General features: G+C 74.2%; 192 protein-coding genes and 6 pseudogenes (1 of these 198 cut by a window edge). 71 read left to right on the forward strand and 127 right to left on the reverse strand.

Features of this window, described 5'->3' with window-relative positions; genetic code table 11:
- The 5 genes and pseudogenes from ACFWW8_RS09335 to ACFWW8_RS09355 all read right to left on the reverse strand — a co-directional run.
- Window positions 1-715: pseudogene (locus ACFWW8_RS09335) on the reverse strand (serine/threonine-protein phosphatase); the annotation flags it as partial.
- 383 nt (window positions 716-1098) lie between these two features.
- Window positions 1099-1494, reverse strand: a complete 396-nt coding sequence (locus tag ACFWW8_RS09340) for an ATP-binding protein (RefSeq protein ID WP_386525792.1) — start codon at window positions 1492-1494, stop codon at window positions 1099-1101.
- 734 nt (window positions 1495-2228) lie between these two features.
- The gene (locus ACFWW8_RS09345) at window positions 2229-3776 is read right to left on the reverse strand and encodes an FAD-dependent oxidoreductase (protein WP_386525795.1); all 1548 of its coding nucleotides are present in this window, start codon (window positions 3774-3776) and stop codon (window positions 2229-2231) included.
- A 143-nt stretch (window positions 3777-3919) separates the two neighbouring features.
- Window positions 3920-4993: an SPFH domain-containing protein gene (locus ACFWW8_RS09350; protein WP_386525798.1), complete on the reverse strand. Its 1074-nt coding sequence runs from the start codon at window positions 4991-4993 to the stop codon at window positions 3920-3922.
- Between the two features lie 4 nt (window positions 4994-4997).
- Window positions 4998-5429, reverse strand: coding sequence for an NfeD family protein (locus ACFWW8_RS09355; RefSeq protein ID WP_386525800.1), 432 nt, complete (start codon window positions 5427-5429; stop codon window positions 4998-5000).
- 460 nt (window positions 5430-5889) lie between these two features.
- On the opposite strand from ACFWW8_RS09355, the gene ACFWW8_RS09360 reads away from it, so the two are divergent.
- The 3 genes from ACFWW8_RS09360 (at window position 5890) to ACFWW8_RS09370 (ending at window position 8103) form a co-directional block, all read left to right on the forward strand.
- Window positions 5890-6315, forward strand: a complete 426-nt coding sequence (locus ACFWW8_RS09360) for a DUF1360 domain-containing protein (protein WP_386525802.1) — start codon at window positions 5890-5892, stop codon at window positions 6313-6315.
- Window positions 6316-6504: 189 nt separating this feature from the next.
- Window positions 6505-7206 carry a hemerythrin domain-containing protein gene (locus ACFWW8_RS09365; RefSeq protein WP_386525805.1) on the forward strand — a complete coding sequence of 234 codons (702 nt, stop codon included), beginning with the start codon at window positions 6505-6507 and terminating at the stop codon, window positions 7204-7206.
- 465 nt (window positions 7207-7671) lie between these two features.
- Window positions 7672-8103: a GNAT family N-acetyltransferase gene (locus ACFWW8_RS09370; protein ID WP_386525808.1), complete on the forward strand. Its 432-nt coding sequence runs from the start codon at window positions 7672-7674 to the stop codon at window positions 8101-8103.
- A 156-nt stretch (window positions 8104-8259) separates the two neighbouring features.
- On the opposite strand, the gene ACFWW8_RS09375 is transcribed toward ACFWW8_RS09370, so the two are convergent.
- Entirely contained in the window at window positions 8260-8547 is a 288-nt protein-coding gene (locus ACFWW8_RS09375; protein WP_386525811.1) for a hypothetical protein, read from the reverse strand.
- A 258-nt stretch (window positions 8548-8805) separates the two neighbouring features.
- On the opposite strand from ACFWW8_RS09375, the gene ACFWW8_RS09380 reads away from it, so the two are divergent.
- Together ACFWW8_RS09380 and ACFWW8_RS09385 are read left to right on the forward strand one after the other, a co-directional pair.
- Window positions 8806-9579, forward strand: coding sequence for a hypothetical protein (locus ACFWW8_RS09380; RefSeq protein WP_386525813.1), 774 nt, complete (start codon window positions 8806-8808; stop codon window positions 9577-9579).
- A 102-nt stretch (window positions 9580-9681) separates the two neighbouring features.
- Window positions 9682-11247 (forward strand): oleate hydratase, encoded by a 1566-nt coding sequence (locus tag ACFWW8_RS09385; protein WP_386525816.1) that lies wholly within the window; start codon window positions 9682-9684, stop codon window positions 11245-11247.
- On the opposite strand, the gene ACFWW8_RS09390 is transcribed toward ACFWW8_RS09385, so the two are convergent.
- Together ACFWW8_RS09390 and ACFWW8_RS09395 are read right to left on the reverse strand one after the other, a co-directional pair.
- Complete coding sequence (locus ACFWW8_RS09390) at window positions 11184-11900, reverse strand: lysophospholipid acyltransferase family protein (protein WP_386525819.1); 717 nt, start codon at window positions 11898-11900, stop codon at window positions 11184-11186. The two genes, ACFWW8_RS09385 and ACFWW8_RS09390, sit on opposite strands and share 64 nt — an antisense overlap.
- A 153-nt stretch (window positions 11901-12053) precedes the next feature.
- The gene (locus ACFWW8_RS09395; RefSeq protein ID WP_386525821.1) at window positions 12054-12359 is read right to left on the reverse strand and encodes a cupin domain-containing protein; all 306 of its coding nucleotides are present in this window, start codon (window positions 12357-12359) and stop codon (window positions 12054-12056) included.
- Window positions 12360-12717: 358 nt separating this feature from the next.
- Here ACFWW8_RS09395 and ACFWW8_RS09400 point away from each other — a divergent pair, with 358 nt between their 5' ends.
- Together ACFWW8_RS09400 and ACFWW8_RS09405 are read left to right on the forward strand one after the other, a co-directional pair.
- Window positions 12718-12945 carry a hypothetical protein gene (locus tag ACFWW8_RS09400; protein ID WP_386525822.1) on the forward strand — a complete coding sequence of 76 codons (228 nt, stop codon included), beginning with the start codon at window positions 12718-12720 and terminating at the stop codon, window positions 12943-12945.
- A gap of 566 nt (window positions 12946-13511) precedes the next feature.
- On the forward strand, window positions 13512-16022 hold the full coding sequence (locus tag ACFWW8_RS09405) for a serine hydrolase (protein ID WP_386525825.1): 2511 nt from the start codon (window positions 13512-13514) through the stop codon (window positions 16020-16022).
- 71 nt (window positions 16023-16093) lie between these two features.
- Here the strand turns inward: ACFWW8_RS09405 and ACFWW8_RS09410 are convergent, their stop codons facing one another.
- Window positions 16094-16705: a dihydrofolate reductase family protein gene (locus tag ACFWW8_RS09410; RefSeq protein WP_386525827.1), complete on the reverse strand. Its 612-nt coding sequence runs from the start codon at window positions 16703-16705 to the stop codon at window positions 16094-16096.
- 193 nt (window positions 16706-16898) lie between these two features.
- Between ACFWW8_RS09410 and ACFWW8_RS09415 the strand changes: the two genes are divergently transcribed.
- Together ACFWW8_RS09415 and ACFWW8_RS09420 are read left to right on the forward strand one after the other, a co-directional pair.
- Window positions 16899-18860, forward strand: a complete 1962-nt coding sequence (locus ACFWW8_RS09415; protein WP_386525830.1) for an acyl-CoA dehydrogenase family protein — start codon at window positions 16899-16901, stop codon at window positions 18858-18860.
- A 4030-nt stretch (window positions 18861-22890) separates the two neighbouring features.
- Entirely contained in the window at window positions 22891-23148 is a 258-nt protein-coding gene (locus ACFWW8_RS09420) for a hypothetical protein (RefSeq protein ID WP_386525833.1), read from the forward strand.
- A gap of 251 nt (window positions 23149-23399) precedes the next feature.
- Here the strand turns inward: ACFWW8_RS09420 and ACFWW8_RS09425 are convergent, their stop codons facing one another.
- From ACFWW8_RS09425 to ACFWW8_RS09435, 3 genes are all read right to left on the reverse strand, one after another.
- A complete protein-coding gene (locus ACFWW8_RS09425) occupies window positions 23400-23771 on the reverse strand; it encodes a low affinity iron permease family protein (RefSeq protein ID WP_386525836.1) in 372 nt (123 codons plus the stop codon).
- 156 nt (window positions 23772-23927) lie between these two features.
- A complete protein-coding gene (locus ACFWW8_RS09430) occupies window positions 23928-24725 on the reverse strand; it encodes a hypothetical protein (protein WP_386525838.1) in 798 nt (265 codons plus the stop codon).
- Window positions 24725-26002 carry a VWA domain-containing protein gene (locus ACFWW8_RS09435; RefSeq protein WP_386525840.1) on the reverse strand — a complete coding sequence of 426 codons (1278 nt, stop codon included), beginning with the start codon at window positions 26000-26002 and terminating at the stop codon, window positions 24725-24727. The genes ACFWW8_RS09430 and ACFWW8_RS09435 overlap by 1 nt, the downstream gene beginning before the upstream one ends.
- Before the next feature lie 12 nt (window positions 26003-26014).
- On the opposite strand from ACFWW8_RS09435, the gene ACFWW8_RS09440 reads away from it, so the two are divergent.
- The gene (locus ACFWW8_RS09440) at window positions 26015-26452 is read left to right on the forward strand and encodes a DUF6204 family protein (RefSeq protein WP_386525843.1); all 438 of its coding nucleotides are present in this window, start codon (window positions 26015-26017) and stop codon (window positions 26450-26452) included.
- 36 nt (window positions 26453-26488) lie between these two features.
- The gene (locus tag ACFWW8_RS09445) at window positions 26489-26677 is read left to right on the forward strand and encodes a hypothetical protein (protein WP_386525846.1); all 189 of its coding nucleotides are present in this window, start codon (window positions 26489-26491) and stop codon (window positions 26675-26677) included.
- Here ACFWW8_RS09445 and ACFWW8_RS09450 read toward each other — a convergent pair.
- Both ACFWW8_RS09450 and ACFWW8_RS09455 read right to left on the reverse strand, forming a co-directional pair.
- Window positions 26644-28425 carry an FAD-dependent monooxygenase gene (locus ACFWW8_RS09450; RefSeq protein ID WP_386525850.1) on the reverse strand — a complete coding sequence of 594 codons (1782 nt, stop codon included), beginning with the start codon at window positions 28423-28425 and terminating at the stop codon, window positions 26644-26646. The two genes, ACFWW8_RS09445 and ACFWW8_RS09450, sit on opposite strands and share 34 nt — an antisense overlap.
- 71 nt (window positions 28426-28496) lie before the next feature.
- On the reverse strand, window positions 28497-28907 hold the full coding sequence (locus ACFWW8_RS09455; RefSeq protein ID WP_383923620.1) for an organic hydroperoxide resistance protein: 411 nt from the start codon (window positions 28905-28907) through the stop codon (window positions 28497-28499).
- A 130-nt stretch (window positions 28908-29037) separates the two neighbouring features.
- Here ACFWW8_RS09455 and ACFWW8_RS09460 point away from each other — a divergent pair, with 130 nt between their 5' ends.
- Window positions 29038-29514 carry a MarR family winged helix-turn-helix transcriptional regulator gene (locus ACFWW8_RS09460; RefSeq protein ID WP_386525854.1) on the forward strand — a complete coding sequence of 159 codons (477 nt, stop codon included), beginning with the start codon at window positions 29038-29040 and terminating at the stop codon, window positions 29512-29514.
- Between the two features lie 42 nt (window positions 29515-29556).
- Here the strand turns inward: ACFWW8_RS09460 and ACFWW8_RS09465 are convergent, their stop codons facing one another.
- The gene (locus ACFWW8_RS09465; protein ID WP_386525856.1) at window positions 29557-29865 is read right to left on the reverse strand and encodes a hypothetical protein; all 309 of its coding nucleotides are present in this window, start codon (window positions 29863-29865) and stop codon (window positions 29557-29559) included.
- 186 nt (window positions 29866-30051) lie between these two features.
- On the opposite strand from ACFWW8_RS09465, the gene ACFWW8_RS09470 reads away from it, so the two are divergent.
- The gene (locus ACFWW8_RS09470; protein ID WP_386525858.1) at window positions 30052-31086 is read left to right on the forward strand and encodes a PHP domain-containing protein; all 1035 of its coding nucleotides are present in this window, start codon (window positions 30052-30054) and stop codon (window positions 31084-31086) included.
- 9 nt (window positions 31087-31095) lie between these two features.
- Here ACFWW8_RS09470 and ACFWW8_RS09475 read toward each other — a convergent pair whose 3' ends face one another.
- Window positions 31096-31965, reverse strand: a complete 870-nt coding sequence (locus tag ACFWW8_RS09475; RefSeq protein ID WP_386525861.1) for a UbiA family prenyltransferase — start codon at window positions 31963-31965, stop codon at window positions 31096-31098.
- Window positions 31966-32041: 76 nt separating this feature from the next.
- Here ACFWW8_RS09475 and ACFWW8_RS09480 point away from each other — a divergent pair, with 76 nt between their 5' ends.
- From ACFWW8_RS09480 to ACFWW8_RS09490, 3 genes are read left to right on the forward strand one after another with little or no spacing between them, the layout of a single operon-like run.
- Window positions 32042-33103 (forward strand): type III polyketide synthase, encoded by a 1062-nt coding sequence (locus ACFWW8_RS09480; protein WP_386525863.1) that lies wholly within the window; start codon window positions 32042-32044, stop codon window positions 33101-33103.
- 5 nt (window positions 33104-33108) lie between these two features.
- Entirely contained in the window at window positions 33109-33660 is a 552-nt protein-coding gene (locus ACFWW8_RS09485; protein WP_386525865.1) for an isoprenylcysteine carboxyl methyltransferase family protein, read from the forward strand.
- Window positions 33657-34682 carry an NAD(P)/FAD-dependent oxidoreductase gene (locus ACFWW8_RS09490; RefSeq protein ID WP_386525868.1) on the forward strand — a complete coding sequence of 342 codons (1026 nt, stop codon included), beginning with the start codon at window positions 33657-33659 and terminating at the stop codon, window positions 34680-34682. Before ACFWW8_RS09485 ends, ACFWW8_RS09490 begins: the two co-directional genes overlap by 4 nt.
- 60 nt (window positions 34683-34742) lie before the next feature.
- On the opposite strand, the gene ACFWW8_RS09495 is transcribed toward ACFWW8_RS09490, so the two are convergent.
- Window positions 34743-35732, reverse strand: coding sequence for a hypothetical protein (locus tag ACFWW8_RS09495; protein ID WP_386525870.1), 990 nt, complete (start codon window positions 35730-35732; stop codon window positions 34743-34745).
- A gap of 185 nt (window positions 35733-35917) precedes the next feature.
- Here ACFWW8_RS09495 and ACFWW8_RS09500 point away from each other — a divergent pair, with 185 nt between their 5' ends.
- On the forward strand, window positions 35918-37618 hold the full coding sequence (locus tag ACFWW8_RS09500; RefSeq protein WP_386526415.1) for a carboxylesterase/lipase family protein: 1701 nt from the start codon (window positions 35918-35920) through the stop codon (window positions 37616-37618).
- Between the two features lie 264 nt (window positions 37619-37882).
- Here ACFWW8_RS09500 and ACFWW8_RS09505 read toward each other — a convergent pair whose 3' ends face one another.
- From ACFWW8_RS09505 to ACFWW8_RS09525, 5 genes are all read right to left on the reverse strand, one after another.
- Entirely contained in the window at window positions 37883-39733 is a 1851-nt protein-coding gene (locus ACFWW8_RS09505) for a hypothetical protein (RefSeq protein WP_386525872.1), read from the reverse strand.
- The gene (locus tag ACFWW8_RS09510; protein ID WP_386525875.1) at window positions 39730-44064 is read right to left on the reverse strand and encodes a DUF5682 family protein; all 4335 of its coding nucleotides are present in this window, start codon (window positions 44062-44064) and stop codon (window positions 39730-39732) included. The genes ACFWW8_RS09505 and ACFWW8_RS09510 overlap by 4 nt, the downstream gene beginning before the upstream one ends.
- On the reverse strand, window positions 44064-45224 hold the full coding sequence (locus ACFWW8_RS09515) for an AAA family ATPase (RefSeq protein WP_386525878.1): 1161 nt from the start codon (window positions 45222-45224) through the stop codon (window positions 44064-44066). The genes ACFWW8_RS09510 and ACFWW8_RS09515 overlap by 1 nt, the downstream gene beginning before the upstream one ends.
- 748 nt (window positions 45225-45972) lie before the next feature.
- The gene (locus ACFWW8_RS09520) at window positions 45973-50841 is read right to left on the reverse strand and encodes a DNA-binding protein (protein ID WP_386526417.1); all 4869 of its coding nucleotides are present in this window, start codon (window positions 50839-50841) and stop codon (window positions 45973-45975) included.
- 131 nt (window positions 50842-50972) lie between these two features.
- Window positions 50973-51845 (reverse strand): DUF4132 domain-containing protein, encoded by an 873-nt coding sequence (locus tag ACFWW8_RS09525; protein ID WP_386525880.1) that lies wholly within the window; start codon window positions 51843-51845, stop codon window positions 50973-50975.
- 200 nt (window positions 51846-52045) lie between these two features.
- Between ACFWW8_RS09525 and ACFWW8_RS09530 the strand changes: the two genes are divergently transcribed.
- Both ACFWW8_RS09530 and ACFWW8_RS09535 read left to right on the forward strand, forming a co-directional pair.
- Complete coding sequence (locus tag ACFWW8_RS09530) at window positions 52046-52804, forward strand: HNH endonuclease family protein (protein ID WP_386525883.1); 759 nt, start codon at window positions 52046-52048, stop codon at window positions 52802-52804.
- Window positions 52801-53094, forward strand: coding sequence for a hypothetical protein (locus ACFWW8_RS09535; protein ID WP_386525886.1), 294 nt, complete (start codon window positions 52801-52803; stop codon window positions 53092-53094). The genes ACFWW8_RS09530 and ACFWW8_RS09535 overlap by 4 nt, the downstream gene beginning before the upstream one ends.
- 145 nt (window positions 53095-53239) lie before the next feature.
- Here ACFWW8_RS09535 and ACFWW8_RS09540 read toward each other — a convergent pair whose 3' ends face one another.
- The 3 genes from ACFWW8_RS09540 to ACFWW8_RS09550 form a co-directional block, all read right to left on the reverse strand.
- Entirely contained in the window at window positions 53240-54364 is a 1125-nt protein-coding gene (locus ACFWW8_RS09540) for a hypothetical protein (RefSeq protein WP_386525889.1), read from the reverse strand.
- Window positions 54361-54978 carry an ankyrin repeat domain-containing protein gene (locus ACFWW8_RS09545; protein WP_386525891.1) on the reverse strand — a complete coding sequence of 206 codons (618 nt, stop codon included), beginning with the start codon at window positions 54976-54978 and terminating at the stop codon, window positions 54361-54363. The genes ACFWW8_RS09540 and ACFWW8_RS09545 overlap by 4 nt, the downstream gene beginning before the upstream one ends.
- A gap of 246 nt (window positions 54979-55224) precedes the next feature.
- On the reverse strand, window positions 55225-55758 hold the full coding sequence (locus tag ACFWW8_RS09550; protein ID WP_386525894.1) for a GNAT family N-acetyltransferase: 534 nt from the start codon (window positions 55756-55758) through the stop codon (window positions 55225-55227).
- A 152-nt stretch (window positions 55759-55910) separates the two neighbouring features.
- On the opposite strand from ACFWW8_RS09550, the gene ACFWW8_RS09555 reads away from it, so the two are divergent.
- The 5 genes from ACFWW8_RS09555 to ACFWW8_RS09575 all read left to right on the forward strand — a co-directional run bounded on the left by ACFWW8_RS09555 (window position 55911) and on the right by ACFWW8_RS09575 (window position 59869).
- The gene (locus tag ACFWW8_RS09555; RefSeq protein WP_386525895.1) at window positions 55911-57224 is read left to right on the forward strand and encodes a sulfite oxidase; all 1314 of its coding nucleotides are present in this window, start codon (window positions 55911-55913) and stop codon (window positions 57222-57224) included.
- Window positions 57225-57432: 208 nt separating this feature from the next.
- Window positions 57433-58197 carry a VOC family protein gene (locus tag ACFWW8_RS09560; protein WP_386526420.1) on the forward strand — a complete coding sequence of 255 codons (765 nt, stop codon included), beginning with the start codon at window positions 57433-57435 and terminating at the stop codon, window positions 58195-58197.
- 75 nt (window positions 58198-58272) lie between these two features.
- On the forward strand, window positions 58273-58461 hold the full coding sequence (locus ACFWW8_RS09565; RefSeq protein ID WP_386525898.1) for a DUF6381 family protein: 189 nt from the start codon (window positions 58273-58275) through the stop codon (window positions 58459-58461).
- A 131-nt stretch (window positions 58462-58592) separates the two neighbouring features.
- Complete coding sequence (locus ACFWW8_RS09570) at window positions 58593-59042, forward strand: SRPBCC family protein (protein WP_386525901.1); 450 nt, start codon at window positions 58593-58595, stop codon at window positions 59040-59042.
- A 5-nt stretch (window positions 59043-59047) separates the two neighbouring features.
- Window positions 59048-59869 carry a DUF1206 domain-containing protein gene (locus tag ACFWW8_RS09575; protein ID WP_386525903.1) on the forward strand — a complete coding sequence of 274 codons (822 nt, stop codon included), beginning with the start codon at window positions 59048-59050 and terminating at the stop codon, window positions 59867-59869.
- A gap of 78 nt (window positions 59870-59947) precedes the next feature.
- Here ACFWW8_RS09575 and ACFWW8_RS09580 read toward each other — a convergent pair whose 3' ends face one another.
- Complete coding sequence (locus tag ACFWW8_RS09580; RefSeq protein WP_386525906.1) at window positions 59948-61276, reverse strand: M64 family metallopeptidase; 1329 nt, start codon at window positions 61274-61276, stop codon at window positions 59948-59950.
- 148 nt (window positions 61277-61424) lie between these two features.
- On the opposite strand from ACFWW8_RS09580, the gene ACFWW8_RS09585 reads away from it, so the two are divergent.
- On the forward strand, window positions 61425-62804 hold the full coding sequence (locus tag ACFWW8_RS09585; protein WP_386525909.1) for a tetratricopeptide repeat protein: 1380 nt from the start codon (window positions 61425-61427) through the stop codon (window positions 62802-62804).
- Here the strand turns inward: ACFWW8_RS09585 and ACFWW8_RS09590 are convergent.
- Window positions 62767-64290: an MFS transporter gene (locus tag ACFWW8_RS09590; protein ID WP_386525912.1), complete on the reverse strand. Its 1524-nt coding sequence runs from the start codon at window positions 64288-64290 to the stop codon at window positions 62767-62769. The genes ACFWW8_RS09585 and ACFWW8_RS09590 overlap by 38 nt on opposite strands.
- A gap of 44 nt (window positions 64291-64334) precedes the next feature.
- Entirely contained in the window at window positions 64335-64904 is a 570-nt protein-coding gene (locus ACFWW8_RS09595; RefSeq protein WP_386525914.1) for a TetR/AcrR family transcriptional regulator, read from the reverse strand.
- A 133-nt stretch (window positions 64905-65037) separates the two neighbouring features.
- Here ACFWW8_RS09595 and rpmG point away from each other — a divergent pair, with 133 nt between their 5' ends.
- The 4 genes from rpmG (at window position 65038) to ACFWW8_RS09615 (ending at window position 67257) form a co-directional block, all read left to right on the forward strand.
- On the forward strand, window positions 65038-65202 hold the full coding sequence (gene rpmG / locus ACFWW8_RS09600; RefSeq protein ID WP_386525917.1) for a 50S ribosomal protein L33: 165 nt from the start codon (window positions 65038-65040) through the stop codon (window positions 65200-65202).
- A gap of 40 nt (window positions 65203-65242) precedes the next feature.
- Window positions 65243-65494 carry a type B 50S ribosomal protein L31 gene (locus ACFWW8_RS09605; protein ID WP_386525920.1) on the forward strand — a complete coding sequence of 84 codons (252 nt, stop codon included), beginning with the start codon at window positions 65243-65245 and terminating at the stop codon, window positions 65492-65494.
- The gene (locus ACFWW8_RS09610) at window positions 65491-66636 is read left to right on the forward strand and encodes a CobW family GTP-binding protein (protein WP_386525923.1); all 1146 of its coding nucleotides are present in this window, start codon (window positions 65491-65493) and stop codon (window positions 66634-66636) included. Before ACFWW8_RS09605 ends, ACFWW8_RS09610 begins: the two co-directional genes overlap by 4 nt.
- 87 nt (window positions 66637-66723) lie before the next feature.
- Entirely contained in the window at window positions 66724-67257 is a 534-nt protein-coding gene (locus ACFWW8_RS09615; RefSeq protein ID WP_386525925.1) for a DUF6328 family protein, read from the forward strand.
- A gap of 24 nt (window positions 67258-67281) precedes the next feature.
- On the opposite strand, the gene ACFWW8_RS09620 is transcribed toward ACFWW8_RS09615, so the two are convergent.
- The 18 genes from ACFWW8_RS09620 to ACFWW8_RS09705 all read right to left on the reverse strand — a co-directional run bounded on the left by ACFWW8_RS09620 (window position 67282) and on the right by ACFWW8_RS09705 (window position 85369).
- Complete coding sequence (locus ACFWW8_RS09620) at window positions 67282-67524, reverse strand: DUF6158 family protein (RefSeq protein WP_386525927.1); 243 nt, start codon at window positions 67522-67524, stop codon at window positions 67282-67284.
- A 93-nt stretch (window positions 67525-67617) separates the two neighbouring features.
- A complete protein-coding gene (hypE, locus tag ACFWW8_RS09625; protein ID WP_386525929.1) occupies window positions 67618-68679 on the reverse strand; it encodes a hydrogenase expression/formation protein HypE in 1062 nt (353 codons plus the stop codon).
- On the reverse strand, window positions 68672-69817 hold the full coding sequence (gene hypD, locus ACFWW8_RS09630; RefSeq protein WP_386525932.1) for a hydrogenase formation protein HypD: 1146 nt from the start codon (window positions 69815-69817) through the stop codon (window positions 68672-68674). The genes hypE and hypD overlap by 8 nt, the downstream gene beginning before the upstream one ends.
- Window positions 69814-70161, reverse strand: coding sequence for a HypC/HybG/HupF family hydrogenase formation chaperone (locus ACFWW8_RS09635; RefSeq protein WP_386525934.1), 348 nt, complete (start codon window positions 70159-70161; stop codon window positions 69814-69816). Before ACFWW8_RS09635 ends, hypD begins: the two co-directional genes overlap by 4 nt.
- Entirely contained in the window at window positions 70130-72556 is a 2427-nt protein-coding gene (hypF, locus tag ACFWW8_RS09640; RefSeq protein WP_386525937.1) for a carbamoyltransferase HypF, read from the reverse strand. The genes ACFWW8_RS09635 and hypF overlap by 32 nt, the downstream gene beginning before the upstream one ends.
- Window positions 72556-73476 carry a hydrogenase nickel incorporation protein HypB gene (gene hypB / locus ACFWW8_RS09645; protein ID WP_386525940.1) on the reverse strand — a complete coding sequence of 307 codons (921 nt, stop codon included), beginning with the start codon at window positions 73474-73476 and terminating at the stop codon, window positions 72556-72558. The genes hypF and hypB overlap by 1 nt, the downstream gene beginning before the upstream one ends.
- Window positions 73477-73479: 3 nt before the next feature.
- Complete coding sequence (hypA, locus tag ACFWW8_RS09650) at window positions 73480-73875, reverse strand: hydrogenase maturation nickel metallochaperone HypA (protein ID WP_386525942.1); 396 nt, start codon at window positions 73873-73875, stop codon at window positions 73480-73482.
- A gap of 111 nt (window positions 73876-73986) precedes the next feature.
- Window positions 73987-74097 (reverse strand): DUF6893 family small protein, encoded by a 111-nt coding sequence (locus ACFWW8_RS09655; protein WP_386525944.1) that lies wholly within the window; start codon window positions 74095-74097, stop codon window positions 73987-73989.
- Entirely contained in the window at window positions 74094-74627 is a 534-nt protein-coding gene (locus ACFWW8_RS09660) for a hydrogenase maturation protease (RefSeq protein WP_386525947.1), read from the reverse strand. Before ACFWW8_RS09660 ends, ACFWW8_RS09655 begins: the two co-directional genes overlap by 4 nt.
- Window positions 74624-76096, reverse strand: a complete 1473-nt coding sequence (locus tag ACFWW8_RS09665) for a hypothetical protein (RefSeq protein WP_386525949.1) — start codon at window positions 76094-76096, stop codon at window positions 74624-74626. Before ACFWW8_RS09665 ends, ACFWW8_RS09660 begins: the two co-directional genes overlap by 4 nt.
- A complete protein-coding gene (locus tag ACFWW8_RS09670; RefSeq protein ID WP_386525952.1) occupies window positions 76093-76797 on the reverse strand; it encodes a DUF6084 family protein in 705 nt (234 codons plus the stop codon). Before ACFWW8_RS09670 ends, ACFWW8_RS09665 begins: the two co-directional genes overlap by 4 nt.
- Entirely contained in the window at window positions 76794-77462 is a 669-nt protein-coding gene (locus ACFWW8_RS09675) for a DUF5947 family protein (protein WP_386525954.1), read from the reverse strand. The genes ACFWW8_RS09670 and ACFWW8_RS09675 overlap by 4 nt, the downstream gene beginning before the upstream one ends.
- On the reverse strand, window positions 77459-77983 hold the full coding sequence (locus ACFWW8_RS09680) for a hypothetical protein (protein WP_386525957.1): 525 nt from the start codon (window positions 77981-77983) through the stop codon (window positions 77459-77461). The genes ACFWW8_RS09675 and ACFWW8_RS09680 overlap by 4 nt, the downstream gene beginning before the upstream one ends.
- Window positions 77980-79764 carry a nickel-dependent hydrogenase large subunit gene (locus ACFWW8_RS09685; protein ID WP_386525960.1) on the reverse strand — a complete coding sequence of 595 codons (1785 nt, stop codon included), beginning with the start codon at window positions 79762-79764 and terminating at the stop codon, window positions 77980-77982. Before ACFWW8_RS09685 ends, ACFWW8_RS09680 begins: the two co-directional genes overlap by 4 nt.
- 101 nt (window positions 79765-79865) lie before the next feature.
- Complete coding sequence (locus ACFWW8_RS09690; protein WP_386525962.1) at window positions 79866-80921, reverse strand: hydrogenase expression protein HypE; 1056 nt, start codon at window positions 80919-80921, stop codon at window positions 79866-79868.
- A gap of 115 nt (window positions 80922-81036) precedes the next feature.
- Window positions 81037-82806, reverse strand: coding sequence for an enoyl-CoA hydratase-related protein (locus ACFWW8_RS09695; RefSeq protein WP_386525965.1), 1770 nt, complete (start codon window positions 82804-82806; stop codon window positions 81037-81039).
- A gap of 386 nt (window positions 82807-83192) precedes the next feature.
- The gene (locus ACFWW8_RS09700) at window positions 83193-84614 is read right to left on the reverse strand and encodes a DUF2252 domain-containing protein (protein ID WP_386525968.1); all 1422 of its coding nucleotides are present in this window, start codon (window positions 84612-84614) and stop codon (window positions 83193-83195) included.
- 137 nt (window positions 84615-84751) lie between these two features.
- Window positions 84752-85369: a hypothetical protein gene (locus ACFWW8_RS09705; RefSeq protein WP_386525971.1), complete on the reverse strand. Its 618-nt coding sequence runs from the start codon at window positions 85367-85369 to the stop codon at window positions 84752-84754.
- Between the two features lie 528 nt (window positions 85370-85897).
- Here ACFWW8_RS09705 and ACFWW8_RS09710 point away from each other — a divergent pair.
- The 3 genes from ACFWW8_RS09710 to ACFWW8_RS09720 all read left to right on the forward strand — a co-directional run bounded on the left by ACFWW8_RS09710 (window position 85898) and on the right by ACFWW8_RS09720 (window position 87946).
- On the forward strand, window positions 85898-87268 hold the full coding sequence (locus tag ACFWW8_RS09710) for a helix-turn-helix domain-containing protein (RefSeq protein WP_386525973.1): 1371 nt from the start codon (window positions 85898-85900) through the stop codon (window positions 87266-87268).
- 180 nt (window positions 87269-87448) lie between these two features.
- Window positions 87449-87664 (forward strand): hypothetical protein, encoded by a 216-nt coding sequence (locus ACFWW8_RS09715; RefSeq protein ID WP_386525976.1) that lies wholly within the window; start codon window positions 87449-87451, stop codon window positions 87662-87664.
- Window positions 87665-87745: 81 nt separating this feature from the next.
- Complete coding sequence (locus tag ACFWW8_RS09720; RefSeq protein WP_386525979.1) at window positions 87746-87946, forward strand: hypothetical protein; 201 nt, start codon at window positions 87746-87748, stop codon at window positions 87944-87946.
- Window positions 87947-88009: 63 nt separating this feature from the next.
- Here the strand turns inward: ACFWW8_RS09720 and ACFWW8_RS09725 are convergent, their stop codons facing one another.
- From ACFWW8_RS09725 to ACFWW8_RS09830, 22 genes are all read right to left on the reverse strand, one after another.
- Window positions 88010-91120, reverse strand: coding sequence for a BTAD domain-containing putative transcriptional regulator (locus ACFWW8_RS09725; RefSeq protein WP_386525982.1), 3111 nt, complete (start codon window positions 91118-91120; stop codon window positions 88010-88012).
- Window positions 91121-91319: 199 nt separating this feature from the next.
- Window positions 91320-92003: a guanitoxin biosynthesis heme-dependent pre-guanitoxin N-hydroxylase GntA gene (gene gntA, locus ACFWW8_RS09730; RefSeq protein ID WP_386525985.1), complete on the reverse strand. Its 684-nt coding sequence runs from the start codon at window positions 92001-92003 to the stop codon at window positions 91320-91322.
- Entirely contained in the window at window positions 92000-94000 is a 2001-nt protein-coding gene (locus ACFWW8_RS09735) for a phenylalanine--tRNA ligase beta subunit-related protein (RefSeq protein ID WP_386525988.1), read from the reverse strand. Before ACFWW8_RS09735 ends, gntA begins: the two co-directional genes overlap by 4 nt.
- On the reverse strand, window positions 93997-94842 hold the full coding sequence (locus ACFWW8_RS09740; RefSeq protein WP_386525991.1) for a hypothetical protein: 846 nt from the start codon (window positions 94840-94842) through the stop codon (window positions 93997-93999). The genes ACFWW8_RS09735 and ACFWW8_RS09740 overlap by 4 nt, the downstream gene beginning before the upstream one ends.
- Window positions 94843-94846: 4 nt before the next feature.
- Window positions 94847-95578 (reverse strand): class I SAM-dependent DNA methyltransferase, encoded by a 732-nt coding sequence (locus ACFWW8_RS09745; RefSeq protein ID WP_386525993.1) that lies wholly within the window; start codon window positions 95576-95578, stop codon window positions 94847-94849.
- A 113-nt stretch (window positions 95579-95691) separates the two neighbouring features.
- Complete coding sequence (locus ACFWW8_RS09750) at window positions 95692-96939, reverse strand: ATP-grasp domain-containing protein (protein WP_386525996.1); 1248 nt, start codon at window positions 96937-96939, stop codon at window positions 95692-95694.
- 146 nt (window positions 96940-97085) lie between these two features.
- Entirely contained in the window at window positions 97086-97820 is a 735-nt protein-coding gene (locus ACFWW8_RS09755) for a 4'-phosphopantetheinyl transferase family protein (RefSeq protein ID WP_386525999.1), read from the reverse strand.
- 98 nt (window positions 97821-97918) lie between these two features.
- Window positions 97919-99193, reverse strand: a complete 1275-nt coding sequence (locus ACFWW8_RS09760; protein WP_386526000.1) for an MFS transporter — start codon at window positions 99191-99193, stop codon at window positions 97919-97921.
- A gap of 21 nt (window positions 99194-99214) precedes the next feature.
- On the reverse strand, window positions 99215-99490 hold the full coding sequence (locus ACFWW8_RS09765; RefSeq protein ID WP_386526003.1) for a hypothetical protein: 276 nt from the start codon (window positions 99488-99490) through the stop codon (window positions 99215-99217).
- Window positions 99477-100211, reverse strand: coding sequence for an SDR family NAD(P)-dependent oxidoreductase (locus tag ACFWW8_RS09770; RefSeq protein WP_386526005.1), 735 nt, complete (start codon window positions 100209-100211; stop codon window positions 99477-99479). Before ACFWW8_RS09770 ends, ACFWW8_RS09765 begins: the two co-directional genes overlap by 14 nt.
- Window positions 100211-100834, reverse strand: a complete 624-nt coding sequence (locus ACFWW8_RS09775) for a class I SAM-dependent methyltransferase (protein ID WP_386526007.1) — start codon at window positions 100832-100834, stop codon at window positions 100211-100213. Before ACFWW8_RS09775 ends, ACFWW8_RS09770 begins: the two co-directional genes overlap by 1 nt.
- Window positions 100831-101967: an HAD-IIIC family phosphatase gene (locus tag ACFWW8_RS09780; protein ID WP_386526009.1), complete on the reverse strand. Its 1137-nt coding sequence runs from the start codon at window positions 101965-101967 to the stop codon at window positions 100831-100833. The genes ACFWW8_RS09775 and ACFWW8_RS09780 overlap by 4 nt, the downstream gene beginning before the upstream one ends.
- Entirely contained in the window at window positions 101954-103138 is a 1185-nt protein-coding gene (locus ACFWW8_RS09785; protein WP_386526011.1) for an acyl-CoA dehydrogenase family protein, read from the reverse strand. The genes ACFWW8_RS09780 and ACFWW8_RS09785 overlap by 14 nt, the downstream gene beginning before the upstream one ends.
- On the reverse strand, window positions 103135-103368 hold the full coding sequence (locus tag ACFWW8_RS09790) for an acyl carrier protein (RefSeq protein WP_386526012.1): 234 nt from the start codon (window positions 103366-103368) through the stop codon (window positions 103135-103137). Before ACFWW8_RS09790 ends, ACFWW8_RS09785 begins: the two co-directional genes overlap by 4 nt.
- A 51-nt stretch (window positions 103369-103419) precedes the next feature.
- The gene (locus tag ACFWW8_RS09795; RefSeq protein WP_386526015.1) at window positions 103420-104262 is read right to left on the reverse strand and encodes a 3-hydroxyacyl-CoA dehydrogenase family protein; all 843 of its coding nucleotides are present in this window, start codon (window positions 104260-104262) and stop codon (window positions 103420-103422) included.
- Entirely contained in the window at window positions 104259-107336 is a 3078-nt protein-coding gene (locus ACFWW8_RS09800; RefSeq protein ID WP_386526018.1) for a type I polyketide synthase, read from the reverse strand. Before ACFWW8_RS09800 ends, ACFWW8_RS09795 begins: the two co-directional genes overlap by 4 nt.
- Window positions 107333-109867: an amino acid adenylation domain-containing protein gene (locus ACFWW8_RS09805; protein WP_386526020.1), complete on the reverse strand. Its 2535-nt coding sequence runs from the start codon at window positions 109865-109867 to the stop codon at window positions 107333-107335. The genes ACFWW8_RS09800 and ACFWW8_RS09805 overlap by 4 nt, the downstream gene beginning before the upstream one ends.
- Entirely contained in the window at window positions 109867-111378 is a 1512-nt protein-coding gene (locus ACFWW8_RS09810) for an NAD(P)-binding protein (protein WP_386526022.1), read from the reverse strand. Before ACFWW8_RS09810 ends, ACFWW8_RS09805 begins: the two co-directional genes overlap by 1 nt.
- Entirely contained in the window at window positions 111371-112420 is a 1050-nt protein-coding gene (locus ACFWW8_RS09815) for a phosphotransferase (protein WP_386526024.1), read from the reverse strand. The genes ACFWW8_RS09810 and ACFWW8_RS09815 overlap by 8 nt, the downstream gene beginning before the upstream one ends.
- The gene (locus ACFWW8_RS09820; RefSeq protein WP_386526027.1) at window positions 112417-113679 is read right to left on the reverse strand and encodes a hypothetical protein; all 1263 of its coding nucleotides are present in this window, start codon (window positions 113677-113679) and stop codon (window positions 112417-112419) included. Before ACFWW8_RS09820 ends, ACFWW8_RS09815 begins: the two co-directional genes overlap by 4 nt.
- Complete coding sequence (locus ACFWW8_RS09825; protein WP_386526030.1) at window positions 113676-114620, reverse strand: transketolase family protein; 945 nt, start codon at window positions 114618-114620, stop codon at window positions 113676-113678. The genes ACFWW8_RS09820 and ACFWW8_RS09825 overlap by 4 nt, the downstream gene beginning before the upstream one ends.
- Complete coding sequence (locus ACFWW8_RS09830) at window positions 114617-115432, reverse strand: transketolase (protein WP_386526032.1); 816 nt, start codon at window positions 115430-115432, stop codon at window positions 114617-114619. The genes ACFWW8_RS09825 and ACFWW8_RS09830 overlap by 4 nt, the downstream gene beginning before the upstream one ends.
- 367 nt (window positions 115433-115799) lie before the next feature.
- Here ACFWW8_RS09830 and ACFWW8_RS09835 point away from each other — a divergent pair, with 367 nt between their 5' ends.
- From ACFWW8_RS09835 to ACFWW8_RS09845, 3 genes are all read left to right on the forward strand, one after another.
- A complete protein-coding gene (locus tag ACFWW8_RS09835; protein ID WP_386526422.1) occupies window positions 115800-116882 on the forward strand; it encodes a Gfo/Idh/MocA family protein in 1083 nt (360 codons plus the stop codon).
- 6 nt (window positions 116883-116888) lie between these two features.
- Entirely contained in the window at window positions 116889-117722 is an 834-nt protein-coding gene (locus ACFWW8_RS09840) for a hypothetical protein (protein ID WP_386526035.1), read from the forward strand.
- Between the two features lie 157 nt (window positions 117723-117879).
- On the forward strand, window positions 117880-118176 hold the full coding sequence (locus ACFWW8_RS09845; RefSeq protein WP_386526037.1) for a hypothetical protein: 297 nt from the start codon (window positions 117880-117882) through the stop codon (window positions 118174-118176).
- Here the strand turns inward: ACFWW8_RS09845 and ACFWW8_RS09850 are convergent.
- Window positions 118145-119110: an aminotransferase class IV gene (locus ACFWW8_RS09850; RefSeq protein ID WP_386526039.1), complete on the reverse strand. Its 966-nt coding sequence runs from the start codon at window positions 119108-119110 to the stop codon at window positions 118145-118147. The genes ACFWW8_RS09845 and ACFWW8_RS09850 overlap by 32 nt on opposite strands.
- Before the next feature lie 157 nt (window positions 119111-119267).
- Window positions 119268-119768 (reverse strand): nucleoside 2-deoxyribosyltransferase domain-containing protein, encoded by a 501-nt coding sequence (locus ACFWW8_RS09855; protein ID WP_386526042.1) that lies wholly within the window; start codon window positions 119766-119768, stop codon window positions 119268-119270.
- 336 nt (window positions 119769-120104) lie between these two features.
- On the opposite strand from ACFWW8_RS09855, the gene ACFWW8_RS09860 reads away from it, so the two are divergent.
- Entirely contained in the window at window positions 120105-120503 is a 399-nt protein-coding gene (locus ACFWW8_RS09860) for a hypothetical protein (RefSeq protein ID WP_386526044.1), read from the forward strand.
- A 41-nt stretch (window positions 120504-120544) separates the two neighbouring features.
- On the opposite strand, the gene ACFWW8_RS09865 is transcribed toward ACFWW8_RS09860, so the two are convergent.
- The gene (locus ACFWW8_RS09865) at window positions 120545-121165 is read right to left on the reverse strand and encodes a nucleoside/nucleotide kinase family protein (protein WP_386526046.1); all 621 of its coding nucleotides are present in this window, start codon (window positions 121163-121165) and stop codon (window positions 120545-120547) included.
- 318 nt (window positions 121166-121483) lie between these two features.
- Between ACFWW8_RS09865 and ACFWW8_RS09870 the strand changes: the two are divergent.
- Window positions 121484-121537: pseudogene (locus ACFWW8_RS09870) on the forward strand (hypothetical protein); the annotation flags it as partial.
- 429 nt (window positions 121538-121966) lie between these two features.
- Here the strand turns inward: ACFWW8_RS09870 and ACFWW8_RS09875 are convergent.
- The 4 genes from ACFWW8_RS09875 to ACFWW8_RS09890 all read right to left on the reverse strand — a co-directional run bounded on the left by ACFWW8_RS09875 (window position 121967) and on the right by ACFWW8_RS09890 (window position 125714).
- The gene (locus ACFWW8_RS09875) at window positions 121967-122203 is read right to left on the reverse strand and encodes a hypothetical protein (RefSeq protein ID WP_386526434.1); all 237 of its coding nucleotides are present in this window, start codon (window positions 122201-122203) and stop codon (window positions 121967-121969) included.
- A gap of 143 nt (window positions 122204-122346) precedes the next feature.
- On the reverse strand, window positions 122347-122649 hold the full coding sequence (locus tag ACFWW8_RS09880) for a response regulator transcription factor (protein ID WP_386526047.1): 303 nt from the start codon (window positions 122647-122649) through the stop codon (window positions 122347-122349).
- Between the two features lie 222 nt (window positions 122650-122871).
- Window positions 122872-124662, reverse strand: coding sequence for an ABC transporter permease/substrate binding protein (locus ACFWW8_RS09885; RefSeq protein ID WP_386526050.1), 1791 nt, complete (start codon window positions 124660-124662; stop codon window positions 122872-122874).
- Window positions 124662-125714: a glycine betaine/L-proline ABC transporter ATP-binding protein gene (locus tag ACFWW8_RS09890; RefSeq protein WP_386526425.1), complete on the reverse strand. Its 1053-nt coding sequence runs from the start codon at window positions 125712-125714 to the stop codon at window positions 124662-124664. Before ACFWW8_RS09890 ends, ACFWW8_RS09885 begins: the two co-directional genes overlap by 1 nt.
- A 479-nt stretch (window positions 125715-126193) precedes the next feature.
- On the opposite strand from ACFWW8_RS09890, the gene ACFWW8_RS09895 reads away from it, so the two are divergent.
- Window positions 126194-126739 carry a VanZ family protein gene (locus ACFWW8_RS09895; protein WP_386526053.1) on the forward strand — a complete coding sequence of 182 codons (546 nt, stop codon included), beginning with the start codon at window positions 126194-126196 and terminating at the stop codon, window positions 126737-126739.
- Between the two features lie 17 nt (window positions 126740-126756).
- On the opposite strand, the gene ACFWW8_RS09900 is transcribed toward ACFWW8_RS09895, so the two are convergent.
- On the reverse strand, window positions 126757-127713 hold the full coding sequence (locus ACFWW8_RS09900; RefSeq protein WP_386526056.1) for a SigB/SigF/SigG family RNA polymerase sigma factor: 957 nt from the start codon (window positions 127711-127713) through the stop codon (window positions 126757-126759).
- Between the two features lie 145 nt (window positions 127714-127858).
- Here ACFWW8_RS09900 and ACFWW8_RS09905 point away from each other — a divergent pair, with 145 nt between their 5' ends.
- The 3 genes from ACFWW8_RS09905 (at window position 127859) to ACFWW8_RS09915 (ending at window position 130491) form a co-directional block, all read left to right on the forward strand.
- Window positions 127859-128284, forward strand: a complete 426-nt coding sequence (locus tag ACFWW8_RS09905; RefSeq protein ID WP_386526058.1) for a MarR family transcriptional regulator — start codon at window positions 127859-127861, stop codon at window positions 128282-128284.
- A gap of 297 nt (window positions 128285-128581) precedes the next feature.
- On the forward strand, window positions 128582-129595 hold the full coding sequence (locus ACFWW8_RS09910) for an SPFH domain-containing protein (RefSeq protein WP_386526060.1): 1014 nt from the start codon (window positions 128582-128584) through the stop codon (window positions 129593-129595).
- Window positions 129592-130491 (forward strand): hypothetical protein, encoded by a 900-nt coding sequence (locus ACFWW8_RS09915; protein WP_386526063.1) that lies wholly within the window; start codon window positions 129592-129594, stop codon window positions 130489-130491. Before ACFWW8_RS09910 ends, ACFWW8_RS09915 begins: the two co-directional genes overlap by 4 nt.
- A gap of 59 nt (window positions 130492-130550) precedes the next feature.
- Here ACFWW8_RS09915 and ACFWW8_RS09920 read toward each other — a convergent pair whose 3' ends face one another.
- Window positions 130551-131372: a GntR family transcriptional regulator gene (locus ACFWW8_RS09920; RefSeq protein WP_386526065.1), complete on the reverse strand. Its 822-nt coding sequence runs from the start codon at window positions 131370-131372 to the stop codon at window positions 130551-130553.
- 246 nt (window positions 131373-131618) lie between these two features.
- Entirely contained in the window at window positions 131619-133160 is a 1542-nt protein-coding gene (locus ACFWW8_RS09925) for an IucA/IucC family protein (RefSeq protein WP_386526067.1), read from the reverse strand.
- Window positions 133161-133268: 108 nt separating this feature from the next.
- On the opposite strand from ACFWW8_RS09925, the gene ACFWW8_RS09930 reads away from it, so the two are divergent.
- Window positions 133269-134798 (forward strand): IucA/IucC family protein, encoded by a 1530-nt coding sequence (locus ACFWW8_RS09930; RefSeq protein ID WP_386526070.1) that lies wholly within the window; start codon window positions 133269-133271, stop codon window positions 134796-134798.
- Between the two features lie 86 nt (window positions 134799-134884).
- On the forward strand, window positions 134885-135538 hold the full coding sequence (locus ACFWW8_RS09935; protein ID WP_386526072.1) for a class I SAM-dependent DNA methyltransferase: 654 nt from the start codon (window positions 134885-134887) through the stop codon (window positions 135536-135538).
- A gap of 418 nt (window positions 135539-135956) precedes the next feature.
- Here ACFWW8_RS09935 and ACFWW8_RS09940 read toward each other — a convergent pair whose 3' ends face one another.
- Both ACFWW8_RS09940 and ACFWW8_RS09945 read right to left on the reverse strand, forming a co-directional pair.
- The gene (locus ACFWW8_RS09940) at window positions 135957-136529 is read right to left on the reverse strand and encodes a snapalysin family zinc-dependent metalloprotease (protein WP_386526075.1); all 573 of its coding nucleotides are present in this window, start codon (window positions 136527-136529) and stop codon (window positions 135957-135959) included.
- Window positions 136530-136725: 196 nt separating this feature from the next.
- Window positions 136726-136875, reverse strand: a complete 150-nt coding sequence (locus ACFWW8_RS09945; RefSeq protein WP_386526078.1) for a hypothetical protein — start codon at window positions 136873-136875, stop codon at window positions 136726-136728.
- A 457-nt stretch (window positions 136876-137332) separates the two neighbouring features.
- On the opposite strand from ACFWW8_RS09945, the gene ACFWW8_RS09950 reads away from it, so the two are divergent.
- Both ACFWW8_RS09950 and ACFWW8_RS09955 read left to right on the forward strand, forming a co-directional pair.
- On the forward strand, window positions 137333-139708 hold the full coding sequence (locus ACFWW8_RS09950) for an ABC transporter substrate-binding protein (protein ID WP_386526081.1): 2376 nt from the start codon (window positions 137333-137335) through the stop codon (window positions 139706-139708).
- A gap of 41 nt (window positions 139709-139749) precedes the next feature.
- Entirely contained in the window at window positions 139750-139878 is a 129-nt protein-coding gene (locus tag ACFWW8_RS09955) for a hypothetical protein (protein WP_386526083.1), read from the forward strand.
- Here ACFWW8_RS09955 and ACFWW8_RS09960 read toward each other — a convergent pair.
- From ACFWW8_RS09960 to ACFWW8_RS09985, 6 genes are all read right to left on the reverse strand, one after another.
- Window positions 139875-140372 carry a hypothetical protein gene (locus ACFWW8_RS09960; RefSeq protein WP_386526085.1) on the reverse strand — a complete coding sequence of 166 codons (498 nt, stop codon included), beginning with the start codon at window positions 140370-140372 and terminating at the stop codon, window positions 139875-139877. The genes ACFWW8_RS09955 and ACFWW8_RS09960 overlap by 4 nt on opposite strands.
- A 274-nt stretch (window positions 140373-140646) precedes the next feature.
- Window positions 140647-141249: an alkaline shock response membrane anchor protein AmaP gene (locus ACFWW8_RS09965; RefSeq protein WP_386526087.1), complete on the reverse strand. Its 603-nt coding sequence runs from the start codon at window positions 141247-141249 to the stop codon at window positions 140647-140649.
- A gap of 49 nt (window positions 141250-141298) precedes the next feature.
- Window positions 141299-141943: a DUF6286 domain-containing protein gene (locus tag ACFWW8_RS09970; RefSeq protein ID WP_386526090.1), complete on the reverse strand. Its 645-nt coding sequence runs from the start codon at window positions 141941-141943 to the stop codon at window positions 141299-141301.
- A gap of 34 nt (window positions 141944-141977) precedes the next feature.
- Complete coding sequence (locus ACFWW8_RS09975; RefSeq protein ID WP_386526091.1) at window positions 141978-142418, reverse strand: Asp23/Gls24 family envelope stress response protein; 441 nt, start codon at window positions 142416-142418, stop codon at window positions 141978-141980.
- The gene (locus ACFWW8_RS09980) at window positions 142415-142594 is read right to left on the reverse strand and encodes a hypothetical protein (RefSeq protein ID WP_386526093.1); all 180 of its coding nucleotides are present in this window, start codon (window positions 142592-142594) and stop codon (window positions 142415-142417) included. The genes ACFWW8_RS09975 and ACFWW8_RS09980 overlap by 4 nt, the downstream gene beginning before the upstream one ends.
- Window positions 142595-142656: 62 nt before the next feature.
- Window positions 142657-143151 (reverse strand): Asp23/Gls24 family envelope stress response protein, encoded by a 495-nt coding sequence (locus ACFWW8_RS09985; RefSeq protein WP_386526095.1) that lies wholly within the window; start codon window positions 143149-143151, stop codon window positions 142657-142659.
- A 151-nt stretch (window positions 143152-143302) separates the two neighbouring features.
- On the opposite strand from ACFWW8_RS09985, the gene ACFWW8_RS09990 reads away from it, so the two are divergent.
- Window positions 143303-143953, forward strand: a complete 651-nt coding sequence (locus ACFWW8_RS09990) for an RNA polymerase sigma factor (protein ID WP_386526097.1) — start codon at window positions 143303-143305, stop codon at window positions 143951-143953.
- Window positions 143944-144654: a hypothetical protein gene (locus tag ACFWW8_RS09995; protein WP_386526100.1), complete on the forward strand. Its 711-nt coding sequence runs from the start codon at window positions 143944-143946 to the stop codon at window positions 144652-144654. Before ACFWW8_RS09990 ends, ACFWW8_RS09995 begins: the two co-directional genes overlap by 10 nt.
- 191 nt (window positions 144655-144845) lie before the next feature.
- Here the strand turns inward: ACFWW8_RS09995 and ACFWW8_RS10000 are convergent, their stop codons facing one another.
- The gene (locus tag ACFWW8_RS10000) at window positions 144846-145286 is read right to left on the reverse strand and encodes a hypothetical protein (protein WP_386526102.1); all 441 of its coding nucleotides are present in this window, start codon (window positions 145284-145286) and stop codon (window positions 144846-144848) included.
- Between the two features lie 286 nt (window positions 145287-145572).
- Between ACFWW8_RS10000 and ACFWW8_RS10005 the strand changes: the two genes are divergently transcribed.
- The 3 genes from ACFWW8_RS10005 (at window position 145573) to ACFWW8_RS10015 (ending at window position 150204) form a co-directional block, all read left to right on the forward strand.
- Window positions 145573-146424, forward strand: a complete 852-nt coding sequence (locus ACFWW8_RS10005) for an RCC1 domain-containing protein (RefSeq protein ID WP_386526105.1) — start codon at window positions 145573-145575, stop codon at window positions 146422-146424.
- A gap of 723 nt (window positions 146425-147147) precedes the next feature.
- The gene (locus tag ACFWW8_RS10010; protein ID WP_386526108.1) at window positions 147148-148656 is read left to right on the forward strand and encodes an FAD-binding oxidoreductase; all 1509 of its coding nucleotides are present in this window, start codon (window positions 147148-147150) and stop codon (window positions 148654-148656) included.
- A gap of 339 nt (window positions 148657-148995) precedes the next feature.
- Window positions 148996-150204: a trypsin-like peptidase domain-containing protein gene (locus ACFWW8_RS10015; RefSeq protein WP_386526109.1), complete on the forward strand. Its 1209-nt coding sequence runs from the start codon at window positions 148996-148998 to the stop codon at window positions 150202-150204.
- A 117-nt stretch (window positions 150205-150321) separates the two neighbouring features.
- Here ACFWW8_RS10015 and ACFWW8_RS10020 read toward each other — a convergent pair whose 3' ends face one another.
- A complete protein-coding gene (locus ACFWW8_RS10020; RefSeq protein ID WP_386526111.1) occupies window positions 150322-151266 on the reverse strand; it encodes an AEC family transporter in 945 nt (314 codons plus the stop codon).
- Between the two features lie 71 nt (window positions 151267-151337).
- Here ACFWW8_RS10020 and ACFWW8_RS10025 point away from each other — a divergent pair, with 71 nt between their 5' ends.
- From ACFWW8_RS10025 to ACFWW8_RS10040, 4 genes are all read left to right on the forward strand, one after another.
- Window positions 151338-152690 (forward strand): sensor histidine kinase, encoded by a 1353-nt coding sequence (locus tag ACFWW8_RS10025; protein WP_386526114.1) that lies wholly within the window; start codon window positions 151338-151340, stop codon window positions 152688-152690.
- Window positions 152687-153367 (forward strand): response regulator, encoded by a 681-nt coding sequence (locus ACFWW8_RS10030; RefSeq protein WP_386526116.1) that lies wholly within the window; start codon window positions 152687-152689, stop codon window positions 153365-153367. The genes ACFWW8_RS10025 and ACFWW8_RS10030 overlap by 4 nt, the downstream gene beginning before the upstream one ends.
- 249 nt (window positions 153368-153616) lie before the next feature.
- Window positions 153617-154660 (forward strand): alpha/beta hydrolase, encoded by a 1044-nt coding sequence (locus tag ACFWW8_RS10035; protein WP_386526119.1) that lies wholly within the window; start codon window positions 153617-153619, stop codon window positions 154658-154660.
- Entirely contained in the window at window positions 154657-155883 is a 1227-nt protein-coding gene (locus ACFWW8_RS10040) for an acyltransferase (RefSeq protein WP_386526121.1), read from the forward strand. The genes ACFWW8_RS10035 and ACFWW8_RS10040 overlap by 4 nt, the downstream gene beginning before the upstream one ends.
- An 80-nt stretch (window positions 155884-155963) precedes the next feature.
- Here the strand turns inward: ACFWW8_RS10040 and ACFWW8_RS10045 are convergent, their stop codons facing one another.
- On the reverse strand, window positions 155964-156386 hold the full coding sequence (locus ACFWW8_RS10045) for a DUF350 domain-containing protein (protein WP_386526123.1): 423 nt from the start codon (window positions 156384-156386) through the stop codon (window positions 155964-155966).
- Window positions 156387-156487: 101 nt separating this feature from the next.
- Between ACFWW8_RS10045 and ACFWW8_RS10050 the strand changes: the two genes are divergently transcribed.
- Window positions 156488-158323: a GNAT family N-acetyltransferase gene (locus ACFWW8_RS10050; RefSeq protein ID WP_386526126.1), complete on the forward strand. Its 1836-nt coding sequence runs from the start codon at window positions 156488-156490 to the stop codon at window positions 158321-158323.
- Between the two features lie 109 nt (window positions 158324-158432).
- On the opposite strand, the gene ACFWW8_RS10055 is transcribed toward ACFWW8_RS10050, so the two are convergent.
- Window positions 158433-160469: a class I adenylate-forming enzyme family protein gene (locus ACFWW8_RS10055; RefSeq protein WP_386526128.1), complete on the reverse strand. Its 2037-nt coding sequence runs from the start codon at window positions 160467-160469 to the stop codon at window positions 158433-158435.
- Window positions 160470-160630: 161 nt separating this feature from the next.
- On the opposite strand from ACFWW8_RS10055, the gene ACFWW8_RS10060 reads away from it, so the two are divergent.
- The 5 genes from ACFWW8_RS10060 to ACFWW8_RS10080 all read left to right on the forward strand — a co-directional run bounded on the left by ACFWW8_RS10060 (window position 160631) and on the right by ACFWW8_RS10080 (window position 165711).
- A complete protein-coding gene (locus ACFWW8_RS10060; protein ID WP_386526130.1) occupies window positions 160631-162532 on the forward strand; it encodes an ABC transporter ATP-binding protein in 1902 nt (633 codons plus the stop codon).
- A gap of 65 nt (window positions 162533-162597) precedes the next feature.
- Window positions 162598-163260 carry an SDR family oxidoreductase gene (locus ACFWW8_RS10065; protein WP_386526133.1) on the forward strand — a complete coding sequence of 221 codons (663 nt, stop codon included), beginning with the start codon at window positions 162598-162600 and terminating at the stop codon, window positions 163258-163260.
- Between the two features lie 328 nt (window positions 163261-163588).
- A complete protein-coding gene (locus tag ACFWW8_RS10070; RefSeq protein ID WP_386526135.1) occupies window positions 163589-163903 on the forward strand; it encodes an ArsR/SmtB family transcription factor in 315 nt (104 codons plus the stop codon).
- Window positions 163904-163966: 63 nt separating this feature from the next.
- A complete protein-coding gene (locus ACFWW8_RS10075) occupies window positions 163967-165052 on the forward strand; it encodes a MerR family transcriptional regulator (RefSeq protein WP_386526137.1) in 1086 nt (361 codons plus the stop codon).
- Window positions 165049-165711 carry a hypothetical protein gene (locus ACFWW8_RS10080; protein ID WP_386526139.1) on the forward strand — a complete coding sequence of 221 codons (663 nt, stop codon included), beginning with the start codon at window positions 165049-165051 and terminating at the stop codon, window positions 165709-165711. The genes ACFWW8_RS10075 and ACFWW8_RS10080 overlap by 4 nt, the downstream gene beginning before the upstream one ends.
- A 3-nt stretch (window positions 165712-165714) precedes the next feature.
- Here the strand turns inward: ACFWW8_RS10080 and ACFWW8_RS10085 are convergent, their stop codons facing one another.
- From ACFWW8_RS10085 to ACFWW8_RS10165, 17 genes are all read right to left on the reverse strand, one after another.
- Entirely contained in the window at window positions 165715-166074 is a 360-nt protein-coding gene (locus ACFWW8_RS10085) for a hypothetical protein (RefSeq protein WP_386526142.1), read from the reverse strand.
- 208 nt (window positions 166075-166282) lie between these two features.
- Entirely contained in the window at window positions 166283-167380 is a 1098-nt protein-coding gene (hisC, locus tag ACFWW8_RS10090; protein WP_386526144.1) for a histidinol-phosphate transaminase, read from the reverse strand.
- A gap of 58 nt (window positions 167381-167438) precedes the next feature.
- Window positions 167439-168716, reverse strand: a complete 1278-nt coding sequence (locus ACFWW8_RS10095; RefSeq protein ID WP_386526146.1) for an ATP-grasp domain-containing protein — start codon at window positions 168714-168716, stop codon at window positions 167439-167441.
- On the reverse strand, window positions 168713-169552 hold the full coding sequence (locus tag ACFWW8_RS10100; RefSeq protein WP_386526148.1) for a TauD/TfdA dioxygenase family protein: 840 nt from the start codon (window positions 169550-169552) through the stop codon (window positions 168713-168715). The genes ACFWW8_RS10095 and ACFWW8_RS10100 overlap by 4 nt, the downstream gene beginning before the upstream one ends.
- Complete coding sequence (locus ACFWW8_RS10105) at window positions 169534-170763, reverse strand: MFS transporter (protein ID WP_386526151.1); 1230 nt, start codon at window positions 170761-170763, stop codon at window positions 169534-169536. Before ACFWW8_RS10105 ends, ACFWW8_RS10100 begins: the two co-directional genes overlap by 19 nt.
- Window positions 170753-172165 (reverse strand): FAD-binding oxidoreductase, encoded by a 1413-nt coding sequence (locus ACFWW8_RS10110; protein WP_386526154.1) that lies wholly within the window; start codon window positions 172163-172165, stop codon window positions 170753-170755. Before ACFWW8_RS10110 ends, ACFWW8_RS10105 begins: the two co-directional genes overlap by 11 nt.
- Complete coding sequence (locus ACFWW8_RS10115; protein WP_386526156.1) at window positions 172162-172374, reverse strand: ferredoxin; 213 nt, start codon at window positions 172372-172374, stop codon at window positions 172162-172164. Before ACFWW8_RS10115 ends, ACFWW8_RS10110 begins: the two co-directional genes overlap by 4 nt.
- Before the next feature lie 49 nt (window positions 172375-172423).
- Window positions 172424-173677, reverse strand: a complete 1254-nt coding sequence (locus ACFWW8_RS10120; RefSeq protein WP_386526159.1) for a cytochrome P450 — start codon at window positions 173675-173677, stop codon at window positions 172424-172426.
- Window positions 173670-179918, reverse strand: a complete 6249-nt coding sequence (locus tag ACFWW8_RS10125) for an amino acid adenylation domain-containing protein (protein WP_386526162.1) — start codon at window positions 179916-179918, stop codon at window positions 173670-173672. The genes ACFWW8_RS10120 and ACFWW8_RS10125 overlap by 8 nt, the downstream gene beginning before the upstream one ends.
- Complete coding sequence (locus tag ACFWW8_RS10130; protein ID WP_386526165.1) at window positions 179915-180340, reverse strand: nuclear transport factor 2 family protein; 426 nt, start codon at window positions 180338-180340, stop codon at window positions 179915-179917. Before ACFWW8_RS10130 ends, ACFWW8_RS10125 begins: the two co-directional genes overlap by 4 nt.
- Window positions 180337-182544, reverse strand: a complete 2208-nt coding sequence (locus tag ACFWW8_RS10135) for an aminotransferase class III-fold pyridoxal phosphate-dependent enzyme (protein WP_386526168.1) — start codon at window positions 182542-182544, stop codon at window positions 180337-180339. The genes ACFWW8_RS10130 and ACFWW8_RS10135 overlap by 4 nt, the downstream gene beginning before the upstream one ends.
- Window positions 182545-182878: 334 nt before the next feature.
- Window positions 182879-184813: a beta-galactosidase gene (locus ACFWW8_RS10140; RefSeq protein ID WP_386526170.1), complete on the reverse strand. Its 1935-nt coding sequence runs from the start codon at window positions 184811-184813 to the stop codon at window positions 182879-182881.
- Window positions 184810-185847, reverse strand: coding sequence for a zinc-binding dehydrogenase (locus ACFWW8_RS10145; RefSeq protein WP_386526173.1), 1038 nt, complete (start codon window positions 185845-185847; stop codon window positions 184810-184812). Before ACFWW8_RS10145 ends, ACFWW8_RS10140 begins: the two co-directional genes overlap by 4 nt.
- Window positions 185844-186812, reverse strand: coding sequence for an inositol monophosphatase family protein (locus ACFWW8_RS10150; RefSeq protein WP_386526176.1), 969 nt, complete (start codon window positions 186810-186812; stop codon window positions 185844-185846). The genes ACFWW8_RS10145 and ACFWW8_RS10150 overlap by 4 nt, the downstream gene beginning before the upstream one ends.
- Window positions 186809-188077, reverse strand: a complete 1269-nt coding sequence (locus ACFWW8_RS10155; RefSeq protein ID WP_386526179.1) for an aspartate aminotransferase family protein — start codon at window positions 188075-188077, stop codon at window positions 186809-186811. Before ACFWW8_RS10155 ends, ACFWW8_RS10150 begins: the two co-directional genes overlap by 4 nt.
- 766 nt (window positions 188078-188843) lie before the next feature.
- Window positions 188844-189446: an HAD family hydrolase gene (locus tag ACFWW8_RS10160; RefSeq protein WP_386526182.1), complete on the reverse strand. Its 603-nt coding sequence runs from the start codon at window positions 189444-189446 to the stop codon at window positions 188844-188846.
- A 63-nt stretch (window positions 189447-189509) separates the two neighbouring features.
- The gene (locus tag ACFWW8_RS10165) at window positions 189510-190766 is read right to left on the reverse strand and encodes an MFS transporter (protein ID WP_386526185.1); all 1257 of its coding nucleotides are present in this window, start codon (window positions 190764-190766) and stop codon (window positions 189510-189512) included.
- A 167-nt stretch (window positions 190767-190933) separates the two neighbouring features.
- Between ACFWW8_RS10165 and ACFWW8_RS10170 the strand changes: the two genes are divergently transcribed.
- Together ACFWW8_RS10170 and ACFWW8_RS10175 are read left to right on the forward strand one after the other, a co-directional pair.
- Window positions 190934-191701 carry a DeoR/GlpR family DNA-binding transcription regulator gene (locus ACFWW8_RS10170; RefSeq protein WP_386526187.1) on the forward strand — a complete coding sequence of 256 codons (768 nt, stop codon included), beginning with the start codon at window positions 190934-190936 and terminating at the stop codon, window positions 191699-191701.
- A gap of 1167 nt (window positions 191702-192868) precedes the next feature.
- Window positions 192869-193081, forward strand: a pseudogene (locus ACFWW8_RS10175) (LuxR C-terminal-related transcriptional regulator); the annotation flags it as partial.
- Between the two features lie 182 nt (window positions 193082-193263).
- Here the strand turns inward: ACFWW8_RS10175 and ACFWW8_RS10180 are convergent.
- Together ACFWW8_RS10180 and ACFWW8_RS10185 are read right to left on the reverse strand one after the other, a co-directional pair.
- A pseudogene (locus ACFWW8_RS10180) lies at window positions 193264-193507 on the reverse strand (flavoprotein); the annotation flags it as partial.
- A gap of 55 nt (window positions 193508-193562) precedes the next feature.
- Window positions 193563-194273: a FadR/GntR family transcriptional regulator gene (locus tag ACFWW8_RS10185; RefSeq protein WP_386526190.1), complete on the reverse strand. Its 711-nt coding sequence runs from the start codon at window positions 194271-194273 to the stop codon at window positions 193563-193565.
- A 126-nt stretch (window positions 194274-194399) separates the two neighbouring features.
- Here ACFWW8_RS10185 and ACFWW8_RS10190 point away from each other — a divergent pair, with 126 nt between their 5' ends.
- On the forward strand, window positions 194400-194966 hold the full coding sequence (locus ACFWW8_RS10190) for a gluconokinase (protein ID WP_386526428.1): 567 nt from the start codon (window positions 194400-194402) through the stop codon (window positions 194964-194966).
- A 12-nt stretch (window positions 194967-194978) separates the two neighbouring features.
- Window positions 194979-196375, forward strand: a pseudogene (locus tag ACFWW8_RS10195) (gluconate:H+ symporter).
- Window positions 196376-196435: 60 nt separating this feature from the next.
- Here ACFWW8_RS10195 and ACFWW8_RS10200 read toward each other — a convergent pair.
- From ACFWW8_RS10200 to ACFWW8_RS10220, 5 genes are all read right to left on the reverse strand, one after another.
- Window positions 196436-197485: a hypothetical protein gene (locus ACFWW8_RS10200; protein WP_386526192.1), complete on the reverse strand. Its 1050-nt coding sequence runs from the start codon at window positions 197483-197485 to the stop codon at window positions 196436-196438.
- Between the two features lie 70 nt (window positions 197486-197555).
- On the reverse strand, window positions 197556-198833 hold the full coding sequence (locus tag ACFWW8_RS10205) for a cytochrome P450 (protein WP_386526195.1): 1278 nt from the start codon (window positions 198831-198833) through the stop codon (window positions 197556-197558).
- Window positions 198834-198917: 84 nt separating this feature from the next.
- Window positions 198918-199433: a protein phosphatase gene (locus ACFWW8_RS10210; protein WP_386526198.1), complete on the reverse strand. Its 516-nt coding sequence runs from the start codon at window positions 199431-199433 to the stop codon at window positions 198918-198920.
- A gap of 56 nt (window positions 199434-199489) precedes the next feature.
- Window positions 199490-200305, reverse strand: coding sequence for a hypothetical protein (locus ACFWW8_RS10215; RefSeq protein ID WP_386526199.1), 816 nt, complete (start codon window positions 200303-200305; stop codon window positions 199490-199492).
- A gap of 166 nt (window positions 200306-200471) precedes the next feature.
- Window positions 200472-204032: a S8 family serine peptidase gene (locus tag ACFWW8_RS10220; protein ID WP_386526201.1), complete on the reverse strand. Its 3561-nt coding sequence runs from the start codon at window positions 204030-204032 to the stop codon at window positions 200472-200474.
- 250 nt (window positions 204033-204282) lie between these two features.
- Between ACFWW8_RS10220 and ACFWW8_RS10225 the strand changes: the two genes are divergently transcribed.
- Window positions 204283-205875: an MFS transporter gene (locus tag ACFWW8_RS10225; RefSeq protein WP_386526204.1), complete on the forward strand. Its 1593-nt coding sequence runs from the start codon at window positions 204283-204285 to the stop codon at window positions 205873-205875.
- Between the two features lie 60 nt (window positions 205876-205935).
- Here ACFWW8_RS10225 and ACFWW8_RS10230 read toward each other — a convergent pair.
- Window positions 205936-206223, reverse strand: a pseudogene (locus ACFWW8_RS10230) (mycodextranase); the annotation flags it as partial.
- A gap of 318 nt (window positions 206224-206541) precedes the next feature.
- On the opposite strand from ACFWW8_RS10230, the gene ACFWW8_RS10235 reads away from it, so the two are divergent.
- On the forward strand, window positions 206542-207447 hold the full coding sequence (locus ACFWW8_RS10235; protein WP_386526207.1) for a hypothetical protein: 906 nt from the start codon (window positions 206542-206544) through the stop codon (window positions 207445-207447).
- A 227-nt stretch (window positions 207448-207674) separates the two neighbouring features.
- Window positions 207675-209321: a GMC oxidoreductase gene (locus tag ACFWW8_RS10240; RefSeq protein WP_386526210.1), complete on the forward strand. Its 1647-nt coding sequence runs from the start codon at window positions 207675-207677 to the stop codon at window positions 209319-209321.
- 61 nt (window positions 209322-209382) lie between these two features.
- On the opposite strand, the gene ACFWW8_RS10245 is transcribed toward ACFWW8_RS10240, so the two are convergent.
- The 5 genes from ACFWW8_RS10245 to ACFWW8_RS10265 all read right to left on the reverse strand — a co-directional run bounded on the left by ACFWW8_RS10245 (window position 209383) and on the right by ACFWW8_RS10265 (window position 213632).
- Complete coding sequence (locus tag ACFWW8_RS10245; protein WP_386526212.1) at window positions 209383-209862, reverse strand: carboxymuconolactone decarboxylase family protein; 480 nt, start codon at window positions 209860-209862, stop codon at window positions 209383-209385.
- Entirely contained in the window at window positions 209859-210941 is a 1083-nt protein-coding gene (locus tag ACFWW8_RS10250; RefSeq protein ID WP_386526215.1) for a dihydrodipicolinate reductase, read from the reverse strand. The genes ACFWW8_RS10245 and ACFWW8_RS10250 overlap by 4 nt, the downstream gene beginning before the upstream one ends.
- A gap of 64 nt (window positions 210942-211005) precedes the next feature.
- Window positions 211006-211209 carry a DUF6126 family protein gene (locus ACFWW8_RS10255; protein WP_386526218.1) on the reverse strand — a complete coding sequence of 68 codons (204 nt, stop codon included), beginning with the start codon at window positions 211207-211209 and terminating at the stop codon, window positions 211006-211008.
- 34 nt (window positions 211210-211243) lie between these two features.
- Window positions 211244-211933: a helix-turn-helix domain-containing protein gene (locus tag ACFWW8_RS10260; protein ID WP_386526221.1), complete on the reverse strand. Its 690-nt coding sequence runs from the start codon at window positions 211931-211933 to the stop codon at window positions 211244-211246.
- Between the two features lie 163 nt (window positions 211934-212096).
- A complete protein-coding gene (locus ACFWW8_RS10265; RefSeq protein WP_386526224.1) occupies window positions 212097-213632 on the reverse strand; it encodes an ATP-dependent DNA ligase in 1536 nt (511 codons plus the stop codon).
- A 105-nt stretch (window positions 213633-213737) separates the two neighbouring features.
- Between ACFWW8_RS10265 and ACFWW8_RS10270 the strand changes: the two genes are divergently transcribed.
- From ACFWW8_RS10270 to ACFWW8_RS10280, 3 genes are all read left to right on the forward strand, one after another.
- Window positions 213738-213974, forward strand: coding sequence for a hypothetical protein (locus ACFWW8_RS10270; protein WP_386526226.1), 237 nt, complete (start codon window positions 213738-213740; stop codon window positions 213972-213974).
- Between the two features lie 115 nt (window positions 213975-214089).
- Complete coding sequence (locus tag ACFWW8_RS10275; protein WP_386526228.1) at window positions 214090-216885, forward strand: alpha/beta fold hydrolase; 2796 nt, start codon at window positions 214090-214092, stop codon at window positions 216883-216885.
- Entirely contained in the window at window positions 216882-217748 is an 867-nt protein-coding gene (locus ACFWW8_RS10280) for an ABC transporter permease (RefSeq protein ID WP_386526231.1), read from the forward strand. The genes ACFWW8_RS10275 and ACFWW8_RS10280 overlap by 4 nt, the downstream gene beginning before the upstream one ends.
- A gap of 79 nt (window positions 217749-217827) precedes the next feature.
- Here the strand turns inward: ACFWW8_RS10280 and ACFWW8_RS10285 are convergent, their stop codons facing one another.
- The 5 genes from ACFWW8_RS10285 to ACFWW8_RS10305 form a co-directional block, all read right to left on the reverse strand.
- Window positions 217828-218814 carry a D-2-hydroxyacid dehydrogenase family protein gene (locus ACFWW8_RS10285; RefSeq protein ID WP_386526234.1) on the reverse strand — a complete coding sequence of 329 codons (987 nt, stop codon included), beginning with the start codon at window positions 218812-218814 and terminating at the stop codon, window positions 217828-217830.
- A complete protein-coding gene (locus ACFWW8_RS10290; RefSeq protein WP_386526236.1) occupies window positions 218811-219761 on the reverse strand; it encodes an aldo/keto reductase in 951 nt (316 codons plus the stop codon). The genes ACFWW8_RS10285 and ACFWW8_RS10290 overlap by 4 nt, the downstream gene beginning before the upstream one ends.
- A 169-nt stretch (window positions 219762-219930) precedes the next feature.
- Window positions 219931-221091 carry a galactokinase gene (galK, locus tag ACFWW8_RS10295; protein ID WP_386526239.1) on the reverse strand — a complete coding sequence of 387 codons (1161 nt, stop codon included), beginning with the start codon at window positions 221089-221091 and terminating at the stop codon, window positions 219931-219933.
- On the reverse strand, window positions 221088-222125 hold the full coding sequence (gene galT / locus ACFWW8_RS10300) for a galactose-1-phosphate uridylyltransferase (protein ID WP_386526242.1): 1038 nt from the start codon (window positions 222123-222125) through the stop codon (window positions 221088-221090). The genes galK and galT overlap by 4 nt, the downstream gene beginning before the upstream one ends.
- A gap of 14 nt (window positions 222126-222139) precedes the next feature.
- The gene (locus ACFWW8_RS10305) at window positions 222140-223936 is read right to left on the reverse strand and encodes a beta-galactosidase family protein (protein ID WP_386526245.1); all 1797 of its coding nucleotides are present in this window, start codon (window positions 223934-223936) and stop codon (window positions 222140-222142) included.
- A 265-nt stretch (window positions 223937-224201) separates the two neighbouring features.
- Here ACFWW8_RS10305 and ACFWW8_RS10310 point away from each other — a divergent pair, with 265 nt between their 5' ends.
- A complete protein-coding gene (locus ACFWW8_RS10310) occupies window positions 224202-225323 on the forward strand; it encodes a substrate-binding domain-containing protein (RefSeq protein WP_386526247.1) in 1122 nt (373 codons plus the stop codon).
- Window positions 225324-226039: 716 nt separating this feature from the next.
- Here ACFWW8_RS10310 and ACFWW8_RS10315 read toward each other — a convergent pair.
- On the reverse strand, window positions 226040-226846 hold the full coding sequence (locus ACFWW8_RS10315; protein ID WP_386526250.1) for a sugar phosphate isomerase/epimerase family protein: 807 nt from the start codon (window positions 226844-226846) through the stop codon (window positions 226040-226042).
- On the reverse strand, window positions 226843-227605 hold the 3' portion of the coding sequence (locus tag ACFWW8_RS10320) for a LacI family DNA-binding transcriptional regulator (protein ID WP_386526253.1). 314 nt of this gene lie beyond the right edge of the window; only the last 763 of its 1077 coding nucleotides appear in the window; its start codon lies beyond the right edge, outside the window; it ends in the stop codon at window positions 226843-226845. Before ACFWW8_RS10320 ends, ACFWW8_RS10315 begins: the two co-directional genes overlap by 4 nt.

A 227605-nucleotide genomic window follows, 5' to 3' on the forward strand; every position in this document is an offset into this window, starting at 1 on the left:
CTTCTCCGGCGCGGCGGGCGCCGCGGGAGGCGTTGACCAGGAGGGTGGCCATCAGCGAGGCGTGGACGTCGTGGCCCATGGCGTCGGTGATGGACAGGTGCAGGGTGTCGCTGTCGAGGCTGTAGTCGTAGGTGTCGCCGGCGATGGTGGCGGCCGGGACCAGGGCGCCGGCGAGGGTGAACTGCGGGGCTTCGCACGCGGCCGCGGAGGGCAGGAGCTGGCGCTGGATCTCGGCGGCGATGCTGACGGTGGTGGTGCGGTTACCCCAGTGGTAGAGGTCGGTGAACCGGCGGTCGGTGACGATGATGTACGCCAGCGCGTGCGCGGCCTCCTCCACCCGCGCGAGAACGTCCGGGGTGACCTCGGTGAGGAACAGCTCCAGGACGCCGATGGTGTCGCCGCGGTTGGTGACCGGGGCCAGGACCCGCTGCCCCTGCCCGTGCGGTGCCCGCACCAGCTTCTGGGTGCGTAGGACCTCGTCGTAGACGCCGCTGTCGACCAGGGAGAGCCGCTCGGCGCGGACTTCCGGATGTGTGCCCGCGGTGTCGTGGACGCGCAGCATCCGCCGGCCCACGATGTCGACGAACAGGAACGACACATAGCGTGCACCGAACCGCTCCCGCAGGTTACGCGCGACCACGTCGAGGGAGTCCACGGGCGCGGCGGTCTCCGCCGCGGTCAGCACCCCCGCCAACCCGATCCGATCCTGCGGCACACCAGCCTCCACACGCATTCGACCACACGACGATACGTCGCCTGCCGGATCCCGCTTCTACGCTCCCCCACAACGCCTGGACGGCCGCCCACGGCCTGCGGCACGGCAGCGGGGGAATCATGGGGGAGGCATGTCCGCCACGCTGATCGTCTACCTGCCGGATGAGCAGGGGTGGCGCCGGGTTCGCTGCGACGGGGCCGCCATCGGAGTCGCGCACCGTCGGGCCGACATCCGCGGCTTCCTGGCGTCGGCCGGGCTGGAGGACGCCGAGGACGTGGACCTCGTCGATCCCGACTTCGTGGCATGGCGGAGCGGCTGCCCCGAAGCTGGACCCGTCCGGCTGACGAGCTTCCCTGGACCGACGGCACGGCCGGTGTCGGCCGCTACCAGGGGATTGCCGCGCAGATGCTTTTGCCGCCCCCCGGCGTCGGCTTGATACGGATGTGGGTGGCGAGTCGTTTGACCAGGAACCATCCCCATCCGCCGGCTCCGTCCGTACTGGGGGTCCGTGGCCGGGGAGGCTGCGGGCTGTGGTCGGTGACGCAGACGTCGATGGAGCCGTCCAAGAGTTCCAGGTGCAGGGCGCAGGGACCGACGGTGTGCCGGATCGCGTTGGCGACGAGCTCGGCCGCCACCAGGAGGACGCTGTCCGCGCTCTCGTCCTTGGCGGGGGCCCGCAGGCGGGTGGCCCGGGCAAGGAAGGCACGGGTGGCGTCGCGTGCTGCCGCGCCCGGTTGATTCATGCGGGACAGGGGCTGGTCCAGGACGGCTGCACTCACCTGTTTGCTCCTTCCGCCCGGTGGGCTCGTATGTCGCGCATGCCCCGCTGCGCGAGCGGAAACCGGGGCGGAGCATGCTTCTTGAGGCCCGATGTGAGCGGGAGACCGACCAGGGCCGTACCAAGCAGGACGGCCGCGTCCTGGGAGTGCTCAGAGGGCCGGCACAGCCTCTGACGCCACGACCGCCCTCACGCTCGCCTCGTCCTCGCGGAGCCGTGCCACGATGACGACAGCTTCCAGCCCCGGCCGGGCAGGACAGAGCCCGACCGAGGCTACGGGGCCCGGCCGGGCTGTGCGTGCGTGGTTGCCGCGGGGGGCCTGGAGGCACCGCCTTGTAGACAGGGCGTACGGTCGGCCGGATCCGAGGACGGCCGTCAGCTCTTGGGCGGGACGGCAAGGGTGCCCGGGGTCTAAGGCGAACGGCAACCTGCTCACGGCCCCCGGTCTCCCGGCAGGGCCGCCTCCGTGCCGAGGCGTCGTCGCAGGTAGCGCGGCCGGCGCAGTCCGCGACCTCGGGGCCTGCGTGCGCGAAGTGTGCCTCAGCCGTGCAGCCCGCCACAGTCAGACACGGTCGCCTGCCACCACCGGCACACCAAGGACCAAGCAGCCGTGCACGGTTGCGCACCGTCGGACTGCAATGCCGACCGGCCCGCGCAACGGGTCAGTCGACGCGGCAGGACCCGTTCGTCCAGCGCGCATAGGTGCGGTGCTGGGCGCACCGATGCACGCACGGGTCAGAGGTCGTGCGTGTCTCGTCGTTCCAGGGGCTTGAGTGCGGGGCCTTGGAGGATGTCGCCGTCGATGCCGAAGCGGGAGCCGTGGCAGGGGCATTCCCAGGTGCGTTCGGCGTTGTTGAAGGAGACGAGACATCCCAGGTGGGTGCAGACGGCCGAGACTGCGTGCAGCTCGCCCCGGTCGTCACGGTGGACGGCGCAGGGCTTGCCACTCGCGCGCACCACGGTGCCCTCGCCGGGCCGCAAAGCGGCGACCGGTCCGTTCGTTCCGTCGCCCAGCGTGTCCAGCCTGTCCTTGACGAAGTGCTTGCCGGTGTCCCATTGGGCTTTGAGGAACGCGGGTGCGGTTCGGACGGCTGATCCCAGGCGACGCGGGTCGTAGAGCTCGGCCCACGGCTGCGGAGTACCGGTGATGAGGGAGGCGATGAGCTGCCCCGCGAGTACGCCGCCGGTCATTCCCCAGCCTGCGAAGCCGGTGGCGGTGTAGACGTTCCTGCTGCCGGGGTGCAGGGGGCCGATGAGCGGGACGGTGTCGGTGGCGCTGTTGTCCTGGGCTGCCCACCGGTGGGTGATCTTGAGGCCGGGAAACCGGCGTTCGGCCCAGTCTTGGAGCCGGGTGTACCGGGCCTCGGTGTCCTCTCCCTCGCCTGGCGTGAACGCCTCACCCGTCACGATGAGCAGCCGTTCTCCGTCCGAGCCGGGGGCGGTGCGCACCGAACGCTTGTTGTTCTCGTTCGTGATGTACATGCCGTCCGGGTCCTGGCCTTCTGGCAGGGTGCCGGCGATGACGAGGTCGCGGTGCTGGGTGAGGCGTGTGGCGAGGAGCGCGTGGTCGAATACGGGGTGGTGGGAGGCGACAACGACGTGGCGGGCGGTGACCGTGGCTCCCGATGCGGTCGTGAGCCGGCAGGGTTCGCCCTCGTCGAGCTTCGTCACTCGCGACTTCTCGTGGATCTGGCCGCCACGCGCGACGAGATCGTCCGCGAGAGCCCGCAGGTACTTCAGAGGGTGGAACTGCGCCTGGTCCTCGACTCGGACCGCACCGGCGACCGGGTACGGCAGGCCGGTTTCGGTGACGAAGGACGCGTTGAGCCCCGCTTCTCGCGCCGCCCTCGCTTCTTGGCGCAGATCCGCCACGCCGTCGGGCTCCTCGCAGTAGGTGAAGGCGTGGCGGCGTTCCAGTTCGCAGTCGATGCCCAGTTCCGCGGCCACGTCGATCACGTGGGCGAGCGCGGCGCTCTGGGATGTGGCGTAAAGACGGGCGGATTCTTCGCCGTGCTCGGCGCGCAGTTGGCTGTAGGTGCCGTGGAGGGCGGTCAGTTTGGCTGTCGTGTGGCCGGTCACGCCGGCCGCGATCCGGTCTGCCTCCAGCACGATGACGCGCAGGCCGGCGCGGGTGAGCTCCCACGCGGTGCTCAGGCCGGCGATGCCCGCGCCGACGACCGCCACATCCGCTTCCGCTTCGGCAGCCGCCGTAAGAGGGGGGAAGGACGGCATGTCGACCGTCTGCATCCAGTAAGAGCCGTACGTACCGGGAAGTCGGTTCATGTCCGGCGGCTGCCCGAAAAGTACGCCGTGATGCACCCGGTGGCGCCTGGAGCGTCGATGCCTTGCCGCTTCGCTCCTCCCGACATCTCAGCTCGCAGTACACCGATCCGGAGCGGGAACGGGAACGCCGGAAACCGCACAGGTCACTGGCCCGCCGGTGCTGCCCCTGAAGCGCGTCCTGGATCCTGGGGGCGCGCTGCGAGCGCGCTGCCGGTCCCTCTGTCTGCCTCGGCGGCGTCGGCGAGGGCTTCGGCGGCGGCTTCCGCGGCTTTGGCCGCGTCGTTCGCGGCCTGGACGGCCAGGTCGTCGGAGGACGCCTGGCGCGTCGCCGCTGACTGGGGGAGGACTTCACTGAAGGCCCGGGTGACGTCCTGTAGTGCGGAGGTGACCTCACCGGGTATCACCCAGAAGGTATTGCCGGGCCCCTGCGCGAGCTGGGGCAGCATCTGGAGGTACTGGTAGGCGAGGAGCCCCGGGTCGGGGTCGTTGCGGTGGACGGCCTGGAACACCTCGTCAATGGCCCGCGACTGGCCTTCCGCCTTGAGGATCTCGGCGGTCCGGTTTCCCTCGGCGCGCAGGACGGCGGACTGCTTGTCGCCTTCCGCGGTGAGGATCTGGGACTGGCGCTGCCCCTCGGCTCCCAGGATGGCGGCCCGCTTGTCCCGCTCGGCCCGCATCTGCTTCTCCATCGCGTCCTTGATGGACTGCGGCGGGTCGATGGCCTTGATTTCGACCCGGTTGACCCTGAGCCCCCACTTGCCGGTGGCCTCGTCGAGGACACCGCGGAGCTGGTTGTTGATGGTGTCCCGCGAGGTCAGGGTCTTCTCCAGGTCCATGGACCCGACCACGTTACGGAGCGTGGTGACCGTGAGCTGCTCGACGGCCTGCAGAAAATTGGCGATCTCGTAGGCCGCAGCGCGGGGGTCGGTGACCTGGAAGTACAGGACGGTGTCGATCTCGACGACCAGGTTGTCCTCCGTGATGACCGGTTGCGGCTTGAAGGAGACGACCTGCTCGCGCAGGTCGATCACCGGGTAGACGCGGTCGACGTACGGGATGACGACGTTGAGACCGGGCTTGAGCGTGCGGTGGTAGCGGCCGAGCCGCTCGACGTTGCGGGCGCGGGCCTGCGGGACGATGCGTACCGCCCGCACCACGGTGAGTACGGCGAGTACCGCGATGAGCAGGCCGGCTATGAGGAACGCTGAAATCTCCATGGGCTCACTCCCGGGGATAGACGAGCGCGGTGGTGCCCTTGATCTCGATGACATCCACGGTCGCGCCGGGAGGGATCACCAACGTCTCGTCGTAGGCGCGCGCCGTCCATTCCTCACCGCCGATACGGACTCTGCCGCCCAGGTTCGACACCTCCGAGGTGACGAAGGCGGCCCCGCCGACCAGGGCGTCCACGCCGAAGCGCTCACCTGGCGGTGGAGAGAGGCGACGCAGGGCGACCGGGCGTACGAAAACCACTGCGGCCGTGGACACGACCGCGAACACCAGGAACTGCCAAGGCACGGGCAGGCCGAGGGCGGCGGACACGGCCGTGACCAGTGCCGCGCCGCTGAGCAACCCCAGCGCGGCGGTGAGAGTGATGATCTCCGCCGCGCCAAGCACCAGAGCGGTGATCAGCCAGATCAGCCACGGATCCATGCCCTACGCCTCCGGCGAGTCGACAGCTGTCACAAATGCTGACTTTTATTACTTTTTACCCGCTATGGTCGCTGGGAATCCGCTCCGTAGCCTTCCGGCAGGTGTGGGTGGCTGGGAAGCCAGTAGCGCTACCGCGTGGAGACCAAGGGCCCCGACCCCGCGCAACGCGCGTGAAGGGGCCGGTCGGGTACAGCCGGCCGGCGGCCGAGTGTCATGCGGCCGCTGAGCGACGGCGAAGACCGCAAGGACGCCTGCAACCGTCCGGCTCGGCCCTCGGAATGTGCCCCTGCGCTGAATCAGGGTGGGAGTGTTCTCTGACCGGGGCCGGGTAGACGCCGCCTCGACAGCCCCGGCTGCCGATCACGGCGACTGCGCCGTGACGACTGCTCCCACAGGCGGAACGAGGACATCGATGGCGACACTCCAGGGTTTACGGTCCCACGGCGGCCATCTGTGCGCGATGGCCGGGTTCGCCGGGTACGCGGCCGGCTGGGCGGTATTGCAGCGCAGGAGCGGACGGACGCGGCCCGCCCCGCCCGGGCCCTGGGACCTCGCTCTCATCGCCACCGCCACATTCCGGCTCAGTCGGCTGATCGCCAAGGCCACGGTGACACGGCCCGTGCGCGCCCCGTTCACGCAGGTGGACGGGGCGGGCGCCCCGGCCGAACTCAACGAGACTCCCCGCGAGGAGCCCGGCCGCACGACGGTAGGCGAGCTGATCAGCTGCCCCTTCTGCCTGAGCGTGTGGATCGTCACCACCTTCACCGGCGCCCGCGCCATCTGGCCGGAGGCCACCAGCACGGTGACCGGCGCCCTGACGGCGCTGACCCTCTCGGACGCCCTGCAGTTCGGACATGCGGCTCTCTCAGAACGCACGGGTCACTGACCTCGCTACACCCCCGTGTTCCTGGACCGCATGGCTGCCGGAGAGCGGCAGACTCCCACCGGGCCACCCACACCACCGTCCCGCTGGACCAGGCTCCGCAGAACTACGACATGTCACATATCCCCCAGCCGCCCAGGCGGGTGGAGAACCGCCTCCACCTCGCGCCACACCTGACGGAAAGGTCTGCCGATGTCCCGGTCCATCACCCTGCAGAGCGTCGAGGAGCTCGGCGGGCAGTCCAGCGTTCTGGCCCGCCAGCGTCGCGACCACGAGGAACTCGATCGCCTCATGCACCGGTACGAATCCGGCGGGCTTCCGTCGGCGGAACGGCAGCAGACGCTCAAGGACATCTTCCAGCTCACCTTCAGCCACGCCTTCGCCGAGGAAACCGTACTGTGGCCCGCCCTGCGACGGCTCGCTCCCGACGGTGAGGAACTCACCTCGCAGGTGGAGGAAGAGCACCAGCAGATCAACGAGCTCGCCATCGAGATTCAATGCACCGACCCGGACGATCCCAGGCACGAGCAGCTCACCGCCGCTGCCTTCGCTCTGATCCGGCAGGACATCCGCGACGAGGAGGACGTCCTGCTACCGCGCCTCCAGCAGGCGCTCGGCTACGACGCCGCCCGGCTGCGGCGGCTCGGCACCACGTGGGAGACCGTACGGCGTACCTCCCCCACCCGACCCCACCCCGCCGTTTCCCGCCGACCCCCCGGCAACGCCCTGGCCGGCATCCCCCTCAGCGTCCACGACCGGATCCGCGACGCGCTCCGCCCCGCCCCACCCGGCACCTCATCAGCCCGCCCGATCGCCGCGGTGCTGACGACCACCGTCCTTACGGCCGGTCTGGGCTTCGTTCTCTTGCGCAATCGGCGATCCCGCGCGCGATAGCGACTCGGCGTTCACCGGCCAGGACCAGGCCGCAGAGACGAACACCCCCGCCTCCCCAGGCGCGGGCGGTCAGCCGGTCGATCACACCGCTTACGTCTTCGGGGCGTGGTCCGGGCGGCTGCGACGGATTGGCTCGCGTTGCTGCTGCCCCAGCTGGCCTCCCCGGAGCCGGAGGTCCACCGGACTGCGGCCTGGGCGGTGTCCCACACCGCGACTTCGAGCGCCGGGTCGTACCGGCGGGTCCACGGTGACGGCCGGGGCGGTCCCAGCGTTGTTCCGGCACACAGGGAGAAGGAAGCGGACGAATCGCACCCCAGAACCAGAGAGGACACGTCCCGCTGTCCCGTCGCACGGCCGGGACCGGCCGACAGCAGGCCGATTGGCCGAACCCGCGCAGCGGGGACGGCGGGCCGTTGCCGGCAGCGGGGCAAAGGGCCCGCACCCCGGGCGCACTACGCTGGGCCCATGAAGATCATCGACTTCGAGCCGGGCGATCCCCGGCTGACCGAGGACCTGCTGCCGGTGCTGCTGGAGCTGCGCACCCACCTGACGGAGGACCTGTTCCGGTCGATCCTGCAGGAGGGCCACAGCCAGGGGCTGCGCTTCTCCGGCGCGTACGACGCGGAGGGCCGGTGCGTCGGCGCGGCCGGCTGGCGGGTCGTCGCGAACACCTACCAGGTCCGCAAGCTCTACGTCGACGACCTGGTCACCCGGGAGAGCGACCGCTCCACGGGCGTCGGCCGCGCGCTCCTTGCCCACCTGGAGGAGCACGCCCGGGCCGTCGCGTGCACGGCGCTCACCCTCGACTCCGGCACCCAGCGGACCGACGCACACCGGTTCTACTTCCGGGAGCGGCTGGCCGTGACCGCGTTCAACTTCGAGAAGAGGCTCGCCTGACACCGGCGCGGGCCACCTTCCGGGGATCGGCCGTCCCCTGATGCGGATTGTTCGGGGCCGCCGTTCACGGTGACCGCGTCCACCTCACCGGGCACGCGGTCACCTTCTGAAGCGGTCCTGCCCGTCTGACGGGGCGGGGCGTCCCGGGCGGTCGGCTCAGAGCCGGTCCTCGCACGCCAGAATCCGGGTCCGCGGCGCGCCCACCAGAGCGGGGGCGGCCTCGGGAGAGGACCAGACCCGGGCCGTGAGGAACTCCAGGAAGTCCTCGGCCTGCTCCGGGGTGTCGAAGTCCAGCTCAACGACCACGTACGCCGGATCGTCCACGGGGCGCAGCACGCGGTGGCCGCGCACACCCGCCTCCATCCGGGCGGGGGCGAAACGGTCGAAGGCGCCCTTCCACACGGCGAAGTCCGTGACGGGGTGCTCGATCTGCAGGCTGTACATGACGCCTCCTCGACCTGCCGGTACCGGACCCGGACCGGTGGCGCTCCCCATCCTGCCGAAACCCCGCCCGGTGCGCCCCGCGACGGAGCTCCATCGGGTGAACCGCCGCGCGGCCGGGCGCTGCCGTGGTCGTACGGCCGTACCGGTGGGCGTCGTGACCCAACCGTCGCCGGTCCGACGCCCGCGCGGGCTCGTCAGCGGACGACCGGCTTGTTAGGTTCCTGCTCCTGCCTCAGCCGATCCGGGGGACCCGCTGCCATGCCCGTACGCTCCGCGCCCTTCCGGCCCCTGTCCGCCGCGGTCGTCGCCGCCGTCCTCGTGGCGGGCGCCACCGGGTGCGGGGAGGAGGACCGTACGGGGAGGGAAGCGGCCTCCGGCGCGGCCGCCCCGGCGGCTTCGGCCTCCGCGAGCGTGTCGGCCGCGGCGACGGGGGCGTCCCCGTCGGGCGCCGCCCCGTCGACGGCGTCCGCCGCTCCGGCCACGTCCCCGCCCGGCACCGACACGGGCATCGGCACCGGCACCGGCACCGCAAGCGCCACCGCTCCCGCCGTGCCCGCCCCGCGGACCACGCCCCCGCCCGCGGCGCCGACCCGGCTGACGGTCGCGGTCGAAACGCGGGGCGGCCGGCTCTCCCTCGCACGCGGTGGCCCGGCGCAGGAGTTCACGGTCACGCTGCGCAACGGGAACTCGGCCGGGTACCGGCACCTCCTGGTCTCGTTCCAGATGGAGGCCCTCGTCGGCGGGTCCGGCGGCGGAGCGGGGCCCGGAGCGGGGTTGGCCCTGGAACGGCGCGACCCGGCCACCGGCGCCTGGCGCCCGGCCGTCCTGCGCATCGCCGGCGACCGCAAGCCGCCGTCCCTGTTCACCGGCGGCTCCGCGCTCGCCCTCGGGGAGGTCCGGGTCGAGCGCTACCGGCTCCGGGCGAACGCCGCGGGTCCCGTCGGCAGCACCCCCGTGATCGTCTCCTTCATCGACACGGACGCGGACCGCGAGGCAGCCGGTCACGTGAACCTCCTCAACACGACCCGGTGAGGGCGGGCGGGCCACAGCGCGCGCCACACCGGGACATAACCGGATGAGTCGGTACTGTCGAGGCCGTCCAGGACTCTCCTGGCGGTCGAGAAGGGTACCGGGATGGCCAAGGCCCATCTGGTGGGAAGCGGGATCGCCGCACTCTCCGCGGCGGCGTTCCTGATCCGCGACGGAGACTTCGCGGGCCGGGACATCACGATTCTGGAGGAACAGGACCGCGAGGGCGGGAGCCTGGACGCGGCAGGCTCCCCGGAGGCCGGCTACACCATGCGGGGCGGCCGCATGTTCGAGATCCATTTCGACTGCACGTACGACCTGCTGGGGTCGATCCCGTCCCTCGACGACCCGTCCAAGTCGGTGACCGAGGACACCTTCGCCTTTCACGAGGACTTCGCCTGGGACGACCACGCCCGTCTCGTCGACGGCGAGGGCAGGGTGGTCGACGCCCACTCGATGACCTTCTCCGAGCGGGACCGCCTCGAACTGGTCCGGTGCGTCGCCACCCCCGAGCACCAGCTCGACGGGAAGCGCATCACGGACTGCTTCAACGAGGAGTTCTTCACCACCGACTTCTGGTGGATGTGGTGCACGACCTTCGCCTTCGAGCCGTGGCACAGCGCCATCGAGTTCCGCCGCTACCTCAACCGGTTCATCCACCTGTTCAAGACCTTCGACACCATGTCGGGGATCTACCGCACCCGCTTCAACCAGTACGACTCCATCGTGCGCCCGCTGATGAAGTGGCTGACGGACCAGGGGGTGACCGTACGGCTCGGCACCCGGGTCACGGACCTGCGGCTGGCCGCGGGCGAGGCGCTGACCGTCGAGGCCCTGGTGTGGGAGGCCGACGGGCGCCGCGGTGAGACCCCGGTCGGGTCGGACGACCTCGTGATGGTCACCAACGGGTCGATGACGGCCGACTCCACCCTGGGGACCACTGACTCCGCACCCGTCCCGGACACCTCCCGAGCGGCCGGGTCGTGGGCGCTGTGGGAGACGCTCGCCGCCGGGCGGCCGGCGCTGGGACGGCCCGAGGTCTTCCACTCCTCCGTCGCGGACTCGACGTGGGAGTCGTTCACCGTCACCACCAAGGACCCGACGTTCTTCAAGCTGATGCAGGAGTTCAGCGGCAGCGAGGCCGGGAAGGGCGGTCTGATCACCTTCAAGGACTCCTCGTGGCTGCTGACGATCGTCCTCAACCACCAGCCGCACTTCCGCGACCAGCCCGAGGACACCTTCGTGTGGTGGGGGTACGCGCTGTTCCCCGGCCGCGAGGGGGACTTCGTCAAGAAGCCCATGACGCAGTGCACGGGCCGGGAGATCCTCGACGAGGTGCTCCGGCACCTGCGGTTCGAACAGCGGCAGCAGATCCTCGACGGTTCCGTCGTCATCCCGGCCTTGATGCCCTACATCACCAGCCAGTTCCTGGTGCGCTCCGGGGGCGACCGGCCGCAGGTGGTCCCCGAGGGGTCGACGAACCTGGCCTTCATCGGGCAGTACGCGGAGGTTCCGGACGACGTGGTCTTCACCGTCGAGTACTCCGTGCGCACCGCCTGGACGGCGGTGGCCACCCTGCTCGGACTCGACCGGCAGCCGCCGCCCGTCTACAAGGGGCAGCACGACCCCAGGGTGCTCGTCGAGGCGCTGCAGACGCTGCACCGGCGCTGACCGGGGAGGGGCTCGCCGAGGGCGAGCACCGCGGTCCGCCAGGCGTCGGTGACGGCCTCGCGGGCACGGTCGGTCGCCTCCGGAACCCCGGCGGGAAGCCGGAGCGGGGCCCCGATGTGCACGTGCAGGCCGGGGCGCCGGAGCGGGGCGGTGAGGGTGCCGACGAACTGCTTCGCACGTCCGCCGGAACACAGGCGGCGGACCCCCGCCTGACCCACCGGGACCACCGGGGCCCCGGTCGCGGCGGCGAGGCGGGCGAGCCCACTGCGGAAGGGGCCCGGGGCGGACTCCCCCGCGTCCCGGCGCCCCGGCAGCCGGCCCTCCCCGTAGAGCAGCACGCTGCGGCCGGAGGCGAGGGCGGCGGCCGCCGCCTCCAGGGACTCGGCGGCGCGGGCGGTCCCCCGGTGGACGGCGATGTGGCCCTCGCGGCGGAGCGCGGTCCCCAGTACGGGCACCCTCCACAGACCCGCGGTGGCCAGGACCACGGGATCGATCCCGTGCCGGCGCAGTGCGGCGACGACGACGGCGGGGTCGGCGAGCGAGGTGTGGTTGGCGACGACGATACCGCCGCCCGCGGGCACCCCGGCGGGGTCGGCGGTGACGGTCAGCCGGCCGAAGGCGGGGACGACGACGGCGGCGATTCGGCTGAGCATGGACGGCCCCGTTCGGTGGTGCTGTGGCTCGCTGAGCTGGTCCTCCCCATGATCGGGCGGGTGGGGCGTCAGCCACATGAGTAGGCGTACTCAACCGGCGTGGGGGCCATCGGCACGGGCGGGGGGGGTACCGCACCCGGCGGCGTGCGGCCGTCAGGGGGTCGGCGGCTGCTTGAACTCGATCTCCACGAAAGCCACCGGGCCGGTGCCGGAGTTGACCACCTCGTGCGCGCCTCCGGCCTGCCGGGCGTACGTCTCCCCCGTGCGCAGCTCCGACTCGGTCGCCGAACCGTCGGGGCCGATCACGGTGACGCGGCCGTCCGCGACCGGCACCACCACGTAGTCGTAGGCGTGCAGGTGGTGTCCCGTGCTCGCGCCCGGCTCGAAGTCCCAGCGGGTGACCCGGGCCCGGTCGTCCTCGTACTGCACCGTCGCCCGGGCCGTCGTCTCGGTCGCCATGGGGCCGCTCCTCGTCTCCCGTGCGCGCTCCGTCCGCGCGCTGGTCCGGCGGCCCATCATCCTCCACAGCCCGGCCGGTGCGCCGGAGGAGCCGCCGGGGCGCCGCCGTCTTCCTGGCCGTGTCGTTGGCCGCGACCGCCGCGCTGACGGGCCCTGACCTTCGGCAGGGCGCCCGCCGCGGGGGTGCCCGCCCCGGCGCGCACGGCATACCCGAACGGGGGGGCAGGTCCCGTGCCCCAAGCTGGAGGCCGAGTAGGCCGGTACGAGCGCCACCCTCATCGGCTCCGCGATAAGTACGGCCGCCTCCTTACGGAAGCCCCGGGCGCAGTCGCCCCCGTTCACGGTCGACCGCGCCGGCTTGGAGCCGGTCGGCGCGGCCGCGGCCAAGCCGGCCGGCGCCCTCGACGCCGTGGCGGACTTCGGCGCCGACCCCACCGGCCACGGACTCCACCGCGCGGATGCAGGCCACGGTCGACGCGGGCCACTCCGCGCCCAGGGCAAGGCGGGCTTCGTGCCGCAGAACAACTGCACCCTGTACGGCCATGTCCTCGTGGACGGGGTCACGGTGCAGGGCGCGGGCCCCTGACACACGGCCGTCGGCGGCCGTGGCCCGGCACCGTCACCGCCGCTCGCAACACGAGGTTCACCCGCCTCACCGCGAAGAGCATCGCGCAGTCCGCGGCCCCGGTCCACAACTGCATCGGCACCGGCCTGCAGATCACCGACGACGGCGGCAACTCCACCTGGAACACCGGCCGGACCTGCTCCGGAACGTGGCCCGCCCCGGTGTGTCCGCGACGCGTGTGCGGTACGTGCGCCTCGTCTTCACCGCGAACACCGGCTGGTCGACGGGCCAGTTGTCCGAGGTGGAGGTGTACGCCCCGTAGCGCGGAGCGGGTGCACGGCGGCCGGTGCGGCGCCCGCACCGGCCGCCGCCCTGCGTCCGCCCCCGGGCTGCCGCGGGGGCGGGGTCGCTTTTCGCTGGTCGGCGGGGTGAAGTATGACCGAACGGTCACAGGATGCGGCGGCGGGAACGGGTCGGGCGCCGCCGCCATCTAGGGAGAAGGCGGGGCACGCGCGCGGGCGCCGCCGGTGTGATGACATCAGCGGAGACCGGCGGGCTGCCGGGTGCGAACGGCAAGGCGGGGCTAAATGAAAGCGGTAACGGTGGCGGGCGGTTCCTCGGAGAAGCCGAAGGTCGAAGTACCGGAGGAAGGGCCGCAGCCCCCCGAGGAGTCGGACGCCCGGTCCACGGCGAACCTGCCGGACGGAGACACGGCCGCAGCGGCGGCCGCCGACGCGGTGACGACGGGCCGTGACGTGCCGGAGGACACGGACGCGGCCCCGAGCCCCGCACGCGCTGAGGACCCGGCCGAGACCGGCGCGGGTACGGAGGCGGAGGCGGACATCGAGGGCGAGGCCGGGCCCGAAGCGGATCCGGACCGACCGGCGGATCCGGACACCAAGACCGGGACCGAGACCCGGACCGGGGCTGACGCGGCGACCGACTCGGGCCCCGGCTCCACTCCCACCGACCGGGACGGCCCGCACACCGAGACCGGACCCGAGTCGGAGACCCGGACCGGGGCTGACGCGGAGACCGGGTCGGGCGCCGGGGCGGGCGAGACACCGGCCGAGACGCACCCTGACGCGGAGACCGGGTCGCGCCCCGGCTCCACGGCCACCGCCCCGGACGGCGCGCACACCGAGACCGCTGACACCGAGACCGTGGACGACGACCGCACCGCGCCGGACACCACCCCGTCGGCCCCGGCGGACGGTAAGGCGGAGGCGAGCACCGAGGCCGAGCCCGGCACCGATGCGGATTCCGCTCCCGAGACCGCCGCGATCCCCGCGACCGACGCCGACGCCGATGCAGAGGCCGGCCCCGATGCCGCGGCGGACGCCGACGCCGACGCACCCGCGGAGGACGAGCCTGACCGCACCGATGCGCCGTCCCCGGACGCGAAGGCCGCCGGGACCGGCGGGACGAAGCCGACAGCCGCCGACGCGGCCCGCAGGCGGCCGTCCTGGGCGCAGGGCGCCGAGCCCGTGGCAGCACCGAAGCCCGAAGCCGAAGCCGAATCCGACGTCGAATCCGGGGTCGACTCCGACGTCGAGACGGAGGCCAAGCCCGAGGCCACGTCCACCCCCACGTCCGAGCCCGATTCCGAACCCGCATCCGACGCCGACGCCGAACGGACGAGTCGGTTCGTCGCCCTCAGGCCGCTCGACGCCCCTCCGCGCGCCGCGCAGCCCACCGTCGCGCTCCCCCTCACGGCGCCTCCGGCTCCCGCTCCCGCGACGGGTGCCGCCCCCGCGCCGTGGCCCGTGATCACCCGGCCGCCGGCCGGGGCACCGCTGGACCTGCTGGCCGAACTCACCAATACCGCAACCCCGCCCGAGACCCCCCGCCGCACCGCTCTGCGCCGCGTCAAGATCTGGACGCCGATCCTGCTCGTGCTGGCCGGAGTCGCGGCGGGCGCGCAGCTGCTGCGACCGCTGCCCGAGACGAAGGTCGTCGGCACGGAGTCCCTCCACACCATCGACGGGCAGCTCACGATCCCCTGGCCCGCCAAGGGCCAGGGCGCCGTCCGCGTGTCCGGCTCCGGTGACGTCGGCACCTTCGGCGAGCAGAAGCCCGTCCCCACCGCCAGTGTCGCCAAGGTGATGACGGCGTACGTCGTCCTGAAGGGCCACCCCCTGCGCAAGGGCGAGGCCGGCCCCGACATCGCGGTCGACGCCAAGACCGTGGCGGACGGCACCTCCGAGAGCGAGTCCCGCATCGCGGGCCTCGTCGCCGGGACGAAGTACAGCCAGCAGGACATGCTCAAGATGCTCATGATCCCGTCGGGCAACAACGTGGCCCGGCTGCTGGCGCGTTGGGACACCGGAACCGACTCCGAGGCCGCGTTCGTCGAGAAGATGAACGCAGCCGCCAAGGAACTCGGCATGAACGACACCACCTACACCGACCCCAGCGGACTGGATGCGAGCACCGTCAGCACGGCCTCGGACCAGTTGAAGCTGGCCGAGGCGGTCATGCAGGACGAGGCGTTCCGCGCGGTGGTCGCGCTGCCCGACGCCCGGATCAAGGGACTGCCGGAGCCGATCTACAACAACAACGACCTCCTCACCGCACCCGGTCTGAGCATCCGCGGCATCAAGACCGGTTCGAGCACACCCGCCGGCGGCACGCTGATGTGGGCGGCGTACAAGTCGGTCGGGGACGAGACGCCCCTGGTGCTGGGCACCCTCATGGACCAGCGCGTGGCGAGCGGGCCGGACCCGGACGCCTCGAACAGCCTGCTCCTGGTGAAGGCCAACAGCAAGAAGATCATCGAGGCCGTGCGGGCGGCACTGACCTCGGCCCCGGTGATCCGCAAGGGGCAGAAGGTCGGGTACGTGGACGACGGGCTCGGCGGCCGTACCCCGCTCGTCGCCACCAAGGACGTGAACGTGGTCGGCGTGCCGGGTCAGTCCCTGCGCATATCGCTCACCGCCGCGGCCGGGTCCGCGGCGGTGCCGCACTCGGCGAAGGCGGGCACCGAGCTCGGGGTGCTGACCGTGGGCGACGGCGCGGGAGCCAAGAGCGTCCCGGTGGCGGTGGAGAGCGCCCTGGCGGAGCCCTCGTTCGGCACCCGACTCACCCGCCTGCGCTGATCCCGCCCCCTGCCCGGCGGACCCCGCGGTCCGTCGGGCAGGGGGCGGCCGCGCACCCCGGGGCGGTGGGGCTACGCGTCGGAGCCGTAGGTGCCGTACTCCGGGCGACCCGTCGAGGCGTAAACGAGCACGGTCAGTCCGCCGGGTGTCGTCCCGTTGCTCACCAGCCGTAGTCCGGCCGGCGCGCCGCTGTGCGGGAACAAGCGGCGGCCGCTGCCCACGACCACCGGGGCGATCGCCAGGCGCAGTTCGTCGATCAGGCCGGCGGCCAGCAGGGACCGGGCCAGTTGGCCGCTGCCGTGGATCTGCAGTTCGCGGCCCGGCTGCTGCTTCAGTTCGGCGACCTGGGCGGGGACCTCGCCGGACAGGATGGTGGTCGGGTCCCACGCGGCCTCGGTCAGGGTGCGTGAGGCGACGTACTTCGGCAGGCCGTTCAGGATGCCGGCGAACGGGTGCTCGGTCATCTTCGGCCAGTCCCGCGCGAAGTTCGCGTAGGTGCGGCGGCCGAACAGGAACGCGTCCGCCCTTCCGAGCCAGACACCGGCCTGACGCTCGAACTCCTCGTCCAGGTGCGGTACGAACCAGCCGCCCCGGGTGAAGCCGTCGCTGGTGTCCTCCTCCGGGGACCCCGGGCCCTGGTAGACGCCGTCCAGCGACAGGAACTCCTGCAGTACCAGTCTCATCGCGCACCACTCTCTTCGGCAGGGGGCACTCGCTCCCCCTTGGACATCGTGCCGCCCGAGAACTCATCGGTCCGGGCGCCGCCGCCCGGCTCCCGCCGTGTCGCCCCCCACCGCCGGGCGTCCGCCGCCTCGTGTACCGGGCGTCACCCGCCCGCCCCCGGTTGATCGTCCCCCTGAGGGGTAGCGGAGCGGCATGCCTCCCGAGAACGCTTCCGCGCCCGCGACCGGTTACGTACAGCCCGAGATCGACGTCTCCGCCCTGACCGGGATGCTCGACGGCGAGTACGCCGCGATCCGCGACCTCGTCCGTACCAACCTGGCGACGTACGCCTCCGTCCTGGAGGAGGCCGACGAGCTCGGGATCGACGCGTTCCGCGAGCGGGTGCGCGAGATCGTCGTCAAGATGGCCGCGACGGGTCAGACCGGCATGGGCTTCCCCGCCGAGTACGGCGGTGGCGGCGACATCGGCGCCTCCATCGCCGCGTTCGAGACGCTGGCCTTCGGCGACCTGTCGGTCCTGGTGAAGGTCGGCGTGCAATTCGGGCTGTTCGGCGGCGCGATCCTCCACCTGGGCACCGGGCGCCACCACGACGCCTACCTCCCGGACCTCATCACCGGCAAGCTCATGGGCTGCTTCGCGATGACGGAGACCGGGCACGGCTCCAACGTGCAGGCGCTCGGCACCGTCGCGAGGTACGACACCGCGAGCCGGGAGTTCGTCATCAGCACCCCCGACGACCAGGCGCGCAAGGACTACATCGGCAACGCGGCCCGCCATGCCGAACTGGCCGTCGTCTTCGCCCAGCTGGAGGTGGACGGACGCTCTCAGGGCGTGCACGCCTTCGTCGTCCCCCTCCGGACCGGCGGACGGCCGGCGCCCGGCGTCCGCATCGAGGACGACGGCCGCAAGATGGGACTCAACGGTGTGGACAACGGCCGCATCTGGTTCGACGGCGTGCGGGTGCCGCGCGAGGCCCTGCTGAACCGGTTCGCCGACGTCACCCCCGAAGGCGTCTACGAGAGCGCGATCGAAAACCCCAACCGGCGCTTCTTCACCATGCTCGGCACCCTGGTGCAGGGCCGGGTCAGCGTCTCCGGCGCAGGCATCAACGTGGCCAAGGTCGCTCTGACGATCGCCACGAAGTACGCCGTGCGCCGGCGTCAGTTCGAGGCGGCGGCGGACGGCGGGGAGCAGGTGCTCCTCGACTACGGCCTGCACCAGCGGCGCCTGCTGCCGCTCATCGCCCGGACGTACGCCCTGCACGCCGCTCAGGACGTGGTGCGCACGCAGCTGCACGAGGTCTTCTCCGGCGTCGAGGACGACGCGCAGGCGCGGCGCAGGCTCGAATCGCGCGCCGCGGGCATCAAGGCGCTCGGTACCTGGCACGCCACCCGGGTCGTCCAGGAGTGCCGCGAGGCGTGCGGCGGCGCCGGGTACCTCTCCGTCAACCGGTTCGCCGCCCTCAAGGGCGACAGCGACGTCTTCACCACCTTCGAGGGCGACAACCACGTTCTGCTGCAGCTCGTGGCCAAGGGGCTGCTCACCGATCACGCGAGCGAGTTCGAGGACCTCGACCAGCTCGGCATCGTCCGCTACGTCACCGGCCTCGCCGTCGAGACGGTCATCGAGCGGACGTCGGCCCACAAGTTGCTCGAACGGGTGCGCGACCTGCTGCCCGGCGGCGACGAGTGGGACCGCGAGGCCGGACTGCTCGACTCCGAGTACCAGCTCGCCATGGTCCGCTTCCGCGAGGAGCACATGCTCGCCGGACTGGCCCGGCGGATCAAGCGCGGGATCGACCAGAAGCGCGATCCCGGCGCCGTCTTCTCGCAGGTGCAGGACCACGTCATCGCCCTCGCGCGCGCCCATGTCGAGCGACTGGTGACGGAGGCCTTCGTCGACCAGGTGCGCGCGATGCCCGAAGGCGGCGAGAAGGCGGCGCTCGGGCTCCTCTGCGACCTCTTCGCCCTGTCGACGATCGAGGCGGACCGGGCCTGGTTCATGGAGCACGGGCGCCTGACCGGCCAGCGTTCCAAGGCGATCAGCCGCGAGGTGAACGACCTGTGCCGCAAGGTGCGTCCCCTCGCCGTCGACCTGGTCGACGCGTGGGGCGTCCCCTCCGCGGTGCTGCGGGCGCCGGATCTCGTGGGCTGAACCGGACCCGCCCGCCGCCGGGCGCGAAACTGCCCCGGGCGGGTGACCGGGGCCCTCCGTGAGGGGGTCGGGCCACCCGCCCGGGGCGGCGCTGGTGCGGGGCTGCTCAGATCATGCACCGGCCAGCGTCCGTCAGCCGGTGGGTGATCGCGGACTCAGCGGTGCCGGAGTCGATGATGGTGCAGGGGTGATTGCCGGAGCGGCCGGCCCAACCGCGGTGGGTGAGCCGCACCGCTGTGGACACCGCGGGCCCGCTGCGGCGAGGCGGCGCAGCAGCCTCCGCCACACCGACCGAACGATCCTCTACGGGACATCCCGGAGGAGTCGGCACCATGGACATTCACGGTGGTCGCTCATTGGGATCTCTGAAGAAGGCGGGAGCGAAGGCAGGGAGAAACCCGCCCTGTAATCATCCTGAAGTGCCGATATCGAGCTCGTGTTCGTGCGGGGCTGGGCGGTTCTGCTGGTGGTGCCTGCTACGGCCAGAAGCCGTGTGACCTGTACCAGTGCCGCCCGCACCGCATGCGCGATCCGCGTTGCCGACCATGGGCGGCGAGCGGTTCCGTTACTGCCAGGGGGCATCCTCGCGCAACCCTTCTCGCGGACTGCGCCGGCTCTCCGGGGAGAGCCAGGCGCTTCGGTCGCACGGGGGACGGGACATGGGCTTTCCCACCGCCACGGGGCGCGGGGACAGGACTTGCTGTCGTGGGCGCCCCCTGATGAAGGGGGGCAGATCTTCCACCAGGTGCCTGAGCGAACTTCGGCGGCAACAGGAGGATAATAGGTCTTTTGGCGTTGACACGTCTATACATTTCCTTTGATGCCCGACATCGGGGGCGCACGGAAGTAGCTACAGGGCAGCCCTCGCTTCAGCAACCCCATTCAACGTCCAGAAACGAGCAATGCACCGATTGCCGGGGTTTCCGTGCGTACCTTCCATTGTCCGTATTGCCGGGGTTTTAGGACGCGGGACAATGTGCCGCATTGCCGGGGTTTCTCAGCAATGCCAGCCCCCCTGGGGGCACTCTCGCGCTTGACCAGAAGCGGCGATGGAGGGACTACGGGTTTAAGGAAATGAGTGGTGTGCGGGCTTGCCCCCGCAGCCATCCTGTCCACGACTCGGGAAAGCGATCACCGAGGCCAAGGGCCGCTGCCCACTGGCTTTCAGTCACACACACCCCAGAGCCGGCACCACCCTGCGCAGGCACCGCGCACTGCGCTGCGGGGGCATGGCGGGCCACAAGCCGCGCCAACCCTTTGCCGTCGGGGGGTATCGAGGTTGACGGAGCCTCAGGCGCGTGATCGTTCAGCGCCTGACACCTGGTCTCAGCGCGGCGCCTTGTCGCCGCCTGGCGCGCACGGTGACTGACACCCGCCATGGACCGATCCGAGCGGCTCCGCACTCAGGCAAGGGGAGCTGACAGCCCTCTCTCCCCTCTGCACCGGCACCGCGACTGCTGCACCGGACAACCGGGCGGCGTGCACATGGAGGGCCAGAACGCGTTCGAAGCGTTGCTGGCGCCTGAGTTCCTGGGCGTCCACACCCCAGAGTCGGCCAGCCCCTGATGATCTCACCGCCGTGAAACCTGTGCCTAGTGCGGCCGAAATCAGAATGGTCCACAGGAGGATGCTCCCCACAGTTCGCCCTTTCGAAGGCTGAGGTTCAAACGAGCCCACAGCAGCAGGCCCGACGATCCCTCGGCATAACGCTCCGGCATATGCCGGGATGCGCCCCGTCGTCCGATTGCATCCATGCGCAGCAATCCGCCGGGCATCTAGATATATCTACCGATGATCAGTCGGCGCATGTGTCGGCCAGAGCGAGGCCGACCGCGGCGCGGCGGGGCTCCGGCCGAGGACCGATGCGCTCCTGCGGGCACGAGGCCGTCCGGATCCCAGGGGTCGACGGACCGTCGATGAGGTTCCGCCGATCAGGAGAGGAAGGAGATGACGGCATGCCGCAAGAGCGGGCTCCGGGCGTAGCGATCACATCGCGCGGGAGATCCTCAGAGGCGAGAAGGTCCGTCGATGGCTGCGTCCATCCGGAGCTCACGGTCTCCGCGTCGCGGCATGACGGTGCGAAAGCAGGCTCGAATGTCACACTCCCGGCTCGTTTGCAGAACCGATATGCCAGCGTCAACGCTTACCCGTCGACCACCATCACCCGAATGGCACACACCCAGACCAACATCGAGAGCGTTTATGGAATATGACAACAGCAAAGCTCGCCGTCTCCCTCCGCAAAACTGCAGAGGTAGACGGACGGGAGGGAAGAGTTCACTCCGGGCCCACTCGGATCGGAAAGTGGATGTTCACTCCACCCTCAACCGACTGTGGCGCGCCCCGGAACGCGACGCTGGGACACGAGAGTCTGGAAATCGATCTTCATTACTCCTCCTCGATCTTCGAGGACTTCCTCCATACGATGAGCATGATCCAGATCGACTTCGGCAGACGGTCGGGTAGGGCGCCATCCGCCCCGACTGTCGATGAGTGCTCGGGTGGCAGCTTCCGTGTATGAGCCGTACGGATACCCGGGCCCCTGCGGCCTCCCACCCCAGACGGAGCCCTCTGCCTACTGGGCCCAGCCGGAGCACCTACAGCATTCCTCCGCCGAACGGCCGCTCGGCGGGCCTGATGAGGGGCATCCTCCGTGGGACCCGGCGACAGAACTCGCCGGCCTTCTCCAGGAGAAGGCCGCGCTCGGACTGTCGGAGCCCTTCACCCGAGTCGGCTTCGCCGGCATCGGTGAGACGGCCGGCACTCTCGGGTACGTCGCGGGGCTGTCGCACACCCCGACCGAGCGTTCGCCCACACAGGGCCCCGGCGGGCACCGGCGAAACCGGTCGAAGTCCTCAAAAGGGACCCTGCTGCACACGGGAAGCCTGTTCACCGCGGTACTGGTCGCCGCCATCGCCGCCGTGGTGAGCATCCTCAGCGGGTTGGCCATCTGTGACGCCCTACGCCACAGCGCCGCCCCCCACACGGCCCGTGAAGTGGTCATCTGGTGGCCCCTCCTGATCTACGGCCCCTGGGTGGTTGCCTCCCTGTCCATCCTCAGATCCGCTGTGCACCAGCGCCGCGCACTCCACTCCTGGTCCATCGTCTTGCTGTTCTCCACCATGGCCACACTGCTGTGCGTAGCCCAGGCACCCAGAACGATCACCGCCGGGGCAGCCTCTGCCCTTCCCGCCATCGCGGCACTGGCATGCTTCCAACAGCTGGTCCGCCAGATCACCCTCACCCGACCGCCACGCCAAGCCGCTCCAAGACACAGAAACCCGGCACTCAGACAGACGGCTGCGGCCAGACACGGCCAGGACAAAATCGCTCACGGCCACCCCGCAGCAGACAACCGAGCGGTCCGCCCGGCGTCCCCCGGCCACAGGTTCGGGTGAGACGCAGATCGGCCGTACGCGTGCGACGGCACCACTCGTGCCAGTCAGTCTCACGGCCCCCAGCCCGGACGACGGGTGGCGGCCACGCGGACCGACGAGCGGTGTAGACGCCGACGGGCCGTCGGTGCGGGCTTGCCGGCCGAAAGCCGAGTCGGTCGGGCCTTACACGGGTGGCGACCGCCAAGAGCTGAGGCGGTAGCAGCCGCTGACTCCTTGGCCAACCCGTTCCTTCCCACACGTCAAAGGGGTGCGCGCCTGCACCTTTGAAACGAAGATCGAAAGCGATGGTCACGGGCCGTACGCAGACTCAGCCCGTCGGCCTACCTGCCGTCCCCTCATGAGCCGCGCCAGGACCCGCCCACCACGATGCGGCTCGAACCTCGCCCCCGCTCCCACCAGCGCCCGGTCCGCGGCACAGCCGAACAACGTCCCATGGGCAACGGTCATGCCCTGCCCGGCGACAGAGGCTGACGACTCCGTGGCTGCCGCGCCGTGGATCGGTTGACCAGCGGCGCGGCAGCCACGGACCGTGCGCGCAAGGGGCTGGCGCACGGGCACGGGCACAACTCGCCGGACCGAAATCCACAACGGGCTCCGGCTCACACCCCCATGAACCACGAGAGGTCAGCACCATGGCGTACGAGATGACCCACGCCGAACGCACCCGGTACAAGCGGCGCCAAGACGCCGCCTACCAGGCCGGCAACGAGGCCGTCACCAACCTTCGGGCAGCGCTTGCGCTCGCAGACATGGCCCTTCCCTCCCTGAGCAATGACGGGCCGGTGGCAGGCCACGGCTTCGTCCGGCTCGGAGGCTGCAACGCCGACTTCGCCAACCGGCTCGCCGAGGTCATCGCCGCAGGCGCCGACGCGCTGCAGCGCCAACGGTGACTGGCCCGGCACAGCCACGGGCAGCGTCGTAGAGCCGCTTTGTCCAGTCCGGCGCACTGCAAGAGAACGAAGCCGAGGCTCTTCCCGTCTGCGGGGATCGGGGCACGACGCCCGCACCGTTTCAAGAACAGGCGTTTCATGGGGCCGTCAGGGCCTGCTCCAGCTTCGCCCGACGCCGTCCGATGCCGCGAACGCCTCCACCAGTTCGCCGGCGCAACCGCGGCCATGGACACGGTGTCGGGGGCCTCGGGCTACTCCTGCTCCTCCAGTCGGATGGCCTTCTTCAGGTCGTGGTGGGCCTTGCCCCCCTTGCCCTCCTGCTGCTCCAGCAGGGCTGCCGCGATGGCGTCGAGCTTGCGCTGGATGGCGTGCTCCGCGCGTCTCTCGGAGTTCTTCAGCAGGGCCAGCAGCAGCAGGGCGACCGCGCCCATGGCGTCACCCGTCAGGTGTTGCCAGCTCATGGACAGGTGCAGTGCGTGGGCCACGATGAAAGCCGCCACGAGCAGCACGCAGAGCACGGAGAATCCCGCGGAGCTGGTGAAGTTCGAGGCGAGCTCGGCGAATTTCTCGAATCGGCCGACTTTGCCGTGGGGGTTCTTCTCCGAAGGATGTTCGATGCTCATGCTGCCCGCCTGCCCGGACGGAACCTCCGGCACACCTCGGGCGACCCCCCGCCACCCGCGAGGCCGGGGCGAACGGCCTCGTACGAGGCCGCGGCGACGGCCCGGCTCCGGGTGGTCGCGGTCCCGGGGAGCACCCGGCCGCGACCACCCGGGCGGTCAGGCGCCCGGCGGGACCCGGTGCGGGCGGCCGGAACCGCGCGTCAGGGAGTACCCGAAGAGTCCGGCGGCCGCTCCGAGCACGCCGCCCGCGGCGGTCCAGATCCAGCGGTCGGACCACCAGCCGCCGGCCCAGCCGTCCTCCGGTTCGCGCAGCGCGGAGGTCACGGTGGCGGGCACCAGGGGGGCGGCGAGGGCGCCGTCCACCGCGTGGGCGCCGCCGGCCTCCTTCACCTCGGCCTCGACGGCCGCGCGCACCGGCAGACCGAGGTCCTCCTCGGGTGCGCCGATGACCGTCAGCCGTACGTAGTAGCTGCCGGGCAGCGGGTCGTCGGCCCACGGCTCGGCTCCGGCGCGGACCGTGCGCAGGGTGCAGGACAGGTCCGCCGCGGCGGCGTTCGCGGCCGCCGCGACGGTCTGCGTGCCGTACGTGCAGGCCTGTCGGCGGCGCAGGCCGTCGTACACGTCGAGCCGCCAGGTGGAGGCTCCGTGCCGGGTTGAGGCCTCGGGGAACGTCACCTTCGCCCTGACGGTGACGCGCTGCTGGGCGTCGATCGGGAGCACCCAGTACAGGTAGTCCCCGGTGGAGGCGGCCGCCGTGGCCTGCTGGCCAGGGCGGAACGCGGCCGCGGTGCGGAAGCTCGTACCGGCCTCGGTCGGGGCGGGTCCGCCCTCTCCGGAGGCGGTCGGGCTCGGGCTCGGATTCGCCGACGGGGTGTCCGCGCAGGCCGTTCCCACCACCGCGATGGCTGCGGTCGCGGCCAGCAGGGCGGCGGTCAGGGTGCGTACGGTACGCATCAGTTGGTCCTCCAGACGGAGACGCGCCAGCGGGAGATCCATCCCCACACCAGACCGGCCAGCAGGCCGAACAGAACCAGGGCGGCCAGCAGCCACCAGCCGCGCCCGAGACCGAAGGACGCGGCGTCGGACGCCTCGTCGGGTCCGTCCACCACCTCGATGGTCAGTTCCACGGGCATGCCCGGGGAGGTCTTGACGGACGCGGGGGCGGAGAAGGAGTTGCTGACCTGCACGCAGACGGTCTCCGCGGCGGGCTTCGCGTCGTCGTCCGCGCCGTCGGCCTCGGCCTTGGGGTAGCGCAGGCCGGTGGACAGGACGTCGGTGCGCCCGTCGCCGGCCTCGGAGCCGCGGACGATCTCCCGCCCGTGGACGGTGGTGGCGCGCAGCAGGACCCCGTAGTCCCGGTTGACGGCGCGGTCGGCGGCGATGCTGACGGAGGCGCGCAGTTCCTGGCCGGGCAGGACGTCCACGCGGTACCAGCGGTGCTCGCCGAAGGTCTCGCGGTCGCTGTACAGACCGGGCTTCAGCTGCGGGGCGCCCTCGCACTGCTTCGCGCCCTCGGTGACGACCGGGTTGACCACCGGGTCGGCGGCGCGGTCGACGAGCTGTTTGACGCGGCCGGAGAGTTCCGCGGTGTGCTGCACCGAGGTGTAGGTGCCGCCGGTGGCCTCGGCGATGCAGGTCAGCTGGGCGCGGGTCTTGGCGTCCGGGACCAGCCCGAGGGTGTCGATGACCAGGTGGATGCCCTTGGCGGCGATGTCGCGGGCGACCTCGCACGGGTCGAGCGGCGCGCAGGTGTCCTCGCCGTCGGTGATGAGGACGATCCGCTTGGTGGCATCTCCGCCGTCGAGGTCCTGCGCGGCGGCGAGCAGGGCCGGACCGATCGGGGTCCAGCCGGTGGGGGCGAGGGTCGCCACCGCGGTCTTCGCCTCGGTGCGGTTCAGCGGTCCGACCGGGTAGAGCTGCTTGGTGTCCTTGCAGCCCAGGGCCTTGTCGTCGCCGGGGTAGGTGGCGCCCAGGGTTCGTATGCCGAGGCGGACCTCGTCGGGCACCGCGTCGATGACCTCGTTGAAGGCCTGCTTCGCCGCGGCCATCCGGGACTGGCCGTCGATGTCGGCGGCCCGCATGGAGCCGCTGACGTCCAGGACGAGATCGACCTTGGGGGGTTCCTTGGCCGCGGGTCCGTCGGCGGCTGTGGCACTCGCCGGGAGGAGCCCGACGACCAGGGCGGCGAGCAGGCCGCACGCCCCGGCCGCAAGCCGTTTCGATGTGATCATCGCCGGATCGTATTGAGGATCGTCCGGCAATCCAAAACGGGCCCCGGGCCCGGACTTTCGGGCCGCGCCGGGAGGCTGGCCGGTGCCCGGCGCGGGCCGCGCCGGGAGGCGGTCGGCCCTGGCGCGGCCTTTGGCCGGGCGCTGGCCACCGCGTGCGACGACGCCATGCCGTACGCGGCCTTCACCCCCGAGGGCCACCTCGTGTACGACATCGCCGCCGCGACTCCTTCGCGTTCCGCTTCCTGGACTCCGGCGAGGCCCAGGAGGACATCCTCGACGCGACGGACCGCGACGGACCGCGACGGACCGCGCCGACTCGCGGCGGAGAGCCGGCTGGGCGAGCGCGGGTACGGCTTCGAGGGGCTCGCCCCCCGGGCCCAGGACATGTCGCTCGCCCCGCTGAGCAGGCGTCAGCGCCGGGCGGCGGCCCGCGCCGACGGCGGGGCCTGATCGGACCACCGGTCGTCGGGTTTCGTCTTCGACGGGATGACGGGCCTGCGCGCCGCCCACCGCGGCCGGGGCGTGTCCATCGCCGTGAAGGCGCCGGGTGTCGGCTTCGCCGGGTTGTGCGGAGTCGGCCGCGTCCGTACGGTCCACCACCCGGCGAACGTGCGGGCCGTCGCGGCGAACCGGACGCCGGGCTACGTCGACGCGGAGTGGGACGGGGGTCCCTGAGCGTCCGGGGCGAAGACGGCTGCGAGGTGGGCGGCCAGCCGGCGCGGATCGGGCGGGCAGAGCCGGGCGCCGAGGTGGCCGTCGGGGCGGACCACGAAGGCGGTGGGGCGCTCCACCCCGTAGAGGCGGGCGAACTCGCCCTCCGTGTCGTGGTGGACGGGCCGGGCCGTGCCGTCGGCCGGGGTGCCGGGGGCGAGGATCGTACAGACCTCGATCCGGTCCCCGGTGCAGGCGCGTGCCGTCGTGACGAGCGCGTCGAAGTCCGCGTCGAGGTCCGCGGCGCCGTCCGGGTCTCCGGTGCCGAACAGCAGCAGCACGTGGCCGCGCTCGCGCAGGAGGTCGTACAGGCGCAGCGGGTAGGCGGCGATGGGCCCGCTGAGGCCCCCGCAGTCCGGGGCCCGGTCACCGGGGCGCGGGCCGGAACCGCCGGACCCCTCGCCGGTGTCGCCGACGTGACCGGAGTCAGCCTGGGATCCGGAGTCACCCCCGGATCCGGTGGCCCCGCCGCCCGGTGGGTCGACGATCGGGCCGCCCCGGTAGGTGACGAGCAGTTGGGCTTCGCGCAGCAGCAGTGTGGCCGGGTCCTCGGGATCGGCCTGCACTCCTTCCGCCGCGTGCCGGACGGTGCGGCCGACGACCTCCTCGCCGACGGGCCGCCGCTCGGCGTCGTAGCTCGCGAGCAGGCGGGGGCCGGCGGCACCCGCGACGGCGAGGGCGAGTTTCCAGGCGAGGTTGAAGGCGTCCTGGATGCCCGTGTTCATGCCCTGCGCGCCCGTCGGCGGGTGGATGTGGGCGGCGTCCCCGGCGACGAACACGCGCCCGTCGCCGTACCGGTCGACGATCCGGTGGCTGATCCGGAACACCGAGGCCCAGCGCATGGTGCTCGCGGTCGTCGGTTGCGGGGAGAGCCGGTCCAGGACCGCCTGGATGTCGGACAGCGCGGGGGCCCGGCCGCTCTGCAGGCCGTGCGCCACCCCGTCCCCGGCGGTCCTGGTCGCCGGGCCGGCCCCGGGCGCCCGCCCGGCGTCCGAGAGCTCGGGCGGGACCAGCATCGACATGCGGTACCGGCCCGGTCCGGGCAGCGGGATGCCCACGAGGACGTCGTCGACCGTGCCGTCGGCGGCGCGGTGCATGGCGCGTACGCCGTAGCCGGCGGGCAGGTCCCAGTCGACCTCGACGTCGGCGAGCATGTACCCGTCGGGGAAGGCACCGCCCTCGAAGGTGAGCCCGAGGCCCTTGCGGACGATGCTGTGCGCACCGTCGCAGCCGATCAGGTACCGGGAGCGAACCTCTTCCTCCGTGCCGTCCGCGGCGCGCAGGACGCTGGTGACCCCGTCGGCGTCCCGGCTGAACGAGACCAGTTCCACGGACCGTTCGATCGCGGTGCCGAAGCGGCCCAGGAACGCCTCGAGGATGCGCTCCGTCTCGTACTGCGGCAGCGCGGCGAATCCGTACGGCACTTCGGGGGGCATGACCAGCTCGACGCGGCTCTGCTCGACGCCGTTGGCGTACACCAGCTGCCCGCGCATCGGGACGGACGCGTCGAGGGCGTCGCGCACGAAGCCCATCCGGTCCCAGACCTCCAGGGTCCGGGGCTGGATGCCGACCGCCTTCGCGAACGGGAGCCTGGCCGGGAGCCGGTCGACGATCCGGCAGCCGACCCCGTGCCGGCGCAGTTCCCCCGCGGCGGTGAGGCCGACGGGCCCGGCGCCGGCGACCAGCACGTCCGTGGTGTAGGTGCGCGCCATGGGCGCCTCCCTGGGAGCGGCCCCGTACGGGTCGGTGCCCTCCCATGGTCGCCCGGGGGCGCGCGGAGCGGCTACTCGATCACCAGCTCCACGTCGATGTTGCCGCGGGTGGCGCGGGAGTACGGGCAGACCTCGTGCGCCTGCTTGACCAGCAGGGCGCCGGTCTCGCCGGCGAGGGACTCGGGGAGCTCCACCCGCAGGACCACGGCCAGGCCGAACGCGGGGCCGTCCTTGCCGATGGAGACCTCGGCGGTCACCGAGACCTCGCTCGTGTCGGCCTTGGCCTGACGGCCGACGAGGCCGAGGGCGCTGGCGAAGCACGCGGCGTACCCGGCGGCGAAGAGCTGCTCGGGGTTGGTCCCGCGGCCGTCTCCACCGAGCGCCGGGGGCATGGCCAGCGCGAGGTCGATCTGACCGTCCGAGCTGACGGTGCGGCCTTCGCGGCCGTTGGCGGTGGCGACAGCGGTGTACAGGGCGTCCATCGGAGTTCCTCTCACAGGGGTGAACCGTGGTGCGGGGGCCGGGTGGCCGGCCGCGCCCCACCAGTAGAACACGCAATTCAGTTGTGCACAACTCAATGCCGCGCACGCTGCTGCGCGTACACTGGCGGACATGACCGAGACGCCGACCGAACCTCTCACCCACCAGGACTTCCTTCGTCTGGACGGGCAGATCTGCTTCGCCCTGAACGCGGCGAACCGGGCCTTCGGCGGCCTCTACCGCGTCGTTCTCAAGGACCTGGGCCTGACCTACCCCCAGTACCTGGTGATGCTGGTCCTCTGGGAGCACGGCGAGCTGCCGGTCAAGCAGATCGGGCAGCACCTGCGGCTCGACTCCGGGACGTTGTCGCCCCTGCTCAAGCGGCTGGAGGCGGCCGGACTCGTGGTCCGCGAGCGCAGCACCGAGGACGAGCGCTCCGTGCGCGCACGCCTCACCCCGGAGGGCGTCGCCCTGCGTGACCGCGCGGTGGAGGTGCCCCGGCGCATCGCGGCCGCGACCGGCTTCGAGCTCGCCGAGATCCGCGACCTCCACGCCCGCCTCGGGCGCCTCACCGCGGCCCTGGACGCCGCCGTCCCTCCGGAGGCCTGAGCGGATCCACGGCGCTCCGGAGGTCCTGGGCACGCTCCGGGGTCACTCCTCGTCGGCCGCGTTCGCCAGGTTCTCCCGAGCCGTCAGCTGCCCCTGCACGAAGGCGTCCGTGTGCGGCGCGTAGGGACCGCCGTGGTCGGCGAGCAGTTCGGTGATCCGCCGCCACTCCGCCACGGTCGCGGCGGTGTCCTCGTCGGCCTGATCGAGGTCGCCCGCCGCCTCCTCGGCGGCCTCCAGGGCGGCCGCCGTCTCGTGGTGCGTCATCCCGGTGGCCGTGTGCCGCACCCGGTCACGGGCGGCGCGCTCCGCCTCGGAGGGCTCGTGGGGCCGGGTCGCCTCGTCATCGGTCATGCCTCGTCCTCGCCCTCGGTCGTGCCGTGCTCGCTCATGGGTTCTACCGCCCCGCCCGGCCCCGCGTCCGTCCTGGTCGCGGGCGCCCGGGCCACCTCCCGTATACCCCGGACCTGGGGGTTCATCGCGCGACGCGCCCGAGCGGGACGCCCGCCCGCTTGCCACACTGGGGCGAGGAGGTGAGCGATGGACCCGGTGGCGGCGCTCGACCGGATCGCGTTCCTGCTGGAGCGCGCGCAGGCCCCCACCTACCGGGTGCGCGCCTTCCGGACGGCGGCGGCCGCACTCGTCCGCATGGGCGGGCCCGAGACCGCGGCGCGGGCGTCGGCCGGCTCCCTGGAGGCCGTCAAGGGCATCGGCCCCAAGACCGCCCGGGTCGTACGGGAGGCGCTCGCCGGATCGGTACCCGGCTACCTGCAAGCGCTGGAGGACGAGGCCGCCGCGCTCCCCGAGGGCCCCCCGCCCGCACCGGAGGCCCTCGCCCTGCGGGCGGCCCTGCGCGGGGACTGCCACATGCACTCGGACTGGTCCGACGGCGGCAGCCCGATCGACGCGATGGGGCGGGCGGCGGCCTCGCTGGGTCACGCGTACGCCGTGCTCACCGACCACTCGCCGCGGCTCACCATCGCCCGCGGGCTCTCCCCCGACCGGCTGCGCGAGCAACTGGACGTGGTGGCCGGGCTCAACGCGTCCTGGGCACCGTTCAGGCTCCTGACGGGCATCGAGTGCGACATCCTGGACGACGGGTCGCTGGACCAGGAGCCCGAGCTGCTGGAGCGGCTGGACGTGGTCGTCGGGTCCGTGCACTCGAAGCTGCGCATGGACGCGCCCGCGATGACCCAGCGTCTGCTGGCAGCCGTGCGCAATCCCCTGATGGACGTACTGGGCCACTGCACCGGGCGGCTCGTCACCGGGCGGACCCGGCCCGAGTCGCAGTTCGACGCGGACCGGGTCTTCGCCGCGTGCGCCGGGGCCGGTACCGCCGTGGAGATCAACAGCCGGCCCGAGCGGCTGGATCCGCCGAAGCGGCTGCTGCGGCTCGCGGTGGAGGCCGGGACCTTCTTCGCGATCGACACGGACGCGCACGCCCCGGGCCAGTTGGACTGGCAGCTCCTCGGCTGCGAGCGGGCCGTCGCGTGCGGGGTCCCCGCCGACCGCGTCGTCAACACCTGGGACGCGGACGACCTGTTGACCTGGACCCGCACCCGGCGCGCCCCCTGACGACGCCCCCTACCCCCGCATCCGCACGACCAGCAGCACCGCGTCCGCCCCGGCCAGGGCCAGTACCGCCAGGAAGGGGAGCCGGCCGGCGGGACGGCAGGAGACGAGCAGCGCCGTCGCCGCCGCCGCGCCCAGCAGACCCCGGCCGTACGCCGGCACCCGCTCCGGCGGGCCCGCCACCAGCACCGCCGTGGAGGCCAGGACCAGAAGCCCCGCGACCCTGGCCGCCCACCGCGCCCCGAGGCGGTGCGGCAGGCCCCTGATCCCGGTGGCCAGGTCGTCGTCGATGTCGGGCAGTACGTTCGCGAAGTGCGCGCCCGCACCGAGCAGGGCCGCACCGGCCGTGAGCCACGACGGCGGCCACGGCGCCCCGGGCAGGCCCAGCGTGACGAAGGCCGGCAGCAGGCCGAAGGCCACCGCGTACGGGAGCCAGGAGACGGCGGTGGCCTTCAGCCGGAGGTTGTACGCCCAGGCGGCGGCCACCGCGAGGAGGTGGACGGCGCCGGCCGCCCGGCCGGCGGCCAGCGACAGCGGGACGCAACACAGCAGGGCCAGGCCCGCGGCCGCGGCCACCGCCGCCGGGGGCACCGTCCCGGCCGCCACGGGTTTGTCCCGGCGGCCCGCGGCGAGGTCGCGCCGGAGGTCCGCCCGGTCGTTGCACCAGCCCACGGAGAGCTGCCCGGCGGCCACGGCGGCCACGGTCAGGGGGGTTCCGGGCAGACCGCGTCCCACGGCGACCGCCAGCGCGGCGGCGAGCACGGTGACGGCCGCCGCCGGAACCGGGTGACAGGCTCCCAGCAGCCCGAGGGCCGCGCGGAGGCGTCCCGCGGCCCGCGGGGCCGCCGCGGCGGGACGGGGGGATGCGAGTCGCGCGGGCACGACGCCACGGTAGACGGCGCCGCGCCCGGTCCGCCTCATTCATAACGAAATGTCAGTTCTTTTCTATGGTGAACGAATGACACGTGTCCTGGCAGTGAGCAGCGTGTTCCCTCCCCACCGCCATCCGCAGTCCGAGATCACGGCAGCGCTCGCCCACTTCCTGCCGCCCGGTTCCGACGCCGCCCTCCTGCACCGGGTCCACGCCTCGGCGCGCGTGGAGGCCCGCCACCTCGTGCTCCCGCTGGACCGGTACGGGCCCGCGAACGACTTCGGCGCCATGAACGCCCTCTTCGTGGAAGCGGCCCTCGACCTCGGTGCCCGGGCCCTCGAACTCGCCCTCGCCGAGGCCGGCATGGAGGCCGACGCCGTCGACCTGGTCATGTCGACCACGGTCACCGGGCTCGCCACCCCGTCCTTGGAGGCCCGGCTCGCCGGGCGGGCCGGCCTGCGCCCCGACGTGAAACGGGTACCGCTCTTCGGGCTCGGCTGCGCCGCGGGCGCCGCCGGGCTCGGCCACGTCCACGACCACCTCACCGGGCACCCGGAGCACGCGGCCCTCCTCCTGTCCACAGAACTGTGCTCGCTCACCCTCCAGTCCGCCGACACCTCGACGGCCGCCCTGGTGGCCGGGGCCCTCTTCGGCGACGGGGCCGGAGCCCTGCTCGCCGTGGGCCGCGACCACCCGCTGCACGCCACCGCCGCCGGGCCCGCGGTGGTGGCGTCGCGCAGCCGCCTCTACCCGGGCACCGGGCACCTCCTCGGCTGGGACATCGGGCACTGGGGCTTCCGGATGGTCCTCGGGCGCGAACTCCCCGACCTGGTAAGGCTGCACGTCGCGGAAGAGGTCGAGGACTTCCTCGCGGCACACGACCTCAAGCCGGCCGACGTGGACGCCTGGATCTGCCACCCCGGCGGGCCCAAGCTGCTCGACGTGCTCGCCGACGCCCTGGCGCTTCCCGAGGCGGCCTTCGCCGCGAGCAGGCGCTCGCTGGCCTCCGTCGGCAACCTCTCCTCGGCGTCCGTCCTGCACATCCTGGGCTCCGTCCAGGAGGCCGGCCCGCCGCCGCCCGGATCGGTCGGGCTGATGCTCGCCTTCGGTCCGGGCTTCGCCTCCGAACTCGTCCTCCTGCGGTGGTGACCTCCATGACCTGGTACCTGATCCTCATCGGCCTCGTCTGCGCCGAGCGGCTCGCCGAACTCCTCACGGCGCGCCGGCACACCGCGTGGAGCCTCGCGCGCGGCGGCGTCGAGCACGGCCGCGGCCACTATCCAGCGATGGTCGCCCTGCACTCCGCCCTGCTCGCGGGGTGCGTGCTGGAACCGCTGCTGGCCGGCAGGCCGTTCGTGCCCGCGGTCGGCTGGCCCGCCCTCGTCCTGGCCCTCGCGGCCCAGGGCCTGCGCTGGTGGTGCATCCGCACCCTCGGACCGCGCTGGAACACCCGGGTGGTCGTCGTGCCCGGGCTGCCGCTGGTCGCCGGCGGACCGTACCGGTGGCTGCGCCACCCCAACTACGTCGCGGTTGTGGTGGAGGGGTTCGCACTGCCGCTGGTGCACGGCGCCTGGCTGACCGCGCTCGGCTTCACCGTGCTCAACGCGGTGCTGCTGCGCGTACGGATCCGCTGCGAGGACGACGCCCTCGCCGGGGCGGTCGCGCGCCAGGCGCCGGCATCGGCGACGACCGGCGGCGTGCGGTGATCGACCTGCTGATCGCGGGAGGCGGGCCGGCCGGGCTGGCCACCGCCATCCACGGGGCCCTGGGCGGCCTGGAGGTGGTGGTCGCGGAGCCGCGGCCGACACCCATCGACAAGGCCTGCGGGGAGGGGCTGATGCCCGGCGCGGTCCGCCGCCTGCGCGAGCTGGGCGTGCCCGTGGAGGGGCACCCGTTCCACGGGATCCGCTACGTGGACGGCGTGAACGGCCGCCACGCGGAGGGGCTGTTCCGTTGCGGCCCCGGGCTCGGTGCCCGGCGGACCGCGCTCCAGTCCGCGCTGGCCGGACGCGCCGCCGCCCTCGGCGTCCGGGTCGTCCCGCGGCGGGTGGACGGGGTCGTCCAGGACGGCGACCGCGTCCACGCGGCCGGGCTCACCGCGCGCTACCTCGTGGCGGCCGACGGGCTGCACTCCCCCGTGCGGCGCGGACTGGACCTGGCGGCCCCGCCGGTGCCCGGCCGGCCGGCGCGCTACGGGCTGCGCCGCCACTACGACCTCGCGCCGTGGAGCCGGCTCGTCGAGGTGCACTGGGCGGACCGGTGCGAGGCGTACGTGACCCCGCTGGCGCCCGGCCGGATCGGCGTCGCGCTCCTGACCGGCGAGCACGCGCCCTTCGACGTACAGCTCGCCCGTTTCCCGCTGCTGGCCGAACGCCTGGCGGGGGCCGCCGGAACGCCGGTGCGCGGGGCGGGCCCGCTGCGCCAGGGTGCGCGCGTACGGGTGGCCGGGCGCGTTCTGTTCGTCGGGGACGCGGCGGGCTACGTCGACGCGCTGACCGGCGAGGGGCTCACCCTGGCCGTGACCGCCGCCGGGGAGCTGGTGCGCTGCGTACGGGAGGGCCGGCCGCAGGCGTACGAGCGGGCCTGGCGGGAACTCTCGCGCAGCTACCGCACGTTGACCGCCTCCCTGCTCTGGGCCCGCCACCGGCCCCCGCTCGCGCGGCGGATCGTGCCGCTTGCGGCGCGGCTCCCGCGCGTGTTCACCGGGGCCGTCAACCTCCTGGCGTGACACGGCACCCCGCGCACGGGGCGCGGGGTGCCGGTGCCGTACCGGAGGGGCCGGCCGGTTCTAGGCCGAGCGCTGCTGACGGTTCCTCAGGGCCAGCCCGGCGAGGACGGCGCCGGCCGCGGCGCAGAACACCGCGATGACGCCCGCCCAGGCCAGCGACCCGCCCACGGCACCCGACAGGGGGTCGTAGTGCGCGGCGCCGGCGAACACGTGCAGGGCGACGACGCCGAGGGCCGTGACCGCCCCCGCCCGCCACACGAGCGGGGTGTCCCGGGCCGCGAGCACCGCACCGGCGCCGAGGCACAGGAGGGTGACGACCAGGGGCAGGAAGCCCGCGGGGGAGGCGGAGGAGAGCGCCGTCAGGTCGGCCGGGAGGTGGAGCGCACCGCTGACCAGCAGGGCGAGCGCCACGGGCCAGCGCAATACGTGCCGCAGGGCCGGGGAGGCCTCCGGCCGCTCGGTGGGGGCCTTTCGCGAGCGGGGCGGCGCCTGGGCCGCGGGAGGGCGGGTCCGCGGTTCCGCGTAGGGCGCGGGGCGGGCGGGTGTTTCCGCGTACGGGGCGTCGTGCAGCTCGGTGTACCCGGGCTCGTACGGCTCCGCCGGCGGCTCCGCGCCCTCTCCGGGCCGTTCCGCGGACCCGGCGGGCGCGCGTTCCGGCGCACCGGACCCGTCGGGTTCGCCCGCGCCGAGGATGGTCACCAGCAGGGCCACGTCCTCGATGGACCGGCCGACAGCGGCGGCGCGCAACGTGATGTCCGCCTCCACCACCTCGTGCGGGTGCTCGCCCAGGAGAGCGACCATCTGCCGGACCTCGTCCACGGGCCGGGTCACGGCGGCCGTGCGAAGCGCCTCGTGTCCGGGGTTGGGCGACTGGCCGGTGTCCTTGAGGAGGCTCACCAGCGCGGTGACCTCTTCGAGCGGGCGGCAGGTCGCCGCCGTTTCCAGCAGGGTGCGCACGGGCTCCTGGCCGGGAGCGTCCGGTGCGGTGGTGTCGGGGATCCCGTGGCGGTCTTCGTCGTCCGTTGCCGCGAGGGTGATGGGGTCATTCATGGAAAGCTCCGTTCGCCGACGCGCGGGTCTACACATCGCGCGCCGGTCATCGTGCGTCATGGGAAGCGCACGCTTTGTTACATTTAGTGTCACTTCTGTTCACTGCGCCATTCGGGGCGCGCAAACGGGGGACTCCCCTTGGGGGCACCGGGCTTTACGGGGAAAGGACGTCAGCCGTGCCCGTCATGCGTCTCCTCTCCCGCCGACGGGCCCGCGCGCTCGCGGCGGCGGTCCTGTCCCTCCTCGCCGCCGCCGCGCCGACGGCGGGCGTCGCACCCGGTCCGCGGCAGCCCGTGGTGGAGACCGACCGGGGGGCGGTCCGCGGCCGGGCGCACGGCGCGTACGACACCTTCGAGGGCATCCCGTACGCCGCTCCTCCGACGGGCCCGCTGCGCTGGCGGCTTCCGGAACCGGCGCCCGCGTGGCCGGGCGTCCTGGACGCCCGGGCGCCCGGCTCCCGCTGCGTGCAGCTCCCGCCGCTCGGGCCCGGCGGCCCCAGCGGCTCCGAGGACTGCCTGTTCCTCAACGTGACGGCGCCGCCGGTGCGCGGCCGGGGGGCGCCGCGGCCCGTCATGGTCTGGTTCCACGGCGGCGGCTTCCAGAACGGCGCGGGCGATCCGTACCGGCCGGACCGGCTCGCCGTCCGGGGCGACGCGGTGGTCGTCACCGTCAACTACCGGCTGGGGATCTTCGGGCTGTTCGGTCATCCGGAGCTGGGCGGGGCCCCGGGCTTCGCCCTCGCCGACCAGCAGGCGGCGCTGCGCTGGGTACGGACGAACGCGCACCGCTTCGGCGCCGATCCGCGCAACGTCACCGTCTTCGGCGAGTCGGCGGGCGCGCTGAGCGTGTGCGCCCACCTCGTGTCCCCGGCCTCCGCGGGCCTGTTCCACCGGGCCGTCGTGCAGAGCGGTTCGTGCTCGACGACGATGCCGCCCCGGTCCCTGCTGCCCACGCTCGGCACGTACGAGCCCTTCACCCCCGAACGGAGCACGGTCGAGGCCGGGGCCGCGGCGGCGGTCCGGCTCGGCTGCGGCGGGCCGGCGGACGGGGCGCCCGGCGTCGGGGCGGGGGTGGCAGGAGCGCCGGGGCCGACGGGACCGGCCGGAGCCGCGGGGCCGGTGGGCGCGGTGGACTGCCTGCGGCGGCTGGACGCCGGCGCGCTCGCCACTCCGGAACTGATGGGGCGGTTCTCGCTGGTCCCCTACGGCAACGCCGCGCTGCCGACGGAGCCCCGGCGGGCGCTGCGCGAGGGGCGCTTCCACCGGGTGCCGGTCGTACAGGGCACCACCCGCGACGAGATGCGGGTCTTCCTGGGGCAGACCCTGGCGGCGTTCCCGGTGCCCGACCGGGCCGCCTACCGGGCCCGGCTGGAGCAGTCGTTCGACGCCGGGACCGCCCGCGCGGTCGAGGCGGAGTACCCGGCGGCCGCCTACCCGAACCCTGTGGTGGCCCTGGCCACCCTGCTGTCCGACGCGTCCTTCACCTGCCCGTCGCTGCGGGACGCCGAGGCGCTGGCCCGGCACGTGCCGACGTACGGCTACCTCTTCGCCGACGGCGACGCGCCCAACGCCACCGGGCTCGCGGAGGTGCCGGGGCTGCCCTACGCCGCGTCGCACGGCTTCGAACTCCCCTACCTGTTCACCTCCGTGCCGCTGGCGGCGCCGCAACGGGAGCTCGCGGACCGGATGACCGGCTACTGGACGGCGTTCGCCCGGACCGGGATCCCCGCGGCGCAGGGCGCTCCCGCCTGGCCGCGGTACCGCTCGCCGGCCTCCGTGCTGAACCTGGCGCCGGGGGCGGGCGGGATCCGCCCCGTGGACGCGCGGACCGCACACCACTGCGCGCTGTGGGACGCGCGGTGGCCGGCCGCGACCGGCTCCCGGTAGCCACCGGCCGGCGGGTAGCGGGCGGCCCCCGTTCGCGCCCGACGCCCGCCCGCGTCCCGGGCGGCCGGGTCGCCGCGTCCGGTTCTTCTTCCCGGACAGGGCGGGGTGGGTGCGGGTGCCGTGCCCTCGCCGGGGGTCGCGGCGGCCGCCTCGGCCCGGGCCTTCAGCGGCCCGCGCCCCTGCCGGACTGGCCGAGCCCCGATCTCGCCGTGCTCCGGGCCCGGCTCGGCGGCGCCGCGGGCCCCGGCCCGGACGGCCCCGCCGTCAGGTGAGGGCCGCTGACGCCCAGGAGGCGGCGACCAGGCTGCGCTCCGCCGCCGACAGGTGGGCGGCGGCCGCCAGCCAGGCCCGGGCGTAGCCCTCGGCGGAGGGGTCGCCGAGGCGGCCGAAGACGTCGCGGGGCCGTCGGTCGGCCTCGGCGGCCAGCGCCGCGGCGCAGTCCGCCGCCGCGGTGAAACCGGCCCGGCGCAGCGGCCCGTATCCCGAGCGGTGGTCCTCGCCCCGGGCGGACTCCGCCACGGCGCGGCGGCCTCCCGCGACGCCGGCTTCCAGCAGGCGGCGTACGCGCCACAGCGGGGAGTCGGCCAGCGGGTCCGGGCCCGCCGGGGCGGGGGCCGGGGCGGCGTCCGGGGCGTGGCCCGCCTGCGGGAGGTGGTGCCCCTGGAGGCGGTCGTAGCCGAGGTCGGCGCGGCCGAGCCATTCCTCGGGCAGCCGCAGGGTGTGGTCGGCGCCGGGTACGGGTCCCACGGCGAGGGGCCGCAGGGTGGCGGCCCGGTCCAGGTCGGGGCGGCCCAGGACCCGGATCCGCAGTCCCGGGCGCCCGGCGAGGCGGCGCAGGTTGTCCGCGTGCGGGAGCTCCGGGTGGGGGTGCGCGGCGCGCAGCCGGAGCAGGGGCCCGTCCGGCCGGGCCTCGCGGACCAGGAGGTGTTCCCCGGCGGCGCCGACGACGGCCACGTCGCAGCCGAGCAGGGCGGGTTCGGCGCCGTCCGGGTCGGCCAGGCCGTCGGCGACGGCCTCGGCCGCCGGGCGGGCGAAGAGGGCGGCGGCGGGCCCCTCGCTCCAGGGCGTGCCGGGCAGCGGGGTGGCCTTGACCGCCCGTCCGGCTCCGAGTCTGCCCTCCGGGGAGACCGTGGCACCGGCGATGCGCAGACCCCCGCGGGCCAGTCCGGCGTGGTCGAGGGCGGCTCCGCCCAGGGCCACGGAGGCGGAGCCCGCGCCGCGGGCCCGGGCCAGGCCCCCGGGGCGTACGTCGGCGACCGAGTAACGGGCGCCGTCGGGGGCCAGGAGGTGGGTGACCACTCCCCCGTAGCCGGTGGCGGACAGCACCGGCTCGCGGCACAGGCCGTACACGCGGAGGCTGCCGCCCGGTGCGTAGGCGCGGCGGGACGTGCCGGTCAGCGCCGGGTCGGTGGATCCGGAGGCCAGCAGGGCCGTGGTGTACAGGAGTTCCCGGAAGGCCTCCGTCAGGTCGCCGAGCCGCTGGGAGGCCTGCCGCTCGCGGGCGGCGCGCAGGCCCCGTACGACCCGCAGGGCGGCCGCCTCGGCGCGCGGCAGTGCGGCGAGGCGGGCGGTGTGTGCCGCGCGGAGGAGTTCGGCCTGCACCACGGCGCCGCCGGCGGTGGCCCCCGCGGCCAGGGCCTCGGCGGCGGCCTCCCAGAGCGCGCGGGCGGCCGCGGTCCGGGCGCCGGTCAGCGCCCGGGGCGCCGCGGCGTCGGGCGGCGACGTCGGTGCCGGTTCCCCGGCGGGGGCCCCGGGCGCCGGGAGCGGGGCGTCGGCGGGCGGCGGATCGGCCGGCACGGTCTCGGCCGGCGGCGTGTCGGCGAGCGGGGCCGCGCCCAGGACGGCGGCCCGGTGGAGGCAGCGGGGCGCCAGCAGGCAGCCGCACACGGCCTGTTCGGCGCGCGTGACCGTCCCCTCGGGCCCGGGCCGCAGGGTGACGACGGCGTCCTCCCCGAAGCGGACGGCGACGCTGCCGTCCGGCGCGCGGACGGCTGCGGCGGCGCAGCTCGCGGTGGCGGCGTCCAGCTTCTTGCGCAGCCGGGCCGTGAGGTTCTCGACCGCCTCGGCCAGCACTTCGGGGGCGACGGCCGGCAGGAGGGTGTCTGCGCTGCTCAACGGGGTTCTCCACGGAGTCGTTCGCCCACCCAGCGGGCGAGGGCGAGGGGGCTGAGTGCGGCCACGGGCATCCCCGCCGCGACGAGTTGGCCCGCCACCGGGACCGAGTACCGGGGCGTGCCCGCGTCGTCGAGCGCCGCGCAGCCCAGCAGGTGGGCTCCGGAGGCGGCGAGGGCCCGGACCTCACCGAGGAGGCCGCCGATCGGCGCCCCCTCCTCGAAGTCGCTGACCACGACCACGAGGGTGCGGCTCGGCACGGTGATCAGGGAGCGGGCGTGGGCGAGTCCGGCGGCGATGTGCGTACCGCCGCCGACCCGGACCTCCAGCAGCAGCGACAGCGGGTCCTCGACCCGGTCGGTGAGGTCCACGACCTGGGTGGAGAAGGCGAGGAAGTGGGTGGACAGGGTCGGCACTCCGCCGAGTACGGCCGCGGTGAGGGCGGACCAGACGACCGAGGCCTCCATGGAGCCGGAGACGTCGACGACGAGGATCAGCCGCCAGTCGGCCTCCCGGCCGGCGCGGGTGGCGAAGACGGGGTGTTCGGGGACGACGACCACGCCGCCGTCCGGACGCCTGCGGGTGTGCGCGAGGTTGGCGCGCAGGGTGCGGGCGAGGTCGAGGCGGCCGCCGGGGCGGCGGGTGGGCCGCGGGGTGGACAGACCGGACAGCGCGGGGCGCAGCCGGGTGGCGAGTTCCCCGGCGAGTTCCTCGACGAGCCGCCGCACGAGGGGGCGCAGCCGGGCGAGCTGGGCCTCCGGCAGGCCGCCTGCGAGGGACAGTACGGAGCTCAGCAGTTCCACCGAGGGCCGCACGCTCGCCGGGTCCAGGTGGGCGAGTACGTCGGTGCGACCCGTTTCGGCCGCCCGCGCGAGCACTTCCTCCCGCACGTCGGCGCCGAAGAGCGATTCCAGTTCGCCCGACCATTCCCGGGCTGTGGGGAAGGACGCCTCGCTGCCGCCGCCCCGGCCCGCGCCGCTGCCGCCGTCGAGGTCGGCGGCGCCCTCGCCGCGTCCGGCGCCGTACAGCTCGTCCAGCGCGCGGGCGTAGCGGCGGGCCCCCGCGGGGAGCCGGTCGCGCTCGCGTCCGAGGAGCAGGCGCCAGCGGTCGGCGGGGGCGATCCGCCGGTCGTCGGACGCGCCGGGTACGCGGGGTCCGGCCTCGTGCGGCGCCTCGGGGGCCGGGGGCCGGCGGGCCGGGGCGGGCTCGGGACCGTTGGCGGGGGCCGGAGCGGCGGGCCCCGGGGCCGGGAGCGCCTTCAGCGCGGCGAGGCCGGCGGCGTCGGCGGCGGCCCACAGGGCGAGGAGGGCGGGCGGGGCGTCGAGCGCGAGGTCGACGCGGTCGCCGAGACGCTCGGTGACGGTGGCCAGCAGCCGGTCCCGGGCGGCGGGCGAGAGCGCGTCGAAGCCGCCCCGCAGGGCGGGAAGGCGGTCCAGGAAGGCCGGATCGGCGAGGTGTTCCACCCGGTCCAGGAGCGGCCCGAGGGCGGCCGGGGACGCCTGGAGCAGCGGTCCGGCGGCGGTCAGGAGCCCGCCGAGGCGGCGGGTCAGGGCCCGCCGGCCGTCGGGGCCGGCCGCACCGTCGATCCACCCGGCGGCCCGGTCGCCGAGGTCCGCGGCGGGGTCGAGGTCGAGGAGGACCCGGACGGCCAGGGCGGCGCCCTGCATCAGCGGCGACGCGTCCCGGGCCAGGTCCGCGAGGGCGGCGTCGGTGCGCAGGCCGAGGTGGAGCGCGGCGGCCCGGTCCGCGAGCGCGACCAGGGCGGCCGCGTCGGCGGGGTCGTCGCTCCCGGCGAGGCCGGGCAGGGAGCGTACGGCGGCTTCGAGCAGGTCACCGGTGAGCGCGGCGGCGGTGGCGCGGGTCTCCGCGCCGGTGCCGGGGAGGTGGCCGCGGTGCAGAGCCTCCAGGAGGTCGAGGGCGTCGAGGAGTTCGGGCAGCGTGGCGGTCTGCGGCAGGACGGAGGCCGCCTCGTGGAGTCGTACGCCGACCAGTTCGGGCAGGTCGCAGCGTGCGGCGGCGGCCAGCCCGGCGAGGATCCCGGCCGGGGTCGGGCCGCCGTCGGCGGCGGCGCGGCGGGCGGTGTCGCGCAGGGTCCCGGCGGCCGCCTGGGCGGCGGTGACACCGCGCACCCCGGCGAGGTCGAGCCGCGCCGGGACGGACGGGGTCCAGGCCAGGCGCCACTTGGTTCCGAGGGCGGAACCATCACCCGTGGCGGCGACGGCGACCGGTTCCCCGTACGAGGCGCCGCAGACGGCGAGGCGTTGCAGCAGCACCTCGCGGCGGCCGTCGAGGGGCGAGCGGAGCGGGTCGAGGCGGAGCTCGCGGGGGGCGGGGTCGTCGGGGCCCGGGAGCCGCAGCTCCGCCAGCTCGGCCTCGACCGAGGGGCCGAGACCGGAGCGGGGCGCGTGCGGGGTGATCCGGCCGCGGGAGGTGCCGACGAGCACGGCCTCGAGGGCCCGCGCCAGGGCCCGGCCGCGGCCGAGGGGCTCGCCCTGGCCGAGGACGGTGGTGACGGCCTCGATGAGTTCGCCGCGGCCCGGCGCGGGGAGTCCGCGCAGGACGGCGAGGTCGCAGGCGAGCCGCAGCGCTTCGGCGGCCTCGCCGGTCCCGGCGGTGTGCCGTGCGCGGCGCAGCTCGCGGCAGAGCCGGGTGACGGCGACGGAGGCCGCCTCCCGGACCCGTACGGGGTCGCCGGCGGCGTGCAGGACGGCCTGCTGCCAGAGGGGGTCGCGGATGCCGGCCGGGTACCCGGAGCGGGAGTCGAGCAGGTCGAAGGAGTACGGAACGAGCGAGGTGACGGCGCCACCCCCGGACCCGGCAACGACCCCCGCTGCCCCGCTCACGACGCGGAGGCCCCCGGCCGCCGCGCCACCGGCACCCGGGCCGGGCCCGGTACCGGTACCCCGGGCGGGCACGATGCCGGCGGCTGCCGCGAACGGCGCCGGCCCGGAGACGCCGGCGGTGCCGGCCGCGATGCCGGTCCCGTCGGCGCTGCTGGTACGTCGGGCGGGGGCGGTGTCCGCGACGGGGGCGGGGCGGGCGGAGCCGGTGCCCTCGGCGAACGCCGCCGGGGCGGGAACGGCATCGGCGCCGGAGGCGGAGACGGTTCCGGCGGGCGCCGCGCCGACAGGCCCACGGCACGCGGTACTGACGGGCCCGGCGGGCCCGGCGGCCGGCGCCGGGCCGAGTCCGGCGGCGGGGGCTGCGGCTGCGGCTGCGGCTGCGGCTGCGGGCGTCACCGGGCTGGTGGCGCTGCCTGAGCCTGCGGCCGTGCCGGAACCGGATGCCGGGGCGGTACCTGCGGCCATGCCGGTACCGGCGGCCGAGGCGGTACCGGCGGCCGAGGCGGCCGCGGTGGGCGTCCCGCCGCCGGGCGCGGAGCGCGCGGAGTCGGAGGCCGCGGCGGGCGACTCCGCCCCGGGCGCGACGCCGGTGGGCTCGTGGCGTGCGGAGCCGGTGGGCGCCACCGGGCCGGGAGCGGGGGCCGCGCCTGCGGTGGCGGTGTTCCGGGGCGCGGGGGCGTTGGTGGGGGGCAGGAGGGCCGGGGCGTGGAAGGCGCCGATCACGGCGGCCACCGTACGGCCGCCGGTCGCCGCCGTGGCGATCACCTCGCGCATGTGGGCCTCGCGCGCCAGGTCCGTGGCCGGGACGGCCGCGTCCTCGCGCAGGGCCCAGCCGACGCCGAGCGCGGCCCGGCGTACGGCCTCCGGGGAGCATCCCGGGGCGAGCACCTCGACGGCGCGGTCCCACATGTCCTCGCCGGTGCGGCCCGTCCCGGCAGCGGTCAGGCCGTCCGCGTACGAGCGACCCGCACCCCGGTCGCCGACGGCGGGCCCCGGAGCGAGCGAGTCCGGCTCCGTCTCGGCGGCCCGGGGAACCGGTGCGGACTCCGGGGGCCCGTCGAGGGCGGGCTCCGGCGCCCCGGGCCGGTCGGCGTCCGCCGGGGTACCGGCCCAGGCCCGGGACGACAGCGGGAGGTCGCAGCACAGCACCTCCGCACCGCGGTCGCGCGCCCAGCGGATGGCGGCCAGTTCGGGGGAGAAGTCCGCGAACGGGTAGAACGCCAGACGGCCGTCCTCCCCCGTGCCCGCCAGGGCGACCGGGGCCACCGTCTCCGGATCGGCCAGGTGCTCCAGCCAGGGCTGGAACTCCGTCGGCAGTTCCACGCAGACCACGTCCGCGCCCGAGGCATCCAGCAGGTCCGGGACCACCGCGGCCAGCGCCGGGCTGTGGTGGCGCACCCCCAACAGGTACGGCGCGCGGGACGCCGCCAGCGCGGCGAGCGCGTCACGCGGGTCGGTACGCGGGTCGGTACGCGGGTCGGTGGACGTCATCACAGGCTCCCGCGCAGGTCCCACAGGCGGCGCCACATCGCCGAACCGTCCTCGGCGCGGCGGCGCACCGGGCCGTCCCAGTACCCCAGCAGCCGCGCGTGGTCGGCCGGGTCGTCCTTCCGCACGACGCCCAGCAGATGCCCCGGCAGCAGGTCCAGCACGTCCCCGCCCGGAAGGTACGCGGCGGCGACCCCGAGCGACGCGGCCACCTGCACGGCCTCCGCGGTGGACATGACCGTACCGGGGCGCTCCACGTCCCAGCCCTCGGCGGAACGCCCCGACCTGAGGTCCCGGAAGACGGTGACGAGCGCGTCGAGGACGGCGTCGTCGACGCCGAACGCGGCGCCCGCCCGCTGGACGGCGGCGACCGCCTGGCGGCGGATCAGCGTGGCCTCCGCGTCCGCGTCCGCGATCGGGGCGACGGTCTCGAAGTTGAAGCGTCGCTTGAGCGCGGCGGACATCTCGGAGACACCGCGGTCACGGAGGTTGGCGGTGGCGATGACGGTGAAACCGGGGGCGGCGGAGACCACCGCATCCTGGGTGGCGGTCAGTTCGGGCACGCTGACCCGGCGGTCGGACAGGATCGACACCAGCGCGTCCTGCACCTCGGGCAGGCACCGGGTGATCTCCTCGACCCGGACGACCCGGCCCGTCCGCATCGCGGAGAGCACCGGGGAGTCCACGAGGGCCTTCGCGGTGGGGCCCTGGGCGAGCAGCAGCGCGTAGTTCCAGCCGTAGCGGAAGGCGTCCTCGGTGGTGCCGGCGGTCCCCTGGACGGTGAGGGCGCTGGTACCGCTGACGGCGGCGGCCAGCAGTTCGGACAGCATCGACTTGGCGGTGCCGGGTTCGCCGGTGAGCAGCAGTCCGCGCTCGCCGGCGAGGGTGACGACGCAACGCTCCACGAGGGAGCGTTCGCCGACGAACTTGGGGGCGACGGCCATGCGCGCGGGCAGCCCGTCGCGGCGCTCGGGCAGGGCGAGTTCGGCGCCGTCGCTGCCGCAGACGAAGGTGACGACGGCGCGCGGGGTCAGGGCCCAGCCGGGCGGGCGGGGGCCGGGGTCCTGGGCGGCGAGGAAGGCGAGCTCGGCCGCGTACCGCTCCTCCGCCGGACGTACCTGGCGGGCGGTGGTCTCGGGGGCGGGCTGTTCGGTAAGGGTCATCGGGGTGGTCCTCCGGTGGATGGCTGGGGGGGTGGGATGGTGACGGCCCGTGTGGTGGGTGGTGCCGTACCGCCAACGGAGCGTGGCGGGGCAGGCGGTCGCCGATGGGGCGTCGGGGCGTCGGGGCGTCGGGGCGTCGGGGCGTCGGGGCGTCGGGCAGGGTGGACGGTCGGTCGGTGCGGACGGTACGGACGATCCAGTGGTTCGGATGGGACAGGCGGCCAGGCGGGTCAGGGGGACAGGGGGTCAGGCAGGTCAGGCAGGTCAGGCAGGTGAGGCAGGTCAGGCGGCGGAACCGATACCGGCCTGGTCGGCCCAGAGTCCGCCCGGTGGCCGAGGCAGGCCGCCGGCCGGGCCGGGCCGCCGGGCGACCGGGTCGTACGCCCCTCCGCTCGGACCCCGCCGGGCCCGTGCGGTCGCGGTGTGAACACCACGACCGGTCGGAACCGGGAGCGCCACCCGGGCGACCCGAGGGCCGGCCGGGCCGCCCCGGAACGTTTGCCGGAGCCGGCCCCGCCCCGGCTGACAGCAGGGCGCAACCCCCAGCCGGGCCCGGCCGCCTCCCAGGACCGACCGACGCCAGGACCGACCGACGACGGGACCGGACCGTCAAGGCCCGGCCGACCGTCCTGCCGCCCCATCAGGACCGCCAGACCCGCCAGGACCGGCGGCCCCGCCAGGACCGCCAGACCGGCCAGGACCGGCGGCCCCGCCAGACCCGGCGGCCCCAACAGGCCGCCGGAGTCCGTCAGCCGCGGCGCTTGCGGGTCCGCTTGACCTGGAGCTGCTCGAAGCGCGGGCCGTCCCCCTCCCGGACCCGTGCCCAGGCCCGCCGGTACAGTTCCGCGGCCGGTTCTCCCGGGACCAGTGCGCCCAGCGCCGGCCTGCCGCCCGGCGCCAGCCCGTACAGCGGAAGCTTCCACTGCTCCAGCGGCAACACCGGTGAGGACTGCTCGCTCCACCCGCCCGGCAGGAACAGCGTGCGCCCCGCCCGGCTGCGGTTGGCCGTCACCACCAGGTCGGTGGCGGCCAGTTCCGCGCGGGCCCCCTTGAGACGGGCCGGCTTCCAGCCCGTCCAGCGCGCCGTGTTGCGGTCGGTGGGATCGGGCATGGCCAGCAGCGCCAGGTACAGGGCGGCCGCGTCGGCACCGAGGCCGTGGGCGGCGGAGACCTCCGCCACCAGCTCCGGCACCGAGCGGCTCGCGTCCTGCGGCCACCACGTGCCGTCCGCGTCGGTGGTCCCCGCCGCCGGCGTCCCCGGGTCGGCGAGCAGCGCGGCGAAGCGCGGGTCATGCACCGCCCGCAGCGCCACCTCGAGGCCCGAGGGGTGCTGGTCGGTGTCGCGCAGCATCGGCAGGTACGGGTCGGAGCCCGTGGAGTCCAGCAGGGACGTCCGCAGCGCGGGCTTGGGCCGGCCGTCGGCGGTGGGCAGCAGGACGGCTCCGTAGCGCTCGTGGTCCCCGGCGGTCTCGGTGGGGGTGCCCGCCGCCGACCGGAAGTCGGCGAGGCTGGTGTAGGTCCAGAAGCTGAGCAGCAGGTCGGGGGCGGTGAGCCGCTGCCGTACGGCGGTCAGCACGGGCGGCAGCACGGCCCGTACGGGATCGCCCGCGGGCAGCCGGTGCGCGAGCCAGGCCGCCATGGCCACGGTCGCGCACAGGACCGCGGAGGTGAACGGGTCGGTGGCCGGTTCGCGGGGTTCCACGTGGTCGCCCCGGACGGTCCACGCGACGTCGACGCTCAGTTCCCGCGAGGCCGAGGGGTCGAGCAGGGCCGGCAGCGCACGGTGTGCGGGCCACCCGCCGGACACGGCGCGCGCGGCCTCGGTGGCCAGCCAGTCCGGTACGGGTGTGCGCCGGCCCACCCGCGCGTTCCACACCTCCGCGGCGGCGGCCGCGTCCGGGCCCTCGCTCCACAGCCGGGCCGGATCGGCGGGCAGCAGGGCGGCGACCACGGCCCGCCGCAGGTCGAGGTCGAGGTTCCTGAGCTCGTCGCGGGCGGTCGCGGCGTCGGCGGCCTTGAGCCCGAGGGCCGTACGCAGCTCCGTGGGCAGGAAGTTGCGCTCCCAGCCCTCCAGGTGCGGCATGCCCGCGACGACGAGCCGCGCGAGCGCGCCGGAGACTCCGGTGAGGCGGCTGAACTCCTCCGCGGCTTCGGGCCGGAAGGGTGCCGGGCCGTGCGCGGCGGCCGCGGTGAGGAACGCGGACAGCCAGCCGGGGCCGCGCCGCCGGTCGCCGAGCGGGGCGTCCGCGCGCGCGGTGTAGGGGCCGGGGACCTCGAACCGGCCGGTCGGGTCGTGGAAGAGGGCGCCGAACTCGTGTCCGTCGGGGACGGACTCGGAGTGCTCGGTCAGGGCGAGCGCGGCGCCGCCGCCCAGGGCGAGGACGGTGCGCAGGTAGAGGTTGCGGCCGATGCCGTCGGGGGTTTCCAGGTGGCGCCGGTCCAGGTGCAGCAGGACCCGGCGCCACCGGCCGGCGGAGCCTTCGGCCGAGTCCAGGCCGAGCGCGTCGACGGCGGTGAGCAGCCCGGTGAGGGCCGCCCTGTGCTCGTCACCGGCGCCGGGCGCGACGGCGCGGTAGGCGACGGCGGCGGGCTGGTCCAGCAGCCCGGTCCACGCGAGCCCGGACTGCGGGAGCGCCGGTGCGTCGAAGTGGAGCCGGCCGGGGACCGCGGCCTCGTCGGTCCGCGCACCGGCGGCGGCGAGTTCGTGCAGCAGCCGGTGCGCGGAGTCGTTGTCCTTGCCCCAGTGCTGGTAGCCGCGGGCGACGAGCCCGCTCACCGCCTCGCCGATCAGGGCGTCGGCGGGGCCGCGTGCGGCGTCCCCGGTGGCTTCGCCGTCCGCGGTGAGCCGGGCGGCGACGGTGTCCAGGGCCTTCTGCTGGATGAGGGTGAACCGGAGCACCTCGACGATGCCGCCGATCAGCTTGGGTGCGGTGACCTGTGGCAGGGCCGCGCTCACCAGGCCGGGCAGGTCGGTGACCAGTTCGGCCGCGGCGGCCGCCTTGAGGAGGGCGGCGACGGTCTCCCGGTCGGCCGCGCGCAGGGCGGCCGAACCCTCGGGGTCGCGCGGGCGCAGGGCGTACCAGTGGGACAGCGGCGGGAGTTCGACGCTGCCGGTCGCGAAGGCTGCGTGCCCGTGGTCCCCGCGCGAGGTGGCGGTGACCACGCCGTCCGGGTCGGTGAGGCTGAGCTCGCGCCAGTGGTGGGACAGGGCGCGCGGCCGGTCGTCGCCGGGGAAGGTGACCGCGGCCACGGGCGCGTCGTGGCCCTCGGGGACGGTGACGGAACGGCCGGCGGTGTCGCTGCCGTGCCAGCCGCCGCCCTGGAGGCGTACCGCGCGCCAGCCGAGGAGCCCTCCGGCCGGGGCGCCGAGCACCGAGCCGGTGACCTCGGGCGCGGGGCGCAGCCAGGAGCCGTGCCCGGGCAGGGTGGCGGTGTCCGGGTGGCCGTGCAGCGCGTCGGTGAGGAAGGCGGGCATGGAGTTGCGGCCGTAGGCGGGGCCCGTGGGGTCGTACTCGGTCCAGCCGCCGTCGTGGTGCTGATCGCGGGAGCGCCAGACCCAGTACGAGGTGCCGTCGCCGAGCAGCGGCTTCTCCTCGGGCAGCCGGGTGTCGCCGGCGTGCAGGACTCCGGCTCCGGTGGCGCGGCCGCCGCCCGGCAGGGGCAGGCTGATGTGGTCGGACCGCAGGGACCAGTGGTTCCGGTCGGTCTGCAGGGTGATGACGGTGGCGGGCGAGGTGTGCCAGTAGCCCTGGATCTGGCCGGCGCCCCAGGAGGACCAGAAGACGAGCAGTTCGCCGTCGACGTAGTGGAATCCGAGGCGGTGTGCGGAGCCCGTGGGCACGCGCAGGTCGTGGGTGAGGACGGTGGAGTCGGCGTCGATGACGCGGACCTGTGTCTGGTTGGCGACGATCAGGTGGGGCCAGGCCTCGACCACGGTCAGGTCGGACGTGCGGCGGTCCGGCGTGAGTTCGGCGAGGGTGCTCTCCCAGGAGGCCCATTGCAGTTCCTCGAAGAGGCCGCCGCGCAGGGTGCGGGCGAGGGTCTCGGCGAGGTCGGTGGCGGCGGCCGCGGCGACTTCCGCGGGGGCCAGTGCGAGGGCTTCGGCGGGCAGCCAGGTCAGGCGCTGGATGGCGTCGGGGACTCCTGGCAGGCCGGCCGCGGTGGAGTCCGCGGCGACGGTGCGCACCCATCGGGTGAGCAGCGGGCGGCCGCCGGGCGAGGCGGCGACGGCCTGGATGACGTCGGCGCCGCTGGTGGCGTCGCCGAGGGCGTTCAGCGCCCGGTCGAACGCCGGGTGGAAGCGTGCGTCGGCGGCGATGGCGAGCAGGTCGCGGCGCCGGTCGGCGCGGGCCCAGTCGCGGAGGCCCAGTTGGTCGTGGCGGTGTCGCCGGTCGGTCTCGTCCGGGTCGGCGACGGGGAGGCCGAGGGTGAGCAGGAGGTCGAGGAGGTCGGCGTCCTGGACGCCTATGCGCAGTCCGGCCTCGCGGCCGGGGCGGGCGAGCTCGGTGCGCAGTGCCGGGGCGCACCGCTCGGCGAGGGTGAGCAGCGCCGGGAGCGTGGGGTGGAGGCCCCAGCCGGCGTGGCGGGCGGCGTGGAAGCGTTCCAGCCAGCCGGCGGCGCCGTCGGCGCAGCGCTGGTCCGCGGGCAGGTCCTCGGAGATCAGGCCGGCGGTGGCGCCGGACTCCTCCAGGATGCCGAGCCACAGGGCGGTGAGCTCGGTGCTGTCGCCGCCGCCGGGCGGTGTCAGTCCGAGGAGGGTGCCGCGTACGGCGGGAACGCGCCGGGCCAGCGCGACGAGGGCGGTCCGGTGGGCCTTCCACCAGCCGGTCGCGGCGCGCAGGGTGGCGGGCAGCGGCAGCAGTTCGGCGAGGTAGTCCTGCTCGGGCTCGGTGCCCGTCAGGCCGGCGGCGCGGGCCAGGCGGCGCAGTTCGGTGGCGGCCTGGGCGGACGGCGGCAGCCCGCCGGCGGTCCGGCGCACGCACAGGCGGCGGAAGCGTGCGTGGGCTTCGGCGGGGGTGACGCGGGCGGTCAGGTCCTTGCCGTAGCCGGTGAGCACCTTCACCGGCAGGGCGCCGGCCAGGGCGAATTCGAGGAAGACGGCGTCGAGGCGGTCCTCGTCGACGTCGAGGCCGTGCTGGGCCTCGGCGGTGCGGGCGCGGCCGAACAGCTGGGAGGCGTAGGTGGCGTTCTCGACGGCGAGGAAGGTGCGGGCGGCCTGTTCGTAGAAGACGGGGAGGAAGTGCGGGACGGACGCGGCGAGCCGGCCGGCGAGTTCGTGGCAGGCGTCGAGGGCCGCCTTGGGCTTGGTCTTCGCCTGGCGGGCGAGGCGGTCCAGTTCGGGGACGACGGCGAGGGCGTGGTACCCGTCCTCGGGGTGGTGCACGAGGACCCACTCGGGGAAGCCGAGGGCCTGGCGCCGGCCGAGGCCGACGACGGGCGGCTCGTCTCCGTCGCGTACGAGTCCCAGGAACCCGGCGGCCAGGTCCTCGGCGGCGCCGAGTTCGGCGGCGGCGAGCCGGACGACGACGCGGTCGTCGCCGAGGGCGGGGTGCCGGTAGGAGCGTGCGGTCAGTTCGACGGCGGTGGGGCCGCCGCCGGTGGTGCCGGGCGGCAGCACGGCACCCGCCGCGAGCAGCAGTGCGGCGTCCTCGCCGGCCGCGGTTCCGTTGGCGGCGTTGCCGCCCGCAGGCCCGGTGGCGCCGGTCGCGCCCGCGGCGTCCGTTCCGTCCGTGTGCGTCTGGTGGTCGTTCACGCGTCCCCGCCCTCCTCGATCTTGCGCCCGGCGTACAGCGCCGCGGCCATCCTCATGCCCTCGGACCAGGCGACCGGTCCGACCTCCGCCAGGCGTACGGCCCGGCCTTCCTCGTCGTGCCAGTTCAGGCCGCCGGTGCTCGTCTCGTCCTCGTAGTAGGGCTCGCCGATCCACACGGCCGCCTCGACGGCGCGGCCGCGGCCCGCGTCACGGACCTTGCAGGTCGCGTATCCGCCGGAGACCCGGTAGCCGAGGCCCGTGGCGCGGGCCGCGAGGCCGAAGCGGGTGGCGAAGACGCCGCCCGCGTAGTCGCGGACCTCGGTCGCGTTCTCCGCGAGTCCCCCGGGCTTGTTCCAGGTGGCCCGGTGGATCTGTTCGACCCGCTGCTCGATGCCCAGTTCGGCCGCGAATTCCCGTACGTCTTCCAGGTCGGGCAGCAGCACCGGGTGCGGCAGGGTCACCGTGCGCGGGGAGAGGCGGACCGTCTCGCCGTCGAGGTTGACCACCTTCAGCTCACCGGTGGCGGTGGCGTCGCGCAGGAAGCCCGCCTCTTCCGGGTCCTCTCCGACGACGGCCAGGTCGCGCAGGGCGCGCTGCCAGGCCTCGTCGGGCCAGACCCGGGCGATCAGCGCGGTCGGCACCGGCAGTGAGGACACCATCCAGGCGTCGACCTGGGCGACGCAGGACGCCTCGTGCCGGTCGAGCCATTCGGCGAGCCGGCGCAGCCGGTCCACCTCGGGATGGTCCTTCAAGGCCTTGGGCAGTGTCTTCAGCTGCCTCCCGCTCGCGCGGCCGCCGGTCGACCGCGCCGCCACCCGCCCCTCCACCAGGGCGATTTCGTACCCCTCGCCCGCTGCCAGCCATGCCATCCGTCCGCACCTCTCCCGCGTGTCCCGCCCGGTTCCGCGCAGCTTCGTGCAGGGGGGTGGGACCCCCCTGAGCTGCGGTATGCCGGGAGACTAGCGAGGGCCACTGACAACACCCTCCGGAGGGTCGCGGTCCGGTTGAATGTCCGGTTCTGGGTAGGCTCCCGGGGACATTGACGCGGAGTCGGGTTTGGGGTGGGGTCATGGTTCGTCAGATACGCGTGCCGGGTGCGGTGCTGGCCGCGGGGCTGCTGCTGGCCGCGGCGGGGTGTTCCGGGCCGGTGGGGACGGGCCCCGACGGGAAGCCGCCCTCCTCGGACGGGACGGCGGCTTCCCCGTCGGCGGACGGGGGCCAACCGGCGGACCCCGGGAAGCCGGGCGGCGGCGGCGAACCGGCGGGCGGCGACGTCCTGCCGGGCCTGGTCACCGTGGCCGTGGCCCGTACGCAACTGGCCGCGCTGAAGGTCGCGCCGGTGGGCACGATGGCGGGGTACAGCCGGGACAGGTTCACGCACTGGTCCCAGCAGGGGAACAAGTGCGACACCCGCGAGACCGTCCTCAAGCGCGACGGCGCCGACGTCAGGCAGGACGGCGAGTGCAAGGCCGTGTCCGGCAGGTGGAAGAGCCTGTACGACGCGGTGGTCGTCACCGACGCCGGGAAGATGGACATCGACCACGTGGTGCCGCTGGCCGAGGGGTGGCGCTCGGGCGCCGCCGGCTGGGACGCCGCCCGGCGCAAGGCCTTCGCCAACGATCTGACCCACCCCCAGCTGGTGGCCGTGACGGCGGCCTCCAACCGGTCGAAGGGCGACCAGAGCCCGGACCTGTGGCAGCCGCCGGACAAGGCGAGCTGGTGCCAGTACGGCCGGGCCTGGACCACCGTGAAGTCCACCTACGAACTGACCGTCACCGAACCGGAGAAGAAGATGCTCACCACGATGCTGGACACCTGCGCCTCATGAGCGGCGCGACGCCCTCGCCCCGCCGGTGGCAGGACGAGGCGAAGGCCGGTCCCGGCGGCGCGATGACGGACGAGGTGGGCGTCATCACCGGCCCGCTCACCCTGCGCACGACGGAACAGGACGGGGGCCTGGTCCGGTTCGACATCCAGTACACCGACGCGGACGAGTGGTACACGCTGACCGGCAGCCCGCTCCCCCACCACGGCGACCCCGCCGGACTGCACGCGGCCGCCCTCGCCGCGGTCCGGGCGGGCGGCGGGGCACAGGCCCCGGGGACCGGACCCGTCTGACGGTGCGCCGGGGCGGAGTCGGTGTCACGGCCCCCCTGGCCGCGATCACCGGGCACGGCCTCACCGGCTTCACCGAGCGGGAGGCGGGCGGGCGGACCGGCTGCCCCGCCGGCCTTCCGGGAGGGGAGGGACACCCGGGCCCCGCTCACAGCACGGCGACGCCCAGCGGCCGGTCCCCGGCGGTCACGCGGCGGGTGGCGCCCGAGTCCAGGTCGACGACCGTGATGCCGTTCCAGTACCCGCCGCGGGTGAACCCACCGGTGACGTAGGCGGTGCGGCCGTCCCGGGAGACGGCCACGTCCTCGTGCGGGCCGTCGAGCGGGAACACCCGCTCCGTCCCGTCCGCGGCGCGCACCGTCAGCGACGGGCCCTCACCGTCGCCGGGCTCCACCGCCCCGGTGCCCACCACCAGGAGCCGGCCGTCGGGCGTGGCCGTGGCACCGTGCTGGTGGGTGTCGGCGGTCATCGGCTCGACGGTGGTGCGCCCGGTGTGCGGGTCGACCACCGCGAGCCGCTCGCCCTCGAAGGGGAGCAGCAGCTTCCCGTCGGACGGCCGGACGGCCGCGTAGTGGGGCTTGAGCCAGGAACCGAGTCCGCCCTCGGTGCCGTACGGGGCGACCTCGATCCGGCGCGGACGCAGCGAGCCGGCCGGGACGACGGTGACGTCGAAGGAGTCGTGGCCGGTCGCGTACACCTCGGAGCCGTCGGGCGACACGTCCACGTCGAAGGGGCGCCGTCCCACCGAGACCACGGCGGTGACCTCGCGCGTGGCCGTGTCGACCACCTCCAGCACGCCCGTGGTGCCGGGCACGTTGACCCCGACGTAGGCGCGCGTGCCGTCGGGCGAGAGCGCGATGCCCATGCCCCCGCCGCGGTACTCGCCGTCGGCGGCCGGGCCGGTGTCCGTGCGGTAGGGGACGCGGGCCGACCGTTCGCGGGTTCGGGTGTCGACGACGGCGACGCCCTCGGCCGTGGCCACCCAGGCGCGGCCGTCGGCGCCGACGGCCAGCCCGTACGGGGCCGTGCCGACGGGTACGGAGGCCACGGCGCCGCGCGCCGGGTCCACGAAGGTGACGGTGTCGGCTCCGAAGTCGGCGGTCAGGAGCGTGCCCGCGGGCGTCGCCGCGGCGGCCGGCAGCGGGGCGGACGCGGACGGCGCCGGGTCGGGGGAGCCGGGGGCGGCTTCCCCCGGTCCGGCGCAGGCGCCGAGCAACAGGGCGGCGGCGAGCGCCGCGAGCGCCGTACGGGAACCTCGTGCGCGGGGGTTCACCGGCCGGTCCCCCGGTCCTCCGCCGCGGCCCGCACCAGGCGGGCCATGCCGTCGAAGCCTCGGCGCACGGCGTGCTCGTACGGGGTGGTCCCGTCGTGGTCGCCCCGGGCGGGGTCGGCGCCCGCCGCGAGCAGCAGGGCGACGACCTCCTCGTGGCGCGGGCCTCCGTCGCCGAGGATCACGGCCTCCAGCAGGGCGGTCCAGCCGAGCCGGTTGACGTGGTCGACGTCGATGGCGGTCTCCTCCAGCACGGCCCGCACGTACGCGGTGTGCCCGCGTTCGGCCGCCGGGATGAGGGAGATCCCGCCGAACCGGTTGGGCTGCTTCAGGTCGGGGCCGGCCGGCAGCATCAGGCGCATCATGCGGACGCTGCCGGTGACCCCGGTGACCAGCCACGGGCTGTCGGCTCGGGAGTCCGCGGCGTTGGGGTCGGCGCCGGCCGACAGGAGCAGGGCGGCCGCGTCCGTGTGGTCGCCGAGCGCGGCGAGCAGCAGGGGGGTGCGCAGCTCGTCGTCGCGGGCCTCGACGTCGGCGCCCCCGGCGAGCGCCGCGGCGACCGCGTCGGGGTCGCCGCGCCGGGCGGCGTCGAGGAGCGGTCGGTCGTGCGGGTTCATGGTGTTCCTCTCGGCTCCGGGGCGGGAGGGCCGCCTGCGCCCTTCCTCTCCCCCGGTCCATGGTGGTCCCGCGGCGGGCGCCGTCCGGTCCGCCCGGCGGCCGCGGCCCGGGGGCGGACCGGACGACCCCGGGGTCGTCCGATCGGTGGATGTGCCCGGCCTGCCGTCCCGCAGGGCACCGGGCGCGCACCGGCCGCGCACCGCAGGGCACCGGCCGGACCGCCGGGCACCGCCGGGCGCCCGGGCTCAGGCCTCGTACTCGGTGAGGTCGATCCCGTGCACCTGCAGCAGGTGCCCGTACGCCGGGTGGGTGGTGTCGCGCTCGGCCACCATGCCGAGCTTGCGGATGACGTTCTCGGACTCGTCGTTGCCGGCCCGGTTGATCGCCACGACCCGGTCCAGGCCGCGGTCCTGGAGGGCGAACTCCAGGGTGGCGTGGGCGGCCTCGGAGGCGTAGCCCTGGCCCCAGTACTGGCGGCCGAGGCGCCAGGTGATCTCGACGGCGGGCATGACCTCGGGCAGGTACTCGGGCACCGAGAGGCCGACGACGCCGATCAGCTCGCCGGAGCCGAGCAGTTCCACGGCGAACAGCCCGAAGCCCTCCTCGTCCCACTCCTCCTCCATGCGCTCCAGGTCCTCGGCGGTCTCGTCCAGGTCACGGACCGAACCGTCCCCGATCCACCGCATCACCTCCGCGTCCCCGTTGATCTCCGACAGGGGGATGAGGTCGTCGTCGTGCCAGCGGCGGAGGATGAGGCGGGGGGTCAGGATCTCGGTCATGCGGCCCATCCTGCCGAACGCCGCTGCGCAGCGGTAATCGGGTCCGGCATTGCGGCCGTGTTGCAGGTTCGTGGCCATCGCGGCGGGGAGGTTCCCGCAGGTGGGGGTGGGCTTCTACGGTCCGTCGGGAATCGACCAAGGAGTGTCCAGCCATGCCCCTCGACCTGTCGGACGAGAGCCAGTACGACCGTGCACGCCTGCGGCAGTGGGCGCGCGGCCGCGCCCGCTCCGCCGGGGTGGACCGCCGCGACCTGCTCAGGCTCTTCGCGGCGGGGGCCGCCGCGGGCTCCCTGGGCCTGGGCGCGGCCGGCAGCGCCGGAGCCGCCGCGGAGGGGACCGCCGCGGCCGCCGGTTCCCCGGCCCGCTCCGGCGCCGCTGTCGCCACCCCGCCCGGCATCGTCAAGCCGCTGCCGCCCGAGCTGTTCACCGTCCGGGGAACCAACGCGGAGACGAACTTCGCCTCCCTGCGCGGTACCGGGCCGCTGACTCCCGTCGACCGGTTCTTCGTACGGAACCACACCTCGACCCCGCGGATCGAGGCGTCCGGCTGGCGGCTGAGCGTGTGGGGCGACGCGCTGTCCGGCGGCCCGGTGGAGTTCTCCTACGACCGGCTGCGGTCGCTGCCGGCGGTCGAGCGGACGCTGTTCGTGGAGTGCGCGGGCAACGGGCGGAGCTTCTACGCCACGCAGCAAGGCCAGCAGGTGACGGGTACGGCCTGGACCCTGGGCGCGATCGGGGTGGCCCGCTGGCGCGGCGCCCGGCTCTCCGACGTGCTGCGGCGGGCGGGCGTGACCCGCGCGGCCGTCGACGTGCTCCCCCGCGGGCTGGACGACGAGGTGGTCACGAACGGGGTGAACCTGGGGCGGGTGCGGCGTCCGCTGCCGGTGTCGAAGGCCCTGGACGACGTGATTCTGGCGTACGAGATGAACGGCGAGCCGCTGCCACCCGACCACGGCGGGCCGGTCCGGGTGGTCGTTCCGAGCTGGATCGGGATCTCCTCGATCAAGTGGGTCGGGGACGTCGAGGTGAGCGCCGAGCCGCTGTACTCGCCGTGGAACACGGACCTGTACCGGTTGTTCGGGCCCGGTCAGCCTCCGCAGGGCAGTGCGCCGCTGACCCGGCAAACCCTCAAGAGCGCCTTCGAACTGGAGGCGGGCGCGACCCTCCCCGTGCACCGTACGCGGCTGCTGACCGGCCGTTCCTGGTCGGGCGCGGCGCCGGTGCACCGGGTGGACGTGAGCACCGACGGGGGCGCGCGCTGGCAGCGGGCCCGGCTGCACGACGCACCGCGCCGCGGGGGCTGGGTGCGCTGGTCGCTGCCGTGGACGCCGCGGGCCACGGGTCCGGCCGCGCTGCTGGCGCGGGCCACGGACGCCGCCGGGCGGTCGCAGCCCGCGACGGCGGCCCACAACACGCAGGGCTACCTGTTCGACGCGGTCGTGCGCCACCCGGTGACGGTGGTCTGAGCCGCTGCTCAGGGGTGGGGAAGCGGACTTCGGGGGCGGGGAGAGCGCACCCGGCGCGGCGGTGACCGGCGGTGACCGACCGGATCCGGAACTGACCGTGAAGACCGTCCCGAAAAGGACCAGAATGGTTCCGGGGCCACGAGGGACGGAGCGAGCCGTGAAGCTTTCTACGAAGGAGGTCTTCGGGGCTCCGTGCTGGGTGAGTCTGATGGCCCGCGACCTCGGCACCTCCCAGCGCTTCTACGGCGCGGTCGCGGGCTGGACCTTCCGGCACGCCCGCCTCGGCACGGCCTTCTCCGTCGCCGAGCTGGACGGGGTTCCGGTGGCGGGCATCGGCGCGCTCGCGGCCGACCTGGGGGTGGCGGTGGCGTGGACCCCGTACTTCGCCGTCGACGACGCCGACGTGGCCGTGGACCGCATCCGCGAGCGCACCGGCACCATCGCGGTCGGCCCGGTCTCCTTCGAGTCCGGAGGCCGGGCGGCACTCGTCGCCGACCCGGAGGGCGCGGTCTTCGGAATCTGGGAGGGCGCCGTCTCCTCCGACTGGCGCGTGGGCCGGGGCCCGGCACCCGCCTGGCTGGAGCTCCGTACGCGCAACGCCTTCGACGCGGCGATGTTCTACGGCGCGGTGCTGGAGTGGGCCACCGGCCGGTCCGGATGCTGCGAGGTCTCGTACGAGGAGGAGCAGGTGGTCCTGCGGCAGGCCGGCGAGCCCGTGGCCCGCCTCAACAGCGGCCCGGTCGAGGCGGCGGCCTACACCCCGCACACCCGGCCCCGCTGGCACGTGCACTTCCGCGTGCCGCGGCTCCGTCCGGCGGTCGAGGCGGCCGTGGCGCTGGGCGGTCGTACCGTCTCCGCCGTCACCTCCGACGCCACGGAGCGGTGGGTCGCGCTGCGTGACCCGGACGGCGCCCTGTTCACCCTCACCACCTCATCGGCAGCGGATCCCGACCCGGGGCATGACGCTGGGTGACGGTTCGAGATGCGCGCGGGCGGCCGCCCTGCTTCTCTGATTCCGCCCGCTCTCCCCACGGTTCTAGGAGCGATCATGAGCGATGCAGGCGAGCCCCGCGGACGGTCCGGGCAGTTGCGGGCCAAGGCGCAGGAGCTGAACGAGGCCGCCGAGCGGTCCACCGACGCGGACGAGCGGCGGCGGCTGCGCGACAAGGCCCGCCGCCTCCAGGAGCAGAGCGAGCAGGAGAGCCGGATGGACGACCGCGGCATGGACGCGTTGTAGGGCGCCGTTCCTTCCCACCGATCCCGGGCGCATGGAGCAATCGCGTCCGGGTAGCCGCGCGGTCGAAGCATCCGGCGGGCGGCCCCGCCGTCGCGGCCGCGGAGGCACCGACCACGAGGGAAGGATTCACGATGTCGCACGTCGAGGAACACGTCGAGGTGAACGTCCCCCTGCGTACGGCGTACAACCAGTGGACGCAGTTCGAGGAGTTCCCCGCCTTCATGGAGGGCGTCGAGCGGATCGAGCAGCGCGGTGACGCGCTCACTCACTGGGTGACGAAGGTGAACGGCGTGGAGCGTGAGTTCGACGCCAGGATCACCGAGCAGCTCCCGGACCGGCGCATCGCGTGGATGACCGTGGACGGTGAGGCCCGCCAGGCGGGACTGGTCACCTTCGAGCCGGTGGACGCCACCACCACGCGGATCGAGCTGCACATGAACTGGGTCCCGGACGGTCTCGCGGAGAACGCCGCCGACAAGCTCGGCTTCGTCCAGCGGCAGATATCCGGTGACCTGAAGCGCTTCAAGCACTTCATCGAGGCGCGAGGGGTCGAGACCGGCTCCTGGCGCGGCGAGGTCTGAGCGTCATGGTGGACGGAGTGGCGAGAGAAGGCGTCCGGACCGCGTCCCGGGGCGGCACGGGCCGCAACGTCGCGGCCCGGATCGGGCTCACGGCGCGCGGAGTGCTCTACGTACTCGTCGGCGTCCTGGCCGTCCGCATCGCGTTCGGTGAGGGCGGCCAGGAGGCTGACCGGCAGGGCGCGCTGCAGGAGCTCGCGGCGAAGCCGTTCGGTGGTTTCCTCGTGTGGTCCGTCGGGATCGGCATCGTGTGCATGATGCTGTGGCGGCTCTCGGAGGCGGTGTTCGGCGCGGCCGGCCCCGACGGGGGCAAGGCGTCGAAGCGGCTGACGTCGGCCGCGCGGGCCGTGTTCTACGGTGTCGTCGCGTTCTCGGTGCTGTCGTTCGCGGCCGGCGCCGGCGGCGCGTCCGGCGACCAGCAGTCGCGGGACATGACGTCGAAGGCGATGGAGCTGCCGGGTGGTCCCTGGTGGGTGGGCGCGGTCGGTCTGGCGATCGGCGTCGCCGGCGTCGTGATCGCCGTCCAGGCGGCGCGGCGCACCTTCCGCAAGCACCTCGCGATGGACGGGGTGTCTCCGGGGGGCCGCAAGGCGGTCGAGGTCCTCGGCGTCGCCGGCGGGATCGCCCGCGGCGTCGTCTTCGCGGCGGCCGGCGGATTCGTCGTGTACGCGGCGGTGCGCTTCGACCCCGCGGAGGCGAAGGGCATCGACGACACCCTGCGTTCCCTGACCCAGACGCCTGCGGGCCCGTGGCTGCTCGTGGTGGTCGCCCTGGGGCTCGTGCTGTTCGGCGTGTTCTCCTGGGCGATGGCGCGCTGGCGCCGCGTCTGACGACCGCGTGCGAAGGCCGCTGCCGGGACCGTTCGGGGCCCCGGCAGCAGCGGCCTTCGCGTGGGGTTCGGGGCCACCTCAGAGCCGGACGTTCCACTGCACGGTGGACTTCAGGGTGCGGGCGACCTTCGGGTCCCGGACCGAGGGGGTCCGGTCCTGTGCCGTGACCGACAGCCGGTGCGTGCGCGGGTCGAGCAGCCGCAGCTCCGCCACGCGGACCTCGGTGCGGCCCGCGAAGCGGGTCAGTTCCCTGCCGTCGAGGTACCAGCGCACGTCGAGCTGCCGGCCGTCCGCGCCGGCCAGCCGGGGCACGGCCGCCTTCGCGGTGTGGCGGACGCGCAGGGTGCGGTCGGTGGGGGTGAGCGGAGTGACGATCCGCGCGTGCTGGTAGAAGCCGCCGATCATCGCTTCGACCCCGGGCAGGTTGAACGGCTTGCCGAGGACCCGCATGAGGGAGTTGTCGGTGGGCCGGTAGAGCCCGGTGGCGAAGTAGCCGCCGCCCTCGTACGCCCCGACCGTGCCGCCGTCGGGTGACTCCTCGCCGAGCCAGCGGTACCACTTGGCGCGCTGCGCGGCCAGCCGGTCGGCGGGCAGGGTGGTGGAGTTGGAGTCGGCCGGCTCGGGACCGGTGTACTTCTCGTAGTCCGGGACCCCCGGGTAGAAGTATTCGTCGGCGAGTTTGCCCAATGAGTGGCCGGTCTCGTGGATGGCGACCTGGCCGGACTTGGCGTGGTCCGCCGAGGCGGTGGATATGCCCTCGTAGCCCAGGGTCTCGCTGGGCTCGTTGTAGCCCGCCCCGCCGTACTTGGCGCTGTTGGCGAGGACGATCACGAGGTCCGCGGCCGGTGCCTTCGCCACGTACGCGTCGACCTTGGGCTGGTCGATGCAGAGCAGGCGCTCGATCTCCTCGCACCAGAAGTACGAGCCGAGGGCGGTGTCGCGGACGGTGGCCGGATCCGGGTCCCCCGAGACGCCCGACTCCCGGGAGACCGCGTCGACCGTCCACACGTTGAAGAGGTTGCGGTAGGTGGTGTACGGCTCGACGGCCGTCACCTCGGCCCACTTCTCCCGCGCGTCCGTGTGGAACTTCGCCAGTTCGGACGCGGTGTAGCCGTCGCCGACGACGACGACGTCGAGCCGGTCGGCCGTGGACCCGTTGTCGATCATCTTGGCGACATCGCCGTCGGCGGCCCGCTCGGCGGCGGAGAGCCCGCCCGCGGCCTTCGCCCGGCCGCCCGCCGGCACGTCGACGAGGCCCGACCCGGCGTCGCCGCCCCGTTCCGGCCCCGGTACCTCCACCCGGGTCCGGTCCGGTGGGCCGGCCGCGCCGGCGGGCCCGGCCGGCCCGGTGGCGAGGAGCACGGCGGCTGCGCAGGCCGCCGCGACGGCCGTGACGGAACGTCTCACTGGATCCATGAAGTCCTCACCGGGGAAGGGGAGTTAAGTAACGAGTTAAGTCTGCTGAACCAGTTGCTTAAACTAGGTGGCGCGCGGAGGGTGCGCAATGGCCCGCTCCCGCTGAATACTGGGGAGTTCGAGCAACCAGGGGGACTTCGTGGACGAACCGGACCGCATCGGACGCAGGGTTCAACGTATGCGCACCGAACAGGGCTTGACCCAGAAGCAGTTGGCGGACCCCGCGTACACACCCGCCTACATCTCCACCTTGGAGTCGGGCAGGGTCCGCCCCTCCGAGACCGCCCTGCGCTTCCTCGCCGGGCGCCTCGGCACCTCGTACGAGGAGCTCACCACCGGCCGGCCCGCCCACCTGGCCACCGAACTGCGGCTCGCCCTGACCGACGCGCAGCAGACCCTCGCCGACGGCGAGGCCGGCGCCGCCGCCGACCGCTACCGCGGCCTGCTCGCCGAGGCGGAGCGGCTGGGGCTGCTGCCCGAGCAGGCGGAGGCCCAGCTCGGGCTCGGGGACTGCGCCCTGGAGGCGGGCGAACTGCCCGCCGCGGCGGCCCGCTTCGAGGCGGCGGAGCGGCTGCTCGCCGGGGAGCCGCTCCCCCGCCGGGCCCGTGCGGTCCGCGGCCGCGCCGTCGCGCACCTGCTGGCCGGGGAGCTGCGCTACGCGTGCTACCTGCTGGAGTCCGCGATCGACGAGCTGGGCACCAGCGGGCTGGGCGACCCCGAGGCGCTGGTCCTGCTGTACGCCGCGGTCATCGGGCCGTACATCGACATGGGCGCCCACGCCCGCGCCGCACACGCCGCCGAGCTGGCCCTCGCGCTGGCCCCGCGCGTGGAGGATCCGGCCCTGGTTGCGGGGATGCACCGGCAGGTGGCGCGCACGTTCCTCGCCGAGGGGCGGGTGGCCGACGCGGACGCGTCGCTGGCCAAGGCGCAGGAGATCTACGGGCAGCTGCGGCTGCGGACGGACCTGGCGCACTGCCACTGGATGCGCGGCTACGTACAGGCGCAGAACGGGGACCTCGCCTCGGCCGAGCGGGAGTTGCGCACCGCCAGGGACATGCTGTCCGCCCGTCGCGCCGCGCTGTACACGGCGCAGGTGGAGGTGGAGCTGGCGGACGTGCTGCGCCGGCTGGGCCGGCACGGGGAGGCCGCCGGACTGCTCTCGGCCCTGCTGGACCTGGGCGACAGCCACGGCGCCGTCCACGCGGGCGGAGCGCACCGGCTCCTCGGCCTGATGGCCGAGGAGCGCGGGGAGGCCGAGGCCGCCGAGGAGCACTACGTACGGGCGCTGGCGCTGCTGGAGCGCAGCGGCGCCAGCGGGGACCTCGCCGACCTGTGCCGGCTGCTGGGCGACCTGCTGCGGCGGGCCGGCCGGGTCGAGGCGGCGCTGGACGTCTACCGCACCGGGCTCGGGCACCGGTCGGCGCCCGGTACCACCACGCTCGGCCCGGCGCCCGCCGCGCCCGCGTTCGGCCCCGCTCCCGTCAGTGGTTCTCGGTGGGCCGGAGGTCCCGGGGAATGAGGGACCAGGTGGTGGCCGCCGCGGCGACCGCGAGGACTCCCGCCATCAGGAACGCCGGGGTGATCGCCAGGGTGTAGGCGTGCGAGGCGGTGTCCAGCAGCGCCTGGCCGACGGCGCCACCGAGCCGTTCGGCGGTGTGGGCTGCCTCGCCGACGGAGTCGCGCACGGCGGCGGTGCTGGGAGCGTCCAGGTCCAGGGCGGGGAGGTTGCCGCGGTACAGAGCGGCGGCCGTGGAGCCCAGGATGGCGACGCCCATCGCCGAACCGAGTTCGTAGCAGGTCTCCTCGATGGCGGCGGCGCTGGAGACCTCGTCCGCGGGGGCGGCCGAGATCAGCGTGACCGAGGCCACCGTGGTGGCGAGGCCCGCGCCCAGACCCATGATCGTGAGGGCGGCGGCGAAGGCCGGGTAGCCGAGGTCGGTGAACTGCTGGAAGGTCCAGGGCAGCGCCATTCCGGCCGCGAGGACGACGAGGCCCGCGCCGAGCACGTGGCGGATCGCGAAGCGCTGCATCAGGCCCGGCGCCACCATGGAGGCGCAGATGAGGGCGAGCGGCGCCGGCAGGAGGCGGAGCCCCGCCTCCAGCGGGGTGTATCCCTGGCCGTACTGGAACCACTGGGTGACCAGGAAGAGGATCGCGCCCATGCCGACCATGGGCAGGAAGATGGCGGTGGCGGCGACGCTGAACGCGGGCTTGGCGAACAGCCGCACCTGCAGCAGGGGGTTGTCCAGGCGCAGCTGGCGGCGCACGAAGACGGTCAGGGCCACGGTGGCCAGGACCAGCAACGCCCAGGGCAGCGGGTCGGCGACGCCGCTCTTGCCGAGCTGCTTGATGCCGCCGGCGAGGGCGAGCATGCCGACGACGGACTGTCCGACGCCCCACCAGTCCCACGCGCCGGTGGCGCGCGGGGAGCGGGACTCGGGGAGGTAGCGCAGGCCGGCCGCGACGATGACCGCGGTGACGGGGAGGTTGAGCAGGAACGCGGAGTGCCAGCCGTGGTCCTGGACGAGCAGGCCGCCGACGACCGGGCCGAAGGCCATGCCGCCGCCGAAGACGGCCGCCCAGACGGCGAGGGCGAAGGCGCGCTCCTTGGCGTCGGTGAACACGCTGCGCAGGATCGACAGGGTGGACGGCATGATCGCGGCTCCGCCGACGCCGAGGAGGGCGCGGGCGGCGATCACGTGCCAGGCCTCGGTGGAGAACACGGCGATCAGGGAGGCGACGGCGAAGATGCCGAAGCCCGCCATGAGGAGCCGCTTGCGTCCCCAGCGGTCACCGAGCGCGCCGGCGGTGACGAGCAGGCCGGACAGGGCGAGCGCGTAGACGTCGATGATCCACAGCTGCTGGACGGCGCCCGGCTGGAGGTCTCCGACGAGGGAGGGGAAGGCCACGTTGAGGATCGTGGTGTCCATGGAGATGAGCAGGAGACTGCCGGAGAGGATCGCCAGGACGATCCACCGGCGGGGGTCCTGCGAAGGGGTGTGCATGGGATTCCGTTCTGGGTCGTGCACGGGGGGTGGGGCGGGGCGGTTCAGGGGGCCGGGGGCGGCGCCGCGGGCCGTGTCCCGCCGAGGAAGGACGTCAGGACCAGGCGGCCGATCTCGCGGGGGGCGAGGTGCCCGTCGCGCACGCCCTCGGCGGCCGCGTCGAGCAGTCCCCACAGCGAGTACCAGATCCAGTAGGGCGGCAGGTCGCCGCGCAGCCGGCCCAGCCGCTGGCCGAGGGCGAGGAAGGCGAGGGCCCGCCGGTCCTGCCGGTCCACGCCGGCCCGGAACTCGGGATCGGCGAGGACGGTGGCGTCGCGCGTGGTGAAGCCGTAGAGGTGGGCGGCCGGGAGCAGCGCGACGACCAGTTCCTCCAGGGCGGTGTCGAAGGCGGCGCCGTCGGCGGTGTCCGGCAGGTCGACCGGGCCGAGGCAGCCGTCGACCACGCGGATCGCCCGGTCGGCGACGGCCTTCAGCAGGGCCTCGCGGGTCGCGTAGCGGCGGCTGAGCGTGGCGCGGCTGGTTCCGATGCCCGCGGCGATCTGGACCATCGACGCACTGTGGTCGCCGGCCAGGACGCGCGCGGCGCCGTCCAGCAGTTCCTCTTCCTGCACCATGATGAGCCTCCTTCGCCTCGAACGATACAAATATGTCTCACATGAGGCAAGTCCGATGCAGTACCCGTCCACAGCAACCCGCCCCACGGCGAACGGCTATTGAAAATGACAGTCGTTTCCATATACTGCCGGCATGGCACGCAACGAAGTACGCCCGCTCGTCAAGCTCCGCTCCACGGCCGGCACCGGCTACACCTACGTCACCCGCAAGAACCGCCGGAACGACCCCGACCGCGTCGTCCTGCGCAAGTACGACCCGGTGGTCCGCCGGCACGTCGACTTCCGCGAAGAACGCTGACTCCTCCCCCGCTCCCGGAACGAACGAAAGGACCCCCGCCGTGAAGCCCGGCATCCACCCCCCCTACGGCCCCGTCGTCTTCCGCGACAAGGCCGCCGGTTTCGCCTTCCTCACCCGTTCCACCGCCACCGGCGACGGCCGGACCGTCGAGTGGGAGGACGGCGCCACCTACCCCGTCGTCGACGTGGAGATCTCCTCGCGGAGCCACCCCTTCTACACCGGCACCGCCCGCGTCCTGGACACCGCCGGACGGGTCGACCGCTTCCAGCGCCGGTACGGGGGCAGGCCGTGACCCTCCCCGTCGTCATCGTGGGCGGGCTGCACGCCGACGTCCGCCGGGCCGCCGTCCAGGAGCTCCTCGCCGACGTGCCCGGCAGCGTCGCCCTCCACCACGACCTGTCCTCGGCGGCCCGCGGCACCGTACGGCGCATGGTGCGCGACGGCTCCGGGCCGCTGGACTGCGGCGAGACCGGCCTGGTCGACGACTGCGCGTGCTGTGCGCTGCGCGAGGACCTCCTCCCCGCGCTGCGGCGCCTCGCCGCCGGCGGCGGCCACCGGCTCGCCGTGGTGGAGCTGTGGGACTCCGTCGAGCCCCGGGCGATGGCCGAGGTCATCTCCGCCCACGGATGCGCGGAGCTGGAACTCTCCAACGTGGTCACCGCCGTCGACCCGGGGCTGGTGCTGGCGTACCTCGCCAACGGCGACGACCTGGCGGACGCGGGCCTCGCCGCGGCGGCCACCGACCGGCGCACCGTCGCGGACACCTGGGCCCGGCAGCTGGAGTACGCCCCCGTCCTCGCGGTGGCGGGCGACACGCCGGCCGGGGAGGAGGACCGGGCCCTGCTGGAACAGCTCCACCCGACCGCCCGCCGGGCAGAACTCGGGTCGGGCGCGCTGGCGCGGCTGGCGTTCGCGGGCTTCGACACCGCGGCCGCGGCCGCCGCCCAGCACCCGGCCTCCGCGCTCCTGCCCCAGGAGGCGGACACGGCCGGGGTCGCGACCCTCGTGTGGCGGCGGCGGCGTCCCTTCCACCCCGGGCGGCTCCGTGCGGCGCTGGAGGACCTCGCCCGCGCGGCCACCCGCAGCCGCGGCCGCTTCTGGCTCGCCGACCGCCCCGACACCCTGCTGGCCTGGGACTGCGCGGGCGGTGCGCTCTGCGTCGAGGAGACCGGGCCGTGGCTGGCCGCGCTCCCCGACGCCGCGTGGGAGCTGGTGCCCCCGGTCCGCAGGGCCGCGGCCGCCCTGTCCTGGGAACCCGAGCACGGCGACCGCTGCCAGCACCTGGTCTTCACCTCCCCGGGCCTCGACCGCGACGGCCTGACCCGGCTCCTCGAATCCTGCCTGTTGACCGGGGCCGAGTACGCCGCCGGGCGCGACGCCTGGAGCCGCCTGCCCGCCGCCTTCGACGCCCTGCTCCCGCACACGGGCCGGTGACGGATCGGCGGAACCTCCTGGTCCGCGCCCCGCATGCCGGGACGGTGTCCGGGTAGACGCCGAAGCACACTCGGGGAGGAAGCACACATGAGGCACCAGCACAGAGACGCCGGCGTGGACGCGGATGCGGACACGGTCGACGAGGTTCCGGGCGACGGCCGGAACGAGACGGCGGTGGAACGCGCGGACCGCCAGTGGCAGGAGCTGGTCCAGGAGATACGCGTCGCCCAGACGGGCGTGCAGATCCTGTTCGGCTTCCTGCTGACCGTCGTCTTCACCCCGCACTTCCAGGGGCTCGACCAGACGGACAAGACGCTCTACATCATCACGGTGATCCTCGGATCGATGGCCACGGGCGCCCTCATAGGACCGGTCGCCTTCCACCGCATCGTCTCGGGGCGCCGGATCAAGCCCGAGGCCGTCGCCTGGGCGTCCCGGCTGACCTTCGTCGGGATCGTGCTGCTGCTGGCGACGCTGACGTTCGCCCTGCTGCTGATCCTGCGCGTGGCCACGCACAACGCGATCGTGCCCTGGATCGTCTCCGGGGTCCTGGCCTGGTACCTGCTGTGCTGGTTCGTCCTGCCCCTGTGGGCGCGGGTGCGCTACACCACCGAGGACTGAACCGGTCCGGTACGGCCGGCCGGGCTACTCGCCGGAGTGGCGGGCCCTGGCGCCCGAGCGGGTGCGGCCCGCGGTCTGGGCGCGCTGCGGATGGCGGCGCACGTATTCGTGCTCCAGCTCGTTCATCCGCTGCGTATGGGTGACCAGCGCGTCCTCGGACCCGTGCAGCAGGGTCTCGTGGCGCGTGCGGTGGATGGCCTCCAGCTCCTTCAGGAGCCGGCCCTCCTCCAGGTTCCGTGCCGAGGGACCGCCGTCGTGCTCCACCATGGTGCACCTCCTCCAGAAGACCAGCGTAGGACCGTCCGCGCCCCTCGCGCCTGCCCGGAACCCGGGACACGGCACGGGGGGCGCTCCCGTACGTCAGCAGATGCGCGGCAGCTGCTCGCCGATCGGGAGATCGACCACGCGGGTCCCGCCGAGGCCCGTGCGGGCGACGACGAGGCCGGGGTGGGCCTCGACCGCCTCGCCGATGACCCGTGCGTGGCGGCCCAGCGGATGGGCCTGCATGGCGTCGAGCACGGCGTCGGCGTGCTCGCGCGGGACGAAGGCGACGAGCTTGCCCTCGTTGGCCACGTACAGCGGGTCGAGACCGAGGATGGCGCAGGCGTTCGCCACGGCGGGCGGCACCGGGATCCGTCCCTCCTGGATGACGACGCCCGCGCCGGACGCGGCCGCGATCTCGTTGAGGGAGGCCGCGAGCCCGCCCCGGGTGGGGTCGCGCAGCACGTGCAGGTCCGGGGTCACGGCGAGCATGGCCTGCACCAGGCCGCCGAGCGCGGCGCAGTCGCTCTCGACGTCGACGCCGAACTCCAGCCCCTCGCGCACGCTCATGATGGCCACGCCGTGCAGGCCGATCTCGCCGCTGACGATGACGACGTCGCCCGGCACCACCCGCTGCGGGCGCAGGTCCACCCCCTCGGGGATGAGCCCGATCCCCGAGGTGTTGACGTAGATGCCGTCGCCGTGGCCCGCCTCCACCACCTTGGTGTCACCGGTCGCCACCTCCACGCCCGCGGCGCGGGCCGCGGCGCCCAGTGCCTCGGCCACCCGTGCCACGACGGAGATCTCGACGCCCTCCTCCAGGATGAACCCGCAGGACAGGTAGGCGGCCCGGGCGCCGCTCATGGCGAGGTCGTTGACCGTCCCGTTGACCGCGAGGTCACCGATGCTGCCGCCGGGGAAGAACAGCGGCCGCACCACGTAGGAGTCGGTGGAGAAGGCCAGGCGGGCGCCGCCGAGGGTGACGGCCGCGGAGTCGCCCAGCCGGGACAGCACCTCGCCGCCGAAGGCAGGGGCGAAGAGGTGTTCGACGAGCTCCGCGGAGAGCGCGCCGCCGCCGCCGTGGCCCATGACGACGCGCGGGCGGTCCCGCAGGGGTGCCGGACAGGTCCAGCCGGTGATGTCGAGTGCGGTGTCAGGCAACGGGGCTCGCCTCCAGCGGTGCGGCGGTCGCGGCCTGCGGGGCCGGGGTCAGGTCCAGGCGGCGGTACAGGTAGTACGCGGCGCACGCGCCCTCGCTGGAGACCATGGTGGCGCCGAGCGGGTTGCGCGGGGTGCACAGGGTCCCGAAGGCCTCGCACTCGTGCGGCTTGAGCAGCCCCTGGAGGACTTCGCCGCTGCGGCACTCGGCCGGCTCCAGGGTCTTGATGCCCGTCACCGAGAAGCGCTGCTCGGCGTCGTACTCCCGGTAGCGCTCGGAGAGCCGCCACCCGCTGTCGGGGATGACACCGATGCCGCGCCAGGCACGGTCGGTGACCTCGAAGACGTCCTCCAGCATGGCGAGGGCGGCCGGGTTCCCCTCGGGGCGGACGGCCCGCGCGTAGGCGTTGTCGACGGTGTGCTCGCCGCGCTCCAGCTGGTGCACGGCCCGCCGTACGCCTTCCAGGATGTCCAGCGGTTCGAAGCCCGTCACCACGATCGGGACCCGGTGGCGCTCCGCCAGGGCGGGGTACTCCCCCGTTCCCATCACGCTGCACACGTGCCCGGCGGCCAGGAAGCCCTGGACCCGGCAGCTCGGCGACCGCATGATCGCCTCGATCGCGGGCGGCACCCTGACGTGCGAGACCAGCAGGCTGAAGTTGCGGATGCCCAGCTTCTTCGCCTGGTGGACGGTCATGGCGTTCGGCGGGGCCGTGGTCTCGAAGCCGATGCCGAAGAAGACCACCTCGCGCTGCGGGTTCTGCTGGGCGATCTTCAGGGCGTCGAGCGGGGAGTACACGACGCGTACGTCGCCGCCTTCGCTGCGCACCTGGAAGAGGTCGCGGCCGGTGCCGGGGACGCGCAGCATGTCGCCGAAGGAGCAGAAGATCACGTTCGGGCGGGAGGCGATCTCCAGCGCCTTGTCGATGACCTCCAGCGGGGTGACGCACACCGGGCAGCCGGGCCCGTGAATCAACTCGACCTGTTCGGGCAGGAGTTGGTCGATCCCGTGCCGGATGATGGTGTGGGTCTGGCCGCCGCAGACCTCCATCAGGGCCCAGGGCCGGGTCACCGTGGCGTGGATGTCGTCGAGCAGCCGGCGGGCGAGCTCGGGGTCCTGGAACTCGTCGATGTACTTCACTTGCGGACCTCCTCCTGCGGGGTGCCTCCGGCGGGCCGGCCGGCCGGGGTGTCGCCGAAGGGCCAGTCACCGCCGCCGGCTTGCGCGGCCTGCTCCCACGGGTCGCCGAACTCCTCCTGCAACATGCCGAGCTGGGCGAAGAGTTCGAGCGTCTGCTTGGCCGACTCCTCGTCGAGGCGCTGCAGGGCGAACCCGACGTGGACGATGGCGTACTCGCCGACCTGGAGGTCGGGCAGGTACTCCAGGCACACTTCCTTCTGGACGCCGCCGAAGTCGACGGTGGCCATCCGGGTCCCGTCCTTCTCCCCGATGTCAAGCACTCTGCCGGGTACCGCCAGGCACATGGGGTTCTCCTTGCTGTGGGTGGTGATCCGTGGCGTGGGCCGCCACCATGAGCTGGCCGAGGGACAGCCCCCCGTCGCCCGGGGGGATCCGGTTGTGGCGCAGGACGGTGAAGCCGTCGGCGCGCAGGGCGCGGGCGCAGGCGGAGGAGAGCAGGGTGTTGGCGAAGACCCCTCCGGTCAGAGCCACGGTGTCCGGGCCGTGGGCCGCGCGGGCGAGGCCGCAGAGGGTGACGACGAGGGCGGCGACGCCGGCGTGGAAGCGGGCCGCGATCACGGAACGGGCAAGGCCCGCGCGGACGTCGGCCACCACGGCGGCCAGGACGGGTGCCGGGTCCGCGGTGAGCGGTCCGGCGGCTCCGCCCACGGGCGGGCGGAGGGCGAAGGCGTACCCGGTGGCGGGACCGGACCCCGCACCGAGCGCCGGGCCGGAGTCCGGAGCGGGTACTCCGGGGGCGGGTGCGCCGAGGGCGGCGGACTCCAGCTCGATCGCGGCCTGGGCCTCGTACCCGGCGACCTGGCAGACGCCCGCCAGGGCCGAGACGGCGTCGAAGAGGCGACCCATGCTGGAGGTGGGAACACAGTTCAGGTTGCGGGCCAACTGGACTTCCAGGACGCGCAGTTCGTCGGGCGGACAGGCTGCCGTACACGGCAGGTCGGCGCTCCAGGCGAGGCCTGCGGCCCGCAGGTGGGACAGGGCCATCCGGTACGGCCGGTGCACCGCGGCGTCTCCGCCCGGCAGGGGCACGTACGCGAGGTGGGCGAAGCGGGTGTACCCGGCGTAGTCGGCAAGGAGGAACTCGCCGCCCCAGACGGCGCCGTCGTCGCCGTAGCCGGTGCCGTCGAAGGCGACGCCGATGACGCGCCGGGTGCCGTCCAGACCGTGTTCGGCCATCGCGGAGGCGACGTGGGCGTGGTGGTGCTGGACGCGGACCAGCGGCCGGCCCGCCGCGGCGCCCTCGGCCCACCGGCCGGAGCGGTAGCCGGGGTGGCGGTCGGCGGCGAGGAGCCCGGGGGTGACGCCGGTGATGGACTCCAGGCGGTGCCCGGCGCGTTCGAAGGCGTACTGGGTCGCGAGGTCGCCCATGTCGCCGATGTGGGCGGACAGCCATGCCCGGCGGCCTTCACCGAGGCAGAAGGTGTTCTTCAGGTCTCCCCCGGCGGCGAGGGCCGCGGGCACCGGGACCGGAAGCGCGACCGGCAGCGGGGCGTACCCGCGCGAACGCCGCAGGGTCAGCGGCTCGCCGTCGCAGACGCGCACCACGGAGTCGTCACAGGGCACGTGGATCGGCCGGTCGTGGGTGAGCCAGGCGTCGGCGAGGCCGGCGAGCCGGTCCAGGGCCTCGCCGTCGTCGGTGACGATGGGCTCGCCGGAGAGGTTCCCGCTGGTCATGACCAACAGGCGGGGGCCGGGCGGATCGCCGGGCAGGCCGAGGAGCAGGTGGTGCAGCGGGGTGTACGGGAGCATCACGCCGAGGTCGGGGCAGCGCGGCGCGACCTCCTCTGGCAGGGCTCCGGCGGAGCGGGCCCGGCGGCGCAACAGCACGATGGGCCGTACCGACCCGGTGAGCAGTTCGCGCTCCACCGGACCGAGGTGGACGAGCTCTTCGACGTCGGCGGGGTCGCGGGCCATCAGGGCGAACGGCTTGTCGCCCCGGGCCTTGCGGCGGCGCAGCTCGGCCACGGCTCCGGCGTGCGCGGCGTCGCAGGCGAGGTGGTAGCCGCCGAGCCCCTTGACGGCGAGGACCGCCCCGGCGGCCAGGAGGCGGCGGGCCTCGGTGACCGGGTCGGCGGCGGGCACCTCGCGGGGCGGGTGCCCGGCGAGGAGCCGCAGCCGCGGCCCGCAGGCCGGGCAGGCGACGGGCTGGGCGTGGAACCGGCGGTCGGCCGGGTCGGCGTACTCGCGGGCGCAGTCGGGGCACATCAGGAAACGGGCCATGGTGGTGTGGGCGCGGTCGTACGGCAGCCCGGTGACGATGGTGAAGCGGGGCCCGCAGTGCGTGCAGGTGATGAAGGGGTGGCGGTGGCGGCGGTCGGCCGGGTCCGCCAGTTCGGCGAGGCAGTCGGCGCAGGTGGCCACGTCCGGGGAGACGAGCGTACGGGCGGGGCCGCCGGTCCGGGAGGCGACGATGGTGAACCCCGCGCCGCCGGAGGCGGGGACCTCGCAGTGGTCGACGCGGTCCACCACGGCCAGCGGGGGCGCCTCCGCGGCGAGCCGGTCACAGAACCGCCTCACGGCCGCGGCGGCGCCCTCGACCTCCGCGACCACACCCTCGGGGGTGTTGGTGACGTGGCCGGCGAGGCCGAGGCCGGTCGCGCGGGTGTACACGTACGGCCGGAACCCGACGCCCTGCACCACCCCCGTGACGGTGACCCGGCGCCGCTGCACCGCCTCCATCAGCGGGTCGGCACCGCGGTGGACGGGGCCGCGGGCCGGAGCGCGGCGGGCTCGGACGGCGCCGGGCCGTGGCCCGCTTCGTGGGCGGGGGTGTGCGGGTGACCGTGCCCGTCCTCGTCGTGACGGCCGTGGTCACGGCCGTCACCGTGGTCGTGCCCGTCGCCGTGGTCGTGGTCCGGCCCGCGGTGGTCGTGGTCGTGCCCGTCCCCGTGGTCGTGCGCCTCGGCCCGCTGCCGCTGTGCCATCACCGGCGCGTGCGGGGCCGCTCCCCCGGCGACCGCCAGGGCCCGGTCGAGCAGCGCGCCCGCGCCCGCGCCGCGGCGGGCCGAGGTGAACACCACTTCCACGCCCGGGTTGACCTGCTGGACGTTGGCCAGGAAGGCCGCCTCGTCGAACTCGACGGCTTCCGCGATGTCGGTCTTGGTCACCACGACGAGGTGGGCGAGGCCGAAGGCGGTCGGGTACTTCAACGGCTTGTCCTCGCCCTCCGTGACCGAGGCGAGCACCACGCGCAGGGCCTCTCCCAGGTCGTAGGAGGCCGGGCACACGAGGTTCCCGACGTTCTCCACGAACAGCAGCCGGGTGTCCCCGGGCAGCCAGCCGTCCAGGTGGCGGCCGAGCATCCCGGCCTCCAGGTGACACAGCCCGTCGGTGAGGACCTGCTTGACCGGTACGCCCGAACGCGCCAGCCGCACCGCGTCGTTCTCGGTGGCGAGGTCGGCCGTCAGCGCGGCGACCGGCACCCCGCGCTCACGGGCGAGCAGGAGTTCGCGCTCCAGCAGCGCGGTCTTGCCGCTGCCCGGGCTGGACAGCAGGTTGACGACCACGGTGCCGCGGGCGGCGAGTTCGGTGCGCAGGGTGTGCGCCGCCTCGTCGTTCTTGGCGAGCACCGCCTGCCGTAGATCGACCACTCGGCACATGGTTCAGGCCTCCTCGGGGATCGGTTCGCGGACGGGCACGCGGGCCGGACCGTCTTCCCAGTGCACGTCGGCGATCTGCAGCTCGCGGCCCGACAGCAGCTCGACGTCCGACGCGCCGCCGCAGGCGGGGCAGCACAGTGCGGGCGGCACGCCGACGTGCCACTCCACGTCGCAGGAGCCGCAGCGGGCGCGGGCGGCCACCGTCTCGGCGGTGAGCCGGGCGCCTTCGAGTACGGTTCCGGCACAGGCCAGTTCGAAGCAGAAGGCGAGTGCGTCGGGGACCACGCCCGCCAGTTCTCCGACCTGGAGGCGGACCGCGGTGACGGCGACCGCCCCGGCGGCCCGCGCCGCTTCTTCCACCTGGCCCACGACGGCCATGGCGATCGACATCTCGTGCATCGGACTCCGTCCTGCCGGCACTCATTACACCGGCAGGACGGTGGCGTCACGGGCGGGCACGCCGACGCGCCCCGTGCCCCGTACGCCATTCGGACGCCGGGGCGCGCCGCGTCACATCCTGCGCATGCGCAGGTAGCGCCGGACGTCGGGGAGGATCTGCGCCAACACGGCGACGAGGGCGGCGGCCGTCGCGCCGCCGATGAGGGCCTGGGACTTCGTCATGGGGTACTCCTCAGTTCGCGGCGGAGCCGGTCGTCCTGGTTCGCGGGTGGCTGCGTCTGGAGCAGGTCCAGGAGCATGCGTACGGCCTGCGGCACCGCGGCGGCCACCGGCCCGCTCAGGCCCATGCCCTCCTCGGTGGAGGCCGGTTCGCACCCGACGACGAGCGTGCGCCGGGGCGGGGTGGAGCCGGTGCCGGCGCACAGTGTGCCGAGCAGCGCGAGGACCGCGTCGGGTGACATGTGGTGGCCGTCGAGGACGGCGGCGCCCGGGGCGACCGGGGCCGCCCCGTCGGGCTCGATGAGGTACAGGGTGCCGGGGGCGCCGCCGCGGGCGGCGGCGTCGACGAGGACGAGCGTGTCGTAGCCGTCGAGGAGCTGGTAGGCGAGGTGGACGCCGCGGACGCCGAAGTCGACCACTTCGACGCCGTCGGGCAGCGGGTGCGCGGACAGGGCCCGCACCGTCTCCACGCCGAAGCCGTCGTCTCCGAGGAAGACGTTGCCGATGCCGGCGACCAGGGTCGGGCCGCTCACGCGTCCTCCAGGGGGGTGACCTCGTCGGGCTGGAAATAGAGGAACCGGCCCTGTTCGCGGCGGATGTCCGCGCCGGGGTCGCCCTCGACCGTGACGGCCAGGTGCACCCCGCCGTCGACGTCGTGCAGTACGGCCTCGACGCGGGCGGCGCGGCCGTGGAGGAACAGGTCCTGGGCGTCGGTACGCCGCGGGCCCGGGCGGAGCAGGACGCGGCTGCCGACGCCCACCGGGGTGCCGTCGACCAGCGCGTGGTCGGGCACGGGGTCGGCCGTGTCCGCGCCCGCGGGGTCCCACCACGGGGTGTCGGGCCGGAACACCGCGTCCGGGTCGCGCAGTGCAGCGGGTGCGGCCGGTGCGCCGGGGGCTCCGGGCTCACCGAACGGGGGGAGGTCCACGAGGTCGACGGCCGGGTCGGGCCCGGTGATCTCGCGGAGCGCGCGGACGGCTCCGTGCAGGCGTTCCAGTACCTCGGGCGGCATGGAGTCGGCCAGTTCGATCACTGCCGCGGCGCGGGCGTCCGTACCGCGGGCCTCGCGCTTCTCCTGGTCGGTGAGGGCGGCGGTGCGCAGGGCCAGGATCTCGTCGATCTCGGTGGAGTCGTACATGGCACCGGCGCTCTCGGGGGCGATCGCAGGATGGTCCTCCAGGATGATCGGGGAGGACAGGACCACGTCGGCGCGGCCCGGCGCACCGGCCAGGACCGGCCAGGTGTGGCGGTTGACGCAGGAGGCGACGGCCCCCTTCGCCCACTCCGGCGGGTCGGTCATGGACAGGAAGGCGCCCGTGTCCAGGCCCAGCAGGAGGTGGGCGGCGACCAGCGACCGGGGCAGGGCCGCGTCGCGGTCGGCCGGTCCCGCGGCCTCGGGGGTCCACGGGCTGGTGTTCTCGACGACGGCGGTGAGCCTCACCACCCGGTACGGGCCGTCGAGTTCGGTGGTGCGCAGCCGTACGGCGCCCTCGACCTCCTCGGTGCGCCGTACCAGGCGGCCCAGGCACCGGCCGTCGGGGCCGAGGACGGGCTCGGTCTCCTCGCGCGCGGGACGGCGGAACGGGAGGACCGTCTCCCCGTCCGCCAGTTCGCCCACGGGTACCGACAGTTCGACCCGTTCCTCGACGCCCTCGTCCCAGGGCACGAGCACCCGGTCGTCGAGGTGCAGTTCGGCGACGTCCGCGAAGTCCCCGCCGTCCAGGACCTGTTGGACGGTGCGGCGCTGGGCGTGCAGGAAGCGGAGCTCCACGGCGAGGACGGCCTCGCCCTTGGGCTCCATCAGGATCTCGGTCTGCTGGAGGGCGTGCTCCCGGTGCGCGGGCCCCCAGGCCGGCGGGACCAGTACGCCGAACTGCCAGCGCAGCCGGTTCTTGGCGGCCGAGGCACGGTACGGGTAGAGGACGTAGCCCTCGAAGAGGACGGCGTCGGCGACCTGGCGCGCGGTGTCGAAGCGGGACTCCGGCACGGTCGTGGTGGTCATGGCGCCGTCCTCTCGGTGACGCGCGGTGCGGCGCCGCCCAGCCGGGCCGGGTCCGGCTGCGGCGGCTGGGCGAGGACCGCGGCGTCGAGCAGGGCCCGTACGGTCGCCTCCCAGGAGGCGAGCGCGTGCCGCGAGCGGTAGGCCAGCAGGTCGGCCATGGTGTCCCGGGGCAGCCGCAGCCAGCCGCACCCGGGGAAGTGCTGCTCCACCATCTCGCGCCACACGGCCACGGGCATCCGGTACGCGGCTTCGCGGTCCCAGGGCACCGGCTCGACGCGGAACCCTCCGGCGCCGGTGAAGGCGGTGCCCGAGAACAGCAGCAGCAGGGGTGCCTCGCCGTCCTCCAGTGCGCTGAGGTAGCGGCTGGCGGCGATGTCCATGTCGTACGTGCAGGGCACGACGAGGTCGGTCTCGGTCGCGCCGGTGAAGCTGGGCACCATGGCGGTGACGTGGGCGAACTGGACCGGTTGGAGGGTGGTGCCCCAGCGGGAGCGTTCGCCGAACAGGTCGGCGAGGCCCTCGGCCTCGGCGGGGCCGTAGCCGCGCCGGGCCGGTTCGATGCGGATCTGGCAGCGCAGGGCGAGGGCGTGCACCCGGGCCTGCGGGTCGGCGGTGGTGATCCGCAGCCGGAAGACGAGGGTGGGGCCGGCCGCGTAGGCGTCGGCCCGCACGCCGGTGCAGGTGAAGGTGAACTCCGTCATGGCAGCCGGACCCCCTCGGCGGTCTCCGCCGGGACCTTGGCCCGGCGCTCGACCTGTTCGAAGAAGGCCCGCAGCGCGGCCCGGGCCTCGGCGCCGCCGTCGAAGCCCTGCCACAGCAGGCGCATCCGGCCCACCAGCTCGTAGCAGACGTCGATCGGCACCAGGTGGCAGGTGGTGCGGCCCTCCACGCGGTGCAGCAGCAGGGCCTCCACGTCAGGTTCGAGGAGGGCCGCGAGGCGGCTGGTGCCGAGGACGCTCTGCCAGGTCTCCGGGTCCAGCTCGCTCTCGGTGGCGCCGGCCGGGCTCGGGTAGAGCGCGACGAGCCGGTCGAGGGCGGCGTTGCGGAAGAAGAAGGCGACGCCGACGGGGATCTGGAGGAGTTCCCAGGCCCCGTCGTCGAGCGGGCGGTCGGGGTCGGTGAGGTAGCGGTTCGGGACGGCGCGGTAGCGCCCGGTGGTGGCGCCGGGCCGGTCGAAGAGCAGGGAGCAGGCCGTGCAGGCGCATACGAGCGCCCGCTTCTCGGTCTCGACCAGGTGCCGGTGGCCGTCCTCGGGGACGGTCACACCGCACAGTTCGCAGCGTTCGGGCCGCGGCGGGCGCGGGCCGGTGAAGCGGCCCAGCCCGCGGGGGGCGCCCGTGCGTGCCGGCGCGGGGTGGCCGTTCACGGCACCTGCGCCGGGGCGGGCGGGCGGGTGGAGATCTGGAGCAGGGCGGGCTGCGGTGCTCCGGCCGGTTCCAGTTCCACCCGCGTGACCTCCGGGGCGAAACAGGCCAGGGCGTCCTCGACTCCCTGCTGGGCGGCCGCGCCCGTACTGGGGCAGCCGCAGCCGCTCCCGGCGGTCCGCGGCCGCAAGCGCAGGACGCCGCTCTCCTCGTCGAACCCGAGCAGTTCGGGCGGGTCGGCCGCGGCGTCCAGGGCGCGGGCGATGCGCGTGTGGACGTCCTCGGGGTTGAGGTGGTGCAGGGCGAGCAGGCTCGCGACGAGTTCGTCGTCGAGCAGCCGGGCGAGCGGGCCGTCGCCGATCCGCTCGACGACGCGGGCGAGGCCCGCGCCGTAGAAGTCCATGAGGACGCGCACCAGTTCCTCGGCGGCGGCGCAGGCCTCGCGGTCCCCGGTGGCGGCGAGGCGCTCCAGGACCTCCTCGACCCGCTGCCCGGCCTGCCGGGCGTCGACGGCCGCGCTCATCCGCCCAGTCCGCTCAGGCCGGTGGGGACGTGCATCTGCTTGACGGTCTTGCCGGGACCGACGTACATGTGGACGCCGCAGGGCAGACAGGGGTCGAAGCTGCGCACGGCGCGCATGATGTCGATGCCCTTGAAGTTCTCCGGGGTGTTCTCCTCGAAGATCGGGGTGTTCTGGACGGCGTCCTCGTAGGGGCCGGGTGTGCCGAAGGTGTCGCGGGTGGAGGCGTTCCACGGGGTCGGCGGGTAGGGGTGGTAGTTGGCGATCTTGCCGTCGCGGATCACCATGTGGTGCGAGAGCACGCCGCGCACGGCCTCGGTGAAGCCGACGCCCAGTCCTTCGTCCGGGACTTCGAACTTCTCCCAGGTCTGGGTGCGTCCGGCGCGGACCTCGGCGAGGCCCTTCTCGGCGCAGTGCAGGGCGATGGCGGCGGCGTACGCCTGGAAGTACGTGCGGGCGCGGTTGCGCTCCAGCGCGTTGCTCCACTGCGGGATCTTCCACTCGAAGCGGGTCTCGGGCTTCGTCATGGTCCGCGGCAGGGTGATGACGACGCTGTGGCCGGTGGCCTGCACGTAGTCGGTGTGGACGAGCCCGGACAGGGCGGTGGACCACAGGCGGGCGAGGGGGCCGCCGCCGGTGTCGAGGGCGAGGTGGTCCTTGCCGTCGAACCACCGCGGGGACATCACCCAGCTGTACTTGTCGTCGAAGTTCCGCTTCTGCGGGGCGGGGATGGTGTGCTGGTTCCACGGGTGCCGGGGGTCGACCGGATTGCCGAGCGGGTCGTGGGTGACGAACTGCTCCTGGCCCTGCCAGTCGTCGTAGTACGAGCTGCCCAGCAGGATGCGGATGCCGAGGTTGATCTCGGTCAGGTCGTTGGTGACCAGCTTCCCGTCCACGACCACGCCCGGGGTGACGAACATCTTCCGTCCCCAGTCGGTCATGTTGGCGTACGTGAAGTCGCAGTGCTCGGGGTCGTTGAGCGCGCCCCAGCAGCCGAGCAGCACGCGCCGCCGGCCGACCTCCTCGTACCCGGGCAGGGCCTCGTAGAAGAAGTCGAACAGGTCGTCGTGGAGCGGGACGACGCGCTTCATGAACTCGCAGTACCGCATGAGGCGGCTCATGTAGTCGGTGAAGAGCTGGACGGAGGCGATGGTGCCGACGCCGCCGGGGTAGAGGGTGGAGGGGTGCACGTGGCGCCCCTCCATCAGGCAGAACATCTCGCGGGTGTAGCGGCTGACCTGGAGCGCCTCGCGGTAGAACTCGCCCTCGAGGGGGTTGAGGGAGCGCATGATGTCGGCGATGGTCTTGAAGCCGTGCTCGCCGGCGTGCGGGGCCGGGGTGCGCTCGGCCAGCTCCAGGACGCCGGGGTTGGTCTCGCGGACCATCTTCTCGCAGTAGTCGACCCCGACCAGGTTCTCCTGGAAGATGTTGTGGTCGAACATGTACTCCGCTGACTCGCCCAGGTTGATGATCCACTCGGCGAGGTGGGGCGGCTTCACCCCGTAGGCCATGTTCTGCGCGTAGACGGAACACGTGGCGTGGTTGTCACCGCAGATGCCGCAGATGCGGCTGGTGATGAAGTGCGCGTCGCGGGGGTCCTTGCCGCGCATGAAGACGCTGTAGCCGCGGAAGACCGAGGAGGTGCTGTAGCACTCCGCGACCCGCTTCTGCTTGAAGTCGATCTTCGTGTGGATGCCGAGGCTGCCCACGATCCGGGTGATCGGATCCCAGGCCATCTCCACCAGGCCGCTGCCGTCTCCGGCCGTCTTCGTCTTCGGTGCCATCGTGTCTGCCGTGACCCTTCGTTCAGTGCGGGAGGGGGTGCCGGGGGGCGCCGCGGGCCGGAGGGCCGGCGGGGCGCCCCCCGGTTGCGGTGGGCGGGCGGTCACCAGGGCGGGCGGTAGCCCGTGGTCAGCTTCTCGCCGGTGCGACGCCACTTGGGTTCCTGGTCGACGGTGTGCGCCGTGATCGCGCGGAGCTTGCGGATGACGGCCCCGTACGCCCCGCTGGCGGCGCTGGACACCTTGCCTCCGGGGGGCTCGTCCATGAAGGGCATGAACTTGTCGGGGAAGCCGGGCATCGTGCAGGCGATGCAGATGCCGCCGACGTTCGGGCAGCCGCCGATGCCGTTCATCCAGCCGCGCTTGGGCACGTTGCACTTGACGACCGGACCCCAGCAGCCCAGCTTGACCAGGCACTTCGGGGAGTCGTAGGTGTGGGCGAACTGGCCCTGCTCGTAGTAGCCGGCCCGGTCGCAGCCCTCGTGCACCGTCGCGCCGAAGAGCCAGGTGGGGCGCAGCTTGTCGTCGAGCGGGATCATCGGGGCCGAGCCGGCGGCCTGGTACAGCAGGTAGGTGAGCGTCTCGGAGAAGTTGTCCGGCTGGATCGGACAGCCCGGGACGCACACGATCGGGATGCCGGCCTTCGACTTCCAGTCCCAGCCCAGGTAGTCGGGCACGCCCATGGCGCCGGTCGGGTTGCCCTCCATGGCGTGGATGCCGCCGTAGGTGGCGCAGGTGCCGATGGCGACGACGGCGAGGGCTTTGGGCGCCAGCCGGTCGAGCCATTCGCTGGTGGTGATGGGCTGGCCGGTCTCCGGGTCGTCGCCGAAGCCGCACCAGTACCCCTCGGGCTTGATGCTCTCGTTGGGGATGGATCCCTCGACGACGAGCACGAAGGGGTCGATCTCGCCGCGCTCGCCCTTGAAGAACCACTCGATGAACGTGTCCGCGCCGCCGATGGGGCCGCATTCGAAGTCGATGAGCGGCCAGTGCACGGCGATCTTGGGCAGGCCGGGCAGGACGCCCATCACGATTTCCTCGATGCTGGGCTGCATCGCCGCGGTCAGGGAAACGGAGTCGCCGTCGCAGCTCAGCCCCGCGTTGATCCAGAGGATGTGGATCGGGGGGTCCTCTGCCGGGGCAGGCGTTGCTGCGTTCATGGGATTCCTCCTCGGGGAGGGGTTCAGGGAGGGTTTCGGGGCGGTCGGGGGACGGGGAGGCGCGCGCTCCGGGCCGCGGGCGTGGCGGGCCGCGCGTTCGGCCTCACCCTTCTTGCTAACAGCCCGGCGCCCCGGGTGCTCCGTCATGTACCGCCATTGCGGTGAACGGGCGCTGCCGGGAGGGCAGCGGCGCGGTGTGCCGTCCCGGCACGGCCCGCGCGAGGTGGGGCGGGGTGGCGTCCGGGGTCTCCTTGCGTACGAAGGCACGGCGCAGGGCGTGGTAGGGGGCGGCGGGATCGTCGAAGGTCGCGCGCATCGGGGCCAGCTCCGCCGCGCGGTGGGCCGCGAGCGGCCGGTCGGCCTCGTCGCGCTCGCGGCGGGCCTTCTTCGCCGCGATCCGGGCGGGGGTGGCGGGGAGCGCGGCGAGGCGGGACGCGAGCTGCGCCGTTTCCGCGGCGAAGGCGCCGGGGGCGCACTCGACCGTACGGTCGACCAGACCGAGCCGGAGTGCGGCCTCCGCGCTCAGCGGCAGTGCCTCGGTGGTGAGCCGCTCGGCCACGCCGGTGCCGACGCGGCGGGGCAGGGTGTACGTCCAGAACTCGGAGCCGGTCAGGCCCATGAGGCGGTAGTGCGGGTTCAGGACCACGCCGGAGCGGCACCAGACCTCGTCGGCGGCGAGGGCGAGCATGGCCCCGCCGGCGGCGGCGTTGCCCCCGAGTGCGGCGACCACGAGCCGGTCGGTGGTGGTGAGGACGGCCTCGACCACGTCGTCGATGGCGTTGATGTTGGCCCAGGACTCCGCGGCCGGGTCGGCGGCCGCCTCGATGACGCCGAGGTGGATGCCGTTGGAGAAGAAGTCCCGGCCGCCGCCGAGGACGAGCACGGAGGTGGGGCGGGCGCAGGCGGCCCGGTAGGCGTCCAGCAGCCGCCGGCAGTGCGCGGTGCTCATCGCGCCTCCGGGGAACGCGAACGAGAGGAAGCCGGTCGCCCCCTCCTCGCGGTAGCCGATGTCGGACCAGGTCCGGCGGCGCGGGTCGGTGGGGAACGGCGCCGGGTCCTCGCGCAGCGGGGGCAGCCGGTCGGCGAGGGCGGTGGTCGCGGGGAGCCTGGGGGTGGCCGGTCCGCCCGGGGTGCGGGGCGCGCGGAGTTCGGGGATCCAGACGGCTCCGTCGGCGGTGGCCCGGCAGATCGCGCCGGCCCGGGTGGCGAGCAGTTCTCCGGGGCGGCCGCGCAGCCGGTCCTCGGGGTGGCCTCCGTGCAGGTACCACGCGGCGCCGAGCAGTTCGTCCCGTACGCCGGGCTGTGAGTCGGCGCAGCGCAGGGCGCGCAGCACCCGCTCGGTGGAGTCGGCTGCCCAGTCGATGCGGCGGTCCTCCTGGCGCATGGCGGGGCGCGCGGTGCCGGTGGTCTGCGGCTGCGGAACGTACGTGCCGGAGGCGAAGCGGTCGACGGCGAGCAGGACGGCCCGCAGCGCGGCGTCGGCGACCTCTCCGCGGTACAGGTCGCTCTTGCCGACCGGCGGGACGGGGCATTCGGCCGTGGCCCAGACGGCTCCGGCGTCCATCTCGGCCTCGGCCTGCAGGACGGTGACGCCCCAGCGGGCGGTCCGGTCCCGGACGGCCCAGTCGAGGGAGGAGGGGCCGCGGTCGCCGAGCGGGCCGGGGTGGACGATCAGGCAGGTACGAGTGGCCCACACCTCCTCGGGGACGGCCGTGCGCAGCATCGGGGCGAGGATGAGGTCGGGTCGGTGACGGTCCACGGCCTCGGTCAGGGGGACGTGGGGCAGGGCGAGCTCGACCGCCACGCTGTGGCCGTGGTCGCGCAGCTCGGCGTGGACCCGCTGGGTGAGGCTGTTGAACGCGCTCGCGACAAGCAGGACGTGCACGGGGTCTCCCAGCGGCTGCCCGGATCCGGGGCTCCGCACGGCGCCCCGGCTGATCATGACCGGAACATGACCGGCCGCCTGAGATGGTCGGGTACGGCGCCGGGGGCGCGCCCGGCGCCGAGCGGTGGTGTCACCCGAAAGCGCGCCCGCGGGCGTCCAGTCGGCCGCAGCGGGGCCGCACGCGCCACGACCGACCCGACGGGGGCACCCCGGCCCGGCGACGCGCGCCGTGCGGCGGGGATGGCAGCGTACGTCCCGGCGACGCCGGGCGGCCGACGGCGGTGGTTGCGCGGATTGCGCGTGCCGTGCGCCTGGCTCTGGCCGCGGGGGCGGCGGCCCGTTGCGCTGTGCGGCGACGGCCGCCGCCGGGGGCGGGGCCGTCCGGGTCAGGCTGCGGCGGCGCTCACCCGGCCCGAGGCGATCGCGTCCGTCAGGGCCTGGTGGTCGCGGGCGTTCTGGTCGGCGTAGCTCTCGGCGAACCGCACGAGTGCCTGGTCGAAGACGTCCCGGCCGCCCAGGTAGGCGGCGATGGCGATCCGGTCACCGGACCGGGCGTGCGCGCGGGCCAGGGTGACCCCGCACAGGCCGGCGAAGGCCCTCATGCCCCGTGGTGCCATCCGGGACGGTTCCATGATCCCCTTCCAGTCGCGCAGCTGCCGTACGTAGAAGTCCCGCTCCCGGCCGTCGATCCCGCTCGTCCGCTGCCACCCCAGGAAGATGTCGCTCGCGGCCTGCATCATCCGCTGGCCCGCGACGACCCGCTCCCCCTGCGTGTCGAACGCACTGGCACCGGCGTGCGCGGCGAGCACGGACTCGTCCGCTTCCTTGGCCTGCAGGATCAGCGGGTCCTGCCCGTCGCGGCCGAGCAGCAGCACGACCCAGCAGCGCATGCCGACGCTGCCGACGCCCACCACCTTGCGGGCCATGTCCACGACCGCGTACTGACTCAGCAGGTGCCTGCGGTCCGTCTGGAGGCTGCGCCCGTACCGCTCGACCAGGGTCAGGATCTGCCCGTCGAGCTCCTCGCGCTCCTGGTCCGGCACCAGCTGGGAGATCGGCGTGATCAGCTGCGGGACCGCGGCGAAGCGGCGGCGGCCGCCGACCACCTCGGTCAGCTTCTCGAACGCCTGCCGGCTGTCGCGGCCGCGTGCCTTGTGCAGCGCCTCGGAGACGTTCTTGCGCCCGCGGGTGTGCAGCGCGCCCTCCGCCAGCGCGTGGAGCTGTGCCTCGTCGACGCGGGCGTACCAGACGTCGAGGTTGCCCATCCCGGCGAAGACGCGCATCTGCTCGCGGTAGGCGCGCACCGCCGACCGTACGATGTCCGCGCGTTCCCGGTCGGAGAAGCCGTTCTCGCGCCCCGCGATGACGAGGCTGGTCGCGAGCCGTTTGACGTCCCATTCCCACGGGCCGGGCAGCGTCTCGTCGAAGTCGTTGATGTCGAACAGCAGGTTGCGCTCCGGGGAGCCGAGCAGCCGGAAGTTCATCAGGTGCGCGTCGCCGCAGAGCTGGACCCGGATGCCCGAGTCGGGTGCGTCCGCCAGGTCGCCGGCCATGACCGCCGCGGCGCCCCGGTAGAAGCGGAACGGTGACTCCGCCATCCGGCCGTAACGGATCGGCACCAGCTCCTGGACCCGGGTGGCGGACTGCCGCTCGATCACGTCCACCGGATCCGGCCGGTGCGGCGACGGCTCGAACGGTCCGTGGGAGGAACGTGGTGCGTGCCGGCGGGCGGCCCTGCCTTCGGCCGCCCGTTCTCCCGCCGTACGGCGGGGTCCGGCACCGACTGCGGTCTTCTCGCGCTTCGCCATCGTCGTGAACCTCCGGCCGACGGGGCCCCCGCCTCCCAGCATGGCATCCGCCGGGTCGGGCGGCCCCGCGGGCAGCGTTCCCGACGGGCCGCCCCCACGGGCGCCACGCGTCGGCGCGGCGTTGCAGGGGGCGCCGCTCAGCCGGTGGAGGCGGACGGGGGCACGGCCCGGTGCGGGGCCTTCGCGGCGGCCTGCGTGGGCTCGCCGTCCCTGATCACGCGGTAGGTGAACGCCGGCTTGCGGGCCTTGGGCATCCGGCGGGCACGCGCCCGCGTGACCGCCGCGCGGATCAGCCGGTCCACGTCCGGGTTGCGCTCCCTCAGGCGCCGGAGCTGGTCGTACCTGAGGTTGACGGCCGCCGCGGCGGCCGTGACGCCGGTCCCCCGTACGACGGTCTGGAGCAGGAGCCCCAGGCTCATGCCGCTCAGCCGGCCCGGTTCGGCGACCTCTTCGGCGGCGGCCATGGCGGCGGCCGACATGAGGGCCGCGTCGAAGAGGGGGTTCTGCGCGCACCAGCGGGACAGCATGGCCTCCGAGACCCCCGCTGCGGCCGCGCGGCCGGCGGGCCCCAGCCCCATGGCGGCGGCGTGAACGGCGCGGGCGCGCCGCTCGTTGGTCTCGGCGGCCAGGTTGTGCGTGCCGCGGACGGATTCGTGGAGGGTCCAGTCCGTGTCGTCCCGGCCGTCGAGGCAGGACACCACGTGCTCGGCCCAGTCACGGGGCGCGCCCGAGCTGTCGGGTCGTTGGTTCGTCAACGCTCGTGTTCCTCCTGCCGGCCCCGCTTGCCACTCCCCCATTGTGCGGCCGGACGACACCTGTGGACAGGCCGGTCCGGCGCCGGACCCCGGCAACGAGCCGGACGCCGCGCCGTCTCCGGTTTCGCCGTCGCCCCGCCACCGCACATCCGAAACGATTTCCGGATGGAGTCAATAAGTCGGTCACATGGCTGCGGTGTTTCCCCTATCCACCGGCGGACGGCGCCCGACCTTGAGGCTGACCATTTTGCGGCATTATTGACAGAATCACTTGACTCGGGCAGTGAAAGTCCGGGCGTATCCGGTCGAGCGGTGGATCCGCCTCCGCCGCGCCCGCGGACAGGAAGGACGATTCCGGTTGGCGGCCGGGAAACCCGGAAGCCACAGGCCGGACACCCCCCGTCGAGTTGACGGACCCGCCCGCCCGGGAATGCGGGCAAGCCCTGGCCCGCTCCGGCTTTGACCGAGTATATTCACCGCATATTCACACCCGATGAACGCCGCCGGTCTCACCAAGGGGAAATCACCATGACGGAATCGCAGACTCTGGGGTCACGGATCCGTCGGTTGCGCCGTGACGCGGGACTGTCACAGATGGACCTGGCCGGCGACAACCTTTCGGCGAGCTACATCTCCTTGCTGGAGGCGGGCAAGCGGACTCCGTCCCCGGAGGTGCTGGAGCAGATCGCCGCCCGCCTGGGCTGCGGTCCCGAGCACCTGCTGGAACTCCTGGCGCCCGAACGCCACGACCTCCCGCAGACGGACCTGCGCTACGCGGAGATCAGCCTGCGCAACGGCGACCCCGAAACCGCGCTCGCGACCTACACCGCCGTACGCGACAAGGCCGCCCGGGCGGGGCAGGAGGGCATCCGGCTGACCGCCGAGTACGGCGTGGCCCAGGCCCTGGAGCACGCCGGCCGGCTGGAGGAGGCCACCGACCGCTACCAGGCCCTCCTGGACCACGCCGGGTACGGGCAGTCCCTGGTCCCGCGGCTCACCGTGGCGGTGGCCCTGTGCCGCTGCTACCGCGAGACGGGCGACCTGGCCCATGCGATCGACCTGGCCACCACCACCCTGGAGGAGGCCCGCACACTACGGCTCACCTCGACCGTGCTGGGCGTCGAACTGCTGGCCACGCTCGTCGGCCTGTACTGCGAACGCGGCGACCTGCACCGCGCCGCGTTCCTGGCCCGCACCGCCATCGAGGAGGCCGAGGGCATCAAGGACCGCAAGGCCCTGGGAGCCGCCTACTGGAACGCCGGCGCGGTGGCACACCGCAGTGGAGCCTCCGCCGACGCCCTGCTTCTGCTGGAACGCGCCCTGGCCATCTACTCCGAGGGGGACGACGCCCGTGCGCTGTCGCGGCTGCGCAACGCCTACGCCTCGGTGCTCATGCAGTCGGAGACCGCCGACATCGCGGAGGCCAAGTCACAGCTGACGCGCAGCGCCGAGAACCTGGCCAGCCACGGCAGCACGGTGGACATGGCGTACTGCGAGACCGCGCTGGCCCGTGCCTGCCTGCTGGAGGGCAACCCCCGCGAGGCCGAGCAGCACGCGCGCCGCTCCCTCGAACTCCTCGGCACCGGGCACCGGCTGGAAACCGCGCGCACCCTCCTGGTGCTGGCGGGCTCCCAGCTGCAACTCGGCGACACCGCGGCGGCCGAGGAGGGCAGCGAACGCGCCGCGCTGCTGCTGGAGGCGTCCGAGGCGGACCGGCAGGCGGCTTCCGCCTGGAACGACCTCGGGGAACTCCTGGAGCGCTCCGGACGCGCCGAGCGGGCCCTCTGGGCCTACCGGCAGAGCCTGCGGTGCCTCGGCCAGCGCAGCAGTCTCCTCCCGGCGGCGGGCGAATCCTCCCTGGTCCCCGATCGGCACCGCGGGGACCACGGCCCGGCCTGAACGGGCTGCCGGGCGGCGGTGCGTGAGGGGCAGGCGGGGCAGGCGGGGCCGTAGATCGATCGATAGATCGGTCGTTGATCACCGGCGCCTAACGTCGGAGGAGACAGCGCAAGGGGACGGCGGTCGCCGGCCCCGGCGCCACACACCGGCTTTCCTCCCCCGACGAGAGAGACGCTCCGCATGCCGCACGTACCCCGCCTCCCCGCCGGTGCAGCTCCGTACGGCCGACCGGTCACCGACCCCCTCCGTGGCCGTCCCGCCCGGGCACTGGCGATGGCACTGCTGCTGACTCTCCTCTCCGCCCCCCTCGCCACCGTGCCCGCACCGCACCTCGGCGACGCCCTGACCCGGGTGGCCGGCGGCCCGACCGGCGACGACCTCCCCCTCTGCTGCTGACGGACCCCGTCGACAGCCGCGCATCACCCGCACCACACCGCCGGCAGACCACCGGTGGTGACAGTCAAGGAGAACCACCTCATGTCGAAGCTCTTCCGCACCTGCACCGCGCTCTGCCTGGCCCTGCTCGCCGCGACCGCGCTGGGCGCCGCCGGCCAGCCGCCCACGCCGACGGCCGACGGTGCCCGCACCACCGTTGCCGACGCGAGCACCGGCGAGATCACCCCGGAAGACGTCAACAACACCGGTTCCCGGTTCCAGCCCCCGGCCATCACCAGCTGAGCCGCCGCGGACCGGGGCCGCCCGGGCACCCACCCCCCGTGCCCGGGCGGCCCCCTCCTCACGTCACACGCGGCCGTCGACCAGCCTGCTCCCGTTCCGCGCGGGCACCTCCTCCAGCCCGGCCAGCAGCTTCGCCACGTCCGCCGCGTCGGGAAGCCCCAGGCGCGTGAAGACGCCGCGGGCCCGCTCCAGGTGCTCCCTGGCCCGGCCCCCCTCCCCCAGATCGGCCAGCGTCCGCCCCATGACGACCAGCGCCTGCGCCAGATCCCGCTCCGAGCACGCCTCCTCGCAGCGGGCGATCGCCGAGGCCGCGTGCCGCACCGCCTCCTGATGCCGCCCGGAGACGCGCAGGGTCTCCGCCAGCCGGTAGAGCGCCTGGGCCTCCCGCTCCCGCAGCCCGGTCGCCCGGCACACGGTCAGGGCCTCGCCGTAGCGGGCCACCGCCTCCTCGTACCGGCCCAGTTCGTGCAGGGCCAGGGCGCTCACATACAGGGCATATGCCGCGGCAACGTTGTCATCCAATTCCCGCATCAGCACCAGGGCCGACTCACAGGAGGCGAGGGCCTCCTCGGGTCGTCCGCTGCGCACGCGGGCCAGTGCCGCGTTGACGGTCGTCACCGCCGCGCCCGAGCGGTGGCCCAGGGTGTGGGCCAGGGCGATCGCCTCGTCGTACCAGACGGCCGCCTCCTCGAAGCGGCGCAGGAACTGCGCCACCAGACCGCGGTCGTTGAGGGCCTGGCGCAGGGCGTAGGTGTCCCCCGCCGCCCGGGCCGCCTCGGCGGCCAGCCCTGCGTGCCGTCCCGCTTCGGCGACCCTTCCGGCGCGCAGGGCTATGCCCCCGCACAGCACCCGCGCCCGCCCGACACTGCGTCGGCAGCCGGTCAGTTCCGCGGCCTCGGCGAGCGCCAGGGCCACCGGTGCCATCCGGTCGTACCAGACGGCGTGGGTGAAGGGGCTGACCGCCAGCAGCAGGTCCACCGCGGTGCGCAGACGCTCCTGCCCCGTGTCCCGCAGGCCGGGGGCGACGGCGCTGAGCGCGGCGGCGACCAGGCCGTCCACCTCGGCCGCCACCCAGGCACGGCCGGCGTGCACGTCCGGGAAGTCGAGGCCCCGCGACCTCAGGGGGCCGAACACGTCGCCCACCGGATCTCCGGGGACCGCGTGCAGGTACGCACTGGTGGCCGTCGCGAGCAGGAAGTCCAGCAGCCGGCCCTGGGCCCGGGCCGCTTCCTCGGGGTCGTGGGAGACGGCCTGCTGGCGGGCGTAGACCCGTACGAGGTCGTGGTAGCCGTAGCGTCCCGGTGTGGCCGACTCCAGCATCGCCGCGTCGGTCAGCGACTCCAGCAGGGTTTCCGCCGTGCAGTCGTCGACCCCGATCACCGCGGCCGCCGCGGGGATGCCGATGCCGGCCGTGCCCGCCAGGGCCACCAGTCGGAACGCCCGCGCCTGCTCGGTCGTGAGCTGCTCGTAGCCGAGCTCGAAGGCGGCGTCGATGGCCAGTGCGCCGACCCGCAGTTCGGCGAGGCGCCGCTGCTCGTCGGCCAGCCGTGCGGCCAGCGTCGCCACCGTCCAGCCCGGCCGCGCCGAGAGGCGGGTCGCCACGATCCGCACCGCGAGCGGCAGGTGACCGCAGGCCTCGACCAGTTCCCGTGCGTCCTCATGCTCCGCGGCCAGCCGGTCCCGGCCGATGATCGAACCGAGCAGGGCCAGTGCCTCATCGGTGCGGAACGGCTTCAGCAGCAGCTGCGCCGTCAGCGGCAGGTCGAACAGGGGCGACCTGCTCGTGAGGATGACGGCGCAGCTCGACGACCCCGGGATCAGCCCCCTCACCTGGGCGGCGTCCCTGGCGTTGTCGAGCATGATCAGCAGTCGCCGTCCGTCGACGACCGACCGGAAGAGGCGGCAGCGGTCCTCGACCCCGTCGGGCACCTCGTCCTCGGGCACTCCCAGCGAGGCCAGGAAACCGGCCAGGACGAAGCCCGGTTCCGCCGGGTCGCTCCCGCCGCCGCGCAGATCGACGTACAGCTGCCCGTCCGGGTAGTGGGCGCGAGCCCGGTGCGCGACGTGCAGGGCAACGGAGGTCTTGCCGACGCCCCCCATTCCGGCGGCGGCCAGCACGACCGGGGTCCTGCGCACCGGCTCGGTCAGCACGGCGTACCAGGCGTCGACCTCCTCGCTGCGCCCGACGAAGTCCGGTGCGTCGTACGGGAGCTGGGCGGGCACCGGCCGTGCGGCCGGCGTCGGCGCGGGCCGCACCGGCGCCGACGGCTCCCGCTCCGTCCCGGCGTACTCCTCCGGCTCGGCCGGCGCTTCGGCGCCGGCCTCGAACCCGGTGTCGGTGTCGGTGTCCGTATCGGTGGCAATGCCGGGGCCCCGCCCCGGATGCCCGGTGGTGTGCGCCGGGGCGGGTCCGGCCAGCGCGGGATCGCCGACCAGGATCCGCCGGTGTACCTCGGACAGTTCCGGGCCCGGCTCGATGCCCTGCTCCACGACGAGCAGGTCCCGCACCCGGTTGAACACCGCCAGGGCGTCGGCCTGCCGGCCCGCCCCGTACAGGGCCCGCATCAGCAGCCCGTAGGGGCGCTCCCGCAGGGGGTGCTCCTCGGTCAGTTCCACCAGGTCCGGTACGGCGGCGCGGTGGTGGCCCATGTCCAGGGCCAGGTCGAAGCGCTTCTCCAGGAGGGCCAGTCTCATCTCCTCCAGCCGGACGCGCTGACGCTCGGCGAACGGGCCGGGCACGCCGCTCAGCGGCTCCCCCTGCCACTGGCTCAACGCGCCCGCCAGTAACCGTTCGGCCTGCGGCAGCCGGTCGCGGGCCGACGCCCGCGCCGCCTCGGCGGCCATCTCGTCGGCCCGGCGCAGGTCCAGCGCCTCGTCGCACAGGGTCAGCCGGTACCCGTCACCGGCGAGTTCCAGAACGGTCGGGGAGTCCCCATCCGGTTCGAGCAGCTTGCGCAACCGCCAGACGTAGGTGCGGATGGTGGAGACGGCCCGGGTCGGCGGCGTCTGCGCCCACAGCGCCTCGACGATCTGCGTCATGGAGACGTGCCGGTTGGCGCGCAGGAGCAACAGGCACAGGAGGGCCTGCTGTTGGGGTGGGCCCACCGGCAGCTCGACCCCATCCCGGTAGGCACGCACCCTGCCCAGCACCTCGAAACGGAACCCTGCGGCCATTCTTGTGTCTCCCCTCGCAGCTGCACGAACAATCGCGCTTGTCCGTGGCATCCGCATAAGACGGAATTCACGGGCTCGGGGTTTCCTTCCGACCCGGCGGATGTGTGAGGGGCGCCTCCCGCCGTCGGCGGACCGGTGAGTCGGGCCGGTGAGCCGGGCCGGTGAGTCGGGCCGGTCAGTGCGCGAATCGTCGGGCCGGTCACTCGGGTCTGTCGAAAGGGCACTTCCATTCCGGCGGGACCGCGCGCCCGGAGTACTGCCGGGCTTCGGAGACCGTGCCGTGCTCGGCGAGCATGGGGTTCACCTCGCCCTGCAACGCCACCTCCCTGGCGCGTATCTTCGTCTGCATCCCCTGGTAGACACCGGTGCGCTTCAGCTCGGCGAACTGCCGGTGGCAGTTGAAGACCAGAACCGGCAGGGCGAAGCGGCGCGAGGTGCGCGAAGCGCGCCGGTGCAGGCCCACGACGAAGAACGGGTGGCCGCCGAGGCTGAACCCGAAACGGGGGCTGCGCGGATCGTCCGAGATGTCGGGGGCCCACGGGTTCTCGGCGCGGTCGATCGCGTGGAGTGCGCTCAGCTGCCGCCAGAGCATCCGCTCGAACTCCTCCTCGTCGGCCGGATCGGACTCGGCGAAGACCGCGGCGAAGGAGTGGAAGCGTCCGGGCTCCGACAGGGGGCCGGTGACGAACCGTTGCAGGTCCGCGCGGAGCCGGTGGAGGTCCTCCTGATCGCCCAGAGCGCCGTAGACCCGGGTGACCAGCTCTCCGCGGTGCAGTGCTGCCCGGGCTCCCAGGCAGGTGAACCCGTCGGACCGCAGCCAGGTGGTGAAGCGCTCGACCACCTTCTCGGGGCTCTCGCGGCCCGGGGCGCCCTCGTGCATCATCGCCCGCTCCAGCCCCGGCCGGCGAGGGCCCGCAGCACCGTTTCCCGGCGGCGGCGCCCCTCCGCCCGGAGCGGACCGCCGTCCGCGGGGACGAACTCCGCCCGTACGGTGAGGGAGAGGTGCCCGGCGGGCACCCGCCCGCCCTGCAGCAGGTCCTTCACCGCGACGAGCCGGCACTCGGTGCAGCCGGCCTCGGCGACCACCCGCAGGACCTCCCCGGCCGACACCGGCTCGGGCACGACGACGCTGACGTTGAACGCGGGCAGGGGCAGCGGTTCCGGCAGCCGCACGGTCGCCGGGACCGGCGTGAGGCCGCCCAGGGCGCCGAGATCCAGTTCGGCGCAGAACACCCGCTCCCCCGCCGGGTCGAGCAGGGCAGCGGTCTCCTCGGACAGCAGCCCCGCCCGGCCCACCGTGGTGCCCCGCACCCGGACGGCGAAGGAGGCGTCCGCCGCGAAGTCCGCGTACGGCCGCGGGGACAGCTCCGGGGCCTCCTGGCCCGCCGCGCCGGCCAGGGTCCGCAGGAGGCCGCTCAGGTCGGCGAAGCCCACCGCGCGCGGCCGGGGTTCGACCAGCGACGCGGGTGCGGCGGCTCCGCTGAGGACGACGGCGAACCGCCAGGACTCGTCGCCGTACGCGGCGGACAGCGGCACCTGGCCGAGTTCGAACAGGTGGGCCGCTCCGGTGTGCCGCAGGGCCCGGCCCGCGCTGCCGAGGAGGCCCGGCAGCAGGGAGCCGCGCACCCGCATGTCGCGCAGCCCGGCCCGTCCGTGCACGGTGACGGGCTCGGCCCCCGGTGGCGCGCCGACCGCGGTGAGGGGCTCCGAGGGACGCAGCAGCACCGGGGAGAGGACCTGTTGCAGCCCCCTCCGTACGGCGGCGTCGGTGAGGCCGCGCCGCAGCAGGCGCGCCGGGTCGGGCCACGGGCCCGCGCCGGAGGGCGGCAGCCGGCGCGGCACCGTCCGGTACCCCCGGACGCGGGCCACCTCACCGGCGAGTGCGGGGACACCGTCCAGGTCCGGGCGCCGGGCGTCCACCGTGACGTGCAGCGGGCCGCCCTCCGGGCGGTGCGCGACCGCCGCTCCGCCCGCGGCCAGCAGGGAGGCCAGGGTCGCGGGGTCGAGGTCCGGGTCGACGAGGCGGCGCAGTTCCCCGAGGTCCGGGCGCAGCACGCGCGGGGTGGGCGCCGCCGCGCCGGCCCGGCCGGCCGCCGTGACGGTTCCGCCCGCCCACTCGGTGACGAGCCGGGCCAGGCGGGCCACCGCGCGGTCGCAGGACTCCGGGTCGTGTCCGCGTACGGCGGTCGGTGCGTACGCGTCCGGTTCCGGGCCGGTCCGGGCTGCGGGGTGCGGCGCCGTCGGGTCGAGCCACCAGGCCCACACCAGCGTGGCGCGGCCGTCGGCGGATACGGCCGTCGGCGGAGCGTCGCGTCCCAGCACGGCCACCGTCCGTTCGCCCGCGGCCAGCACCCAGGTACCGGGGGGCGTGCGGAGGCCGTCGGCGGCGGGTTCGGCCGGCTCCGCGGTCCGCAGTCTCAGGCCGGTGAGGTCCAGTGACCGGGCGTCGGCCGCGCCGAGGGGCTGACCCGTTTCGAGCCCGACGTACGCCGCCAGGTCGGCCACCGTCCCGGTGAGCGCTACGCCCGCCGCGCGCAGCCGGTCCGCGGCCGTGTCGGGCAGCCGGACCGCGTGCGGCAGTCGGACGACGGCCGCCGCCACCCGGCCCGGGGCGTCCCCGTCGGCGCTGAGCGGGAGCCCGTCCGGCAGGGTCGACAGCGCGAGCGGCGCGAGGGGCGCGAGGCCGCCGCGCGCGCGGATTTCGGCCGCCAGGCCGCGTACGGATCCGAGGTGGGCGAGCGCGGCGGGCGGCTCCACCTCCACCGCGCGGTCGGCGTCCGGGGCGGCGCGGGCGCCGCTCCCGTGGAGGTGGTCGAGCAGCGCCGCGCGGTCGACGCCGCCGCCGCACTCCTGCTCCAGCCAGGCCAGGGGAATTCTCACGGTCGGTCGGTTCCTTTCTCCGGCGGCCCGACCGGTATGCAGGCGTGGTCGAACTGCTCCAGCAGGCGCGGGTCGTTGACCAGCAGTTCCCGGATGTCGGTCAATCCGTGGGTGAGCCTCATGAGGCGTTCCACGGAGCAGCCGAAGCTCAGCCCCACGACCCGGTCCGGGGCGTAGCCCCCGGCGGTGAGCACGTCGTCGCGGAGCAGGCCGCCGGCGCCGATCTCGACGTGCCCGCGGCCCTCGCACTCGTCGCAGCCGGGTCCGCAGCGCGGGCAGGCGACCTCCACGGCGAATCCCGGCGAGGCGAAGGGGTAGTCGCCGCGCCGCACGCGCCACGGGTGTCCGCGTCCGAACAGGCCCGACACCAGGCGGTCGAAGAGCCCCATGAGGTCCGGCAGGCCCGTGGCCGGCTGGACCACCAGTCCGTCGATCTGGGTGAACTGGGAGCCGGAGTAGGGGGAGGAGAGTTCGTTGCGGAAGCAGGTGCCCACGAGCAGCGTCCGCAGCGGGCCGGGGGCGGCGGCCCGCATGGCCCGCGGGCCGCCGGAGGTCGCGTGGGTGCGCAGGACCAGGTCCGGTGCGGGGAAGAAGCTCAGCCGGGTCCGGGTCGGGTGGTCCCGCGGGTAGCCGAGCACATCGAAGTTGTCGTCGGCCGATTCCATCAGGGGCAGGTCGACGATGTCGAAGCCGAGGGGTGTGAACAGGTCCCCGATCCGGTCCACGAGGGCCGCCACCGGATGGGGACGCCCGGTGCGGGGCCCGGCCGGCGGCAGCCCGGGGTCGCATCGGGCGTCGGCCACCGCCGGAGTCAGGACGGCGGGCGTCACTTCGTCCGGCACGGCGTCAGCTCGCCTTGCGGTAGACGCCGATGTGGTTCTCCGAGTAGGTGTCGTAGGGGACGTTGCCCCAGTCGCCCCAGCGTTCGCTGAGCTCCAGTCCGGCGAGCCGGGCCATGAGGTCGAGCTCCGAGGGCCACGTGTAGCGCAGGAAGGCCGGGTAGAGCTTGATGCCGTCCTCCCGGATCTCGACGTGGTTCTCCTTGATGTGCTGGGTGGCCCGGTCGAAGGTGTCGGCCTCGATGCGCACGTGGTCGAGCCCGACGTCGTACACGTGGGCGCGGCCGTTGAAGCGGAAGCGGGTCGGGTCGGGGACGAACGTCTCCACGACGAACAGTCCGCCGGGCTCCAGGTGGGCCGCCACCGACTCGAAGCACTGGATCTGCTCTTCCTGCGTCTGCAGCGCGTACAGCGAGTTGAGCAGCAGGAAGATGAGGGAGTAGCGGCGCTCCGAGGTGAAGTCGGCGATGTTGCCGATGGACACCTCGATGGACTCGCCGCCGGGCTTGGTGCGCATCACGTCGACGATCTCCGGGGACGCGTCGAGCCCGTCGAGCGGTACGCCGCGCCGCGCGAGGGGGAGGGCGACCCGGCCGGTCCCGATGGCGAGTTCGAGTGCTCGGCCGCCGCCCGTGCGCTTGGCGAGGAACTCGACGGCACCCTCGGGCTCCGGCCAGTCGATGTGGTCGTACACGTTCTTCCAGCGGGGGCCGTACGTTTCGGGCTTCCACTCGGTCATGGTTCGGGCCTCTCTCGTGGCTGTCGTGGGCCGGCGCGGCCGGTGCCGGGCCGGCGGGGCGTGGCAGGTCGGTGGGTGGGCGGGGCGTGGCGGGGCCGGGGGGTGTCGGGCGGTCAGGAGCCGAGGACGCGCAGCTCGTGGTGGGCGAGGAGCAGGCGGTCCTCGACCTCGTCGGCGTGCGGGCCGGTGGCCATGACGTAGCCGACCCGTCCGTAGAGGTCCTCCGGCGGGGGCGTCACGGTCTCCCCGCGCGGGCGCAGCTCGGCGATCTCGTGGATCCACGGGCGGCCGCGCAGGGTGGCGGCGTCGGCCAGGCCGTCGAAGCGCTGGCGGGACCGGGGGTAGAGGAAACGGATGCCTGCCGCGCGGTCCCCGCTGGACGCGGTCCGCGGCGGGCGGCCCAGGGCGGCGGAGACGAGCAGCGAACCGAGCCGTACGCCGCGGGCCAGTTCGACGATGCGGGAGGCGATGTCGCCGCCCGGGCGGGCGTTCAGCTCGATGATGCGCGGGCCGGCCGGGGTCATCTTCACTTCGACGTGGGCCACCGTGCGGTCGATGCCGGCGGCGAGGACGCTGCGGCAGGCGAGGTCGAAGCCCTCCGTCATCTCGGCCCGTCCCAGGGTGCCGTTTCCGGTGATGAAGCCCGCCTCGACCGGGTAGGGGTCGTACGCCCATATCTTGCGCGCCCAGGAGACCGGGGTGGCCGTGCCGTCGTGCACGAGGCAGTCCACGTCGAATTCGAAGCCCTCCAGGAATTCCTCGACGAGGATTCCCTCGCTTTCCAGGCCCATCTTGTCCGCGTGCACGGCCGCGTCGAAGGCGGCGTCGAATTGGGATTCCTCGTCCACCCGGCGGACGCCGGCGCTGCCGGACAGGCCGCGCGGTTTGACCATCAGCGGGTAGCCGATCTCGCGGGCGGCCCGCCGTGCCGCGTCGAGGTCGTGGACGAGGAGGGAGCGGGTCGGCGAGATCCCGGTGTCGCCGAGCAGGGTGCGCTGGCGGTGCTTGTCGCGCGCCAGCTCGGCCGCCGCCACCGGCACGCCCGGCAGTCCGAGGCTTCGGGCCAGGCGGGCCGCGGTGACCACCATGGTCTCCTCGTACGTCACCACGGCCGCGACCCGGCGCCGGTCCACCAGGACCTTTGCGGCCCGCAGCGCGTTCTCGTCGGCGGCGCCGGGTTCGGAGGCGTCGAAGACCCCGGCCGCCTGCACGAGGCGCCGCTGCCAGGTCACCGGTTCGGGGTTGAGCAGCAGCAGGTCGGCGTCCGCGGCCATCTGGGCCAGCAGGCGTTCGTGGCCGGCGCGGTAGCCCGACCCCACGACGAGCAGCGTTTCGCGGCTGCCCGCACTGTCGTGTGTCACGTGCGTTCCTCTCGGTCCGATCGCGTCCGGGGACGTTCGGACGGGGTGGGGGTGAGGGAGAGTCAAGTATCCCTATGACTGCTTGTCAAGCTCAGTCACTAATTCTGTCACTATTACCGTTCGGGATGGTGCGGCCTTCTGTGCGTTCACGAAAGTGGGCGCAGGGTGCGGACGGTCGGGGCCGGTGGCGGCCCGGAGGACCCGCCGTCCGGTACGGCGACGGCGACGGCCGCCCGGTGGCCGGGCGGCAGGTCCAGGTCGGCGAAGGCCCACCCCCGGGGGGTCGGCGCCGGCCCCCGCCCGTCCGCGGCCAGGTCGGCGGCCAGCCCCACGCACGGGCCGGACAGCCCGCCGGGCAGTCCCGTACCGATGCCCTTCAGGTACGCCTCCTTGCGCACCCAGCAGCTCAGGAAGCCCTCCTCCCGCTGTGCGGGCGGCAGTTCGGCGAGCGCCGCGCGTTCGGCCGGGTGCAGACGGCGGATCATGCCGTCGAGCGGGCTGTCCGGGTGGCGGAAGGCCCGGGACTCGACGTCGACGCCGACGGGAACGGCGGCGAGCGCAACGACGGCCAGGCCGCCCGAGCGCGACAGGGAGAACTCGACGGCCGGCGCCCCGCCCGCCAGCGCGGGCCGTCCGTGCGGCCGCGAGCAGTGCGGCAGCCCGCAGGTCTCGCGGGTCAGCCGCACCGCGCGGGGCGCGATGCCGAGACACCCGCCGAGGACGGTCCGCAGCGCGATGTGCGAGGCGACGTACCGGCGCCGAGCGCGGTCGTCGTGGAAGGCCGCCGCCCGTGCGCTCTCCCGCCGGTCGAGCACGCGGTCCGCGCGCCCGTCGGGGACGGTATCCAGGGGGACGATCCAGACGGCGGCCCCGCCCTGCACGGGCAGGTCGCCGGGTACGGGCCGTCCCAGCGGCGGCGACGGCGCGCACCGGAGTGATGCGGGGGATGCGGGGGATGCGGGGGATGCGATGGACTCTTCTACGGGATCGTCTCCTTGCTCGGAGGGGCGGCCGCGAGGCGGTCGACGCTGCGGCCGCGGAACGAGAGCAGGGCGTACAGCGCGAGGCCGTAGCCGCCGAGTTGCAGGGCGAGGTAGCTCCACACCCCGCCCCCGTCCACCACGGGCAGCAGCACCAGCGGCGCGACGAAGGCGCCGAGTCCGTGGGCGAGGGAGGTGGCCGCGGCGTAGCTCTCCAGCCGCTCCGGCGGGGCGGTCAGGGTGACGAGCGGCTGGACGCTCGGCGCGATCAGGCATTCGCCGACGGCGAAGACCAGGCCGAACAGGGCGCCGAACAGGAGGCGCACGCCGGCCCCGGGCACCAGCACGGCGGCCGTCAGGGCGCCCATGGCGACCACCCAGACCAGGACGGCCGCCGTCAGCGCGGCGACGTACCCGATCCGTTCGACGACCCGCAGGGCGAGGCCCTGGAAGGCGATGACGCCGACGGTGTTGCAGGCGATGACCACGCTGATGGCGGACACGGACAGGTCCGCGTTCCGCAGGATCGCGGGAACCACGGCGTCCACCTGGGCGAGGCCGAAGACGACCAGGGCCGTCTGCAGGAGGAGGAGCCGGAGGAACACCGTGTCGCGCAGCGCCGTGCCCCGGCCTCCTCCGTCGTCGCGGACCGCCGCGGAACCGGCCCCGTCCGCACCCGGCTCGGCGGGCCGTCGCTCCACCCGCCGCAGACGGACGAGGACGGCCCCGTGCAGCAGGTAGCTGACCGCGTTGGCGACCAGGCACAGGGTGTACCCGGTTGAGCCGAGGCGTTCCACGGCCTGGCCGCCGAGCAGCGCGCCGACGGCCACGGTCAGGGCCGAGACGCGGTGCTGCCCCGAGAGGACGCGGCTGAGTTCGGACGTGCCGAAGACCTTGGTGAGCAGCGGCGTCTGGACCGCGTAGTAGGCGCCGGTGCCCGCCCCGGAGAGGCAGGCGGCGGGCACCGTGGAGGCCATCGAGTCCGCCGCCGCCAGCCAGGCCGCGCCGGCGCCCTGGAGGACGGTGGCTCCGATCGCGGACAGGCCGGGACCGTAGATCCTGCCGACCTTGCCCGCGAACGGGTTCACGGCGAGACCGGCCAGCGCGAACAGCGCGAAGTACAGCGAGACGCCCGAGGTGGGCAGAGCGAGCGTCTCCCGGAGGTAGGCCACCATGAGCGGCAGCACGAGGCCGGTGCCGAACGTGGTGGCGCCCCAACCGGCGAGGAACCCCCGGTAGAGGGGCAGCGGCTTCCTGCGGGCCGCCTTCCTCACCGCTCCGCCCCCGTACGGCGTTCACGCTCCGGCATCGGACGCTCCCACCAGGGCCCCGGCGCGGACCGGGGCGGTCGCGTCGAGGGCCTCGTACGGGTCGGAGGCGATGCGGACCGGTGCGGCGTCGGGGACGACCGCTCCCCTCAGGCCGATGCCGCCGGCGCCGTACACGAGCCGGTGGCCGCGGGCGGCGATGAGGCCGCCCGGTGCGGGGGCCGTTTCCGCGTGGCGCGGCGTGTGTTCCGGGGACGCGCCGCGGAAGGCGCCGATGGACAGGCGGTGTTCAGAGGTATCCATAGCTGAGCCAGCCTCCGTCGACGACCAGGGTCTGGCCGTTGATGTAGTCGGCCTCCGGGGAGGCCAGGAACAGGACGGGGCCGACGATGTCCTGCGGCCTGCCGCGCCTGCCCGCGGGGATGCGCCCGACGATCGCGTCCTCGGTGAGCGCGGCCGGGTGCGGGGTCTCGATGCGGATCATGCCGGGGGCCACGGCGTTGACGTTGACGCCGCGTGCGGCCCATTCGACGCCCAGGCTGCGGGTCAGCTGGAGGACGCCGCCCTTGCTCGCCGCGTACAGCGCCCGTTCGGGGAACGCGGTGTACGACAGCAGCGAGCAGAAGTTGACGATCTTTCCGTGGCCCTGCTCCAGCAGCTGCCTGCCGAAGACCTTGCAGGTGAGGAAGGTGCCGATGACGTTCGTGTCCAGCAGTGCGCGGGCGTCGTCCACGGAGAACTCCGTGGTGGGGCCCAGGTCGAAGAGCCCGGCGGCGTTGACGAGCACGTCCACGCCGCCGAACGTCTCGGTCACCCGCTCGGCGCACCGCTGCACCTGCCGCTCGTCGCCGACGTCGGCCGGCAGCGCGAGGCTCTGGGCTCCCAGGGCCTCGATCTCCGCGGCCACCGACTCCACTTGGGCGGCGGTGCGCGACATCAGCGCGACCTGGGCGCCGCGCTCGGCGAAACCGAGTGCGACGGCGCGTCCGATGCCTCGGCCGCCCCCGGTGACGACGACGCGCATCAGCGGGCCCGGAATTCGCCGAACCAGTGCAGCTGGTCGGGCTTGGCGCGCGTGGGGACGTTGCGGTAGACGTACAGGCCCACGCAGGTGAAGCGGTCGGATCGGAAGGTGTCGAGGATCTCCTCGCTGGTGATGCGGCGCGGTCCGGTGCCCTCGACCATGTGGTCGGAGAAGGAGTTGAGGAGGAAGAGCCCGCCCGGCTTCAGCAGGCGGTGCACCTCGTCGGCGTACCGGCCGCGTGCCTCGTCGCGCATGTTGTGAAAGACGAACGAGTCGGTGACGACATCGGCCGAGCGGTCCGGAAGCGGTACGTCGAGCACGTCGCCCTGGACGAAGTTCGCCGTGGCTCCGGCGAGTTCGGCCCACTTGCGGGCGCGGGCGACCGCGTCGGGCGACAGGTCGACACCCGTCACGTCGAGTCCCTGCACCGACAGGAACACGGCGTCGACGCCCGGGCCGCTGCCCAGGTCGATGAGGCGCTGGCCGGGCTTGAGGGTGCCGTCGATGACGCGCTTGACGAGTTCGGGACCCGGGGAGGCGTTGAACCAGGACAGCTTGGCGAGCGGCTCCTCGGAGTACACGGAGGAGAAGGTGTCGGTCCAGCTCTGGGTGAAGGCCTTCATGCGGTCAGCTCCTTGGTCGTGCCGCGCGGGGCGGCGGGGTCGTCGTCGACGACGAGGCGCACGTAGCCGGGCACGGCCGGGCGGCGTCCGTCGGGGAGGGAGAGGACGACGAGGTCGTCCGTGCGGGACTCGACGGTGAATCCCGCGAACCGGTAGGTGACGAGCATCTGCCGGTTGCGTTCGGTGGGCCGGAAGAGGGCGACGGTGCCGGCACCGTGCGCGGCGGCCAGCCGGGCGACGGCGGCGATCAGGGTGGAGCCGACGTTGCGGCCCATCACCCGGCACGACATCAGCAGCAGGCGGATCGTCCACGGGGGCGTGGAGTCGGCCCGCGGGTCCGCCGCTGCCGCGTCCGGCCGGCCGGTACCGATGACGGCGAGGCCGATCGTGCCGTACGTGCCGAAGCGGTCGTCGAGTTCGGCGACGAGCACGCGGTGGTCCGGGTGCCGGGTCAGCGCCGCGAGTTCGGCCTGGTCGAAGGTGATGCCGGTGGTGTTGAGCTGGTGGGTGCGCTGGGTCAGTTCGGCGGCGCGGGCGAGGTCCGCGGGCGTCGCCTCGCGCACGCGCAGGGTCATGTCGAGCGAACGCAGGAACTCCTCCCCCGGCCCGTCGAACGCCACCTCGTGGCTGCGGCGCCGGCTCTCGGCCAGGTACATCGACCGGCGGCGCCGCGCGTCGTCGGTGACCTGGGCGGGCAGCACACCGCCGGCGGCCACCAGGGCGTGCAGCTCCTGCCTGGTCATGCACCGCACCTCGGGCAGCTCGCTGGCCACTTCGGCCCGCTCGAACTCCGAGTCGTCCACGAACAGCACGCTGTCGGGCGAGATGTTCAGCTCCCGGGTGACGGCGCGCAGCGAGGCGGACTTGGCCGACCAGCCGACCTGCGGGTAGAGGAAGTACGCGTCGAGGCCGAAGTCGCGCAGCCGTTCCGCGACCGCGCCGGGTTCGTTGCGGCTGGCGACGGACTGGAGGATGCCGTGCTCGTCGAGGATCCGGACCAGCCTCCGGTTGGCTTCGGGGACGCTGAGGTCGTCGCCTTCGAGGAGCGTGCCGTCCCACAGGGTGTCGTCCAGGTCCCAGACCACGCACTTGACCCGCGGGGCCGCCGTGGTGTGCGGCTCAGTGTTCCGCATGGGTGTCGTCCTCTCCGTGGTGCGCCGCCGTCCGGGCCGGGGCGCGGTCCGTGGTGGCGCCCCGGCCGCGCAGGAGGTCGGCGGCGACGATGTCCTGGAGCACCTCGGTCGGCCCCTCGATGACCTCGTGGACGCGCGCGGCGGCGTGCAGCCGGGCCAGCGGGTGGTCCTCGGCCTGTCCGGCCGCGCCGAGGAGCCGGGAGGCGGTGGCGGTGGTGGTGCTCGCCGCACGGCTGGCCAGCAGCTTGGCGCGGGCGACGGTCACGGCGGCGGACGGTGCCCGGTCCTCGACCTCGTACGCGGTCTGCCGTACGTAGCGGGCGGCGGCGTCGGTGGCGACGGCGGCGTCGGCGAGCAGCCCCCGGACGAGTTGCCGGTCGCCCAGGGTGGCACCGCCCTGGGCGCGGGTGGCGGCGTGGTCCGCGGCGAGGCGGAGGGCGGCCTCCGCGACGCCCACGGCGCCGGCGGCGACGTACAGCCTGCCCAGGGTCAGGCAGGACGTCACCACGAAGGGGATGCCGAAGCCGGGGCGGCCGACGGCGCGGGCGGCCGGTGCCGTCGCGCCGTCGAACGTGACGCGGGCGAGCCGTGCGGCGCGCAGTCCCGCGGTGACGGGTTCCGCGCCGACGTGTACGCCCGCACCGGCGTCCACCAGCGCGCAGCTTCCGCGCCCCGCCGTACCGCCGAAGACGAGGTACGTGTCGGCGATCTGACCGAACGACAGCCAGCGCTTGGTGCCGGTGACCCGCAGGGTGTCGCCGTCGCTTTCGATGGTGGTGCTCAGGGCCCCGATGTCCGCGCCGGCCTGTTGCTCGGTGAGCGCGAACGCGGCGAGGATCCGGCCGGTCGCCAGGTCGGGCAGCAGCGTGTCGCGCAGCGCGGGGGCGGCCCAGCGGCGTACCGCGTGGCAGACCATGGCGTGGACGACGAGCAGGCTGTGCAGGCTGGGTGAGGCGGCCGCCACCAGGCGGTGCACGTCGGTGACGGCGGCGAGCGGCGTCCCGCTGCCGTGGTGGGCGGTGTCCACGGTCAGGCCGAGCAGTCCGAGGCCGGCCAGTTCGTCGATGTCCTCGCGCGGCACGGCCCCCGCGCGTTCCCAGGCCGTGGCCCGGGCGGCGAAGGCGTCGTCGCGCAGTGCCTCCAGGAGTGCCCCGGGCGCGGAGCCGGTCACGGGGCCGCCAGCCTGCGGTTGACGAGCCCGGCGAGACCCCGGATGGAGTCGAAGTTGACGAGTTCGAGGTCCTCGTCGCCGATCTCGATGGAGAAGGTGCGCTCGACGAAGTCGACCATCTGGACGGCGGCCACGGAGTCGAGGACGCCGTCGGAGATGAGCGGCCTGTCGTCCGCGATGCCGGGACGTCCGCTGAGGCGGGCGATGAACTCGCGCACGGTGGAGCTCACTTCCTCAGGAGTGTGGGACCGGGGGGAGGTGGTCTGCGGGGAAGCCATGGTTCAGTTCCCGTCGTAGGAGTAGAAGCCGCGGCCGCTCTTGGTGCCGAGCAGGCCCTGGTCGACCATCCGGCGCAGCGCCGGATGGGTGGCGAACTCGTCGGTTCCGTAGTGGTCGTGCAGCACTTCCAGGGTGCGGACGACGGTGTCGATGCCGATGAGGTCGGCGGTGCGCAGCGGCCCCGAGGTGTGGCCGAGGCAGCCCTTGAAGAGGTCGTCGACCTGGCTCGGGGTGGCGACGCCGTCCGCGACGACGGCTGCGGCGAGGTTCACGACCGGCATGAGGACGCGGTTGATGACGAAGCCGGGTGCGTCCCGGACGACGACGGCCTCCTTGCCCAGGCGCCGCAGCATCAGGTCGACGTCCCGCATGGCCGCGTCGGAGCTGTCCCCGCCGCGGACGACTTCGACCATGCCGATCCGGTCGACCGGGTTCATGAAGTGGACACCGACGACGCGGCCCGGGTCGGTGAGCTGTTCGGCGAGCCGGCCGATGGGAACGGCGGAGGTGTTGGCGGCGATGGTCGTGCCGGGGGCGAGGACCTTCTCCAGCTCCGGGTAGAGGGCTCGTTTCGCCTCCTCCGACTCGGTGGTGTTCTCCACGACGAGCTCCACGTCCCCTAGGGCAGCGAGGTCGGTGGAGGGGCGGATGTCCAGTGCGGGGGCGCCCGCGCCGCCGAGGAGGGTGGCGAGCCGTTGGTGGCGGCGGACGGCGGCGCGGGCGGTGTCGAGTGCGGCGGCGTCGGAGTCGACGAGCGTCACCGCGTACCCGGCCGCCGCGGCGGCGTGGGCGACGCTGGCTCCGATGACTCCGGCTCCGAGCACTCCGATGGTGGGTGGGGTCATGGCGTCGGGCTTTCGTTCTCGATGGGCTCCGGTCGCTGTTGCTCCGGGGTGGCCAGCCAGTCCTCCACCTCGCGCGTCATGCCGCCGAGCGTCGCGGAGGCGAAGACGACCGAGGAGGGCACGGCTCTGCCGGTGAGTTCCTTGAGGCCCGAGATGAGGTGGACTCCCATCAGCGAGTCCCCGCCGAGGTGGAAGAAGTGGTCCTCGGGGTGGACCTGGCGCAGGCCGAGAAGCAGGCGGAAGCATTCGGCGAGGAATCCGGCCACGGTCGAGGGCGTTCCCGGGTCCGCCGCCGGCTCCGGCCGGTGCTCCGGTACGCCGTCTCCCCCGTCGGCGGCCGTGTCCGCGCCTCCCGCCGGAGCGGACGGGGGGTGCGCGAAGGGGTCGGCGGGCGGCGCCGTGTCCGGCAGGTACCTGCGCCGCACCAGGTTCCTGGGCGGCAGTGCCGTCCGGTGCCCGGGGGCCGCGTGCAGGCGCTCCCAGTCCGCCTCGACGCCGTGGGTCCACAGCTCCCCGAGGGCCTCCAGCAGGATCTGCCGGTCGGGGACGTGCTCGTAGGACTGCCGTACGGTCCGTACGCACACGGCGTCCGGGTCGCTCTGGCCGATCCACGGGCGGGTGGTGCCCGGGCCGACCTCGATCAGGACGCGGTGGCGGGCCAGGACCAGCCCGGCGGCCGTGCGGAACCGGACCCGGCCGACCATGTGGTCGCGCCAGTAGGCGGGCCGGGGCACCTCTCCGTCGAGCCAGCGGCCGAGGACGCTGGAGGCGATCGGGATGCGCGCCGGGCTCAGCGGTACGTCGCGCAGGTCCTCGCCGAGCAGCTCGGCGGCCCGCGTGAGCTGCGGGGTGTGGAAGGGATGCGCGGTGTCGACCGGCAGGACGGTGAAGCCGTCGCCGCGCAGCCGGTCGGCGAGTGCCGCGACCGCGGCCGGTCGCCCCGAGAAGACGCAGTGCCCGGGTCCGTTGTCGGCGGCGAGCCAGGTGTCGTCGACGGCGTACCGCTCGACGTCGGCGGCGGAGGCGAGCACGCCGAGCATGGCTCCCTCGCCGGCGGTCACGACGAGGTCGGCCCGGCGGGCCACGGCCGCCATGGCGTCGTCGAGGCCGATGACGCCGGCCAGCACGGCGGCCACCCACTCCCCCAGGCTGTGCCCGAGGAGGGCCGCGGGCCGGATGCCGAGGTCGATGAGCGTGCGGGCCATGGCGTGTTCGAGGCAGAACAGGGACAGGTGGACCTGACGCAGCTCGCGCCGGGGCGGTCGGCCGGCGCCGTCGCGGCGCAGCAGGGCGCGCAGGTCGACGCGGCTGCCGTCGCCGGTGGGGCGCGCCGGTGGCGCGGTGAAGGACCGGCCGACGGCCCCGTCCGTGAGCTCGTCGGCGATCGTGACGGCGGTCCGCAGGTGCGCCGCGAAGACGGGGTCGGTGCGGGCCAGGTCGGCGCCCATGCCGGGGTAGTGGCTGCCGATGCCCGGCAGGACGAAGACCACCTCGGGCGGCTGCGCCGGTGCCCGCCCGCGCTGCACGCGCAGCCGGTCGGCCGCGAAGGCCGCCCCGGCTCCGCCCTCGGGGGTGAGGACGGCGTAACCGCGGTGCGGATGGCGGTGGCGTGCGGTCTGCGTGGTCCAGGCGGTGTCGGCCGTGCGGGAGGGGGTGCGGTCGAGGTGATCGCGCACGGCGGCGAGGTCGGCGTCCAGTGCGTCGGGGTGGTGGCTGGAGAGCAGCACCAGCTCCGTACCCCCCGGACCCTCCCCGGCGGAGTGCGGGCGGGTCGGGGCCTCTTCGAGGACGACGTGGCAGTTGGTCCCGCCGAGGCCGAAGGCGCTGACTCCGGCGCGCCGGGGGCGGTCCGCGGCGGCCGGCCAGTCGAGGGCCGCGCCCAGCGGCCGCAACGGCCCGTCCGTACGGGCGAGATCGGTGGGCAGCCGCTCGAAGTGCGGGGTGGCGACGAGCCGCCCGTGCCGGAGCGACAGCACGGCCTTGACGAGTCCGGCGAGACCCGCGGCCTCCCGCAGGTGGCCGAGGCCGGCCTTGGCGGCGCCGACGTGGACGGGGCGGCGCGCGCCGGCGAAGACCTCGCCGAGCGCGGTCCACTCGGCGGCGTCACCGATGCGGGTCCCGCTGCCGTGCGCCTCCACGTAGTCGATGTCCGCGGGTTCGAGTCCCGCGACGCCCAGCGCGGCCCGGATGACCTCGGCCTGCGCGGCCGGGTCGACGCCCGCGAAGCCGGATTTGCCGGAGCCGTCGTTGTTCATGGCCGTGCCCCGGACGACGGCCCAGACGTCGTCGCCGTCGCGCAGCGCGTCGGCGAGGCGCTTGAGCACCACGGCGCCGGCGCCGTCTCCGGGGACGGAGCCGCCCGCCGCGCGGTCGAAGGGCCGGCACACGCCGTCCGGCGCGCCGATGCCGCCGAGCGGTGCCTCGTAGCCGCCCGGCGCCGGGACCCGTACGGCGGCGACGCCGGCCACGGCCAGGTCGCTGCCGTGGCCGAGCAGGTCCTGCACGGCGAGGTGGACGGCGGTGAGCGCGGTGGAGCACGCGGACTGGACGGTCACGGCGGCGCCGTGCAGGCCGAGCCGGTAGGCGACGCGGGTGGCGGCGTAGTCGCCCCGGTTGGTGACCTCCAGGGCCTGGGCGTCGACGCCGGGGCGCCCGGCGAGCGCGGCGGCCACCCAGCGCTCGTAGTCGTTGTGGCCGACGCCCGCGTAGACGCTGACGGCCGGGGTGCGGACACGGTCGACGTTGGCGGCGTCCAGCGCTTCGTCGGCGGCCTCCAGCAGCAGCCGGTGCTGCGGGTCCAGGAGCAGGGCCTCGGAGGGCGCGATGCCGAAGCGCGCCGGATCGAAGTGGGCGGGCTGCGGGATCGAGCCGTACGCCGGGACGAACGAGCCGGTGGTGCGCGCACGCCGGGTGATGCTGTCCTCGCCCGAGGCGAGGATCTCCCAGTAGCGGTCGAGGCTGTCGCAGCCGGGCAGGCGCACGGCCATGCCGACGACGGCGACGGCGTACTCGTCGTCCGGGGCCACGGCGGGGGCCGGGGCCGGGTCCGGGCGGCCGGGCAGGGGCGTGTTCATCTCGGTTCGCCTCCTTCGGACGGGCGGGTGCGGGTGCGGGCGGTCGGTGCGGCGCTCCCCCGCTGCGGCGGGCGCCGCCGTTCGGCGGGACGGCGGGCCGACGGGGTCCCCGTACCAACGCCGGTGCCGGTGCCGGTGCCCGTACCGGTGCCGTGGTGCTCGGACGCCTCGCCGAGGAGACGGGCGTGGCCGCGCGGGGTGCGGGCGGCGAACACGTCGGCAAGGGCGATGGCGCGTCCGCGGGCGGACTCCAGTGAGCCGCGCAGCAGCATCAGGCGCAGGGAGTCGCCGCCCAGGTCGAAGAAGTCGTCGTCGATGCCGACGGTGTCCAGGCCGAGGACGCGCGCCACCAGTGCGACGGCCCGCTCCTGGTCCGGGGTGGCGGGCGGGGCGTACGGCACGTCGAGGGCGGGGCGGGTGCGCGGTGGGACGCGAAGCGCCTTGCGGTCGACCTTGCCGCTGCCGAGGAGGGGCAGGGCGGGGACCGAGGCCAGGTGCGCGGGCACCATGAAGTCCGGCAGCCGCTCGGCGAGGTGCTCCCGCAGCCGCTCTGGCGGCACCTCGTCGCCCTCGGGTACGACGTAGGCGACGAGGACGGCGCCCTGGTCGGGGTCCGGGATCCCCACCACGGCCGCGTTGGCGACTCCCGGGTGCGCGCGCAGCGCGGTCTCCACCTCGACGGGCTCCACCCGCTGTCCGCGCACCTTGACCTGGTCGTCGGCGCGTCCGACGTACTCGACCTGGCCGTCGGGCAGGTGGCGGGCCAGGTCCCCGGTACGGAAGAGGACCTCGGGCCCGGCGGGGTCCAGCCGGTTGGGCCGGAACCGCTCGGCGGTCAGGTCGGGGCGGCCGAGGTAGCCGTCGGCCAGTCCGGGGCCCCCGGTGTGGATCTCCCCGACGGCGCCGGGCGGTACGAGCCGGCCCGCCGCGTCGCAGAGGTAGATCCGCATGTCGAGCGGGACGCCGACGACCGTGCCGGCCGCCCCTTCCGGGCGCGGGGCGGGGAGCGGTCCGGTGCGGTGGCACACGTAGTCGGCTTCGCTGAGGGTGTACGTGTTGTGCACCTCGAAGCCGAGGCCGCGCAGTTCGTCCTCGAGGTCCTGTCCGAGTGCCTCACCGCCCACGAAGACGTGGCGCAGCGCGGGCGCCGTCCGGAACGCGGGCTGGGTGAGCAGCAGCCGCAGCATCGAGGGGACGAAACTGACGGTGGTGATGCGCTCGTCGCGGATGAGTTCCGCGAGGTAGCGGTCGTCGCGGTCCCTGCCGGGCGCGGCCAGCACCGCGGTGCCGCCGGTCGCCAGCGGCCACGCGAACTCGCGGAAGCTGACAGGCGACTTGAGCAGGTGCCGGTCGTCCGGGCCCATGGCGTACATCCCCTGCTCCAGCCGGATGCGGGAGGTGTGCATGCGGTGCGGGCGGACGACGCCCTTGGGGGCGCCCGTGCTGCCGGAGGTGAACAGGACGTACGCCGTGGTGTCGGGACGGGCAAGGTCGTCGGGTGCGCCGGCCCGGTCGCCGGGTGAGCCTGCCGGATCGCCGGGTGAGCCTGCGGAATCGCCGGCCGGCGGCTGACGGAGGAGCGCGGACGCGTCGAGGGCGCGGCCGGCGACGGCGCGGTGCCCGGACGCGGTGGTGAGCGTCGCGACGGGTGCGGTGAGGCGGAGGATCTCCTCGGCGCGCAGGTCCGGCAGGTGCGGGTCGAGGTGGACGAATCCGGCGCCGGCCTTCCAGATGCCGAGGACGGCGGTGAAGAGGGTGAGGTCGCGGTCGCCGGTCAGTACGACGAGGGCGCCGGGCTCGCCCACGTGCGGGCGCAGCCGTTGGGCGAACCGGTCCGACGCGGCGTCGAGTTCGCCGTAGGTGAGCTCGGCGGCACCGTCCCGCAGGGCGATCGCGTCGGGTGTGCGGGCGGCCTGCTCGCGGATCATGCGGTGCAGGGTGGTGTCCGAGTGGGGGGTGTGCGGCGCGTTCCAGGTGTGCAGCAGCAGCTCCCACTCGTCCGGCCGGAGCAGGTCGACGGTGCCCGCGGGCGTCAGGGGCCGCTCCGCCGCGTGGTGGGCGAGCAGCGCCAGGTGCGCCGTCACGCGGCCCGCGGTGGCGGCGTCCAGGACGGTGCTGTCGTACGTGAGGCACAGGTCGGGGCCCTCGGCGGCGGCGGTCCACACGGGTCGCCCGAGGGATGCCGGAAGGCCGGCCGGGCGGGGGGCCGGGCGGGCCCGCAGGACGGCCACGTACGGTTCGCCGTCGGCCGGCGGTCGGGCGGCGGCGGGACGCGCCGCCGCCGTGAGTTCCGCCAGGGTGGCTGCCTCCTGGTCCTCGGCGCGGACGTAGCGCACCGGGGTGTCACCGGCGGTGCCGAGGACCTCCCAGCCGGTTCCGTACCGGTGGAGCAGCAGGTGGCTGAGGGCGGCGAGCGCCCGATACCCGTCGGGGCCGCCGAGCAGGGTGGCGGCGGACGCGGACAGCGGGCCCGTGCACTGCTCGAAGTGCGGCTTCCCGGTCTCGGGCAGGCGGTGCGGGAAGAGGAGCATCAGTGTCCCCCGCCTGTGGCCGGGGCCGGGCCCGTGCCGGCGCTCGCGCTGACGGCGACCCTGCGGTGCAGTACGGAGCGTGCGGCGGCCATGCCGGTGGCCGCGCCGTAGGTGATGCCGATGATCTTCGAGGAGCTGTCGCCGACGAAGTACAGCCCGGGCACGGACGACTCCAGGTCGTCGGAGAGGTCCAGGTCGGGAAAGAGTCGTTCGACGACGGGCGCCGCGACCGTGGCGGTGCCCGGGACCAGGCCCGGATGCAGGGTGTTGAGCCGGTCGACCATGGTGAGGACGTCGCGGACGGTGGACGCGGGCAGGCAGTCGCGCAGGTCGCCGTGGTGGTAGTTGATGAGGCTGGTGGTGAGCGGTCCCTCCGGTGCGGGCCGTCCGGACAGCTGGTCGACGGTGCTGACGACGGGCCGGCCGCCGCCGTACGCCGAGACGCGCCTCGCGAAGGCGGCGGCGTGGTCGGTGCCGTCGGTCCCGTCGGGCAGGTCGACGGTGGTGAGGACGCCGAGGTTGGACTTGGTCGTGGGCTGGTTCAGGCAGTGCTGCCCGTCGAGCGCGACCGCGTCGAGGAAGCCGTACTGCATGACCCGGCCGCCCTCGCACACGCAGAACGTCCGGACCGAGTGGCCCTCTTCGTTGAGGAACGACAGCTTGGGGTTGTGACAGCCGTCCAGGAGGGGCGCCAGGTCCTCCCGGCCGGCCTCCAGCCGCACGCCCAGGTCGACGCGGCCACTGGGCCGGTGGCGCACGCCGATGCGCCCGGCGAGGTCGCGGACCCAGGGCAGGCCCAGCTTGCCGACGCCGACGATGACGTCGTCGGCCCGGAACCCTGCCGGGCCGTCCGGCGTGTCGGCGCGTACGCGGAACCCGCCGCCGGTCAGCGGCTCGACGTCGGTGGCCCGGTGGTGGAGCAGGACGCTGCCGCCACCGCGCTCCAGTTCGGCCTTGAGACGGGCGATGACGACGAGGGAGTCGTCCACCGTGACGCTCTGCGAGTACGCCGTGTCGACGTGCTGGAAGACGGTGCCGTCGCCGAGCAGGGAACCGCTCGTCTCGCGGGGCGGGCCGGCCGGCGGGAGCCCCAGCTCGTAGAGGATGCGGTACGCCTCGGAGATGAGGTCCTGGGCCCGGTCGAAGGAGCCGAGGGCGCGCTCCAGGCCGCTGTAGGAGCGGACCGTCCCGTCGGGGGCCGACTCGATCTTGGAGCGGGTCAGCGAGGAGATGTACCCGAGGTTGGTGTCGAAGTGGAAGGCCGCGCCGCCGAGTCCGGTCAGGCAGGTGCAGCGCGGGCACTGGAGGCGGAACTTCTCCGCGTCGCGGACCGTCCGGCCGTTCATCCGCGCCACCAGTCGGGGGCACAGGCTTTCGATCATGTCGCCGCCCGCTTCGAGGAGGACGACGCGACGGCCGGCCCTGACCAGGGTCAGCGCGGCGAAGAGTCCGGCGGGCCCGCCGCCGATGACGACGGTGCCGGTCCGGGTGGTGCGGTCCTGATCAGACATGGATGCTCCCGTGGGCCGCGGGCCGCCGCTCGAGGTACCGCTCGACGAAGGTCCGGTAGAAGAGCCCGCTGGTGTCGCGGCCCTCGGCCTCGATGCGTTCGATGAGCCACTGGCAGGTGAAGGGCAGGAGGTCGAGGACGCGGCCGGGGTGCTGTCCGGTGAGCGTCCCGTAGTGGTCCAGGCCCCGCTCCAGCACGGACCGGAACCAGTGGTCCGGGCTGAAGACCCGGTCGTACAGCCAGTCGAAGCCGTGTTCCGGGTAGTCGGGGAAGACCGGGAGGGCGGTGGTGACGAGCAGGTTCACGACGTCCATGGCGGCGATGCCGGTGGCGCGGTAGTCCTCGAAGTCCAGCACCCGGGCCGACCCGTCGCGTGCGTCGTAGCGCACGTTCCAGGGGCCCAGGTCGCCGTGGGTGGGCGCCAGCAGGGCCGTGCGCAGCGCCTCGTCGGCGTACGGAACGCCGAACTCGGGGTCACGGACGTACGCGGCGGCCGTTTCGAGGGCGCGCTCCGGGGTGCCGGACGTCCGCTCCCCCGACAGGTGCAGTTGGACGACCCGCTCGACGGCCGGCCGGAGCACCTGCCACAGCGCGTCGGGTCCGGTGGCGCCGGCGGCGGCGGTGGGCAGGTCGATGCCGGGCAGGTGGGTCATCGTGAACCCGCCGCACAGCGCGTCCAGCGGTACCGGACTGCCGAGCGGGGCGGGTACGGGGAAGCCGCGCAGGATCTCCAGCTCGCGGGCGAGCTTCGGATCGGTGGTGGACAGCGGGATCTTGGCGACGGCGACGGGTACGCCGTCGACGTCGAGCTGCACGAAGGTGCGGCGGCGGACCTTGCGGGCGCCGGCCGGAGTCCAGGTGGAGGACCGGACGCGGTCGGGGCCGGGTGCGGGTGCGCCGGTCCGCTCCAGGTGGGCGGCGAGCATCAGCCGGGCCACTTCGGCGGTGTCGACGGTCCGTTCGGTGAGGTCGGCGTGGTCCGCCGGGGCGGGGGCGTCGGCGGCGGGGGCGACGGTGCCGTGCGGGACGGGGGTGCGGTTCACGACGTGCTCCCGGTGGTGACGAGGGACACGTCGACGCGGTCCAGGAGATCGGCCAGCGCGGGTCCGCCGAGCAGGTCGCCGAGTTCGTCGACGGCGGCGTGCCGTTCCTCGGCCGTCAGCTCCTGGTAGGCGGTCAGGCGCGCGTCCAGGTGGTCGGCGAGGTGGCGGTAGCCGGACTCGTCCGCGAGCAGTGCGCGGGTGAGCCGGTCGAGGGCCTTGGTGCCCTCCAGGTCGTCCTCGGGGACGGTGAACCGGTCGCCGAGGTCGGTGAGGCTGGCCGCGGTGTCGCCGGCGACGGTGCCGCGCAGGGCGCGCAGGTTGGCGATGTGTCCGTAGTGCTGCTCGGGGAGCAGCAGCGGCAGCCGGCGCAGGATGACCGACTCGTGCAGGGAGGTGAGGCTCGGCGGTACGGCGTAGAGCGGTGCGTGGGCGAGGTGGCGGAGGAACTCGGTCTGGGGCAGGAAGGCGTACTCGACCTCGACCTCGCCGTGGGTCTCGGTGACGGGCTGCCGGAACGCCCCGCCGCAGACCAGGATGCGGCCCAGTTCGGGCCGGGCCACGGCGAGTTCGGCGACCCAGCGGCGCAGGACGTCGAGGTAGGCGTTGTGGGACTCGTAGTCGAGGAAGAAGTTCTGGAAGCCGCCGAGGTTGACGAGGAGGCCGACCGGCCGTTCCGGCGGCGGCTCGGCGAGGGCGCCCTCCAGGGCGTTCCGGTCGACGATGGGACCGCACAGCTCGACGTGGTCGGCGCCCACCGCGGCCATGGCCGCGATCCGCGCGGGCACGCCGGGAAAGTTCTGCGCGTAGGACCGGCGGGCGAGGAGGTGGGCCAGCAGGATGCGCTCGTGCGGGGCGAGCGTGTCGAAGACGTAGCGCGCCGTGTCGTCGTCGGCCCACCGGACGAGGTGGGCGCGCGCCGCCAGTTCCTCGAAGGTGCGGTCGGTCAGCCAGAAGCCGAGGAGGCTGTCGAAGAAGAGCACGGGGACCTCGGCGCGTACCGCCCGGAAGACGAGTTCGGCGTCCATGACGCTGACCACGAGGTCGGCGTCGGCGAGTCCCCGCGCGAGGTCCTCGCTCCGGCGGGTGTCGCCTTCGGTGATGCGGTGGAAGCGGTGGCTGTGCCGCCGCGCGAAGTCGAGTGCGACGTCCTGACCGATGAAGTCGACGCTGCTGTCGGCGAGCAGGGGGGTGATGGCGACCAGTTTGGAGACGGGCCCGAATCCGCAGGCCTGGGCGCTGGAGAGGATCCTCATCGTCACGCTTTCCTCGTGTTCCTGGTGAACTGACCGAGCACGGCGGACCGGATGCCGCGGCTGTCCACGCCGTAGAAGTGGAGAAGTTCTTCGTGGGAGGCGACCGGTGGGTAGCGGTGGTCGGTCTCCAGGCGCACCAACGGGGGGCCGTTTTGGCCGAGGGTCAGTGCGGTGCGGTCCCCCAGGCCGCCGGGGCCCAGGGACTCGGCGGCGGTGACGACGAGCGCCCGGTGGCGGGCCAGTGCCCGTACGGCGTCCCGGGGGAAAGGGCGGAGGGTGGTCACGGAGGCGACGGCGGCGTCCACTCCGTCGCCGGCGAGGGCGTCGGCCGCGGCGAGCGCCTCGGCCACGCAGCGGCCGGTGGCCAGCAGCAGGACGTCCGCCCCGTCGCGCAGCAGCCGGGGGGTCCGCGGGTCGCCGTCGGAGGCCGTCGCGGGCAGTTCCGGGTCGGGGCGCGCGGAGAGCCGTACGTACGCGGGGCCGTCGGCCGGCAGCAGGGTCCGCAGTACGGACACGGCGTCGGCGGCGTCGGCGGGGCAGTGGACGCTCATGTGGGGCAGCGCCGTCATGAGGGTGATGTCGTCGGTGGCGTGGTGGGTGGGCCCGAGGGGGCCGTATCCGAGCCCTCCGCCGACGCCGAGGAAGACTACGGGCAGCGCGGGCACGCACACGTCGAGGCGCAGTTGTTCGTAGGCCCGGCGGACGAGGAAGGGTGCCATGGCGGCGGCGACGGGGCGCAAGCCGCTGCGGGCGAGTCCGGCGGCGACCCCGACGAGGTTGGCCTCGGCGATGCCGACGTCGACGTACCGGCGGGGGTGGCGGGCCATGACCCCCTGGAACAGGGCCTGTCCGTCGGCGCCCAGGGTGATCAGGGCGGGGTCCGCGTCGACGGCCTCGGTCAGGGCGGCGGCCAGCGCGGCGCGCATGGTGGGCGGTGCGGTGATCACGACGGTGTTCCTCCCGCGGCGGCGAGGGCGGGGGCGGCGGGTCCACCGAGTGCGGCGAGGGCCGTCCGGTACTGGGCGGGATCCAGCCGGCCCATGTGCCAGGCGGGGTCGCCCTCGGCGAAGGGCACGCCCTTGCCCTTGACCGTGTGCGCGAGCAGTACGGCGGGGCCGTCACCGGACCGGAGTCCGGCGAGGGCGCCGGTGACGGCGGCGGTGTCGTGCCCGTCGGCCTCGGCGACGCGCCAGCCGAACGCCCGCCACTTGTCGGCGAGGGGTTCGAGGGCGCTGATGTCCTCGGTGTCGCCCTCCTGTTGGAGCCGGTTGCGGTCCACGACGGCGACGAGGTTGCCGAGGCGGTGGTGGGCGGCGAACTGCGCGGCCTCCCAGTTGCTCCCCTCGTCGAGCTCGCCGTCGCCGGTGACGACGACGACCCGCTGGTCCCGGCCCGCCAGCCGTGCGCCGAGGGCCATGCCGCAGCCGAGGGACAGCCCGTGGCCGAGGGCGCCGGTCGCGGCCTCGATGCCGGGCACGGCGTCGGACGGGTGGCCGGGCAGGGTGGCCAGGTCGGCCGTGATGACGCCGAGTTCGGCGAGGACCGCGTACAGGCCGTAGGCGCCGTGGCCCTTGCTGAGGATCAGCAGGTCCCGGTCGGGCCAGTCGGGCCGGTCCGGGCGGTAGCGCAGGCCCCGGGTGTAGAGGACGGCCAGCAGGTCGGTCATGGACAGCGCGGCGCCGAGGTGAACCGCCTTGCGTGCGGCCAGTTCGACGACTCGCCGCCGGGCACGCCGGGCCAGTTCGTCGGGGTGGAGCACGACGTCCTCCGGTCTGCCGCAGCGGGGCGGCGGGCTCGTGGTCGGGGTGGGTACCGGCCGACGGGGTGCACCGAGTGGGAACGCTCCGCCGTCAGGTCCCGGGCGGATTCCGGGGACGGCCTTCGAGGCAGCGTCCCCAACGCCGGACGAGGCAGAGTCAAGTCGCTTGGTGATTGCTTGTCAAGCACAGTCACTAAATGAGTCACTAATCCCGCCCACAAGCAAGTCACCTACCGTTGACATTCGCGGTCGACGGATATTGACTTGAGCGTGACGACCGCCCGTGCCGCTGTCATTTCCTCTTGCCGCCCGGCGGGAAACCACGAGACCCGAGGAGTTCTCCGTGAAACCCCTTGTTCATGCCGTGGTGGGATGCGGGCGAGTGGCCCCCAACCACATCGACGGATTTTCCGCGCTGCCGGACGCCGAACTGCGCTGGGCGTGCGACCGCGACCGCGCTCGGGCCGAGGCCCTGGCCCGCGAGTACGGGCTGCCGCACGTGACCTCGGACGTACGGGTCGTCCTGGCCGACCCCCTCGTCGACAGCGTCTCCATCGCCGTCGACCACGCCCAGCACCACGAGCTGGCCGCCGCGGCGCTCAGGGCGGGCAAGCACGTTCTGGTGGAGAAGCCGCTGGCCATGACCGCCGAGGAGGGCGAGGCCCTGACGGCCCTCGCCGAACGGACCGGCCGCGTGCTGTCGGTCGTCTCGCAGCACCGCTACGACCCGGTGGTCGCCGCAGTCCGCGACTGGATCGGCGAGGGCCTCCTGGGGCGGCTCGTGTCCGGCACCGTCAGCCTCCAGTGCGGCCGCGACGACGGCTACTACGCCGACAGTTACTGGCGCGGCACCTTCGCCGGCGAGGGCGGCTCCGCCCTGGTCAACCAGGGCTACCACGCGCTCGACGTGACGCGCTGGCTCACCGGCGGCCTCACCGTGGTCGGTGCGGCCGCCGGGCACACGGCACCCCGCGGCGGCATGGAGACGGAGGACACCCTCGCGGCCGTCCTGCGGGGCCCGCAGGGCGCGCTGGTGACGTACCAGGTCACCGTGGCGAGCAGCATCACCTGGCGCACCCGGATCGAACTCGTCGGCACCGAGGGCTCGGTCCTCTTCGATCTCGACCACCCCGGGACGCTGCACGTCGCCGAGGGGGGCGTCGCGCTGCGTGCGGCGGCGCGCGAGGTGGGCGCGCCGGCCGCGCCGGCCCCCGCCGGCATCGGCTACTACGGCATCTCGCACCGGCGGCAGATCGCCGACTTCGCCGCAGCGGTCCGCGACGGTCGCCCGATGACGGCCGACGGCGCGGCGGGGCTCGGCACCCTGCGGCTGCTGCGGGAGATGTACCGCGCCGCCCGGTCCGAGGGCTCGGCGCCCGGCGCGTCCACGGCGGCGCCCGGGCCGCGGGGGGCCGCGGCGGCGGCCGCGGCGGCGCCCCTGGGCGGGTGACGGGAGGTGGCAGACATCGTCGCCGTCGCCGGCGTCCCGCACACCCCGGGCTTCCCCGCCCTCGCCCGCACCGACACGGCCGCGGGGGCGGAACTCGCACGACGCTACGCGGCGGTCGAGGAGGTGGTCGCGCGGGCGGACGCCGATGTCCTCGTCATCCTCACCTGCGACCACATCAACACCTTCACCCCCGACATGTGGCCGACGTTCGCCATCGCCACCGGGGACGGCGTCCGCGGCCCCAACGACGACGTCCCGGGCGTCTCCCCCACCTCGTACGCGCTGGACGGGGACATCGGGACCACGCTCCACCGCGGCCTCGTCGCCCAGGACTTCGACCCGGTGGCCCTGCGCGGCCACTCGGTGGACCACTCCGTCGTGGTGCCCCTGCACTTCCTCAACACGCGCCGGCTGCCCGTCGTCCCCGTGTACCTGAACGGCATGGTGGCGCCCAGGCCTTCGGCCGAGCGCTGCAGACGGCTCGGCCGGGTGCTGCGCAACGCCCTGGAGGACCTGCCGGGCCGTCGCATCGCCGTCGTCGCGAGCGGCAGCTTCTCCCTGGAGGTCGGCGGCCCCCGCATGCTGCCCGGCCGGCTGTACGGCGTTCCGAGGCCGTCCTGGGCCGGCACCGTCGCCGACCGGCTGTACCGGGGCGACCTGGACGGGCTCGTCGCCGAGACCACGGAGCGGCGCATCGAGGAGGCCGGAACGGTCGCCGGCGAGGTCCTGCCGTGGATCGCGGCCGCCGAGATGGCCGCGGACCTGTCCGTCGCCCACATGGACCACCGGGAGGGCGAGGGCCACGCCTTCGCGGCGTGGGGCACCGGCCGGAACGGCTGAACGGCCGCACGCGGTGGGCGAAGCCCGCGGCTCCGGAACGCGGGGGACGCGTTCCGGAGCCGGGGCGGGAGGACGTGCGGGTACGCGGAACAGGGCCGTGGAGACGCCGCGAGGTGACACGGCAGGAAGAGCGAGAAGAGAACGAAAGGACACACCCATGGGCATCCATGCGATCGACCGTCTCTGCTACGACATCGCGCACGATCCGGAGACCCTGGCACGGATGCGCGCGGACCCGCGGCGGGAGCTCGCCCGCCGCCCGCTGACCGCGGCGGAGCGGGACGAGCTGCTGCGGGGCGACGTCGCCGCCCTCTACCGCCGCGGGGCGCATCCGGTCCTGCTCGTACGGCTGGCCACCTTCCGGGTGCTGGGCCTCGATCCGGCGCTCTACGCCGCTCGCATCCGTACGGCAGAGCCGCGCTTCAGCGTGCCGGCGGACCCGGGACGGCCGTGACCGGCGTGACCGACGGGACCGGCGGGACCGGCGTGAGCCACTCGTCGTGCTTGTCGGTGACGGCGCGGACCGTGTCGTGGTAGCAGGCCTCCAGCGCCCGCGTGACCTCCCCCGCGGTCTTGCCGTCGCCGAGGGGGAACCCGTCGACCTCCACGGCGGGCAGCACCTCGGCCGCGGTTCCCATCAGGAAGATCTCGTCGGCGAGGTACAGCTCCGTCCGCTCCACGGGCCGGACCTCGACGGACAGGCCGAGCTCCTCCTCGGCGAGCTGGAACAGGGTGTTGCGGGTGATGCTGTCCAGGACGCCGCTGGCCAGGTCGGGGGTGATGAGCCGGCCGCGCTTGACCAGAGCTATGCACGAGCCGGAGGACTCGGTGACGTTCCCCGCGCCGTTCAGGAAGACGGGCCAGTCGGCGCCGCGGGCCCGGGCGTCGATGTTGCCCAGCCTGCCGTTGTGATAGTTCGAGAACACCTTCATCGACGCCGGGGAGGCGCCCGGGTTGAAGCGGGGCCAGGAACTGACGGCGAGCGTGCAGGTGCGCCCCTGCCCGAGCTTGCTCTCGAACTCCCAGGTCTCGATGGCGATCTCGGCCGGCGTGCCGCGCGGCACCATCTGCTCCTTGTGCGTCCCTCCGGCGAAGCCCCACGGACGCACATAGAGGTCCTTGCCGCTGGTCTCCCACGAGGAGAGCAGCTCGACGGTGGCCGCGACGAGCGCGTCCGCGTCGAACGCGGGCTCCATCCAGCTCAGCCGGAGCGAGTCCAGCAGCCGCTGCATGTGGTCACGGAGCCGGAATCCGTGCAGCGTCCCGCGCGTGCCGCTCCAGTAGGAATGCACGCCTTCGAAGGCGGCGGAGACCGAGGCGTGCCCGACGGAGCTGATGTGCACCGTCGCCTCTTCCCACGGCATGAAGGTGCCATTGCGCCAGATCAAACGCCCATATTCGGAAGACACGCTTGCCCCTCTCGGTGACCCAGACGAACGCGGCTCAGCACGAGCTCACGCCGAGCACTGACCGCACTCTAGATTTGACAAAGAGGGCTGTCAAGATAGTCACAATCTGAGTCAATATTGCTTCGCGGGGGGCAGGCTACCGGGTGGTCGTCGCCGTGACGAGGGTGAGCGCGGCAGCGACCGTGTCGTGGAGGGTCTCGCGTACGGGGACCCCGTGGCGGCGGGCGACGTGGATGAGGTAGCGGTTGCGTTCGGGGTTGGGGCAGTCGGGCGGGCAGCCGAGAACGGCCCGGCCGGTGGCGACGTCGAGGCCGAATTCGACGTTGGTGGTGAAGCCGGGGAGGGATGTGAGGTCTCGGGGGATCCAGAAGAGGATCGCGTCGGCGTGCCGCCGGGCGTCGGTCTCCCAGTCGACCTGGTCGTCGTAGTCGGCGGCGCGGAACCCTCCCCGCGACTCCGGGCTCAGGACCGTCAGCCGCTGCGGGCCCGCCCATTGGGCGGCGAGCTCCCCGATCGCGTCGGGCCGCCAGGACGCCACGGGCTGGTCGGCGCGCGGCGTGGGGCCGGCGAGGAAGACACTGGGCCCGGAGGCCGGGATCGGCTCGCGGGCGTAGACGAGGTGCGGGGTCACTGGCATCGGTCGCTCCGGTGTGCTGCGGGGTCCGGGAGAACCGCAGGCGGTCGCCGGCGGTGCGGGGCGCGAGGCGGAGGTGGGTCTGCGGGGCCGCGGCCCCCTCGACCCGGTGGTGTTCGCTGCCGGGTACCCGGTCATCAGCTCGGCCACGCGCCGCACCGCCCCCGCCGTCACATCCGGATCCTGCCCCGCGAACCCCGCCCCCAACGCCCCGGACGTCACCGCCAGAGGGTCGTCCGGGGGACCGGCGGGCGTGGGGGGCGCCGAGGAGAGGGCGGGACCGGACACAGTGGGGCGGGGCCGGCTCCGGCCCCGCCCCTCCAGGGAACGGAGAATCCGGTGTCGGTGAACAAGGTGACGGGTGCGGAACTCGCCGCGAAACTGCTGCAGGACGTCGATGACGAGCACGTCCGGGCCGCCACGCGGCTTCTCGGCTCCCATCAGGACGGCCTCTGGCTGCGCCGCTTCACCGAGGACCGGGAACTCGTGGACGCGGCCGGCCGCCCGCTGATCGGCAAGACCGGCGGGATCGACTGGGACGGCCTCGCCCGGCTGCTGCGCACCCCGCGGTGGTCGCGCCGGGCCTCCGCCGGCGAGGTCGCCGTACTGGAGTTCGCGGTCTCCCTCGTGGGCGACTGCGCCGTGAACCTCCGGCAGAGCGTCCACGCGGTCGACGACGACGACTTCCAGCTCCTCCTGCGCGCGCTGCGCGAGTCCGCGCACGGCGAGACGGTCTGATCCCCCGGCCCGCGGTGGGGCGGCTCCCGGCCGGGCCGGCGTCAGCCGGTGTCGAGGACCAGGTCCGCCCGGTCCCGGCCCGGTGCGACGAGCCGGGCGTTGGCCTCGTCCGAGCGGGCCACCCACGCACGCGCGTCCGCGGGGTCCTTGCCGTGGCGGACGTGCCGGTCGACGAGCCGGCCGATCCGCAGTCCGTCGTCGGGGGCGAGGTACCAGGCCTCGTCGAGCAGCGGGCGCACCCGGGCCCACTCCCCCGCGTCGTGCAGCAGGTAGTTGCCCTCCGTGATCACCAGCGGCACGTGGGACGCGACCGCGATGCTCCCGGCGATCGGCTCCTCCAGCGCCCGGTCGAAGGCGGGGGCGTAGACCGGCTGCGCGCCCGGTTCGCGCAGGCGCCGCAGGAGGGCGGTGTATCCGGCCGCGTCGAAGGTGTCCGGGGCCCCCTTGCGGTCGGCCCGGCCGAGCCGGACCAGCTCGGCCCCGGCCAGGTGGAAGCCGTCCATCGGCACCACCACGGCGACGTCCGGCCCCAGGGCCTCGGCGAGTCCCGCGGCCACGGTCGACTTGCCGGCACCCGGCGGCCCGGCGATCCCGAGGATGCTCCGGCCGCCCGGACCGGCCCGGTCCGCCAGCGCTCCTGCCCGCCGTGCCAGTTCCGTCATGTCCACCCCCGTATCCTGCCGCACCCGCGGCCCGGACCCGGGGCGCGCGACGGGGTCAGGTCCGGGCGCCGATCCGGACCCCGGGCGGGTCGGGGGGTGAACGTCCAGCGTTGGTCGTGCTCCGACGACGAGCCGGCCAATCTGGCCGTCCCGCTGACTTCCTACTGCGACAGTTACCGCCGGTTCGACTCGACCGATCCGTTTTGGAGCGGCACAGGCGACGACACGGGCCTGATCGAAGCCTTCATGGACACTGGCCGGGAGCCGGGACCATCCACGACAGCGCGAGCGCTCGGTGTGCGGGGCACCGGCCGGGGCATGTCCCGGCAGATCGCCCGCCACTTCGGCACGATGGAGGCCGTCCGGGCCGCCGACGCGGTTGCCATGACGGCGGTGGAGCTGGTCGGAGAGTCCAAGGCCGCCCGGATCGTGGCTCGGCTGGCGGAGCTCGGCCCGGTCGTCGACAAGCTGGCGGCGGCCGGGGTCAGCCTGGTGGAGCCGCGCGTGGAGACCGCCGACGGTGCGGAGGAGGGGCCGCTCACGGGCCAGACCGTCGTCGTCACGGGGAAGATGGCGGGCGGGCGGCACGTCGTCGAGCGGCATATCCGGGCGGACCACGCTGCTCGTGGCGGGCGAGAAGGCCGGGAGCAAGGTCGCCGAGGCGACGGAGGCGGGCATCGAGGTCCTCGGCGAGGAGGCGTTCGCCGCACGCATCGCCGCGTTTCTCGCCGTCTGACCCCGACGTCCCCCACCCCCCGACCCCACCCCCCGATCCCACCGGCCGGAGGCCCGGGGGCGGGCTCAGCCCCTGCCGCGCCGGGGGCCCGGGGCGGGCGGGGTGACCGCCAGTACCGGAGGGGCCGGCGAGGACCAGCGGTGGCCGCAGGGGTCGAAGACCAACACCACCGGCCGGCCCGGGCGCTGGCGCCAGGAGATGCGCTCCGGCGCGCTCTCGCACACCGGACAGCGGGGCAACGGGCCCGGCTCCGGCAGGCACTCGGGTGCGGCCGCGAGCGGCGTGGAGTGCGTGTCACGCATGGAGGCTCCCTGGTCGTGCGGTTGGACTGATCGCACTGTGCCATGGACGGGCCCTTGTCCGCACGGGCGAATCATCCAGTGTTTTCGCTGGTCAGAGGTGGGGTCGCCAGGAGTATTCCGGTCCTCTTACGGGCACTTGGTGATCAACTGCTCACGCCTCGGGCTGCCACCAGGCCGGATCCGTACACCGCGGTCACCGCCCGGGCACGGTCGCGGACGCCCTGCTTGCCGAAGATGCCCGTGATGCGGTTCTTGACCGTCGAGACGCTGATGTCCAGGTCCCGGGCGATGTCGGCGTTGTCGAGGCCCGGGGCCGGAAGGTGCCGGTTCTCCCGCTCGCGCGGCGTCGGTTCGGCCGGCACCGCCGCGGTCGGCGGGCAGCGGCCGGGCGGGGCCCGTGCGTAGGCCGAGATCAGCCGGGTCAGTCCCCGGGGAGGACTCCTCAAACGGCCGGGACCGGAGGCTCGTTCCCGGTGGCGGCCGCGCTGATCTCGCTGATCGCGGTGGCTGGTGCGGCCCCGGCACGCGGACGGGCCGACCGCGGCGGCGGAGCGCCTCGGACGCGTTGAGCGGGCGCCGCGCGTACGCACGAAGGCGCCGCCGGGCGCGGGACCCCGTACGGTCCCGCGCCCGCCGGCGCCGGTACTGATGTCGGCTCAGGTGCCGCCTCAGGCGAGCTTGTCGATCTCCGGGTGCTCGCCCAGCCAGGCGCGGACCGCCTCCTGCTCCTTGCCCTTGCCGGTCTCCTGGATCTTCGCTTCCAGGCCCGTGAGCTGCTCCTCGGTGAGCTTGAAGGAGCGCAGCCACTCGGCCACCTCGGGCTCGTCGGCGGCGAAGCCCTTGCGGGCGAGGGTGTGGATGCCGTCGCCCTTGCCCCAGGCGCCCTTCGGGTCCTCGAGCTTCGTCAGCTCGTAGGAGGAGTACGCCCAGTGCGGCGACCAGAGCACGGCCAGGACCGGCTCCTTCTTGTCGTAGGCCCGCTTGAGCTCGGCGAGCATGCCGGGGGTGGAGCCGTCGACGACCTGGTACTCGCCTTCGAGGCCGTACTCCCCCAGGACCTTGTCCTTCAGGATCGACATGGCGCCGGCGCTCGGCTCGATGCCGATGATCCGTCCCTTGAACCGTGCGGACTTGCCCTTGAGGTCGGCGAGCGAGCGCACGTCCTTCATGTACGAGGGCACGGACAGCTCCAGCGAGGTGGGGCCGTACCAGGAACCGAGGTCCTCCAGCTTGTTCCCGTACTTCTCCCAGTACTGGGCGTGCGTGACGGGCAGCCAGGCGTCGGTCTGGAAGTCGAGCTGGCCGCCGGCCAGGCCGGTGTACAGGGCGCCGGCCTCCAGCTGGCGGGCGTCGACCGTGAAGCCGCGCCGCTCCAGGAGCTCCTTCCAGAGGAAGGTGGAGGCGATGCCCTCGTCCCAGGGGATGTAGCCGACGGAGACGGTACGGCCCTTGCCGATGTTCGCGGCGCCGGTCGGGCCGGTCTCGTCGTCCGCGGCGAAGGTGTTCAGGCCGCCCGCGACGAGGGCCAGTACGACGGCTCCGGATACGGCGTGGGCGGGCTGGGGGCGGTGGTTCCAGACCTTGGCGGCGCCGGTTGCGGCGGACCGGGCCTTGGCGAGGGCGCGCCGGCCGAGCGGGGAGACGTGGCGGCCGAGCGCCCCGGTCATCCGGTCCAGGTACATGGCGAGGATGACGATGGAGATGCCCGCCTCGAAGCCGAGGCCGATGTCGACGTTGCCGATGGCGCGGTAGACGGCCCCGCCGAGTCCGCCGCCGCCGACCATGCCGGCGATGACGACCATGGACAGGCCCAGCATGATGACCTGGTTGATGCCCGCCATGATGGTGGGCAGCGCCAGCGGCAGCTGGACACGGACCAGGGTGTTTCGCGGGGTGGTGCCGAAGGCGTCTGCGGCCTCGACGAGGTCGGAGTCGACCTGGCGGATGCCGAGCTCGGTCATCCGGACGCCCGGCGGCAGCGAGAAGATGATCGTCGCGATGATGCCGGGCACGACGCCCACCCCGAAGAAGATGATGCCGGGGATGAGGTAGACCATGGCCGGCATGGTCTGCATGAAGTCCAGGACGGGCCGCATGACGGCGCTCACCCGGTCGGAGCGGGAGGCCCATATGCCGAGCGGGATCGCGATCACCAGCGTGACGAGCGTGGCCACCAGGACCAGCGACAGGGTGGACATGGCGTCGGACCACAGGTCGACGGAGTCGATGAGGGCGAGGCCGGCGAACGCGAGGAGGCCCGCGAGGAGTCCGCGCAGCCACCAGGCGGCGACGGCCAGGATGCCCGCGAACAGCAGCGGGTGCGGAGCGGACAGCACGGCGTCGATGCCGTCGTAGAGGCCGGTCACGAGCGCGCTGATCGCGTCGAAGAGCCAGGTCAGATGGCGCTGGAGGAAGTCGACACCGCTGTCGACCCAGGCGCCGAGGTGCAGGCGGGGCATCAGGCCGCCACCTCCGCGCAGGCCATGGGCGGCCGTTGTTCGTCACCGATGAAGGCGATGAGCCGGTCCTGCGGCACGGAGCCCACGACGGCGCCGTCCCCGTCGGTGACGGCGACCGGGTGCGGGACCCGGGCGCTGACGGCGCACAGGTCGGCGAGCGGGGTGTCGGCCGTGACGGTGGGGCAGTCACAGGCGTCGGCATCCGCGTCGGCGACGTCCATGACGGCGTCGGCCGTCAGCACGCGCGAGCGGTCGACGTCCTGGATGAAGGAGGCGACGTACTCGTCGGCGGGGCGGATGAGGATGTCCTCCGCGGTGCCCTGCTGGACGATCCGCCCGTCGCGCATGACGGCGATGCCGTCGCCGAGGCGCATGGCCTCGTTGAGGTCGTGGGTGATGAAGACGATGGTCTTCTTCAGGCGTCGCTGGAGCTCCAGCAGCTGGTCCTGCATGTCGCGGCGGATCAGCGGGTCCAGGGCGCTGAAGGACTCGTCCATCAGCAGCAGGTCGGCGTCGGTCGCCAGGGCGCGGGCGAGGCCGACGCGCTGCTGCATGCCGCCGGAGAGCTCGTCGGGCCAGGACGTCTCCCAGCCTTCGAGCCCGCACAGGGCCAGGGACTCGGCCGCGCGGCGCTCGCGCTCGGCGCGGTCGACGCCCTGGACTTCCAGCCCGTATGCGGCGTTCTCCAGGACGTTGCGGTGCGGAAAGAGCGCGAAGTGCTGGAAGACCATGGAGATCTTCGTGGACCGCACGCGGCGCAGCTCGCGCGGGCTGAGCGCCGTGAGGTCCTGGCCGTCGAAGAGGATGCGCCCCGCGGTGGGCTCGAGCAGTCCGTTCAGCATGCGCAGCAGCGTGGACTTGCCGGACCCCGACAGCCCCATGACGACGAAGATCTGACCGGGCTCGACGCTGAAGGAGGCGTCGATGACCGCGGCCGTCGTGCCGTCGGCGCGGAGCTCGTCGCGGCCGGAACCGCTTTCGAGCGCGCGCACGGCGTCGGCGGGTCGTCTTCCGAACACCTTGTAGACGTGTTCGGCCTGGAGCGTGGACACATACACCTCACGGGTCGTACGGGGTACGGCGGGCGCCGGCCAGGCCGGCGGGCCGTGGAGCGGGACGGGATCGACCCGCGTGCGCCGCGCGCCCGGCGTACTGCGCCGGAGGGCGTGGTTCCGCTCCGGCGGCCACCCTGCCCGGCATGCACACCGGCAAACGATGAGGTGACCCACCTCACGAGCGGGGCCGGCGCGCCCGGATATCCGGCCACGGCAGGGGTTGAACGGCGGTCTTCGGGTAAGCGGGGGCCATGAAACCGTTCAGCAAGGCGATGACGAAGCCCAGTTGGGGAAGCCGACTGCGCGCGGGGCGGACCGCCGGAGCGGGGGCCGCCGGGTCCGGGACGCTCGCACCGGATGTGACGCGGCCGACAGGCATGAAGCGGGTGGCGGAGCCCCCGCAGGCCGCACCGCGAGAGGCGGCGCAGCCGCGGGTCACAGGGGGGCCGGACGAGCCGCGGGAGTCGCGGCGAGAGGTGAAGGAACGGCTGGCGGCCGAGCGGGAGGACGGGGCCGCGTCCGCGTACAAGGCGCCGGCCCACCCGGCGGTGCGGGCGGTGGCGATGCTGGCGGCCCTGGCCGGGACCGTGGCGTTCAGCGTGGTTCTGGCGCGGCTGACGCTGGAGCCGTCACCGGCTTCGGTGGCCCTCACGTACAGCAACGTGCACCCGGGCCAGTCGATCCGCGCCTACCTGGACCACGGCACGGCCCGCGAGGCGGCGCGCCAGCTGGGCGGGAACCTGCTGCTGGGCGTGCCGTTCGGGGTGCTGCTGCCGGTACTGGTGCCGCAGGCCCGCGGACTGGCGCGGGTGGCGGTGAGCACGACGGTCGTGATGGTCCTCGTGGAGCTGGTGCAGGGGGCGCTCGTCACGGGGCGGGCCTTCGACATCGACGACGTGATCCTCAACACGGCGGGCGCGCTGCTCGGATACCTGCTCCTGGGACGGCGCCTGGGCCGGGCCGTGCATCCGCGGCGCCGGCACTGGTGGCACCGCTTCACCCGGCGGTCCTCCGCCGGGTGAAGGGGCCTGCGGGCACATCAGACCCGGTCGGCGCGGGCCACGCCCGCCGTCGGCCGGGCGTCCGTGTACCGGTCCTCCAGCATCGAGGTGCGCAGGTGGGTCAGGAGCCGGGTCAGCAGGCGGGAGACCTGCATCTGGGAGATGCCGAGCGCGGCGCCGATCTGCGCCTGGGTCAGCTCCTCGCCGAAACGCATCTGCAGCATCCGGCGTTCGCGGTCGGTGAGCTGCTCCAGCAGCGGTGCCAGGCTCTGGATGTCCTCGACCAGTTCCATGGCCGGCTCCTCCTCGCCCATCACGTCGGCGAGCGTGTGCCCCTCGGCGGGGCCGTCGCCGTGCTCGGCGTGCGGCGCGTCGAGCGAGCCGCTGGTGTGGCCGTTGGCGGCGACGAGGCCCTCTATGACCTCCTCGTCCGAGAGGCCGAGGTGACCGGCGAGGTCCGCGACCGTGGGCGCGCGGTCGAGCGTGGTCGTCAGCTCTTCCTTCGCCTTGGCTATGTCGATGCGCAGCTCCTGGAGCCGGCGCGGAACGCGCACGGCCCAGGAGGTGTCGCGAAAGTGCCGCTTGATCTCACCGGTGATGTACGGCATGGCCAGCGTGGAGAACTCGTTCTCCCGGGCCGGGTCGAACCGGTCGATGGCTTTGATCAGGCCGATCGTGCCCACCTGGACGATGTCCTCGATGTCCCCGGCGTCGGCGCGGTTGCGGAAGCGGCGCACGGCGTACTGCACGAGTGAGGCGTTCATCTCGATGAGCGTGTTGCGGACGTACTGGTACTCCGGGGTGCCCTCGGTCAGCTCGCGCAGGCGCAGGAAGAAGACCTTCGACAGTTCCCTCGCGTCGCCGGGCGCCACTTCTCGGGGCTCCGGGATGCGGGGCAGGCCCGCCGAGCGGGCCGCCTCGGCGACGGGGCGGGGACGGGGAACGGAGGTCGTGGTGGGGATGGAAGTACGGGCGGACGGGTAAGGGACCGGCATGGGGTTCGCTCCTTGGGCTGGTCGGCTTGCGGCGCGGGACCTTGACTGCCGTAGATGGTGGACCGCATCTGCTCGTACGTCAAGAAATACCGGAAATGCATTTCACGTCTTGCGTCACCTGAATCATTTAACGCATCATGAACACATGGGGAGCACGTCTCAGCGACAAAACTGGACATTTCTGACGAACCACGCCCGCGTTCTGGTGGCCATCGCCCGGGACCCGGCGGTTCGGCTCAGGGATGTCGCCGCCATGTGCGGGCTGACGGAGCGCACGGTCCAGACGATCGTCACCGACCTGGAGGCGGACGGGTACCTGCGGCGCGTCCGCGACGGCCGGCGCAACCGGTACGAGATCTCCACCGGCGCCGTCTTCCGCCACCCCGCCGAGGCCGGGGTCCAGGTGGCCGGCCTGCTCGCCCTGCTGACCGGTGCGGCCGCCGACCCCGACGCCCCGGCCCTCGTCGCGGACCTGGACGACGAGGAGGACACCCCGGACGAGGGAGACACCCCGGAAGACCACGGTCCCGCGACCCCCTCCACCCCGGGCCGGGTGTCGCCGGTCGCGTGACCTGCGACACGTCACAGCCCTCGAACGCACCCGGCGCGCCGCGATCCGGGCGGTGAGGGCCGACGGCCGAGGTGCGACCCCCGTCGCGGCCCTATTGGCCGAGGCCGCACCCCGTACGGCCGAACCTACTCCCGCACCCCACCGGACGCACCCCCGTCCCGCAGCCGACGGCGCCTCCCCGCCCGTCGGGGCGAGCCTCCCCCGAGAAGACCCCCTCAGGGAAGGCCTCTTCTCGTCCTCTTGACGATATCAACGCGGCTCATTATCGTCGTGTTGACGAAATCAAGGGGGTTCGCCATGGCCGACATCACCCGGCGCTTCGGCTGGCGTCATCTGCGCTCCGCGCCCACCGTTCACATCCGCCACCACAAGCGCGGCCGGCTCGTCCACGACGGGCGGGGGCTCAGCTTCTGGTACCGGTCGCTGTCGGCGGCGCTTTCCGAAGTGCCGGTCGACGACCGGGAGTTGGCCATGGCGTTCCATGCCCGTACGTCGGACTTCCAGGACGTCGCCGTGCAGGCCACCGTCACCTACCGCATCAGTGACCCGGCCGAGGCCGCGGACCGGATCGACTTCTCCGTCGACCCGGACACCGGGAGCTGGCGCGGCGCACCCCTGGAGCAGATCGCCACCCTCCTCACCGAGACCGCGCAGCAGCACACGCTGGACGTTCTGGCCCGGACCACGCTGGCTGCCGCCCTCGTGGACGGCGTCGCCTCCGTGCGGGGGCGGGTCGCCGCCGGTCTCGCCGACGAGCCCAGGCTCCCGGCCACCGGCATCGACGTGGTGGCCGTACGGGTCGTGGCGATCCGCCCCGAGGCCGACGTGGAGCGCGCCCTGCGCACCCCGGCCCGCGAGCAGATCCAGCAGGAGGCGGACCGGGCCACCTACGAACGGCGGGCCGTCGCCGTCGAGCGCGAGCGCGCCATCGCCGAGAACGAGCTGGCCAGTCAGATCGAACTGGCGCGGCGCGAAGAGCAGTTGGTCGATCAGCGCGGCATCAACGCCCGCCGCGAGGCCGAGGAGAAGGCGACGGCGGACGGTGTGAGGACCGAGGCCGAGGCGGCCCGCAAGGTCCGCCTGGCCCGCGCGGACGCCGAGGCGGCGCGCGAGACGGGTTCGGCGCGCGCCGAGGTGCAGGCAGCCTGGCTGCGCGTGCACGACGAGGCCGGCCCGGGCACGCTGCACGCCCTGGCGGTGACCCGGCTGGCGGAGAACCTGCCGCGGATCGAGAGCGTCACGCTCTCTCCCGACGTCCTCACCGGGCTCCTGAGCAGGCTCGGACGTCCGGAAAGCGGCGCGGGCGCGTGAGCCTGGCCCCGCGGGCGGTGCTCGTGCACCGCAGGACCGAGTACGAGGAACTGCTCGCCCGGCACGGGACGCACGGGCAGGCCGCGTTCTTCCTGTCCAGCCGGGGCCGGTCGATCGACGAGGTGGTCCGCCGCCACGACCGCACGCGGCAGGCGCTGCGCGAGGTGGCGGCGGCGGTGCCGCTCACCTGGCGCAGCTCGCGGGTCGAGCGGGCGGACCTGGACCGCTTCCTGTTCGCCCCGGAGGACGTGGTGGTCGTGGTCGGCCAGGACGGCCTGGTCGCCAACACCGCCAAGTACCTGCGCGGACAGCCGGTGGTGGGCATCGACAGCGATCCGGGGCGCAACCCGGGGGTCCTGGTCCGTCACCGCTGCGCCGACACGGCCGCGCTGCTGCGCGCGGCGATCGCCGCGGGGGGCCGGGCGGAGGAGCTGACCATGGTCGAGGCGGTCGCCGACGACACCCAGCGCCTGCTCGCGCTGAACGAGATCTACCTGGGCTCGGTCGGTCACCAGACGGCCCGTTACCGCCTGGGCTCCGACGGAGAGCAGGGTCCGGGCGAGGCCCAGGCGTCCTCCGGGGTGCTGGTGGGCACCGGTACGGGCGCCACCGGCTGGCTGCGTTCCCTGTGGCTGGAGCGCGGCAGTACGGCGGGACTGCCCGAACCCTGCGAGCGGCGCCTCCTGTGGTTCGTGCGCGAGGCCTGGCCCTCCCCCGCGACCGGTACGACGAAGGTCGCCGGTGAGCTGGGGCGGGGGCAGGAACTGCGGCTGACCGTGGAGTCGGACCGGATCGTGGTCTTCGGCGACGGGATGGAAGCCGACTCCCTGGAGCTGACCTGGGGCCAGAGCGTACGGCTGGGCATCGCCGAGACGTCGCTGCACCTGGTGACCTGAGCGCTGCCCGACCGGCCGTCACCACGGCGGACCCGCCGCACGGCCACGCGGGAGACGTCCTACGTGACCCGGAAGCCCGTGGCCGCGTGGTCGCGGCGGTCCCGGTGGAAGGTCAGGCGGTCCCAGGTCGGGAAGGACAGGTCGGTGACGGCGACCAGCCGGCCGTCGGTGTCGTGCAGGGTGCGTCGGACGGTCAGGCCGCACACCGGGGACGCGCTCGGCGGGTGCGTGGTGCGGGTCATGGTGATGGTCTCGGCGACCCGCCCCTCCGTCTGGACCCGGTCGAGCCAGCGGTGCAGCGGTTCGAGGTCCTCGTCGCGGGCATCGGCGGCCCGGTCGCGGTAGCGGGCGAGTTCGGGACTGGCGGCGGTCACCGCCGGGCTGAGGTAGGTCGCCGCGTGCCGCAGGGTCTCCCCCGCAGCGCCGTGGTCGCGCTGGTGGTGGACCAGGGTGCGGGCTCCGCCTCCCATGCCGAGGAGGGCCGCGAGCGAGGGCGGCACGGTGACCAGGGTGAGCCAGCTCCGCGTGAAGGCCGCGGCCGTCACGGAAGCGGCCCCCCGAGCCGCCGGGCGAACGTCCGGCGGCCCGGCGGCGGCAGCCCCCCGCACCGGCACGGAACCGGGGCCCGCCGACGGCTCCGGCTCCGCCGCGGGGCGGGTGCCGCGGCGCCCGGTGACGATGAGCCCGTCCTCGCGCAGCTGCTGGAGCGCCGCCCTGATGGTCTGCCGGTTGACCTGGTACCGGGCGGCGAGGCTCCGCTCGGAGGGCAGCTTGCCGCCGGGGGTGTGCGCGGCGCGGTCGAGATCGCCGCGCAGGGCTGCGGCGATCTGCTGGTACTTGGGCATGGCGGCCGGGCCGCCGCCCCGCGAAGGGGAGGGCATGGCTTCTCCTCTGACGGGTGGTCAAGGACTGCGCGGTCTGCCCGACCAACGTAGCATTGGTCTATACCTCTGGGTGAGAGGGGACCGGGATCGCGGTGCACGTTGGCCGATTCCGTACCCACCGCTCCGTCCGCCCACACCCGGAGACTCCGACGCCGCCCGTCCGCCCATCGCGGCCTCGTCCAGGTCGCTTCCTCCGGATCGTGCCGGACAACGCGGACCCGGCACGATCCGAAAGGAGGCGGCCTACCCCCGCAGCGGGTTCGGCAGGGGCAGGTAGCGGGCGTCCGCACCGTCGGCCCTCGTCCAGCGCAACAGCAGGTTGGTCTTGGCCGGCAGGGAGGGACCGTTCACCAGCTCCGCGATCTCGGGAAGCCCACGCGTGGCGTCGTAGCGCAGGAACTCCTGCCGCACCGCGCGCCACACGTGGGGCACGATGGCCGGATGGTGCTCGGCCAGCGCCCCGGCGACCTCCATGAGGTGGTTGACCACCAGGCAGTACACCAGCCGCTGCCAGGCGGCCTCCCTCCCGAGGTCAGAGAGGAGTTTGACGCCCTCCGCGTCGCGGAAGAGCGCCTGCACCGGCACGCCCGACGCGTCCACCGCGACCACGGTGTTCTGCAGGTGGGCCTCCAGGACCACCCCGTGCCGGGCGAACAGCTCCAGCACCGGCGGCACCACCTGCCGCAGGTACGCCCGCCACCAGCCCTCGGGGTCCGCCGCGCCGGCGAGCGGGCTCCCGGGCCAGCCCTCGGCGAGCCCGGCCGCCGCGAGCGGGGTGGCCCCGGGCCGTACGTGCGCGTGCAGGCCGTCGCGGACCAGGACGGCGAGCTCCTCGAAGGCGAACCCGGCGGTCCGGTAGCCGCGGTCGGCCAGCCAGGCCGCCGTGGAACCGGTCCGGCGCAGCGCGGCGAAGCCCGCCTCGACCGCCGCGTCGGTCCCGCGCAGCTGGAGCAGGTCGGGGCGCCACAGGCGGCGCACGTCGTTGGTGATCCGGACGTCGAGGCTGAACTTCACGAACAGGTCGGCGTCCGGATCGGGTGCGTACACGGTGCGGATCGAGGCGGTGGGCCAGACCGGCCGGCGGCCCTCCCCCAGGCGCAGCAGCCGCCGGTCGGCGAAGGCCTCGCGCACCCCGGGCCGGGCGGCGACCAGTTCCAGCTGCCACGGGTGGGCCGGCAGCAAGCGGTAGCCGGCGGGCGGGCGCGGGCCGTCGAGCACGTCCGCGAGCGCGTCGATCGCCCCGGCCGCGGCGGGGCCGCCCTCGTCCACCGCCTGGTCCTCGCGCACGCCGAGGAAGACCAGCGGAAAGCGGGCGTGGGCCTCCGGCGCGTACGGCAGCCAGCTCGCCACCGGCGCCCCGCCCCGGGACTTGGGGGCCGGGTGGTGGGGGTGGCCCATGATCAGGGACTGCTCGGAGCGGACGAACGGGTCCTCGGAGGGCTCCGCCCGCTCCCGGGCCGCCAGCAGTGCGGCGACCGCGGCGCGGCTGTCGGCGATCTCGACCGGGAGTTCGTCGTTCGCGGTCCCCGTGTACCGGCCCAGTTCGTCGGCGGTGAGCTTGACGAGGTCGGTGTGGCTGAGCGGACGCCAGCCGTCAACCGTGCGCAGTTCGGGGCCTTCGGGCCGGCGCCCGCCCCGCACCCGCAGCAGCCGCCCGCTGCCCCGCAGCCGGTGGACGCCCGCACCCCGGGGTTCGGCGGCCTCCCTGAGCAGGCAGTTCAGGAGCGGGGTGGTGGCGTACGCGTCGGCGGCGGCGTTGAGGTCCACTGGTTCCATTCGGTCCATCCGGTGCGCCGCGGGTTCGCGGGGCGTACCGGCGGCTGTGATCTTCAGTATCCGCGATCATGACGTGATCATCCTGCAAAGCACCATTCCGACCCCCGGAGCCGCCTCGTGCACGTACCCGCCTCTCCGGCCGAAGAGGCCGTCGCCCTCGGGCTGGACGCCGTCCGCCCGGCGCTCGGCCCCGCGTACGCCGCCGCCCTCGGCGGAGCCCGGTCGGCCGTGCTGACCCGGCTGTGGCGCGCGCTGGCCTTCGAGCCGCTGCCCTGGGTGGCGGCCCGGGAGCCGGGGCCGGGCTCGCTGACCGTTCTGCTCACCGGGGGCTCCCGGCTGGAGGGACCGGCGCCGGACGCCTACGCGACCGGGTCCCACGTGGACGAGCTGCTGCTCGACGGGAGGCCCTACCGGCAGGCCGCCCGGCTCGTCGGCGCTCTGGAGGTGCCGCACGGGGAGGGGTTCGCCGCCGAGCTGGACGGCAGTACGGCCTCCCTCGCACTCTCCCGTGCCGGACAGCCGCCCGCCCGCCCCGACACGGGCGAGCCGACCACCCGGGAGTGGGAGCAGCGGGTGGTCGACGGGCACCCGTACCACCCGAACTGCCGCTCCCGGCCCGGGTTCTCGGTGGCCGAGGAGCTGGCGTACGCGCCGGAGCACCGGCCGGTGGTGGAGCTGGGGCTGATCGCCGTACGGGAAGAGGAGTGCCTGGTGACCGGGGACTGGCCGGACCGGCTGCGCGACGCGGGGCGGATCCTGGTCCCGGTGCACCCGTGGCAGGCGGCGCACGTCCTGGGCAAGGAGCGGGTGGGAACCGGGTTCGCGGCGCACCCGCTGATGGCCCTGCGCACCCTGGCGCCCGCGGCGGGCGGCCCGCACGTCAAGACGGCGCTGAGCACCCGGCTGACCTCCTCGGTGCGCGACATCTCCGGCTACTCCATCGAGACCGCCTCGGCCGTCTCCGCCTTCGCACAGAGCCTCTCCGAACGCCTCGACGGGCGGCTGCACATCACCCGCACCCTGGGCGCGGCGACCGCGCACAGCCCGGACCTGGCGGCCGTGCTCCGCGAGCCCCCGGAGGCGTACGCGGACGCCTCCGCCGGTGAACGGGTGCTTCCGGTCGCGGCCCTGGGGGCGTTCCCCCCGGCCCGGTCGGCCGCCTGGCGGGCGGAGTTCGCCCGGCTCGCGCTGTCGGTGTGCCTGCGCGTCCTGGACCTCGGGGTGGCCCTGGAGGCCCACGGACAGAACCTCCTCGTCGTCCTGTCCCCCGGCGGCGCCCCGGTCCGGCTGGTCTACCGGGACCTCGCCGACATCCGGATCAGCCCGGCCCGGCTGCGGCGGCACGGCCTTGCGGTGCCGCCGCTGTCGGGGCGGCTGGTCACCGACGACGTCGCCCTACTGCGGCGCAAGCTGTTCGGGTCCCTGCTGACGGGGGCGCTCGGCGCCACGGCCGGCTCGGCCGGGGCCTTCGCCGAGGCCTTCGCGGAGGCGGCCGACCTGCCCGCCACCGCCGACACGGGCGCCCTGCTGAGGGACCCGCTGCCCACCAAGGCGCTCACCCTGATGCGGCTGAGCCCGGGCGTACCGGGCGACCAGTGGGCGGAGCTGCCCAATCCGCTGTCGGCCGGTCCGTCGGCACCGCGCTGAACGGCGCGGATAGCCCGGACCGGCCCGTCCCCTTCCGGTACGCGGGCCCGGCGCGATCCGTACGGGACGGGATAGTCTCCAGGGGCATGACAGCGACCTCGTACCTGAACTCCGTCCGGGCGTCGTACGACGCCGTCGCCGTGGACTACGCGCGCCTGGTCGGCGCCGGTCTCGCCCGCAGGCCGCTGGACCGGGCCGTGCTGGCCGCGTTCGCCGAGTCCCTGCGGGGAGACGGCGGCCGTGCGGTCGCCGACCTGGGGTGCGGTCCCGGGCGGATGACGGCGCATCTGGACGAGCTCGGCATACGGGCCTTCGGCGTCGACCTCTCCCCCGCGATGGTCGCCGTGGCGCGCCGGAGCTATCCGGGGCTGCGGTTCGAGGTGGGCTCGATGGCCGCCCTCGACGTGGCGGACGGCGTCCTCGGCGGGGTACTGGCCTGGTACTCGACGGTGCACACGCCCCCCTCGGAACTACCCCCGCTCTTCGCGGAGTTCGCCCGGGTGCTGGCTCCGGGCGGCCAGGTGCTGGTCGCGTTCGAGGTGGGCGACGAGCGGGTCCGGCTGGACCACGCGTACGGCCACCCGGTCGAGCTCGACGTGTACCGGACCCCGCCGGACCTGATCGCCTCCCTGCTGGCCGGGGCGGGTCTGGCCGAGACCGCCCGTCTGATCCGGGAACCCGTCGACGGCGAACCGTCCCCCCAGGGCTTCCTGCTGGCCCGCGGGGCGCCCCCGGCATAGGCGTGCGGGGAAGCGCTGGTCACGGGGGGAACTGTGGATGTCGGGACTGACCGCGACAGCACCCGGGCCCCGTCGGGGCACGGGAGCCGCATGCATCTCCTCCTGCACTTCCCGCGCCCCTCGGACTGGTATCGCACTCCTGCCCGTCACCCAACCCCGGCAACGCGGCCGACACGGCCGCTGACACCGCCACCCGACCTCCGCGCAGCGCAGCGCAGACACGCCGGACGATCCGTCGTACGCCGGGGGCACCGTCGGCGGCCGTGCAGGCCTGGTTGAGGGGTTCGGGGGACGCCGGCCTGCGTCACGGCACAGGCCTTCGCTGTCCCTCACTGCCGTGTCACACAGCCGAGGGATCGCGCCCCGCCCCGGCCGGGGCCCCGTCCCGGCCAGGGCCCCGCGCCGGTCCGCCCGGCGGTCAGGGAGCGTCGATGAGTACCCGGCCGTCGGTCGGCACGGTTGCCGCGAGTCCGTTCGCGTACGCGTTCTGCACGCGGGACCGCTCGGTCGCGTTGGGCACGGCGTTGGTGCAGGCCGTCCCGGCGCTGGACCCGGACATCAGCTGGGAGCACGGCCCCGGCTTGGTGTCCGGGAGGCCCAGGCTGTGGCCCAGCTCGTGCGCAGCGATGCGTGTCTTGTCGTACCCCTGGCTCACCGCCTGTGCGCCGAGTTCGACTCGCACCTGTCGCCCGGGACGGACCGGGCCGAGGGTGGCCTGCGGCCAGCCGGTGGTGGCCACGATGACGATCTCGGCCCGGACCCCGGGCGCGGCCTCCACCAGCCGAACGTTGGTGACGTTCGCGTTCCAGGAAGCGACCCCGGCCGTGATGGCCGCCTCCCAGCCGCCGGCCCGGCTGTCGTCGTATCGGAGGGTCACTACCGCTGCGGCGGCGTCCGGTAGGGGCGCGGGTGCCGCGGTCGCGGCGGTCGCCGCGGCGAGAACCATCGCGGCGGCGGAGGTACCGACTTTCAGCCAGGTGCCCAGAGACATGGTCGTCTTCCTTCACGCGTGGGGGGACCCGGCCCCTCGGCGGAAACCGGGGCACTGGAGACGCCGCCACCGCCCGCGTGTGGCGTGCACGTTCGGGCAGCCGCCCCTCCGGAGCCCTAAGAAGGTAGCCCCGCGCCCCACCCATCCGTCATGCACCTGTCAGCCAATTCCGGCAGGCTCTCCAGCCGATGCCCGGTCAGCGGGCGCCGGCCGGGGTGACGAGTGGGATGAAGCGTTCGCGGATCCGGGGCAGCGACGGGTCGTAGGCGAACGTCGAGCCGGTGATGCAGACGGGTCGAGTGCCGCCATCGGCACGGTCCCCCGGCAGCGCGACCGCGTACCCCACGAGCGCGCCGTCATCGTCGCGGCGTTCACGGACGCGCGTGCCCCCGTCGCGGAGCCGGTCGAGGAAGTCGCCGTGGGCGAGGACGGCGGTCTGGCGGACGGTGCGCTGCAGGGGCTCCCGGGCCGTCTCGGCGAGGCCGCGGTGTGCGGCCTTCTCGGCTCGCCGGTGACCGGGCGGCGGCGCGCGGTCCGGTCCGGGGCCGACATCGGGGTGGGGCCGCAGCGGGATTCGAAGACGGGGGCGGCAATGTGCGTCGCGGGATGCCGCCGCGCGGCCGGGGTGCCGGCCGTACTGCCGGGCGAGACGCCGCGGGGATCTCGACGCCTAACCGACCCCGCCGGGTACGGGTACGGTACGGGCGCTGTGGCCGGGCAGCCACGGCCGGACCTCGTGACTGAGGCGTGATTGAGCCACCCTTCCTCACACCCGGCCGGCTCGACAGGATTAGAGTGTGCCCGTGACCGAGCAAAATCCGGAACTCATCGCCGGCCGGTACCAGCTGGTCGAACGCATCGGCCAGGGGGGTATGGGCCGGGTCTGGCGCGGGCTCGACCAGCACCTCTTCGGACGCGAGGTCGCCGTCAAGGAGATCCTCTTCCCCCCGGGCATGGACGACGGCGACCGTGCAGCGCTGCTCCGGCGGTTCACCAGCGAGGCCCGCGCAGCGGTCACTCTCAGCCACCCGGGGATCATCACCGTCCACGATGTCGTGGACCATCACGGTGCCCCCGTCATCGTCATGGAGTTGATCCGCGGCCAGTCCCTGGCCGCCGCCATTCGCAGCCAGGGCCGACTGCCGGTACGACGGGTGGCCGAGATCGGCGCCGCCGTGCTCGACGCGTTGGTCGAGGCACACGGGGCACGGATCGTCCACCGCGACGTCAAGCCGGACAACGTTCTGCTGACCAAGGACCGCGTCGTCCTGACCGACTTCGGCATAGCCCACCTCGCGGACGCGACGACCAAGCTGAGCCACAGCGGGACCGTCATCGGCACGCCCCACTACATGCCGCCGGAGCAACTGGAGGGCAAGCGCCCGACTCCTGCCAACGACCTCTGGGCGCTCGGCGCCACCCTGTACCACGCCGTTGAGGGGCACCCGCCGTTCGACGGCGAGGGACTCCACGTCCTGGCCGTGGCCGTGTTCACCCGCCCCCACCGTCCGCCGCTGCATGCCGGCCCGCTGGCGCCCGTGCTGGACGCGCTCCTCACCAAGGACCCGGCTCAGCGCGTGAGCGCCGCGGAAGCGGCCGAGATGCTGGCGTCAGTGCTGCGGTCCTGCCCGCCCGGACCGGACAGGCACGGGCCGGCCACGACCCCCACGTCCGATCCGAGGACGGCACCCGTCCCGGCACCGGACGCGACGGAGCATGTTTCCGCCGCGCCCACGTTGGAGTTCGGTCCGTCGACGACGCCGTCACCACAAACGCCCACCGCCGTGGACCCCCGCGCGGACCTCGGCACCCGACGGGACACCACTCCGGAGGGCCCGACCGGGCCGCCCGTACCCCTGCCTCCGGCCGAGGACCCGTGCGAAACCGGGACGGCAGCCGAGGCGGCGCACGGCCGGCGGCCCGCCCTCACCCGGCGCACCCTGGTCCTGGGCGCGGTGCTGGCAACGCTCGCCACGGGATCCGCCCTGAGCTGGACCCTCGCCGGTGACGAAGACGCGCCTCGCGGCCGCCAGGCGGCCGGCGGCTCGGGAGCCTCCTCCGTCACGGTGGTGATCGGGGTGGACGCACCACTGAGCGGCGGGCTGTCCGCGATGGGCGTCGGCATCAAGAACTCCGCCGACCTCGCGGCCAAGACGGCCAACGCATCCCGGTACGTACCCGGTGTGAACTTCGAGATCAAAACCCTGGACGACGGGGCCGACCCGGCCCAGGGCGCTCCCAACGCCGCGCGGTTCGTGTCCGACGAGAAGGTGCTGGGGGTCGTCGGGCCCCTCAACTCCGGAGTCGCCAAGACCCTCGTGCCACCGCTCCAGCGGGCGAACCTCGTGACGGTGTCACCGGGCAACACCGATCCCGCGCTGACGCTCGGCCCCGACTGGGCCGCGGGCACCACGTCCCGTCCGCACTCCACCTACTTCCGCACCGTTGCCACCGACGTCCACCAGGGGCCGTCCGCAGCCCGATACCTGCGCGAAAAGGCAAAGAAGACCAAGCTCTACGTCGTCGATGACGCGAGCGCCCACGGCACCGCCCTCGCCTCCGGTCTCACGGCCGAGTTCACGAAGCTGGGCGGCACCGTCGTGGGGACCGAGCAGGTCGATCCCGCAGAACGCGCCTTCGCTGGCCTCGCCGACAGGGTGCGGTCCTCGGGTGCCGAAGCCGTCTACTTCGGCGGCTACTACGACACCGCGGCGCCGATCTCCCTACAGCTCAAGCAAGCGGGTGTGAAGGTGCCCCTCATGGGCGGCGACGGCATTTTCGACCAGCAGTACCTCACGGCCAACCCGCAGGCCGACGGGGACCTCGCGACCAACATCGGGGCGCCCGCCGAGGAATCATCAGCGGGGCGCGCGTTCCTGGCCCGGTACGGCAAGGCGGGCTACCCGGAGGAGCCCGGCTGGTACGGCCCCTACGCATATGACGCGACCTGGACGCTCATCGAGGCGGTGAAAGCCCTCGTGACGGCCAACGGCGGCACCCTTCCCCCTGATGCCCGGGCGAAACTCCCCCAGGCCGTGTCCCGTACCGCCTTCGACGGTGTCACGGGCAGCGTCGCGTTCGACGGAGCCGGCGACACGGTCAACCACAGCGTGACGGTTCACGCCGTGGACGACGGCAGCTGGGTGACCGTGCCGAACGGAAGCGTCGCCGCCCGGTGATGCCCGCGGGGGGCCGCGGCCGTGATGGCCGGGTGGAGTTCGTGGATCGAGTCGACGACGAGGGGGCGGCGCCCTCGCGGACGCGTGCGGCCGGTTCGGCCGACTGGATGCGGTACCAGACCAGCGACGTCGCGGTCACCGCGGGCGATGGCGGGGAATCGCACGGCTAGTCGGGGATTCCTGGCATGCCCCATCGGGCGGCTCTGTCGCTGACTTTGGCCTTCGGGCATGCACGGCGCCATGTCGTGAGGCCCGGGGGGCGGGCCGGGCGTCCGAAGAGGAGCTGCCTGCCGTGCACGCTCAGGCGGAGTCTTGCCACGTCGTGCACGTTGTCATGGATGAGGACGACGCGGACTACGCGGTGGGGGTCGTGTTCGGTGATCTGTCCGCCGACGCGGCGGAGGCGAAGTCTGGCAGGGCCGTCGGCTTCGCCCGGGACGATGCACGCGTCGACCAGACGCCGTCGGTCCCACGCCCAGTACGCGATCTCCCCGAGTAGGTAGAAGGCACCTGCGTAGAGGACCCATGTGGCGTCCGAGTCTGTCCACAGCACCAGGCCGAGGAAGCCGAGGAAGCCTGCCGTCACCCCGATGCGCCGGAGCCGCGTAACCATCTGCAGGCTCTTGTCGTCCGCGTCCCAGAGCACGTCTTCGCTGGCAGCCATGCCGCCATCATGAGCCCTGCCCGCCACCGTGGAAAGCCCGGAGTGTGTCTCCAAGGACAGCTTGGCCCAGGGGACTTCGACTCAGACCGTGCTGCGTGTTGATTCGGTCCGTGGGCTGGCCGGTGACCCGTCCGGCATCGGGGTCGATGCGGCGGATCGTGGAAGGCCGACCGCAGCGAGCGGGAACGGGCGAACCAGCCGCTGACGGGTGATCCTCTGCAATCCCCCGGTCGTGTTCACGCGCGGTGTGAGCACCGGTGCTTCGGCCGGAACGCTACTCGGCGCGGTGGGCCTTGTGCGGGGACACCCGGAGGCGCGCCCTGGCATGGAGGGGCAGGCCGGTGGACTGGCGGGCTCGTTTCAGCGGTCCGTCGGACAGCGCCAGCAGGACAGGGCCGGGCTCGGCTTCGGGGGCGAGGGTGAGGTCGAGGTGAGCTTCGGGGTGGCGGGACGAACCGGTCATCCGCGCACGTGCCCCGTAGACGCCCGGGAGGTTTTGGGTGTCGGATGCCAGAGCGTCGCCGAGTGCGCCCTCGCGCAGCTCGGCTCCGTCCACGATGGACTCTCCTCCGACGGGCAGGGTGCCGGGGTGGGTGCGGCGCAGTTGGGCCAGCAGCCACCACAGGGCGAGCAGGACGATGACAGCCAGAATCGCGATGACCGCGGGCCACCACCATCCCTCGTCCACCCAGCGCGTGCGGTCCGCGGTGGTGAGCAGGACGTCCCGGGGAGCGGTGAGGGGCCAGCCGGCCGGCGGTGTCATGCGCCAGCTCCGGTACAGGTCAGCGCCGCCTGCCAGAACCAGCAGGCCGGTGCCGAACAGGACGAGTCCCGTCAGGGTCAGCAGGACCCGGTTGGTCGCGGATTTCCTTTGCATGACTTTCGTTCCTGTCTCTCGACTCGTCAACGGGCACGCGCGAAACCTGCTACTTGCGGTTCGGGCGTACCCGGACGGCGAGGTGAGGAGGACGTGCCAGGGCGAGCCGGTCGAGTTCCGCCCGAAGAGCGACCACGAGGTCGGCCTTGACGTCGGCCGGGGTGCGGAAACGGACCTCCGCGCGCGCTGCGACGCGGTTCCGGTGGATCCGGACTTTGGCGGCACTCACGCCGGGGACGCGCATGGCGGCGTCGCGCAGCATGAGCTCCGCTGCGCCCCGGTCGAGCACGGCGTGTATCTGCGCGTCGGGAGTCTTCAGGGGCAGTTTGTGACGCAAGCCGGGGGTGAGCCCCAGGATGACGAGCCACAGACCGAGCGCGGCCGCGACGGCGGCACCCGCTTGTATCCAGGTGTCGTCGAGCGGGCGGGTGGCCAGCTCGTCGGCCACCCGCGTACGCCAGGCCGCGGCATCCTGGCCGGCACGGACCCTGACGACCTCGACGAGGAGGGTCCCCGCTGCAGCGCCGATGAGCAGTGCCGTGAGCGCGGCGGGTATGCGGCGCGCGGACCACGGGCGGGGGGTGCGCGGGCCTTGTGGCGGGGTCTGTTTCGCCGTCTCCGCCCGGCCGGAGGTGACCTCGTCGGCTGTGGTGGGCCGCTCCGTCTTCACCGTGGGGTTCTGGTCGCGTTCCATGCCGGCTCTCCTTCCCGGGGGAATGCGGTCCGGTTCACTGAACGCGCCGGTGTCCCGGGCCGTCGGCAGAGACGAGGCGGTCTATGGCGAGGGTGACCTCGGTGACGCGCATCCCGGTCAGGTGGGCCACTCGCTCGCTGACGTAGTCCTGCACCTGGCGGGAGGTGGCGGCGAGGTCGGTCGGGTACGGCAGGTCCACCGTCAGCCCCAGCCGTGCCGAACCGCTGCCCACGGTTGCCGAGGCCTGCGGAGCAGCCAGCTTCATGCGCCCGGCCGCGGTGTCCGCGTGCTCGGCCAGCGCCTCCTTGGCGGCGCGCGCCGCGATGCGGGCCACCACCTTGTCCGGGATGACCGTGGCGCCACGCTCCGCCGGCGGCAAGACCGCTGCCCGGTCGGGGGCCGATGACCGGTCGGGGGCCGATGCCTGGTCGGGGGCCGATGCCGTGGGCGGTGCGCCCTCGGATGGCGTGGTCACTTCCGGTCCCGGGACCGGGTGAAGTCGGACAAGTCGAGGTCACCCTGGAGCATGCGGCCGGCAAGGAGGCCAACCAGGCCCAGGAACGCCACGAGCAGGAACGCCCAGAACCCGCCGAAGAATGCGGCGAAGCCCAGGGCCATGCCGGCGAGCAGGCCCACGGTTGCTGCGCTCATCTCACTCACCTGTATTTCACGTCGTCCATCGGTTTGGTGCCCGGTAGGTTCCGGTCCGGGGGTCACTGCACGCGGCCCCCGGTTTCCTCGTCGTCCTCTTCGTCGGGCAGGTGGACGTCATCGACGGTGACGTTCACTTCGACGACCTCGAGGCCGGTCATGCGTTCCACCGCGGTGATGACGCTGGTGCGGACGTCGGCGGCGATGTCCACGATGGCGACGCCGTACTCGACGACCAGGTCGAGGTCGACGGCGGCCTGCCGCTCGCCCACCTCGACCTTCACGCCGCGGGAAACACTGGGCCGGCCGCCGGGAACCTTGTCCGTGACCGCCCCGAGCGTGCGGGACATGCCGGAGCCGAGACTGTGGATGCCCGGTACCTCGCGGGCCGCCATTCCCACGATCTTCTCGACCACGCTGTTGGCGATGGTCGTCCTGCCGCGGGTCTCGGGCGGGGCCCCGGCCCCGGCCTCACCCGTGAGGGCCTTCCCCCTGGAAGCGGTGTGCGCAGAGCTCGGCGCCTTCCCGCCCGCGGCGGGGTTGACGATGTCCGACATGAGGACCTCCCCATGATGTCGATCCGGGCGCGCCGGTACGGCGCCCTCGTCACTTGGACACACGGCGCGGACATTCCTCACGTCCCTGGAAGTCGTACGATCGAGGAGGGCCCACGCGTGCCGCGGGACTGCGGCAGGAAGCGAGTGGCGGATGCGCAACCGGACCAGCTCTCCCCCTCCTCCCCGTCCCGTCGCAGGCCCGCCGCCGCGGCCGGACTCAGAACCAGCGGTCGGCGCTGTCGCCAGCCAGGAAGTTTCCGGTGACCTGGAAGACAGCGCGTTGGCGGTCTGGGCTTGCGAAGGCGACGAAGAGGCCTTCGCCGTCCTGGTCCGCCGCCACAGCAGCCGCCTGCTCGCCCTCGCCCAGCATCTGCTCGGCAACCGTGCCGATGCCGAGGACGCGGTGCAGGAAGCTTTCCTCAGCGCCTGGAGGCAGCTGCCGGGTTTCCGGCACGGCGCCTCGTTCGGCACATGGATGTACCGCATCGTGACGAACCGCTGCCTCAACACCTTGCGCGGTACGCCCCATCCGCTCCCGCTCGACACCGTTGTGGAACCGGCTGCCGCGGACGCGTGCAGCTCGCCACCCCGCGTGGCAGAGGCGGACGCGGCCACAGAAGCCCTGGTGCGAGCACTACGGGAACTGCGACCCGACCTTCGGGCCTGCTGGGTCCTGCGGGAGCTGCACGGCCTGCACTACGACGAAATCGCCCACGTGGTGGGCAGCACCGAGCAGACGGTACGCGGCAGGCTCGCTCGCGCACGACGTACCCTGATGGAGGCGATGCGCCCATGGCGCTAGAAGTCCCGCGACCGGACTGCGAAGACCAGTCCGACGGGGTGTACGCCACCACCGGCGCGGCCCCCCTGCGCGGTCGATCCGCCGTCCTCGCCGGCGCGGAGTTCCTGCCGTGCGGACGAACCCTCGGCCGCGCCTGGGAGCAGGCCCGCGCCTCCGCCGACACGACGGATCCCCACACCAGCCGCTGCCCGAGCTGCCGTGAAGCCATCCTCGATCTGACAGCCCTGGACCGGGCCACGCGCGCGCTGCGCGCCCGAGGACGACCCGACAGCCGCAACCTCGCCGACCGCGTCATCGACGCGGTCCGCGCCGAGGTACGGCTGGACACCCTGCTACAGCGGACCGGCCCCGATCACGACCCCCGTGGCCTCGACAGCACCGCCTCGCACATTCTGCGCAGAGCCGCCGACACCGTCCCCGGGGCGCGCACCGCCAGCTGCCGCCTGACCCCCGCGAACGGAAACCGGGCCGTCCATGCCATCGCCGTCACGGTCGCGGCCAAGCTCGACAAGCCCCTGCGGGAACGCGCCGAAGCGGTGCGCCAAGCCGTACTGCACACAGCCGAACACGTCCTCGGTCTCGTCGTCACCACCGTCGACGTGGAAGTGAACGCCGTACTGGAGCCCTCCCCCGCGCCCGGCAGCCCACGGGCCGCACCGCGCGCACACCCGCCCTCCGCTCGTTCAACGGACCGACCCTGAGAGCGGTGTCCGGGCCGCCGTCGGATGGGTCAGGGCGGGGTTCTCTGGCACCGTGACCCGCTCCGGCCTGTCGGCCGGGGGCGAGGTGCCCGCGGTTCACATGCTCGCCCGACCCCGGTGCCGGCCGAGCCGGGCCGGCACCCACGAGGCAAGGGTGTCACGTGGCGGGGACCGGGCGCTCGCGGCTGGCCTCAGCTCGCGAGCTGGCGCGGCCTGGGGATGAGCTGGCACGCGAGATCCTTGAGGTTCCCGTCATCGAGGCAGACCCTGACGTATGCGGCACCGCCGGGCTTGTCCGCGGGAACGGCGAAGTCGTAGGGCGTGATGGTGCCGCAGGCGATCGGGTAGCCACCGCCCATGCCGATCACGGCACGGTTCCCTTGGAGGGCGTAGGCCCACGTGGTCCGGCACGTGACCGGGCTGTCTCCCACGGCGGACCTGTGCTGCCCGACCACTCGGACCGACCGGTTGTACCAAGTGACGGTTCCCCTGGTCCACGTGGCACCGAAATTGATGGTGAAGTCGCTGGTCGGGTAGGCGGTCGAGGTCTGCGCGCCGGCCGCGGGAGCGCCCAGCAAGGTGCCCGCGGTCAGCACGACGGAACCGACGGCGGCGGCGAGATGAGTCCTCATGCGATCTCCAGGATGGGATGAACGGTTGCGGCTTCACATCCTGGGCCGGTCGGCCACCCGCGGCCCACCCTTGAAGTCACGGCTTAAAGGCGGCGGGACGGCGGCCGCGGCGCCTCGCGCACGGTGGTCCCGGTCCTGCCCCGGTAGCCGCCACCGCGGATCATCACCCCGCGCGGGTGGACGGCTCGGCCGATGGGAGATCCGCGACAACGTCCACCAGGCTTCCGGGCAAAAGTAAGATGGGATCCCCTGTCGCGGACTCGCGCCAAGCGCAAGGAGGCGCAAGATGCTCGCCAACTCGTCGGCGCTGGCGGCCGGAAGGCGTCATTCGGTCGGACGGCGCCGGGATGGAGCCGTTCTCGCGGTGGGCAATACCGCAGCCGGTGAATGTCGTGTCGAGCGATGGGAAGACGTCGTCGCGGTGGCGGCCGGCAACGTCCATGCCGCAACGAACACGGGCAGGTCTCATACGGTGGGACTCCGGTCGGACGGCACGGTGCTGGCAACGGGGTGGAATGGCGATGGGCAATGTGATGTCGCCGGATGGCACGGCGTCACGGCCGTGGCTGCAGGCTGGCGCCGCACGCTCGGGCTACTCGCGAATGGCCGCGTGCTGGCAGTTGGCCGGAGTTCGGAAGGACAGTGTGACGTGCAGTCCTGGCGCGAGATGGCCGTCGTTTCGTGTGGTGACTGGCACTCGGTCGGCGTCCGGTCGGACGGTTCGGCACTGGCTGCGGGAAACAACCGTCGAGGACAGTGTGACGTTGAAGGGTGGCGTGACCTGGCCGCCATTTCGGCCGGGTATCTCCATACCGTCGGCCTCATGGCCGACGGACGGGCAGTAGCAACCGGAGACCGGGTAACCGGGGCGTGCGCGGTCGATGAGTGGGAAGACGTGGTGGCGCTCGACGCGGGCAGCTACCACACCATCGGGCTCACAGCGTCCGGACGGGTCCTCACAGCGGGAGGCAACGACCACGGACAGTGCGAAGTCGGCGGTTGGCGTGACATTGTCGCCGTGGCGGCCGGTTCAACGCACACCCTCGGCTTGCGTGCCAACGGCACAGTCGTGACCGCAGGGAACAATGCCGACAGACAGTGCGAAGTCGATGCCTGGTCCGGAGTCCAGCCTCCATAGGCCCGGGCCCGCGTCAACACAAGCTGGCATGCCGTCACCTACGGGCGTCAGAGACGTCATTTCGCTTCCGGTCCTCAGGCAGGCCGCGACTGCCGCGCGCGTCAGGTGATGCTGGTGGGGAGGCTCCGGAGGGGGCTGCGCCGGGTGTTGTTGTCGGTGCGCGCCGATCCAGCTCGGTGCGCAGTTCGTGGATGACCTGGGCATAGACGGCGACGCGGTCGCGAAGTCGGTCGTTGTCCTCCCGCAGGGCCTGGGCGGTTGCTTGGGCGTCTACTGCGCGGGCGTGCAGATGCTGGAAAGCGGGTGGGAAGCCGTTCGCTTCGGACTTTCGGCGGACGAATTCCTGGTACGCAGACGGGGCAGCCGGTGCTGCTGCGGGTCGATGCGTGGTCGGTGCCGGAGGTCAACGGGTTCTTCGCCTCGGCGCGGATGCGCAACGCGAAGAGACCGCCGACGGATCGCTCCCCTGCGCGTCATCGCCCGCCACCGCCCGAGTGAGCGCACCGGCGGCGGTACGAAGGCGGGGCGTGCCCGCCGCCACGTGTCCCGGACTGCGGCCTGGTCCCGCGCTGCGGGTGCCCCGGCGCCGCCGCGGCCCCAATCCGCTCCGCTCCGGCTGCATGACGAGCCGAACCGTATCGACTGTGCGCCGTTCGGGGGGCAGCCGGGGCGGCGTGGGCCCGCCTTCGCGCCGATCGGTCCGCGCGGTGGCAGGAAGGGGACATGAGCCTCCATCGCCGCCGGGTCCTGGGAACCGCCGCCGCGGCCGTCCTCGCGTCCGTCGGGGCGGCGGCCCGGGGGCCGGACTACGGCGCGCTGGCCCGCGGGCTGGACGGGCGGGTGGTGGTGCCGGGCGACCGGGACTACCCCGAGGCGCGACAGCTCTTCCAGCCCCGCTACGACGTCGTCGCACCCGCCGCGGTCGCGTACCCGGCGCACGCCGGCGACGTGGCCGCCTGCCTGGACTTCGCCCGCCGCTCCGCCGTGCCCGTGGTCCCGCGCGGCGGCGGCCACAGCTACGCCGGCTGGTCCACCCGCGCCGCCGGGCTGGTGATCGACACCGGGGCCATGGCCGGGGTCTTTGTCGAGGGGGACGGCGTACGCGTCGGCGCGGGCGCACGGCTCGGGGACGTGAACGCCGTCCTCGCCGCACGGGGGCTCGGCATCCCCACCGGACTGTGCCCCTCGGTCGGCATCGCCGGGCTGACGCTCGGCGGCGGTCTGGGCCTGGCCTCCCGGGCCCACGGCACCACGTCCGACCGGCTGACCGGAGCCCGGGTGGTCACGCCCGACGGCACCGTGCGCGAGGTCGGCGCCGACCGGGACGCCGGGCTGTACTGGGCCCTGCGGGGCGGAGGGGGCGGGAACTTCGGGGTGGTCACCGAGTTCCGCTTCGCCGCGCACCCGGTCGGCGACTGCGCCTTCGCCGAACTCCACTGGGCCGACGCGGACTCGGCCGCACTCCTGCTCGGCTGGCAGCGCTGGCTCGACGGGCTGCCGGACCCGTTCTGGAGCCAGGTGGAGTTCACGGTCGGCCCGGGGCCCGCGGCTGCCCCGGCCGTACGGGTGGTGTGCCTCGACGGACGCGGGGAGCTGGAGCGGCAGCTGACCCGGCTGTCCGACGTGGTCGGCCGCCCCGTGCGGGACAGCTCGGTCGTCGTCCGCGGCTACGGCGACACCGTACGGGCCATGTCGGGCTGCCTGGACCGAACGCCCGCGCAGTGCCGCCTCCCGGGCACGCTGCCCGGGAGGGACCCGCGGGGCCGGCTCGGCCGGGACTCGTACGCGGCCCGCTCCGACTTCTGGGCGGGCGCCGGGCTGACGGACGGGGCCGTCGACGCGGTTCTCGACGCCGTCCGGCGCCACCCCTCCGAAGTCCCCCGGGGCGGCACGGGAGTCGTGCAGTTCGACGGGGTGTGCGGGGGCGCCGTGAACCGGGTCGGCCCCGCCGACACCGCCTTCGTGCACCGCGGCGCCGCCTTCCTCGCCCAGTACCTCGTCTACTGGCCGGAGTCCGCTCCGGCCGCCGAGGCCGCCCGCCACCAGGCCTGGCTGGACGGGATCTGGGAGCGGCTGCGCCCCTGGGCGAGCGGCCGCGCGTACCAGAACTACGCCGATCCGAAGCTCCCCGGCTGGCGCGAGGCCTACTACGGGCCGAACCTCCCCCGGCTGGAGGCCGTCCGGCGCGCGTACGACCCCGACCGCCTCTTCCGCTTCCCCCAGGCCGTCTAGACGTGCCGTCCCACCGCCCCCGGGACCCGCACTCCCGACGCGCACGCCCCCCGGGGGACCCGGACCCCGGGCGCGCACGCCCGTCCCGCCGGCCGGGGCAGCCCGGGCTGGCCCGGTACCCCGCCGTCCCGGCGCTCCGCGGGAACCGGCGGACACCGCGGGCCACCCCGGGCGGCGGGCGGCGGGACGACGCGGCCCGGCGGACGCCCACCCGCTCCCCCGCCCCCTTCAGCCTCCCCCTCCCCCCTCAACCACCCGTTCGCCCCGACTCGCCCGTCCCGCCGGCCCGGTCGGCGCCCGCCCTCTTCGCCCGAGATCCCCTTCCCCCTGGAGCTGCGCATGCGACGTACGTTGATCCTGGCCGCCGCGGCCGCCGCGCTGTTGGTCTCCGCCGGGCCGCTGCCCGCCGCCGAGGCCGGAAGCCCCGGTACGGCGTCCGCCGGTCTCTGGTCCGCCCGCGAGGCGTCGGCCTTCTGGACCGCCGAGCGGATGGCCTCGGCGGTACCGCTGCCGGACCCGGCTCCCGGCACCGGCCTCGCGGAGCCGCCGGCGAGCCCGGCGCCGCAGCCAGAGCCGGTGGCTCCGCCCGTCGTGGACGGAGGCGGCCCGCCGGTCGCCGCCGAGCCGCCGGTACCCGGCGGGTCGGCCCCCGGTCCGGCGGCGCCTCCCGCGGAGTCCGGGACCCCGTCCCCGCCCGCCCCGGTACCGGGGACGACGCCCCCGTCCGCACCATCAGAACCGCCCGCCCCGTCCGAACCGCCGTCGCCCGTGGTGCCGAACTCGCCCCTGAACCCCGCCGTACCGGAACTGCGCGCCGCGGCCGGTCCGGGCGTCGGGCAGGACTTCGGCGGGCTTCCCGTCGTCGGCCGGATGTTCGTCATGAAGGCGGGCGGGGCGTACTTCTGCACCGCCAGCGTCGTCGCCTCGCCCGGCCGCAACCTGGTGCTCAGCGCCGCGCACTGCCTGCTCGGCCCGAACTCCCGGCAGGTGGCCTTCGTACCCCGGTACACGCGCGCCAAGCCCCGGCCGTACGGCCTGTTCCCCGTCCTGCGGGACGCGGGCAAGCGCCCCAAGATCTGGATCGACCCGCGCTACCGCTCCCGGGGGCCGAACCGCGCCGCCACCCTCGACGTGGCCTTCGCCCAGGTGGGGCCGGACTCCCGCGGCCGCCGGGTGCAGGACGTGGTCGGCGGCAACCGCCTCGTCACCGGCGCCGCCTACGCCCAGGGCCGGGTGTCGCTGATCGGGTACCCGGCCTCCGCCGCCCGACCGCGCCTGTGCGTGAACCGGACGACGAAGTTCACCAGCTCCGACGCGCGGATCCCCGGATCGTTCCTGCGCATCCGCTGCACCGGCTATCCCGGCGGGACCAGCGGCGGACCGTTCCTGCTCCGCCTGGACGCCAAGCGCGGGACCGGTGACGTGATCGGGGTGATCGGCGGCTGGAAGACCGGCGGTGACACGGCCGACACGTCCTACAGCTCCTACTTCGGCGCGGACGTCAGGAAGTTGTACGCGAAGGCGGTCGCCGGGGCGAAGGCGGGGTGAGGGCCCGCACCCGGCGGGTCCGCCGCGGGTTTCCCACGGTCCCGGGCGCCAGCGGGATCGGGCCGGCGTCAGCACGTCCGCCAGCGCCGGCCCGCTCCGGTCCCTGCGGCCCGGCCGTCACGTGACGACGTGCAGCCACAGGGGCAGGAGCAGGAGCGAGGCCAGCGAGGTCTTGATGACGAGGGAGGCGGAGAGGTCGACGCCCACGTCGTAGCGCTGGGCGAAGATGAACAGGTTCTGCGGCGTGGGCATCGCGGCGATCAGGACCAGGTACGCGAGCCACGGTCCCCCGACCCCGAGCAGCGGCCCGCACACGGCCCAGGCCAGCAGGGGGAAGGCCAGGCACTTGAAGCCGATGAGGGCCAGCTCCTCGCGCGTGGTGCCCCGCAGGTCGAGACCGAGGCCCCCGAGGTGGAGGCCGAGGGCGAACAGCGCCACCGGGGAGGCACTGTCCCCGACGAAGCCGGCCGCGTCCAGGGCCACCCCGGGCACCTGCACGGAGAGCAGGTTGAGCAGGATCCCCGCGTTGCAGGCCAGGACCAGCGGGGTCGCGAGGGAGGCGCCGACGGCGCGCGCGAGGCGGCGGCCGTGGCCGCCGGCGCTGGGGCCCGGGCGGCCCAGTTCCATGAGGGAGATGACCACCAGGGACAGGACGCAGACCTGGAAGAGCAGGACGGGGAAGAGGGGGGCGGCCGTGCCGAACACGGTGATGAAGACGGGGACGGCGAAGTAGGCGGTGTTCACCTGCACCCCGGCCATGACGCGCAGCGCGACGGCGCGGGGCTCCCGTGTGCCGTGGGCGACCGCCGCCAGCGCGACGGCGGTCACCGCGAGGGCGGCCGCGGCCGCGTACCCGCCGAGCGCCCGCCAGTCGAACAGGGCGGCCAGGTCGCTGCGGTAGATGTTGCCGAAGAGGTAGCAGGGGACGGCGAAGAGGAAGGCGTAGTCGGAGAAGGCCTTCGAGGCCTCGGCGGGCACGGCCTTCCGGCGGGCGAGCAGCACTCCGGCGCCGAAGGCCGCCATCACCGGCACCAGTTTCTCCAGTGCGGCTGCCCCACCCATGCGTACCGGCTCCCCTTGATCGACCGTCGCAGCCTACCCTCGCCGCCCGGGGCGCATAGGCTGGGCCGATCATGAGTGACGGAACCCGCACCCGGCCGCGCCGCCCCGGTGGAAGCACCCCCGCCCCGGTCGCCGACGCCCGTGTGCCCGGCGCACTGGCGCAGCTCGCCGTGTTCCTGCGCACGCCCGCGCGGGCGGCGGAGCCCCTGCTCGCGCGGGCGCCCAGGGCGTGGCAGCGGATGCTGCCCTACGTCGTCGTCGGCCTGTTCACGCTCACGCTGCTGCCGGTGACGATCGCGGTGCTGACCAACGTGTACAAGGCGGGCGGCGGCTGGTCGGGCGCGCTCGGCGTGGCCCAGACCGTACCGCTGCTCCTCGCCGTGACCCGGCCGGTGCACGCGTGGGCGATGGTGCTGCTCGCGGACGTCTTCGGCGCGGTGCTGCTGATCCACGCCGACGACCTGGCCGGGCGTGCGTGGCCCTGGACCCCGATGGTGATCGTCGGCTATCTGGCGCTGATGGCCTGCCTGGGGCTGCGCGAGTCCGTCCGGACCCTGGTCGGGGTGTGGCTGGTGACCGGGGCGGTGGGCGCGCTGCTCGGCTTCTTCCGGCACTCGGGCACCACGGACACGGCCGCGCTCCTGTTCGTGCTGAGCGGGGTGGTGCTGGCGCTGACGGGGGCGCTGCGCGGCCTCGGGGACGCGCAGCAGCGGATCGCGGAGCAGGAGAGCATCAGCGAGGCGGAGCGGACCCGGCGGACGCTCCTGGAGGAACGGGCTCGGATCGCGCGGGAGTTGCACGACGTGGTTGCGCACCACATGTCGGTGATCACGGTGCAGGCGGATTCCGCGCCGTACCGGCTGCCGGGCATGCCCGATCCGGTGCGGGAGGAGTTCGCGGCGATCGCGGCGAGCGCACGCGAGTCGCTGGGCGAGATGCGGCGGCTGCTGACGGTGCTGCGCGGGGACGGCGCCGGCGGCGCGGACGGGGAACGGGCCCCGCAGCCGGGGATCGACCGGCTCCAGCAGCTGGTGGAGGCGACCGTACGGGCGGGCCAGCCGGTGGAGTTGTCGCTCGCGGCGGGAGCGGCGGGGGCCGCGAAGGCGGCGCCGCCGGCCGTCGACCTGTCGGCGTACCGGATCGTGCAGGAGGCGCTCGCGAACGTGGTGCGGCACGCTCCGGGTGCGCCGACCACCGTGTCGGTGACCGTGGACGCGCAGGAGGTCCTCGTGCTCGTGGTGAACGGCCCGTCCCGCGACGCCGTGGTGGCGCTGGAGAGTTCGGGCACGGGCCACGGTCTGGTCGGGATGCGGGAGCGCGTACGGTTGACGGGCGGGACGCTGGACACCGGTCCGCTGCCCGACGGCGGCTTCCGGGTCGCCGCCCGCCTGCCGTTGCACCACCCCACCGAGGACTCCAGTTGACCATCCGCGTGATCATCGTCGACGACCAGGCCATGGTGCGGGCGGGCTTCGCCGCGCTGCTGTCGGCGCAGGCCGACATCGACGTGGTGGGCGAGGCTCCCGACGGGCGGGAGGGGGTGCGGGTCTCTCGCTCCACCCATCCGGACGTGGTGCTGATGGACGTGCGGATGCCGGAGATGGACGGGTTGACGGCGGCCCGGGAGCTCCTGGATCCGCCGCGTGGCGTGGTGCACCGGCCGAAGGTGCTGATGCTGACCACCTTCGACATCGACGACTACGTGTACGAGGCGCTGCGCGCCGGGGCCTCCGGGTTCCTCCTGAAAGACGCCCCGCCGGCGGACCTGATCGCGGCGGTCCGGGTGGTGGCCTCGGGCGAGGCCCTGCTGGCGCCGTCGGTGACCCGGCGGCTGATCGCCGACTTCGTCCAGCATCGGCCGGCTCCGCGGAAGGATCCGGCGCTGCGGCTGAACGGTCTGACCCCGCGTGAGACCGAGGTACTGGAACTCATCGCGCGCGGGCTGTCGAACCAGGAGATCGCCGGGCATCTGGTCCTCGCGGAACAGACGGTCAAGACGCACATCGGCCGGGTGCTGGCCAAACTGGACCTGCGCGACCGGGCCCAGGCGGTGATCTTCGCCTACGAGGCGGGGCTGGTGCGGCCCGGCGACGCCGGCTGATCCACGCCCTTCGCACCCTTCGGTCCCGCTTCGTCCTCCGTACCCACTGCCGCGACACCCGCTTCGTCCCCCACCGCTGCCGCGGCCCTGCCCGGCGGGCCCGCCCGGAGCGTCCGTGACGGCCGTTTTCGGCGGTCGTCTCCTCCACCCCCTACCGGGGTATGACATGCGGCTTGGCTCCACGGTCCGACGCGCCGCCGGGTACCTCCTTCCTACCTTCCTCCTCGTCACGAGGAGAGGAGAAGGGGCATGCGCCGCTTCGGAAGGACAGTGGTCACGGCCGCGCTGGCGGTGGCCGTTGTCGCGGGGACCGCCGGCTGGGCCTCCGGGGACAGTCAGCGGGCGGTCACCGGGCCGCCGCCCGGCACCGAGGCCTGGCGGGCCGACACGGTCGCCGGCCGTACGCCGCCCGATCCGGCGAGCGCCCCGCCGGCCGGGGTGGCGCGGTTCTTCGCCGGGCTGGACGCGGCCGCGCTGCGGTACCTCGTACGGGTCCACCCGCTGGTGGTGGGCAATCTGGAGGGGGCGCCGCTCCCCCTTCGGTACGAGGCCAACCGGATCGCCGTCACCGCCACGGGCGACCCCCGGTACGCCGCCCTCGCCGCGCCGGACCGGCAGGTCCTGGCCTTCGACCCGCGCGGCCGGGGCCAGGTCGCCGAGGTCTTCGGCGACCTGGAACACGCGGCGCACGTCTCGGTGGTCGTGCCCGGCGCCGACAACGACGCCTCCACCCACGACGCCCGGCGCGCACCCCACACCGGGCCGGCCGGGATGGCCCGGACCCTGCGCGCGGCGGCCGGCGGGGACACCGCGGTGATCGCCTGGACGGGGTACACCACCCCGGTCGGAGTGGGCCTGGACGCGGCCGTCGGACGGCTGGCGGACGCCGGGGCGGAGCGGCTGGCCCGGTTCACCGCGGGCCTCGACGCGGTCGGCGCGCCTGATCCGGTGCTGTTCTGCCACAGCTACGGCTCGGTGGTCTGCGGGCTGGCCGCCCGGCGCACGGACGCCGCCGACGTCGTGGTCCTCGGCTCCCCCGGCATGCGCGCCGACACCTCGGCCGCGCTGCGCACCCGGGCCCGCGTCTGGGCGGCCAGGAGCCCGTCCGACTGGATCGCCGACATCCCGAACGTCGAGTTCGCCGGCCTCGGCCACGGCGCCGACCCCACGTCCGCAGCCTTCGGCGCCCGCCGCGTACCGGCCGCCGACGTCCGGGGCCACACCGGCTACTTCGCCCCCGGCACCCAGTCCCTGGCGGCATTCGCCGCCATCGCGAACGGAGAGGTCCGATGAGGACGCACACGCTCACGACGCTGCGGAAGGCCGCCGGCCGCATCGACGCGCGGACCCCCGCCCACCGCGACCGGGCGGTCGACGGGCTGCGCGCCCTGGCCCTGCTCGCGGTGCCGACCGGGCACTGGCTGCTCGGCGGGTTCACGCTCGACGCGGACGGCGGGCTGCACAACGCCAGCCCGCTCACCGTCTTCGGCGGCCTCGCCCCGACGAGCTGGGTGCTCCAGATGCTCGGCGTCTTCTTCCTCGTCGGGGGCTACGCCTCGGCCCTGTCGTACGGGCGCCGCCCGGGCTCGACCGGGGCGTGGCTCAAGGGTCGGATGGAGCGCCTGGGGCGACCGGTGTTGGGGGTGACCGCGGTGTGGGCGCTGGCGGCGCCCGTGCTGTACGCGGCGGGGGTGCCGGAGGCCACGCTGCGGACCGGGGCCACGCTGGTGGTCCAGCCGCTGTGGTTCGTCGGCGTGTACGTGGTGGTCACCGCGCTGACCCCGTACTGCGTGCGGGCGGCGCGCCGGCTCGGCGGCTGGGCGGCGGCGCCGCTGCTCGCCTCGGTCGCGGTGGTGGACTTCCTGCGGTACGGACCGCTCGCCGACTCGGTGCCGTCCTGGCTGGCGCTGGTGAACATCCTCCCGGGCTGGCTGTTCGCGTACCAGCTGGGCGTCTCCTGGGGCGAGGGGCGGATCGGGCGGCGCGGCGGGCGGCTGCTCCTGGCGGGCGGGGCCGTGCTGTTCGCCGCGCTGCTGGTGGTCTTCCACTACCCGGCGTCCATGGTCGGCGTGCCGGGCGCGGTGCGGACCAACTCGCACCCGCCGTCGCTGCTGGTGCTCGCGCTGGCGGCGGCCCAGTCGGGGGCCGCGGTCCTGCTGCGGGACCGGATCGCGAAGCTGCTGGCGCGGCCCGCGCTGTGGGCGCCGGTGGTCGTGGTCAACCTGTCCGCGATGACGATCCTGTGCTGGCATCAGACGGCGATGCTGGCCGCGGCCGTGCCCGGTGCGTTCGCAGGCGCCGTGGCGGGGCTGACCACGGCGCCGGACAGCGTGGGGTGGATCGCGGCGCGGGTGGCGTGGATGCCGGTGTTCGCGGTGCTGCTGGTCGGCATCTCCCGGTACGCACACCGGTTCGAGGCACCGGCGCGGGAGGGGCTCCGAGCGCCGGTGCTGCGCCGGGCGGCGGCGGGGGTCCTGGCCGCGGGGTTCGCGGTGTTCGCGCTGGGGCTGGCGTAGCCGCCCCGGGCCCCCGCATACGAGGAGAGCGCCGCTCCCCGGGGGGAGCGGCGCTCTCGTCGTGTACGGGTGATCCGCCGTCAGGCGATCGAGGCCGCGACGATGGCGGCGACGGCGAGGTTGCAGCAGGCGGTGACCCAGACCGCCGGGTGGGGCTCGGGGTCGACGACGATGGCGCCGAGCTTGCCCGGGGTCACCAGGTCCAGCACCAGGAAGGCCACCGCCATCAGGACCAGGCCGAGGACGCCGAAGGCCGCGGTCGACAGCAGGCCCTTGCCGAAGTCGTCGTACGTGGTCCAGATCGAGGTGAAGACGATGCCGCCGATGCCCAGGAGGGCAGAGCTGAGCAGGAGCGCCGCGTTGCGGTTGCGCTCCTCCCAGATCTGCTTCGGGAGCTTCCCGGGCGTCAGCACGTCGACGAGGACGATGCCGAGGATCAGCAGCACCAGGCCGAGGGCGCCGAAGGCGCTGGTGCGGCCTAGTCCGTTGATGATGTCGCTCATGGGGAAGCCTGTCTCCGCGTGGTGGTTGGGAAGGATGTGCCGTGGGGAGGCTGGCCGAATCTATCGCACACCCTTGCCCCGGACCATGGGGAGGTCAGCAAGTGGTAAAGGTCAGGGCCGCGCGGCCCGGCGAGGAGGAGGCCCTGAGCGCCCTCGTGATGCGGTCCAAGGCCCACTGGGGGTACGACGCGGAGTTCCTGGCGGCCTGCGCCGGGGAACTGCGGGTCCGGCCGGGAGACCCGGCGTCCCGCCGGATCGTGGTGGCCGAGGACGGGCGCGGGCTGCCGCTCGGGCTCGCGTCCCTGGAGGGGACCGCGCCCCGGGCGGCACTCGGACTGCTGTTCGTGGAACCGTCGGCCATCGGGCGGGGCGTGGGCCGGCTGCTGTACCGGGACGCGGTGCGCCGGGCCGCCGGACTCGGGGTGCGCACCCTGGTGATCGATTCCGATCCGCACGCGGCCGGGTTCTACCGGGCCATGGGGGCGGTGGCGGTGCCCGGGGACCGGGACGGCGGCGAAGGCCCGGGCGGACGCGGCGGCCCGGGCGGACGCGGCGGCCCCGCCGGACCGGGCGACCTGGTCCGGTTCGAGGTGGCCCCCGTCCCGCTCGTCGGCTGGGCGCGGGCCTGGACGGGCGGCGGGCGGGCGGTGCACCTGGGCAACGTCGCGGAGTTCAACGCCCAGTTCGCCGACGCCTCCCTGGACCGGGAGCAGCTGCCCGCCCACCACTACGGCTGCCTGGCGGCGTTCTACAGTCCCTCCCCGGCGGCCCTCGTACTGCCCCGGGTGGTCCCCCCGGGCTGGGCCGGGCTGGTCGGCCGACAGCTCGGGTGGACCGGCGTCGAGGTGTACGACGGCCTGGCGGAGCGGCGGGGCCCGGGCCTGTCGGACGCCGTGCGGGCCCGCGCCGCGCTGGCCGCGCGGCTGACCGGGGGCGGGCTGCCCCTCGTGCCGTGGGGGCGGACGCGGCCGTTCGGGCTGCTGGCGGGGCGGCCGTGGCAGCCCGGTGAGCTGCGCTACGAGGCGAAGTCCGCGGCGCACGCGCTGTTCGGCCGGATCCTCGCGGGCGGCGGCCACCCCGCGGTCGTGCTGCCGGAGCAGTGGCGGGCCGGTACCCGCCGGGCGGCGGTGCGCCTGCTGGCGGCCCGGGCGGCCGCCGGCGAGAGCACCGTTCTGAAATCGGAGCACGGGGTCGGCGGTTCGGGCACGACGGTGGTGACCCCGGCCCGGGTACGGGAGGCGGGCGGCGCCCGCGCGGTGCTGCGGCGGCTGCCGCGCGGCCCGCTGCTGGTGGAGGAGTACGTGGGCGGCCCGGCGCCGGGGGACGGCCCGCGGGACCTGACGTACGACGGGTTCGTGGACGCGGCGGGCCGGCCGCACGCGGTGGGCGGGGCGGTGATGGACGTGGAGGGAGCCGGCTACCGGGGGGCCACGGTCGGCCCGGGGATCGTGCCGCAGTGGGCGCGCGGGCCGCTGTCGGCCTTCGGGGAGGCGGTGGGCCGGGAGCTCGCGGCCTCCGGCTACCGGGGCTGGTTCGACGTGGACTTCGTCGCCGACGGAGCGGGACGGCTCGCGCCGACCGAGGTGAACCTGCGGCTGACCGGGCCTTCGGTGGCCTTCATGGTCGCGGCCCGGCTCGACGAGCTGCGGGGCGGGGGGCACTTCGTACGGATCGCGGACCGGGTGGAGCTGGGCGCGCGGCTGCCGGACGCCCGGTTCGACGAGCTGTGCGCGGAGCTGGCCCGTGACTGCGCGGACCTCGGCGCGGTGTTCGTCCCGGCGATCCCGACCGGCGCCTTCGAACCGACGCCCTGGCTGGGGGTGCTGGTCGCCGCGCACAGCCTGGAGGTGCTGGACGCGGCGGAGGCGCTGGTGCGGGGGCGGGCCCTGGCCTGCGGGGCGGAGTTCCTGGGGGTACGGGAGGCCGGCCGGGCCTGACCGGCGGTCAGCCGGGCGGGGCGGCCGGTGCCGGCTGTCGGTCCCGGCTGTCGGTCCCGGCCGCCGGGACCGGGACCGGCTGGCCGACCGGAGCCGCGGCCGCGCGCGGTCAGCCGTCGAAGTCGAAGGCGTCGGTCCGCCTGCGCGCGGCGTAGCAGGCGACGACGACGGCCGCGATCATCAGCGGAACGTTGAAGGTGTAGACGAGGGCGGCCTGGCGCGGCCAGTCCTGCTTGGCGGCCAGCCGGTAGAGGTTGTCCTGGGGCCACCAGGCGACCAGCAGGTACACGATCGCCAAGTGGGCGGCCGTGGCCAGGGCCCGTCCGCCGCCCCGGGCGAGCATGCGGCCGCGGGCCTCGAAGAAGAACACCACACCGACGCCGAAGGCCAGGCACTCGATCAGGTAGAGGACGCCGAAGAGGAACGCCCACGGCTGCGGTACGCCGGTCAGGTCGGTCGATCCGGGCCAGAGGACGTCGGTGAACACCCGGGCGACGACGCCCAGGGCCACCGCCGCGCAGGCCACCACACAGGTCAGCGGGAATTCGCCACCGCCGCCCGCACCGCCGCCGTACTTGCCGGCGCTCCGCGCGGGGAGTCCGGGCACGGCCTGCGCGGGCTTCGGCAGGGCCTCCCGGTCCTCCTGGCCGGCCCGGTTGCGCGGCAGGGCGCGCAACCGCACCACCGCGCGGGGCCGCTGAGCGGAGGGCAGCCGGTCCGCCAGGTGCTCGCGCAGCTCGTCGATGTCCGGCAGGTCCGCGCCCGCGGTGCCGAACGGTTCGGCGCCGGCGCCGGCCGGTGGGGCCACGTACGCGACCAGACGGGGTACCCCCCGGAATCCGGGCACCCCGGCGACGATGACCGCGCCGACGCCCTCGTGCCCCCGGATCACCGATTCGACGGCGTACGGGTCGACCGGGACGCCGTCCAGGGTGATGCGGTCCCGGATCCGGCCGCGGAACTCCAGCAGCCCGTCTTCGCGCAGCAGGCCCAGGTCGCCGGTGGGAATCGGGGCGCCGCCGTCCGGCGGGATGAGGCGGATCTCCCCGTCGCGCAGGTCCGCGCGGCAGCCCGGGAAGGGGACGCCGACGAGGCAGTGGCGTTCCGGGTCGTCGAACGGGCCGGACAGCTGGGGCAGTTCGAACCAGGTGCCCGTGCCGGCCGACTCGGTGGTCCCGTAGACGTTGAGCAGGCGGACGCCGGCCCGCAGCCGGGCGGCCAGTGCGGCCTGTTCGTCGAGGTGGAGGCGGTCCCCCGTGACGCTGACCAGCCGCAGCGTGCGCAGGTCGGGCGGGTCCGCGCGCCGGGCGGCCGGAACGGTCGGCCGTACGGGGGCGGTTGGCCCCGGGTGCAGGAGCAGCCGGGCCGCGCCCTCCGGGTCGGTGTGGACGAGGGTCACCCCCTGGGCGCCGACGGCGCGGCGCACCCCCTCGGGCGTCCACGGGGCGCGCCCGGCCAGGACGAGCGAGCCGCCGGAGCACAGCGCCCGGGTCCAGCCCGCGGCGAAGCCGGTGACGGAGGGGGCGCAGGTGATCAGGTGCCGGTCCCCCGGGGTCAGCCGGGCCACCGTCGCCCAGCCCTCGTGGGCGGCGAGCAGCCGGGGGTGGCCGACCGGTACGGCGCGCGGCTGCGGCCCGCCGGTGAACAGGACGGCGCCGGGGCCGGGGCGGGACCGGGCCGGCCGTCCCGCGGGCCGGTCGGCGATGCCGGCGGCGTCCGCGCCCAGGCGGACCACCGGCAAGCCGCTGCCGTCGTCGAGGGCGGCCTGGTGCAGGGCGTGGGTCAGCAGCACGGACGGCTCCGCGGCGGCGAGCTGCCGCTGCCCGGTGCGCGGGACCTCGACGTCGACGACCGTGTAGGCCGCGCCGGCCTTGAGGGCGGCGAGGACGCCGACGACGGTCTCGGCCTGGCGGGCGGTGCCCACGGCCACGAGGGCGCCGTCCGGCAGTCCGCTGTCGAGCAGGTGGTGGGCCAGCCGGTTGGCCCGGATGTCGAGCTGCCCGTACGTGAGGCTGTCGGGTCCGGCGATGAGCGCGGGGGCGTCAGGGGTGTCCCGCGCCCAGCGTTCGAAGCGGTCCAGGACGGTGTCGTGGCTGTCTTCGGATGGCTGCCGGTCGGAGCCGGTGGACTCGGATCCCTGCGTCATGAACCGATGATGCCACCGGGCACCGACAGCGAACGGAGAACGGGAAACGTGGCCGGGGAATCCCGAACACCCGTCAAAGGGAAGGGAGTTGCCGACACGAAAGAACGTGCGGGCACGGAATCCTTGACCTCGACTTTGGTCGAGGTTCTACGGTTCGATCCATGGACATGGAAGTCACCGCCTGGACCTCGCTCCACAGCGCGATCAACGCCGAGCAGGACCGGCGCCCGTTCTCCCGGGCGACCCTGCGACGCATCGCCGCCTTCGCCCGCCCGCACCGCCGGGGCCTCCTCTTCTTCCTGCTGCTCAGCGTGGTCGGCGCGCTGCTCGCGGTGGCCACCCCGGTGCTCGCCAGCCGGATCGTCGACACCATCGTGGACGGCCGGGAGAACGGCACGGTCACCCGGCTCGCCCTCCTCATCGCACTGATCGCGGTGGCCGAGGCGGGGCTGGGCCTGCTGACCCGAAGGCTCTCCGCCACCCTGGGCGAGAGCCTGATCCTGGACCTGCGGACCGCGGTCTTCGACCACGTGCAGCGGATGCCGGTCGCCTTCTTCACCCGGACCAGGACCGGCGCCCTGGTCAGCCGGCTCAACAACGACGTGATCGGCGCCCAGCGGGCGTTCAGCAACACCCTGTCGGGGGTGGTCGCGAACACGGTGACCCTGCTGCTGACGCTCGTCGTGATGCTGGGCATCTCGTGGCAGATCACCCTGCTGGCGCTGGTGCTGCTGCCGGTGTTCGTGCTGCCCGCCCGCCGGATGGGGGCGCGGATGGCCGCGATGCAGCGCGAGGCGTCGGCGCTGAACGCCGCGATGGGCACCCAGATGACCGAGCGGTTCTCCGCCCCCGGCGCGACGCTGGTGAAGCTGTTCGGACGGCCCGCCGACGAGTCCGCCGAGTTCGCGGCCCGGGCGCGGAGGGTCCGGGACATCGGCGTCCGTACGGCGATGGCCCAGTCGGTGTTCATCACGGCCCTGACCCTCGTGTCCGCCCTGGCCCTCGCGCTCGTCTACGGGCTGGGCGGGTACTACGCCCTGCGCGGGAGCCTGGACGCGGGCGCGGTCGTCGCCCTCGCCCTGCTCCTGACCCGGCTGTACGCCCCGCTGACCTCGCTGGCCGGGGCCCGCGTCGAGGTGATGAGCGCGATGGTGAGCTTCGAGCGGGTCTTCGAGATCCTCGACCTGAAGCCGCTGATCGACCAGAAGCCGGACGCCCGCCGGGTCCCGGAGGGTCCGGTGGCCGTCGAGTTCGACCGGGTCACCTTCGGCTACCCCGCCGCGGACAAGGTCTCCCTCGCCTCCCTGGAGGAGGTCGCCGCCCTCGACGCCCGCGGCGGCACCGAGGTGCTGCACGAGGTGTCCTTCCGCGCCGAGCCCGGGCAGATGATCGCCCTGGTCGGCTCGTCAGGCGCCGGCAAGTCGACCATCGCGCAGCTGCTGCCGCGACTCTACGACGCCGACGCGGGAGCGGTCCGCCTGGGCGGGGTCGACGTACGGGACCTGACGGCCGACTCCATCCGCGAGACGCTCGGCATGGTCACGCAGGACGGGCACCTCTTCCACGAGTCGGTACGGGCGAACCTGCTGCTGGCCCGGCCCGAGGCGACGGAGGCCGAGGTGTGGGAGGCCCTGCGCCGCTCCCGGCTGGACGGGCTGGTCGCCTCGCTGCCGGACGGGCTGGACACCGTCGTCGGGGAGCGCGGGTACCGGCTGTCCGGCGGGGAACGGCAGCGGCTGACCATCGCGCGGCTGCTGCTGGCCCGGCAGCGGGTGGTGATCCTCGACGAGGCCACGGCGCACCTGGACTCCACTTCGGAGGCGGCGGTGCAGGAGGCCCTCGGCGAGGCCCTGTCGGGGCGGACCGCGGTGGTGATCGCCCACCGGCTGTCGACCGTGCAGGCGGCGGACCTGATCCTGGTCGTCGAGGACGGCCGGATCGTGGAACGCGGGACGCACGGCGAGCTGCTGGCAGCGGGCGGCCGGTACGAGGAGCTGTACCGCACCCAGTTCGCGACGGCGCCCGCCGGTTCCGGCGGGGTGCCGGCGACTCCGGGAGCATGAGGCCCGCCGGGTGGCGGGCGGCGCCGATGCGGTGAACCGGCCGGTGTCCGCGTACCGTCGGCGTCATGCGCATTGTCATCGCAGGTGGACACGGACGGATCGCACTGAGGCTGGAGCGCCTCCTCGCCGCGCGCGGGGACGAGGTCGCGGGCATCATCCGGTCGGAGGAACAGGCGGACGACGTACGGGCGGCCGGCGCCGAACCGGTCGTACTGGACCTGGAGTCGGCCCCGGTCCGGTCGGTGGCGGCGGTCCTGCGGGGCGCCGACGCCGTGGTCTTCGCCGCGGGCGCCGGCCCGGGCAGCGGCCCCGCGCGCAAGGACACCGTGGACCGCGGCGCCGCGGTCCTCTTCGCGAACGCGGCCGAGCGGGCCGGCGTACGCCGCTACCTCACCGTCTCCGCCATGGGCGCGGACGTGGAGCACCGGGGCGACGAGGTCTTCGACGCCTACCTGCGGGCCAAGGGCGCGGCCGACGACGACCTGCGGTTCCGTTCCGGCCTCGACTGGACGATCCTGCGCCCCGGCGCCCTCACCGACGCGGCGGGAACCGGGCTGGTCCGCCTGGAGGCGAGCACCGGCCGCGGCGAGGTCCCGCGCGACGACGTGGCGGCGGTCCTCGTCGGCCTGATCGACACCCCGGCGACGGCGGGGCTGGTCCTGGAGCTGACCGGCGGCACGACGCCACTGCCGGCCGCGTTGAACGTGCTCGCGGGCCCCTCCCTGTAACCGCTGCCGGCCAACTGGGCGCGCACCGACGGATCGGACTCGCCGCGGGCGGCCCGCGGGGCCCGACGGGTGGCGAACCGGGCGCCGAACGGTCGGTGCGGAGGCCTGCCGGCATGGCGCAGATCATCGGCGAGCGGGTGACGGGGGGCAGGAGGCAGGGGCGAGCATGACGGCGGAATGAACTCCCGGCTGTCGACGAAGCCGGGCATCACGCTGTTCACGCGGATGCCGCGGGCCGCGTCCTGGTCGGCGTACAGCCTTACGCAGGATCGGGGCACACCAGGCGGCCGGGGCCGGCGGGCGACGCGTGCGACGTACCATCGGACCCATGGCCACGTACCACCCCGTCCGCGAACAGCTCCTCGTCGAGGACGTGCTCGCAGCCCTCGGCAACCCCGTACGGCTCGGCATCGTCCGCGAGCTCGCCTCCTCCCCCGACGGGCGGACCTGCGGCAGCCTCCCCCTGGAGGTCACCAAGGCCACGGCCACCCATCACTGGCGGGTCCTGCGCGAGTCCGGGGTCACCCAGGAGCACAAGGTCGGCCGCTACAAGGCGGTGTCGCTGCGCCGCGAGGACCTCCAGCGCCGGTTCCCGGGCCTGCTGGACGCCGTCCTCGCCGCCACCCCGCCGACCGCGGGCTGAAAGAGTCTCCGGGTCGGCCTTCGAGTTGACCTTCAAGTGGGATGAGGGCCGACGATCAGCGGCATGAACGACGCCTCACCCGAACTGATGAGCATCAGCGAGTTCGCCCGGCGGGTCGGACTCGCGCCGAGTGCCCTGCGCTTCTACGACGACTGCCGCGTGTTCCTCCCCGCCCACGTGGACGGCGCCACCGGCTACCGCTCCTACTCCCCCGCCCAGGAGGCCCCCGCCCGGATGCTGCGCGCGCTGCGCGACACCGGGCTGGCGCTGGCGGACGTGACCGCCGTACTGGACGGGCCCCCCGACCGGGCCCGGGAGGTGCTGGAACGGCACCGGGCGGTGGGCCGGGAGCGCGGGCGCGCCGCGGACGCGGCCATCGCGGCGGTGCTCGACGGCCTGCCCGGGGGCCCCCGGAGCACCGAGTTCACCCTGGGCGGGGCCGAGCTGGCCAGCGCGGCCCGGCAGGTCACTCCGGCGGCGGGGCGCGATCCCGCACATCCGGAACTGGGCTGCGTGCTGGTGGAGTTCGAGGAGGACGAGGTCCGCTTCGTGGCCACCGACCGGTACCGGCTCGCACTGCGCACCCTCCGGCCCGCCGCGCTGACCGGGCCGGCCGGCCGCGTGCTCGTGGACGCCGATGCCCTCCTCGGGCTGGGGGCGTGGGCCGCCCGGACGGCCGAGGTGACCCTGGCAGCCGGACCGGCCGGGGCCTCGCTGGCCGTGCGCCACCCGGGCGGTTCGCGCGAGGCGACGGGTACGGCCGGGGAGTACCCCGCCTACCGGGACATGCTCGCCGCGCTGCCCGCGCCCCGGCACCGCGTGATCGTGGACCGGGCCGCGCTCCTCGCCGCCCTGGAGGAGTGCGGCGACGCCCCCGCCGTCGCCCTCGAACTGGGCCGGGACCGGTTGCTGGTGGCGCGCCGCGCCCTGCCGGCCCTGCGCGCGGAGGCCGAACCCGTACGCCTCGGCTTCGACCCGGCGGTGCTCGCGCCCGTCCTGGAGGCGAGCGTCGGCCCGGACGTGCTGCTGGAGGTCTCGGGGCCGAGCCTGCCCGTCCTGGTGCGCTCCGCCGACCAGGGCAGTTTCACCGCGCTCGTGATGCCCGTCGCCGTACCCCGACCGCAGAGCCCGGAGGAGACCACCCCGTGAACACGGATCAGCAGACCGTCGCCCTGTGCGCCGAGGGCATGGCAGCCGAGGCCGAGGGGCGCGACGACGACGCCCGGGACCTCTTCCTGGCAGCCTGGGACCGCGCCCGCGACGACTACGAGGCCTGCGTCGCCGCGCACTACCTCGCACGGCACCAGCCGACGCCCGAAGCCGCGCTCCGGTGGAACCTGACCTGCCTGGAACGGGCCGACCGGGTGGGTGACGCGCGCGTCGCGGGCTTCTACCCCTCCCTGCACGGCACGATCGGCCGGTCCCTGCTCGACCTCGGCCGGCCGGCCGAGGCCCAGGGGCACTTCGAGGCGGCCGCCGACGCGCTGGGCACCCTGCCGGCCGGGCCGTACGCCGACTGGCTGCGGCTGTGCGTGGCCCGCGGCCTGCGCGCCACCGCCGCCGCGGAGGCGCCCGGGTACGGGGCCGGGCCGCTGACCTCGCTGCTGGCCCTGCTGTGCGAGCGGGCCGACCTGGAGGCCCTGAGCCTGCTCCTGCCCCCGTACACGGGAAACCTCCACCGCCCGGAGGACGAGGAGCGGCTCACCGCCGCGTTGCGCATGCTGCACGCCGAGCGGCGTCTCCCGGACGCCGAACAGACGCTGCTCGGCGCGTCGATCGGGCTCCGGGCGGGCGCCGGCGCCGCGTAGGCGTCAACCCTGCGCGGCAGCGGGGACGGTGGCGGGGGCCGCGTCGAGCTCCCAGGCGTGGCGCTTGAACTCCCGCCGGAAGTCGGCGTGGTCCTCCCACTGACGGGCGATCCCGCGCAGGACGTCCCAGTGCAGCTCCACGGTCTGGTCGATGACGCGGCGCACAGCCGGCTCGGCCGTCGCGCGCGTCCCGATGAGGCCCTTCGTCACCGAGGCCTCCAGTACGGCGTTGCGCAGGGCGCGCAGCGCGCGGGAGGTGTCGTCCATGCCGAAGCCGTTCTCGCTGCCCGTCTCCGCCGCGAACAGCGGGGTCAGCCGCGCCTCGATGAACGCGGTGATCCGCTCGAAGTGCTGCACGTCCATCAGGGGGCTCCGCTCCTGCCGGTCCGCCACGGGCCCCGGCATCTTGATCGTCAGCTGTACGGCGCCATTATCCGGCAGTGGGGCACCGCTCCCGTCCCGGGGCGGTGGCTCACCGGATGCCGACTCGCTCGCCGAGGCCGAGGACGCCGTACAGGAGACGTGGCCCTCAGGGGGGCGTGACCTGATGACCGAAAGTCCGTGCACGACCTCACGGTGACGTGGGAGGCATGCGCACGGCCCGGGGCCGCACAGGGGTCGCCCGGTAGCGGTCGGCCGCGCGGAGGAAGGCGTCGTTCTCCTCCGGCAGCCCGACGGTGACGCGGACCCCGTCGCCGGGGAAGGCCCGGACGAGCACGCCGTGGCGGGCGCAGGAGTCGGCGAAGCCGGCGGCCTCCTCCCCCAGGGGCAGCCACACGAAGTTGGCCTGGGAGGGGGTCACTTCATGGCCGTCCCGGCTTAACAGCGACTCCAGGCGCCGCCGTTCGCGCACGATCGCCGCGGAGCGCGCGCGCACCTCCTCGGGGCGGTCGAGGGCGGCGAGGGCGGCCGCCTGGGCCAGCCTGCTGACCGCGAAGGGGACGGCCACCTTGTGGACGGCCGACACCACGGCCGGCGCGGCCACGCAGTACCCGATGCGCACGCCGGCGAGCCCGTACGCCTTCGAGAAGGTGCGCAGCACCGCCACGTTCGGGCGGTGGCGGGCCAGCGCGATCCCGTCCGGCACGTCGGGATCGTCGACGAACTCCCGGTACGCCTCGTCCAGTACGACCAGGACGCGGGCGGGGAGGCGGTCGAGGAACGCGTGCAGTTCGCGGCCCCGGACCGCCGTCCCGGTGGGGTTGTTGGGGTTGCAGACGAACACGACGCGGGTGGCGGGGGTGACTGCGGCGAGCATCGCCTCCAGGTCGTGCCGGTGCCCGGCGTCCAGGGGGACGGTGCGGGCGCGCACTCCGGCGACCCTGGCGAAGACCGGATAGGCGTCGAAGGACCGCCAGGCGAACAGGACTTCGTCCCCCGGGCCGCAGAACGCCTGGATGAGATCGCGGCAGAGGCCCACCGACCCGCAGCCGACGGCGATCCTCTCCGCGGGGACGGCCAGGTCGTCGGCCAGTCGGCCGACGAGGGTGTCGGAGAACCACTGCGGGTAGCGGTGGCCTTCGAAGGCGGCCCGGGTGATGGCCTCGACCACGGCGGGCGGGGGCGGCAGCGGCCCCTCGTTGGAGTTGAGCAGGATGGCGCCGGGCGCCATGCCGGGAATGTTGTAGTCGGGGACGGAGGCCAGGTCGGCTCGGATGGCAACACCCATGGGAATCCTCGGGAGTGGGACGGCGCACGCCGGCATGCGCGTGCGGGCGCGGGCGCGGTCAGTGCGGGGCGAGGTGGAACACGTCGTCGGCCAGCAGCCGGATGCGCCGCTGGTCGGCGAGGAGCTCCTCCGGGCTGTCGCCGGTCAGGAAGACGCGCAGCGGGCTGGACAGCAGGTCGGTGGTGGGCCGCATCCGGTCGCCCGGGGCCAGCCGGGGCACCGCCAGGTGCACCGTTTCCAGCGCCCGGATGCGTGCCAGGGCGTTCTCGTCAACGGCCTCGACGAGGCCGCCGCGGCTGGTCCGCACGTGGACGACCATGCCCTCTCGGTGCTTGCGGTACAGGGTGTCGCCGGGGTGCGCGCGCCGGTACTCCTCCGGGCGCACGCAGGCGAGTGCGAGGAGGTCGGCCTGGTTCCCGTCGAGGCAGGAGTCGTGGTGGCCCGGGTCCATGATGCCGTCGAGCCTCGCGCCCACCTCGACGAGCACGGGCCCGGCGGCGGTCATCATGATCTCCGCGTGGGCGGCGCCGAACCGGATGTCCAGGGCGTCGAGGACGGTGTCCAGATAGGCGACGAGGGGTTCGACCTGCGGCGCGCCGGGGTCGATCAGGACGTCCCGGTCGTAGACCGGCCGGGTTCCGACGAGGGTCTTGTCGTAGCGCCAGACGCCGCACACGTGCCGTGCGCCGCCGAGACCCCTGACGATGTCCACGATGTACTCGGTGCCGTCCAGGAAGGACTGCGCGAGCACCTCGTCGTTGTGCCGGCCGAAGATGTCCCGGCTGCCGAGGATCTCGGCGGCCGCGGCGCGGACGTCGTCCGGGCCGCGGCAGACGGAGACCTTGTCCGTGGAGGCCGAGCTGAGCGGTTTGACGACGACCGGGTATCCGGTGGTCCGCGCCCAGGCGAGCACCGCTTCCACGTCGTCGGACTTCAGCTGGTCGGCGCAGCGGATGCCGGCGGCGCGCAGCGCCTCGATCATGCGGTACTTGTCGCGGCGCAGCGCGGAGGTGGCCGACGGGTTGCCGGGCAGGCCCAGCAGTTCCGCCGTCCGGTCGGCCGGCGGGACACCGGTCTCCTGGCCGGGCAGGACCCCGCAGGGGTGGTGGGAGGCCAGCTCCTTCGCCGTGCGGGCGGGGTCGGCCGCGTCCTGGACCACGTTGGTTAGGTACGGGCGCAGGTCCGGCGGGGGTACGCAGTCCAGGAACTCGGGGGTGCTCTGCAGGTGGACGACGTCCGCGCCGAGCTTGCGGAAGGATGCGGGCAGGTAAGCGCCGACCGAGTAGCCGTCGACGATCACGCCGACGGGCGCGGCGGGGTGCCGGGGCCCGCTCATGCGGCGGCGACGCTGACGCGGTGGACGGTCCGCGAGACGCCGGGCGGCAGGTCGGTGGCGACGTGGTAGGTGGTGGCGGTCTTCCACAGCAGCAGGTCGTGCGGCGTCCAGCGGTGGGTGTAGGTGCGGTCGGGGTCGGCCAGGAGGGTGTCGACGAGGTCGAAGAACGCCTCGTTCTCGTTGGCGTCGAGGCCGACGACCCGGTCCATGTAGGCGCGGGCGGCGTACAGGAAGCGGCGGCCGGTGTGCGGGTCGCGGCGGACGACGGAGTGTTCGACGGCCGGGTACTGGCGGGCGATGAGGGCCTGCGCCTCGGCGATGGACAGGCCCACGTGCTCGGGGGCGATGCGCTGCTGCTTGGTGAGGGTGTGCAGCCCGACGCGGTCCTCCAGGAGGGCGCGCCAGTCCTCGGGCAGCCGGTCGTAGACGTCGGCGGCGCTGGCGAAGACGGTGTGGCCGTGGTCCTCGGGCACGTGGACGCCGTGCAGGACGGTGTAGGCGGAGGGGTCGGCGTCGAAGGAGGAGTCCTGGTGCCAGAAGTGGCCGACCCGCTCGATCCCGACGGGCAGGCCGTCCTTGCGCTCGTTGGAGGAGACGAGGATCTCGGCGAACTCGGGGTGGCGCCAGTCGGCGAGGAGGAAGGGGACGGGGCGGCCGATGCGGGCGGCGAGGCCGATCTGCTGCCGGGGAGTGAGGTCGAGGCCGCGGACGACGACGAGGTCGCGCCGGTTCAGGGAGTCGACGATGTCGGCGAACACCTCCGGGCGGGTGAGCTCGGCGTGGGTGAGTCCGCTGTACTCGACGCCGATGAAGGGGGTCAGGTCACGCTTGAGCACGGTTCCTCCTTGTGCCAGGTGTACGGGTTGGTGCGGGCCGCGAGCAGCAGCAGGCAGGCGGCGCAGACCGCCGCGCCCGTGGCCGCCCACGGGGCGCCCGGGTGGCCGGGGGCCGAAAGGTGCAGGGCGAGTTGCGGGGCCGCGATGAAGGCCAGGTTGACGCCGCCGGAGAACAGGCCCATGGTGCGGTCGGCGGCCGGGCCGGAGAGCCAGCTGACGTAGTCGAGCAGTCCGGGGAAGACGACGATCTCCCCGGCCGTCCACACGAGGGTGGCGAGCACCAGTTCCGGCCCGGTGTCGGCCGAGGCCATGAGCAGGAACCCGGTGCCCGCGAGCGCGTAGCCGCTCAGCAGGGTCGCCAGGTGTCCGACGCGAGCCATGCGGAGGGTGAGCGGGACCTCGAACAGGACGATCCCGACGGCGTTGACGGTGAAGACGACGCCGGCCCAGTAGCCGGGCAGGCCGAGGCCGACGATGACGTAGGCGCCGACGAAGACCGACGGCAGCGCGTAGGCCAGCTGGATGGGCAGGGAGAGGCCGAAAACGCACCAGAAACGGATGCGTTCGGCGCTCGTCTGCCGGACCGTGCCCCGCGGCAGAGTCTCGCGGCCCGGCCCGCCGGCGGCGTCGGCGGTGGGCCGGCGTGCGCCTCGGCGGTGCAGGAACGCCGCGGCCGCCAGGACGCACAGGGCGTTGGCCCAGAACACGGCGTACGGGTCGAGGGCGTAGAGCAGGGCCCCGAGGAGCGGGCCGGCCGACAGCCCGAGGTTGATGGCGAGCCGGTGGCACGAGAAGGCGACCTTGCGCTGCTCGGGCGGTGCCCCGGCGATCGTGGCCGCGTAGGCCGCCGGGGTGACGATCTCGTAGGCGAACCCCCAGACCAGCACCACCGTGATGAGCGCGGGCAGGCCGTGCAGCAGCGGCACCACCGCGACCGCGGCGGCGCCCAGCAGGAAACCGCCCCGCATCAGGGCGTACGGGTGCAGCCCCGCGAGGAGCCGTCCTGCGGCCAGGTCCGCGGCGAGGGCGCCCACCCCGAAGGTGGTGACGGCCAGGCCCGCCTCGGCCGCGTCCAGACCTCCGCGGCCCAGCAGGTACGGGGTGAGGAAGGGGTAGGCCATGGTGCCGGTGCGGAAGAGCAGGGTCGTGAGGAACAGGGTCCGCAGGGGCCGGGCGAGCCCGGCCAGCGTCCGCAGGGTCTCAACCGGCACGGCGGGTCCCGGCCGACCGCCGGGTGATCACGGCGCCGGGGTTGAACAGGCCCGTCGGGTCGAGGGCGTCCTTGAGGTCGCGGTGCACGCGCAGGGCGACCGGGCCCAGTTCGCGCTCCAGCCAGTCCTGCTTGAGCTTGCCGACTCCGTGCTCGCCGGTGATCGTGCCGCCGAGGGACAGGGCGAGGGCCAGGATCGCGTCGAACGCCGTCTGGGCGCGGGCGTACTGCCCGGCGTCGTCGCCGTCGTAGAGGACCGTGGGGTGCATGTTGCCGTCGCCCGCGTGGCCGACGACCGCGACGGTCAGCCCCGCGTCGGCGCCGATCCGCGTACAGCCCTCGATCAGATCGGCGATGCGGGTGCGGGGCACGGCCACGTCCTCCGTCATGCAGGCGCCCCGGGCTTCGAGGGCGGCGAGGCTCACCCGGCGGGCGCGCAGCAGGAGGGCGCCCTCCGCCGCGTCCTGCGTGGCGTGCGTGTACACCGCGCCGGCTTGCCGGAACACGCGCTCCATCTGGTCGAGTTCGGCTTCGCGGGTGCCCTCCGGCGCGTCGGACTGGCACAGCAGCAGGGCTTGGTCGCCTTCGCCGGCGAGTTCGGTGCCGAGGTAGGCGGAGGAGGCCCGCAGGGAGGTCGCGTCCATGATCTCCATGAGGGAGGGCACGAGGCCGGCCCGGACGATCCGGTTGACGCTGGCTCCCGCCCGGGCCACCGAGTCGAAGGCCGCGATGACGGTGCCGGGCGCGGAGGGCAGCGGGCGCAGGGAGAGGGTGGCCCGCGTGATGATCCCGAGGGTGCCCTCGCTGCCGACGAGGAGGCGGGTGAGGTCGTAGCCCGCGACGCCCTTGACGGTGCGGCGGCCGGTGCGCAGGAGGGAGCCGTCGGCGAGGACCGCGTCCAGGCCGAGGACGTAGTCGCCGGTGACCCCGTACTTGCCGCAGCACAGGCCGCCCGCGTTCGTGGCCAGGTTCCCGCCGAGGGTGCACGTGTCGAGGCTGGAGGGGTCGGGCGGGTAGTACAGGCCGTGGGCGGCGGCGGCCGTCTTCAGGTCCTGGTTGACCACGCCGGGTTCCACGACGGCGATCCGGTTGTCCGGGTCGAGTTCCAGAATCCGGTTCATCCGGGTGGTGACCAGGACGACGCAGCCGTCGACGGCGTTGGCGGCGCCGGTCAGGCCCGTTCCGGCGCCCCTGGGGACGATCGGGACGCCGGCCGCCGCACAGGCCCGCACGCAGGCCCGTACCTGCTCGGCCGAGGTGGGCAGGGCCACCGCGAGCGGGCGGCCGTGCGGGGCGAGCGGCATCATGTCGTGGGCGTATCCGGCGGTGGCGTCCGGGTCGGTGACAAGGGCGCCCCCGCCGTCGAGGGCGGCGCGCAGGGCGGCCGGCAGGGCGGCGCTCATGCCGGCCGCCCGTCGGCCCCGGTGATGAGGATCGCCCGGGCGGGGCACAGGTCGGCGGCCTCGTGGACGGCGGCGGCGAGGTGCTCGGCCGGTTCCGGGTCCAGCAGCAGGACGATGCCGTCGGTCTCGTCCTGGTCGAAGACCGTGGCGGCGGACAGGACGCAGTGGCCGGCGCCGACACAGCGCTCGGGATCGAGGGTGACCTTCACGGGGTCGGCTCCTTCGGGTGCGGGGGACGGGCGGCGGGCGGCAGCGGGATCACCAGGTCACGGGAAGGGCGTGCACCCCGTACACGGCCATGTCGGACTTGAAGCGGATCTCCTCGACGGGCACGGCCGTGCGCAGCGTCGGGATCCGGCGGGCCACGGCGGCGTAGACCTCCTGGAGCTCCACCCGGGCCAGCGACTGGCCCATGCACTGGTGGGGCCCGTAGCCGAAGGCGAGGTGGCCGTGCGCGCGGGAGGCGGGGTCGAACTCCTCGGCGGCGGGGAAGCGTTCGGGGTCCCGGTTGGCGACGTTGATGGCGGCGACGACGCCCTCCCCGGCCCGGACGAGGCGGTCGCCGACCTCGACGTCCTCGACGGCGATCCGGCGGATGCCGCGCTGGACCACGGTGAGGTGGCGCAGCATCTCCTCGACGGTGTCGGAGAGCAGCTCGGGGTCTTCGTCCGTGCCGAGGGCGGCGAAGTGACCGGGGTGGCGCAGCAGCGTCAGTATCCCGAGGGAGATCATGTTGGCGGTGGTGTCGTGGCCGGCGGTGAGCAGCAGGAGGGCCATCGCGGCGAGTTGGGACCGCGTCATGGTCCCGTCGGGCAGGTGCCGGGCCGCCATGCGGCCGATGAAGCCGTCCTGCGGCTCGAGTTCGGCGGCGGCGACGAGCTGCTCCAGGTAGTCCTGGAGGGCCTGCCGGGCGGCGGCGGCGCTCTCGGTGGTGCCGTCGACGACGTTCATGGTGTGGGTCAGGCCGCGGAACAGCTCGCGGTCCTCGAAGGGCACTCCGAGGAACTCGCAGATGACGGTGAGGGCGACGGGCAGGGCCAGGTCGGCCACGAGGTCGGCCCCGGCGCCGCTGAGCATGCGGTCCAGGCAGCCGTCGACGACGGCGCGCACGGCGGGCCGCCACCGCTCGGCCCGCTTCACCGTGAACTCGCCGAGCACCAGGCGCCGTACGGCGTCGTGCCGCGGGTTGTCCATGACGAGCAGGGTCGGTTCGACGGCGGTCTCGGCAAGGGCGACGGCGCTGGACAGCGGGTAGCCGCGGCGGCTCTTGTCCGCGCTGAACCGGGGGTCGGACAGTACGGCGCGGGCGTCGTCGAAGCCGGTGAACAGCCAGGGGCGGACTCCGTTCCACAGCGTCACGCGGGGCACGGTGCCCGCGTCGCGGATGGCGGTGGCCTCCCGGGGCGGGGCGAACGGGCACTGGCGGTCCATGGGGTAGTGCGGGTCGGAAACCGGGTCGGTCGTCGGGGTGGCCGTCGCATGGGCCACCGGGTCCGTCGTCGGGTCAGTCATCGCGGGTGCTCCGGTCGAGTTTCTGCCACCAGCGGCCGACGAGGGCGTCGTCCAGGGCGGGCGGGGTGATGCCGTGGGCCCGCAGGGCGGCGAGGGTGGCGTCGTTGCGGTGGTCGGGGAGGCCGGCGTCCGGGTGGTCGCACAGCTCCCGGAAGTACTCGCGGTAGGCCAGGGCGGGCAGCGCGGTGCCGCGGGCCTCCGCGTCGGTCAGCCGGGCGAGCCAGACCTCCAGCGGGACCGCGGAGGTGGTGCGGCCCGTGCGGCGGTCGTGTACCGCGAGCAGCTCGGCCACCTGGGTCCGCCGGGGATGGTGCAGGTGGTGGACGGTGCCCGGGGCGGCGTCGGCGAGGGTCAGGGCGACCAGGGCCCGGGCCATGGTGTCCACGGGCAGGGCGTCGGTGGCGAGTCGCGGGTCGTCGGGGTGGCAGCCGAGGGCGGCGGACGTGACGAGGAGCCGGCTGAGGAAGTCGTCCTCGCTGACGGCGCCCGTCGTGCTGCCGCCGGCCCGGCCGAGGCGGTAGATCCGGGCGTCGGCCCCGCGTTCGAGGGCCTGGCCGACGAGGTGCTCCGCGGCCCACTTGGCGGCGGCGTAGCCGCGACCGCGCGGGTGCCGTTCGCCGGTGGCCGGGGTGGCCTCGGTGATGGTGCGCGGGCGGGTGCCGCCGGGTCCGTCCCGGAACACGCCCAGGGTGGAGACGTGGTGCAGGCGGGCCGGGCGGCCCTGCGCGCAGATCCGCAGGAGTTCGGCGGTACCGCCGACGTTGGCGGCCGCCAGGTGGTGGAAGCCGGACACGTGGTGGACCTCGGCGCCCAGGTGGAGGACGGTCGTCGCCCGCAGGACGCGTTCCCGGTGCGTTCCGTCGAGGCCCAGGCCGGGCCGGGACAGGTCCCCGGGGACGGGCACGATCCGCGGGTCCGATGCGTCGCGGCGCAGACCCTGGCGGCGCAGGGCCGCGGCCAGGCGGCGACGGGCGGCGTCCGGGTCCGCGGCCCGGACCAGGCACAGGACCGGGCCCGTCGTGCGGTCCAGCAGTTCGGCCAGGACGTGGGAGCCCACGTATCCGGTGGCCCCGGTGAGCAGCACGGCGCCGTTCGGGTCGAAGGGGCCCGGGCGGCCGGGGAAGACGATGCCGGGGTCGAGCCGCGCGTCGTCCGGCCCCACCGGCAGAGTCGCCGGATCGGGCCCCCGCAACAGGCGGGCCACCGCGCGTACGGTCGGTTCGGCGAGGAAGTCGGCGACGGCGATCCGGACCCCGAACTCCCGCTCGATGCGGCCCAGGAGCCGGATGACCCGCAGGGAGTGGCCTCCGTGTGCGAAGAAGTCCTCGTCCGGGGAGCCCGCCGGCCCGCCCAGCACGTCCTCCCAGAGGGCGAGCAGCCGCCGCTCGGGCCCGCTCGCGGGGCCGTCCGCGGAGCCGCCCGCCGGGCTGTCGGCGGGGAGCCGCCGCTGCCGGAGGCCGGCGAGCCTGGCGGCGAGCGCCGACCGGTCGGCCTTGCCGTGGCCGCCGGTCGGGATGGCGGGGACGGGTACGGCCAGGCGGGGCACCATGTGGCCCGGGAGCAGCCGGGTCAGGTGGGCGCGGGCGTCCTGCGGCGCGGCGGTGCCGACGTAGCCGACGGCCAGTTCGGCGTCGGTGCCGGTGCCGAGGAGGACGGCGACGGCCTCCCGGACACCGGAGTGCTCCGCGAGCGCGGCCTCGATCTCGCCGAGCTCGATGCGGAAGCCGCGCAGCTTGATCTGGTGGTCGAGCCGGCCGAGGTGGTCGACGGCTCCGTCGGGCAGCCGGCGCACGCGGTCCCCGGTGCGGTAGCAGCGTCCGGCGCCGGCGAGCGCGGGATGGGTGGTGAACAGCTCGGCCGTGCGCTCGGGGTCGCCCAGGTAGCCGTCGCCGAGTCCGGCGCCGGAGAGCCACAGTTCGCCCGGCACCCCGGTGGCCGCGAGCCGTCCGTGGCGGTCCACGACGTGGGCCGCGGTGCCGGGCAGGGCGGTGCCCACGGGCACGCGGGCGCGGTCGTCCGCGGGGCCTGCCCGGTGGGTGGTCGCCAGGATCGCCGCCTCGGTCGGGCCGTAGCCGTTGACGACGACCCGGTCCCGGGCGAAGTGGCGCGTGTCGTGGACGTCCGCGGGCTCACCGGCGACGAGCAGCACGCGCACGTCGCCCAGGTCGGGACGGTCCAGGGCGCGCAGCAACGAGGGTACGGTCACCATCACGGTGACCCCGGCGGTGCGCAGGGTGCGGGTGAGGGCCGGGCCGTCGGAGCGGGTGGCGTCGTCCGCGTACACCAGGGTGGCGCCGGAGACGAGCGGCATGAACTGCTCGAAGGCGGCCACGTCGAAGCCGGGCGAGGTCAGTTGGAGCCAGACGTCGTCCGCGGTGAACGGGTGCCGGTCCAGGCAGGCGAGGAGCGTGTTGGCGACCGCGCGGTGGGAGACGGCGACGCCGCGGGGGCGCCCGGTGCTGCCGGAGGTGTAGATGACGTACGCCGGGGCGGCGGGATCGCCGGGGCCCGCGGGCGCGGTCTCCTCGCCGGGGGCGGCGAGGGCCTCGATGTCGAGGACGGGCGGGCCGGAGGCCTCCGTACCGGGGCCGAGCAGCGTGTCGGCGGTGTCCTTGGCACAGACCAGCGCGGCGGCGTCGGCGTCGGCGATGCAGTGGCGCAGCCGCCGCGTTGGGTAGGCCGGGTCGAGGGGCACGTACGCGGCCCCGGCCTTGAGCACGCCGAGGAGGGTCGCGACGAGGAGCGGGGAGCGCTCCAGGCACACGGCGACCCGGTCGCCGGGCCGGATCCCGCGGGTGGCGAGGCGGGCGGCCACGGTGTCGGCGAGCCGGTCGAGTTCGGCGTAGGTGAGGCTGGTGCCGTCGCCGGTCACGGCGGTCTTGTGCGGGCGGGCCGCGACCTGTCGGGCGACGAGGGCGGGCAGGGTGGTGTCCGGCGCCCGTGGACCCGGCTCCGGGGCGCGGCTCAGCCGTTCGTACTCCCCCGGTTCGTACAGGGTGACGTCGCGCAGCGGCGGGTCGCCGTCCGCGAGGCGGTCGAGCACGGCGGCCAGTTGGCCCGCCAGCCGCTGTGCGGTGGCCCGCTCGTAGAGGTCGGTGCTGAACTCGACCTCGACGTCGAGGCCGTCGCCCTCCTCCTGGAAGGTGAAGGCCAGCTCGAAGGGTGCGGTGGCACGGCCGCCGGCGTCCCAGGGCTCGGTCCGCGCGCCGGACAGCTCGAGCGGACGCGGCCTGCGTTGACGGTGGTTGACGACGGCCTGGAAGGGGACGGCCGCCCGTGCGGTGGTGGACGGCGCGAGTTCCCGGCCCACGGCCTGGAAGGGGACGTCCTGGTGGTGCAGGGCCTCGGTGCAGGCGGTGCGGACGCGGGCGAGCAGCGCCCCGGCGGTGGTGTCCGCGTTCGCCTCGACGCGGACGGGCAGCAGGTTGACGAAGCAGCCGACGAGGTCCTGTGTTCCGGCCCGGTCCCGGCCCGCGGCGAGGGCGCCCAGGGTGAGGGTGTCGCGTTCGGTGTGCGCGGACAGGACCGTGTACACGCCGGCCAGGCAGAACATGTACGGGCTGACGCCGTGCCGGCGGGCGGCCTCGGCGTGGCGCGCGTGCTGCGCGGAGCCGATCCGCAGCCGCACCCGGTCGCCGGATCCGCTGAGCACCGCGGGTCGGGGGCGGTCGGTGACCAGGTCGAGCGTGGCGGCGCCCCCGTCGAGGGCGCCCTGCCAGAACCGGGTCGCGGCGGTGAGACGTTCGGGGCGGGGCACGTGGGCGGCGCGCAGGTGCTCGGGGTAGGCCGGGCTCAGGGGCGGCAGTTCAGCGGCCGGGTCCGCGTACAGGGCCGACAGCTCGGTGGTGAAGAGGTCCAGGGACCAGTCGTCGGCGATGGCGTGGTGGACGGCGAAGTGGATCAGGGCCCGCCCCTCGTCGAGGGTGAGCACGAGGGTGCGCAGCAGCCGGGTGCCGTCGGCGTCCGGGCCGGCAGCGCGGTGCTCGGCGGCCAGGGCGCGGGCCAGGGCCCGGCGTTCCCCGGCCGGAACGCCGGAGAGGTCGACGTGGCGCAGCGCGGCGCCCGGGTCGGCGCTCAGGCTCTGCCACCAGCCGTCGGCGTCGCGCCGGACGACGGTCCGCAGGGCGGCCTGGCGCCGGCCCAGCAGGTTCAGGGCGTTCCGCAGCCGGTCCTGGTCGAGCGGGCCGTCGACGGCGTAACCGCGTGCGATGACGTACCGGTCGGAGCTCGCGGTGGCCTCCTGTTCGAACCAGATCCCCTCCTGGGCGGGCGACAGCGGCAGTCTGCCGGGGTCGGCTCCGGGGTCTGTCCCGGCGTCGGCCGCGGGGTCTGCCCCGGCGGTGGAGCCGTGCTCCGGTGATACCCCCGCGGTGGCGGCCACGCGGGCCGCCAGGGCCCGGACCGTCGGGGAGCTGAACAGGTCGGCGATCGTCAGGGCCGCGCCCTGGTCGCGTTCCAGGCGGGCCAGGATCGCCATCGCGGACAAGGAGTCCCCGCCGGCGGCGAAGAAGTCGGTGTCCGGGCCGACGGAGCGGCCGAGCACCGCTTTCCAGTGCGCGGAAACGGCGCGCAGGGCCACGGCCTCCGTACCACCCGCCGGAGCGCCGTCGGCCGGGCCGGGAGCCGCCCCGGCCGCACGGTCGGCGAGGGAGGCGAGGGACGCGAGGCGGCGGCGGTCGGTCTTTCCGTTGGCGGTGGTCGGCAGCGACGCCAGCACGGTGACGGCGGCCGGGACCGCCGGTTCGGGCAGGATCCGGGCGGCGTGGGCGCCGAGGGCGGCCTGGGCGTCGGGCCGGGCGTCGGCGTCCGCGTCGCCACCCGGTGCCAGCACCACGTACGCGGCCAGCCGTCGCGCGTCCGGGGCGCCGTACGGGACCACGACCGCCTCCCGGACCGCCGGGTAGGTCAGCAGCGCCCGTTCCGCCTCGGCCGGTTCGACGCGGTGGCCCCGGATCTTGACCTGGTCGTCGAAGCGCCCCAGGAAGGCCAGTTCGCCGCCGGGGAGCCGGCGGACCCGGTCGCCCGTCAGGTAGGCGGTGCGGTCGGGCCGGCCGGGCTCGGGGACGAACCGCTCGGCGGTCTGCTCCGGCCTGCCGCGGTAGCCGCGGGCGACGCCCGGGCCGCCGATGCAGAGCTCGCCGTCCTCGCCCGGCGCGGCGAGGGTGCGGTCGGGGCGCAGGACGTGGGCGGTGGCCCCGGCGAAGGGGCGGCCTATCGGGACGTCCCGCCAGGCGATGTCCCAGTCGTCCGGGGTGTCGAAGATCTGCCAGCAGGCGTAGACCGTGGTCTCTGTGGGCCCGTAGCCGTTGACGATCCGGCAGCCGGGCAGCTCGCGCAGCGCGGTCCGCACCGCCTCCGCGTCGGCCCGGTCACCGCCCGAGACGCACAGCCGCAGGCCGCGCAGGTCCGCGGTGATGTGCTCCATCGCCAGCCGGAACAGCGGGGCGGCGAGCCGCAGGACGGTCACCCCGTGGCGGGCGCACTCCCGGCCGATGTCGTGGACGCCGGGCCGGTCGGACCGCGGCAGCACGAGTCGGGCGCCGTTGAGCAGGGCGCCCCAGATCTCGAAGACGGAGGGGTCCACGTGGAGCGGGGCGAGCTGGAGGACGGCGTCGTCGGCGGTCAGTCCGGCTTCGGGGGCGTGTGCCAGGGCGAGGACGGAGCGGTGCGCGACCTGGACTCCCTTGGGGGCGCCGGTGCTGCCGGAGGTGTGGATGACGTAGGCCGGAGAGTCAGGTCCCGGCAACCGGCCCTCGCCCTCGCCTTCGCCTTCGCCTTGGCCTTGGCCTTGGCCCGCAGCGGCCTCCGGGACGGCGTGCGGGGCGTCGCCGCCCGGCTCCGGTGCGTCCTCGTCGACGGCGAGGACCGTCACTGCGGCGGGCAGGAGGGCACGCAGCCGCGGAACGTCCCGCCCGGCGGCGAAGACGGTGCGCAGACGGTTGTCGAGGACGAGCGAGCGGATCCGGTCGTCCGGGGCGTCGGGGTCCAGCGGAAGGTAGGCGCCCCCGGCCAGAACCGTCCCCAGCAGGGCCGCGATGGTGCCGGGCGAGCGATGGGCGCAGATCCCGACGGGCTCGCCGGGAGCGGTGCGGCCTTCGAGACGGCCCGCGGCGGCCGCGGATCTGGCGGCGAGTTCCGCGTAGCCGATCCGGAGGTGTCCGCGGACGAGCGCGGTGCGGTGGGGGTGGGCGCGGGCCACGGCGGTGAAGGCGGCGCCGAGGGTGGTTGCGGTGGTGTTCACGGGGCGGCGGTCACCTCCTGCGGGTCGCGTTCGAGCGCCTCGACGACGCTGGCGGTGTCGAAGAGGTCGAGGTAGCGGGTGATGAGTCCGTCGCGGACGGTGAAGACGTTCATCCACGGGGCCTCGTAGCGTGCGCCGTTGGCCAGGACCTGGGTGCGGCTCACGCCCAGCACCACGACCCGGTCTCCGGCGTCGAGGTAGTCGTAGGCGTCGCACTCCTGGACCCGGATGAGCTCGCGGACGACGGCGAAGAACGCGCGGAACCCCTCGACGCCGCGGTAGACGCCCGCCCACGGCAGCGAGGCGGGTCCGTGGTAGACCCATTCGAAGTCGGGGGCGAGCAGCGGCTCGATGTCGGCAAGGCGGCCCTCGTCGAACAACCGGAAGAAGGTGCGGATCACTTCGACGTTCTCTGTGCTCATACGGTGCTCCTCGAGTTCGCGGGGGTACGGGACGGGCGCCGCTCCGGCCGCCGGGACAGGCTCCGGGACAGGCGCTGGCCCAGCCGGAACAGGGCGGCGTGGGCGAGGAGCCGGGCCGGGCCGGTGCGGGAGAGCCGGCGGGCGCCGTGCATGACCTGGGAGATCTCCCGCTCGGTGGCGGTCAGGGGCAGCAGGAACACGTCGTAGACGACGAAGGCGCGGGCCCGGTTGATCCACCAGAGGATGAGGGCGTACGTCATCCATTCGCCCCCGGGGTCGACGAGGCGGCCGAGCACTCCGGGTACGCGTGGTTCGAACCGGCCGAGCATGCCTTCGGCGAAGCGGCGGCCGATCACTCCGCGCGGCACTTCGTCCATGGCGGCGAGTCCGGCGCGCACGAGGTCCGACAGGGCCCCGGCGCGTTCGGGCACGCCGAGGGCGTCGACCTGGCGGATGGACTGGAGGGCGAAGTGGGCGCCCAGTCCGTGGGCGTGGTGGGTGCGCAGTTCCTCGACCAGCTGCGGGTTGGCCCGGCGCGCGGCGTCGTGGACCTCCTCCGAGACGAGGGCGGCGCCGGTGGGGAAGCACCCGTGGCTCAGTGCCTTGGACAGGCTCATGAGGTCGATGTCGGGGAGCCGGCCGTGGTGGGCGAAGCGGGTGCCGCAGCGGTAGTAGGACGTCAGGACCTCGTCGACGCCGACGAGGTAGCCGTGCTCGGTCCGGCCCTCGGTGACGGCGTCGAGGAGGGGGCCGGGGATCGGGGCGTAGGCGTCGGAACTGCCGTGGACCAGTTCGATCCAGACGAGCCCGATGTCGCCCTCGGCCGCCTCCTTGCGGAATTCCTCGACGGCGTGCGGAGTGAAGGGGTCGATGTAGCGGATGTCGTCGTAGAGGGGTCCGAAGGGAGCGCGGGTGCGGTCGGCGGCGGTGGCGAGCAGGGAGACGAGGGTCTTGCCGCCGTAGTTGTGCTTGAAGACGACGATGCGCCGCTGCCGGGGGCGGGCGAGGCGGGCCAGGGTGATGGCGCTCTCCACCGCGGACGCGCCGCTGACGGCGGGGAAGGCGTGGGGCAGACCGGTTTCGCGAGCCAGGACCCCTTCGAGCTCGCGGACGTGGTCCCGGGCCGGGTCGTGGCCCCGGACGACGTCGGTCAGCGCGTCGGCGGGATTGTGGCCGGCCACGCCGAGCCCGGCTCCGCAGAGCCCGTCGACCAGGTCCAGTTCGCGGCCGGAGTCGAGGCGGACGGTGAGCCGGGAGCCCTTGGCCCGGACGACGTTCAGCGCACCGTGCAGCTTGCGCTGCATACGCGCCGCCATCGGGTTCACGTGACGGGCGTACAGGTCGAGGGTGGCCCGGCGGTCGGCGGCGGCGTCCGCGAGGACGCCGTGTACCGGGGCGGCGGCGTCCCAGCGGGGCAGCAGCCGGGCGACGACGGCGCGCATGGCGACGGTGTTTCCGCCGTAGGTGTTGGAATGCAGGAAGCCGGTCCGCGGGGTACTCCACGGCGCGAAGGTGTCGTGGGTGCCGGTGAAGGCGCCGAACGGGACCTCGTGCCCGGTGAGGGATTCGCCGAGGACGACGAGGTCGGGGCGCAGCGCGGTGACGGCGGGGTGGGTCGGGGTGTCCGGGGAGATGTCGCTGAGGTCGACGACGACGCGGGCTCCGGTGGCGCGGGCGGCGCGGGCCAGGTCGGCGACGGCGGCCAGGTCGCCGCCGCCGAGGAGTTCGGGGGCGCGTATGACGAGCCCGCACACCGGGGTGCTCCGCAAGGCGGCGCTCAGACCGGCGACGGTGGTGCGGGTGGGGAGGCCGGGGGCGAGGGCGCGGTCGGGGCCTTCGCCGAGCGGGTCGGTGCGGCGGGCGAGCGTGCCGTCGGGGTCGAGGACCAGGACGCGGCCGCGGTGGGCGGCCGCGGTCGCCGCGGCGCGGTGGCGCAGCAGTTTGACGGCGCCGTGCAGGGCCTCGTAGCGGGAGTTGGCGAAGAAGCTGCGGTAGCGGGTGCCGGCCGGACGGCCGCCCAGTTCCCGGACGAACTCGCTGAGGAGGTGGCCGGCCTGCGCGGATTCGGTGGTCACGAACCAGGACGGCATGGCGAACACGGGCTGTTCCCGCGCGATGAGGTCGGCCAGGATGCCGAGAGTCTGCGGGCCGGCCGGGCGCAGGTGCGGCACGGGGCCGGGCTCGGCATGGGAGTTCGGGTTCATGACGCCATCTCGCTCGTGGGCGGAGCCCCGGCGGCGGGTGACCGCGGGACGCGGTGTTCTTGGCAGAACCGGTTGCGGAGATCGGCCCCGGCGCGCGGCCGGCGGTGCCGCGGCCGGGAAGGGCGGAGCAGCGGTCGGCGACGGGCGGAGCCGGGGGGCTGCGGGCAGACCGGGCGGCGGGGGCGCGCTGTCAGGTGCGCTCCCCGCCGCTCCGGACCCCTGGAGACCGTGACGCGTGCGGCGTCGGTCCCCACACCACCGGCAGGACTGCCGCCGGCCGGGGCGGGGCGGCGGGGGGCGCGCTGTCAGGTACGCACCCCCGCCGCCCGGGTTCTCAGGAGGCCGTGACGCGCTTCGCGTCGGCCGGTTCGCCGCCCCAGGTGAGTGCGGCGGGGGTGGCGGACGGCTCCCCGGGGGTGGCGAGCCATCCCGTCAGTGCGCCGTCGCGGGTGACGAGGACGGCGGCGGAGCCGGCGGGCAGGTCCAGTGTCCAGCCGCCTCCGGTGCCGGTGCCGGTGCCGGTGACCCGGTCGTCGGCCTCGGTGGGGTTGAAGGCTCCGATGACGCGGACGCCGTCGGGGCCGGACCGGCTCAGGAGGCGGGCTCTGCCGTGCGCCGTGGTCCAGCTCCGGCCGGCCGGAGCCCGGAGCCCGGCGGCGACCGAGGCGACGAACGCGGCGGCCGCGCCGTCGGCGGACCGGCCGGCCGGGAGCCTCAGCTCGCGGGGGAGGTCTCCGTCGCGGTGCCCGGCCCGCAGCACGGCGACGGGGACGGGCGTGCCGTCGGCGGCGGGCGCCGGCTTCTCGTCGAGCCAGCCGAGCCCGAACAGCAGCCCGGAGTCGCCCAGTTGACGATCCACCGCTTCGGCCAGCTCCGCGAGGACCGTACGGCCGGTGCGCTGCCAGGCGCCGGCCTCGGGCAGGGCCCGGTCGACGAGGACCACCGCGTCGCGGTCCAGGACGCTGCCGGTCAGCAGGTCGCCGAAGCGTTCGAGGAACGCGGCCAGCAGGCGCAGGCCCTCGGCGTTGGCCTGGTGGGAGCCGGACTCGGCGAGCGGCGCACCCGGGGTGTACGGCGGTGCGTGCAGGCCGGGATCCACCCCTTCGGCGCGCAGGCCGTCGGGGTCCATGTCGACCAGGGGACCCCAGTTCTCCGTGGCGCAGGCGGTGTAGACGCTGACGGTGGTGGAACCCAGCAGGAGGGCCAGCAGCGCGTTGAAGACGGGGGTCGCCGGCCGGGCGTAGGACTCGTCGGTCCAGGTGAACCCCCAGTTCGCCTCGGCCACGTCGGTGCCACCGAGGAGGATCCCGGCCAGGTGGGATCCGAAGGCGGTGGTCTCCCGCGCCGGATTGCCGATCCATTCGGTGTGCCCGACGAAGTAGCCGGAGCCCTGGATGGCGCGCTGTCGGGCGGCCCAGGCGTCGAGCGCGGCGCGCGGTGCGGTGACCTCGGCGAGGGGGACGTTGGCCAGCCGGGCCGGGCCCTCGGGGAAGAGGGCGGAGATCCGGTCCCACAGGCCGACGATGGCGTGGCCGGACCACCGGGACCACAGCTGACGCGTGGCGCTGGTCCACCGGGTGACGTCCTGGGCGGCGAGGGCGGCCTCGTCGGACAGGCCGCGTCCGGTGAGCCAGTCGGCGAAGGCCCGGCGGGCGGGCGGCGAGGCGTCCTGGGCGTCCACGGGGAGGTGGGCGTCCCCGCAGGTGCCCTCGTTCCCAAGCTGGAGGGCGACGACGGGGCCGTCGGGGGCGGTGGCCCCGGCGACGACCTCGCCGGCGACGGCCTTCAGCCAGGTCTCGGTCTCGGCCTGGACGGCCGGGTCGAGAAGGCTGGGCAGCGGCTTGCCCTGGGAGGTGAGGACGGTGCCGTCCAGCCCCTCGTACGGGGTGCGCCCGGGGCCGCAGAGGCGGTCGGGCAGCCCGCCGAGCTGGACCTCGGCGTGGATGAAGGGGCCGGGCTTGAGGAGGACGCCCAGCCCGGCGGCGGCGGCCAGCTCCAGCAGTCCGACGACATCGCGCTGCGGGTCGGTCTTCCCGGTGAAGTCGAAGGAGCGGTCTCCCTCTCCCCCGCCCGGCGGCGCGGCGGTCTCGTGGAAGCGCCACGGGAGGTAGCAGGAGACGACGTCCACGCCCAGGGCGCGCAGTTCGCGCAGGTTGGCGGCCCAGTTGGCGGGGTCGGCCCGGTAGTACGGGTACTCGCCGATGACGACGGGCCGGGTGGTGCCGGGGACGAGCGCCTCGGCGAATGAGGTGCGCTGCGCGGGACTCATGCGTCCGTCCCGCGGTGCGGAGGTACGAGGACGACCTTCAGGGCGGTGTACTCGGTGCCGGGGACGGCGGCGAGGGCCTTGAAGGCCTCTTCGTGGTCGGCGAGGGCGAAGCGGTGGGTGACCACGCGCTCCAGCGGCAGCTGCCGGGCCAGCTCGACGGCCTTGGGGAAGATCATGCTGTTGTAGTCGCCGGCGCCGATGATCTGCAGGCCGCGCTGGAGCAGGGCGAGCGGCCGGACGGTGGCGGAGGCGTTGCTGTTGAAGCCCATGACGACGACGCGGCCGCGGACGGCGGCGTAGCCGATGCTCTGCTCCAGGAGGTTGCCGACGGAGTCGACGACGAGGTCGCCGCGCTCGGCGAGGGCGGGGTCGTCCGGGGTGTGGACGGTGACGCGGCCGCCGAACTCGGGGGCGTCGAAGATCTCCTGGCCGAGCCGGCCGCGCACCGGGTCGGGCTCGACGAGCAGGACCGTGGCGCCGTACAGCTGGGCGGCCATGGCGGTGACCACGCCCATGGGGCCGCCACCGACGATGACGGCGGTCTCGCCCGGTGCCAGGCGGCCGGCCTCGATGTTGTTGAGCGCGCAGGCCAGCGGTTCGACGACGACGGCGCGGTCGAAGTCCATGTCCTCGGGGACGGCGTGGCAGAAGAGCTCGGGAAGGCGGATGAACTCGGCGAAGGAGCCGTCGTAGTCCAATCCGACCTCGGTCCCGGACTTGCGGCCGCAGAAGTTCCAGTGCCCTGCGAGGCAGTTGGCGCAGGTGCCGCAGTACAGGGTGGGGTTGACGATGACCCGGTCGCCGACGGCGAAGCGGGTGACGCCCGGGCCGGTGGAGTCGACGAAGCCGACGGCCTCGTGGCCCATGACGACACCGGTCTCGGCCGGGAACTTGCCGACGAGGACACTGCGGTCGGTACCGCAGATGCCGCTCTGGGTCACGCGGATGACGATGTCGTCCGGGGCCAGCGGCTCCGGCTTGGGGTGGTCGACGAGGGTGAGCGTGCGCTCCGCGGTCAGCGTCAGGGCCTTCATGATTCCTCCCTCGCGGGCGCGGCGGCGCGGCCCAGGTCCCAGCGGATGGTGTCGAGCAGCTGTTTGTGGAGTTCGGGCGTGGCGGCGGCGATGCAGGACTTCTGGTTCATCGGGCCGAGGTCCACCAGCGAGGTGCTGCCGAGGTCGTCGCCGTAGGCGTCCGTGATGACGACGCCGGCTTGCCTGGCGAGGTAGACGACGGCGGCGATGTCGTAGGGGAAGAGGTGCAGGATCGAGCCGCGGCCGACCCGCAGGAACGCTTCCTCGGTGTCCGGGTGGTCGCGAAGCACGCGGTTGCCGATGTCGACGTAGGCGTCGAGCTGGCCGGTGATGATGCGGGAGATGGAGAAGGTGCTGCTGTTGAAGACGAAGATGCCGCCGGTGTTGGCCGATTGGTCCACGAGGTGGCCGTACGCCGCGGTCATCAGGTCCATGGGGTGGCCGTTGAACTCGATCGACCAGAACATGCGGGTCGGGTCGGTGTTCCGGCTCAGCCGCGGTACCGGGGTGGTGAATCCGCCGCTGACCAGGCCGGAGGCCTCGTCGCCGTACAGCCAGGCGCCGCTCTTGATCTCGACCAGGCAGGCGGCGTCGACGTCGGCGAGGGTGGGCTTGCCGTCGCCGTAGGGGGCGGCCGCGATGGACACCATGCCCATCTCGAGACCGGCCGAGGTGGGGCGGGTGCCGTCGATCGGGTCGACGACGAGGAGGATCTGCGGATCGGGGGCGAGCTCGACGTAGGAGCCGTCCTCGGTGTAGAGGGCCGCGGGGACGTGGGCGTGTTCGCGCAGGTAGTCCAGTACGGCCTTCTCGGCCACCTCGTCGACGTCGAACTGGGCGTCGCCGCCGGGCGAGTCGCCGTGGACGCTGCGCTCGCGGCCGGTGGCCTCGTAGGCGAGGAGCTCGGCGCGGACGTGCTGTCCGAGGGAGGTGAGCAGCCGCTTCATCGGGGTGTCTTCGGTCATCGGGCAAGCTCCGCGAGGAAGAGGTTCTCCAGCTTGTCGCAGATCTCCTCGGCCTGGTCCATGGTGAGGATCAGCGGCGGGCGGATCTTGAGGACGTTGCCGTAGCCGTACCGCGAGGTCCGCAGGATCAGGCCGTGGTCCATGGCCTTGGTGGCCAGGTGGTTGGTGAGCTTCACGGCGGGCCTGCCGTCGGGTTCGGCCATCTCGAAGCCGATCATCAGTCCGACGCCGCGGACGTCCACGATCTCCGGGTAGCGGCGCTTCATGTCGTGGAGGCGTTCCATGATGTAGCCGCCGGTGCGGGTGACGTTCGCCAGGAACTCGGGCTTCCGCACGATGTCGAGGGTGGCGTTGGCCGCCGCGGCGGCCAGCAGGTTGGCGCCGTAGGTGAACGAGTGGTGGTTCGCGGGGAGGCCGGCGAGCCGCTCGTTGGTGATGATGGCGGCGACCTGTGCACCCGATCCGCCGAGGCCCTTGGCCGTGGTGATGGCGTCGGGTTCGACGTCGAAGTACTGGGCCGCGAACATGTGGCCGGTGCGGCCGATGCCCGTCTGGATCTCGTCGAATATGAGGGCGATGTTCTGCTCGTCGCAGAAGGCGCGCAGTTTCTGCATGTAACCGTCCGGCGGGACGATGTTGCCGCCGTTGCCGGATATCGGCTCGATGAGCACGGCGGCGACCCGGCCGGAGCTGGCGTATTCGACGAAGTCCTCGAGCCGGTCCACGCACATCATTCCGCAGGAGCCCTCCTTCTGCCCGTAGAAGCAGCGGAAGCAGTAAGGGTCCGGGACCTGGAGGCTACCGGGGAAGAGGTTGGGGAACGGCTCGCGGCGGAACGCGTTGCCCGACATCGACGTCATCATCATCGTCTGTCCGACGTGACTGCGGAACAGCGTGATGACGTCGGACTTGCCGGTGGCCATCTGGGCCATCTTGATGGCGCCCTCGTTGGCGGCCGAGCCGCCCGAGACCTTGGGGTGCACCTTCGTCAGGTTGTCGGGAGACACCTCCACCAGCCGCTGGACCAGGCCGTTGACCGGTTCGCTCTGATAGGAGGAGGTGATGTGGATCACCTTGTCGAGCTGGTCCTTCATGGCGGCGACGACATCCGGGTGGGAGTATCCCAGGCTCAGGTTGAACGTCGCCGACGCGCAGTCGAGGTAGCTCTTCCCATCCTCGTCGTAGAGGTAGACGCCCTCGCCCCGCGCCATTTTGTAGTCGCTGACGGGGTAGTAGATATGCTCGGTAACATCCTTGGTTTCCATCGGTCCCTCTCACAGGGGTCGTTCGAGAACGTCAAGGCACGGGCGGCGGAAATATGACTCACGCCCACATGAAAAATAGGGGGGTACGGCTCGCTGCCGATGGGGGACGGCCCGGATGCTTCACCCATTTCGCATGGGGATGTCACGGTGACGCCCTCCCATTCATAAGATCACATTCCAACTCGCGCTGACAAGCGGCCTTTTGGAGATGCAGATCTCTTTCCGATGCGGATCTTCTCGCAATGAAATGCGAGGGCGCCGACGGAGCCCCTCAGCGAATGGGACACCGCCGTCGCGGCGCGGGCCGCGGGCAGCCCGATGGGCCCCGGCGCGGCCGCGGCCCGCAGCATGTTCCGGGTCGCCTCGCGCCGGGACAGGCCGGGCCGGCACGGGTCGTGCGGTCCGGACGCCGCGATCAGCGCACGCGTCTCAGCGCCTCCGGGGGCCGCAGGCCGCCGGCGCGGGACGGGAGGAGGAAGTGGACGAGGCGGTGGCGAGCGCCGCGGGACCCGGGCGTTCGACCCGGTCGGGCGGCGCCCGGTCTCGGGCGGAAGCCTCGATGCGCGCCGAGCACGCGTCCAGCACCGGGGCGTCGTGGCGGCCCCGGCCGGTCGGCCGGACCCGGTCGCCGGGCAGCTCCGGCCGGCCGGCACGCCCCGGAGGAGCATCGCGCCGAGGCGTCCCCGGCCGGTCTCGGTCTCGCGGCGCGGCGGCGGTAAGCCGCCGTGCGCAGCGGCACGCGTGGCGTACCACTGCGCCGGAGTCGTCACGTCATCGCCGCCTCCAGCACGTCCCACAAGGCTTCTGGCGAGGTGAACACATGCCCCTGGAGGCCCAGTCGGCATGCGGCGTCCACGTTTTCGGCCCGGTCGTCGACGAACAGGACCTCCTCGGGCGGCAGTCCGAGCTCGCGCACGCACCATGCGTAGGCGGCGGGTTCGGGCTTGGCGCTGCCGATCCGGCAGGACAGTCCGCGGACCGCGAACCGCTCCAGCCACGGCTGGGTGGCCTCGTACAGGACGGCCAGGTCCTCTGGAATGTTGGAGAGGAGGCCGAGCACGACTCCCCTGTCGGCGAGGAGGCCGAGCAGGTCCACCGTCCGCTGGTCGATCTCGCTCCAGCTGGCGAGGTCGGCGGCGGTCAGCTCATCGGTCAGTCGCCGGTCGTGCGGGATGCCCAGTTCCGCGCAGACGGCGTGCCAGTAGTCGGGCCCCGTGACCTCGCCGCGGTCATAGGGAGGCCGCTGCGACCAGTACGCCGCCCAGAAGCGGTCGGGGTCGCCGCCGGCCGTGCGTTCCAGGACGGCCATGGACTCGGGCGACTGGACACGCGCGATGACACCGAACATGTCGAAGAGGACGGCTTTCATCCTTCGGTTCCTCACGTTCTACGGGTTCAGGGTGTTCGGAGTTCGGGGAGCGGCAATCAGCGTTCAGAGGGTGGTGACGGAGTCCGTGCGCCCGGGGTCCGCGTGCCCGGAGTCCTTGCGTCCGGGGTCGCTCGGGCCGGGCACGCCACCGGGGTCGGGGGCGTTGCGGCGCAGCCACAGGCTCAGCACGCCGCAGATGACGGCGAGCAGGAACAGCAGCAGCGGCACCGTCTTCACCTCCATCGTGTCGATGACGGCACCCAGCAGGGGCGGGAACGCCACCCCGCCGATCATCGAGGCGGCGATCACGTAGGCACCGGCGGCGGCCACGCCGGGCACGGCGCGGTTCAGCCAGGGCAGGCAGGTCGGGAAGATCGGCGCGATCATCAGGCCGACGCCGAAGTACGCGTACGGGGCGAAAGCCGGGACCGTCGCCAGGAGGAGGAAGCCGGCCATGCCGGCGCAGCAGACGATGAGGATCGACGGCGCGGACCAGCGCAGGCTGATCGGCGCGGCGATGAACCGCCCGATGGTCAAGGCGGCCCAGTAGGCGGAGGTCGCGGTCGCGGCGGTGGCGGCGCCGTATCCGACGGCCTCGAGGTGGGTGGGTTCCCAGCCGCCGACGCCGGTCTCGATGGCGACGTGCAGGACGTAGATCCCGATGAACACCCCGATGATCGGAAGCACCCGGGCGCCGCCTGACGGTGCGCCTTCCACAGGGGCGGGGGCGGGCTCCCTGGCGGCCACTCCGCCGAGGGTGAAGAGGATCAGCAGGCTGATCACTCCGGTGCCCACGAAGATCTCCGGGTAGCTGTCCGCCCCGAGCCAGCCGATCAGGGCGGGGCCGGCGATCGCGCCGATGCCGAAGTGCCCGTTCAGCAGGTTGAGCATGGCGGTGCTTCGGCGGCCGAACCCGACGGCGAAGAGCTGGTTGAGACCGTAGTCGATGCCGCCGAAGCCCAGGCCGATGACGAACGTGCCGGCGAGGGCGAGGGCCCAGCTCGGGGAGAAGGCGAAGACGACCGCGCCGACGGCCATGAGCAGGTACGAGCCGCCGAGCAGCACCCGGTTGTTCAGGCGGCCCCGAAGGAGGTGGTAGACCAGCACTCCGAGGAGGGCTCCCACGAAGTGCGCGCTGAGGCTCAGACCGGCCACGGCCGGACTGATGCCGAACTCGTCCCGCAGGGCCGGGATCGCCGGGCCGTAGAGCGCCTGGAGGGCGCCGATCACCGCGAACGCCAGGCACGAGGCGACGATCGCGACAGTGGTGAGAAGGGGCTTCCCCCCTTCCGGCAGATCGACCTCGCTGGTGGCGGTCATCGCTCTCCTCATCGGTCATGGCCGCATGAACACGATCGACGTTCACATCGGCGGCAAGTTCACGTTGCTGCGATCACGGTACACACCACGAATGTTCGTTTCAACAGTATCGATGTGCGAAACGCTCAGCAGGCCCTCACCGCCCCATCTGTGCTAAAAGCAGACACATGAACGTGATGGAGAGGCACAAGTTCGTGGTGGGACTGCTCATGCGGCAGAACCGCGCGACGGTGGCCGAGCTGGCCCGGACCACCGGGGCGTCCGAGATGACCATCCGCCGGGACCTGGAGGTGCTGGAGTCCCGGGGGGCCCTGCGCCGGGTGCGCGGCGGCGCCGTGAACAGCCTGCCCGGCGGCGTGGAGCCCCCCTACGCGATCCGGGCCATGTCCGGAGCGCACGCCAAGGAACGACTCGGGCGCGCCGTGGTCGAACTGCTCACCGACGGCGAGACCGTCGCACTGGATACGGGCACGACGGCTGTCGCCATCGCAAAGGCCATGGCGGACCGACAGTTCACCGTCACACCGCTCTCCCTGCACGCGGCCTTCACCTTGTCCGCGAATCCCGGCATCCAACTGGTGATGCCCGGAGGCCAGGTGCGCCCCGAGGAGCTGTCCTTCTACGGCCACGCACCCGTGCAGACCTTCAAGGACCTGTGCTTCGACACGTTCATCCTGGGCTGCTGCGGGGTCGACCCCGTCCAGGGCGCCACCGCCTACAACCTCGACGACGTACAGGTGAAACGGGCGGCGGTCGCCTCGGCGCAGCGCGTGATCCTCGTCGCGACCGCCGACAAGATCGGCCGTGCGGCGCTGGGCCGCATCTGCTCCATGGAGGAGATCGCCCTCGTCGTCACGGACGCCCCCGCGGACTCCCCCGCAGTCGAAGTACTCCGTGACCAGGGCGTTGAGGTGGTCCACCCGGCGGACGACTGAGTCTGGGAGCCGATCCGCCCGCCCCGGAGGGAGGGGCCGGCCGGCCGTCTGGGATCCATGGGAACGAAAACCTTCCGGTGACTGCGCGCCTCTGGATCGGCGCGCCCCTTCAGCATCGGGGGCGCGGCGGCCCCCGCCAATGGGGGGCGACCGTCGTCTTACCGACTGTCGGAAAGACGACAGCAAGAACTTGCCGTACGTTTTGGGCGCGAGAATACGTGTTCCGGCCATCCGCACAGGGGCATACCGCCCAGTCGGCTCGTTCGAGCCACCCACCGTATTCCGCTGTGGCCCAGGAATGCCGACCCGCCCTCCGACCCACTCCGCACCCCGCACGCATGGCTGATACACGTTTCCCTGTCGGCGGGCCTGCGCGGAGTCTCCTAGCATCGCGATCGCGACGGATGCGAACGAGAGGGCACCCCAATGAAGCGCGCCGCACCGAAACGCCCGCGGGACCGTGACCGCCCCCGGGAGCTCACCCCCGAAGAGATGGACCTCTACCGGGAGTTCGCGGAACAGGGGCCCCTCCGGTCGAGCCAGGTGCTCACCCGGGCGGAACCCGGGTCCGGAGCCCGCACCCTCGACACCCTCGTCTCCACCGGCCTCGTCCAGCAGGTCGGCCCCGACTGCTTCGCGGCCACCAACCCCAGCGACGTGTCAGCGCAGTTACTCAAGGAGTGGGAGGAGCGCGTGCAGGGAGCCCAACTCGACCTGCTGCGCATGCGGGGGCAGCTCGCGGAGCTGGCCATCGTGCACGCTTCGCGCCACCGCACCCTGGAGGGGCCGCCGTTGGAGCTCATCGACTCGTCGGACGAACTCCGGTACCTCCTCGAGAGCCAGTCCGCCGCTTGCACGAAGGAGCTGCTCCGCGCACAGCCGGGCGGCCCCCTGCCCGCGGCCGGGCGGCACCGCGACCGCGACCGCGACCTCCTCTCCCGCGGCGTGCACGTGCGCGCGCTCTACCAGCACTCGGCCCGCTTCGACCCGCCGACCGTGCGGTACGAAGCGGAGCTGGCCGCCCTCGGCGCCGAAGCCAGGACGGTTTCCGGCGGCCTGGCCGGGTGTCTGGTCTTCGACCGGGCCCTGCTCGTCCTCCCCCTCCGCGAAACGACGGGCGGGGCACTGCTCGTCCGCAGCCCGGACCTGGTCGCCCTCGTCGCCGAGATGTTCGACGCACTGTGGGCGACGGGCGAGCACATCGGCAAACCCCGAGAGAAGGCCTTCATCCAGGACGTCGCCGATCAGGCGAAACGCTCCATACTCCAGCACCTGATGCAGGGTGACGACGACCGCGTCACGGCCCGCGCCCTCGGCATCTCGGTGCGCACCTGCCAGCGCCATGTATCCGCGATCATGCGCCAGTTGGGCGCGACGAGCCGCTTTCAGCTCGGCTACCTGGCCCAGCTGCACGGGTTGCTCGCACCCGACGCCCCGGAGAGCGCCCGCACGAACGTCTCGACACCGATGGCGGATCGGACAGCTCCAGGAAGCGTACCAGCGACGCCTCCGGAGCCGTCCGTCACGAGAGCCGCTCGCAACGCCGGGGCCGATCGCCGGGGTCAGCAGCCGCCCGAGCGGGCCGGGGCGCCGACGGTGAGGGTCGCCGGGGCCGCGCAGCGGCCGCCACCGGTCTCCTCGGCGACCTCGGGCTGGTGGACGAGACCCGCGCCGCCGCAGCCGTCGGTCTCGGGAAGGGTGAGTTCGACGCGCTCGGCGGCGTCCCGGCCGCCGGCGAGGTGGGCGGCGATGGAGCGGACCTGCTCGTAACCGGCCGGTCATGGCCAGGAAGGCCGGGGCGCGGCCGCGGCCCGCCCGGTCGACGTACGGGTCCCGTGTGGCCTACGGGGCGGTGCGCGTCCTAGGGAGCGAGGACGTCCAGTTCCTCCAGCGCGCCCACCGCGATCTGCCGGGTCAGGGCCTCGGCTCGGGCCGCGTCGCCCTCCCGGACGGCTTCCGCGACCTGGACGTGCAGGGTGACGGCGGCGGGGTCGGGGTCGTGGAACATCACCTCGTGCCGGGTCCGGCCCGTCAGCACCGCCGCGACGACATCGCCGAGCCGGGCGAACATCTCGTTCCCGGAGGCGTTCAGGACGACGCGGTGGAAGGCGATGTCGTGGCGGAGGTAGCCGTCGAGCTGATGCCCGCGCGAGGTGCGCACCATGCCGAGGGCCGCTTCGGTGAGTTCCGCGCACTGCTCCGGGGTGGCCAGGGTCGCCGCGAGCCCGGCGGCGACCGGCTCGACCGCGGAACGCAGCACGGTGAGGGAGCGCAGCTGACGGGGGCGGTCGGTGCCGGCCAGCCGCCAGACGATGACGCGGGGGTCGTACACGTTCCACTCGTCCGTGGGGCGCACCGTGACGCCGACCCGGCGGCGGGACTCGACCAGCTGCATCGATTCCAGGACCCGGACGACTTCCCGCACGACGGTGCGGGAGGCGTCGAACCGTTCGGCGATCTCGTCGGTCCGCAGGACGCTGCCCGGCCGGTACTCCCCCGCCGTGATGGCGAGGCCGAGCGTGTCCAGCACGCGGGAGTGGAGCCCCTGCCCGGGGCCGCCGTCGGTCGTCATGGGCGTAAGCGTAGGTGACGGTGCGGAGCGCACCGGCGAAGCGCTGGCGAACAAAAGATGCGACGTTTTTCGCCTACTACTTGAATACGTACTACTTAATAGGCTTCAGTGGTGCCACACGAACCGATGTCGACGAGGACAGCGAGGTACGACGTGAGCTCCCAGCGCGTCATTGTGGTGATGGGCGTGGCCGGTACGGGCAAGACGACCGTGGGCCGGCTGCTCGCCGGAGCGCTCGCCCTCCCGTACGCGGAGGGCGACGCGTTCCACCCGGCGGCCAACGTCGCCAAGATGTCCGACGGCATCCCCCTGGAGGACGCGGACCGGTGGCCTTGGCTGGACGCCATCGGCGACTGGATCCGCACCCGGGCCGGACACGGCGGCGGAGTGGTCGCCGCCTCCTCGCTCAAGCGCGCCTACCGCGACCGGCTGCGGGCGTCGGGCCCGCGGACGGTCTTCGTCCACCTCACCGGGGACCGGCCGCTGATCGAGGAGCGGATGGCGGCCCGCAAGGGCCATTTCATGCCTCCGGCCCTGCTGGACTCGCAGTTCGCCACCCTGGAGCCCCTCCAGCCGGACGAGGCGGGCGTCGTCGTCGAGGTGTCCGGCTCGCCCGAGGACATCACCCGGCGGGCGCTGGCCGCCCTGCGCCGGCTCGGCACGCCCGGGAACCCCGGCACACCCCAGAACTAAGGAACCGTCACCGTGACCGGTCTCAGCGTCGAGACACTGGCAGCGGCGGGCAGCGAACCGATCACCTCGGCCGGGAACACCCAGCTCGGGATCGCCGTGCTCGCGGGCATCGCCGTCATCGTCCTGCTCATCACCCGCCTCAAGATGCACGCCTTCCTGGCGCTGACCCTGGGCTCACTGGCCCTGGGGGTCTTCGCGGGCGCACCCCTGTCCAAGACCATCGCGAGTTTCACCGCCGGGCTGGGCGCCACGGTCGCCGGCGTCGGCGTGCTGATCGCGCTGGGCGCGATCCTCGGCAAACTGCTGGCGGACTCCGGCGGCGCCGACGAGATCGTGGACACGATCCTCGCCCGGGCCAAGGGCCGGGCCATGCCGTGGGCGATGGTGCTGATCGCCTCGGTCATCGGGCTGCCGCTCTTCTTCGAGGTCGGGATCGTGCTGCTGATCCCGGTGGTGCTGCTCGTGGCCAAGCGCGGCAATTACTCCCTCATGCGGATCGGCATCCCCGCGCTGGCGGGCCTGTCCGTGATGCACGGGCTCATACCGCCCCACCCCGGGCCGCTCGTCGCCATCGACGCGCTCGACGCGAACCTGGGCGTCACCCTCGCACTGGGCGTGGTCGTGGCGATCCCCACCGTGATCATCGCCGGGCCGCTGTTCTCCCGGTACGCGGCCCGGTGGGTCGACGTCCCGGCGCCGGAACACATGATCCCGCAGCGTCCCTCGGAGGAACTGGAGCACCGGCCCCGGTTCGGCGCCACCGTCTTCACCGTGCTGCTGCCGGTGGCCCTGATGCTGGTCAAAGCGCTGGTCGACATCGTCGTGGACGACCCCGCCGACCCGGTCCAGCGGGTCACCGACGTCGCGGGTTCCCCGCTGATCGCCCTCCTCGCGGCGGTGCTGGTGGGCATGTTCACCCTGGGCCGCGCGGCCGGCTTCACCCGGGCGAGGATCTCGACGACGGTGGAGAAGTCCCTGGCCCCGATCGCGGGCGTCCTGCTGATCGTGGGGCGGGCGGCGGCTTCAAGCAGACCCTGATCGACGCCGGCGTCGGGCAGATGATCCTCGACCTGTCGAAGAGCTGGGCGATCCCCGCCCTGCTGCTGGCCTGGCTGATCGCGGTGGCCATCCGCCTCGCGACCGGGTCGGCGACGGTGGCCACCATCTCGGCGGCCGGCCTGGTCGCCCCGCTCGCCGCGGGGATGTCGACCACCGGGACCGCGCTCCTGGTCCTCGCGATCGGCTCGGGTTCGCTGTTCTTCAGCCACGTCAACGACGCGGGCTTCTGGCTGGTCAAGGAGTACTTCGGGATGACGGTCGGACAGACGCTGAAGACCTGGTCGGTGATGGAGACCATCATCTCCGTGGTCGGGCTGGGCTTCGTCATGCTCCTGTCGCTCGTGCTGTGAACGCCCCGGGCGCGTGACCGGGGCGGTGCGCCGGCGGCAGGTGCGCCGGCGGCAGGTGCGTCAGCGCGGCCCGCTGTCGGCGTCGAGCTGGGCGGCGGCGAGGGAGAGGCCGTTGGCCGCGGTGGCACAGCGGTCGGCGAAGGTGGTCACCTCGGCGCGCAGGACCTCGGAGCGCAGGCCCGGCCAGACCGCGACGGCCGGGGTGACCGTCGCGTGCAGCCGCCGGGCGTGCTCCCGCAGTGCCTCCCCGTGGGCCCGCAGTCCGGCTGCGGGTCCGGGCCTGTACGGGTCCGGCCACGGGGCCGCCGCCCGCGGCGGCCGCGCGGCGGGGCGCTGCGGCTCCCCCGCGTCCGGGCTGCCCGGCGGGGCCGGCCGGGCGGCGGGACGGCCGGCGGACCGGCCGGGCCCGCCGCGGCCGTCGTCGCCCGCACGGTCGCGGTCCCCCTCGCGGTCGCGGTTGCGGTCGCGGTCGCACAGCGCCAGGAAGGCGGCGCCGAGTCCGAGGAGCGGGTCGGCGGTCACGGCACGGCCGGTGGCCACCTGCCAGCCCGCGTGGTCGTTGAAGGGGTTCGCGTCGGTCAGCGCGTTCCAGGCGAGGACGTCGGCGAACTCCGGGGCCAGCAGCGCGTAGGCGGGCCCCGCCCCCCGGTCGCGCACGATCGCCCGGAAGAGGCGGAGGGCTTCGCCCTGTCGGCCCGCGCCGGCTGCGGCGAGGACGCCCGCGGCCGCCGGGTCCAGGAGCAGTTCGGGACGGCCCGCGCTCGCGGCGGCGATGCGGACCCGCAGACCGCAGACGGCGACGCTGACCGCGAGGCTCTCCCGGCGCGCCAGCAGCCCCGCGCACCGGCCGGCGCCGGCGACGCCCCGGCCCCGGGGTGCCCAGCCGAGGCCCCGCGGATCGGTGAGGGTGCGCAGCAGGGTGCGCCAGGCCAGCCGACGGCGGCCGCCCCGGGCGAGTGCGGCCGCGGGCAGCCGGGCGCCGAGGGCCAGCCCGGAGGCGTAGCGGGCGGCCTCGCCCACCGTGTCGGCGGCTTCGGCGAGTTCGCGGCACAGCGTGTCGAGCAGGACGACGTCCGGGGCGGTGGACGCGGTGGTCGCGGCGTCGGGCATGGGGTCCTCTGGGGTTTCGGCAGGGGTACGGGGGGCGGGGCCGGGTGGGGGCCGGGCCGACGGCACGGCGTCAGCGGCGGGCCAGGGTGAGCCGGATCCCGTGCGCATCGAGCACCTCGGGCAGCGGTCCGACGGGGTCCAGGACCGGCCTGGTGGTCTCGATCCGGTGGCTGCGGAGCACTTCGGCGCAGAGCCCGGCCGTCACCATCAGGCCGAGCTGGTCGCCGGGGCAGCGGCCGCCGCCGTGGCCGAACGGCGCCATCCGGATGTCCTGGTCGGCGCCCTGGTCCTTCCAGCGGCCCGGTACGAAGGCGTGCGCGGCCGGTACGTGTTCCGGGTCGCGCTGGTGGAAGGCGGCGGGCAGCAGCACGGCGGTGCCCGCCGGGTGGCGTACGCCGTGCCAGACGGTCTCGGTACGGGTGACGCGGATCAGGTCCGGGACCACCGGGTACAGCCGCAGGGATTCCCGGACGCAGGCCCGCAGCCACGGCAGTTCCGCCGGAGCAGCGGCGGCGGTGGCCTCCGTCGCGGCCCGGCGCTGCTCGGCGGGGTGCGCGCCGAGCAGCAGGAGGGTGCGCAGCAGTGTCTCCGGGAGGGCGTCCAGCGCCGCGAGCCACTGGTGGGCCCGGTCGAGGGCGCCGGGGTGGAGGGCGGCGCGGCCGAGGAGGGTGTCGCGGTCGGCGCGGCGGGCGTACTCCCGGATGCGGTCGTCGGCCTTCGCCCGCGGCGAGCGGGTGCCGCGGGACCGGCCGGTGCCGGAGCCCGGTTCACCACCGGGTGCGGGACGGCCGCCGGCGGCGCGCAGCTGCCTGAGCCAGCCGGTGAGCTGCTCGTCCCCGGCGGCCGCGTGGCCCAGCACGATCCGGCGCGCGACCCGGTCCACGGCGTGCCGGGCGCGGGCGAGTTCGAGGGTCCCGGCGGCGGTCAGCTGCCGGGCCTCTTCGGCGAGGAGGGTGAGGAACCCCTCGTACGAGGGGTGTACGGGGAACCCCGGGACCAGCGCCTCCGCGTCGATCCGGCGCCGCTCCGGGCGCAGTTCACCGTGCCCGCAGCCGGCCCCGGCGGAGTCGGCGGCGTACGGGTCCCGGCACTTCTCGGGCGGCTCGGCGGCGAGGACGCTCGGGGGTTCGGCGTAGAAGCGGCCCAGGTCCCGCGGGTCGAGGAGGACGAGGACCGCCCGTCCGGCCCGGGTGCGCAGCAGCAGCGGCGCGTACCCGTGGCGCGTGCGCAGGGCGTGCAGGGTGCCGGCCGAGGCGCGGACCGTGTCGGCGCGGCGCGGCCGCGTGCCGACGAGGCCGCGGACGAGGGCGCCGAGGCCACCGAGGGCGGCCTCTTGGACCGTGCGCATGCGTGTACCTCCACGGCCGTTGGGGGACGGTCGGTGACATCGGGATCACCGTACGTCGACCACGCCCGCGCCGCGCCCCGAGCGCTATGACGAAGGATCCAGCCCGGCGAGCAGGGCGGCGATGTCCAGGCCGTCGGCCAGATAGGCGGTGAACGTCTCGTTGTGCAGGGCGTGCGGGGACCTCCTGCTCCGGACGAGCGCGACCGCCCGGTCGGGCGGCAGGCCACGCTCCACCAGGCACTGGGCGACGACGAGGCCGGACCGGTTGTAGCCCGAGTGGCAGCGGACGAGCGTGGTGAGGCCCAAGTCGAGGGCGAGGGAGACGGTGCGGGCGAGGTGCTGGACGAAGTGCAGTTGCGCGGCTGTGAGGGGCGCGTCGGGCAGCTCCGCGACCACGTGTTCGGCGCGCGGGCCGGGGCCGTGTCCGGAACGGGTGAAGAGGCTGACGACGAGGTCGAACTCGTCGGTCACGACGGCGGGCCGGAGTCTGCCGGAGGGGCCGGTCCAGAAGTGGCCGCCCATCCAGAGCCCCGGGGTGATCTCGTCCCAGGGGGTGGCCGGGTGGGGGACCCCCTGGTCCCGCTGACGGGTCTTGCTCATGGGACGGGACCTCCCGGGCGCGATGGCGCAAGCGTATCCCGGCCCGCTCCCGGTCATCAGCCGGTCGGCGGTGGGGTGAAGACGGCTTCGCGGAAGGCGGTGCGGAGGGGGGTGGGGGCGGAGGCCGGGAGGAGGACCGCCCAGCGGCGCAGGCGCGGGGCGACCCAGAGCGCGGGGGCGTCGGCCGCCGGAGCGTGGTGGGCCCAGACCCCGTGGGGCGCCGGGTGCCAGAGGAGGCCGCGGGCGGGGGTCAGTTCGCCGGTGCGGATGCGCAGGGACTCGGCGGTCCAGGCGGGGGCGATGCCCGGCCCGTCCGGCGCCAGGAGGTGGCACGGGAAGCGGACGAGGTCGGCGAGCGGGGCCCGGAGGGTGCCGTCGGCGAAGCGGGTGCGGGTCATGCCGAGGGGCTGCCAGACGCGGATCGCGGCGAGCTCGGCGAGGGAGGTGCCCGCGAGGGTCTCGGCGAGCCGGGTGAGGGCGGCGGTCCCCTCGGGGTGGGTCAGCAGGTGGTGTGCGGTGGTGCCGGGGGCGCACGTCGTGTCCCCGTACGCGGTCAGGGGGGTGTGCAGGTGGAGCGCGCCGTCTTCGACGAGGCTGCCGAGGGCCGGCCACAGGGCCAGGACGGTGGCGAGCCCGTCGACGTCGAGGTCCCCGGGCTCCGCCCCGGCGGCGTCGCCGTCGCCCGGGGCGCGCGCGGCGGACGTGGTGCCCCGGCCGCCCGGGGGGACAGCGGTGTCGGCGGCGGGTCCGCCGGCCCGGCCGGTGGACGCCGCGTGGACGCCCTCGGGTCCGCCGACGGCCCAGACCGCTCCGGGGTCGGCGGACTCCACGAGCGCGCGGATGTCCTCGGCCTGGTCGCTCAGGAGCGTCATGGTCGGTCACGCTAGCGAACAGGCCCCGGCCCGCCCGTCGCGTCACGCCGGAGCCCCGGCTCCGCCACCCGAATGCCGGGCCGCGGGGGCAGGAGTCGCACCGAGGGGGCGTACGGGAGGGGGCGGGGTGCCCGCCGGCGCCCCGCCCCCCGTCAGACCCGTGCGGCTAGCCCTTGTCGGGGCGGTCCGTCACCCGGAGGGTGTTCAGCAGGGGCTTGCCGAACCCGCCGTGCGTGACGAAGCGGATGTTGAGGACCCCGTCGGTGACCGTGACCGTGTACGTACGGGTCAGGGCCGTGAAGGTGCCCGCCTCCAGCGAGATGTCGAGGGAGGGCAGGACCTGCGCGCCCTCGGCCAGGACGTCGAAGACGCGCTTGTTCGGCCTGGTGGAGGAGAGCTCGGCGAAGCCCAGCTCGACCGTGTAGGTGCCGTTCGGCACGTTGTCGAAGCGGTACTCGTACATGCCCTCGCGGGCGTTGCGGTACAGCTTCTGGTCGGCCGTGCCGGCGATGGTGCGGCCGGTGGCCTGGACGGAGGCACTGCCCTGGTAGCCGTAGGAGCCGGCGGTGTACTTGCGGTCCGGGGACCAGGGGTCGCCCAGGGCGTCCGTGCCCGCGTAGTCGGAGCCAGCGTCCAGGGCGACCTGGTAGCGCGGGACGATGACCTTGACCGGGACGGTGAGGACCGGGCTGCGGCCGCTCACCGAGGTGATCCGCAGGTCGGCGGTCAGGACCGTGCCCGGGGCCAGGCCTGCGGTGTCGACGGCGAGCGTGACCGGCGCCCTGCCGCCGGTCGGGAGGTTCCCGGTGGCGGGGGTCGCCGTCAGCCAGGCCGCGTCCTCGGCCACGCCGAACGCCGTGCCGAGCCCGGGGTTCGTCAGGTCGAGGGTCCGGGTGCGCTTCCGGTCGGCCGGCAGGACGACCTCCACGGCCGACTGGGACGCGGTGACGCGGCCCGTGCGCAGTGACCGGGTCACGGCCGTGACGTCGGCGGCCTTGACGTCCACCGCCGCGGTGACGGCTTCGTACTGGGGTGCGGAGACGGAGACGGAGGTCTGGCCCGACGGGCTCTGGACGACGTACCCGCCGTCGGCCGCCGTGGTCGCCGAGACCGCCGCGTCGCCCGTGCCGACGCTCACCGTCGCGCCCGCGATCCCGTTGCCGTCGTTGGCGTCGAGCACCCGGCCCGCCACGACGCCGCTCTTGGTGGTGCGGAAGGCGATGGAGAGGCCGTCGGTGATGACGGGGGTGTTGAAGGAGTACTTGAACGCGTCGGTTCCGGTCGCGTTCTCCACGCCGACGGTGGCCGTGGAGCCGCCCTTGATGCCGGTGCCGCCGGTGCCCTTGTAGGCGTAGGTGACGGTGCCGTCCTCGCCGATCGCCGCCGAGAAGGAGAACTTGTCGGCCTGCGCCGACCAGTGGGACACCTCGCGCCACTCGATCACGTAGCTCCGGTGCGGGGCGGTGCCGGTGACCGCGGTGAAGACGCCGGAGCCGCTGCCCGCCGCGCCGACGACCAGGTCGTCCCAGAACGGGTAGAGGGCCGCGTTGGGCGTGGCCGTGCTCGGGATGTCCGCGTTGATGTCACCGGTGTGGTTGCCGCCGAAGCTGACGGTGCCGTTGGTGCCGATCCAGGCCTGCCCGTACGTCTTTCCGTACAGCGGCAGCGGGAACGGCAGGTCGACGCGCTCGGTGGTGTTGTCGCCGGTCAGCGCGAGCTGGCGGCTGCCCGGGGTGTACGGGCGCTCGCCCGGTGCGGCGCAGGCGTAGCCGTAGCCGTCGGTGCGTTCGGGCAGGCTGACGGCGACGGTCGTGTCGCCCGCGACCGCCACCTGCGCCGAGCCGCCGGTCACGCACCGCGAGGGGTGGGTGGCGTTCACGGTGTACGTGCCGTGCGGGAGGGTGACCTCGAAGCGGCCCTGCGCGTCGGTGGTCGCCGTCACCGGGGTGTCCGCGAGGGTGACGGTGGCGCCCGCGGCGGGGCCGGCGGCGGAGGAGACCGTGCCGGAGAGCTTGCCGGAGGCGGCCTGGGTGAGGGTGAAGTCGCCGGTGGCGGTGGCGTTCTCGGTCACCGTCGCGGTGGCGCTCTGCTGTCCGTAGCCGAACTTGGAGGCCGTCAGGGCGTACTCGCCGACCGAGAGGGAGGCGAAGGCGTAGCTGCCGTCGGCGCCCGTGGTCGTCGTACGGTCGATCGGGCCGTCGGCGGTGACCTTCACGCCCGCGACGGGCTCGCCGCCGGAGCGGACCGTGCCGCCGAGCGCGCCGATCGCACCGCGCGGGGCGGCGTTCACGGCGGCGAGGGCGTCGAGCTTGCCCTCACCGAAGACGTTGTTGTCGGCGGGCGTGCCGCCGCACTGGCCGTTGTCGGTGTCCTGGGCGGTGCCGTCCAGGAGCGACTCGGTCTGCGCGATGTCCCCTTCGAGGGCGGGGGCGGCGGACCAGAGCAGGGCCACGGTGGCCGCGGTGTGCGGGGAGGCCATGGAGGTGCCGGAGAAGGCCTCGTAGCCGCCGCCGGGGACGGAGGAGCGGACGTTCACGCCGGGCGCGGCGATGTTCGGCTTGACGATGCCGCCGGGGCCCGCGCCGCGCGAGGAGAAGGAGGCGATGGCGTTGTTGATGTCGAAGGCGCCGGAGCTGTAGGAGCTGGCGTAGTCACCGGGTGAGCCGCTGGTGGAGCAGCCGGGGCCGGCGTTGCCGTTGCTGAAGGCCGGGAAGATGCCGGCGGCCCGCCAGGTGTCGACGATCTGCTGGTACCAGTCGTCGTGCGCCGAACTGCCCCACGAGTTGTTCACGATGTGCGGGGCCAGGTCGGGCCGGGGGTTCTGGCCGTTGAGGTCGGTCGGGGCGACGATCCACTGGCCGGAGGCCAGCAGGGAGGCCTCGGAGCAGGAGTTGGTCTCGCAGCCCTTGGCGGCGATCCACTTGGCGCCCGGTGCCACGCCGGTCCTGTTGGCGCCGCCGTCGTCGCCGACCATGGTGCCCATGGTGTGCGTGCCGTGGTCGTTGTTGTCGCAGGGGGCGGCGGTGGAGCAGACGCCGGCCGGGTCGAACCAGTTGTAGTTGTGGTCGTAGGTCCCGTCCGCGCTCTTGCCGCGGTACTGGTTGTTGACCGCCGGATGGGTGTGGTCCACGCCGCTGTCGATGTTGGCGACGACGATGCCCTCGCCGCGCACGCCCGCCTGGTCCCACACCTGGGGGGCCTTGATCCGGTCGATGTTCCACTCGACGGCGTCGGCCGCCGCCTTCTCCCGCTTGCCGTCGGCGGGCTTCGGGAGGGCGACCTCGTCGTCGGCGTCGATCCGGGCGACCTCGGGGCGCTGGGCGAGCGTGCCGGCGAGCTTCTCGCTGCCGACGACGCGGACGGCGTTGACGATCCAGTACGAGGTGTACTCGGCCTTGGCGCCGTCCAGGGCCTTGAGGACGTCGGCCTGGCTGCGGGCCGCGTGAGCCTGCTTGGTCCGCAGCACGGTCTCGGCCTTGGCGGCGCGGGTCTGCTGTTCACCCGCGGCGGTCAGGTCGGCGGCGCTGTCCAGATAGACCCAGAAGACGGCCTTGGCGGACTCGTCGAGCTGGGCACGGAGCTTCGGCTCGATCTTGCGTTCGGCCGCGCCGGGGGTGGGGCCCGGTTCCGGCGCGGCCGCGGCGACGCCCGCGCCGAGGGGTAAGAGCAGGACCGCGGTGAGAGCGGCGAGCGCCGAGCGCAAGGGTCGTCTGGCGAGTTGTGCCACGTGTTGTCTCCTCGTACGCCATGTGCGGGATGTGCGGGAAATATGTGCGTGTGACGTGCGCGGGTCATGGTGATCGAGGTGCCATGCTCATTACAAGAGGGCCTAATGAGCCGTCGTGGTCGCCGTCGTGGTCGCCGTCGTGCACCCGACATGGACCCGCCGTGACCGCCGGTACGGTGGGGTGCGCTGCGGGTGCGGCGGGTGCGGCGGCCGGGTGGCCCTTCCCGCCCGCGCGGGCCAGCCTGAAGGCATGACAGCGCCCGCCGACCCGCCCGTGGAACCGCCCGTCGGCCCGACGGCGGGACACCCCGCCGCTCCGCCGGCCGAACCCCCCGGCGGCTCCCCCACCGGAGCCGACGTCGGGCCCTCCGACCCGGTCCCCGGCGTCCGGCTGGCCTCCGCGCGCGGCCGGTGGATCCTGCTGACCACCGTGCTCGGCTCGGCCATGGCCCTGCTGGACTCCACGGTGGTGAACGTGGCCCTCCCCGCCATCGGCGAGGACCTCGGCGCCGACCTGGCCGTGCTGCAGTGGACGGTCAATGCCTACCTGCTGACCCTGGCGGGCCTGATCCTGGTCGGCGGGGCGCTCGGCGACCGCTTCGGGCGCAGGCGGGTCTTCGTACTGGGCGTGGTGTGGTTCGCGGCTGCCTCACTGCTGTGCGGGATCGCCCCGAACGCCGGGGTGCTGATCGCCGCCCGCGCCCTGCAGGGGATCGGCGGAGCCCTGCTCACCCCCGGCTCCCTCGCCCTGATCCAGGCCTCGATCCGGGCCGGCGACCGGGGCCGCGCGGTCGGCCTGTGGTCCGGACTCGGCGGGGTGGGCGCGGCCGTCGGGCCCTTCCTCGGCGGCTGGCTGGTGGACGGGCCCGGCTGGCGCTGGGTGTTCCTGCTGAACGTACCGGTGGCCGCGCTGTGCGTCCCGGTGGCACTGCGGCACGTACCGGAGTCCCGTGACCCGCGTGCGCACGGGCGGTTCGACGTCGCGGGCGCGGTGCTGGCCGCGACGGCGCTCGCGCTGATGACCTACGCGCTGATCGAGGCGCGGTCCGGCAGCCCCCTGGTGCCGGCCGCCGCGGTCGGCGGGGTGCTGCTGGCCTGCGCGTTCGTCTACGTGGAGCACAAGCGGGCACACCCGATGGTGCCGCCGGAGATCTTCGCCTCCCGGCAGTTCACCGCCGTCAACCTGGTCACCTTGTGCGTGTACGCCGCCTTCGGCGGGTTCTTCTTCCTCGTCGTGCTCCAGCTCCAGGTCGTGGCGGGCTACTCGGCCCTGGCGTCCGGGGCCGCGCTGCTGCCCACCACCGTGCTGATGCTGCTGCTCTCCGCCCGGTCGGGGGAGCTCGGGGAGCGGATCGGACCGCGGATCCCGCTCACGGTGGGGCCGCTGCTGTGCGCGGCCGGAATGCTGCTGATGCTGCGGGTGGGTCCGGACGCCTCGTACGTACGGGACGTGCTGCCCGCGCTGCTGGTCATGGGCACGGGCATGGTCACCCTGGTGGCTCCGCTGACGTCGACCGTGCTGGCCTCGGTGGATCCCGGCCGGGCGGGTCTGGCCAGCGGCATCAACAACGCCGCGGCCCGGGCGGCCGGGCTGCTCGCGGTCGCGGCGTTGCCGCTGCTGGCCGGCATGGGGCCGGAGGCGTACCGATCGGCGGACCAGTTCGACGCGGCGTTCGACCGCGCGATGCCCTGGTGCGCGGGCATCCTGGTGGCCGGTTCCGTACTGGCGTGGACCACCGTACGGACTCCCTCTCCCGGGACGCCGCACTCACGGCCGCAGTGCCGTACGCAGTGCGCGGTCACCGCTCCGCCGCTCGAACCCCCGGGCACGGCGGAGCGGTGAGCCCTACCAGCGGGAGGGCGGCGGCGGGGGCACGACCGGCGGGCGGTCGTCACAGGTGAGCGGCAGGGTGAACTCCACGTACTGGCCGGGCGTCAGCCTCACCGCCGTGCGGCCCGACGCCTCGGCCGGGAGCGTGTACGCCGTGCGGTCCGGGCCGATGACCGTGCCGTCGGTGGCCGCGTTCTGCGCCTCCTGCTCGGCGAAGTCCACCCGGGCGCCGCGTCCTTCGACGAGCGCGGGGTCGAGTCCGGCCCGGGTGACGACGGGGGCCGGGGCGCGGGCGGTGTCCGGGCGGGCGAGCGCCGGGGCCGCGCCCAGCGCTCCGAGTCCGAGCGCGGAAGCGGCGATCACCGCCAGCACGGCGCCGTCCTTCTAGGGGGCATGGCCGGGACAGTAGAGCGGCGCGCAGAAAACCGGCAAGCCCTGTGCACAGAATTCCCGACGCCTGTCGCTCTATTGCGTGCGTTTGCGGTATCGGGTAGGCGTTCCCCCCGGACCACCTCCGCCCGGTCGTTCACAAGACGCGGCACCGCCACGACGCGACCCCTTGCGCCATCGCTGGAGGAAGCCGGTCGACGGCGCGGTCGCGACGCCGTGTAAAAAGAGGTCTTCATGTGACCGGCCCGGTCGACAGGGCCCACACATTCCTTTGGGGGGAATCCGACCATGCGCACACGCGCGCTCCGCAGAGCGCTCCTTTCCGTGCTCGCCGTTTCGGCCGCGACCGTCCTCGTCCCGGCGACCGCCACCCCGGCCGCCGCGGCCGGCCCGACCGAGTGCTACAACTTCGGCAGCGGCACCCTCGCCACACTGTTTCCCGGGCAGCGCCTGGAGTCGGGCTCCCGTCTGCTGGACAAGGTGAGCGCGGCGGAGCTCGTCATGCAGCCCGACGGAAACCTGGTGCTGTACGCCCTCGGCAACCCGGGCGGCTACAGGCTCCCGCTGTGGAACAGCGGCACCTACGGAAATCCCGGCGCGTACGCCCTCATGCAGACGGACGGCAACTTCGTCATCTACAAGCAGGGCGGCGGCCCCCAGGCCGGCGGCGGCATCTGGCACACCGCGACCTACGGCACCCGGACGGACTGGGCCCCGAAGGCGCTTCTGCTCGCCGGCGCGTTCGTCGTCGAAGGCCGCGGCAGCAGCGCCGCCACCCAGAGGTGGTCCACCAGCACCAACGAGCGCGACAACCAGCTGTGCTCCGCGTTCGAGGCGTCCTCGCACGACTGGTGGGCAGGTGCCTGGACCCAGTCCGCCACCGTGTGGCTGGTTCTGCAGAAGGACAACAACCTGGTCATGTACCGCAAGAGCGATGGCAAGGCCATCTGGAACAGCGGCACCTACGGGGGCAGCCGACCGGTGACCATGCAGATGGCCTACAAGCACCAGGGCGATCTGACCATCACTCAGGGCGACAGCAACGGCACGGTCCGCTGGCGCACCCGCACCGCCGGCAACGCGGACGCGTGGGCCCTGCTCCAGGACGACGGCAACTTCGTCGTCTACAAGAAGACCGGCGGCCCCGGCAAGGGCGGCGCCCTCTGGTCCACCGGCACCTACAACAAGGTCTGACCGGTCCGCGGAGCGGACGCGAGGGGGCGGGGTGCGACAGGCACCCCGCCCCCTCGGCGTACGGAGCGGGGCCGCTCCCCCGCTCCCGGCGGGCGCGCCTCCGGGAACCGGCCGAGTCTGGTGCGCGGTTGGCCGGAAGTCGCGAAGTTACCAAGAGGTATGTAGTGACTTCACAAGCACCTAGCAGTAGAACTCGTTCTCATTCAGCCGAGAGTGAGGAACGTCACATGAGTGACAACACCCTGCCCGGAAATGGCTCCAACGGATTTTCCCGGCGCGGATTTCTTGCAAGAACAGGTTCTATTCTGGGCGCTGTCGCCCTCTCCGCGCAGGTCCTCCCCGCCCACGCGGCGCAGGCGTCGGCAGCCAGCGCCGCCATCGACAACGGGGCCCACGTCCCGGTCCTGGTGATCGGTACCGGATACGGCGGATCCGTCGCGGCCCTGCGCCTCGCGCAGGCCGGTGTCAACGTGCACATGGTCGAGATGGGCATGGCCTGGGACACCCCCGGGAGCGACGGCAAGATCTTCGCGCACACCACCAACCCGGACTACCGCTCCTACTGGCTGCGCACGAGGACGAAGGCGCCGCTCAGCAACTTCCTCGGGTTCCCGATCGACAAGAACGTGCCCAAGTACACGGGCATCCTGGACGCCGAGGAAATGGGCGGGATCATCGTCTACCAGGGCCGCGGCGTGGGCGGCGGCTCGCTCGTCAACGGCGGCATGGCCGTGACGCCCAAGCGGCAGAACTTCAGCTCCGTACTGCCCTCGGTGAACGCCGACGAGATGTACGACACCTACTACCCCCGCGCCAACGCCGGCCTCGGGGTGGGCCTCATCGACCCGGCCTGGTTCGACACCGTCGACTGCTACCAGTACGCCCGCGTGGGCCGCAAGCACGCCCAGCGCTCGGGCTTCCCCTTCGTCTTCGTGCCGGACGTGTACGACTGGGACTACATGAAGCAGGAGGCGGCCGGCACCGTCCCCAAGTCCGCGGTGAGCGGCGAGATCCTCTACGGCAACAACTACGGCAAGAAGTCGCTCCAGCAGACGTACATCGCTTCCGCCAAGGCCACCGGACGGGTCACCATCTCGCCCCTCCACCAGGTCACCTCGGTCGCCCCCGCCGCGGGCGGCGGCTACACCGTCTCCCTCAACCAGCTGAACACCGACGGCACCGTCTCGGTCTCCAAGAGCGTCACCGCCGACCGGGTGTTCTTCGCGGCCGGCAGCGTCGGCACCAGCAAGCTGCTCGTCAAGCTGAAGGCCACCGGGGTCCTGCCCCACCTGAACAACGAGATCGGCAAGGGCTGGGGCGACAACGGCAACGTCATGTGCGGCCGCGCGAACCACATGTGGGACGCGACCGGCAAGGTCCAGGCCTCCATCCCCTGCGGCGGCATCGACAACTGGGACGCGGGCGGTGCGTTCGCCGAGGTCGCGCCCCTGCCGACCGGCATCGAGACGTACGCCTCCTTCTACCTGTCGATCACCAAGAACCCGCACCGTGCCGAGTTCTCCTGGAACGCGGCGGCGGGCAAGGTCGACCTCAACTGGCAGACGGCCTGGAAACAGGCCTCCATCGACATGGCCAAGACCATCTTCGACAAGATCAACAAGAAGGAGGGGACGATCTACCGCACCGACCTCTTCGGCCTCAACAAGATCTGGGGCGACCACCTCACCTACCACCCGCTGGGCGGCGCGGTCCTGAACAAGGCCACCGACAACTACGGCCGCCTGCACGGCTACACGGGCCTGTACGTGATCGACGGCGCGCTGATCCCCGGCAACACCAGCGTCAACCCGTTCGTCACCATCACGGCGCTCGCCGAGCGGAACATCGAGAAGATCATCGCCACCGACCTGTAGCGGGGCGGGCGGGCACGGAAGCCGGGGCCGGTCGGACACACCGAACGGCCCCGGACGCATGTCAGTGGCCCGGCAGCATGCAGACGCTGTCGAGGCCGAGCACGTGGTTGAGCCGGCCGAAGGCCAGCCAGGACCCGATGCTCATGGTCAGTTCGACGATCTCGAGCTGGCTGTAGGCGCCCGTCATCCGGTCCCAGAACTCGTCGTCGAGGCCGTGGTGGTCGAGGGTGTAGCGCTCGGCGTACTCGGCGGCCAGGCGGGTCCGCTCGTCGAAGCGGTCCGTGGTGCGCCACTCCGTCACCGCGTCGGAGAACTCCTCCTCGACCTTCTCCCCCTCGCGCTCGGTGCGCCAGTCCAGGCAGAAGACGCACCCGTTGATCTGCGCGACGCGCAGCCGGGCGGCCTCGAACTCGCGCAGGCCCAGGGTGGTGTGGGCGTACACGGACAGGGAGAAGTTGGCCGCGGCCATGCCGATTCCGGGGACCATGTCGCCCCACACGTACTCGATCGGGTGCTGACCTTCGGGGATGTCGATCTTCATGGCTGTTTCCTTCCGAGTTTTCCGACGGCGGGACGGATCGGGACGTCGAGGGCGTCGTAGAGGCCCGGTTCGGCCTCGGCGAGCCAGTCGATGGCGCCGACCAGGCGGCCGACGGCGGTGGCGTTCCCGCCGGCGGAGCGGTTCTCCCCCTCGTCGGTGGCCTCGATCGTGACCTCGATGCGGGGGCGGCCCTCGATGACGACGCGGTGGGCGCCGTCGCCCCCGTCGGGCGGCGACGGCCAGTCCGGGGCGCACGAGGCGTGGATGCGGGTGACGTGCTCGATGACGATGCGCGGTTCGCCCTCGACGATGCCCTGCACCTCGAAGCGGACCGCGCCCTGTGTGCCGGCCTCGAACTCGCCCATGGTCCGGGTGGTGACGGTGGTGTCAAGGGCCCGCCGTTCCAACGTCTCGCGTATCTCGTCGAGTTCGACGCCGAGTGCCCGTGCCATCATCCGCACCTGCCCGCCCCACACCATCGTGGGGATCGAGGGCAGCAGCATCATCGGCTCGAAGTCCATGGGCTGGCCCATGCCGATGAGGTAGCGCACGGAGTCCTGCTGGTCGTACGTGGAGTAGTCGAAGATCTCCTGGCAGCGGATCACGTCGACGGTGGTGCCGAGCCCGCTGAGCAGCAGCGGGAGCACGTCGTTGCCCCAGCCGGGGTCGACGCCGGAGGCGAAGAGGGAGCCACCGCCCTCGGCGATCGCGGCCAGTACCGGGTCGCGGAACTCGGGCGGGGCGCTGCGGTGGTCGTACAGGGGGTAGAGCGCGGGGCTGACGACGACGGCCCCGGAGCGGACCGCCCGGGTGATGTCGGCCAGCGCGTCGTCGGGGCGGACGTCCCCGGAGGCCGCGTAGACCACGGCCCGGGGGCCGGCGGCGAGAACGGCGTCGATGTCGTCGGTGGCCGCCACCCCCAACGGGCGGCCGAGTCGGCCGAGTTCGCCCGCGTCACGGCCGACCTTGGCTGGATTGTGGACGATGACAGCGGTGAGTTTCAGTGCCGGATGGGCCTCGACGGCGCGGATGGCCAGACGGCCGACGTTGCCGGTACCCCAGACAACCGTGGAAATCATGCGCGGAGGGTAGCGACAGGACCTGCAGGTTCCTAGAGCCGCGAGCGGAAAGTTGGGACCGCGGTCACTGGTTCTCGGCCCCCAGGACGAAGAGGAGGTAGACGAAGAAGGCGAAGAGGTGGCCGACGAACAAGTAGGCGATGAGCCGGATCACCAGACCGCGCGGGAACTTCGACTCGATGCGGGCGCGGACGCCCGTCGGCGCGGCCGCCTCCACGGCCCCCCGGGGCACCCCGGCGGGCTCCGCGGTCTCTGTCACGTCCGGCATGTTCTCTCCCTGGGACACGGGTACGGCTCCTCGGCTATCGGTCGTGCGTGGTCGCGCCGCCGAGGCAGAGCCCGGCGAGGCTGCTCTGCAGCAGGGTGTGGACGAACAGCAGGTCGGCCCCGTCGGGGCCGGCCGCGGCGATGCGGTGCGGGGTCAGCGAGTCGAAGTGTGCGCTGTCCCCCGGATCCAGCAGGTGCTCGGCCTCGCCGAGGTGCAACCGCAGCCGCCCCTTCAGGACGTACAGCCACTCCTCGCCGGGATGCACGCGGACCAGGTCCTCCCGGCCCCGGGCGCCCGGAACGTGCACGCGCAGCGCCTGCATCCCGCGCCCGGAGCCGCCCGCCTGCCAGTACGTCCACCCGTCGGCCTCGCGGGCCCCCGGCGCGCCGGCCCGTACGATGGGGTCGGCGACGGCGGGGGTCTCGCCGAGCAGTTCGGAGACGGTCGTGCCGTAGGTGCGGGCGAGGCCGAGCAGGAGCGGCAGCGAGGGCTGGCGCCGGCCCGTCTCCAGGCGGGACAGGTGGGCGGGCGAGAGCCGTGCCCGGGCGGCGGCGGCTTCGAGGGTCAGTCCGGCGCGGCGGCGCAGCTCGCGCAGCTGCGGGGCCACGGTGGGCAGCTCGTCGGGGCCGTGGTCCGCGTCGGGGGCGCCGGGACGGCCGGCGGTGGCGGCGCTGTCGAGCGGGTCGGCCGCGTCATCGGGGCCGGGTGCGGGACCGGGTGTCATATGTCGATTGAGCCAGAGACGTGCCTTTCTGGCAATCCGCCTTACCTCTGAGGCAAACTGCGCGGCCGCCTGCTGTCCGCCCGGCGACAGCCCGCCGGTTGCCCTGCCGCCGCCGGACGGACGGGCGGCCCCCGCGAAACCCGCCCCGGGTGTCGCTCCGGCGTCAGCCCGCCGTGCCCCGCCCCAGTACCGTCTCCACGGTATCGGCCTGCTCCGCGGTCTTGTCCGGGCGGTGCCGCAGCACCCGTGCGAAGCGCAGTGCGACGCCGGCCGGGTAGCGCGGGGAGCGCTGGAGGCCGTCGTAGGCGATCTCCACCACCAGCTCGGGTCGCACCCGGACGGTGAACCCGTCGTCCGAGACGGCCAGCTCGCCCAGTGCGCCGGTCTGCCAGCGCAGCATCTCGTCGGTGAGCCCCTTGAAGGTCTTGCCGAGCATGGCGTACCCGCCGTCGGCGGCCCGCGCCCCCAGGTGCAGGTTCGACAGCAGGCCGGTGCGCCGCCCGTGGCCCCACTCGGCGGCGAGCACCACCAGGTCCAGGGTGTGCACCGGTTTCACCTTCAGCCAGTTCCGGCCGCGCCGGCCCGCGGCGTAGGCGGAGTCGAGGGCTTTGACCATCACCCCCTCGTGGCCCCGGATCAGGGTCTGCCTCCAGAACTCCTCCGCCTCGGCGGCCTGCGCCGCCGGATCGTCGACGACGAGGCGCCGGACCCGGGCGCTCTCGGGCACCAGGGCGGCCAGGGCCGCGTGCCGCTCGCGCACCGGCAGGTCGAGCAGGACCGTGTCCCCGGAGACGAGGACGTCGAAGAAGCGGACCTCCAGCGGGAGCGTCCGGCGGGCCGCCGCCACGTCGGTACGGGAGCCCACGCGGCTCGCCACCTCCTGGAAGGGCACCGGGCGTCCGTCCGGCGCCCGGCCGATCACCTCGCCGTCCAGGATGAACCGCTCCCCCGGCAGCGACCGGGCCAGCTCGGCCACCTCCGGCAGCCGCCCGGTGATCTCGTCCAGGGAGCGGGTGTACACCCGTACGGCGTCCCCGTCGCGGTGGACCTGTACCCGTACGCCGTCGAGCTTCTCCTCCACCGCGCAGGGGCCCAGCGCCTCCAGGGCCCCGGCCACCGACGCGGCGGTCGCTGCCAGCATCGGCTGGACGGGCCGCCCGACGCGGAGGGTGAAGCCGCCGAGCGCCTCCGCGCCCCCGGCCAGCACCGCCGCGGCCACCCGGGGCAGCGAGCCGTCCAGCATCACGGCCCGGCGCAGGCCGGCCGCCGGTACCCCGGCGGCGGCGGCCACCCCGTCCAGCGCCACGGCGTCGAGCGCGCCCTGGCGCACCTCGCCGGAGAGCAGGCTGCGCAGGAACGCCTGCTCGTCCCCGGTGGCCGCCCCCAGCAGGCCGTCGAGGACGCGGCGCCGTTCGGCCTGCGCCCCGGGGCCCGCGACGGCTGCCAGCGCGGTCACCGCCTCGTCGACCGCGCGGACGCTCAGCGTGGGGGCCGCGGCCGGTTCGACCTCCCGGGCCAGCGCGCGCCAGCCGACGCCCGGACGGCCCTGCGGGAGCCGTCCGGCGAGGTAGGAGATCACCAGCGCCGCCTCCCCGGGCGGCGCGGCGGCGAAGACCTCCGCGAGGAGGGCGGACTTGCGGGAGCGGGCGGAGGTCTCGGCGACCTCCCGGGACACGCGCGCGACCTCGGCCAGCAGCATGCGGCCATCCTGCCGCCGGACGGCGCGCCCCGCAGGTCGACCCCGGAACTCCGGCGCGCCGCCGACCGCGATTACGTCCGGCCCGGACGTGGAAGCGATCTCCGCATGACGGAAAGCGCGAGTCCCTACATCTCCTCGGCGCGGGTCAGCGTGGGCGGCGTACAGCCCGGCCGCCCGCCGTTCCGCATCGTGGAAATCGACGGCGAGGTCGTCGGCACCGCGAGAGAGATGACGGACGTGCTGCTGGCGGCCGCGGCCCTCGGCATCACGATCCACGACCTGGACGACCCGGGCGAGGTCCGGTGGGTCGGCGGCGGGAAGTTCCACTGGCACACGGCCTGAGCGGCCGGCGTACCGCAGGCGCGGTACGCCGGGCGGTGCGCGTACGCCTCGGGAAGGGCGGGACATCCCCCTGCGGGCGCTCGGGCGGGGGACGGCCTGCGATTAGGGTTCCCCTATGAAGCTCCGACTGCCCCGGCGCCGCCGCAGCCGCCTGATCGCGGGCGCCGCCGCGCTCGCCGTCATCGCGGGAGCCGGCACGTGGACCGCCGCGGCCACGGCCGGCGACGCGCCGGCCGTGCACCGCGAGGACCGCGTCCTGGACATGCCCGGCGCCGGCATCGACACCTCGTACTTCACCGCGGGCGGCGGGGAGGGCGGTGACGGGAAACGGCCCGCCGTGCTCATCGGGCACGGCTTCGGCGGCAGCAAGGACGACGTCCGGGCCCAGGCCGAGCAGCTGGCCCGCGACGGGTACGCCGTCCTGACCTGGTCGGCGCGCGGATTCGGCCGCTCCGGCGGCCGGATCGGGCTCAACGACCCGGAGCACGAGGTCAAGGACGTGTCGCGGCTCGTCGACTGGCTCGCGACCCGGCCCGAGGTGCGCCTCGACGCGGCCGGCGATCCGCGCGTCGGCGTGTCCGGGGCGTCCTACGGCGGGGCGGTCTCACTGCTGGCCGCCGGGTACGACGCGCGGGTGGACGCGATCGCCCCCCAGATCACCTACTGGAACCTCGCCGACTCGCTCTTCCCCGGGGACGTCTTCAAGAAGCTGTGGGCGGGGATCTTCTTCACCACCGGTTCCGCCGAGGGCCTGCGGCAGTCCGGGCAGGCACCGGCCCCGGAGGCCCCTGGCGGGCGGGCGCCCGCTCAGCAGCAACCGGCCGGGCAGGACGCGGCCCCGGGCGCAACCAAGGCGGCGGATCCTCCGGCCGCCCCCGGCTGCGGCCGGTTCCAGCCCGAGCTGTGCGCGATGTACGAGCGGGTCGCGGTGGCGGGCAAGCCCGACGCCGAGGCCCGCGCGCTGCTGGAGGGCCGCAGCCCCTCCGCCGTCGCCGGCCGGATCAAGGTGCCGACCCTGATCGTGCAGGGCCAGGACGACTCCCTCTTCCCGTTGGACCAGGCCGATGGGATGGCCACGGCCATCGCGGCGAACGGCGCGCCCGTCTCCGTGGACTGGGCGGCCGGCGGCCACGACGGGGGGATGCGGGAGGCCGGCCGGGCGAACGCCCGGGTGGCCGCCTGGTTCGACCGCTACCTGAAGGACGACGGCGGCGTGGACACCGGTCCGGCGTTCCGCGTCTCGCGCTCCGGCGGCATCGACTCCACCGACGGGCAGGTGACGCTGCGCGGCGCGGAGGGCGACCGCTACCCGGGGCTCGTCTCGGGCCCGGAGCGGTTCGCCCTGTCCGGACGCGAGCAGAGCTTCACCAATCCGGCGGGCGGCGCGCCGCCCGCGCTGTCCTCGCTGCCGGGCATCGGGGGTCAGCTCGCGGCCTTCGGGGCGGGGCTGTCCCTGGACTTCCCGGGGCAGAATGCGCGGTTCGAATCGGAGCCGCTGGCCCACGACGTGACGATCACCGGAACCCCGGCCGTCACCCTCAATGTGAGGTCGACGGCCGCCGACGGATCGGCCGTCCTGTTCGGCAAGGTGTACGACGTGGGGCCGGACGGACGGCAGCAGGTGCTGCCCGGCCAGCTCGTCGCGCCGGTACGGGTGGAGGGCGCGCAGCAGGGCCGGACCGTCGAGCTCCGGCTGCCCGCGATCGACCACGCGGTCGAGGCGGGGCACCGGCTGCGCCTGGTGGTCGCGGCGACCGACCTGGGCTACGCGACCCCGGCGGCGCCCGCCGTGTACACGGTCACCGCCGAAGGGCCGCTGGCCGTTCCCGTGGCCGCGGGGGTACGCACCGCCTCGTCCGGGCTGCCCGCCTGGACGTGGGGTCTCCCGCTGGGCGCGGTCGCGCTGGCGGCGGCGCTGCTCGGGGTCAGGCGGACCGGCGGCCGGCGCGGCGGCGGGGGGCGCGGCGGAGCGCCGGCTCCGGAGCCCGCGCTGGCCGGCGTACCGCTGGAGATCACGGGGCTGACCAAGCGGTACGCGAAGACCCAGGACCGGTACGCGGTCCGGGACCTGTCGTTCCGGGTGGAGAAGGGCCAGGTGCTGGGCCTGCTCGGCCCCAACGGCGCAGGCAAGACCACCACCCTGCGGATGCTGATGGGGCTCATCTCCCCGGACGCCGGTGAGATCCGGGTGTTCGGGCACGCGGTGCGCGCCGGAGCCCCCGTGCTGTCCCGGGTCGGCGCCTTCGTCGAGGGCGCCGGGTTCCTCCCGCACCTGACGGGTCGCGCCAACCTGGAGCTGTACTGGCAGGCCACCGGCAGGCCCGCCGAGGACGCGCGGATGGCGGAGGCCCTCAAGATCGCGGGCCTCGGCGACGCGCTGGAGCGCGCCGTGCGCACGTACTCGCAGGGCATGCGCCAGCGGCTCGCGATCGCGCAGGCCATGCTCGGCATGCCGGACCTGCTGATCCTGGACGAGCCGACGAACGGTCTGGACCCGCCGCAGATCCGGGAGATGCGGGACGTGATGATCCGCTACGCGGCCGGCGGGCGGACGGTCATCGTCTCCAGCCACCTGCTGTCCGAGGTGGAGCAGTCCTGCACCCACCTCGTGGTCATGGACCGCGGCCGGCTCGTCCGGGCGGGCGAGGTGGCGGAGATCACCGGCGGCGGGGACACCCTGCTGGTGACGCTGGCGGGACCGGTGGACGAGGTGGCCGTCGAGAAGGTGGCGGCCCTGGAGGGAGTGGGGTCGGTGGTGGCCGCCGACGACGGGCTGCTCGTACGGCTCGAAGGCGCGACGGCCACGGAGCTGATCGCCGAACTCGTACGGCTGGAGGTGCCGGTGTCCGGAGTGGGGCCGCACCGCCGGCTGGAGGACGCGTTCCTGACGCTGATCGGAGGTTCGGCATGAGTGCCGTCCAGGAGACCGCGCCCGGCTACCGGCCGGGCCGGACCCTGCCGCTGCGGGTGGAGGCGCTGCGGCAGTGGCGCCGGCGGCGGACGCTCGTGATGGGCGGGGTGCTCGCCGCACTCCCCTTCATCATGATCATCGCGTTCGCGGTGGGCGGCGGGCCGGACGACGGTCCGGGCGGCGGCAACGGCCGGATCACCCTGATCGACACGGCCACCGCCTCGGGTGCGAACTTCGCCGCGACCTGCCTGTTCGTCTCGGCGGGCTTCCTGCTAGTGGTGCCGGTGGCACTGTTCTGCGGGGACACGGTGGCCTCGGAGGCGAGCTGGTCCTCGCTGCGCTACCTGCTGGCCTCGCCGGTACCTCGGGCCCGGCTGCTGTGGAGCAAGCTCGTGGTGGCGCTGGGGTTCAGTCTGGCGGCGATGGTGCTGCTGCCGGTGGTGGCGCTGGCGGCGGGCACGCTCGCGTACGGCTGGGGGCCGCTGAAGCTGCCCACGGGCGGCGCCCTCGCGGCCTCGGAGACGGTGCCGCGGCTCGCGCTGGCGGTCGCCTTCGTCTTCGTGTCGCAGCTGGTCACGGCCGGGCTGGCGTTCTGGCTGTCCACCCGGACGGACGCGCCGCTCGGTGCGGTGGGCGGCGCGGTCGGGCTGACGATCGTCGGCAACGTGCTGGACGCGGTGACGGCCCTGGGGTCGTGGCGGGAGTTCCTCCCGGCGCACTGGCAGTTCGCCTGGGCGGACGCCTTGCAGCCGCAGCTGGAGTGGGGCGGGATGCTCAAGGGGACCGCGGTGTCGGTGTCCTACGCGCTGGTGCTGTTCGCCCTGGCCTTCCGGGGCTTCTCCCGCAAGGACATCACGTCCTGACCGGGAGGGCCCCGGGACGGCGGGGCCCGGGCCCGCGGGCCCGGAGCGGACGGGGCCCGCGCGGGCGGGCCCCGGTCCGTCACGGCAGGACGCGTACGGGCGAGCCGTCGAGGAACGCCGCGATGTCCTCGACGGCCTCGCCGTAGTACGTGGCGTAGTTGGCCCGCGTCACGTAGCCGAGGTGGGGCGTCGCCAGGAGCCGCGGGGCGGTGCGCAGCGGGTGGTCCGCCGGCAGCGGCTCGGTGTCGAAGACGTCGAGGCCGGCGCCGGCGATCCGGCCGGCGTGCAGGGCGGCGAGGAGCGCGTCCTGGTCGACGATGGCCGCCCGGGAGGTGTTGACCAGGTAGGCGGTCGGCCGCATCAGGGCGAGCTCGGGTGCGCCGATCAGCCCTCGGGTGCGGTCGCCGAGGGCGAGGTGGACCGAGACGAAGTCGCTGCCCGCCAGCAGTTCCTCCTTGGATCCGGCGCGGCGTACGCCGACCTCCGCGGCCCGCTCGTCCGTGAGGTTGCGGCTCCACGCCACCACGTCCATGCCGAAGGCGAGCCCGACCCGGGCGACCCGGCTGCCGATCTTGCCGAGGCCGAGGAGCCCGAGGCGGCGGCCGTACAGGTCGGCGCCGAGGGTGCTCTGCCACGGCCCGCCGGTGCGCAGGGCGGTGTTCTCCGGGACGATGCCCCGGGCCAGGCCGAGCAGCAGCGCCCAGGTCAGTTCGACGGGCGGCGTGCCGGAGCTGGCCGTACCGCAGACGGTGACGCCGTTGCGCGCCGCTGCGGCGTAGTCGATCACCGAGTTCCGCATGCCGCTGGCGACGAGCAGCGCGAGGCGAGGCAGCCGGTCGAGCAGGGACGCGGGGAAGGACAGGCGCTCGCGCAGGGTGACGACGATGTCGAAGTCGGCCAGGCGCGCCGCGAGCCGGTCCTCGTCGGGGAGGTGGTCCGTGAACGTCACCACCTCCACCCGGCCGGCGACCGGGCTCCAGTCGGCGAGGGTGGTCGCGGCCTCCTGGTAGTCGTCGAGTACGGCGCAGCGCAGCACGCCGTGCTCACCGGTTCGGGGACCGTTCACGCCGCGGCGCCCGGTGCCACCGCGTCGATCGCGGCGAGCAGCTCGGCGTCCAGGGGCCGGTCGGCGACGGCCGCGTTGGCCCGCACCTGTTCGGGCGAGGTGGCTCCCGCGATGACGGAGGCGCAGCCGGGTTGAGCGGAGAGCCAGCCGACGGCGAGTTCGAGCACGCTGCGCCCGTGCTCCTCCGCGAGCGCGGCCAGGGCTTCGACCACGTCGAGGCGTTCCTCGGTGAGGTAGCCGTCGCGCCCTTCGAGGCGCGAGCCGGCCGGGACGGGCACGCCACGGCGGATCTTGCCCGTCAGGAGGCCGTTGGCGAGGGGGAAGTAGGGCAGGACGCCGACCCCGTAGTGCAGGGCCGCGGGGACGAGCTCGCGCTCGGCGGAGCGTTGCAGGAGGGACCACTCGTTCTGCGCCGACACGAAGGGCGCCGCGCCCGTTTCGCGGGCGACGTGGGCGGCCTCGGCGAGCTGCCACCCACTGAAGTTGGAGTGGCCGATGTAGCGCACCTTGCCCTCGGCGACGAGCTCGGTGAGCGCCGTGAGGGTCTCGGCGACGGGCGTGGCCGGGTCGGGGCTGTGCAGCTGGTACAGGTCGATGTGGTCGGTGTCCAGGCGGCGCAGGGACTCCTCGACGGCCCGCCGGACGTAGGCCCGGCCGCCGCGCGAGCCCGCGGCGGGCCCGTACTCCATGTCCATGCCCGCGAAGCCGAACTTCGTGGCGAGCACGACCTGGTCGCGGCGGCCCTTGAGTGCCTGGCCGAGGTGGCGTTCCGAGCCGCCGCGACCACCGTAGATGTCGGCGGTGTCCAGCAGGGTGATGCCCGCGTCGAGGGCCGCGTCGACGACGGCGCGGGTGGCCTGTGCGTCGAGGCGGCCGCCGAAGTTGTTGCAGCCCAGTCCGACGGCGGAGACCCGCAGGCCTGAACTGCCCAGGGAGAGATAGCGCATGGGTTCCGGTTCTCCGCTCTCGTGGCGTCAGGTGATCACCGCGAAGCTACCCCACCCGCAGCCCGACGACCCCGACACCTCGGGTAAGCCTTCCTCAGGTGGGATCCCGTAGGCGGTACCGCTCCCGGCCACGGGCCGCCCGGTGACCCGCAGACCCGCCTCAGTCCCCCTACCGCAGGCGGACCGCGCCGGCCGACGGGGCCGCCGTCGTGATGCGGGGCGGTGCGTAGCCCGCCCCGCGGAAGGCCCCGGTCACCGCCCGGCCCACCTCCGGCTCCGCGTCCGCGTCGATCAGGGCCAGTGCCGAGCCGCCGAACCCCCCGCCCGTCATCCGCGAGCCGTACGCCCCCGCCGCGGTGGCCGCGGCGACGGCGAGGTCGAGCTCCGGGCAGGACACCTCGTAGTCGTCGCGCAGGGAGACGTGGCCCTCCGTCAGCAGCGGCCCGGCCTCCCGCAGAGCGCCGGAACGCAGCAGCTCCACGATCCGGGCGACCCGTTCGTTCTCGGTGACGACGTGCCGGACGCGCTTTCGGTGGACGGGGTCGGCGAGGCTCGCCAGGGCCTGCTCCAGTCCGGCGTACGGCAGGTCGCGCAGGGCGGGTACGCCGAGCGCGGCGGCCGCCTCGTGGCACGACGCCCGGCGCTGCGCGTACGCCCCGTCGGCCAGGGCGTGCTTGACCCGGGTGTCGATGACGAGCAGGCGCAGGCCCTGCGCCGCGCAGTCGAAGGGGACGTGCCGCTGTTCGAGGCTCCGGGTGTCCAGGTGCAGGGCGTGGCCCTCGATGGCACAGGCCGAGGCCATCTGGTCCATGACCCCGCACGGGACCCCGACGTACGCGTTCTCGGCGCGCCGGGCCAGCGCGGCCAGTTCGGGACGCGTCGTCGCGAGGCCGTACAGGTCGGCGAGGGCCAGCCCGACGGCCACCTCCAGGGCCGCGGAGGACGAGAGCCCGGCCCCGGTCGGCACCTCGGACCGGACGAGGAGGTCGGCGCCCCCACCGATCGGAAGCCCTGCGTCCAGCAGCGCCCACGCCACCCCCGCCGGATACGCGGACCAGCTCGCGGCGCCCTGCGGGGGGCGCGCCGGATCGAGGCCGGCGACATCGAGGGACACCGCCCCGGAAGGGGCGTCGGCGGAGTGCAGCCTGAGGATCCCGTCACCGCGCCGGGCGGCGGCGACCTCCGTGCGCTGCGGCAGCGCGAAGGGCAGGACGAAGCCGTCGTTGTAGTCGGTGTGTTCGCCGATCAGGTTGACGCGCCCCGGCGCCGCCCACACCCCCTCGGGCAGGTACCCGTACAGTTCCCGGAACTCCCTGGTCACCGCGCTCACCGGCTCGCCACCTCGCGCAGGCGCGCGGCCGCGTCCTCCGGCCGGACGTCGTTCATGTAGGCCTCCATGCCGGATTCGGTACCGGCGAGGTACTTGAGCTTGTCCGCGGTGCGGCGGACCGTGAAGAGCTCCAGGTGGAGCGCGAAGTCTCCGCGCCCGCTCCCCGTGGGGGCCTGGTGCCAGGCGGAGATGTACGGGGTCGGTTCCGGCCGGTCGAAGAGCCGGTCGAAGCGGCGCAGCAGCTCCAGGTAGACGCGGGGGAACTCCGCGCGGGCCGCGTCGCCGAGGGCGGGCAGGTCTGGCACCCGGCGGTTCGGGTAGAGGTGGACCTCGTACGGCCAGCGGGCCGCGTACGGCACGAAGGCGGTCCAGTGCTCCCCTTCCAGCACCATCCGCGAGCCGTCGGCGCGTTCGCCGGCCAGGACCTCGTCGAAGAGGTTGCCGCCGGTGCGGGAGCGGTGCTCCGCGACGGTGGCCTGCATCCGGGTGGTGCGCGCGGTGACGAACGGGAAGGCGTAGATCTGGCCGTGCGGGTGGGCGAGGGTGACGCCGATCTCGGCGCCCCGGTTCTCGAAGCAGTAGACCTGCCGGACGCCTTCCCGGGCGGAGAGTTCGGCGGTGCGGTCGGTCCACGCGGCGAGCACCAGGGCGGCGCGCTCCTCGTCGAGTTCGGCGAAGGAGGTCAGGTGCTCGGGCGTGAAGCAGATGACCTCACAGCGACCGGTGTCCCCGGCGAGGGACGGGAAGCGGTTCTCGAAGACGGCCACCTCGTAGTCGGGCGCCGGGACTTCGCTCGCACGGCCGCCGGTGGAGGGGCACAGGGGGCACTCGTCGGCGGGCGGGTGGTAGGTACGGCCCTGGCGGTGCGAGGCGATGACGACCGGGTCGCCGAGCAGCGGGTCGCGGCGGACCTCGGAGGCGCTCGCGGAGGCGCCGAGGGGGCGCGTGTCGGGGAAGGCGCGGGCCGCGCCTCCGTCGGTGTCGTAGTACAGGATCTCGCGGCCGTCGGCGAGGCGGGCGCTCGTACGCTTCACGTGCGGAGCTTCTCTCACTGGAGGGTGACGACCTTGGGGCGGCCGAGGTCGGGCCGGTCGCGCAGCGGCAGTTCGGTACCGGGGCGCTCGCATTCAAGGATGATGATCTCGTTCTCCCCGGCGCGCCAGAGGGGGCCGGGGGCGTAGAGGGTGCGCTGCGGGCCGCGCGGGGTGTCGTAGTGGCCGAGGAGGAAGCCGTTCAGCCACACCAGGCCGGTGCCCCAGCCCGATACGTCGACGAAGGCGTCGGCCGGTGCGTCCGGGGTGTGGAGGTAGCGGTGGAAGGCTGGCCCTGCCTCGGCTGGTGCGCCGCCGGCGGGGTTCCGGGACCAGTCGAGCGCGGTCAGGTCGGTGAGGGGCAGGGGGCGGATCTCCCACTCGAAGAGCTGCTGGTGGCCGTGTCGGACGCCGCGCCAGATGCCCTTGCGGTCGTCGAGGAGCGGCCCGTAGTTGACCCGCCCCTGGGCCCGCACGAGGACGTCGAGGACCACGCCGGCCGCGCCGACGGCCAGGTCGAGGCCCTCGTCGGGCGCGTTGCGGTCGAGGACGCCGAGCGGGACCCCGTCGGCGAAGACGTACGCGCGGTCCCCGAGGCCGTCGATCCGGACGGGCATCGGGGGGCGCGGGCCGGTGATCGAGGTGCGGTAATGGATCAGGCCGTGGCTCTGGCCGAGCCGCTCCATGGACTCGGGCGCGGCGCGCAGCACGGGTGGTCCCGCGAGGCGGTCGAGTCCGGCGAGCAGCACCGCGGTGCCGGCGGGTGCGGCGAGGGCGGGGGCCATGCGGGGCAGGGGATCGGGCAGCGGTCCGTCGGGCAGGGGCAGGTACGCGCCGATGACCTCGCGGAACGCGTGGAACTTGGGCGTGAGTTCGCCGGCCTCGCCGATGGGTGCGTCGTAGTCGTAGCTGGTGACGGTGGGTTCGTAGCCGGGCTCGCCGGGCCGCGATCCGGTGTGGTTGGCACCGGCCCAGAAGCCGAAGTTGGTGCCGCCGTGGGCCATGTACAGGTTGACGGACGCTCCGGTGGCGAGGAGTTCGTCGAGGGAGCGGGCCGCGTCCTCGACTGCGCGGACGTGGTGGTCCTCGCCCCAGTGGTCGAACCAGCCGATCCAGAACTCCATGGCGGCGAGCGGGCCGGTCCGCTGGTAGCGGCGCAGGGCGTCGAGGCGTTCGGCGGGCCGGGCGCCGAAGGTCGCGGTGGCGAGGCGGCCGGGGACCATCCCTCCCTGGAGCATGGCGTCCTCGGGGCCGTCCGCGGTGAAGAGCAGGCAGTCGACGCCGCGTTCGACGAGCGCCCGCTCCACGTGGGCACGGTAGCGGACGTCGTCGCCGTACGAGCCGTACTCGTTCTCTATCTGTACGGCCACCACGGGGCCGCCGCGGCTGTCGAGCAGGGGCAGCAGTTCGGGGACCACGGCGTCGAACCAGCCGTCCACCTCGGCCTCGAAACGCGGGTCGGAGCAGCGCAGGTGGAGGCCGTCGACGGCGAGGAGCCGCGCGGGCAGACCGCCGAAGTCCCATTCTGCGCAGATGTAGGGGCCGGGGCGGACGACGGCGTCGAGACCGGCGTCCCGGGCCAGGCGCAGGAAGCGGGCGAGGTCGCGCGGCCCGGTGAAGTCCGCCTTGCCGGGGGCCGTCTCGTGGAAGTTCCACGGGACGTACGTGTCGACGGTGTTCACGCCCAGGGCGCGCAGCCGCCGCAGCCTGTCCTCCCACAGGTCCGGGTGGACCCGGAAGTAGTGCAGGGCCCCGGAGACGATGCGGTGGGGCCGGCCTGCGCGCCGGAATCCGTCCTGGTCGTGCGTGAGCATGCGCTGACTCCCGGGAGAGGTCGAGACGGCGTGGGGGTGCGGGCGCCACCGAATATATGAACGCACCGGTGGCACCGTCAATGACCGGTTGATCAGATTCGATCGATTCGATCGAATCAAATGCTTATGATGTCGCTGGGCGCCCCGCACGCACCCTTGCGGACCCGTACGTACCGCGCGTATCCGTACGTGCCGCGCGTACCCGTACGCTCCGAATCCCGCGCCGGACCGGCCCACCGTGACCGCGCAGACAGCAGGGGGACACTTGAGACCGCACGTAGACCAGCGCCAGGCCCGCGTACTCACCCTCGTCCGGGCGCGCGGCAGCGTGCGCGTGGCGGACCTGGCCCGGGAACTGGGCATCTCCCCCGTCACGCTGCGGCGGGACATCGAGGCCATGACCGCCCGCGGCGAGATCCAGCGGATGCACGGGGTGATCAGCCGGGTGGACCCGGCGCAGGGCCCGGCCGCCCGGCGGACGGGAGCGCAGGCTCCGGCCCCCGCCCGGGGCGCCGCGGACCACACCGGCGGCGGGGAGGGACTCGTGGTCGGGATGGTCGTGCCGACGACGGAGTACTACTACGCGGACGTCGTCCGCGGCGCCCGCGAGGCGGTCGAGGTGCGCGGCGCCCGGCTGACCGTGGGGCTGACCCGGTACCTGCCGGGCGAGGACCGGACCCAGGCGGACCGGCTGTTGTCGACCGGGGCGCACGGGCTGCTGCTGACGCCGAACTGGGAGGCCGGGTCGCCGGGTCCCGAGGAAGGTGCCTGGGCGGCGGAACTCCCGGTCCCGACGGTCCTGGTGGAGCGCTGGGCGCCGCCCGGGCATCCGGCGGCGGCACTGGACCGGGTCGCGTCGGACCACGCCCACGGCGCGGCCCGGGCCGTGCAGCACCTGGCCGGCCTGGGCCACCGGCGGATCGCCCTGGCCAGCCGGACCACCCCGACGACGGCACGGCTGCGGGCCGGGTACGAGGCCGCGGTGGCCGCACTCGGGCTGGAACAGGCCCCGCCGTGGCCCGCGGCCGAGCCGGGGGCCTCGTCGGAGGCCGACCTCTTCGCCCGGACCCTGGAATACCTGTGCGGCGCGGTGACCGAGGGCGGGGTGACCGCGGCGCTGATCCACAGCGACACGGACGCGATCATGCTGATCCCCCGGCTCACAGCGCGCGGCGTGCGGGTGCCGGAGGACCTGGCCGTGATCACGTACGACGACGAGGTGGCCGGAATGGCCGACGTACCACTCTCGGCGGTGGCACCCGCGAAGCACGAGGTGGGCGCCCGGGCGGCGGGCCTGCTGATGGACAGGCTGCTCGCGGACGGGGACCCGGAGGCCGGCCCCCGCCAGCACCTGGAACTCCTCCCGAGACTGACCATCCGCCCCTGACAACGCGGCGGCCCTCCCCGCAAGCGATCGATTCGATCACACCTCCCATCCCACTGCCACGACCGGCGGCGCCCCTGCGGCCCGGACGAGAGGCGCGAACGGCAGACCCGGGACCGACACACGAGCCCCGACCGGCGCCCCGCGACCCCGGCAGACGGGGGCGGAGGACAGACCGGGAGGCGGCCGGGAGGCGGGGGCAAGGGGTAGCCCGCAGCTGGCAGTCGGCAGCGCGGGAGGTGGGGCGCGGCCGAAGCACGTAACCGGGGCGACACCCCACGGCCCGGCAGAGACCCGGATCCGCCACACCCCAGCGGCAGCAGGGAAAGGGCGCCGCAGAGGCAGCGGAGGGAACACCTCGATCCCGCCGGAGGCCATGCGCACCTGCAAGCCCCGGCGGGACCGCGCGTACCGAGCGGGGCCGTGCGGGCTGGGCGGGGCCGTGCGTACCGGGCGGGGCCGGGCGGGGCCGCGCGTACCGGGCGAGCCCGCGGCGGGTCCGTGCGAACCGGGCGGGGCCGTGCATGCCGGGCGACTCCCGGCAGGACTGTGCATGCCGGACGGGGCCGGGCGTGCCGAGCGACTCCCGGCGGGACCGCGCGTCCCGCGCGGGCCGGGCGTGCCAGGTCGGGAGAGCCCCACCGGGGTCGTGCGTCCGGGCAAGCCCCACCGAGGCAGGGCATGCCGGGCGAGCCTCGCTGGGACCGTGGTCGGTTCGGCTACTCGGCGGGAGTCCCCGCGGTCCGGCCGGCCTCCAGCTCCTGGAGGTACCGCCGGCCCCGTGCGAGCTGCCCGGCCAGCTCGGGCGCCTCGGGGTACCACCGTTTTTCGTACTCCCAGCAGACCCACCCGTCCGCCGGCAGTGAGGCCACCGCCTCTGCGAGCGGCAACACCCCGGATCCGAGCCCGACCGGCGTGAGCTCCCGGGCCGAGGCCACGTCCTTCACCTGGACGTAGCCCACGTGCGCCCCGAGGGCCCGCCGCGACTCGGCCGGCGTCTCGCCTCCCAGCCAGGTGTGGAGTACGTCCCACAGCGCGCCCGCCCCCGGCCGGGCCACCCGGTCCAGCACCCGCGCCACCGCCTCCCCGGTCCGGTGGGAATCGTGCGTTTCCAGCAGCACCCGTACGCCGTGGCGCTCCGCGTACGGCGCGGTGGCCAGCAGCCGACGTACGGCGTGGGCATCAGCGGCGGCCGACGGCAGCGCGGCGCCGCCGGGGAAGACGCGTACGTACGGGGCTTCGAGGTCGGAGGCGAGCCGGACCAGCCCGCGCAGATCGGCGAGGACGGGCTCGTCAGCACCGGCGGCGGCCACCCGGACGTACCCGGCGACCCCGAGGACGCGCACACCCTGCCGGGTGAGCGTCCGCAGCCCGGCGGCACGCTCGGCGGGCGAACTGTCCGGATGCAGGGGCTCCTCCGCATGGGCCCGCAGCTCGAGGCCGTCGAACCCGTGCGTGGCCGCCAGGCCCGCGCTGCGGTCGAGCGGGGTGCCCGGCAGGCCGAGCGTGGAAAAGGCGTACTTCACGGGCGGCTCCCTTGCGCAGGAGGCGGCCCGGTGGAGCCGCGCACCATCAGTTCGGTGGGCAGGGTGGTGAGGCCGCCGGGCGGCAATGGTCTGCGCCCGGTGACCAGTTGGGCAGCCAGGGCCCCCGCCTCCCGCAGCGGCACCCGGACGGTGGTGAGGGCGGGGGCCGTGTCCACACAGAACGGCAAGTCGTCGAAGCCCGCGACGGACACCTCCTCGGGAATCCGTATCCCCGCTTCCCGCAGGGCGGCGGCGACGCCCGTGGCGACCGTGTCGTTGGCGGCCGCGACGGCGGTGAAGTGCTCCCCGCGCCGGAGCAGTTCGCGGGTGGCGTCGTAGCCCGCGGCCCGCTCGAACCCGGCGTGCACCGTGAGCGGGGCACAGGCATCGGCCAGATCCGGGGCGTGCCGCGTCAGGGCCGCACGGTGCCCCTCGATGCGCTCCCGGGTGGTGCTGCGCCCCGGAGGTCCTGCGACGTAGGCGATGCGGCGGTGACCGAGCGCCAGCAGGTGTTCGGCGAGTCGAAACGCGCCGCCGCGGTCGTCGAACATCACCGTGGCCACGGGCAGGTCGGCCGGCAGGGGCAGCGGGGGGCGCCCGCACAGGACGACGGGCACACCGCCCGCGGCTATGCGTGTGACACGGGCGGCGAGCGCGGCCGAGTGTCCGGGCTCCTCGACCGCACCACCGGTGAGGACGATCCCGCCCGCGCGCTGGCCCTCCAGGAGCCCGAGATAGGCCAGTTCGGCCTCGGGGGCG

The organism is Streptomyces sp. NPDC058701 (genome assembly GCF_042715295.1).
In the GTDB taxonomy this organism is placed as follows: domain Bacteria; phylum Actinomycetota; class Actinomycetes; order Streptomycetales; family Streptomycetaceae; genus Streptomyces.

Coding starts and splice junctions, on each gene's coding strand:
- ACFWW8_RS09345 (WP_386525795.1), bottom strand. CDS start 3,776: ATGAACCGACTTCCCGGTACGTACGGCTCTTACTGGATGCAGACGGTC.
- ACFWW8_RS09350 (WP_386525798.1), bottom strand. CDS start 4,993: ATGGAGATTTCAGCGTTCCTCATAGCCGGCCTGCTCATCGCGGTACTC.
- ACFWW8_RS09355 (WP_386525800.1), bottom strand. CDS start 5,429: ATGGATCCGTGGCTGATCTGGCTGATCACCGCTCTGGTGCTTGGCGCG.
- ACFWW8_RS09360 (WP_386525802.1), top strand. CDS start 5,890: ATGGCCGGGTTCGCCGGGTACGCGGCCGGCTGGGCGGTATTGCAGCGC.
- ACFWW8_RS09365 (WP_386525805.1), top strand. CDS start 6,505: ATGTCCCGGTCCATCACCCTGCAGAGCGTCGAGGAGCTCGGCGGGCAG.
- ACFWW8_RS09370 (WP_386525808.1), top strand. CDS start 7,672: ATGAAGATCATCGACTTCGAGCCGGGCGATCCCCGGCTGACCGAGGAC.
- ACFWW8_RS09375 (WP_386525811.1), bottom strand. CDS start 8,547: ATGTACAGCCTGCAGATCGAGCACCCCGTCACGGACTTCGCCGTGTGG.
- ACFWW8_RS09380 (WP_386525813.1), top strand. CDS start 8,806: ATGCCCGTACGCTCCGCGCCCTTCCGGCCCCTGTCCGCCGCGGTCGTC.
- ACFWW8_RS09385 (WP_386525816.1), top strand. CDS start 9,682: ATGGCCAAGGCCCATCTGGTGGGAAGCGGGATCGCCGCACTCTCCGCG.
- ACFWW8_RS09390 (WP_386525819.1), bottom strand. CDS start 11,900: ATGCTCAGCCGAATCGCCGCCGTCGTCGTCCCCGCCTTCGGCCGGCTG.
- ACFWW8_RS09395 (WP_386525821.1), bottom strand. CDS start 12,359: ATGGCGACCGAGACGACGGCCCGGGCGACGGTGCAGTACGAGGACGAC.
- ACFWW8_RS09405 (WP_386525825.1), top strand. CDS start 13,512: ATGAAAGCGGTAACGGTGGCGGGCGGTTCCTCGGAGAAGCCGAAGGTC.
- ACFWW8_RS09410 (WP_386525827.1), bottom strand. CDS start 16,705: ATGAGACTGGTACTGCAGGAGTTCCTGTCGCTGGACGGCGTCTACCAG.
- ACFWW8_RS09415 (WP_386525830.1), top strand. CDS start 16,899: ATGCCTCCCGAGAACGCTTCCGCGCCCGCGACCGGTTACGTACAGCCC.
- ACFWW8_RS09420 (WP_386525833.1), top strand. CDS start 22,891: ATGGCGTACGAGATGACCCACGCCGAACGCACCCGGTACAAGCGGCGC.
- ACFWW8_RS09425 (WP_386525836.1), bottom strand. CDS start 23,771: ATGAGCATCGAACATCCTTCGGAGAAGAACCCCCACGGCAAAGTCGGC.
- ACFWW8_RS09430 (WP_386525838.1), bottom strand. CDS start 24,725: ATGCGTACCGTACGCACCCTGACCGCCGCCCTGCTGGCCGCGACCGCA.
- ACFWW8_RS09435 (WP_386525840.1), bottom strand. CDS start 26,002: ATGATCACATCGAAACGGCTTGCGGCCGGGGCGTGCGGCCTGCTCGCC.
- ACFWW8_RS09445 (WP_386525846.1), top strand. CDS start 26,489: ATGACGGGCCTGCGCGCCGCCCACCGCGGCCGGGGCGTGTCCATCGCC.
- ACFWW8_RS09450 (WP_386525850.1), bottom strand. CDS start 28,425: ATGGCGCGCACCTACACCACGGACGTGCTGGTCGCCGGCGCCGGGCCC.
- ACFWW8_RS09455 (WP_383923620.1), bottom strand. CDS start 28,907: ATGGACGCCCTGTACACCGCTGTCGCCACCGCCAACGGCCGCGAAGGC.
- ACFWW8_RS09460 (WP_386525854.1), top strand. CDS start 29,038: ATGACCGAGACGCCGACCGAACCTCTCACCCACCAGGACTTCCTTCGT.
- ACFWW8_RS09465 (WP_386525856.1), bottom strand. CDS start 29,865: ATGACCGATGACGAGGCGACCCGGCCCCACGAGCCCTCCGAGGCGGAG.
- ACFWW8_RS09470 (WP_386525858.1), top strand. CDS start 30,052: ATGGACCCGGTGGCGGCGCTCGACCGGATCGCGTTCCTGCTGGAGCGC.
- ACFWW8_RS09480 (WP_386525863.1), top strand. CDS start 32,042: ATGACACGTGTCCTGGCAGTGAGCAGCGTGTTCCCTCCCCACCGCCAT.
- ACFWW8_RS09485 (WP_386525865.1), top strand. CDS start 33,109: ATGACCTGGTACCTGATCCTCATCGGCCTCGTCTGCGCCGAGCGGCTC.
- ACFWW8_RS09495 (WP_386525870.1), bottom strand. CDS start 35,732: ATGAATGACCCCATCACCCTCGCGGCAACGGACGACGAAGACCGCCAC.
- ACFWW8_RS09500 (WP_386526415.1), top strand. CDS start 35,918: ATGCGTCTCCTCTCCCGCCGACGGGCCCGCGCGCTCGCGGCGGCGGTC.
- ACFWW8_RS09510 (WP_386525875.1), bottom strand. CDS start 44,064: ATGACGTCCACCGACCCGCGTACCGACCCGCGTACCGACCCGCGTGAC.
- ACFWW8_RS09515 (WP_386525878.1), bottom strand. CDS start 45,224: ATGACCCTTACCGAACAGCCCGCCCCCGAGACCACCGCCCGCCAGGTA.
- ACFWW8_RS09525 (WP_386525880.1), bottom strand. CDS start 51,845: ATGGCATGGCTGGCAGCGGGCGAGGGGTACGAAATCGCCCTGGTGGAG.
- ACFWW8_RS09530 (WP_386525883.1), top strand. CDS start 52,046: ATGGTTCGTCAGATACGCGTGCCGGGTGCGGTGCTGGCCGCGGGGCTG.
- ACFWW8_RS09535 (WP_386525886.1), top strand. CDS start 52,801: ATGAGCGGCGCGACGCCCTCGCCCCGCCGGTGGCAGGACGAGGCGAAG.
- ACFWW8_RS09545 (WP_386525891.1), bottom strand. CDS start 54,978: ATGAACCCGCACGACCGACCGCTCCTCGACGCCGCCCGGCGCGGCGAC.
- ACFWW8_RS09550 (WP_386525894.1), bottom strand. CDS start 55,758: ATGACCGAGATCCTGACCCCCCGCCTCATCCTCCGCCGCTGGCACGAC.
- ACFWW8_RS09555 (WP_386525895.1), top strand. CDS start 55,911: ATGCCCCTCGACCTGTCGGACGAGAGCCAGTACGACCGTGCACGCCTG.
- ACFWW8_RS09560 (WP_386526420.1), top strand. CDS start 57,433: ATGGCCCGCGACCTCGGCACCTCCCAGCGCTTCTACGGCGCGGTCGCG.
- ACFWW8_RS09565 (WP_386525898.1), top strand. CDS start 58,273: ATGAGCGATGCAGGCGAGCCCCGCGGACGGTCCGGGCAGTTGCGGGCC.
- ACFWW8_RS09570 (WP_386525901.1), top strand. CDS start 58,593: ATGTCGCACGTCGAGGAACACGTCGAGGTGAACGTCCCCCTGCGTACG.
- ACFWW8_RS09575 (WP_386525903.1), top strand. CDS start 59,048: ATGGTGGACGGAGTGGCGAGAGAAGGCGTCCGGACCGCGTCCCGGGGC.
- ACFWW8_RS09590 (WP_386525912.1), bottom strand. CDS start 64,290: ATGCACACCCCTTCGCAGGACCCCCGCCGGTGGATCGTCCTGGCGATC.
- ACFWW8_RS09595 (WP_386525914.1), bottom strand. CDS start 64,904: ATGGTGCAGGAAGAGGAACTGCTGGACGGCGCCGCGCGCGTCCTGGCC.
- rpmG (WP_386525917.1), top strand. CDS start 65,038: ATGGCACGCAACGAAGTACGCCCGCTCGTCAAGCTCCGCTCCACGGCC.
- ACFWW8_RS09615 (WP_386525925.1), top strand. CDS start 66,724: ATGAGGCACCAGCACAGAGACGCCGGCGTGGACGCGGATGCGGACACG.
- ACFWW8_RS09620 (WP_386525927.1), bottom strand. CDS start 67,524: ATGGTGGAGCACGACGGCGGTCCCTCGGCACGGAACCTGGAGGAGGGC.
- ACFWW8_RS09635 (WP_386525934.1), bottom strand. CDS start 70,161: ATGTGCCTGGCGGTACCCGGCAGAGTGCTTGACATCGGGGAGAAGGAC.
- hypF (WP_386525937.1), bottom strand. CDS start 72,556: ATGGAGGCGGTGCAGCGGCGCCGGGTCACCGTCACGGGGGTGGTGCAG.
- hypB (WP_386525940.1), bottom strand. CDS start 73,476: ATGTGCCGAGTGGTCGATCTACGGCAGGCGGTGCTCGCCAAGAACGAC.
- hypA (WP_386525942.1), bottom strand. CDS start 73,875: ATGCACGAGATGTCGATCGCCATGGCCGTCGTGGGCCAGGTGGAAGAA.
- ACFWW8_RS09655 (WP_386525944.1), bottom strand. CDS start 74,097: ATGACGAAGTCCCAGGCCCTCATCGGCGGCGCGACGGCCGCCGCCCTC.
- ACFWW8_RS09665 (WP_386525949.1), bottom strand. CDS start 76,096: ATGACCACCACGACCGTGCCGGAGTCCCGCTTCGACACCGCGCGCCAG.
- ACFWW8_RS09670 (WP_386525952.1), bottom strand. CDS start 76,797: ATGACGGAGTTCACCTTCACCTGCACCGGCGTGCGGGCCGACGCCTAC.
- ACFWW8_RS09680 (WP_386525957.1), bottom strand. CDS start 77,983: ATGAGCGCGGCCGTCGACGCCCGGCAGGCCGGGCAGCGGGTCGAGGAG.
- ACFWW8_RS09685 (WP_386525960.1), bottom strand. CDS start 79,764: ATGGCACCGAAGACGAAGACGGCCGGAGACGGCAGCGGCCTGGTGGAG.
- ACFWW8_RS09690 (WP_386525962.1), bottom strand. CDS start 80,921: ATGAACGCAGCAACGCCTGCCCCGGCAGAGGACCCCCCGATCCACATC.
- ACFWW8_RS09700 (WP_386525968.1), bottom strand. CDS start 84,614: ATGGCGAAGCGCGAGAAGACCGCAGTCGGTGCCGGACCCCGCCGTACG.
- ACFWW8_RS09710 (WP_386525973.1), top strand. CDS start 85,898: ATGACGGAATCGCAGACTCTGGGGTCACGGATCCGTCGGTTGCGCCGT.
- ACFWW8_RS09715 (WP_386525976.1), top strand. CDS start 87,449: ATGCCGCACGTACCCCGCCTCCCCGCCGGTGCAGCTCCGTACGGCCGA.
- ACFWW8_RS09720 (WP_386525979.1), top strand. CDS start 87,746: ATGTCGAAGCTCTTCCGCACCTGCACCGCGCTCTGCCTGGCCCTGCTC.
- ACFWW8_RS09725 (WP_386525982.1), bottom strand. CDS start 91,120: ATGGCCGCAGGGTTCCGTTTCGAGGTGCTGGGCAGGGTGCGTGCCTAC.
- gntA (WP_386525985.1), bottom strand. CDS start 92,003: ATGATGCACGAGGGCGCCCCGGGCCGCGAGAGCCCCGAGAAGGTGGTC.
- ACFWW8_RS09745 (WP_386525993.1), bottom strand. CDS start 95,578: ATGACCGAGTGGAAGCCCGAAACGTACGGCCCCCGCTGGAAGAACGTG.
- ACFWW8_RS09765 (WP_386526003.1), bottom strand. CDS start 99,490: ATGGATACCTCTGAACACCGCCTGTCCATCGGCGCCTTCCGCGGCGCG.
- ACFWW8_RS09770 (WP_386526005.1), bottom strand. CDS start 100,211: ATGCGCGTCGTCGTCACCGGGGGCGGCCGAGGCATCGGACGCGCCGTC.
- ACFWW8_RS09775 (WP_386526007.1), bottom strand. CDS start 100,834: ATGAAGGCCTTCACCCAGAGCTGGACCGACACCTTCTCCTCCGTGTAC.
- ACFWW8_RS09780 (WP_386526009.1), bottom strand. CDS start 101,967: ATGCGGAACACTGAGCCGCACACCACGGCGGCCCCGCGGGTCAAGTGC.
- ACFWW8_RS09795 (WP_386526015.1), bottom strand. CDS start 104,262: ATGACCCCACCCACCATCGGAGTGCTCGGAGCCGGAGTCATCGGAGCC.
- ACFWW8_RS09800 (WP_386526018.1), bottom strand. CDS start 107,336: ATGAACACGCCCCTGCCCGGCCGCCCGGACCCGGCCCCGGCCCCCGCC.
- ACFWW8_RS09805 (WP_386526020.1), bottom strand. CDS start 109,867: ATGCTCCTCTTCCCGCACCGCCTGCCCGAGACCGGGAAGCCGCACTTC.
- ACFWW8_RS09810 (WP_386526022.1), bottom strand. CDS start 111,378: ATGTCTGATCAGGACCGCACCACCCGGACCGGCACCGTCGTCATCGGC.
- ACFWW8_RS09845 (WP_386526037.1), top strand. CDS start 117,880: ATGGGCATCCATGCGATCGACCGTCTCTGCTACGACATCGCGCACGAT.
- ACFWW8_RS09855 (WP_386526042.1), bottom strand. CDS start 119,768: ATGCCAGTGACCCCGCACCTCGTCTACGCCCGCGAGCCGATCCCGGCC.
- ACFWW8_RS09865 (WP_386526046.1), bottom strand. CDS start 121,165: ATGACGGAACTGGCACGGCGGGCAGGAGCGCTGGCGGACCGGGCCGGT.
- ACFWW8_RS09875 (WP_386526434.1), bottom strand. CDS start 122,203: ATGCGTGACACGCACTCCACGCCGCTCGCGGCCGCACCCGAGTGCCTG.
- ACFWW8_RS09885 (WP_386526050.1), bottom strand. CDS start 124,662: ATGCCCCGCCTGCACCTCGGCGCCTGGGTCGACAGCGGTGTCGACTTC.
- ACFWW8_RS09900 (WP_386526056.1), bottom strand. CDS start 127,713: ATGCCGGTCCCTTACCCGTCCGCCCGTACTTCCATCCCCACCACGACC.
- ACFWW8_RS09905 (WP_386526058.1), top strand. CDS start 127,859: ATGGGGAGCACGTCTCAGCGACAAAACTGGACATTTCTGACGAACCAC.
- ACFWW8_RS09910 (WP_386526060.1), top strand. CDS start 128,582: ATGGCCGACATCACCCGGCGCTTCGGCTGGCGTCATCTGCGCTCCGCG.
- ACFWW8_RS09920 (WP_386526065.1), bottom strand. CDS start 131,372: ATGCCCTCCCCTTCGCGGGGCGGCGGCCCGGCCGCCATGCCCAAGTAC.
- ACFWW8_RS09925 (WP_386526067.1), bottom strand. CDS start 133,160: ATGGACCGAATGGAACCAGTGGACCTCAACGCCGCCGCCGACGCGTAC.
- ACFWW8_RS09935 (WP_386526072.1), top strand. CDS start 134,885: ATGACAGCGACCTCGTACCTGAACTCCGTCCGGGCGTCGTACGACGCC.
- ACFWW8_RS09940 (WP_386526075.1), bottom strand. CDS start 136,529: ATGTCTCTGGGCACCTGGCTGAAAGTCGGTACCTCCGCCGCCGCGATG.
- ACFWW8_RS09960 (WP_386526085.1), bottom strand. CDS start 140,372: ATGGCTGCCAGCGAAGACGTGCTCTGGGACGCGGACGACAAGAGCCTG.
- ACFWW8_RS09965 (WP_386526087.1), bottom strand. CDS start 141,249: ATGCAAAGGAAATCCGCGACCAACCGGGTCCTGCTGACCCTGACGGGA.
- ACFWW8_RS09970 (WP_386526090.1), bottom strand. CDS start 141,943: ATGGAACGCGACCAGAACCCCACGGTGAAGACGGAGCGGCCCACCACA.
- ACFWW8_RS09980 (WP_386526093.1), bottom strand. CDS start 142,594: ATGAGCGCAGCAACCGTGGGCCTGCTCGCCGGCATGGCCCTGGGCTTC.
- ACFWW8_RS09985 (WP_386526095.1), bottom strand. CDS start 143,151: ATGTCGGACATCGTCAACCCCGCCGCGGGCGGGAAGGCGCCGAGCTCT.
- ACFWW8_RS09990 (WP_386526097.1), top strand. CDS start 143,303: ATGCGCAACCGGACCAGCTCTCCCCCTCCTCCCCGTCCCGTCGCAGGC.
- ACFWW8_RS09995 (WP_386526100.1), top strand. CDS start 143,944: ATGGCGCTAGAAGTCCCGCGACCGGACTGCGAAGACCAGTCCGACGGG.
- ACFWW8_RS10000 (WP_386526102.1), bottom strand. CDS start 145,286: ATGAGGACTCATCTCGCCGCCGCCGTCGGTTCCGTCGTGCTGACCGCG.
- ACFWW8_RS10005 (WP_386526105.1), top strand. CDS start 145,573: ATGCTCGCCAACTCGTCGGCGCTGGCGGCCGGAAGGCGTCATTCGGTC.
- ACFWW8_RS10010 (WP_386526108.1), top strand. CDS start 147,148: ATGAGCCTCCATCGCCGCCGGGTCCTGGGAACCGCCGCCGCGGCCGTC.
- ACFWW8_RS10015 (WP_386526109.1), top strand. CDS start 148,996: ATGCGACGTACGTTGATCCTGGCCGCCGCGGCCGCCGCGCTGTTGGTC.
- ACFWW8_RS10020 (WP_386526111.1), bottom strand. CDS start 151,266: ATGGGTGGGGCAGCCGCACTGGAGAAACTGGTGCCGGTGATGGCGGCC.
- ACFWW8_RS10025 (WP_386526114.1), top strand. CDS start 151,338: ATGAGTGACGGAACCCGCACCCGGCCGCGCCGCCCCGGTGGAAGCACC.
- ACFWW8_RS10035 (WP_386526119.1), top strand. CDS start 153,617: ATGCGCCGCTTCGGAAGGACAGTGGTCACGGCCGCGCTGGCGGTGGCC.
- ACFWW8_RS10040 (WP_386526121.1), top strand. CDS start 154,657: ATGAGGACGCACACGCTCACGACGCTGCGGAAGGCCGCCGGCCGCATC.
- ACFWW8_RS10045 (WP_386526123.1), bottom strand. CDS start 156,386: ATGAGCGACATCATCAACGGACTAGGCCGCACCAGCGCCTTCGGCGCC.
- ACFWW8_RS10055 (WP_386526128.1), bottom strand. CDS start 160,469: ATGACGCAGGGATCCGAGTCCACCGGCTCCGACCGGCAGCCATCCGAA.
- ACFWW8_RS10060 (WP_386526130.1), top strand. CDS start 160,631: ATGGACATGGAAGTCACCGCCTGGACCTCGCTCCACAGCGCGATCAAC.
- ACFWW8_RS10065 (WP_386526133.1), top strand. CDS start 162,598: ATGCGCATTGTCATCGCAGGTGGACACGGACGGATCGCACTGAGGCTG.
- ACFWW8_RS10070 (WP_386526135.1), top strand. CDS start 163,589: ATGGCCACGTACCACCCCGTCCGCGAACAGCTCCTCGTCGAGGACGTG.
- ACFWW8_RS10075 (WP_386526137.1), top strand. CDS start 163,967: ATGAACGACGCCTCACCCGAACTGATGAGCATCAGCGAGTTCGCCCGG.
- ACFWW8_RS10085 (WP_386526142.1), bottom strand. CDS start 166,074: ATGGACGTGCAGCACTTCGAGCGGATCACCGCGTTCATCGAGGCGCGG.
- hisC (WP_386526144.1), bottom strand. CDS start 167,380: ATGGGTGTTGCCATCCGAGCCGACCTGGCCTCCGTCCCCGACTACAAC.
- ACFWW8_RS10095 (WP_386526146.1), bottom strand. CDS start 168,716: ATGAGCGGGCCCCGGCACCCCGCCGCGCCCGTCGGCGTGATCGTCGAC.
- ACFWW8_RS10110 (WP_386526154.1), bottom strand. CDS start 172,165: ATGAGCGCCGCCCTGCCGGCCGCCCTGCGCGCCGCCCTCGACGGCGGG.
- ACFWW8_RS10120 (WP_386526159.1), bottom strand. CDS start 173,677: ATGACTGACCCGACGACGGACCCGGTGGCCCATGCGACGGCCACCCCG.
- ACFWW8_RS10130 (WP_386526165.1), bottom strand. CDS start 180,340: ATGAGCACAGAGAACGTCGAAGTGATCCGCACCTTCTTCCGGTTGTTC.
- ACFWW8_RS10135 (WP_386526168.1), bottom strand. CDS start 182,544: ATGAACCCGAACTCCCATGCCGAGCCCGGCCCCGTGCCGCACCTGCGC.
- ACFWW8_RS10140 (WP_386526170.1), bottom strand. CDS start 184,813: ATGAGTCCCGCGCAGCGCACCTCATTCGCCGAGGCGCTCGTCCCCGGC.
- ACFWW8_RS10145 (WP_386526173.1), bottom strand. CDS start 185,847: ATGAAGGCCCTGACGCTGACCGCGGAGCGCACGCTCACCCTCGTCGAC.
- ACFWW8_RS10150 (WP_386526176.1), bottom strand. CDS start 186,812: ATGACCGAAGACACCCCGATGAAGCGGCTGCTCACCTCCCTCGGACAG.
- ACFWW8_RS10155 (WP_386526179.1), bottom strand. CDS start 188,077: ATGGAAACCAAGGATGTTACCGAGCATATCTACTACCCCGTCAGCGAC.
- ACFWW8_RS10160 (WP_386526182.1), bottom strand. CDS start 189,446: ATGAAAGCCGTCCTCTTCGACATGTTCGGTGTCATCGCGCGTGTCCAG.
- ACFWW8_RS10165 (WP_386526185.1), bottom strand. CDS start 190,766: ATGACCGCCACCAGCGAGGTCGATCTGCCGGAAGGGGGGAAGCCCCTT.
- ACFWW8_RS10170 (WP_386526187.1), top strand. CDS start 190,934: ATGAACGTGATGGAGAGGCACAAGTTCGTGGTGGGACTGCTCATGCGG.
- ACFWW8_RS10185 (WP_386526190.1), bottom strand. CDS start 194,273: ATGACGACCGACGGCGGCCCCGGGCAGGGGCTCCACTCCCGCGTGCTG.
- ACFWW8_RS10190 (WP_386526428.1), top strand. CDS start 194,400: ATGTCGACGAGGACAGCGAGGTACGACGTGAGCTCCCAGCGCGTCATT.
- ACFWW8_RS10200 (WP_386526192.1), bottom strand. CDS start 197,485: ATGCCCGACGCCGCGACCACCGCGTCCACCGCCCCGGACGTCGTCCTG.
- ACFWW8_RS10205 (WP_386526195.1), bottom strand. CDS start 198,833: ATGCGCACGGTCCAAGAGGCCGCCCTCGGTGGCCTCGGCGCCCTCGTC.
- ACFWW8_RS10210 (WP_386526198.1), bottom strand. CDS start 199,433: ATGAGCAAGACCCGTCAGCGGGACCAGGGGGTCCCCCACCCGGCCACC.
- ACFWW8_RS10215 (WP_386526199.1), bottom strand. CDS start 200,305: ATGACGCTCCTGAGCGACCAGGCCGAGGACATCCGCGCGCTCGTGGAG.
- ACFWW8_RS10225 (WP_386526204.1), top strand. CDS start 204,283: ATGACAGCGCCCGCCGACCCGCCCGTGGAACCGCCCGTCGGCCCGACG.
- ACFWW8_RS10235 (WP_386526207.1), top strand. CDS start 206,542: ATGCGCACACGCGCGCTCCGCAGAGCGCTCCTTTCCGTGCTCGCCGTT.
- ACFWW8_RS10240 (WP_386526210.1), top strand. CDS start 207,675: ATGAGTGACAACACCCTGCCCGGAAATGGCTCCAACGGATTTTCCCGG.
- ACFWW8_RS10245 (WP_386526212.1), bottom strand. CDS start 209,862: ATGAAGATCGACATCCCCGAAGGTCAGCACCCGATCGAGTACGTGTGG.
- ACFWW8_RS10250 (WP_386526215.1), bottom strand. CDS start 210,941: ATGATTTCCACGGTTGTCTGGGGTACCGGCAACGTCGGCCGTCTGGCC.
- ACFWW8_RS10255 (WP_386526218.1), bottom strand. CDS start 211,209: ATGCCGGACGTGACAGAGACCGCGGAGCCCGCCGGGGTGCCCCGGGGG.
- ACFWW8_RS10260 (WP_386526221.1), bottom strand. CDS start 211,933: ATGACACCCGGTCCCGCACCCGGCCCCGATGACGCGGCCGACCCGCTC.
- ACFWW8_RS10265 (WP_386526224.1), bottom strand. CDS start 213,632: ATGCTGCTGGCCGAGGTCGCGCGCGTGTCCCGGGAGGTCGCCGAGACC.
- ACFWW8_RS10270 (WP_386526226.1), top strand. CDS start 213,738: ATGACGGAAAGCGCGAGTCCCTACATCTCCTCGGCGCGGGTCAGCGTG.
- ACFWW8_RS10275 (WP_386526228.1), top strand. CDS start 214,090: ATGAAGCTCCGACTGCCCCGGCGCCGCCGCAGCCGCCTGATCGCGGGC.
- ACFWW8_RS10280 (WP_386526231.1), top strand. CDS start 216,882: ATGAGTGCCGTCCAGGAGACCGCGCCCGGCTACCGGCCGGGCCGGACC.
- ACFWW8_RS10290 (WP_386526236.1), bottom strand. CDS start 219,761: ATGCGCTATCTCTCCCTGGGCAGTTCAGGCCTGCGGGTCTCCGCCGTC.
- ACFWW8_RS10305 (WP_386526245.1), bottom strand. CDS start 223,936: ATGCTCACGCACGACCAGGACGGATTCCGGCGCGCAGGCCGGCCCCAC.